Source organism: Lihuaxuella thermophila (assembly GCF_900110165.1).
GTDB lineage: Bacteria > Bacillota > Bacilli > Thermoactinomycetales > Thermoactinomycetaceae > Lihuaxuella > Lihuaxuella thermophila.
The window spans coordinates 1-221,441 of the sequence record NZ_FOCQ01000008.1 but is presented as its reverse complement, the minus strand read 5'-3'; the positions used below and the strand labels follow the sequence as shown (position 1 = coordinate 221,441).

218 protein-coding genes, 1 tRNA gene, 9 pseudogenes and 1 other annotated feature are annotated in these 221,441 nt (G+C 48.2%); of the genes and pseudogenes, 83 read left to right on the top strand and 145 right to left on the bottom strand.

All coding sequences use genetic code 11. The annotated features are described in order from the left end of the window. Nucleotides 1-89: 89 nt before the first annotated feature. The 4 genes and pseudogenes from BMW55_RS11115 to BMW55_RS11100 all read left to right on the top strand — a co-directional run. Nucleotides 90-704: pseudogene (locus tag BMW55_RS11115) on the top strand (cation:dicarboxylate symporter family transporter); the annotation flags it as partial. A 203-nt stretch (nt 705-907) separates the two neighbouring features. Then, entirely contained in the window at nt 908-1,828 is a 921-nt protein-coding gene (locus BMW55_RS11110; RefSeq protein ID WP_244527539.1) for a phosphotransferase family protein, read from the top strand. Between the two features lie 149 nt (nt 1,829-1,977). Then, nucleotides 1,978-3,186, top strand: coding sequence for a chromate transporter (locus tag BMW55_RS11105; RefSeq protein ID WP_089968956.1), 1,209 nt, complete (start codon nt 1,978-1,980; stop codon nt 3,184-3,186). Nucleotides 3,187-3,248: 62 nt separating this feature from the next. After that, nucleotides 3,249-4,130: a DMT family transporter gene (locus BMW55_RS11100; protein ID WP_089968953.1), complete on the top strand. Its 882-nt coding sequence runs from the start codon at nt 3,249-3,251 to the stop codon at nt 4,128-4,130. 31 nt (nt 4,131-4,161) lie between these two features. Here BMW55_RS11100 and BMW55_RS11095 read toward each other — a convergent pair whose 3' ends face one another. After that, nucleotides 4,162-4,488: a transcriptional regulator gene (locus tag BMW55_RS11095; RefSeq protein WP_211663671.1), complete on the bottom strand. Its 327-nt coding sequence runs from the start codon at nt 4,486-4,488 to the stop codon at nt 4,162-4,164. 718 nt (nt 4,489-5,206) lie between these two features. Here BMW55_RS11095 and BMW55_RS11090 point away from each other — a divergent pair. Continuing rightward, nucleotides 5,207-6,949: an ABC transporter ATP-binding protein gene (locus tag BMW55_RS11090; RefSeq protein WP_089968949.1), complete on the top strand. Its 1,743-nt coding sequence runs from the start codon at nt 5,207-5,209 to the stop codon at nt 6,947-6,949. A gap of 590 nt (nt 6,950-7,539) precedes the next feature. Here BMW55_RS11090 and BMW55_RS11085 read toward each other — a convergent pair. Beyond that, nucleotides 7,540-8,112 carry a helix-turn-helix domain-containing protein gene (locus BMW55_RS11085; RefSeq protein ID WP_170839881.1) on the bottom strand — a complete coding sequence of 191 codons (573 nt, stop codon included), beginning with the start codon at nt 8,110-8,112 and terminating at the stop codon, nt 7,540-7,542. 155 nt (nt 8,113-8,267) lie between these two features. Here BMW55_RS11085 and BMW55_RS11080 point away from each other — a divergent pair, with 155 nt between their 5' ends. Together BMW55_RS11080 and BMW55_RS11075 are read left to right on the top strand one after the other, a co-directional pair. Then, nucleotides 8,268-8,957, top strand: a complete 690-nt coding sequence (locus BMW55_RS11080) for an AzlC family ABC transporter permease (protein WP_089968946.1) — start codon at nt 8,268-8,270, stop codon at nt 8,955-8,957. Then, nucleotides 8,950-9,264: an AzlD domain-containing protein gene (locus BMW55_RS11075; protein WP_089968941.1), complete on the top strand. Its 315-nt coding sequence runs from the start codon at nt 8,950-8,952 to the stop codon at nt 9,262-9,264. The genes BMW55_RS11080 and BMW55_RS11075 overlap by 8 nt, the downstream gene beginning before the upstream one ends. Before the next feature lie 91 nt (nt 9,265-9,355). On the opposite strand, the gene BMW55_RS11070 is transcribed toward BMW55_RS11075, so the two are convergent. After that, nucleotides 9,356-9,691 (bottom strand): hypothetical protein, encoded by a 336-nt coding sequence (locus BMW55_RS11070; RefSeq protein WP_089968937.1) that lies wholly within the window; start codon nt 9,689-9,691, stop codon nt 9,356-9,358. Nucleotides 9,692-10,320: 629 nt separating this feature from the next. On the opposite strand from BMW55_RS11070, the gene BMW55_RS19420 reads away from it, so the two are divergent. Beyond that, nucleotides 10,321-10,494 carry a hypothetical protein gene (locus BMW55_RS19420; protein WP_170839880.1) on the top strand — a complete coding sequence of 58 codons (174 nt, stop codon included), beginning with the start codon at nt 10,321-10,323 and terminating at the stop codon, nt 10,492-10,494. 216 nt (nt 10,495-10,710) lie between these two features. On the opposite strand, the gene BMW55_RS19415 is transcribed toward BMW55_RS19420, so the two are convergent. The 3 genes from BMW55_RS19415 to BMW55_RS11055 all read right to left on the bottom strand — a co-directional run bounded on the left by BMW55_RS19415 (nt 10,711) and on the right by BMW55_RS11055 (nt 12,301). After that, nucleotides 10,711-10,881, bottom strand: a complete 171-nt coding sequence (locus BMW55_RS19415; protein ID WP_170839879.1) for a hypothetical protein — start codon at nt 10,879-10,881, stop codon at nt 10,711-10,713. A 146-nt stretch (nt 10,882-11,027) separates the two neighbouring features. After that, the gene (locus BMW55_RS11060; RefSeq protein WP_089968927.1) at nt 11,028-11,936 is read right to left on the bottom strand and encodes a DMT family transporter; all 909 of its coding nucleotides are present in this window, start codon (nt 11,934-11,936) and stop codon (nt 11,028-11,030) included. Nucleotides 11,937-12,118: 182 nt separating this feature from the next. Next, nucleotides 12,119-12,301 carry a DUF896 domain-containing protein gene (locus BMW55_RS11055; protein WP_211663670.1) on the bottom strand — a complete coding sequence of 61 codons (183 nt, stop codon included), beginning with the start codon at nt 12,299-12,301 and terminating at the stop codon, nt 12,119-12,121. A gap of 72 nt (nt 12,302-12,373) precedes the next feature. Here BMW55_RS11055 and BMW55_RS11050 point away from each other — a divergent pair, with 72 nt between their 5' ends. The 16 genes from BMW55_RS11050 to BMW55_RS10975 all read left to right on the top strand — a co-directional run bounded on the left by BMW55_RS11050 (nt 12,374) and on the right by BMW55_RS10975 (nt 29,469). Further along, entirely contained in the window at nt 12,374-13,057 is a 684-nt protein-coding gene (locus BMW55_RS11050) for a YneB family resolvase-like protein (protein WP_089969040.1), read from the top strand. Between the two features lie 181 nt (nt 13,058-13,238). Beyond that, nucleotides 13,239-14,291, top strand: coding sequence for a M42 family metallopeptidase (locus BMW55_RS11045; RefSeq protein WP_170839883.1), 1,053 nt, complete (start codon nt 13,239-13,241; stop codon nt 14,289-14,291). Between the two features lie 115 nt (nt 14,292-14,406). Continuing rightward, entirely contained in the window at nt 14,407-15,303 is an 897-nt protein-coding gene (locus BMW55_RS11040) for a hypothetical protein (protein ID WP_089968916.1), read from the top strand. Further along, on the top strand, nt 15,300-15,902 hold the full coding sequence (locus BMW55_RS11035) for a DUF4129 domain-containing protein (RefSeq protein ID WP_089968912.1): 603 nt from the start codon (nt 15,300-15,302) through the stop codon (nt 15,900-15,902). Before BMW55_RS11040 ends, BMW55_RS11035 begins: the two co-directional genes overlap by 4 nt. Beyond that, nucleotides 15,892-17,151: a DUF4350 domain-containing protein gene (locus BMW55_RS11030; RefSeq protein ID WP_089968908.1), complete on the top strand. Its 1,260-nt coding sequence runs from the start codon at nt 15,892-15,894 to the stop codon at nt 17,149-17,151. The genes BMW55_RS11035 and BMW55_RS11030 overlap by 11 nt, the downstream gene beginning before the upstream one ends. An 11-nt stretch (nt 17,152-17,162) precedes the next feature. Beyond that, nucleotides 17,163-18,068 (top strand): AAA family ATPase, encoded by a 906-nt coding sequence (locus BMW55_RS11025; RefSeq protein ID WP_089969038.1) that lies wholly within the window; start codon nt 17,163-17,165, stop codon nt 18,066-18,068. Then, nucleotides 18,034-19,386, top strand: coding sequence for a DUF58 domain-containing protein (locus tag BMW55_RS11020; protein ID WP_170839878.1), 1,353 nt, complete (start codon nt 18,034-18,036; stop codon nt 19,384-19,386). Before BMW55_RS11025 ends, BMW55_RS11020 begins: the two co-directional genes overlap by 35 nt. A 56-nt stretch (nt 19,387-19,442) precedes the next feature. Next, nucleotides 19,443-20,216 carry an APH(3') family aminoglycoside O-phosphotransferase gene (locus BMW55_RS11015; RefSeq protein WP_089968899.1) on the top strand — a complete coding sequence of 258 codons (774 nt, stop codon included), beginning with the start codon at nt 19,443-19,445 and terminating at the stop codon, nt 20,214-20,216. Between the two features lie 13 nt (nt 20,217-20,229). Continuing rightward, nucleotides 20,230-20,970 (top strand): pseudouridine synthase, encoded by a 741-nt coding sequence (locus BMW55_RS11010; RefSeq protein WP_089968896.1) that lies wholly within the window; start codon nt 20,230-20,232, stop codon nt 20,968-20,970. A 255-nt stretch (nt 20,971-21,225) separates the two neighbouring features. Continuing rightward, complete coding sequence (locus BMW55_RS11005; RefSeq protein ID WP_089968893.1) at nt 21,226-21,741, top strand: Gmad2 immunoglobulin-like domain-containing protein; 516 nt, start codon at nt 21,226-21,228, stop codon at nt 21,739-21,741. A 257-nt stretch (nt 21,742-21,998) separates the two neighbouring features. Then, entirely contained in the window at nt 21,999-22,829 is an 831-nt protein-coding gene (locus BMW55_RS11000; RefSeq protein ID WP_089968890.1) for an aldo/keto reductase, read from the top strand. A 367-nt stretch (nt 22,830-23,196) separates the two neighbouring features. After that, nucleotides 23,197-24,216 (top strand): LacI family DNA-binding transcriptional regulator, encoded by a 1,020-nt coding sequence (locus BMW55_RS10995; protein ID WP_089968886.1) that lies wholly within the window; start codon nt 23,197-23,199, stop codon nt 24,214-24,216. A gap of 112 nt (nt 24,217-24,328) precedes the next feature. After that, complete coding sequence (locus BMW55_RS10990; protein WP_089968883.1) at nt 24,329-26,422, top strand: amylo-alpha-1,6-glucosidase; 2,094 nt, start codon at nt 24,329-24,331, stop codon at nt 26,420-26,422. A gap of 22 nt (nt 26,423-26,444) precedes the next feature. After that, nucleotides 26,445-27,686, top strand: a complete 1,242-nt coding sequence (locus BMW55_RS10985; RefSeq protein ID WP_089968879.1) for an ABC transporter substrate-binding protein — start codon at nt 26,445-26,447, stop codon at nt 27,684-27,686. A gap of 82 nt (nt 27,687-27,768) precedes the next feature. After that, nucleotides 27,769-28,644: a carbohydrate ABC transporter permease gene (locus BMW55_RS10980; protein ID WP_089968875.1), complete on the top strand. Its 876-nt coding sequence runs from the start codon at nt 27,769-27,771 to the stop codon at nt 28,642-28,644. Between the two features lie 12 nt (nt 28,645-28,656). Next, nucleotides 28,657-29,469 carry a carbohydrate ABC transporter permease gene (locus BMW55_RS10975; protein ID WP_089968870.1) on the top strand — a complete coding sequence of 271 codons (813 nt, stop codon included), beginning with the start codon at nt 28,657-28,659 and terminating at the stop codon, nt 29,467-29,469. A 157-nt stretch (nt 29,470-29,626) separates the two neighbouring features. Here the strand turns inward: BMW55_RS10975 and BMW55_RS10970 are convergent, their stop codons facing one another. Then, nucleotides 29,627-31,189 carry an alkaline phosphatase D family protein gene (locus tag BMW55_RS10970; RefSeq protein WP_089969035.1) on the bottom strand — a complete coding sequence of 521 codons (1,563 nt, stop codon included), beginning with the start codon at nt 31,187-31,189 and terminating at the stop codon, nt 29,627-29,629. Between the two features lie 422 nt (nt 31,190-31,611). Between BMW55_RS10970 and rpoN the strand changes: the two genes are divergently transcribed. The 6 genes from rpoN to BMW55_RS10940 all read left to right on the top strand — a co-directional run bounded on the left by rpoN (nt 31,612) and on the right by BMW55_RS10940 (nt 38,091). Then, on the top strand, nt 31,612-32,997 hold the full coding sequence (gene rpoN, locus BMW55_RS10965) for an RNA polymerase factor sigma-54 (protein ID WP_089968866.1): 1,386 nt from the start codon (nt 31,612-31,614) through the stop codon (nt 32,995-32,997). A gap of 405 nt (nt 32,998-33,402) precedes the next feature. Continuing rightward, on the top strand, nt 33,403-34,368 hold the full coding sequence (locus tag BMW55_RS10960) for a Gfo/Idh/MocA family protein (RefSeq protein ID WP_244527538.1): 966 nt from the start codon (nt 33,403-33,405) through the stop codon (nt 34,366-34,368). Nucleotides 34,369-34,458: 90 nt separating this feature from the next. After that, entirely contained in the window at nt 34,459-35,184 is a 726-nt protein-coding gene (locus BMW55_RS10955) for a ThuA domain-containing protein (protein WP_089968858.1), read from the top strand. A 214-nt stretch (nt 35,185-35,398) separates the two neighbouring features. Next, complete coding sequence (locus BMW55_RS10950) at nt 35,399-36,187, top strand: sugar phosphate isomerase/epimerase family protein (RefSeq protein WP_089968854.1); 789 nt, start codon at nt 35,399-35,401, stop codon at nt 36,185-36,187. Nucleotides 36,188-36,206: 19 nt separating this feature from the next. Further along, on the top strand, nt 36,207-37,169 hold the full coding sequence (locus tag BMW55_RS10945; protein WP_089968849.1) for a Gfo/Idh/MocA family protein: 963 nt from the start codon (nt 36,207-36,209) through the stop codon (nt 37,167-37,169). Between the two features lie 94 nt (nt 37,170-37,263). Next, nucleotides 37,264-38,091 (top strand): sugar phosphate isomerase/epimerase family protein, encoded by an 828-nt coding sequence (locus BMW55_RS10940; protein WP_170839877.1) that lies wholly within the window; start codon nt 37,264-37,266, stop codon nt 38,089-38,091. Nucleotides 38,092-38,429: 338 nt separating this feature from the next. Here BMW55_RS10940 and BMW55_RS10935 read toward each other — a convergent pair whose 3' ends face one another. Further along, nucleotides 38,430-39,320, bottom strand: coding sequence for an AraC family transcriptional regulator (locus tag BMW55_RS10935; protein WP_170839876.1), 891 nt, complete (start codon nt 39,318-39,320; stop codon nt 38,430-38,432). A gap of 202 nt (nt 39,321-39,522) precedes the next feature. Here BMW55_RS10935 and BMW55_RS10930 point away from each other — a divergent pair, with 202 nt between their 5' ends. Together BMW55_RS10930 and BMW55_RS10925 are read left to right on the top strand one after the other, a co-directional pair. Then, on the top strand, nt 39,523-40,368 hold the full coding sequence (locus BMW55_RS10930; RefSeq protein WP_244527537.1) for a helix-turn-helix transcriptional regulator: 846 nt from the start codon (nt 39,523-39,525) through the stop codon (nt 40,366-40,368). Continuing rightward, on the top strand, nt 40,329-40,610 hold the full coding sequence (locus tag BMW55_RS10925) for a hypothetical protein (protein ID WP_139179487.1): 282 nt from the start codon (nt 40,329-40,331) through the stop codon (nt 40,608-40,610). The genes BMW55_RS10930 and BMW55_RS10925 overlap by 40 nt, the downstream gene beginning before the upstream one ends. Here BMW55_RS10925 and BMW55_RS10920 read toward each other — a convergent pair. Beyond that, complete coding sequence (locus BMW55_RS10920) at nt 40,607-41,947, bottom strand: multi antimicrobial extrusion protein MatE (protein WP_089969026.1); 1,341 nt, start codon at nt 41,945-41,947, stop codon at nt 40,607-40,609. The genes BMW55_RS10925 and BMW55_RS10920 overlap by 4 nt on opposite strands. Before the next feature lie 57 nt (nt 41,948-42,004). Between BMW55_RS10920 and BMW55_RS19955 the strand changes: the two genes are divergently transcribed. Further along, the gene (locus BMW55_RS19955) at nt 42,005-42,328 is read left to right on the top strand and encodes a dihydrofolate reductase family protein (protein WP_089968830.1); all 324 of its coding nucleotides are present in this window, start codon (nt 42,005-42,007) and stop codon (nt 42,326-42,328) included. Between the two features lie 153 nt (nt 42,329-42,481). On the opposite strand, the gene trhO is transcribed toward BMW55_RS19955, so the two are convergent. Together trhO and BMW55_RS19715 are read right to left on the bottom strand one after the other, a co-directional pair. Further along, a complete protein-coding gene (gene trhO / locus BMW55_RS10910) occupies nt 42,482-43,384 on the bottom strand; it encodes an oxygen-dependent tRNA uridine(34) hydroxylase TrhO (RefSeq protein WP_089968827.1) in 903 nt (300 codons plus the stop codon). A gap of 560 nt (nt 43,385-43,944) precedes the next feature. After that, nucleotides 43,945-44,052: pseudogene (locus BMW55_RS19715) on the bottom strand (Tn3 family transposase); the annotation flags it as partial. 359 nt (nt 44,053-44,411) lie between these two features. On the opposite strand from BMW55_RS19715, the gene BMW55_RS10900 reads away from it, so the two are divergent. Then, nucleotides 44,412-44,930, top strand: coding sequence for a S4 domain-containing protein (locus BMW55_RS10900; protein WP_089968820.1), 519 nt, complete (start codon nt 44,412-44,414; stop codon nt 44,928-44,930). Between the two features lie 194 nt (nt 44,931-45,124). On the opposite strand, the gene BMW55_RS19830 is transcribed toward BMW55_RS10900, so the two are convergent. Both BMW55_RS19830 and BMW55_RS10895 read right to left on the bottom strand, forming a co-directional pair. Beyond that, complete coding sequence (locus tag BMW55_RS19830) at nt 45,125-45,259, bottom strand: hypothetical protein (protein WP_280139769.1); 135 nt, start codon at nt 45,257-45,259, stop codon at nt 45,125-45,127. A 111-nt stretch (nt 45,260-45,370) separates the two neighbouring features. Beyond that, a pseudogene (locus tag BMW55_RS10895) lies at nt 45,371-45,628 on the bottom strand (DUF2200 domain-containing protein); the annotation flags it as partial. A 324-nt stretch (nt 45,629-45,952) separates the two neighbouring features. Between BMW55_RS10895 and BMW55_RS10890 the strand changes: the two are divergent. Continuing rightward, entirely contained in the window at nt 45,953-46,963 is a 1,011-nt protein-coding gene (locus BMW55_RS10890) for a site-specific integrase (RefSeq protein ID WP_170839874.1), read from the top strand. Between the two features lie 23 nt (nt 46,964-46,986). On the opposite strand, the pseudogene BMW55_RS10885 reads toward BMW55_RS10890, so the two are convergent. After that, nucleotides 46,987-47,599: pseudogene (locus BMW55_RS10885) on the bottom strand (Tn3 family transposase); the annotation flags it as partial. 1,251 nt (nt 47,600-48,850) lie between these two features. Here BMW55_RS10885 and ppsA point away from each other — a divergent pair. Then, nucleotides 48,851-51,466, top strand: coding sequence for a phosphoenolpyruvate synthase (gene ppsA, locus BMW55_RS10880; protein WP_089968810.1), 2,616 nt, complete (start codon nt 48,851-48,853; stop codon nt 51,464-51,466). A 322-nt stretch (nt 51,467-51,788) separates the two neighbouring features. On the opposite strand, the pseudogene BMW55_RS19020 reads toward ppsA, so the two are convergent. Next, a pseudogene (locus BMW55_RS19020) lies at nt 51,789-52,235 on the bottom strand (helix-turn-helix transcriptional regulator); the annotation flags it as partial. Between BMW55_RS19020 and BMW55_RS19410 the strand changes: the two are divergent. Next, nucleotides 52,219-52,473 carry a hypothetical protein gene (locus tag BMW55_RS19410; RefSeq protein ID WP_089968807.1) on the top strand — a complete coding sequence of 85 codons (255 nt, stop codon included), beginning with the start codon at nt 52,219-52,221 and terminating at the stop codon, nt 52,471-52,473. The pseudogene BMW55_RS19020 and the gene BMW55_RS19410 overlap by 17 nt on opposite strands. A gap of 850 nt (nt 52,474-53,323) precedes the next feature. On the opposite strand, the gene BMW55_RS10870 is transcribed toward BMW55_RS19410, so the two are convergent. The 7 genes from BMW55_RS10870 to BMW55_RS10840 form a co-directional block, all read right to left on the bottom strand. Next, nucleotides 53,324-54,415, bottom strand: coding sequence for an NAD(P)H-dependent flavin oxidoreductase (locus BMW55_RS10870; RefSeq protein ID WP_089968804.1), 1,092 nt, complete (start codon nt 54,413-54,415; stop codon nt 53,324-53,326). Between the two features lie 153 nt (nt 54,416-54,568). Next, nucleotides 54,569-54,991, bottom strand: a complete 423-nt coding sequence (locus tag BMW55_RS10865; RefSeq protein ID WP_089968801.1) for a DUF3592 domain-containing protein — start codon at nt 54,989-54,991, stop codon at nt 54,569-54,571. 64 nt (nt 54,992-55,055) lie between these two features. Next, on the bottom strand, nt 55,056-55,322 hold the full coding sequence (locus BMW55_RS10860) for a YciI family protein (protein ID WP_089968798.1): 267 nt from the start codon (nt 55,320-55,322) through the stop codon (nt 55,056-55,058). A 57-nt stretch (nt 55,323-55,379) separates the two neighbouring features. Beyond that, entirely contained in the window at nt 55,380-56,375 is a 996-nt protein-coding gene (gene acuI / locus BMW55_RS10855; RefSeq protein ID WP_170839873.1) for an acrylyl-CoA reductase (NADPH), read from the bottom strand. A gap of 54 nt (nt 56,376-56,429) precedes the next feature. After that, the gene (gene larC / locus BMW55_RS10850) at nt 56,430-57,650 is read right to left on the bottom strand and encodes a nickel pincer cofactor biosynthesis protein LarC (RefSeq protein WP_089968791.1); all 1,221 of its coding nucleotides are present in this window, start codon (nt 57,648-57,650) and stop codon (nt 56,430-56,432) included. Then, a complete protein-coding gene (larB, locus tag BMW55_RS10845) occupies nt 57,647-58,327 on the bottom strand; it encodes a nickel pincer cofactor biosynthesis protein LarB (protein WP_089968787.1) in 681 nt (226 codons plus the stop codon). Before larB ends, larC begins: the two co-directional genes overlap by 4 nt. A gap of 488 nt (nt 58,328-58,815) precedes the next feature. Beyond that, nucleotides 58,816-59,859 (bottom strand): NADH:flavin oxidoreductase/NADH oxidase, encoded by a 1,044-nt coding sequence (locus tag BMW55_RS10840; protein WP_089968784.1) that lies wholly within the window; start codon nt 59,857-59,859, stop codon nt 58,816-58,818. A 115-nt stretch (nt 59,860-59,974) separates the two neighbouring features. Here BMW55_RS10840 and BMW55_RS10835 point away from each other — a divergent pair, with 115 nt between their 5' ends. Next, nucleotides 59,975-60,319, top strand: coding sequence for a winged helix-turn-helix transcriptional regulator (locus BMW55_RS10835; protein ID WP_089968776.1), 345 nt, complete (start codon nt 59,975-59,977; stop codon nt 60,317-60,319). A gap of 499 nt (nt 60,320-60,818) precedes the next feature. Further along, on the top strand, nt 60,819-61,412 hold the full coding sequence (locus BMW55_RS10830) for a YdeI/OmpD-associated family protein (RefSeq protein ID WP_089968773.1): 594 nt from the start codon (nt 60,819-60,821) through the stop codon (nt 61,410-61,412). A 251-nt stretch (nt 61,413-61,663) separates the two neighbouring features. Here BMW55_RS10830 and BMW55_RS10825 read toward each other — a convergent pair whose 3' ends face one another. From BMW55_RS10825 to BMW55_RS10815, 3 genes are all read right to left on the bottom strand, one after another. Then, nucleotides 61,664-61,843, bottom strand: a complete 180-nt coding sequence (locus tag BMW55_RS10825; protein ID WP_089968769.1) for a hypothetical protein — start codon at nt 61,841-61,843, stop codon at nt 61,664-61,666. Then, entirely contained in the window at nt 61,836-62,792 is a 957-nt protein-coding gene (locus tag BMW55_RS10820; RefSeq protein ID WP_089968765.1) for a GAF domain-containing protein, read from the bottom strand. Before BMW55_RS10820 ends, BMW55_RS10825 begins: the two co-directional genes overlap by 8 nt. Before the next feature lie 199 nt (nt 62,793-62,991). Further along, a complete protein-coding gene (locus BMW55_RS10815) occupies nt 62,992-63,786 on the bottom strand; it encodes an RDD family protein (RefSeq protein ID WP_089968760.1) in 795 nt (264 codons plus the stop codon). A 102-nt stretch (nt 63,787-63,888) separates the two neighbouring features. Between BMW55_RS10815 and BMW55_RS10810 the strand changes: the two genes are divergently transcribed. After that, entirely contained in the window at nt 63,889-64,935 is a 1,047-nt protein-coding gene (locus tag BMW55_RS10810) for a stage II sporulation protein M (protein ID WP_089968755.1), read from the top strand. A gap of 30 nt (nt 64,936-64,965) precedes the next feature. Next, the gene (locus BMW55_RS10805; protein WP_089968751.1) at nt 64,966-65,784 is read left to right on the top strand and encodes a serine hydrolase; all 819 of its coding nucleotides are present in this window, start codon (nt 64,966-64,968) and stop codon (nt 65,782-65,784) included. 104 nt (nt 65,785-65,888) lie between these two features. On the opposite strand, the gene dapF is transcribed toward BMW55_RS10805, so the two are convergent. The 3 genes and pseudogenes from dapF to BMW55_RS10790 all read right to left on the bottom strand — a co-directional run bounded on the left by dapF (nt 65,889) and on the right by BMW55_RS10790 (nt 71,017). Then, entirely contained in the window at nt 65,889-66,725 is an 837-nt protein-coding gene (dapF, locus tag BMW55_RS10800) for a diaminopimelate epimerase (protein WP_089968747.1), read from the bottom strand. A gap of 189 nt (nt 66,726-66,914) precedes the next feature. Further along, nucleotides 66,915-68,141, bottom strand: coding sequence for a 2-oxoglutarate dehydrogenase complex dihydrolipoyllysine-residue succinyltransferase (odhB, locus tag BMW55_RS10795; protein WP_089968743.1), 1,227 nt, complete (start codon nt 68,139-68,141; stop codon nt 66,915-66,917). Further along, nucleotides 68,138-71,017, bottom strand: a pseudogene (locus BMW55_RS10790) (2-oxoglutarate dehydrogenase E1 component). The gene odhB and the pseudogene BMW55_RS10790 overlap by 4 nt, the downstream one beginning before the upstream one ends. A gap of 325 nt (nt 71,018-71,342) precedes the next feature. On the opposite strand from BMW55_RS10790, the gene BMW55_RS10785 reads away from it, so the two are divergent. Both BMW55_RS10785 and BMW55_RS10780 read left to right on the top strand, forming a co-directional pair. Then, nucleotides 71,343-72,287 carry an NAD-dependent epimerase/dehydratase family protein gene (locus BMW55_RS10785; RefSeq protein WP_089969022.1) on the top strand — a complete coding sequence of 315 codons (945 nt, stop codon included), beginning with the start codon at nt 71,343-71,345 and terminating at the stop codon, nt 72,285-72,287. A 206-nt stretch (nt 72,288-72,493) separates the two neighbouring features. After that, nucleotides 72,494-73,966 (top strand): flavin monoamine oxidase family protein, encoded by a 1,473-nt coding sequence (locus tag BMW55_RS10780; RefSeq protein ID WP_089968740.1) that lies wholly within the window; start codon nt 72,494-72,496, stop codon nt 73,964-73,966. A gap of 37 nt (nt 73,967-74,003) precedes the next feature. On the opposite strand, the gene BMW55_RS10775 is transcribed toward BMW55_RS10780, so the two are convergent. The 14 genes and pseudogenes from BMW55_RS10775 to BMW55_RS10710 all read right to left on the bottom strand — a co-directional run bounded on the left by BMW55_RS10775 (nt 74,004) and on the right by BMW55_RS10710 (nt 89,293). Then, nucleotides 74,004-74,792, bottom strand: coding sequence for an ABC transporter permease (locus BMW55_RS10775; RefSeq protein ID WP_089968737.1), 789 nt, complete (start codon nt 74,790-74,792; stop codon nt 74,004-74,006). Continuing rightward, nucleotides 74,776-75,600 carry an ABC transporter permease gene (locus BMW55_RS10770; protein ID WP_089968733.1) on the bottom strand — a complete coding sequence of 275 codons (825 nt, stop codon included), beginning with the start codon at nt 75,598-75,600 and terminating at the stop codon, nt 74,776-74,778. The genes BMW55_RS10775 and BMW55_RS10770 overlap by 17 nt, the downstream gene beginning before the upstream one ends. Beyond that, entirely contained in the window at nt 75,601-76,596 is a 996-nt protein-coding gene (locus tag BMW55_RS10765; RefSeq protein ID WP_089968730.1) for an ABC transporter ATP-binding protein, read from the bottom strand. A 439-nt stretch (nt 76,597-77,035) separates the two neighbouring features. After that, nucleotides 77,036-78,079, bottom strand: coding sequence for a Gfo/Idh/MocA family protein (locus BMW55_RS10760; protein WP_089968727.1), 1,044 nt, complete (start codon nt 78,077-78,079; stop codon nt 77,036-77,038). Between the two features lie 157 nt (nt 78,080-78,236). Continuing rightward, on the bottom strand, nt 78,237-79,352 hold the full coding sequence (locus BMW55_RS10755) for a Gfo/Idh/MocA family protein (RefSeq protein WP_089968723.1): 1,116 nt from the start codon (nt 79,350-79,352) through the stop codon (nt 78,237-78,239). Between the two features lie 20 nt (nt 79,353-79,372). Then, the gene (locus tag BMW55_RS10750; protein WP_089968719.1) at nt 79,373-80,212 is read right to left on the bottom strand and encodes a sugar phosphate isomerase/epimerase family protein; all 840 of its coding nucleotides are present in this window, start codon (nt 80,210-80,212) and stop codon (nt 79,373-79,375) included. An 84-nt stretch (nt 80,213-80,296) separates the two neighbouring features. Then, the gene (locus tag BMW55_RS10745) at nt 80,297-81,442 is read right to left on the bottom strand and encodes a Gfo/Idh/MocA family protein (protein WP_089968716.1); all 1,146 of its coding nucleotides are present in this window, start codon (nt 81,440-81,442) and stop codon (nt 80,297-80,299) included. A gap of 165 nt (nt 81,443-81,607) precedes the next feature. Then, nucleotides 81,608-81,865: pseudogene (locus tag BMW55_RS10740) on the bottom strand (sugar phosphate isomerase/epimerase family protein); the annotation flags it as partial. 413 nt (nt 81,866-82,278) lie between these two features. Then, complete coding sequence (locus BMW55_RS10735) at nt 82,279-83,049, bottom strand: sugar phosphate isomerase/epimerase family protein (RefSeq protein WP_089968712.1); 771 nt, start codon at nt 83,047-83,049, stop codon at nt 82,279-82,281. Nucleotides 83,050-83,693: 644 nt separating this feature from the next. Further along, a complete protein-coding gene (locus BMW55_RS10730) occupies nt 83,694-84,713 on the bottom strand; it encodes a LacI family DNA-binding transcriptional regulator (protein WP_089968709.1) in 1,020 nt (339 codons plus the stop codon). A gap of 26 nt (nt 84,714-84,739) precedes the next feature. Further along, nucleotides 84,740-85,588: a carbohydrate ABC transporter permease gene (locus BMW55_RS10725; RefSeq protein WP_089968705.1), complete on the bottom strand. Its 849-nt coding sequence runs from the start codon at nt 85,586-85,588 to the stop codon at nt 84,740-84,742. A 12-nt stretch (nt 85,589-85,600) separates the two neighbouring features. Next, entirely contained in the window at nt 85,601-86,542 is a 942-nt protein-coding gene (locus tag BMW55_RS10720; protein ID WP_089968702.1) for a carbohydrate ABC transporter permease, read from the bottom strand. A gap of 84 nt (nt 86,543-86,626) precedes the next feature. Continuing rightward, nucleotides 86,627-87,916 carry an ABC transporter substrate-binding protein gene (locus BMW55_RS10715; RefSeq protein WP_089968699.1) on the bottom strand — a complete coding sequence of 430 codons (1,290 nt, stop codon included), beginning with the start codon at nt 87,914-87,916 and terminating at the stop codon, nt 86,627-86,629. A gap of 21 nt (nt 87,917-87,937) precedes the next feature. Continuing rightward, nucleotides 87,938-89,293, bottom strand: a pseudogene (locus BMW55_RS10710) (GH1 family beta-glucosidase). A gap of 363 nt (nt 89,294-89,656) precedes the next feature. Between BMW55_RS10710 and BMW55_RS10705 the strand changes: the two are divergent. The 4 genes from BMW55_RS10705 (at nt 89,657) to BMW55_RS10690 (ending at nt 95,514) form a co-directional block, all read left to right on the top strand. Beyond that, nucleotides 89,657-92,593, top strand: a complete 2,937-nt coding sequence (locus BMW55_RS10705) for a glycosyl hydrolase (protein ID WP_089968696.1) — start codon at nt 89,657-89,659, stop codon at nt 92,591-92,593. 399 nt (nt 92,594-92,992) lie between these two features. Then, complete coding sequence (locus tag BMW55_RS10700; RefSeq protein ID WP_089968691.1) at nt 92,993-94,084, top strand: tyrosine-type recombinase/integrase; 1,092 nt, start codon at nt 92,993-92,995, stop codon at nt 94,082-94,084. A 101-nt stretch (nt 94,085-94,185) separates the two neighbouring features. Then, complete coding sequence (gene lexA, locus BMW55_RS10695; RefSeq protein WP_089968687.1) at nt 94,186-94,809, top strand: transcriptional repressor LexA; 624 nt, start codon at nt 94,186-94,188, stop codon at nt 94,807-94,809. 450 nt (nt 94,810-95,259) lie between these two features. Next, nucleotides 95,260-95,514 carry a YkuS family protein gene (locus BMW55_RS10690; protein WP_089968682.1) on the top strand — a complete coding sequence of 85 codons (255 nt, stop codon included), beginning with the start codon at nt 95,260-95,262 and terminating at the stop codon, nt 95,512-95,514. Between the two features lie 133 nt (nt 95,515-95,647). Here the strand turns inward: BMW55_RS10690 and BMW55_RS10685 are convergent, their stop codons facing one another. The 6 genes from BMW55_RS10685 to BMW55_RS10660 form a co-directional block, all read right to left on the bottom strand. Beyond that, nucleotides 95,648-96,832 carry a pyridoxal phosphate-dependent aminotransferase gene (locus tag BMW55_RS10685; protein ID WP_089969016.1) on the bottom strand — a complete coding sequence of 395 codons (1,185 nt, stop codon included), beginning with the start codon at nt 96,830-96,832 and terminating at the stop codon, nt 95,648-95,650. Nucleotides 96,833-96,889: 57 nt separating this feature from the next. Continuing rightward, nucleotides 96,890-98,092, bottom strand: coding sequence for an acetate/propionate family kinase (locus BMW55_RS10680; RefSeq protein WP_089968677.1), 1,203 nt, complete (start codon nt 98,090-98,092; stop codon nt 96,890-96,892). After that, nucleotides 98,089-98,982 carry a 3-hydroxyacyl-CoA dehydrogenase family protein gene (locus tag BMW55_RS10675; RefSeq protein WP_280139768.1) on the bottom strand — a complete coding sequence of 298 codons (894 nt, stop codon included), beginning with the start codon at nt 98,980-98,982 and terminating at the stop codon, nt 98,089-98,091. Before BMW55_RS10675 ends, BMW55_RS10680 begins: the two co-directional genes overlap by 4 nt. A gap of 18 nt (nt 98,983-99,000) precedes the next feature. Continuing rightward, nucleotides 99,001-100,521, bottom strand: coding sequence for an AAA family ATPase (locus BMW55_RS10670; protein WP_089968668.1), 1,521 nt, complete (start codon nt 100,519-100,521; stop codon nt 99,001-99,003). After that, a complete protein-coding gene (locus BMW55_RS10665) occupies nt 100,514-101,044 on the bottom strand; it encodes a hypothetical protein (protein ID WP_089968665.1) in 531 nt (176 codons plus the stop codon). Before BMW55_RS10665 ends, BMW55_RS10670 begins: the two co-directional genes overlap by 8 nt. A 132-nt stretch (nt 101,045-101,176) precedes the next feature. Next, nucleotides 101,177-101,824 carry a hypothetical protein gene (locus tag BMW55_RS10660; RefSeq protein WP_089968662.1) on the bottom strand — a complete coding sequence of 216 codons (648 nt, stop codon included), beginning with the start codon at nt 101,822-101,824 and terminating at the stop codon, nt 101,177-101,179. 158 nt (nt 101,825-101,982) lie between these two features. Between BMW55_RS10660 and BMW55_RS10655 the strand changes: the two genes are divergently transcribed. Beyond that, the gene (locus BMW55_RS10655) at nt 101,983-102,177 is read left to right on the top strand and encodes a hypothetical protein (protein ID WP_089968659.1); all 195 of its coding nucleotides are present in this window, start codon (nt 101,983-101,985) and stop codon (nt 102,175-102,177) included. 81 nt (nt 102,178-102,258) lie between these two features. Here the strand turns inward: BMW55_RS10655 and BMW55_RS10650 are convergent, their stop codons facing one another. Together BMW55_RS10650 and ligD (BMW55_RS10645) are read right to left on the bottom strand one after the other, a co-directional pair. Further along, on the bottom strand, nt 102,259-103,563 hold the full coding sequence (locus tag BMW55_RS10650; RefSeq protein WP_089969013.1) for an amidohydrolase family protein: 1,305 nt from the start codon (nt 103,561-103,563) through the stop codon (nt 102,259-102,261). A 62-nt stretch (nt 103,564-103,625) separates the two neighbouring features. Then, nucleotides 103,626-104,531: a non-homologous end-joining DNA ligase gene (ligD, locus tag BMW55_RS10645; RefSeq protein ID WP_089968656.1), complete on the bottom strand. Its 906-nt coding sequence runs from the start codon at nt 104,529-104,531 to the stop codon at nt 103,626-103,628. Nucleotides 104,532-104,636: 105 nt separating this feature from the next. On the opposite strand from ligD (BMW55_RS10645), the gene BMW55_RS19015 reads away from it, so the two are divergent. Both BMW55_RS19015 and ligD (BMW55_RS10640) read left to right on the top strand, forming a co-directional pair. Next, a complete protein-coding gene (locus tag BMW55_RS19015) occupies nt 104,637-104,876 on the top strand; it encodes a hypothetical protein (RefSeq protein WP_139179486.1) in 240 nt (79 codons plus the stop codon). 412 nt (nt 104,877-105,288) lie between these two features. Beyond that, on the top strand, nt 105,289-106,239 hold the full coding sequence (gene ligD / locus BMW55_RS10640; protein WP_089968653.1) for a non-homologous end-joining DNA ligase: 951 nt from the start codon (nt 105,289-105,291) through the stop codon (nt 106,237-106,239). 106 nt (nt 106,240-106,345) lie between these two features. Here the strand turns inward: ligD (BMW55_RS10640) and BMW55_RS10635 are convergent, their stop codons facing one another. From BMW55_RS10635 to BMW55_RS10620, 4 genes are all read right to left on the bottom strand, one after another. After that, nucleotides 106,346-106,792: a GNAT family N-acetyltransferase gene (locus BMW55_RS10635; protein ID WP_089968650.1), complete on the bottom strand. Its 447-nt coding sequence runs from the start codon at nt 106,790-106,792 to the stop codon at nt 106,346-106,348. A 192-nt stretch (nt 106,793-106,984) separates the two neighbouring features. Beyond that, on the bottom strand, nt 106,985-107,401 hold the full coding sequence (locus BMW55_RS10630) for a pyrophosphohydrolase domain-containing protein (protein WP_089968647.1): 417 nt from the start codon (nt 107,399-107,401) through the stop codon (nt 106,985-106,987). A gap of 89 nt (nt 107,402-107,490) precedes the next feature. After that, complete coding sequence (locus BMW55_RS10625; protein WP_211663668.1) at nt 107,491-108,525, bottom strand: ribonucleotide-diphosphate reductase subunit beta; 1,035 nt, start codon at nt 108,523-108,525, stop codon at nt 107,491-107,493. 30 nt (nt 108,526-108,555) lie between these two features. Then, nucleotides 108,556-110,769: a ribonucleoside-diphosphate reductase subunit alpha gene (locus BMW55_RS10620; RefSeq protein ID WP_089968644.1), complete on the bottom strand. Its 2,214-nt coding sequence runs from the start codon at nt 110,767-110,769 to the stop codon at nt 108,556-108,558. Between the two features lie 390 nt (nt 110,770-111,159). On the opposite strand from BMW55_RS10620, the gene BMW55_RS10615 reads away from it, so the two are divergent. Then, on the top strand, nt 111,160-111,885 hold the full coding sequence (locus BMW55_RS10615; protein ID WP_089968640.1) for an endonuclease/exonuclease/phosphatase family protein: 726 nt from the start codon (nt 111,160-111,162) through the stop codon (nt 111,883-111,885). Nucleotides 111,886-111,965: 80 nt separating this feature from the next. Next, nucleotides 111,966-113,444 carry an alkaline phosphatase family protein gene (locus BMW55_RS10610; RefSeq protein ID WP_089968637.1) on the top strand — a complete coding sequence of 493 codons (1,479 nt, stop codon included), beginning with the start codon at nt 111,966-111,968 and terminating at the stop codon, nt 113,442-113,444. Between the two features lie 203 nt (nt 113,445-113,647). Here BMW55_RS10610 and trxB read toward each other — a convergent pair whose 3' ends face one another. Further along, nucleotides 113,648-114,592 (bottom strand): thioredoxin-disulfide reductase, encoded by a 945-nt coding sequence (gene trxB / locus BMW55_RS10605; RefSeq protein WP_089968634.1) that lies wholly within the window; start codon nt 114,590-114,592, stop codon nt 113,648-113,650. Between the two features lie 1,431 nt (nt 114,593-116,023). On the opposite strand from trxB, the gene BMW55_RS10600 reads away from it, so the two are divergent. The 12 genes from BMW55_RS10600 to BMW55_RS10550 all read left to right on the top strand — a co-directional run bounded on the left by BMW55_RS10600 (nt 116,024) and on the right by BMW55_RS10550 (nt 125,157). Next, entirely contained in the window at nt 116,024-116,521 is a 498-nt protein-coding gene (locus tag BMW55_RS10600) for a matrixin family metalloprotease (RefSeq protein WP_170839872.1), read from the top strand. Nucleotides 116,522-116,544: 23 nt separating this feature from the next. Then, on the top strand, nt 116,545-117,078 hold the full coding sequence (locus BMW55_RS10595) for a hypothetical protein (RefSeq protein ID WP_089968628.1): 534 nt from the start codon (nt 116,545-116,547) through the stop codon (nt 117,076-117,078). Nucleotides 117,079-117,330: 252 nt separating this feature from the next. Further along, on the top strand, nt 117,331-118,737 hold the full coding sequence (locus tag BMW55_RS10590) for an amino acid permease (RefSeq protein WP_089968625.1): 1,407 nt from the start codon (nt 117,331-117,333) through the stop codon (nt 118,735-118,737). A gap of 340 nt (nt 118,738-119,077) precedes the next feature. Beyond that, nucleotides 119,078-119,710 (top strand): TetR/AcrR family transcriptional regulator, encoded by a 633-nt coding sequence (locus tag BMW55_RS10585; protein ID WP_089968621.1) that lies wholly within the window; start codon nt 119,078-119,080, stop codon nt 119,708-119,710. A 26-nt stretch (nt 119,711-119,736) separates the two neighbouring features. Beyond that, entirely contained in the window at nt 119,737-121,698 is a 1,962-nt protein-coding gene (locus BMW55_RS10580) for an AMP-dependent synthetase/ligase (protein ID WP_089968618.1), read from the top strand. 18 nt (nt 121,699-121,716) lie between these two features. Beyond that, nucleotides 121,717-122,280 carry a hypothetical protein gene (locus BMW55_RS10575; RefSeq protein ID WP_139179484.1) on the top strand — a complete coding sequence of 188 codons (564 nt, stop codon included), beginning with the start codon at nt 121,717-121,719 and terminating at the stop codon, nt 122,278-122,280. A 12-nt stretch (nt 122,281-122,292) separates the two neighbouring features. Next, nucleotides 122,293-122,805 carry a hypothetical protein gene (locus BMW55_RS10570; RefSeq protein ID WP_089968611.1) on the top strand — a complete coding sequence of 171 codons (513 nt, stop codon included), beginning with the start codon at nt 122,293-122,295 and terminating at the stop codon, nt 122,803-122,805. Continuing rightward, nucleotides 122,802-123,311 (top strand): coiled-coil domain-containing protein, encoded by a 510-nt coding sequence (locus BMW55_RS10565; protein ID WP_089968607.1) that lies wholly within the window; start codon nt 122,802-122,804, stop codon nt 123,309-123,311. The genes BMW55_RS10570 and BMW55_RS10565 overlap by 4 nt, the downstream gene beginning before the upstream one ends. A gap of 10 nt (nt 123,312-123,321) precedes the next feature. Then, nucleotides 123,322-124,113, top strand: coding sequence for a hypothetical protein (locus BMW55_RS10560; RefSeq protein WP_089968602.1), 792 nt, complete (start codon nt 123,322-123,324; stop codon nt 124,111-124,113). A gap of 21 nt (nt 124,114-124,134) precedes the next feature. Then, nucleotides 124,135-124,647, top strand: a complete 513-nt coding sequence (locus tag BMW55_RS10555; protein WP_089968597.1) for a hypothetical protein — start codon at nt 124,135-124,137, stop codon at nt 124,645-124,647. Between the two features lie 15 nt (nt 124,648-124,662). Continuing rightward, nucleotides 124,663-124,830 (top strand): hypothetical protein, encoded by a 168-nt coding sequence (locus tag BMW55_RS19405; protein ID WP_170839871.1) that lies wholly within the window; start codon nt 124,663-124,665, stop codon nt 124,828-124,830. A 120-nt stretch (nt 124,831-124,950) separates the two neighbouring features. After that, a complete protein-coding gene (locus tag BMW55_RS10550; protein ID WP_089968593.1) occupies nt 124,951-125,157 on the top strand; it encodes a CDGSH iron-sulfur domain-containing protein in 207 nt (68 codons plus the stop codon). A gap of 62 nt (nt 125,158-125,219) precedes the next feature. On the opposite strand, the gene BMW55_RS10545 is transcribed toward BMW55_RS10550, so the two are convergent. Then, nucleotides 125,220-125,495 carry an Mpo1-like protein gene (locus BMW55_RS10545; RefSeq protein ID WP_089968590.1) on the bottom strand — a complete coding sequence of 92 codons (276 nt, stop codon included), beginning with the start codon at nt 125,493-125,495 and terminating at the stop codon, nt 125,220-125,222. Nucleotides 125,496-125,652: 157 nt separating this feature from the next. Here BMW55_RS10545 and BMW55_RS10540 point away from each other — a divergent pair, with 157 nt between their 5' ends. Next, entirely contained in the window at nt 125,653-125,997 is a 345-nt protein-coding gene (locus BMW55_RS10540; RefSeq protein ID WP_089968587.1) for a hypothetical protein, read from the top strand. Nucleotides 125,998-126,083: 86 nt separating this feature from the next. Here BMW55_RS10540 and BMW55_RS10535 read toward each other — a convergent pair whose 3' ends face one another. The 12 genes from BMW55_RS10535 to BMW55_RS10480 form a co-directional block, all read right to left on the bottom strand. Next, nucleotides 126,084-127,457 carry a tetratricopeptide repeat protein gene (locus BMW55_RS10535; RefSeq protein ID WP_170839870.1) on the bottom strand — a complete coding sequence of 458 codons (1,374 nt, stop codon included), beginning with the start codon at nt 127,455-127,457 and terminating at the stop codon, nt 126,084-126,086. A gap of 133 nt (nt 127,458-127,590) precedes the next feature. Next, nucleotides 127,591-127,974 (bottom strand): aspartate 1-decarboxylase, encoded by a 384-nt coding sequence (panD, locus tag BMW55_RS10530; RefSeq protein WP_089968579.1) that lies wholly within the window; start codon nt 127,972-127,974, stop codon nt 127,591-127,593. After that, a complete protein-coding gene (panC, locus tag BMW55_RS10525; protein ID WP_089968576.1) occupies nt 127,959-128,831 on the bottom strand; it encodes a pantoate--beta-alanine ligase in 873 nt (290 codons plus the stop codon). The genes panD and panC overlap by 16 nt, the downstream gene beginning before the upstream one ends. Then, the gene (gene panB / locus BMW55_RS10520) at nt 128,828-129,697 is read right to left on the bottom strand and encodes a 3-methyl-2-oxobutanoate hydroxymethyltransferase (RefSeq protein ID WP_089968573.1); all 870 of its coding nucleotides are present in this window, start codon (nt 129,695-129,697) and stop codon (nt 128,828-128,830) included. The genes panC and panB overlap by 4 nt, the downstream gene beginning before the upstream one ends. Before the next feature lie 253 nt (nt 129,698-129,950). Continuing rightward, nucleotides 129,951-130,934: a biotin--[acetyl-CoA-carboxylase] ligase gene (locus BMW55_RS10515; protein WP_089968569.1), complete on the bottom strand. Its 984-nt coding sequence runs from the start codon at nt 130,932-130,934 to the stop codon at nt 129,951-129,953. Next, the gene (locus tag BMW55_RS10510) at nt 130,915-132,126 is read right to left on the bottom strand and encodes a CCA tRNA nucleotidyltransferase (protein ID WP_089968566.1); all 1,212 of its coding nucleotides are present in this window, start codon (nt 132,124-132,126) and stop codon (nt 130,915-130,917) included. The genes BMW55_RS10515 and BMW55_RS10510 overlap by 20 nt, the downstream gene beginning before the upstream one ends. Beyond that, nucleotides 132,119-133,261, bottom strand: coding sequence for an N-acetyl-alpha-D-glucosaminyl L-malate synthase BshA (bshA, locus tag BMW55_RS10505; protein WP_244527535.1), 1,143 nt, complete (start codon nt 133,259-133,261; stop codon nt 132,119-132,121). Before bshA ends, BMW55_RS10510 begins: the two co-directional genes overlap by 8 nt. 14 nt (nt 133,262-133,275) lie before the next feature. Beyond that, nucleotides 133,276-133,995 carry a bacillithiol biosynthesis deacetylase BshB1 gene (bshB1, locus tag BMW55_RS10500; RefSeq protein WP_089969006.1) on the bottom strand — a complete coding sequence of 240 codons (720 nt, stop codon included), beginning with the start codon at nt 133,993-133,995 and terminating at the stop codon, nt 133,276-133,278. 33 nt (nt 133,996-134,028) lie between these two features. After that, nucleotides 134,029-134,430: a methylglyoxal synthase gene (locus BMW55_RS10495; protein WP_089968559.1), complete on the bottom strand. Its 402-nt coding sequence runs from the start codon at nt 134,428-134,430 to the stop codon at nt 134,029-134,031. Further along, complete coding sequence (locus BMW55_RS10490; protein ID WP_170839869.1) at nt 134,427-135,425, bottom strand: 1-aminocyclopropane-1-carboxylate deaminase/D-cysteine desulfhydrase; 999 nt, start codon at nt 135,423-135,425, stop codon at nt 134,427-134,429. The genes BMW55_RS10495 and BMW55_RS10490 overlap by 4 nt, the downstream gene beginning before the upstream one ends. 140 nt (nt 135,426-135,565) lie before the next feature. Continuing rightward, the gene (dapB, locus tag BMW55_RS10485; RefSeq protein ID WP_089969002.1) at nt 135,566-136,372 is read right to left on the bottom strand and encodes a 4-hydroxy-tetrahydrodipicolinate reductase; all 807 of its coding nucleotides are present in this window, start codon (nt 136,370-136,372) and stop codon (nt 135,566-135,568) included. Beyond that, nucleotides 136,363-136,725: a nucleotide pyrophosphohydrolase gene (locus BMW55_RS10480; RefSeq protein WP_425283843.1), complete on the bottom strand. Its 363-nt coding sequence runs from the start codon at nt 136,723-136,725 to the stop codon at nt 136,363-136,365. Before BMW55_RS10480 ends, dapB begins: the two co-directional genes overlap by 10 nt. 139 nt (nt 136,726-136,864) lie before the next feature. On the opposite strand from BMW55_RS10480, the gene BMW55_RS10475 reads away from it, so the two are divergent. Beyond that, nucleotides 136,865-137,743, top strand: a complete 879-nt coding sequence (locus tag BMW55_RS10475; RefSeq protein WP_089968547.1) for a YitT family protein — start codon at nt 136,865-136,867, stop codon at nt 137,741-137,743. 929 nt (nt 137,744-138,672) lie between these two features. Beyond that, the gene (gene pdaA, locus BMW55_RS10470; RefSeq protein ID WP_089968544.1) at nt 138,673-139,458 is read left to right on the top strand and encodes a delta-lactam-biosynthetic de-N-acetylase; all 786 of its coding nucleotides are present in this window, start codon (nt 138,673-138,675) and stop codon (nt 139,456-139,458) included. A 186-nt stretch (nt 139,459-139,644) separates the two neighbouring features. On the opposite strand, the gene BMW55_RS10465 is transcribed toward pdaA, so the two are convergent. Then, nucleotides 139,645-140,553, bottom strand: a complete 909-nt coding sequence (locus BMW55_RS10465; protein ID WP_280139770.1) for a phosphotransferase enzyme family protein — start codon at nt 140,551-140,553, stop codon at nt 139,645-139,647. A gap of 248 nt (nt 140,554-140,801) precedes the next feature. On the opposite strand from BMW55_RS10465, the gene BMW55_RS19400 reads away from it, so the two are divergent. Continuing rightward, a complete protein-coding gene (locus BMW55_RS19400; protein WP_170839868.1) occupies nt 140,802-140,966 on the top strand; it encodes a hypothetical protein in 165 nt (54 codons plus the stop codon). A gap of 110 nt (nt 140,967-141,076) precedes the next feature. Here BMW55_RS19400 and BMW55_RS10460 read toward each other — a convergent pair whose 3' ends face one another. After that, nucleotides 141,077-141,259, bottom strand: a complete 183-nt coding sequence (locus tag BMW55_RS10460; protein WP_089968537.1) for a hypothetical protein — start codon at nt 141,257-141,259, stop codon at nt 141,077-141,079. A gap of 218 nt (nt 141,260-141,477) precedes the next feature. Between BMW55_RS10460 and BMW55_RS10455 the strand changes: the two genes are divergently transcribed. Beyond that, the gene (locus BMW55_RS10455) at nt 141,478-142,203 is read left to right on the top strand and encodes a GntR family transcriptional regulator (protein WP_089968534.1); all 726 of its coding nucleotides are present in this window, start codon (nt 141,478-141,480) and stop codon (nt 142,201-142,203) included. A gap of 65 nt (nt 142,204-142,268) precedes the next feature. On the opposite strand, the gene BMW55_RS10450 is transcribed toward BMW55_RS10455, so the two are convergent. Further along, nucleotides 142,269-143,645, bottom strand: a complete 1,377-nt coding sequence (locus BMW55_RS10450; protein WP_089968531.1) for a sigma-54 interaction domain-containing protein — start codon at nt 143,643-143,645, stop codon at nt 142,269-142,271. Nucleotides 143,646-143,901: 256 nt separating this feature from the next. Between BMW55_RS10450 and BMW55_RS10445 the strand changes: the two genes are divergently transcribed. From BMW55_RS10445 to BMW55_RS10435, 3 genes are all read left to right on the top strand, one after another. After that, nucleotides 143,902-144,822: a proline dehydrogenase family protein gene (locus BMW55_RS10445; protein ID WP_089968998.1), complete on the top strand. Its 921-nt coding sequence runs from the start codon at nt 143,902-143,904 to the stop codon at nt 144,820-144,822. Nucleotides 144,823-145,015: 193 nt separating this feature from the next. After that, entirely contained in the window at nt 145,016-146,098 is a 1,083-nt protein-coding gene (locus BMW55_RS10440) for a carbohydrate kinase (RefSeq protein WP_089968527.1), read from the top strand. A 13-nt stretch (nt 146,099-146,111) separates the two neighbouring features. Beyond that, entirely contained in the window at nt 146,112-147,029 is a 918-nt protein-coding gene (locus BMW55_RS10435; RefSeq protein WP_089968522.1) for a pseudouridine-5'-phosphate glycosidase, read from the top strand. Nucleotides 147,030-147,078: 49 nt separating this feature from the next. Here the strand turns inward: BMW55_RS10435 and BMW55_RS10430 are convergent, their stop codons facing one another. The 37 genes from BMW55_RS10430 to BMW55_RS10260 form a co-directional block, all read right to left on the bottom strand. Beyond that, nucleotides 147,079-147,903 carry a sporulation protein YpjB gene (locus tag BMW55_RS10430; protein WP_089968518.1) on the bottom strand — a complete coding sequence of 275 codons (825 nt, stop codon included), beginning with the start codon at nt 147,901-147,903 and terminating at the stop codon, nt 147,079-147,081. A gap of 87 nt (nt 147,904-147,990) precedes the next feature. Beyond that, a complete protein-coding gene (locus tag BMW55_RS10425) occupies nt 147,991-148,620 on the bottom strand; it encodes a DUF1405 domain-containing protein (RefSeq protein ID WP_425283842.1) in 630 nt (209 codons plus the stop codon). Nucleotides 148,621-148,691: 71 nt separating this feature from the next. Continuing rightward, a complete protein-coding gene (locus BMW55_RS10420) occupies nt 148,692-149,498 on the bottom strand; it encodes a menaquinol-cytochrome c reductase cytochrome b/c subunit (RefSeq protein WP_089968516.1) in 807 nt (268 codons plus the stop codon). A gap of 25 nt (nt 149,499-149,523) precedes the next feature. Continuing rightward, nucleotides 149,524-150,195 carry a menaquinol-cytochrome c reductase cytochrome b subunit gene (gene qcrB / locus BMW55_RS10415; RefSeq protein WP_089968509.1) on the bottom strand — a complete coding sequence of 224 codons (672 nt, stop codon included), beginning with the start codon at nt 150,193-150,195 and terminating at the stop codon, nt 149,524-149,526. Between the two features lie 27 nt (nt 150,196-150,222). Then, complete coding sequence (locus BMW55_RS10410; protein WP_139179483.1) at nt 150,223-150,720, bottom strand: Rieske (2Fe-2S) protein; 498 nt, start codon at nt 150,718-150,720, stop codon at nt 150,223-150,225. Between the two features lie 178 nt (nt 150,721-150,898). Then, nucleotides 150,899-151,354, bottom strand: coding sequence for a DUF2487 family protein (locus tag BMW55_RS10405; RefSeq protein WP_089968505.1), 456 nt, complete (start codon nt 151,352-151,354; stop codon nt 150,899-150,901). Between the two features lie 68 nt (nt 151,355-151,422). Continuing rightward, nucleotides 151,423-151,974 carry a ReoY family proteolytic degradation factor gene (locus tag BMW55_RS10400; RefSeq protein ID WP_089968501.1) on the bottom strand — a complete coding sequence of 184 codons (552 nt, stop codon included), beginning with the start codon at nt 151,972-151,974 and terminating at the stop codon, nt 151,423-151,425. A 140-nt stretch (nt 151,975-152,114) separates the two neighbouring features. Continuing rightward, on the bottom strand, nt 152,115-153,236 hold the full coding sequence (locus tag BMW55_RS10395) for a hypothetical protein (protein WP_139179482.1): 1,122 nt from the start codon (nt 153,234-153,236) through the stop codon (nt 152,115-152,117). 98 nt (nt 153,237-153,334) lie between these two features. Continuing rightward, nucleotides 153,335-153,802 carry a hypothetical protein gene (locus tag BMW55_RS10390; RefSeq protein WP_089968493.1) on the bottom strand — a complete coding sequence of 156 codons (468 nt, stop codon included), beginning with the start codon at nt 153,800-153,802 and terminating at the stop codon, nt 153,335-153,337. Between the two features lie 182 nt (nt 153,803-153,984). Next, a complete protein-coding gene (aroA, locus tag BMW55_RS10385) occupies nt 153,985-155,268 on the bottom strand; it encodes a 3-phosphoshikimate 1-carboxyvinyltransferase (protein ID WP_089968490.1) in 1,284 nt (427 codons plus the stop codon). Beyond that, complete coding sequence (locus BMW55_RS10380; RefSeq protein WP_089968487.1) at nt 155,231-156,388, bottom strand: prephenate dehydrogenase; 1,158 nt, start codon at nt 156,386-156,388, stop codon at nt 155,231-155,233. Before BMW55_RS10380 ends, aroA begins: the two co-directional genes overlap by 38 nt. After that, on the bottom strand, nt 156,381-157,490 hold the full coding sequence (hisC, locus tag BMW55_RS10375; RefSeq protein ID WP_089968484.1) for a histidinol-phosphate transaminase: 1,110 nt from the start codon (nt 157,488-157,490) through the stop codon (nt 156,381-156,383). Before hisC ends, BMW55_RS10380 begins: the two co-directional genes overlap by 8 nt. Before the next feature lie 33 nt (nt 157,491-157,523). Continuing rightward, the gene (gene trpA, locus BMW55_RS10370) at nt 157,524-158,321 is read right to left on the bottom strand and encodes a tryptophan synthase subunit alpha (RefSeq protein WP_089968480.1); all 798 of its coding nucleotides are present in this window, start codon (nt 158,319-158,321) and stop codon (nt 157,524-157,526) included. Beyond that, a complete protein-coding gene (gene trpB, locus BMW55_RS10365; RefSeq protein WP_244527533.1) occupies nt 158,318-159,532 on the bottom strand; it encodes a tryptophan synthase subunit beta in 1,215 nt (404 codons plus the stop codon). The genes trpA and trpB overlap by 4 nt, the downstream gene beginning before the upstream one ends. Next, entirely contained in the window at nt 159,507-160,178 is a 672-nt protein-coding gene (locus BMW55_RS10360; RefSeq protein WP_089968476.1) for a phosphoribosylanthranilate isomerase, read from the bottom strand. Before BMW55_RS10360 ends, trpB begins: the two co-directional genes overlap by 26 nt. Then, nucleotides 160,175-160,957, bottom strand: coding sequence for an indole-3-glycerol phosphate synthase TrpC (trpC, locus tag BMW55_RS10355; RefSeq protein ID WP_089968473.1), 783 nt, complete (start codon nt 160,955-160,957; stop codon nt 160,175-160,177). Before trpC ends, BMW55_RS10360 begins: the two co-directional genes overlap by 4 nt. After that, nucleotides 160,947-161,972: an anthranilate phosphoribosyltransferase gene (gene trpD, locus BMW55_RS10350; protein WP_089968469.1), complete on the bottom strand. Its 1,026-nt coding sequence runs from the start codon at nt 161,970-161,972 to the stop codon at nt 160,947-160,949. The genes trpC and trpD overlap by 11 nt, the downstream gene beginning before the upstream one ends. Nucleotides 161,973-161,989: 17 nt before the next feature. Further along, nucleotides 161,990-163,510 carry an anthranilate synthase component I gene (trpE, locus tag BMW55_RS10345; RefSeq protein WP_089968466.1) on the bottom strand — a complete coding sequence of 507 codons (1,521 nt, stop codon included), beginning with the start codon at nt 163,508-163,510 and terminating at the stop codon, nt 161,990-161,992. A 262-nt stretch (nt 163,511-163,772) separates the two neighbouring features. Continuing rightward, on the bottom strand, nt 163,773-164,174 hold the full coding sequence (aroH, locus tag BMW55_RS10340) for a chorismate mutase (protein ID WP_089968463.1): 402 nt from the start codon (nt 164,172-164,174) through the stop codon (nt 163,773-163,775). Continuing rightward, on the bottom strand, nt 164,171-165,271 hold the full coding sequence (gene aroB, locus BMW55_RS10335; RefSeq protein ID WP_089968459.1) for a 3-dehydroquinate synthase: 1,101 nt from the start codon (nt 165,269-165,271) through the stop codon (nt 164,171-164,173). The genes aroH and aroB overlap by 4 nt, the downstream gene beginning before the upstream one ends. Before the next feature lies 1 nt (nt 165,272). Further along, nucleotides 165,273-166,436 (bottom strand): chorismate synthase, encoded by a 1,164-nt coding sequence (gene aroC / locus BMW55_RS10330; RefSeq protein ID WP_089968456.1) that lies wholly within the window; start codon nt 166,434-166,436, stop codon nt 165,273-165,275. A 247-nt stretch (nt 166,437-166,683) separates the two neighbouring features. Continuing rightward, complete coding sequence (locus BMW55_RS19395; protein ID WP_170839867.1) at nt 166,684-166,854, bottom strand: hypothetical protein; 171 nt, start codon at nt 166,852-166,854, stop codon at nt 166,684-166,686. 187 nt (nt 166,855-167,041) lie between these two features. After that, nucleotides 167,042-167,485, bottom strand: a complete 444-nt coding sequence (gene ndk / locus BMW55_RS10325) for a nucleoside-diphosphate kinase (RefSeq protein WP_089968453.1) — start codon at nt 167,483-167,485, stop codon at nt 167,042-167,044. A 625-nt stretch (nt 167,486-168,110) separates the two neighbouring features. Continuing rightward, nucleotides 168,111-169,082: a polyprenyl synthetase family protein gene (locus tag BMW55_RS10320; protein WP_089968449.1), complete on the bottom strand. Its 972-nt coding sequence runs from the start codon at nt 169,080-169,082 to the stop codon at nt 168,111-168,113. A 14-nt stretch (nt 169,083-169,096) separates the two neighbouring features. Then, entirely contained in the window at nt 169,097-169,942 is an 846-nt protein-coding gene (locus BMW55_RS10315; protein ID WP_089968446.1) for a menaquinone biosynthesis protein, read from the bottom strand. Continuing rightward, the gene (locus BMW55_RS10310) at nt 169,939-170,538 is read right to left on the bottom strand and encodes a UbiX family flavin prenyltransferase (protein ID WP_089968442.1); all 600 of its coding nucleotides are present in this window, start codon (nt 170,536-170,538) and stop codon (nt 169,939-169,941) included. Before BMW55_RS10310 ends, BMW55_RS10315 begins: the two co-directional genes overlap by 4 nt. Continuing rightward, entirely contained in the window at nt 170,535-171,404 is an 870-nt protein-coding gene (locus BMW55_RS10305) for a UbiA-like polyprenyltransferase (RefSeq protein WP_089968436.1), read from the bottom strand. Before BMW55_RS10305 ends, BMW55_RS10310 begins: the two co-directional genes overlap by 4 nt. A gap of 18 nt (nt 171,405-171,422) precedes the next feature. Then, nucleotides 171,423-172,145: a demethylmenaquinone methyltransferase gene (locus tag BMW55_RS10300; RefSeq protein WP_089968433.1), complete on the bottom strand. Its 723-nt coding sequence runs from the start codon at nt 172,143-172,145 to the stop codon at nt 171,423-171,425. A 6-nt stretch (nt 172,146-172,151) separates the two neighbouring features. Next, nucleotides 172,152-172,904, bottom strand: coding sequence for a heptaprenyl diphosphate synthase component 1 (locus tag BMW55_RS10295; protein WP_089968429.1), 753 nt, complete (start codon nt 172,902-172,904; stop codon nt 172,152-172,154). A 107-nt stretch (nt 172,905-173,011) separates the two neighbouring features. Further along, complete coding sequence (locus BMW55_RS10290) at nt 173,012-173,515, bottom strand: hypothetical protein (RefSeq protein ID WP_089968424.1); 504 nt, start codon at nt 173,513-173,515, stop codon at nt 173,012-173,014. 58 nt (nt 173,516-173,573) lie between these two features. Next, complete coding sequence (gene mtrB, locus BMW55_RS10285; protein WP_170839866.1) at nt 173,574-173,822, bottom strand: trp RNA-binding attenuation protein MtrB; 249 nt, start codon at nt 173,820-173,822, stop codon at nt 173,574-173,576. 104 nt (nt 173,823-173,926) lie between these two features. After that, nucleotides 173,927-174,003: transfer RNA gene (locus tag BMW55_RS10280), tRNA-Pro, on the bottom strand. 86 nt (nt 174,004-174,089) lie between these two features. Continuing rightward, a complete protein-coding gene (gene folE / locus BMW55_RS10275; RefSeq protein WP_089968417.1) occupies nt 174,090-174,656 on the bottom strand; it encodes a GTP cyclohydrolase I FolE in 567 nt (188 codons plus the stop codon). A 177-nt stretch (nt 174,657-174,833) separates the two neighbouring features. Beyond that, nucleotides 174,834-175,109 (bottom strand): HU family DNA-binding protein, encoded by a 276-nt coding sequence (locus BMW55_RS10270; protein ID WP_089968414.1) that lies wholly within the window; start codon nt 175,107-175,109, stop codon nt 174,834-174,836. A 174-nt stretch (nt 175,110-175,283) separates the two neighbouring features. Then, complete coding sequence (spoIVA, locus tag BMW55_RS10265) at nt 175,284-176,762, bottom strand: stage IV sporulation protein A (protein WP_089968411.1); 1,479 nt, start codon at nt 176,760-176,762, stop codon at nt 175,284-175,286. Nucleotides 176,763-176,930: 168 nt separating this feature from the next. Beyond that, on the bottom strand, nt 176,931-177,068 hold the full coding sequence (locus tag BMW55_RS19390) for a hypothetical protein (RefSeq protein ID WP_170839865.1): 138 nt from the start codon (nt 177,066-177,068) through the stop codon (nt 176,931-176,933). A gap of 71 nt (nt 177,069-177,139) precedes the next feature. Beyond that, a complete protein-coding gene (locus BMW55_RS10260; RefSeq protein WP_089968408.1) occupies nt 177,140-177,856 on the bottom strand; it encodes a DUF3939 domain-containing protein in 717 nt (238 codons plus the stop codon). Nucleotides 177,857-178,223: 367 nt separating this feature from the next. Between BMW55_RS10260 and BMW55_RS10255 the strand changes: the two genes are divergently transcribed. Continuing rightward, a complete protein-coding gene (locus tag BMW55_RS10255; RefSeq protein WP_089968405.1) occupies nt 178,224-178,763 on the top strand; it encodes a hypothetical protein in 540 nt (179 codons plus the stop codon). A gap of 151 nt (nt 178,764-178,914) precedes the next feature. On the opposite strand, the gene BMW55_RS10250 is transcribed toward BMW55_RS10255, so the two are convergent. The 12 genes and pseudogenes from BMW55_RS10250 to BMW55_RS10195 form a co-directional block, all read right to left on the bottom strand. Next, nucleotides 178,915-179,940 carry an NAD(P)H-dependent glycerol-3-phosphate dehydrogenase gene (locus tag BMW55_RS10250; protein ID WP_089968402.1) on the bottom strand — a complete coding sequence of 342 codons (1,026 nt, stop codon included), beginning with the start codon at nt 179,938-179,940 and terminating at the stop codon, nt 178,915-178,917. 20 nt (nt 179,941-179,960) lie between these two features. Then, complete coding sequence (plsY, locus tag BMW55_RS10245) at nt 179,961-180,548, bottom strand: glycerol-3-phosphate 1-O-acyltransferase PlsY (protein WP_089968399.1); 588 nt, start codon at nt 180,546-180,548, stop codon at nt 179,961-179,963. 25 nt (nt 180,549-180,573) lie between these two features. Further along, nucleotides 180,574-181,890 (bottom strand): ribosome biogenesis GTPase Der, encoded by a 1,317-nt coding sequence (gene der / locus BMW55_RS10240; protein WP_089968396.1) that lies wholly within the window; start codon nt 181,888-181,890, stop codon nt 180,574-180,576. Between the two features lie 93 nt (nt 181,891-181,983). Next, nucleotides 181,984-182,181, bottom strand: a complete 198-nt coding sequence (locus BMW55_RS10235; protein ID WP_089968393.1) for a capping complex subunit for YIEGIA — start codon at nt 182,179-182,181, stop codon at nt 181,984-181,986. Continuing rightward, complete coding sequence (locus BMW55_RS10230; RefSeq protein ID WP_089968390.1) at nt 182,182-183,093, bottom strand: YIEGIA family protein; 912 nt, start codon at nt 183,091-183,093, stop codon at nt 182,182-182,184. A gap of 20 nt (nt 183,094-183,113) precedes the next feature. Continuing rightward, entirely contained in the window at nt 183,114-183,731 is a 618-nt protein-coding gene (locus BMW55_RS10225) for a hypothetical protein (protein ID WP_089968387.1), read from the bottom strand. Between the two features lie 120 nt (nt 183,732-183,851). Continuing rightward, on the bottom strand, nt 183,852-184,994 hold the full coding sequence (gene rpsA, locus BMW55_RS10220) for a 30S ribosomal protein S1 (RefSeq protein WP_089968384.1): 1,143 nt from the start codon (nt 184,992-184,994) through the stop codon (nt 183,852-183,854). Nucleotides 184,995-185,090: 96 nt separating this feature from the next. Further along, nucleotides 185,091-185,678, bottom strand: coding sequence for a lysophospholipid acyltransferase family protein (locus tag BMW55_RS10215; protein WP_089968381.1), 588 nt, complete (start codon nt 185,676-185,678; stop codon nt 185,091-185,093). Between the two features lie 3 nt (nt 185,679-185,681). Next, nucleotides 185,682-186,350 carry a (d)CMP kinase gene (gene cmk, locus BMW55_RS10210; protein WP_089968374.1) on the bottom strand — a complete coding sequence of 223 codons (669 nt, stop codon included), beginning with the start codon at nt 186,348-186,350 and terminating at the stop codon, nt 185,682-185,684. A 312-nt stretch (nt 186,351-186,662) separates the two neighbouring features. After that, nucleotides 186,663-188,009, bottom strand: coding sequence for a germination protein YpeB (gene ypeB, locus BMW55_RS10205; protein ID WP_089968371.1), 1,347 nt, complete (start codon nt 188,007-188,009; stop codon nt 186,663-186,665). A 15-nt stretch (nt 188,010-188,024) separates the two neighbouring features. Continuing rightward, nucleotides 188,025-188,384 (bottom strand): annotated as a pseudogene (locus tag BMW55_RS10200) (cell wall hydrolase); the annotation flags it as partial. A gap of 212 nt (nt 188,385-188,596) precedes the next feature. Beyond that, on the bottom strand, nt 188,597-188,851 hold the full coding sequence (locus BMW55_RS10195; RefSeq protein WP_089968369.1) for a hypothetical protein: 255 nt from the start codon (nt 188,849-188,851) through the stop codon (nt 188,597-188,599). 370 nt (nt 188,852-189,221) lie between these two features. Between BMW55_RS10195 and BMW55_RS10190 the strand changes: the two genes are divergently transcribed. Then, on the top strand, nt 189,222-190,505 hold the full coding sequence (locus BMW55_RS10190) for an NCS2 family permease (protein ID WP_089968366.1): 1,284 nt from the start codon (nt 189,222-189,224) through the stop codon (nt 190,503-190,505). A 110-nt stretch (nt 190,506-190,615) separates the two neighbouring features. Here BMW55_RS10190 and BMW55_RS10185 read toward each other — a convergent pair whose 3' ends face one another. Both BMW55_RS10185 and BMW55_RS10180 read right to left on the bottom strand, forming a co-directional pair. Continuing rightward, complete coding sequence (locus BMW55_RS10185; protein WP_170839864.1) at nt 190,616-191,593, bottom strand: YpdA family putative bacillithiol disulfide reductase; 978 nt, start codon at nt 191,591-191,593, stop codon at nt 190,616-190,618. A 74-nt stretch (nt 191,594-191,667) separates the two neighbouring features. Further along, complete coding sequence (locus BMW55_RS10180) at nt 191,668-192,951, bottom strand: Glu/Leu/Phe/Val family dehydrogenase (protein ID WP_089968363.1); 1,284 nt, start codon at nt 192,949-192,951, stop codon at nt 191,668-191,670. A gap of 184 nt (nt 192,952-193,135) precedes the next feature. On the opposite strand from BMW55_RS10180, the gene BMW55_RS10175 reads away from it, so the two are divergent. Then, nucleotides 193,136-193,807 (top strand): PIG-L deacetylase family protein, encoded by a 672-nt coding sequence (locus tag BMW55_RS10175; RefSeq protein WP_170839863.1) that lies wholly within the window; start codon nt 193,136-193,138, stop codon nt 193,805-193,807. A 60-nt stretch (nt 193,808-193,867) separates the two neighbouring features. On the opposite strand, the gene BMW55_RS10170 is transcribed toward BMW55_RS10175, so the two are convergent. The 3 genes from BMW55_RS10170 to BMW55_RS10160 all read right to left on the bottom strand — a co-directional run bounded on the left by BMW55_RS10170 (nt 193,868) and on the right by BMW55_RS10160 (nt 195,709). Beyond that, complete coding sequence (locus BMW55_RS10170; protein WP_089968357.1) at nt 193,868-194,461, bottom strand: genetic competence negative regulator; 594 nt, start codon at nt 194,459-194,461, stop codon at nt 193,868-193,870. Nucleotides 194,462-194,680: 219 nt separating this feature from the next. After that, nucleotides 194,681-195,103, bottom strand: a complete 423-nt coding sequence (locus BMW55_RS10165; protein ID WP_089968354.1) for a hypothetical protein — start codon at nt 195,101-195,103, stop codon at nt 194,681-194,683. A gap of 27 nt (nt 195,104-195,130) precedes the next feature. Next, nucleotides 195,131-195,709: a CPBP family intramembrane glutamic endopeptidase gene (locus BMW55_RS10160; RefSeq protein ID WP_089968351.1), complete on the bottom strand. Its 579-nt coding sequence runs from the start codon at nt 195,707-195,709 to the stop codon at nt 195,131-195,133. Between the two features lie 126 nt (nt 195,710-195,835). Between BMW55_RS10160 and BMW55_RS10155 the strand changes: the two genes are divergently transcribed. Then, nucleotides 195,836-196,045: a ferredoxin gene (locus tag BMW55_RS10155; RefSeq protein ID WP_089968348.1), complete on the top strand. Its 210-nt coding sequence runs from the start codon at nt 195,836-195,838 to the stop codon at nt 196,043-196,045. 95 nt (nt 196,046-196,140) lie between these two features. After that, nucleotides 196,141-196,311, top strand: coding sequence for a hypothetical protein (locus BMW55_RS19385; protein ID WP_170839862.1), 171 nt, complete (start codon nt 196,141-196,143; stop codon nt 196,309-196,311). A 12-nt stretch (nt 196,312-196,323) separates the two neighbouring features. Here BMW55_RS19385 and BMW55_RS10150 read toward each other — a convergent pair whose 3' ends face one another. Beyond that, nucleotides 196,324-196,668 (bottom strand): rhodanese-like domain-containing protein, encoded by a 345-nt coding sequence (locus BMW55_RS10150; RefSeq protein WP_089968974.1) that lies wholly within the window; start codon nt 196,666-196,668, stop codon nt 196,324-196,326. A 157-nt stretch (nt 196,669-196,825) separates the two neighbouring features. Between BMW55_RS10150 and BMW55_RS10145 the strand changes: the two genes are divergently transcribed. Both BMW55_RS10145 and BMW55_RS19380 read left to right on the top strand, forming a co-directional pair. Beyond that, a complete protein-coding gene (locus BMW55_RS10145) occupies nt 196,826-197,320 on the top strand; it encodes an inorganic diphosphatase (RefSeq protein ID WP_089968345.1) in 495 nt (164 codons plus the stop codon). A gap of 137 nt (nt 197,321-197,457) precedes the next feature. After that, on the top strand, nt 197,458-197,601 hold the full coding sequence (locus BMW55_RS19380; protein WP_170839859.1) for a hypothetical protein: 144 nt from the start codon (nt 197,458-197,460) through the stop codon (nt 197,599-197,601). A gap of 22 nt (nt 197,602-197,623) precedes the next feature. Here the strand turns inward: BMW55_RS19380 and BMW55_RS10140 are convergent, their stop codons facing one another. Continuing rightward, on the bottom strand, nt 197,624-199,774 hold the full coding sequence (locus tag BMW55_RS10140) for an ATP-dependent helicase (protein ID WP_089968342.1): 2,151 nt from the start codon (nt 199,772-199,774) through the stop codon (nt 197,624-197,626). 152 nt (nt 199,775-199,926) lie between these two features. Continuing rightward, nucleotides 199,927-200,155, top strand: a binding site (T-box leader). 69 nt (nt 200,156-200,224) lie between these two features. On the opposite strand from BMW55_RS10140, the gene BMW55_RS10135 reads away from it, so the two are divergent. The 3 genes from BMW55_RS10135 to BMW55_RS10125 all read left to right on the top strand — a co-directional run bounded on the left by BMW55_RS10135 (nt 200,225) and on the right by BMW55_RS10125 (nt 203,808). After that, nucleotides 200,225-201,382 carry a pyridoxal-phosphate-dependent aminotransferase family protein gene (locus tag BMW55_RS10135; RefSeq protein ID WP_089968339.1) on the top strand — a complete coding sequence of 386 codons (1,158 nt, stop codon included), beginning with the start codon at nt 200,225-200,227 and terminating at the stop codon, nt 201,380-201,382. After that, nucleotides 201,375-202,955: a phosphoglycerate dehydrogenase gene (gene serA, locus BMW55_RS10130; protein ID WP_089968336.1), complete on the top strand. Its 1,581-nt coding sequence runs from the start codon at nt 201,375-201,377 to the stop codon at nt 202,953-202,955. The genes BMW55_RS10135 and serA overlap by 8 nt, the downstream gene beginning before the upstream one ends. A gap of 148 nt (nt 202,956-203,103) precedes the next feature. Then, on the top strand, nt 203,104-203,808 hold the full coding sequence (locus BMW55_RS10125; protein WP_089968333.1) for an SDR family oxidoreductase: 705 nt from the start codon (nt 203,104-203,106) through the stop codon (nt 203,806-203,808). A 103-nt stretch (nt 203,809-203,911) separates the two neighbouring features. On the opposite strand, the gene BMW55_RS10120 is transcribed toward BMW55_RS10125, so the two are convergent. From BMW55_RS10120 to BMW55_RS10055, 14 genes are all read right to left on the bottom strand, one after another. Then, the gene (locus BMW55_RS10120; protein WP_244527532.1) at nt 203,912-204,946 is read right to left on the bottom strand and encodes a M15 family metallopeptidase; all 1,035 of its coding nucleotides are present in this window, start codon (nt 204,944-204,946) and stop codon (nt 203,912-203,914) included. Nucleotides 204,947-205,156: 210 nt separating this feature from the next. Beyond that, nucleotides 205,157-206,965: an ATP-binding protein gene (locus BMW55_RS10115; protein WP_089968330.1), complete on the bottom strand. Its 1,809-nt coding sequence runs from the start codon at nt 206,963-206,965 to the stop codon at nt 205,157-205,159. Continuing rightward, the gene (locus BMW55_RS10110; RefSeq protein WP_089968327.1) at nt 206,962-207,678 is read right to left on the bottom strand and encodes a response regulator transcription factor; all 717 of its coding nucleotides are present in this window, start codon (nt 207,676-207,678) and stop codon (nt 206,962-206,964) included. Before BMW55_RS10110 ends, BMW55_RS10115 begins: the two co-directional genes overlap by 4 nt. A 46-nt stretch (nt 207,679-207,724) precedes the next feature. Then, nucleotides 207,725-208,939 (bottom strand): cytochrome c biogenesis protein CcsA, encoded by a 1,215-nt coding sequence (ccsA, locus tag BMW55_RS10105; RefSeq protein ID WP_089968964.1) that lies wholly within the window; start codon nt 208,937-208,939, stop codon nt 207,725-207,727. A gap of 14 nt (nt 208,940-208,953) precedes the next feature. Then, entirely contained in the window at nt 208,954-210,543 is a 1,590-nt protein-coding gene (gene resB / locus BMW55_RS10100) for a cytochrome c biogenesis protein ResB (protein WP_139179481.1), read from the bottom strand. A 129-nt stretch (nt 210,544-210,672) separates the two neighbouring features. Beyond that, a complete protein-coding gene (locus BMW55_RS10095; RefSeq protein ID WP_089968321.1) occupies nt 210,673-211,386 on the bottom strand; it encodes a pseudouridine synthase in 714 nt (237 codons plus the stop codon). Nucleotides 211,387-211,855: 469 nt separating this feature from the next. Then, nucleotides 211,856-212,392, bottom strand: a complete 537-nt coding sequence (locus tag BMW55_RS10090; protein ID WP_089968318.1) for a spore maturation protein — start codon at nt 212,390-212,392, stop codon at nt 211,856-211,858. Between the two features lie 33 nt (nt 212,393-212,425). Next, entirely contained in the window at nt 212,426-213,013 is a 588-nt protein-coding gene (locus BMW55_RS10085) for a nucleoside recognition domain-containing protein (RefSeq protein ID WP_089968315.1), read from the bottom strand. Then, a complete protein-coding gene (locus tag BMW55_RS10080; protein ID WP_244527531.1) occupies nt 213,010-214,176 on the bottom strand; it encodes a D-alanyl-D-alanine carboxypeptidase family protein in 1,167 nt (388 codons plus the stop codon). The genes BMW55_RS10085 and BMW55_RS10080 overlap by 4 nt, the downstream gene beginning before the upstream one ends. 113 nt (nt 214,177-214,289) lie before the next feature. Beyond that, on the bottom strand, nt 214,290-214,781 hold the full coding sequence (gene ytfJ, locus BMW55_RS10075; RefSeq protein ID WP_089968313.1) for a GerW family sporulation protein: 492 nt from the start codon (nt 214,779-214,781) through the stop codon (nt 214,290-214,292). Then, complete coding sequence (locus BMW55_RS10070; protein WP_170839861.1) at nt 214,754-215,440, bottom strand: DUF2953 domain-containing protein; 687 nt, start codon at nt 215,438-215,440, stop codon at nt 214,754-214,756. Before BMW55_RS10070 ends, ytfJ begins: the two co-directional genes overlap by 28 nt. 185 nt (nt 215,441-215,625) lie before the next feature. Then, nucleotides 215,626-216,234, bottom strand: coding sequence for a Fic/DOC family protein (locus tag BMW55_RS10065; RefSeq protein WP_089968308.1), 609 nt, complete (start codon nt 216,232-216,234; stop codon nt 215,626-215,628). Beyond that, the gene (locus tag BMW55_RS10060; protein WP_089968305.1) at nt 216,227-216,412 is read right to left on the bottom strand and encodes an antitoxin VbhA family protein; all 186 of its coding nucleotides are present in this window, start codon (nt 216,410-216,412) and stop codon (nt 216,227-216,229) included. Before BMW55_RS10060 ends, BMW55_RS10065 begins: the two co-directional genes overlap by 8 nt. Nucleotides 216,413-216,578: 166 nt before the next feature. Next, nucleotides 216,579-216,884 carry a hypothetical protein gene (locus BMW55_RS10055; RefSeq protein WP_089968302.1) on the bottom strand — a complete coding sequence of 102 codons (306 nt, stop codon included), beginning with the start codon at nt 216,882-216,884 and terminating at the stop codon, nt 216,579-216,581. A 496-nt stretch (nt 216,885-217,380) separates the two neighbouring features. Between BMW55_RS10055 and cspD the strand changes: the two genes are divergently transcribed. After that, nucleotides 217,381-217,587, top strand: coding sequence for a cold-shock protein CspD (gene cspD, locus BMW55_RS10045; protein ID WP_089968294.1), 207 nt, complete (start codon nt 217,381-217,383; stop codon nt 217,585-217,587). A 76-nt stretch (nt 217,588-217,663) separates the two neighbouring features. Here the strand turns inward: cspD and BMW55_RS10040 are convergent, their stop codons facing one another. The 4 genes from BMW55_RS10040 to BMW55_RS10020 form a co-directional block, all read right to left on the bottom strand. Next, nucleotides 217,664-218,146, bottom strand: coding sequence for a CarD family transcriptional regulator (locus BMW55_RS10040; RefSeq protein WP_089968291.1), 483 nt, complete (start codon nt 218,144-218,146; stop codon nt 217,664-217,666). 375 nt (nt 218,147-218,521) lie between these two features. Further along, nucleotides 218,522-218,725 (bottom strand): hypothetical protein, encoded by a 204-nt coding sequence (locus BMW55_RS10035; RefSeq protein WP_089968288.1) that lies wholly within the window; start codon nt 218,723-218,725, stop codon nt 218,522-218,524. Between the two features lie 518 nt (nt 218,726-219,243). Beyond that, nucleotides 219,244-219,522, bottom strand: coding sequence for an IS3 family transposase (locus BMW55_RS19825; protein WP_425283848.1), 279 nt, complete (start codon nt 219,520-219,522; stop codon nt 219,244-219,246). Nucleotides 219,523-219,647: 125 nt separating this feature from the next. Continuing rightward, nucleotides 219,648-219,908 carry a transposase gene (locus tag BMW55_RS10020; RefSeq protein ID WP_170839860.1) on the bottom strand — a complete coding sequence of 87 codons (261 nt, stop codon included), beginning with the start codon at nt 219,906-219,908 and terminating at the stop codon, nt 219,648-219,650. Nucleotides 219,909-221,441: the final 1,533 nt, after the last annotated feature.

Sequence of the window (221,441 nt, the reverse complement as noted above, 5' to 3'; positions counted from 1 at the left end):
CCTCGCTAGGCTATCTGACGCCGATGGAGGTCTATTCTGGAGAGCTCTCCACTCATGTTGCTTGACCTCCGTCGCATTCTGAGGGTAGCATTACATTAAGCAAGCTGGTGGCGCTTGTTTATGGGGCGATGTTCTTCTTCGTGATTGTAGTGTTAGGTGTAACCGCCCGGATTGCCGGAGTGAATATTTTTCATTTGATCAAGATCTTAAAAGATGAGTTGATTTTGGCTTATTCAACGGCCAGTTCGGAAACCGTACTGCCAAAGCTGATTGAGAAAATGGAGAGATTTGGCTGTTCGAAGGCGGTTTGTTCGTTTGTCATCCCCACCGGTTACTCTTTTAACCTGGATGGTTCAACGCTCTATCAGGCGATTGCTGCGGTGTTCATCGCCCAACTTTACGGAATCGACCTGTCGATCAGCACGCAAATCACTTTGTTGCTCGTGTTGATGGTTACATCGAAGGGAATTGCGGGTGTTCCGGGAGTATCTTTTGTCGTTCTCTTGGCAACCCTTGGATCCGTCGGTTTGCCGCTTGAAGGATTGGCATTTATCGCCGGAATCGACCGTATTTTGGATATGGCCAGAACGGCAGTGAACGTGATCGGAAACTCTCTTGCTGCGATTGTCATGTCCAAATGGGAAGGAGAATTTAACTCCAACCAGGCGGAGAAATATCTGACCGAACTTAAAAAAGCTTCATAGATTTGAGGTACAGGACGGTCGGCCGCAACAGGTCAACCATGTGAAATGCTGTTAAAAACCCATTTCTGAAACCGTGTTCAGAAGTGGGTTTTTCTAATCACTTGATCTCCGTCACATGTTGAGATTAACATTAAATTATATTAAAATTCTCCATATTCTGCTCAACAAAATTTGTGGAATGAAAATAGATGGAGACTAGTTATATGAATCAATCAATGGAAAATAAAATGCTTGCACGATTGGTTCACCGGAAGGACCCGCAAAGCAAGCTGCTTCGCACATGGGAGTTAAAAGGAGGCGTCTCAGCACAGGTAACGGCGCTTGAGCCAGAATGTCCAAATGGGCAAAAAAAGAAAATGGTTGTACGTCGACATGGTGAGACGGACATGAAACGAAATCCACATATTGCAGCAGACGAATACAAGCTGTTGAAAATGCTGCAATCCGCGGGGCTGCCTGTGCCAAAACCTTACTATCTGGAACCGTCAGGTGAAGTTATCTCCACACCGTGTATTGTGATTGAATTCATCGAGGGTAAGACGGAGTTCAAGCCCACTCATTTGGATGATTATATCCTTCAGCTAGCAACGAACCTGGCGAAAATTCACAGCTTGGATTGCTCGAACATTGACCGGTCATTTCTACCTGATCAAGAAGGTGTTTATACCAAAATGATTACAAATCGTCCTGCCATACTTGATGAATTATTAAATGAAGGGCGTATCAGGGATGCGATTGAATCCGCCTGGCCGGTAACTCAACGGAATCCATCGGTGATCCTTCATGGTGATTATTGGCCGGGTAACCTTTTGTGGAGGAATGGCCAGCTAGTAGCAGTTATTGATTGGGAGGACGCAGCGGTTGGCGATCCGTTGGCTGATGTTGCCAATACTAGGCTGGAAATCCTGTGGCATTTCGGCATCCAAGCAATGAACGAGTTTACATATCAGTATCAATCGATCATGAGAACGATTGACTTTGCCAAACTCCCGTACTGGGATCTATGCGCTGCGTTGCGACTGGTTTTTAAACTTAGCACATGGGGTTTAGATGAAAAGACTTTAAATACAATGCGAGAAAGGCATCAATTATTAGTGAATCAAGCAATAGAAAAAATATCTTAATGCGACTGGCATAAGAGGCTTGTTTATCATTCGCATATGTTCTTATCCATTTCTCCTCCAGTTGCTTGTTGCACTGGAGGAGTATTTTTGAGATATTCAAGAAAATTTATGTTCGTCTTCGGGAATAAAAAATCGGAGGTAATCAAGAGATGGCAGATGAAACAACCAACGAGACCCAATCGCTGAAAACGAGAAATTCAGTTCTTGAAGTATTAAGAGTAGCGACAAGATTAGGTCTTACCTCTTTTGGAGGGCCAATCGCACACCTGGGGTACTTTCGGGAGGAATATGTGCACCGCAGAAAATGGCTGGATGAAAAAACATATGCGGACTTGGTAGCCCTTTGCCAATTCTTGCCTGGTCCGGCGAGTAGTCAAGTGGGAATCGCCATAGGCATGATTCGGGCAGGTTTCTTGGGAGCTCTGGCATCTTGGATTGGCTTTACTTTTCCTTCTGCCTTGTTTCTCACTCTCTTTGCCTATCTCCTTCAGGGGGTGAAGGTCGAAGAGTTGGGATGGATTCATGGATTGCTCGTAGTATCTGTTGCTGTTGTGGCACAGGCCGTGTGGGGAATGGCCAGAAATTTAGCACCCGATCGTCCGCGGGCGACCATTGCCATTCTGGCGGCAATGGTCGCAGTCACTTGGCAAACCGCTTTAGGGCAAGTACTGATCATGATAGTTGCCGGGTTCATCGGGTGGTGGATCTTGCCCAAGCGCTCGGTTCCTGAGTCTTTGTCGATCCGAATTTCCTTGAGCCGGAAAGCGGCTTTGTTTTCTTTAGGGTTATTTTTTGTTCTCTTGCTCCTTCTGCCTTTGATGCGAAAAATCTCTTCGGCACAGTGGGTGGCCATGTTTGACAGCTTTTACCGAACGGGTTCACTGGTATTTGGCGGCGGTCATGTTGTCCTCCCGCTTCTTCAAGCAGAAGTCGTACCAAACGGATGGATGAGTTCGGATCAGTTTCTTGCCGGATATGCAGCTGCACAGGCGGTGCCGGGTCCGCTCTTTACGTTTGCCGCATACTTAGGGACAGTGATAAATGGGTGGCCGGGAGCGCTATTGGCAACGGAGGCGATCTTTTTATCATCCTTTTTGCTGATTTTCGGAACATTGCCTTTTTGGGGCTGGATTCGCAGGCAACCCAAGTTTCAAGCCGCATTAAGCGGGATCAATGCAGCAGTAGTGGGAATTTTGTTGGCTGCTCTTTATGATCCGGTCTGGACGAAAACGATTCATACTCCGTCCGATTTCAGTCTCGCTTTGATTGCGTTTGGACTCTTAATGATTTGGAAGCTCCCGCCTTGGGTTGTTGTTGTATGTTCGGCAATAGGTGGAGCGGTGTTCTCTCATTTTTAGCATAGATCCGGTGCCGTTTTTCAAATAAATCTCTCTACTTCTCATTAGATGGGGGAGCGGATATGAGAAAGGAAATTCAACTTCATGGAACCGACAAATGGAAATCGTTGATTCCCATCAGCTTTATATTAACGTGGAGCAGCGGAGCCATATTTGTTAAATTAGGGCTGCAGTATGCAAATCCCTTTACATTTGTATTTCTTCGCTTTCTTTTATCCACGACACTTCTTTGGATGATTTGTTTGGCGATCCGATCAACTTTTCCCAAAACAGTAAAAGAATGGGGATATATCATTCTTACGGGCCTATTATTACAAGCCGGATATCAAATCTTCTATTTTTTTGCACTTGAGTATCAACTATCACCTGGAGTCTTGGCCATTATCTTAGGAGCACAACCCGTCATTACTGCTTTTTTTGGAGACCTGGAAACAAAATATGATCAATGGTTGGGTCTGTTTTTAGGTTTAAGTGGACTCGTTCTCGTCGTTGTTGATCATATCTCTGCTCCAAACTTTACACTATTCGGACTACTAAGTGCACTGATTTGCTTGGGCAGTATTACGATCGGTACTTTTATGCAAAAGCGAATTCAACTTAGTCAACCGATGAATATGGCTATTCAATATTCCGGAGGATTGTTGGTGATTCTCATTTTCCTGCCCTTTTTCGGAGGATGGCAGGTTGAGTGGAGCCCTGCTTTTCTTATGAGCTTATCTTGGATGGCTTTTGTTGTATCCGTAGGTGCTTCCATGATGCTGTATTTCATGATCCAAAAAGGGGATTTAACAAATGTTACCAGTTTGCTGTACGCTGTTCCACCAGTAACTGCTCTGCTGGATTATGCTGTTTTTCAAAATCAACTCTCTTGGATCGCTGGTTTGGGTATGATCTTGATTATGATCGGCCTGTTCTTGATCCAGCGAAGAGGAAAAATCTTGTGATGATTCAAGCTGGCAGAAGGAATCGTTGTACCTAGGATTCCTTTTGCCACTGTTTCGTTGCTTCGCGAATTTGGTCCATTTGTTCCCAGTATTTCGCGATCGCTGTTTTTCCTTCGCGTGTGATGCGAATCGTGGTGTGGGGGATTTTTTTGCGGATAAATTGCTTATCGATCTGGATATAACCCGCTTTTTCCAATTTGGCCAGATGGGAGGATAAATTCCCTTTGGTCAGTCCGGTTAACTCTTGTAAAAATAAAAATTCTGCCAATGTACAGGCATCGAGGGCACTCATGATTGCGAGCCTCGCCGGTTCATGAATCAATTTATCCAAACGGGCCATCTGCTTGAATGGCATCATAAAAATGTTCTCCTCCAAACAAATTAATCTCCAACTAGTTTGTAGTATAAACCAACTATCAGATGCTTACAAGATCATAGCCAAAAACACATTCAGGGGCAGAAAAATCATCGTTAGGGGCCTGATGTTCAAAATACACAGGGGAAAGAACTTTTGATAAAAGCAAATCCAGAGGAGAGAGACCTAATGAAGTGTTGTCAGATAGTATCTATTTAAAACTGGTTTGCTTCACAAACAAAAAACACATAACATCATCCAGATCCAGGAACACACTCAAGCAGTGGATCAAAAAGAGGTTCATGACCAAGGAACGGAAACACATCCGGGCAACCTCCCTTGGTCCGATGATAGGCGATAGTAAGAAGGTGATTCTTCCACAACTTCTGTTATGATTTTTCCAACATCGTTCTTATGACTGGAATCAGCCAAAGTTCCTATGCGGTTTCGGGTTATTGCGAAAGGAATTATTCCGGCGGGATCGTTTGGGAAAAATAATTTTTGATAATTCCCCATACTGCTATTTGCCGGAATTTACTGTTTACTACTACATAAAATCATTTATAATGAAAGTATTAACTGGCAAGGAGGAAATTGACATGAAAAACATGGCGAATCAAACCGTACAAACATATAAGGGTGGAACACTCTCTTAGCTGTTCGTTCATCGTGTACCCCTTATATGTGTTTGAGTGAAATAACACAAAAAAAGGGGTAAATCATGCGCTTTCCGGTAAAAAAATTCTTCTCATATTATAAACCGTATTTGACGTTGTTTCTTTCGGTATTAGCGTGTTCCTTTTTTACATCTGCTGTCGCTTTGGTGTTTCCGTTGCTGGTTCGGTATATTACGAAAGATGTTCTGGAAGGAGACTTGTCCACCGCTTTAAGTGAAGTGTATAGGGTGGGCGGGCTGATGCTCGTGTTAGTCGTCGTCCAGAATATCGGGAACTACTTTGTAGACTACAAAGGTCATGAAGTGGGTGCCCGCATGGAAGGTGATATGCGCAGCGAACTGTTCGCGCACATGCAAAAGCTTTCTTTAAGCTTTTACGATCAGGCAAAGACAGGTCAGCTCATGTCTCGAATCACGAATGACCTGCTGCTGCTTTCAGAGCTGTACCATCACGGTCCGGAAGATTACGTCAAATATCTCGCCCGCTTTATTGGGGCGTTTGTCATTTTGTTCTTTATCAACGCACCATTAACGATCGCCGTATTCTGTTTTTTACCATTCTTAGGTTTTTTTACATTGTATTTTAATAAGAAGTTAAACGAGGCATTAAGACGAAACAAAGAGCGAATTGGGGATGTAAACGCACAGGTAGAGGATAGTTTATCGGGGATCCGCGTTGTAAAATCGTTTGCCAACGAGCACGTAGAGATCGGGAAGTTTAACAGAGAAAATAAACGTTTTCTCGAGAGCCGAAAGAAAACGTACAAGGCTGAAGCGTATTTTTTCAATGGTGTTGAAACGTTTATCCAGCTGATTACGATTACAATAATCATCTTCGGCAGTGCCAGTATCGTCCACAACACGTTGGAGTTGCCGGATTTGATTACTTTTTTGCTGTATATTAGCTTTATGATTGAGCCGATTCAACGACTGACTCATATGAGCACGCAGTTTCAGGAAGGAATCACCGGCTTCCAGCGCTTTATGGAAATCATGAATCTGAAGCCGGCAATCGAAAACAAACCTGATGCCATCACCCTGACAGAGGTACAAGGTGAAATTGCGTTCAAGCAAGTTTCCTTCCGTTACGAAGACCATTTAGACAATGTCTTGCTAAATCTGTCGCTTCGTATACTACCGGGAGAGTACATCGCGTTAGTGGGTCCGTCCGGTGCTGGAAAAACGACATTATGCTCGCTGATCCCCCGGTTGTATGATGTGACAGATGGGCAAGTGTTACTAGACGGTATCAACGTCCGTGATATCGATCTTCAGTCCTTAAGAAGGAACATCGGAATTGTACAGCAAGATGTTTACCTTTTTGCGGGAACGGTGATGGAAAATATCCGCTACGGGAATCCCGCTGCAAGTGATGAAGAAGTGATCGCGGCAGCCAAACTCGCTCATGCCCATGAGTTTATTATGAGCCTGCCAAACGGCTACCACTCCGAGATCGGACAACGAGGGGTCAAACTGTCTGGCGGCCAAAAGCAGCGCCTTAGTATTGCTCGCGTATTCTTGAAGAATCCACCCGTTCTCATTTTAGATGAGGCAACAAGCGCACTGGATAACGAGAGTGAAAGCATCGTCAAGAAATCACTCGATTCGCTGGCGAAAGGACGGACGACCCTCGTTATTGCCCACCGCCTTTCCACGATCCGTAATGCGGGGCGGATTATCGTACTCTCGAAGGGCGGCATTGTGGAACAAGGTATGCACGACGAGTTACTTGCACGCGGTGGAGCGTATGCAAAGCTGTATTCCAAGCAGTTTGAATTGCTAGTATAAGTTCATGAAACAAACGGTGGAAACAATACCAGGATGAAAGCAGCGACATCGTTAAGTGCAAAACGTAGAGGATCGGTTTCCGTGCGTCAAAGACGGGACCGATATTGTATCTAGTCCCCTGAACGTATCGGGAACTGGGAAAAGAAAAAGGATTCCTCTCTCTTCAGAGAGGAATCCTTTTTCTTTTGGTTGCTGTTTCATATTTAGATACGAAACCCACGGGAGATTCGGGTTTATCGGGTGAGAGAGAAAGACCAATTCCCGACATAGCTGGTTTCATTGGTGATTTTTGTAATTGGGTTCTATCGGTCCCCGATGGTGTAGATGTTGTAAGGAGCGTTGAAGGCAATCTTTGTTCCACCTGGAGACCAGGTAGATCAGACAGATCGGTGAGATTCCCCATATAGAATTTCTTTACATTTTGACCGTCTGCTCCAAAAATATCATTTGTGTCCAAAATTGGCTGAATTACTGCTTAAGTCCCCAAAAAGGCACGAAAATGACTTGAGTGCAGATAACCCAAGTCATTTTCGGTTAGTGCGGGAGAAACAGCATTTACTCCTGTGAATCTTATACGAACGATGATTTATTTAAGGATTGTGATATGAAATGACAAAGTGCAAAATCGTTAAGGCGGAGGAGGGATTGGCATATTTATGGGGCCGGTCCCCTTTAAAACGGATGGAGTCGTACTCATCCAAGTGATACGTATCGCCATCGACTTCCACCGTCAATTGGCCGGACATAACGGTAACAAATTCCGTCACTCCCGGCCGGTGTGCTTCTGAGAGGTATTCTCCCCCGGGTTGCAGGTATCCCCTATAAAGCTCGATCAAGCCATGAGAACGAAACAAAGGCTCAGCCACAAACACGTCATTGGTACTGATCAGTTTCAGCCCATCCCTCTTCCGGGCGATGGAAACATCCGATTCGAAAGACAATAGAGAAGTTATCGGGATGTTTAGACCATTTGCGATTTTCCAGATGACGGACAATGTCGGATTGGCTTCCCCGCGTTCGATCTTGATCAACGTTAATTTACTAACCCCGATTTGTTTAGCCAACGCCTCGATGCTGATTCCTTTATTCACCCGGAATTGTCGCAGGTTGGCGCCGATCCGCTTCCCGACATTCCCTTCTTCCCAAGGGGTTTCAGTGTTCATTTTTTCCTCCCTCATTCGATCAAAAGATCTGGTCTTTTGTACAGTTGGTATATTATAATTAACTATAAGTTAAGTTTATTATACCGTATTTCCCGCTTATTTTACACTCCACTGTCCAGGATGTTGCCTAGTTTGGTAAAGGAGTTGTTATTCGGGTGAATGAAAGGAAAAGAACGATCATTGCCGGTTTGACGGAAGCTTTACCCCTGGCAATCGCCATTGCAGCGTATGGGCTATCTTATGGCGTACTCGCGACTCAAGCCAAATTTAGTCTGGTGAGTACAGTGGTGATGTCCTTGTTGGTGTTTTCCGGGTCCGTACAAATGGTAACCGTCGCAATGTTGATGGCGGGAGCAAATGTGACAAGTGTTCTGTTTACCTCCGCTTTGTTGAATTTGCGCAATTTGTTGTACGGAGCTGCTCTGGCCGAAGATCTTGCTCCGGCCAAGAAGTGGAGGTGGTTGTTAGCTTTTGGTGTGTCAGATGAACCTTTTGTTCTAGGAAGCTCAAGGTTCAAAAAATATGGGCCGGACCCTCTTTATTTTGGGGTGGTAACGGGGACTTTTTATATCGCTTGGGTTATATCTTCGCTGTTGGGTGCCATGGTCGGAAACCAGATTGATCCTAAAACATGGGGATTAGATTTAGCGTTTCCAATTACTTTTACGGCTCTTCTGATTCCTGGCCTGAAAGACAAACCAGTCGTGGCAACGGCGCTTACGGCTGCAGGAATCGTGATAGGGCTTGAATTTTTGATGCCCGGGAATGATTTCGCAATCATGATTGCTGGTGTTTTGTCACCGCTTGTGGGTTTGTCTTTAAAGAGGAGGGGCCGGGATGCTTAATACTTGGATTCTAATCGGATTGCTATCCGTCTGTACCTATCTGTCACGAGTCATCGGTGTCGAAATCATGGCAGGACGAAAGCTGAGCCCGACCTTAAGCTTATATTTTAATTTTGTTCCTGTAGGAATTATCTCGGCACTGATCATAAAACAAATCTTGGTACCCGCTGATGGACAACTAAACATTTCATTACCGGTTCTGATCGGCTGTCTTGCTACAGCGATTGCAATGAAGAAATTAAACTTGTTTCTTCCTTCAGTTGTGATTGGTGTGATGGTCGGGATGTTAGCACGATTTTGTCAATAAATGCGATGAAGAAGCAAATGAGCGGCATTTTCAAGAGAAAATACAAGAGATCGAGGAAGAAGAGCGGTGATCCGAGAGGACACCGCCTGTTTTATTTGTTGGGTTTGGATAGGTTCAAAACGAACCTGTGATCACTGTAGGATTTACGCTTTCCACTTTTCGGGTCCCACGATTCCAGCACTTTTACTCGCCACGTTCCATTCTTTTCATACGGGGTCAAGCGGGAGACGATCCCGTTGGGATGCTCGCTTTCGAACTCGGCGGGTATTCCGAGGAGGTTGCACTCCTTGACAAATTCGGCTGCGGTCTCATCGAACCGTGCCTGCCATGCGGGAAGGAAATCATCCTGATTGACCAGCTCACCAATGAAGATCTTTTCTTCCATCATCTTTCCTAATTGCTCACGCAGTTTTTCAATCCTCTCCACCTGTGATTCCTCCTGATCTTGGTTAATCTTTAGTGTCATGGAAGATAGCAGAATAGTCAAGAAGATTTCATATCACGGGGGAATTTTCAGATTCCGAAAATCGCCATGTAGGCGTTGTTTCCTTGGGGTTCCGGCCCCCACAAGCGTCCCGGTCAGGGGAGTGTTCTGCATCCGGCAGGAAACAGCAGCGGTTCTCGCGTTATCACCCGCACTCGCCACAGGATGCGCTGCCAGACGATGGAGTGAAGGGGGTCCATCGCGTTCTCGTGAGTTTCCTCATCCTTTTCCATCACTTGTGTCGCCCGCAAAGTGCGATCCGACTCATTGACCTGAAAGTCCAGTCGGATGAATTTTATTGGTCCTCCTTCTTTTGATGGGGGTATGTAAGCCATATGAGGGTAACAACGGTTACTACAATCAAAGAAACAGAAAGAATGGTAGAATGGTATAGCGCAATTCTGAATAAAACCTCCGCAAGCTCCATTAGAATCTTCATCAGTCGGTTCCATCCTCTTCCTCTCTTCGGCGATCTTCTTCCCATTCAGCATACCTGTCGTCGCGTCGCCATGTCAACTTGTTGCCATCATGATCCAATGATATACTCAGGGTAACAAAGGGGGAAGACGACCATGAAAAAAGGAGAGATGGATCGGCTCGTCGTGCGTGTGGATGACGGAACAAAGCGGAAATGGGATATATATTGCGCTGTCAAAGGCACGAAGACCCAACAGGAACTGGAACGATTCGTTCGTGAAACATTGGAACAATTTGAGAAAGAGCATCCAGGAATTTTCCGTTCTTGAGAGGAGTCATCTCCGCCTCCGTGGACATCAAGAAATGGCTTGATCATCCTATCGTCAAGGCGATTCGCGGGACTCGCACGAGCAGTATATAAAATAAATAAAAAATAGAAAATGGCTTAGTCCAAACAGGATGAGTGTGTTTATTGACAAGTTGAAGAATCGACTGCCAAAAGCAGTCGATTCTTTCTATCATGCGCCATTGAAAACACGCTGAGTTTAATCCTTTCTTTGCAACTTGGCCTCGTCGTGTGAGGTAACATCGCCTTGACGCCCGGGATTCTCTGTTTCGAACAAATCGTCGGCAAACTGATCCAACCGTCCGGGTTTAGAGGGAGGCCGGTTCGGATTTCGTGTGTTCGGGGCATGATTCGTTCCTCGGTCAGACATAGGATCACCTCCACACGATAGTGTGCCCAATTTCATGGAAAAATCAGGTTTACAGAGATGGCTTTAGGGAATTTCATCCAGATACATTCTGACAAAGAAATCAACAGCGACCATAAAATACATTTACTTGTGAAATCAGCACTGCTTTAAGCTGGATTCGAATGGTGATCTTGGTTTCCCGGATGAGCGGAACTGGTTTTATAAGTAGAAAGATAAATGCCGATACAAATCAGGATCGCGCCCGTTAAAAAGTTCCAGTCCAGCACTTCATCCAATAAGAGATAACCCAAAATACTTCCTACCAACGGCTGGATGAAAAAGAACAGAGAACCCGTGGATGCGTCTATATATTCAAAGCCTTTATTCCAAAAGTAAAAAGCCAATGCGGTTGAAATGATTCCGATATACAAAACACCTGCCCACACCCAGGGGTCTGTCGGCAGTTGCACTGCTGATTTGGTATATTCCCAATAAGCGACGGGAGCAGTAAAGAGGACCCCAAACACGTTGGCCCATGTGGTGACGGTGAGGGAGGAGTACTTTTGCGTTTGGACCCGACTGAGTACCGTATATAAAGCCCAGGTAACCGCTGCGCCAAACAAAATCCAGTTTCCCATAAAGGAGGGCGATTGATCCGGCCACCCGATCACAACGACGACGCCGATCGAAGCCAGTACCAGAGCGGAAATTTTCCAAACGCTGAGCCTTTCCTTCAACAACCTCCAGGCGAAGAAGGAGATCAGCGCGGGGGAGGCTGCGGTGATGAGAGATCCCATAGCCGCTCCGGATAAATCTGTTCCAACAAATTGCAAACCGATGGAACCTGTGTAGCCGACGAAGCCAATGATCGCCAGCAAAAAGAGGTCCCTTTTGTTCACTTGCCACGCTTGATTCAACCAGGCCCAAATAGCCAGCACGGCCAGCCCGATGATAAATCTAAGTTCGAGCAGGACCCAGGGGGGGATGTAACTAAACACCATTTTGCTTACCACATACATGCCTCCCCAGATGGCAGCTGCAGCAGATAAATAGACCGGTCCTAACCAGGATTTCAATTTGACTGCGCCTCCTTTACATGCGGTAGCTGATAGACTGAATCGTAGAAGTCAAATAAAACCCCGGGTTATCCGGGGTTGCTCGCCGGGAAGACGAGCGGATTTGATTTCACTTGCTTTTGCGATATCTCATCACAGTTAAATTGTACAATGAAGACGGCTTCGCTATAATGAAAATGATTTCACTTATTATCAACAAAGCGGATGCGGGAGAGTTGTTGTTTTACCTGGCCGCGAATCGCTTGTAGGTAGATTTGGCGGAGTTTTGTTTGTTCTTGTTTTTCTTCTTCCGTTAAACCGGTAGTTTTTTGTTTATGAGCCAGTTCATTAATTCTGGAAATCAATTGTTGATCGATCAATTCCATCACTCCTTCTCTCACACTTTACCCAATTCTTGCGGTTCTGGCAAGAATGGAGAAGGCAGGTTACGGATGCGGATGAAAGCCATTGTTTACACAAGAGTGAGCACCAAAAACGAAGAACAAGAAACCAGTCTGGAAAGGCAGCAAGAGGAACTGCTGGCTTGGGCGCGTGAGATGGGATTGGATGTGGTCCGGGTCATTTCCGAGCAGCACAGCGGCTTCGACTTGGATCGTCCGGGTCTTTATCAATTGTTTGATGCAATAAAAAAAGAGAAAGCAAAAGCAGTACTGATTCAAGATGATACCCGGCTGGGGAGAGGAGAGGCCAAGCTTGCCATCATTCATCAATTGTATCGCATGTCCTGCCGGATCTTTTCCAGACAGCATCAAGGTGAATTAGAACTGGATGCGGGGGAATCGACGGTTTTACATATTATCGCCAAAGTGGAAGAATTGCAACGAAAAATGATGAACCAGAAAATCAGCTGGGGGATGCAGCGGGCCATACGGGAAAAAGGATTTGATCCGACTCGCAACTTAAAAAATCAGGGGCTCGGCGGAAGAGAAAAGAAAGAGGTACCAGTGGAACAAATTATCGCCCTGAAAGACAAAAAGCTGACTTTCGAAGAGATCGCCGCTACATTAAAGGGTTTCGGTTATGATGTTTCGCGTGCGACCGTTCATCGCCGATATCAGGAATGGTTGAAAAATCAATCGGAATCAGCAGCGGATGACACGGAAAAAGTCGGAGGCAACTGAAAGCCTGTTACCCGTGGTTCCATCGGTTAATTGCATTTGCTGCACTTATTCCGCAGAGGAGTGCAGCTCTCGATATGACGAGTTTCTAACCGCGATTATGCCAAAGAAGGGAGTGCAGGGCGCATTCCCCAAGCCTGAAGGCAGGGGATACCAGCGCCTGATTCATGTGATTAATTGGAAAATGTTTGAAGATCTTACCCAAACTCCGGGAGCGCCCGGATTCGAAGGTCAGGTACGCAAAGTGATGCATGCATATCTCTCCCGGTATACAGAAGAGATTGTGCATGACCGGCTCGGCAGCATATTTGGAGTGAAAACAGGCGATGACCAAGGGCCGAAAGTGATGGTAGCCGGACATATGGATGAAGTGGGCTTTATGGTGACCAAAATCACTGCTGAAGGTTTTCTCAAATTTCAAACGCTGGGTGGTTGGTGGTCCCAAGTTTTGCTGGCTCAGCGGGTCGATGTCATCACCCGTCAGGGAAAACGGATTCCCGGTGTGATCGGTTCCATTCCGCCCCACCTGTTAAATGAAGACCGGCGCCGCAAACCGGTCGATCTTGATCAGATGTTCATTGATATCGGTGCGAAAAATGAGGAGCAGGTAATAGAATGGGGAATCCGTCCGGGAGATTTTGCCGTACCGCATTGCCCGTTTGTGGAGATGGAGGGCGGGACGCGCCTGATGAGCAAAGCATGGGATAACCGATTTGGATGCGGGATCGCCATTGAATTGTTGGAAGGTCTGCAAAGAGTTCCCCATCCCAACATCGTGTACTCGGGGGCAACCGTACAAGAAGAAGTAGGGCTTCGCGGTGCCGGAACAGCGGCCAACTTGATTAACCCGGATATTTTCTTGGCTGTCGATTGCGGACCGGCTGGAGATATCCCCGGAGTATACGACGGGTTTGGCCGGATTGGCAAAGGAGTGCTGATCCGGATCTATGACCGGACGATGATCACTCTTCCTGGAATGAGAGACTTTTTGCTGGATACGGCCGAATCGGAGAACATCCCCTACCAATTCTTCGTCTCCCAAGGGGGAACCGATGCCGGTCGGGTGCATGTGATCGGAAATGGCATCCCTTCCGCAACCATCGGAATCTGTGGACGGTATATCCACTCCCACGCGACGATTGTCGACAAAGAGGATATTGAAGCGACGAAAGTCTTTGCGGTTGCGCTTGTGAAACGACTGGACCGATCCGTGGTTGAGTCCATTTTGGGATGGTAGATCGTGACTGGATGTCTTTGGGGCATCCAGTTTTTTTAACCAGATCCGTATTTTCTCGTAGTCCTTCAGTTATAATGAGTTTGTCGCGTTACAAAGCGACAGGGGGGTGAAACGAGTGAAAAAGGCGACAACGCACAAACCTTTGAAATTCGGGGAACTGATGGATGGAACATTTCGCATTTATAAGCGCCATTTCCGGTCAGTTTGGCTGTTTGCATTTTTGGTCACTTCTCCTTTTACACTGTGGATTGAATGGTGGTATTGGCAAGAATCGAAGCTGAATTTTGCCCAGACAGCCATTCCTGCCGAAAAAGAGATTATGATCCTTGTTGTCAGCACGCTGATTTGGCTGGCTGTATTTCATCCCCTTATTCAGAATGCGTGCGCCGATTTATCCCGTGAGGAAGTGATCGGTTGGAAGCAGTTGTTTGTTTCTTCTTTTTATAATATATGGAAAATAATGATATCCCAGTGGCTCATCTGTTTGCTGTGGGGTCTCATGTTCGCCGTCATCGTGTTAACTGTAGGATTACCGCTCTACTTTTTGGCGCGTTTGGAAGGAACCGATGATCCCAATCTCATGCTTTGGATGGTATTTCTCATCAGTCTGTTTTTCTTTTTGCTCCCTGGCGTGTATTTGTATGTACGGCTTTCTCTTGTCATTCCCGTCCTGCGCACAGAAGGTTGTTCCATCCGGCAATCTGTGATCAGAAGCTGGGAATTGACCAGGGGAGCTTTCTGGTCCACGCTTGGAATCCTGGTATGTTTATATTTGGTTTCGATCCCCCTGGCATTTGTGTTGGTGGGGATGGAGGAATTAAGTGCGACTTTTTATCTCATGCCCGATTGGCTGCGGAATGTCGTTTATCTCCTTGCAACTGTGCTGATTGACGCTTTGCTCACCCCTCTAATTCCTATTTTTTTCGGGATTTTTTACTGGAATCAGCGCGCGGTGAGAGAAGCTTATGATCTTGTGTCCCAATTACGACTTTTTACAGGGGAGAGGAGGTGAACCCAATCGCTACGGATATTGAGCAGGCCAGGGAACAATTAGTAGAAATTTTGTCCCAACCTGAGTTTGGACGGAAGGAGAGGCAGGGGGAACTGTCCGCCTTCGATTGGCAACCGGATTTCCCTGATTGGCTGCGATGGCTGACAGAGCTTCCGCCTGAAATGTTTTGGGGTATATACATAGGTTTGGGTGTGTTTGCCGCTGTCATTTTATTTTGGGTGATCAGGGTTTGGCCGATCGGCCGGCCGCGGAACATTTCTTCCAAACATATGCAGGAAGGCCGGCTTCCGCTCTTTGTTCAGGCACAGGCCGCGGCGGAACAGGGACAGTACCGGTTGGCCATCCGGCTGCTGTTTCACTATTTGCTGGAGTTTACCTCACAGCAGAGGAAGATTTTTTTGCAAACGGGTAAAACCAACGGAGACTATCAAAGAGAGATCAAAAAAACATGGCCGGACAAAGAAAAGATGTTTGCTCAATTGACAAACCATTTCGATGAAGTGTGGTACGGGCGGAAGCAGGCGGGGGACCAGGAGTATTCTTGCTATAAACAGAAAGTGATGCAACTGGCGGGAGAGGGGGAGCAACATGAGACGTGATCAGGTCTGGCTCACTGTCACGGTCGTTCTCGTTTGTGCGATCATCGCTTTTTCCTTGTCCCAATGGCTGTCCTTTCCCGGCAAAGTGCCCTATTCAGCCAAAAATCCCAAAGAGTTGGGTGTCAAAGCTTTTTACCTGTTTGTTGAAAAACGCGGGAAAAAAGTCGGATTGTGGGAATCCGGATACAATCAGCTGCCTGCCGCGGGCGGGAATACGCTGATGGTGATTTCACCGCAGGGGGAAGCTCTCTCCCAGGCCGATGTAAAAGATCTCAGGCATTGGGTGCAAATGGGGAATCAGCTTGTCTTATGGGCTCCCGTTGATTCGGACTGGGTGAAAGCCTTTCGCTTGAAAGGGGAGGAATGTTTGGCTTCATCCAACTTCAGATTTGTCATTCCCAGGCAAAACGATCCATGGTTAGGAAAGGTTCAGTTATTGGAATGGACAGGAGACCAGTGTGTCTCTCCCAATGATGAGACTCGCCCGCTCCTTGTTGACAGAGAACACCATACACTGGTGGCCGAGCAGATCATCGGCCGGGGCAGGATTGTCTATATTCCTGAAGTTTCACTTGTGACCAATGACAGAATCGACCAAGCCGATCATATCGCATTGCTGTTATCACTGATTGAAAATCGGCCGGGAACGATTTGGTTTGACGAAACCGTCCATTCATTGTCTTCTCAACTGGTTCAGCCGCCTAAAAAATCAGATGAACTTTCAGAGGCCCCTCCCAATTCTGAAATGCCGGAACCATCGATGCCGTCTTTCTTTTCGCTGATCGGAAATGATGCCTGGCCGATCTTGCTGCAATTGATCTTTTTGGTCGTTCTCTGGTTATATGCGAAGGGAAAACGGTTTGCCGCCCCCCGTTTTGAACGGGTAAAAGAAAAACGAAATGCGTTGGAATACGTAGAGGCAATGGCAGTCTGGTATTCGCGTTCCGGAATCCGGAAAGAAGCACTGATGATCCAACACCAAGAGCTGCGCAAAGAGATCTTGGAAACGCTCCGCCTCCCGCGGAAGATTTCCGATGAATCGCTTTCCCGGCAGATTGAACAATGCATCGGTACGGATTTTCGTCGGGCTTATGATGAGCTGACTTCAACCATCGTTCAGGTCGTTTCGTCGAAAAGAAACATTTCACAAGCGGCATTTATTCAATGGAGCGCATCCATTCAAGAGCTTAGAAAGGAGCTGGAACAGTGGAAAAATACACCGCGAATCTCAGCAGCATCCAGGCTGTAACAGAGCAAGTGATGCGCACGATGAGTCAATCGGTACTCGGGCAACAAGAGAACATCCGTATTCTGTGGGCAAGTTTGCTAATCGGAGGCCATGTTTTATTGGAAGGGGTTCCCGGACTGGGAAAAACTTTAATGGTCCGATCTTTGGCACAAGTGATCGACGGCACTTCAGCAAGGATTCAATTTACCCCTGATCTGATGCCGTCCGATGTGACCGGGACAAAAGTGTTTGACCTTCAATCCGGTCGCTTTTCCTTCCGTAAAGGGCCTATCTTTACAAATATTTTATTAGCCGACGAGATTAATCGTACACCTCCGAAGACGCAGGCAGCCTTGCTGGAAGCGATGGAGGAAAAGCAAGTAACCATTGACGGAGATACATTTGCGTTGCCGCCCCTGTTTTTAGTTGTGGCAACCCAAAATCCGATTGAACATGAGGGAACCTATCTGCTGCCGGAAGCGCAATTGGACCGTTTTGCGGTGAAGCTGATGGTCGGTTATCCGGATGAGGAGCAAGAAATGTTTCTGTTGTCAACCCACCAGCTGGATGAACGGCGTGAGAAAAAATTGCAACCGGTGGTTTCCATCAACGATCTTTTGCATATTCGTACGGAACTGGAGCAAATTGCGGTTGAACCAGCGGTGATGCAGTATTTGCTCAGTATTGTCCGGGCGACCCGAAAACATCCGAAGGTCGCTTTAGGGGCCAGTCCGCGGGCCGGGCTCACTCTCTTGTCGCTCGCGAAAGCGGAAGCGGCCATGAATGGAAGGGCTTTTGTGACACCTGATGATATCAAAGGGATGGTGAAGCCCGCTTTGCGGCATCGGCTCATCCTTCATCCCGATGGTGAACTGGAGGGATGGAAAGCGGATGACATCCTGGATGAAATTCTGCAAGCAACCGTTGTCCCGCGTTAAATCAATCATCCCTTCTTCCCGCTTGCTTTTCCTTTTGTTCCTGGGTTTGATAGGCACCGTGGCTGGTGCAGGATGGGGATGGGGGTGGTTGTTTTTCGGGCTCAGCAACGGGTTGATCGCAGGGCTCGTTGCCATTGATGCATGGATGTTAAGCCAGATGCCTCCATTTACGGCAAGGCGAAAAACGGATTTTCTGTTTGAACTTGAAGAAGATAATTCGGTTACTCTTCACCTTGAAACTTCGGTTCCCGTTACGGTACGCACCTGGGTTCGGGATGATTATCCGCAGGGGTTTCAGGTGAGTGCCCGCACATTGGAAGTGAATTGGGAAGACGAGACAAAGAAAACCGTTCTATATCACGCGCGTCCCCATCGGCGGGGGAGACACCGGTTCCAAGATATCCACTTGCGGGTGGAGAGCAAATGGAAATTGCTCATCTGGCAGCAAACCATTTCTGCTCCGCTGGAGGTAAAAGTATATCCTCGTCTCGAATCTGTCCGCAGGGTGAGAAAAGGACTTTATCGGCGACAATCGATGGCGGAGGGTTCACCCGTGGCTCGGGCATTTGGGGACGGAAGGGAATTTTCCCATATCCGCGAATACCTTCCCGATGACGATCCCCGCAATATTAACTGGATGGGCACAGCGCGGCAGGGAAAATTGGTCAGCAACGTATTTCAGCCGGAAGTGGGGCAGCAAGTAGCGATTCTCATTGATTGCGGACGGATGATGGGAGTACAAAACGATGGACAGTCACAATTGGACCGGGCGCTGGAAGCAGCTTTGGGTTATGCCGCCATCGCTTTGGAGCGGGGGGACCGCGTCAGTTTTCTGGCCTTCTCCAATCGCGTTTTAAGGTGGGTACCGCTTGGAAAAGGCATGAGCCATCTTCAGCGCATCATCGAGGCTTCATTTGATCTGGATGCGGGTTATGTGGAATCGGATTATTTGCAAGTATGGGATTTTATCGGTTCATCTCACAGGAGCAAGACATTGATCACCTTGTTTACGGATGCGGCCAACCTGGCATTCTCGGAAACGATGCCCTCGTTCATTGCCCGGGCGAAAAAGAAACATTTGGTGATGACGGTTTCGATGCAGGACCCCCGTCTGAAGCGATTGGGAACGCTGCCTCTTCAGAGCGAAGAAGCGGTCTATCAAAGTCTTGTCGTCAAACAGCTGCATGAAGAAAGAAAACAAGCACTTCAGCAATGGGGGAGCAAAAAAGTAGTTGCTCTGGATGTAGAACCGGATAAACTGGCCAGTGCGGTGATCCATTCTTATTTACAGATTCGCAACCGGGCCAATCAAGGATAAGGCTGATAACTGCAAGGTTACAGCCTTTTAATTATGATTACCGGGAGGTACCTCGCATGATCGATTCATTGCCTGAGGAAATCAGCCTTTTCGTTCGCAACATGAACTGGAGAAAAGATACCGTCGGCAGGTCCGGTGATGAAGTATATCAATTGACATCCAAAACACAACATTACTATCTAAAGATAAAAAGCGAGCCGGGAACGGAACTGTTAAAACTGGAAAGCCAAGTGTTGAATTGGCTGAAAGGGAAACTGCCCGTACCTGAAGTCGTTTGTTACCACAATGATTCCTTCAAAGAGTATTTATTGATCACGGAAGTGCCCGGATTGATGGCGTCGGATCCCGGGTGGCAAGATAAGAAAAAGGTAGTGCGGAGTTTGGCGGAAGGGTTAAGGTGGATTCATTCACTTCCGATCGAAACTTGCCCCTTCTCGTACCCGGCCGGATTGCTTGTACAAGCGGCAGGGGAGCGTGTAAGATTGGGGATGGTGGATGAGGATGATTTTGATCCGTGCCGAATGGGGAAACGGGCGGCAGAACTTTATGAAGAACTTGTCCGGAGCGAACCTGTTTATAACGATGAAGTGTTTACCCACGGGGATTATTGTTTGCCCAACGTGATCCTGTCGCCCTCCGGGGTGAGCGGATTTATCGACTGGGCGAGAGGAGGAGCGGCGGACCGCTACCGGGATCTGGGGATCGCTGCAAGGAGTATTGCGGACAATTTCGGAGATACGTACATCCCGTATTTTTTTGAGGCTTATGAGTTAAAAGCAATTGATGAGGAAAAAATCAAGTTCTTTCAGCTATTGGATGAGTTTTTTTAAAGGAGGCTGAAAAATGGCAGACAAACGTCAGCGTATCGATAAAATACTGGCTCATATGGGCTTCGGAACGCGAAAAGAGATCAAAAAGCTTATGAAAACGGGAGTTGTAAAGGTAAATGGGGAAAGCGTCAATAATCCCGGCCACCATGTATATCCGGACCGCGATGTGATTGAGGTGAACGGCCAACCCGTCGTCTACAGGGAGTACATTTATTTAATGATGAACAAGCCGCCGGGAGTCCTGTCAGCGACAGAAGACAGACTGGAAGAGGTGGTGGTGGACTTGCTGGAACCGGAACACGCTTCGTTTGATCCTTTTCCGGTAGGGAGACTGGATAAAGATACAGAAGGGTTGTTATTACTCACCAATGACGGAAAGTTATCACACCATCTCTTGTCACCGAAAAAACATGTTCCCAAAACGTATTATGCGGTTATTCAGGGCAAAGTAACGGAAGCAGATGCAGAGGCATTTCAGCAGGGCGTGACTTTGGATGACGGCTATCACACCTTGCCCGGGGAATTGAAAATCCTTACCTCCGGCCCTCGGTCAGAAGTGGAATTGACCATTTTTGAAGGCAAGTTTCATCAAGTGAAAAGGATGTTTCAGGCGGTAGGAAAAAAAGTCGTTTATCTCAAACGCATCTCCATGGGTCCCATCCGGCTGGATCCCGAACTTGAATTAGGCGAGTACCGGGAATTGACGGATGAAGAGGTGGCCTTGTTGAAAGGAACGGCCAATACCGAAACATAGGGATGCGGGCACTGTACCCAAAAATACTTAAGATGTGGCAGACGGGCTTTTAGGCCCCATCGTCAACCCGGAATGCGACGCAGGCCAAGCAGTTCCCTCCCCGTGAGGGTCAGCTTGGCCTGTTTAAGTTTCTTGTCTAACTGTGCAGCGGCCTGCATAGGAATGGATGAATAAAGATGTTTTGATCATACGGAAAAATTTATCCGATCCCGAGGATATCCATTTGGCGGGATCGCGAAGAAGGAGGGTGAGATCTTGGTACAAGGAAAGATGGCTATCGCATCCGTCCTGGTTCTGTTATTCCTCACTGTCGGACAGGGATGTTCTCCCCAGGAAGGGACAGGGGGATCAGGAGTCGATGAAAGGTCCGGTTCAACGACGAATGATAGCCGAAATGGTGATGCAAAAAAGGAGAAAAGCAGAACAGATGACAAAAAAAGTCAGGAGGCAAAGGAGATTTCTATGGAAAACAACGCTTTTCGCAATCTTCGATTACAGGGGGAAAAAGGTCATTATACACTGATGGGGGAGGCCCGTGTGTTGGAAGGAAACTTCCGGTATGCGGTGTCCGATGGACACGACTACCTGGTAGAGGGATCGGTTCAGGTTCAAGGTGGAGCTCCGGAGTGGGCGGCCTTTACCCTAAAGTTGTCGATCCCGGACGAGAAACTGCCGCGAAAAGGGACCCTCACGCTGGAGTTGTTTGAAATCAGCCCCAAGGACGGATCACGCCAGAACGAATTGATCATCCCGCTCGATACTTTTCAGTAATAATAAAAAGAGCCCGTTTTAACTTCATGCTCGGGCTCTTTTTATTGCTTGGATGAACGGGAGAGCGTTCGAGCGGAACTGAAAGCCGAACGCTGTCATGGTCTGCTTTTTACTGATGTGTACCGGCCAACACACAAGTCATTCGATTTTTGAGTTTTTTAGTTTTTGTATAAAAACTGATTCTGTCCATGTTTAGAGAAGGGAGCATTCGGGTAATACAATGTTTGGTGACTCTAAATATAAGTTGGAGGGTACATATGATTAGAAACATGACAGATTGCGCCACCTTGCACAACGGGGTGAAAATGCCTTGGCTGGGACTGGGTGTTTGGAAAATGAAAGAGGGAGAAGAAGTGGGACAGGCAGTCAAAGCAGCGATCCGGGCAGGTTATCGCAGCATTGATACAGCTGCCGTTTATGGAAATGAGGCGGGTGTCGGAAAAGCGATCAAGGAGTCAGAAGTGGCACGGGAAGAGCTGTTTATCACTACGAAGGTTTGGAATGCCGACCAGGGGTATGACTCTACCTTGGCAGCCTTTGAAGAGAGCAGAAAAAAATTGGGACTTGAATATGTAGACTTGTATCTCATCCACTGGCCGGTCAAAAACAAATACAAGGACACATGGAAGGCGCTCGAGAAGCTGTACAAGGAAGGATATGTCCGGGCGATCGGCGTAAGCAACTTCCAGATTCATCATCTGGAGGATTTAATGGCTGAAAGTACCGTCAAACCAATGGTGAACCAAGTTGAATTCCATCCGTATCTCACGCAAGCCGACCTGCGCCGTTTTTGCAGAGAACATCAAATTCAATTGGAAGCATGGAGCCCCTTGATGCAGGGGGAGGTAGTGAATGAACCCGTCATAAATGAGCTTGCTCAAAAATACGGAAAAACCCCGGCTCAAATCGTTTTGCGCTGGGATTTGCAGCATGAAGTTGTCACCATTCCCAAATCGACGAAAGAACACCGGATCATCGAGAATGCGGGTATTTTCGACTTCGAATTGACAGCTGAAGATATGGCCCGATTGGATGGATTAAATAAAAACCACCGATTTGGCCCGGATCCGGATAACTTTGATTTTTGATGCACCACCTCCATTCCAACTGAACAACACGAAAAAGGACCGGTTCCTAGAAGGAATCGGTCCTTTTTTAACGGCATCAATTTCAATGAATCGCACTTTATCCATCAACAGTCAGGGCCTTTTTGTCTGAATGTGCTTCAACGATTATATTTTTTCTTTCAACACATTTTCGGTCACTTCACCAAACAAATGAACCAATCAAAATCCAACGGCTCTTTTTCGTGGATGATCGTATGATTTCTCCCGCTTGTGGAATACGAGTCGCACAAAGGATAACCGGTTTGTCGAAAAATAGGGTATTGTCAAGATCCTTGTTAGGATGTAAGATGAGGGTAGAAAACGAAAACGTTTTCAGGCGGTGGAACAAGTGGGCGTGACAATTCGAGATGTAGCCAAAGCAGCAGGGGTTTCGATTACAACGGTCTCGCGGGTTCTCAATCAGTATACGGATGTGAACCCCAAAACGAGGCAAAAAGTGCTTAAAGTGATTGAACAAATGGGATATCAGCCAAACTCGGTGGCACGCAGCCTTGTGAAGAACCGTACGCAAACGGTGGGATTGGTCGTTTCGGACCTGTCAAAATACCGGTCCGGGCATCATTTCATGTTTGATGTATTATGCGGGATCAACGACCGAGCACAGGAACTCGGATATGATCTGGTTCTTTTCTCTACAACTCCGACGGCTCAGAAGAAGACCACTTATATGGATTTTGTTAAACAGCGCCGGGTTGACGGAGTGGTGATGATGGGGATCCGCCTCGACGATCCCTACACACATGAAGTTGTCGAAGCTTCGATTCCAAGTGTTCTGATTGACGTTCCGCTTACTTCCAAGACCTGTTCCTATGTGATGACCGATAATGTCAAGGGAGCCAAGATGGCGGTTGAACATTTGATCAATCTGGGGCACCGGCAGATCGGATTTGTGAACGGACACGACCAGGCTGCTGTTTCAAAAGAACGTCTTACCGGATATATACAAGCTCTCGAGGGAGCTGGCCTCTCATATCATCCGGATTACGTTTACTACGGCAATTTTGAGCAGGAGGACGGGGCACAGGGGGTGCGTTGCCTCAAGCAAAGACATCCCGAAATCAGCGCTGTTTTCTTTGCTTCCGATCTGATGGCGATTGGGGGAATCAAATACATCCAGTCTTCGGGCGGACAAGTTCCCCGTGATCTGTCAATTGTCGGATTTGACGATATCTCTCTCGCTTCACTCATGCAACCGGCTCTCACCACCATAAGACAAATGCGATATGAGATGGGCAGGGCAGCGGTCGAAACCCTGCTGCGTATGCTGGAGAACGGGGAAACGGGCAGGGGGATGATTCTGCCTCCCGAACTGGTTCTGCGTGAAACAACTGAACCCTTTGCGAAATGAATGTTGGATCGTAAAGGGTTTTAACAAGCGTCAAATTGAAAACGTTTTCGAATTTTTAAAGACCTGCAGGAATTTCACCACTCTATACAGACATACTACCAGGGGTGTCAAGATGAATTATCGAGTGATCAAAGAAGATGATCTTTTTCTGTTGACAGATCCCACGGGCAACATCCGGGAAAACGATGAACAGGTGCTTGGCCTCTTTACCAAAGATACCCGTTTTCTGAGCCGGTTTGAGGTGGCTGTAGAGAACCTTGACATCATTCTGTTGTCATCACATGCCGCCGAAAACTACATAGGCACAATCCGCTTAACCAATAAAGAGAAGATTGAAAACGGTGAAGTCAAAGTATGGCGCGAATCGATCGCGATCGATCGAAAACGTTTTATTGCCGACAGGGTTCTCTACGAGACCGTTTCTTTCCGGAATCACAACGCCTATCCGGTTGAATTGGAAGTAGCCGTAAGAGTGGATGCTGACTTCAAGGACATGTTTGAAATCAGGGGTTTTTTCAGGGAACAAAAAGGAACCATTCACCCCGTGGAAACGAAAAAGGATCAGATTCGCCTGTCCTATACAGGGAGCGATGATGTGGACAGAGCCACTGTGATCCGGTTCGCACCGGAACCGCAGAAGATTTCAGGCAAGGAAGCGTATTATTCCATTTCGCTCACGCCATTCGGTACGGCAGAATTTGAACTCTCCATTTTCCCGGAAATCAACGGGCAGGCCGGGGAAGCGAAAGATCGGTCAGCAGCCTTGCACAGACTGGAAGAGTCATACCGGCAGTGGGATGAAGAATGCACTCATGTTGAAACAGACAATGAAACTTTCAATCAGCTCGTGCATCGCTCAAAGAAAGATATCAGGGTGCTGCTGACCGACGTGGGGTACGGACGGTTTCCGGTTGCCGGTCTGCCGATCTATGCAGTGCCATTCGGGCGGGATTCATTGATTGCGGCCCTTCAACTGCTTGCGATTCATCCGGAGATCGCAAAGGGCACGCTCAAAACGATGGCTGCTTATCAGGGAACAAAATCAGACCCGTGGCGGGACGAACAACCCGGTAAAATCATGCACGAAATGCGATACGGGGAACTGTCCAACTCCGGAAAAGTTCCGTTTACACCCTACTATGGAACGATTGATGCCACTCCGCTGTTCCTGGTGCTAGCCGCCGAATACTATCACTGGACCGGTGATGAAGGGTTCATCCGGGAACTTCTCCCGAATATTGAACGGGCTCTGGATTGGATCGATGCTTACGGTGACCAAGATAAAGACGGATACGTGGAGTATTTCCAGGAATCGAGCAAAGGGCTTGCCAACCAAGGATGGAAGGACTCAGCAGATTCGATTGTGCATAAGGACGGTTCCCTAGCAAAGGCGCCGATTGCTCTCGCTGAAGTTCAGGGGTATGTCTATGACGCAAAAATCCGGTTGGCCTCCGTGTATGAGCATCTTGGGCGACCCGATCAAGCGCGTGCTCTCAGAGAGTCCGCCGAGAAATTAAAAGCGCAGTTCGCACGGGATTTCTGGATGAAAGATGAGGAGTTTATTGCGATTGCGCTTGATCATGAGAAAAAACAGGTAGAATCTGTTACTTCCAATCCGGGACATTGTCTCTGGTCAGGCTTGCTGACAGAGGAACAGGCAAAAAAGGTGGCCGAACGTTTACTGGCCCCCGATCTGTTCTCCGGATGGGGAATCCGGACGATGAGTACAACGTCTGCGGGATATAATCCGATGAGCTACCATGACGGTTCCATTTGGCCGCATGACAACTCGCTTTGTGTATTGGGGCTCAAGCGTTACGGGTTCCATGATCACGCGAACCGCGTAATGGAAGGATTAATTGAAGCATCGAAACATTTTGAGTATGACAGATTGCCTGAATTGTTCTGCGGCTATCCGAAAGAAGAAGGCGAACCGGTTCCGTATCCGGTGGCTTGTTCGCCGCAGGCCTGGGCAGCAGGAACGCCGTTGGTGTTTGTGAGAGTGATGCTTGGTTTGACACCGGATGTGCCGGCGGGTACCGTTCGGTTGGCTCCTTCCCTTCCGAAGGGGATCAGCCGGATGGTTGTTAGAAACTTGCGTGTGGGCAACGGGTCACTCGACCTGTTGATTCATAGATATAACGACACACACACGACTTTTAAAGTATTACACAATTCAACCGGTCTGCAAGTGATAACTGGGTAAATCTCAAAAGGAGGCAAGAGGAATGAAGAAAAGAATCAAAGTGTTGTCTGGAATTCTGGCAGCTTCTCTTGTCATGGCGGGGCTTGCCGGCTGTAGCGGGGGTCAGGGATCGACTCAGGCAGGAAACGGGAAAATTACCTTGCGTGTCGGTGGTTGGTCTTCCAGCCCGGAAGAACAGGCAATTCTCGATGCTCAGATTGCCGCGTTTGAAAAGGAAAACCCCAAGATCGACGTGAAATTTGAGCCGGTTGTGGGAGACTATCTGCAAAAATTGCAGCCGATGATTGCATCAAGGACAGAACCCGACATTTTCTATCTGGATGCATCTGTGGCTCCTGAATTTATGGATAAGGGTGTCATTGAACCCATCGATGATTATTTAAAGAAAAATAATGTAAACCTCAGCGACTATGAAGAGTCGGCCATTAAGGCTTTCCAGTGGAAGGGCAAAACCTACGGTCTTCCGAAAGACTACAATACACTTGCATTGTTCTACAACAAGGAAATGCTGGATCAAGCAGGGGTGAAGCCGCCGACAAACTGGTCGGAACTGAAAGATGCGGCCAAGAAGCTGACGAAGGACGGAGTGGTCGGATTCTCCATGTCGGCGGAACTGCCGCGTTATCAACCATTTCTGATGCAGGCGGGCGGTTCTGTCTATGACGGGGAAAAAGCGACGTTTGCAAAACCGGAAAATGCGACTGCTATTGACTTTATATACGGCGATATGATGAAGAAAGAAAACATTGCCGCATATCCCAAAACTCTCGGTAAAGATTGGTCAGGCGACGCGTTTGCGGACGGAAAAGCGGCCATGGTTGTGGAAGGTGCCTGGTTGATCCCGCATCTTGCCAAAAAATCCCCCAATCTGAAATACGGGATTGCGGAATTGCCGGTGAAAGAGGGCGGCAAGCCTGCCAATATGGTTTTCACCGTTGCATATGCACTGTCCAAAAACTCAAAGCACAAAGAGGAAGCTATGAAATTGATGGCGTTCCTGACCGGAAAAGAGGGTCAGAAATTCGTAGTGGAAAAAGGGTTGGCCATGCCGACCATCAAGGAATTGGGCAAAGATTTCACCAGCAAGTATCCCGAGCGGACACCCTTTGTCAAAGCTGTCTCCTACGCTACTCCCTTCCAGTATGGAACGATCGGCGTAAAATTGGTTGATGCCGGAAATAAGGCGGCTGAGGCAGTGTTGCTCGGTTCAAAGCCGGATGCGAAGTCGGCTTTGGAAGAAGCGCAAGGAAAAATGACAAAGTAGACACCGGCTTTTAAAACAAAGATGCTTGTCAGTTTCAGGCTGGCGGGCATCTTTTCCCATGATACAAGAAGGGGGGAAACCGATGCGGTCACGCGGAGACATGATCACCGGATATCTGTTTGTCATGCCTGTTGTGGTTTCGCTGGCAGTATTTCTGATCGGCCCGATTTTTTATGCGTTTTACATCAGTTTTCATGAGTTTTCTTTTTTGGCACCTGATCAAGCAAAATGGATCGGATTGGATAATTATGTCAAGTTGTTTCAGGACCCGCGATTTTTAAAGGCACTCAAAAATACAAGTTTTTATTCGCTCGGTGTGGTTCCCGTCCAGATCTGCATCGCTTTGATGCTTGCTTTGATTGTGGATTCAAAAATTAAAGGGAAAACCTTCTTCCGGGTGGTCTATTTTCTGCCGACGGTCACATCGACCGTTGCCGTGTCTGTGATGTTTATGTACCTGTTCAAAAGCGACGGGATTGTAAACCTGTTTCTGTCCCATTTGGGGCTTCCCACGCATGACTGGTTCGGCAGTATCAAGTTTGCGCTGCCGGCAACGATGATGATGGCGATTTGGACAACCGTCGGGCAGTTTATGGTGATCTATCTGGCAGGGTTGCAAGACATCCCCACCGACCTTTATGAAGCGGCGGAAGTGGATGGTGCCTCTCCCTGGCAGAAGTTCCGGTTCGTCACTTGGCCGATGTTGCGTCCGACCACATTTTTTGTGTTGATTATGTCGATCATCGGGACATTCCAGGTGTTTGACCAGGTGTACGTGATTTCAAAGGGAGAAGGCGGCCCGCAAGACGCAACGTTAACGGTTGTCTTTTACTTATACCGGACCGCATTTAAGGACTTTGACATGGGATACGCATCGGCAATGGCGTTCGTTCTGTTCTTGATAATTCTGGTTTTGACATTCATTCAAAAGAAATTCTTCAAGGAAGAGACGGCCTAGGAGGGGAGTCAGATGTGGAGACGATGGATCAAGATTTTATACTACACTGTTGTGATCGGATATGCCGTATTGACACTCATTCCTTTCCTTTGGTCGCTCTATACCTCTTTGAAAACAACACCCGATCTGGATAAAATGTGGGTGCCCGTCAGTCACCTGACCTTTGAAAATTACCAGTATATCGTAACAAAATTCCCCTTTTTCACCTGGTTTCTGAATTCGGTGTTTATCGCAGTTGCCGTTACACTCGGGAACCTGCTGTTTAACACCCTTTGCGGCTATGCACTCGCTCGAATCCAATTTCCGGGACGAAAATTGCTGTTTTATGTGGTGTTGGGTGTCATGATGGTTCCGGGTCAGGTCGTGATGATTCCGGTCTATATCATGCTTGCCGAGTGGGGATGGATTAACACTTACTGGGGCTTTACCATTCCGTTTCTTACTCAATCGTTCGGCATATTTTTGATGCGTCAGTTCTTCCTCTCGCTGCCGAAAGAACTGGAGGAAGCGGCCACCATTGACGGATTGAGCCGCTGGGGCATTTTCTGGCGGGTGGCGCTCCCGCTTGCCAAACCGGCATTAGCCGCCCAAACGATCTTTATGTTCCTGGGGAATTGGAATTCGTTTATGTGGCCCAGCCTGCTCGCTTCATCCGAAGATATGTACACGCTTCCGGTTGGCCTGAACTCCTTCCACTGGCAGTATGTGGCCTACTGGAACGTTGATTTGGCGGGAACGATGTTTATGACGATTCCGATGTTGATTGTTTTCCTGATATTCCAGAAATGGTTCATCAAAGGAATTGCAACGACCGGCCTGAAGTAATTTTAACTTCTGCCCGATCTGATCGTATGATGGATAAAAAATGACTTGAGACACCATGCAGGGGTCTCAAGTCATTTTCTGTTTTATGATGCTGTGCAGGTGAAAGTTATACCGGGTTGGGTGGAGAAACTGACCTGCAACAGCTAACGGTTATTTATTAATTTGCTCTGTGCAATCCAGGCTTCCCGTTTTCCATGATGAATGATGCCTGCGTGGTGACAGGTGCACCGGGACGGCTCACGTAAGGCAGAACCCGGTAATCCGTTTGCCAGGTCTCGGGGGTAACGAGACAGCGCACGTAGCCTCGTCGGTTACTGTAGAACTTAATGTGCGGATTTTCAGCTAAAATGTGCTGGTTCGTCGCGTCGGATCCATCTCCGCCGGATGAGATCGAAGTACCGACAAATTCCGCACCGATTGTCGGTGAGTTCGGATCTTGAAAATCGGCCTTTATTTCGCTGGCCCAATTCGCATGAACGTCCCCTGTCAAAACGACGAAGTTTGAGATTTTTTTCTCGACAAGGAAACGGAGAATGCGGTCCCGGTTAGCAGGGTAACCATCCCAGGAATCCATGCTGAGCAATTCGCCGTCTCCGATTTTAGAATCTCTGTAGGAGAAGAAAACCTGCTGGGCAAGAACATTCCATCGCGCCTGAGAACGGCCGAGACCATCGAGAAGCCATCTCTCCTGCTCCGAACCAAGGAGCGTCCGGTTGGGATTCATGGACTCCGGACTCGGTGGCTTGGTTCCATCGCCGTTTGCCTGGTCATCCCGATACTGACGGGTATCCAGAACATGGAATTCTGCCAGGTTGCCGTATGCAAAGCGCCTGTAAAGTTGAATGGTCGTACCATGCGGCAAGGAGGAGCGCCGCAAAGGCATATGTTCATAATAAGCCTGATATGCGGCTGCCCGGCGTGCAACAAATGCTTCCGGAGATTGCCCCTTTTCCGGGATTCCTCCTGCATGGTTGTTCTCAACCTCATGGTCATCCATGGTCACAATCCATGGAAAGGCTGCGTGAGCCGCCCGAAGATCTTCATCACTCCGGTACAGCGCATACCGATTGCGGTAATCTTCCAGTGTCATGATTTCCGGACTGTTATGGGAACGAACATTTCCTCCGGGCGCAACATATTCATTGGGTCCGTATTCATAGATATAGTCACCAAGATGAAAGACGAAATCAAGGTCCTCTTCGGCCATCCGACGGTAAGCAGTGTAATAACCATGTTCATATTGTTGGCAGGAAGCAAATGCAAAGGAGAGATTCGAGACATGCGCTCCCCAAGCAGGTAATGTCTTCGTCCGACCGACAGGGCTGAGTTCTGCACCCGTCTTGAAACGATAGAAATATTCCCGGCCCGGTTGCAATCCGTCCACTTCAACATGGACCGAGTGGCCAAGGCTGGCTCTGGCGAACGCCACACCCTGCCGAACGACATTCCGGAAGCTTTCATCGGCAGCGATTTCCCATCTGACGGGTACATCGTGTCGGGTGGGCATACCTCCTCCGTTCAGAGGATCAGGGGCTAAACGAGTCCATAAAACAACTCCGTTGGGCAAAGGATCTCCAGAGGCCACTCCGAGGGTAAAGGGGTAGTCTTTAAACTTAGGAGATGCCTCAACCGTTCCCCCCTCAAGCGAATTGGCGATGGTTAAACCAAGTGACAACAAGGATATCTTACTTGTGGTCCTGAGAAAACTGCGGCGATCCATTTCGTTTGATTGCAACCGGCTCAAAAACTTTTCCCATTCACTGAACAGTTCTTTTTTCAATGTGATTTCCCTCTCTCCCGGAAGATAATTTCATGTCTCTTTCGAATTCAATTAAATTATGAATGATTTCTTTTAGGCATGGTTTAAGCGGGATTTAGGAGTTTATTAAATTACCTGTCAATATGAGATGGGCGGAAAAGTCAATCCCGGGAGAGATCATCATCCAGATCAGGTTAACGAAGAAGCGAAGAGAGCAGAATCATAGGAAACCATTGTAAAGAAAAGAGGTTAAGAGATTCTTCGCAGATATGTTAAAATAAAGATGGATTTATTAATCAAAGTTCATTTATTCTTAATATCATGATCATAAATGATGCGAACATGTTCGAATTTTGTCATCCACTTGAGCGGAGGTGAGGAACGTGGCTTTGCAGATGGGCTTTAACTTAGTGCAGGAACAAAGGCTCAAAATGGTGATGACTCCGGAATTGCGGCAAGCCATCCAAATCTTGCAATACTCCGCTGCCGACTTACTCCATTACATCGAAGAGCAGATGACGGAAAACCCGGTCCTGGAGCTTGAAGAGCATCTGACTCGCCCCAAAGGAGAAGAAGGGACTCCGTCGCAAGAACTGGAACGCTGGGTCAACTATATCAGTAAAAAACCTTCCCATTACAGTTCCGGAAGATATTCGGAGGATAAAGAAAATACGCTCGAGCGTGTGGCGGCAGCTCCGGAATCGTTAACAGATATGCTGGAAGAGCAGTTGCTTGACCATTCTCTTGATCCCGTCGCTAAAAAAGTATGTCTTTATCTGATCGGAAATCTGGATGAAAAAGGATATTTGGACTTTGAAGCCGTAGAAGTATGTAAGCGGTTTCAAATCAGTGAAGAGAAGTTGGAAAGATGTCTGTCTGTTTTGCATTCCATGGATCCGGCGGGAATCGGAGCCAGATCCCTGTCAGAGTGCATTGAAATCCAGTTATTGCGCAAGGAAAAACCCAATCGACTGGCCATTGAAATCGCCAAACGGTTCCTTCCCGAAGTGGCTGACGGCAAACTGCGCAAAATCGCTCATACGTTGGGTGTCGACGTGCTTGAAGTTCAAGCGGCCATCGATGAAATAAAAAAATGCAATCCCCGGCCGGGAGCCGGTTTTGCCGATTCTTCTTCCCGATACGTGTATCCGGATGTGGTTGTGGAAAAAGTAGACGGAGAATATGTGATCATCATGAATGACAGCGATTTTCCCCGTCTCACGATCAACTCCCGCTATCAACAGCTGCTGGCACAAAAAGAGTTGTACGGGGATGAGACATTCTCTTATCTCAAAAACTGGATTCAATCAGCCGTGTGGCTGGTCAAGGGAATTGAACAACGGCGTGATACCATTTATCGTGTGGCGGAAGCCATTGTGGCCAAACAGCAGGAGTTTTTCGAAAAAGGTGTGGATTATCTAAAACCGTTGACACTCAAACAAGTGGCTGAAGAGGTGGGTCTGCACGAATCGACCATCAGCCGGGCGACCCAGCATAAATATATACAAACACCGAGAGGTTTGTTTCCGTTCAAGTTCTTCTTCCCGTCGGGACTGGCTACAGAAACGGGAGCGGACCTTTCTCAAAAAACAGTGAAAAACAAAATCCAGCAGTTAATCGCTGAGGAAGAAAAAGAAAATCCTTTGTCCGACCAAAAAATCTCGGACCAATTGCGCATGGAAGGTATCCGCATTTCCCGCCGGACGGTTGCCAAGTACAGGGAGGAGATGGGAATCCCGTCTTCTGCGGCACGCAAACGATATAAATAGAATAATAGAAGAAAAAAGGGATCGTCTTTCACATATTCTTTGTCAGAGATGATCCTTTTTCGTTTTTTTCAAAGACATATAACATAAGCGACCCCATGAAAATCCCTCTGTTCCTCAACCGGGGCTTCCGGCTGCCGAACATCCGGAGGAAACTGTGTAACCAGTTTATAAAAATTCCTTTAACGGGAGGATTTGCGACTTCGATGATCTAAATTCATATGGAATGAAATAAACCGGTCCGTGATATAAGCGGACCATCATCAAATATTTATCTAACCGGGTGGGTGGCACCGATGTGATGATTCACAGACATCAGGGGTATCCGATTCTGATTGGTCTTCTATGAAATCGATTTCACAGAATCTGCGGTTCCTGAGATCAGGAGCAGCAAACCCTTGAGGGGGAATGGTTGTGAGCAAAGTACGGATTGGTATGATCGGAACGGGTGGAATTTCCCATTGGCATGCACGTCAGCTGACGGAACTGGGCGAAGCGGAGATCGTGGCTATTGCCGATCCCAGCGAGGTTAGCCGGAATCATCTCGTTTCCAAACACGGGTTGCAGCAAGCGAAGCAATTTGCAGACTACAAAAAGATGCTGGAGCAGGAAGAACTGGATGCCGTGGTCATTTGCTCGCCCCATACCTTGCATTTCCAGCAGGTTACGGATGCTCTGAACAAAGGGTTGCATGTGTTGGTGGAGAAGCCGATGACCTGTACATCAGCAGAAGCGGAAAAATTGATAGAAACGGCAGAAAAGGCGGGAAAAGTTTTACAGGTCTCCTATCAGCGGCATTTCCAACCAGATTTCATGTACATTCAGAGCGCCATAGCCCAGGGACTGATCGGGAAGCTCACCTCCATCACTGCTTCCCTGTATCAAAACTGGAAGCAGGCGACGACCGGAACTTGGCGCCAGGTCCCGGATTTGTCCGGTGGCGGGATGTTGATGGATTCCGGCAGTCACATCGTGGATGTGTTGTTGTGGACGACAGGATTGACTCCGGTGGAAGTGCGGACGACGATGCATCAACAGGGAACCCCGGTGGAAATCGACTCATTTACTTCCATCCGCTTTGCGGAAGGCGTGATCGCCGGGCTCAACATCGTCGGTTATGCCCCTCGCTGGCATGAAACTTATGTGTTTTGCGGCGAACAAGGGGGAATCTTCTACGATAACGGCAAAATTACCGTTCATCGTCACGGCGAAGAGCCTGTTGTCCCCCAACTGCCGGAACCGACGACCAATCAGGACAAAAGCTTTATCGACGCCATTCTGGGGCGGCATGAAGTGATGGTTCCCGGTACATTTGCCCTGAAAGTGGTGCAATTGACGGAGCAAATTTACCAGGCAGCCGGATACCGGCCATAGTCTGGGAATACCTGCTGCCGAGCCGCCGGTTCAGCAAGGGAATATCCCATCCATCAAACATAAATTCTTTTATATAAAAGGGTGGAGAAAATGTCAAAAACGATTCGAGTAACGGTGTGGAACGAGTTCAGACACGAAAAAAAGGATGAAGATGTAAAAAGCATATATCCTGAAGGAATTCATATGACAATCGCCAACCACCTGAGCAAAGAGGGGTTCGAAGTAGGAACGGCGACTTTGGATGAACCGGATCACGGTTTAACCGATGAAGTGTTAAACCATACCGATGTCTTGATTTGGTGGGGCCATCTGGCTCATCATGAAGTGCAGGATCAAATCGTGGAGAAAGTTCAACAAAGAGTGTTGGATGGCATGGGCCTGATCGTGCTGCACTCCGCTCACTACTCCAAAATCTTCCGCAAACTGATGGGGACCACCTGCAGCCTCAAATGGAGGGAAGCCGGCGAAAATGAGCGCCTTTGGGTCGTCCAGCCCGGTCACCCCATCACCGAAGGGATCGGAGAGTATATTGATATCGAAAAAGAGGAGATGTACGGTGAATTTTTCGATATCCCTCAGCCCGATGAGCTGATCTTTGTCAGCTGGTTCAAAGGCGGCGAAGTTTTCCGGAGCGGATGCACCTATACCCGCGGCCGCGGCAAAATCTTCTACTTCCGCCCGGGCCATGAAACTTACCCGACTTATCATCATCCCCAAATCCTAAAAGTGATCGCCAACGCCGCGCGCTGGGCAGCTCCGTCAAGAGGTCCGGTCCCGCGGTACGCCAATGTCCAACCGTTGGAGAAGCTGAGGTAAAAAATCTTCGGTCAAAGCTGATAAAAAGGCTTTGACCGTTTTTTTTGCAACTGTATGGGATCTGTGGGTCGATCATACAAATACGAAGACCAACCGCAAGATCCTACTAATAATGAGCAATTTCCTCAAAGGATCGATAGAAAAAAGGAGATATAATAGATAAAAAAGTTCTAATTTAGAGAACAAACCCCAAACAGGCGAAGGGTGTGAGAGGATGAAATTTGCTGCTCAAGAAAATCTGGTTCCAGGCAGCACTTTTGTCGAAAAAGTAAAAAACTTGGCCGCCTATGGTTATGAAGGGATTGAACTGAATGGCCATGGATTGGCGGAGCGGTTGGAAGAAGTAAAATCCGCTTTAACGGACAGCGGCATATCTGCTACCTGTATCTGCGGAGGATTTCGTTTCGGTTTCCTCTTCCCTGACAAGGATGAGCGCGAGCAAGCCAAACAAGAGTTCAAACAGATGCTTGCTTTGGCGGCGGAAACAGGAGCGACAGGCGGGGTGATTCTCGTGCCTATTTTCGGACCCCCGCAGCTGCCGGACATGAGCCCTTGGAAAACGGCGGTGGAAGCGGAAGAAGAGCTGCTGGTTGAACAGTTGCGCGAATTGGCCGAATATGCGGGGCAACAGGGAACCAAAGTTATTTTGGAGCCGCTGAACCGGTATGAGACCCATCTGCTCAACCGATTGGAACAGGCCGTCCACATCTGCAAACGCGTCGATTCTCCTCACATGACCATTTTGGCTGATTTTTTCCATATGAATATCGAAGAAGCCGACATCGCCAAAGCCATTAAAGAAGCAGGTGAGTGGATTGGCTATGTTCATCTGGCTGATTCCAACCGCCTTGTGCCTGGTCTGGGACATACCAACTTTAAAAAAGGTTTTGCGGCCTTAAAAGAAATCGGTTACAAAGGTTGGATGTCTCTGGAATGCGGCGTACCCGGGGATCAAGGTAAGACATTGGCTCAGTCCCTGCAGTTCATGAAATCTCAACTATAGCGAAACAGAGGTGCCGAACATGTTAAATATCGGTTTTGTGGGAGTAGGCGGCATTGCACAAGTGCACTTGCGCAATATTGCCCGGATGGAGGGAGCGCGTGTCGCAGCGGTTTATGATATTAACACAGAACGAGCAAATGAAGTCGCACGGCAGTATGACTGTAAAGCCTATAGCTCTTTGATCGATTTGCTGGATGGGGAAAAGCCGGATGGCGTGTACATCTGTTTGCCGCCATTTGCACACGGCGAAACGGAGTTGGAGATCGTGAAGCGCGGCATTCCGATGTTCATCGAGAAACCTCTGGCTGCAGAACGGGAACCGGCTGACCAGATTCTGCAAGCGGTTGAGGAGAAAAAACTGTTAACTTCTGTCGGTTACCACTGGCGCTACTCCGATGCTTCCGATGCCGCTAAGGCGGCGCTTGCCGGGAGAACGCCCGGAATGGTGATGGGATACTGGCTCGGGGATATGCCGATGGTGGGCTGGTGGCGGCAAATGGACAAGTCTGGCGGACAGATGGTGGAACAGACTACACATATCGTGGATTTGGCCCGCTATTTGCTCGGCGATGTTACAGAAGTGTATGCGGTCTATGGCAACCGGGGCATGAAAGAGATCGTGGAAGGGGTGACCGTACCGGATGTGGGTTCCATCACGCTGAAATTTGCAAGCGGAGCAGTGGGAACTGTTTCCAATTCCTGTTTGCTTGACCAGTATTATACGGTCGGATTAAACATCGTAACCCGCGACCTGGTCCTGGAGGTGCGGCGAAACAGCTTCACCGAACGGAGAAAAGGAGAAGCTCGGACGGTTCAGAATAGTTCCGATCCCTATTATGTTGAAGACGAAGTATTCATAGAAGCGATCCGCACAGGGGATGCGTCCAAGATCCGTTCCGATTATGCGGATGCATACAGGACGCATTTGGTCACTGTAGCAGCCAATGAATCGGCAGTAAGCGGACGTCCGGTCCAGCTATGATCAACACGGGCAGGCTAAAAATGTTCAGTCCTTGATGGGGAAATGCCTCACTCAGGGTGTCTTCAAGATAGCAAAAGGTAAAGGAGCGGATCAGATGGAACCTTGTTTAAATCCCTCATTAACGGTATCGCGCGACTTGAAGCAATATCTTGACATAGCCCAGAGTACAGGTTATTCGTGGGTAGAAGCAGATATCGGCAGCATCCGGAGGTGGGTGGAAGAGACCGGCATTCAGAAAGTGAAAGAAGAGTTTGCAGCCAGGGGTCTCCGGTTAGCCAGCATCGGTCTTCCTGTCAATGTATCCGGGGAGGAGTCCTCGTTTCGTGATGGATTATCCAAGTTGAAAGAATATGCGAAGCTCGCCCTGGCGCTCGATTGTACCCGTTGTTGCACCTGGCTGCAGCCCTCCGTGGATGAATTGCCGGTTCCTTATGCCAGCCGTTTGGCGCGGCGCTTCCGGCTCATTGCGGATGTGCTGGCAGCTTACGGCATCCGGCTGGGACTGGAATTTGTGGGCCCGCATCATCTGCGCAACAAAACTTATCCCTTTGTCTACACGATTGAGGACACCCTGGAGTATATCAGCAGCATCGGCGCTCCCAATATCGGTCTGTTGGTAGACAGTTACCATTGGTATACCACACAAGCTACTGTTGACGATCTCAAACGGATTCCGGCCGGACAAATTGTTTTTGTTCATGTAAACGATTCCAATTGTTCCCCGGCGGAAGCATTGGACCATGAACGGTTGTTGCCCGGTGAAGGTTGTATCGACTTGCCCGGTTTTTTCAAAGGATTGAGCGAAGCCGGCTATCACGGGCCCGTGTCGATCGAAGTCCTGCGAACTCGACCGTTTGTTCAGCCGGAAGCAGAAGTGGCCCTTCAGGCGCGACGAGCCGTGGAGAAACTTCTCATTCCGTGATCAGCCGAGGATGAACGCAAGACGACCGCCGTAGAACCGTTATCAATAAGTGGAACAAAGCCGGGTTCATCTGCGACCATAAAGACAACATGCTCTACGGAAAGAATAGTGTATCGTGAAGGAAGAACGAAGAGAAGAGAGTAGAAAATATAGTGAATCGCCTTTGACCAAAGCGCTAACTAAATGAAAATAGAATAAAAAAGCTCTTACCTTGATGTCATGTACACAAAGTAAGAGCTATTTTGTTAGGGACACGTAACTGAACTTCTCATATTTGATGAACTTTGTGGTCTCTCCCGGACAGTCCCTGTAAATACCGGAATGGCTCTCTGTCCGTTTTACAGGGGGAACTGGTGCGGGAGCGGCCGGGATTTGCTGTAAGTGAGCCGAAATTCTTTGGGCGTTAGTTTTTCGTAGCGCTTAAAGACTTTCCCAAAGTAGCTTTGGTCGGAAAAGCCGACTTTTTCAGCAATTTCACTGATGGTGAGCTGCGTTTCGACCAGTAGTTGTTTGGCTTGGGTCAACCGGAATTTGAGCAGGTATTCCATGACGGAATATCCGGTTGATTGCTTGAACAACCGGGAAAAATGAAAAGGGCTGAGCAAAGCTTTTTGTGCGATTTCGTTCAGCTTTAACGGCTCGTGAAAGTGATGTTCCATGTAGTAGATGGCCCGCCGGATCGCATCCGGGTATTGGGGAACATCCAGCCCGGGTTGTGTGACGCCGCTCTCCATGCGCGTGACGATCATCTCGGTTAAAATGCAGTTAATCAGTGCTGAAGCCCGGGGCTCCATGCCGATGGGGCGATGGCCAAACAGGTGGTATAGCCGGCGAAAATAAGCTTCTACTTGAACGGGATGGGAGACGTGATAGACCGGGGATGAGCGTCCTTCCAGCAGTTGGTAATAAGCAGCCGACTGCGGGCCGCCAAAATGAACCCACAGCACTTCCCACGGATCGTCCGGATCAGCAAAGTAACGGTGTTCCTGATTGAGATCGAGAAAAAAGAGTTCACGAGGTCCAACGCGATAGGAACGCCCTTGCCACACAACCGTACCGCTCCCTCTGACTACATACTTGATTTGGTAATCGTAGAAGGATTTTCGCTTGACATCATAATCAGGAGTACAGGAAAACCATCCGACTGAATGAACGTGAAACCAGACTTTTTTGGCCGTTTCGCTCGCTGAATGGGAGTATGTACGGTAGAAATAGGGTTGTTGGGACATCCTGATCACCTGACAGCTTGCTTTCATTCTCTTCTGATTGTATCAAATAAAGTGTAAAAGGGGGATAAGGACAGCTGGATGCTCTAAAGAGATAATTGCCGGAATTTGAAGCCAAATGGAGCAAATTGAAGCTATTTCGCGGACAGCTCGTCGGAGCTCTGGCAGGCAGGTGTGATGTGAAAAACAAAAGCGGGGATCCAAGATGATTGAGTTTAAATATATGTGCAAAAGCACTGGCGCTCAGAATTTTCTCTTTCATTCCCATGATGCGTACGAAATTTACTATTTTCATTCCGGTGTATGTACCTACTTAATCTCAGACCGTGTCTACAGGCTGGCTCCGGGTGATTTAATCATTATGCACGGCATGACCTTGCACCGGGCCAATCCTGACCCGGCCGTGGAGTATTGCCGCTCCCTGATTCATTTTGATCCGCGGTTCGTAAGGAGGTTTTTCAACCCACCGGATATGGTCGATTTACTGCTCCCGTTCCACCGGTTGAAGAATTACCGTTTCCGGCTGGGGGGGAAGAGCAGACAGCAGGAGGTTGAATGGTTGTTGGCGGACATGTCCCGTTATTATACGGTTCAACAACCTCTTGCCAAACAACGTTTTTTGCTTTTGTTTTTGCAACTGCTGATCGAAATTTATGAAGAGTACCAGATGACAGATCATGCCGCTGAATCGCCGACAGAAAAAGAGTTAATCGTTCAGCGGGTCATTTCCTATATAGAAAAGCATTATGCGGAAGAAATCAGCTTGGAACGAATTGCCGATGAACTATTCTTAAGCAAGTATTATCTGTCGCATACGTTCAAGGATGTAACCGGTGTGACCATCATGAGTTACGTGATGAACCGGAGGATCAACCAGGCAAAAATTTGCTTTCTGATCGACCCTGATCTCAGTGTGACCGAAGCCGGCTACCGTGTTGGTTTTAAACATCTGTCTCATTTCAGCAGGGTTTTTAAGGAAAAAGTAGGGATGACCCCGGAGCAGTACCGCAAGTGGGTTCGCTGCCGTGCCGGGATCGATATGCCGTTGTGAAAGAATGCGCATTATTGCCGCTCCCTCTTCTTCCTGCATCCGTGGAAGAATGCATCATGACGGCCATTGGAGTCCTTTCAGGAAAACGGTTTGACATAGGTGAAGCGGTGATTTCCGAAAAAGCATGGAACGCTTTAGAATACAGTGATCTGACGCGCTCAAGCAACACGCTGAAGGAGATGGGGGAGAATTCAGTCTGGAGCAGAAATCGCAAAATGACCCGCCAGCACAGCCATCTCTAGCCGTGAGCGGAACGTTTGATTCCTGCAAATTTATTTCCTTTGCGATTCAGCGCGATCGAGTCAACGGCAAATTCGGCCAGCACCCCGAGCGAAAGAGCGAGTGCCCCGATCATTCCGTTCCATTCGGGTTGCCAGAGGGCCAGCGAGAATGCGCTAACTAAAACTACGGTAAAGTTGGCCAACTGTGAATAAGCCATGATCCGGGTCAAACCGTTGAGCATGAGCAAACCGTTGCAGAAGTCGAGCCAGGGGAAAACCAAAGCGAACAAGATGTAGATGCGTAGTATCAACAAGCTTTGCGAATGGAGTTCCCCGGACAGCCCCATGATGGTCGTCAAAAACCAAGGTCCGACCGGCGTAAAGCTGACTGCGGCAAGGAGCAGTGCTGGCAGCAGGCTGATCATCGCTGTGAAACGAATGACGTCCCGGGGATGCTGTTTGTAGAAATTCAGCACTGTTTGATGTCCGTAGGTGAAAAAGCTGAGTACCATATTGCTCACATTGGATGCTATCGCAAAGGAAGCCAGTGCTGACACAGCCTCATCGGTCCAGCCGAGAAAGGCATGAATGATCGGTGAAATAAGCACGGCGATGATAGATGCAAAGATGAGCGGACGATAAAAGGTGAAGATCGGCCGGACGCTGTGCACGGGGTGATCCGGAATCTCTTCCGGCATTGCCTTGCGCAAACGGAAACCTTCCCAAACGGCTACGGAACACTCAATGAACATCCCAATAAGAAAAATAATCGCACCCACCCGTCCGTCATGAACATGTTCGGTGGCGATGAAGAACAGAGCCACCATCCCCATGACGATCAGGCGGATGACCATTCCTACTGTCAGCCATTTGGTGAGCCGGTTGTAGATGATAATTCCGTGAAACAAACATCTGAGTCCCGAGAAGATGGTGACAAACATGAGAATCTGGTAGATGGCAGTCGTTTGGTTGACCAGGGCTTCCTCAGCCCCGAATCCGTAGCGGAAGATCCACTCCGACAGCGGCGAGTAGGCGATCAAAAGAGAGAGCAGAAAGATGGCCGCTAAAGTGTAAGCCGTCACTTTGGACATCGCGGCAAACGAGATACGATCGCGCACCAGGGCGGAGCAGGTTTGCCTGAGCAGGACAACCGGCTTTTCGAACAGTCCGAATAAACTCATAGCCACCGCGTAGCTGGCGATCGTGGCCTCAGGATAAGGGGAACGGGCCAGCGTGGCGTTGATGAGAATATGGGAGAGGTTGACGAGCAAGGAGCTGAACCCCAGTGGAAGAAAAAAGAAAGCCAGCTCCTTGAAAGAAATGGACCGGTAGTTGGAAAACAGCACCTGCTTTAACATCAGGTTCACGGATGACACCTCTTTGACACCATCATTTATTCTCCATTCATTTTTACAATGTTAAGAGGGTTCCGTCTGAATGTAAATCTTAAGAAAGCGATTTCAACAATGTCAGTAAAATGTTCAATCAAATGGGGCAATAGAAGTAAAAAACGATCACCATCAGGTGATAAAAATGTCGGTGCGGCAGGAGCGAACATCGCCGGGCAGTGTATAAAGGCTGGCCTTCTTGACGAAATACAGATTCATCTGGTGCCCGTACTGCTCGGTAATGGTGTACGATTGTTCAAGCATTTGGGCACTGATCAAATTAAAATAGAGAAAACTAAGCTGATCGAGGCTCCTGGTGTCACTCATCTTAGATTCCGTGTTGTAAAGTAAAATACCTAATGCATTCAACACAGACGGGGAAGGGTTATTCTTTCGAAAGAGTGATGAAGTCTTTTGAAAGGAATCGGCTGTGAACCCGTTTCTAGTTAAATTAAGAAAAGACCTGCTTCGTTTAATTAAGCAGGTCTTTTTAAGCAATGAAACTTATCCCTCGTATTTTACCAGGTCCTTTTCCTCGCATTCCTTCGAACAATAGCCCTGGTATTTCTCTTCGCACTCCGGGCAGCAGATGTGCTGCTTATGACACATGTCATATTCACAGTTGATATATCTGTCTTCCGGCTTTCCGCAATGATAGCATTTGCCAACGACAACATCTTCCTCCTGGTTGATGGGAACGGAAATGCGCTCATCGAAGACATAGCATTTACCATAGAAGAGTTTCCCCTTGACTTCAGGGTCTTTCGCATAGGTTACGATCCCGCCGTCAAGCTGGGCCACATCTTTAAATCCTTCTTTCAGCATAAAGGCAGTCAGCTTTTCACAGCGGATCCCGCCGGTACAATAGGTGATGATTTTTTTGTCTTTGTATTGGCTTAAGTTTTTGCGAATCCATTCAGGAAATTCACGGGTAGTTTTAACATCGGGACGAATCGCATTGCGGAAATGGCCAATATCATATTCGTAATCATTGCGTCCGTCGACGACGATCACATCATCCCGCTGCAAGAGCTCGTAAAACTCCTTGGGAGAGAGGCGTTTCCCGGTAGTTTCAGAGGGATTTACGTCCTCTTCCAATCTCCACGTTACCAGCTCTTTTTTCGGACGGACAAAAAGCTTTTTAAAAGCGTGTTTGTGGTATTCATCGACTTTGAAAGTCATGTCATGAAACAACGGGTGTTGATGCATATAATCCATATATTTTTGTGTTTGTTCTACTGTCCCGGAGATCGTCCCATTGACTCCTTCATGCGAGACCAGAATACGGCCTTTCACTCCTAATTCTTGGCAAAAGGCACGGTGTTCATCTGCAAAGGCGACAGGATTTTCAATCGGAACATATTTATAATATAAAAGAATTCGATACTGATTTTCTGTTGCGACCATATCTGATCCACTCACTTCCTATGATAAAAAAAGTGCTTGCACTCACTATAGTATACATAACTTTGCCCATAACTCAAATGCCATCTCCTGTGTTTTTGATTTGGAAGGGAGGACCCGATTGCGATGGATTATATGCGGAAGAAAAGCCAGGTTCCAGAAATCATCCGACTATGTATTTCCGGTTTGATGCGACGTTGCTGGTCTTTTGAAGGAAGTGTAATTTAAACACAAGCATTTTCATTCGGGAAGGATTGATAATCAATTTTTTTATCGTGCGTCACTGCCAAGCAAAAGTAGTATTGTAATTATAACTATTCCTACAGATATGTTTTATATAAAAACAAGTTTGTGATACAAACAAAGCTTAAACAATTAAAAACAACATTATAACAGAAGGAAGTCTTACCGGCTTTTTAAAGATTAGTCAAAAAGAACACTTATTGCCTAGAATTCATGATGAAGTGTCATGTCATCGGCCACTTCAAAATACTTTTGCTTGGTGTCGATATGCTTTTTGATCAAGTCCAGTGCTTTGGTAATGGGGTAGAGCTAGCGAAGCTCGAATTCGGTGCCATCTGCTTATACAGCTTCTGTGAGCCTATATTTTTCAATCGAGGCATCAACTTAAAGCCAAGTAGATGACAGAGGGCAAAGCCGACTTCACTTTGACATGTGTGGTTAGTGGAAGGATTTTAATTGAATAAATTATTTGAAAACGCATAGAAATAAGTTTATAATGGTACTATAATGATACACGGAGATATTTGAAAGGGGAATTAAAATTTATGCCAGCTAACTTGTAATGGTTTAAATAATCAAATAGCGCCTGATCCAATTTGATTTTTCAACAGTTGACCAAGGGATTAGTGCGCCTATTTATAACCATTACAAGGAACGCGGGTATCAAGTTGTTATAAACGAAACCATGCGGAAAACCTTAGGGTTATTCCGCATTTTTTTTGGAAAAGTTCATATCTCCTTTAACACGAGATTGCGCTGCGTTCTTTTGCCTAAGAGGTGAAAACAAGTGACTGTGCTGAATATTCATTGGAGATTTGATCTGGAAACGGAGGAATCGGTCACCAGATATTGCCCGCAATGCGGACGAAAGGTTTCTTTTGTGGACTCTTCTAAACGCAGACATAATGCCAACGGAAAAAACATCTATCAATTTGCCATTTATAAATGCGCAAATGATCACACTTGGAACAAGAAATTGGATATCTACAAAGCCAAGCCGGTTTTGACAGTCAATGACACAGAAAAAGAACTTTGCCCAGAATCAGTGGAAGACCCAACGATCTCCATTGGGGAACTATCGAAACAAGGAATTCACACCCTATGCATTTGCATCCAATCGGTAGCAAGCCCCTTGAGATTGGATCGAGCGCTTTCGACCAAAATTAAGGATGTGAGCCGAACCCAAATCCAAAAACTGATTAAGCAAGGAAACATCCAGGTGAACTCTCAAACAGTGGCGGCAAAGTATTTGCTTTGTGAAAAGGACTATATCCATTTTCACCTGCGGGATATGAGTTGTTTGTGACCAAAAGCCATTTTGCTACCCCACTTGCTTAAAGTGGGGTAGAAGGAGCATCCGGCAAATTCGGTTCCACCAATCCATTAAATGGAAAAATGACTTGAGAACCAAGGGATCTCAAGTCATTCGTATTTATATGGGAAACTCAGGGATGACACGTTCATACTCATACGGACGACGTACGAACTCACCACCGCCATCTACTGTTGGTAAAACTCGAAAACGAGCAACAACAACATGCTGACAACCAAGCCATTGATGACTCCGATCATCGCAATTGCGGCTGCCAACAGGCCATGATCCCGCCAACTCGTCTTGATGGGACGCTTCCTCATGCAAATGATCACCAAGGAGACGCCAAGTCCCGCTAGGAAACCGGAGGCGATCACCACCATGACGTATAAATGGAATCAGTGTTTCTTCGTTTTTAATCATTATTTCCGTAATATCTTCTCCATTCGGACACCGCAGACCACACCTTTGATCAAAGCCCGCGAAGGATTCAGTTGTGGAGCTTCCGCAAAGAAGGTCTCAAAGTCTGTCTGTTTTTCCAGGTGCGCTTCTAACTCTTCCTGGCTATATCCTGTCAACCAACGGATGATTTCGTTGACTTCTGCTTTCGTACGTCCTTTTTTCTCCGCCTTCGTAACATAATGGGGATAGACACTTGCGACACTCATTTTATAGATCCGATGTTTGATCATGATACATCCTCGCTCATACGGTTTTATTTATTATAGCAAGAAAATAGTCGGGCTCAAACGAAGTAACCGTTTGTATTTGTCAAGATTCCCTCGGCATGGTTATATGATAGCCAACATTTCTTTCATCGAAATTTTTTGTTGAGAGCGATGTTAACGCTTTTTCTTTCTCTTCAGGAATATCGACGACTGAACACTCGACTTTGACGTTCCCTTCTTCCACAAGAATTTTAAATCGCTGGTGTCCGCCAACCAAGATCTTGTGATATGCTAAAAATAACTTCCGATAATAGAACCTTATCGGAATTAATTTCAGGGGTGAGTCCTATGTCAAAGATCGAGATTGTGAAAAATTCACATACACTCCCAGTGATTCAATCGGAATTGTCGGAAGATGCAAAGGAGTTTATTCAGAGTAGTCAGTCAGAAAATACTCGCCGCGCGTATCGTTTCGATTTACGAGATTTCGATAATTATCTCAAGGAAAGGGGAATCCGTGGTATCCAGGTAACGGGTACAGTGATCGCCAACTATCTTTCCTATCTGGCTAAGCGTGGTTTTAAGGTATCCACCATCCAGCGCCGGCTCGTTGCCATTCGTGCGTTATATGATCGTTATGGCTCCCGGTTGATTGAAGAAGCCAAGCAAAGGGGAGAACATTTCGAGTATCACAACCCCGCCAATTCGTTGGTTGTAAGAGAAACAATGAAAGGGATTAGCCGGACATTGGGAGTTGCTCCCAAGCAAAAGAGAGCGGCCACGAAAGAGATCGTGGAATCCTTGTTCAAAGAGATGGGGCAAGAGTTGAAAGACATTCGTGATCAGGCGATTATCTCTCTTGGTTTCTCCGGCGCTTTCCGCCGATCTGAACTGGTTGCGTTAAATGCGGAAGACATCAAGGATGATACAGACGGGATCTGGGTTCACCTGAAGCGATCGAAAACGGACCAGGAAGGAAGAGGGATGGATAAGTTTATCTACTATGGAGAGAAAGCATCCACTTGTCCTGTCCGGCTGCTGAAACGCTGGTTGAAGGAAGCGAAGATCACAGAAGGAGCCGTGTTCCGCCGTTTCTATCGTGGTGGAAAAATCGGCGGACGAATCAGTGATAAGACGGTTGCAGAAATCCTGAAGAAAGCGGCTGAGAACGCAGGGTTTGACAAAGATGAATTTGCCGGCCATTCTCTCCGGCGTGGATTTATCACGACAGCGGCCAAAATGGGAATTGAGGAACGGGTGATCATGCGTCACACGGGACACAAGAGCATTCAAATCATGCGTAGATACATTGAGGAAGCGGACGTGAAGAAGAACAATCCGACCAAGGGGCTATGGTGAAATAATGTCGATCGATTGAGTTTGGATTTATTCATTTCTTTGAGAAGATGGAGGGCTTGAAGTAAGGGATCGCTAGGTCCGGATGCCTTAAACACATTATTCTCCAGTAGCTTGGGAGCATATTTGCGCAAATGTCCATAATGGTTGTCCAGCAAATCCAAATAATCAAACTCTACGGGCCGTGCCAATCGCTCTGCTTCCTCTTGATCCCATGGCATAATGCTTTGTAATGATTAAAAGGGATCTTGCTTCGGATTCTTTCGCTTTGATCAAGGCTTTTCCAACCTGAGCATACAGACAAACCTTTTCGTTGATCGCTTTCCCGTTTTTTTGAAATCCTCCCTGATGGCTATGTTCGCCACGGGTAAACATTTTTCCGATCAACTTATCATGCAAATCCAAACCTTGGTCAGTTAAAAAGGCGTAGATATGAATAAGGAACGCCATCAGCGTTGCATGTCGTTTTAAATCATTGAAACGTGCTAAATGCTGATTAGAATAACGAGATCCCTCTCTTGCAAATTGTAATAAACGGTTTTGATGTACGTCTCTTCCATTTTCCAATGGCAGATTTAGATTATGGATAAATCCGTGGCGTTCCATGATTTCATGAAAACTCTTACTGGAAACTGTCCCTATTGCCCGATGTACCAGGTATAGGCTACAATGGCACTAAACTTCGGATTACACGAAAAAATATCACTCTTCGCATAAGTCTTCTTAGAGTCACAGTAACCTTGGGAGAACTCTTGAGCCATTGTTATTATCTGAAGTAAGTTATTAAAAAGGGGAAAAACAGTGAAAACAGTTGCCTTTTTTGTCATAACTCCCTTATTCTTAAAAAAAGTAGAAGCAATTGTGATTCTAAATCCTGGATACTTAATCGCTGTAATTTATTGGCTATTGGATGAATGGTTTCGCTACATACAGATAGAAAAAGCCGAATTTAAGTAGAAGGATTTTTTACAGGCTATTCCTCCTGATATTATACCTAAACATAAACTTAAGCCGAGCATAAATATTGCTCGGCTTAAGTTATTAGGGTGTGTCTGGTGAATCTTCTATGATTACATGCTAAGCTGGACTCCATTTGTGTGCCCCGTTTTGGAAAAGGAAGACCTCGCAAGAGGCCGGATCATTTGATTGCAGATCACGGCTACAGCTATCCGTTTTGTCGTCGTCTTCTCCTCAAACGTGGCATTCCCCACACGATTCCGGAGCGTAAAAATCAGGCTGAGCGCCGGTCCAAAAAGTCAGGTCGTCCTCTCTCCTTCAATAAAGAACGATACGCACGCCAAAACATAATTGAGCGTTGCATTAACCGTCTAGCAATGGCGTGGCTTTGCCACGCGCTATGAAAAACGGGCGGTTTATTTTTATGCTGCCATTACCTTGATTTCCCTGATGATTTGGCTTAATTAGTGATTCGCCAGACACGCCCTAGTCTTCATTATATGTACCAAAGATTGATGCAGAGTTTCTCTTCTCCTTTAACAGTAAGAACCTGGAAATCGAAAAAATATGTCCTCCCATTTTAATTATAAAATATAAATGGAATAAGATATAGACTGTTTTTTCTTAGAGCTAAGTTCTAGAATTTATACATAATTGTAATCAACTTTTCCGAGCGTAGATTCTACCGAATGGAATAAACACACCCAGACTATAATCGGATAGGAATGCTAATGGCAACAGTTGATATCCAGTTTATCCTAAAAATACTTAGGCGCTCTAACACTCTTTCAAACGAACGCGATCAACAACATGGTCTGATTAAGCAAGAAATAAGTTCAGATGTAGTCGTTCTCCCGAAAATTCGGAGATGTGCTCCACATCATCAAAGGTGGAATTGCGGTAGATAAAGTTTAAAAGAAGGGGAGAATTGAAATGAGTTCCTATGTTGTCAGTTTTCAGGAGATAGATAAAACGCAACTTTTGCTCGTCGGAGGAAAAGGGTTGAATTTAGGGGAACTATCGAAGATTCATGGAATACAAGTGCCAGAAGGATTCTGTGTAACGACAAAAGCCTATCAAAAAGCCCTCGGACAAAACGAAGCGTTCCACGCATTGTTGGATCAACTAAAACCGCTAAAAGTAGAGGATCAAGATCAAATTGGTGGAATCAGCGGGAAGATTCGGAAAATCATTATGGAAGCAGAGATTCCTTCCGATGTTGTGAAAGCTGTTGCTCACTATCTCTCCCGGTTTGGAGATGAACACGCTTATGCAGTGCGTTCCAGTGCAACTGCAGAAGATTTACCACATGCCTCTTTTGCCGGTCAGCAAGACACCTATTTAAATATCATCGGAAAAGAAGCCATCTTACAACATATCCGCAAATGCTGGGCATCCCTTTTCACAGATCGTGCAGTCATTTACCGAATCCAAAACGGATTAGACCACAGCCAGGTTTACCTATCCGTTATCATTCAACGGATGGTGTTCCCACAGGCTTCTGGGATTTTATTTACCGCTGATCCGATTACTTCAAACCGAAAGCTGCTATCCATCGATGCCGGTTTTGGACTTGGAGAAGCAGTGGTCTCTGGCTTGGTATCTGCCGATTGTTATAAAGTACAGGAAGAGAAAATTGTCGATAAGATGATTGCAACCAAAAAGTTGGCTATCTATGGACGAAAAGAAGGCGGAACAGAGACACAGCAGATCGATCCTGATCAGCAAAAGACGCAAACACTTACTGACCAACAAATTTTACAACTGGCACGCATCGGAAGACAGATCGAAGCTTATTTTGGTTGCCCACAAGATATCGAATGGTGTTTGGTTGATGATACATTTTATATTGTCCAGAGTCGGCCAATCACTACTTTATACCCCATCCCTGAAGCGAATGATCAAAAATATCACGTTTATGTATCTGTCGGTCACCAACAAATGATGACCGATCCCATCAAACCATTGGGCTTGTCTTTTTTCCTGTTAACAACTCGTGCACCCATGCGTAAAGCTGGCGGAAGGTTGTTTGTTGATGTCACACAGAATCTGGCATCACCTGACAGCAGAAGAATGTTGTTGGATGCCATGGGACAACACGATCCGCTCATGAAAGACGCACTGATGGCCATCATAGAGAGAGACGAATTTATCAAATCGTTGCCAAATGACAAAAAAGAACCGAGTCCTGATAAAAGCAATAAAGAGATGTCGTCTGCCGGTTTTCAAGGACAAATCGAAAACGATCCGACTATCGTTTCTGATTTGATTAAGCGTAGTCAAACCTCGATCGAAGAGTTAAAGCATAACATCCAAACAAAATCAGGACCGGATTTATTTGATTTTATTCTGAAAGATATCCAGCAATTAAAGAAGATTTTATCTGATCCGCAAAGCATGGGTGTGATTACGGCTGCGATCGATGCTTCGTTATGGCTCAATGAAAAAATGAACAAGTGGTTGGGTGAAAAAAACGTAGCAGACACACTTTCTTTATCTGTACCAAACAATATTACTTCGGAAATGGGTCTGGCGCTATTGGATGTCGCAGATGTGATTCGTCCTTATCCTGAAGTAATCCATTATTTACAACACGTAAAAGATGATCACTTTTTGGATGAGCTGGTTAAGTTTGATGGTGGGCGAGAAACCAGGGACGCGATCATTGCTTATCTCAACAAATACGGAATGCGATGTACCGGAGAAATCGATATTACCAACACTCGTTGGAGCGAAAAACCATCTACACTCATCCCGATGATTCTCAGTAACATCAAGAACTTTGAACCTGGTGCGGGTAAGCGGAAATTTGAGCAAGGGCGACAGAAAGCTTTGAATAAAGAACAAGAGTTATTGGATCGATTGAAGCAGTTACCGGATGGGGAACGAAAAGCTGAAGAGACAAAACGAATGATCAGCCTGCTCCGGAATTTCATCGGTTATCGGGAGTATCCAAAATACGCCATGATGAATCGCTACTTCATCTATAAGCAGGCTTTGACGGAAGAAGCCGAACAGCTTGTTCAAGCCAACGTAATACGAGAAAAAGAAGAGATATACTATCTTACTTTTGAGGAACTTCGCGAACTCGTCAGCACAAATAAACTGGATTACCAGATCATCAGCAAACGAAAAGACGAGTACAAACGATATGAAAAACTAACCCCCCCACGTGTGATCACGTCTGATGGTGAAATCATTCAAGGTAAATACAAGCGAGAAAACCTCCCAGCCGAAGCGATTGTAGGTCTGCCGGTTTCTTCCGGAGTTATAGAGGGCAGAGCACGTGTCATCTTAAAGATGGAAGATGCAGATCTAGAAGATGGAGATATATTAGTCACTACCTTTACTGACCCTAGCTGGACACCATTGTTTGTATCCATAAAAGGTCTCGTCACCGAAGTTGGCGGATTGATGACTCATGGAGCAGTCATCGCACGTGAATATGGCTTACCAGCCGTTGTCGGTGTTGAAAATGCCACCAAGTTGATAAAAGATGGGCAACGAATTCGAGTAAATGGAACAGATGGCTATATTGAAATATTGTGATTGCTGAATACATCCAGATTTAATTAGTAGCACCTCTTCAGTGGTTACCAGAGCGGTGTCTTGTCATCCCTATCTGATTTTTACTTCGCCGAAATCTCTTCACCTTCCAATGGGTCCAATCCCTGTGTTCGAGCAATGGCCTATGTGTACAAATGACATCAGATGACCCGGGATTAATGGGCCTGAAGAAAGCTGATTGGATTATAAAGTCTTGACAAAAAGCCAGTCGTCTTAACGATTGAAATAAAAAAGCCCAGGATGCCTCGTAAACCCGAACGCATCTTGGGCTTTTTTGCACATGGCGAGGTTCTCATGAAGGGAAACAGTACCAAGAACCGCCGCTGGCATAAATGCCGATCGGTTGGATTTCCCGGCTTGTCCGTTCGCTTCTTGATTCATAGTCAATGAGAATAACTTTTTGATGGATCGACGCATCGAGCAATATGGGGCAAGTGGGGAGAAGGGGATAACCTCGTCGGGGTGACGAAATTGACCACGTTCTTGATTTGATCAATCCGAGTCCGGACATCCCCAGGCATATATGTATAAAATTTGGTCAATGCCGCAGATGGCTTGGTTTCAAACGGAAGGGGGCAGGGCGTGGCTGGCAAAAAGATGCCAACAACCTCTGCTTCGTTGAAGATGATGGGAGACAAGACTCTCTCTTTCAATACAATATTTGGTATCCGCTGCGAGGACCTACTTCCGAATACAAGGGAACTCCCCATTCGCTCAATTCAAGCAAGTCCCTCATGATGGTTCTTGGTGAACAGCGAATTGTCATGCGCGGCCGAATGGCGAAACCGAGCGCCGGCCCGGGAAACGCTTTTTGCGAAGCGATGGGAAGCTTAGGGCCGGCCCGCCTGTATTCCATGCGCCAATACGAAGATGGTTGGGGGCTTCTGTTCGAAGCAGGGAACCAATGGTATACATTGGAAAAGCTGGCCGGCCACAGATATGCCTGCAATACTGTTGCACGGAACGAGAAGAGTTGTTCTTTCCCATGAACATGCGGAAGAAATGGCCTGCAGCCTGCAAAAGACCGAATACCACTTTGGTACTTTGGTGCACAGTGATGCGGGCCAGGCTCAATTACGACGGTATGGATCAATATGTGAAGGTGATCAGCGCTTTCCTGAGGAGCATTTCAATTATATAACGTTACAAAATATTTGTTTTGTAACGTTGAAAGAGAGGAATAAACGTTAGGAGAGGTTCCATACGATCCCTTCTCGTTATATGGGCATCTCATCGTCGTTTTTCTATCTCATTAGATAAAGTTAACTATAGTTTTGAGAAATTATTTTTTTGACTAAAATAGATTTCCGAGTATGAGCCAGGAAACAATCAATTTTCTTTTTACAGATTTTTGCTAATTATATCCATTGATGACTGCAAGTAGTTCGGGCATCCCTCCTTATTGCTTGAATCGATTTATTAAATACAACACTCTGAAGTTGGCCAACATTAAACAAACAGAGATTTATGCCCTGACTCTAATTAAGTGCAAGTGCGGTAGTCGACGAAGAGCAATAAACATTTGCTACATCACATACGTAAAGCTCGTCCTATTCCACCCAAGCTTAGGTGATTTTACAGTAGCGCCCGTTTCTATCGAAAACCGAACCCGTCAGACCTTCTCTTCCCTTCTCTTCGTCGTAAATACTCCCGGATCAATGAGTGTAACCTCATTTCGATAAATGTAACAATAAATCTAATATAACAATCAAATAACTATTTTAATAACAAGAGAGAACAGACCCCAAAGGAGCCTGCTCTCCAGCACGAATATTTCCCCGGCTTCTGATCGATGGCCGGTTTCCCTTCCAACCGAATCATGAAGCCGCCTCAAAGCACTTATTGGTTACGGTCCGCCCCTATTCTTGAGGTCATTCTTCGAACCGCATCCTCCGTCTCTTCCACCAACGTTCTCACCAGCAATCCCGCTGAAAGCTGACGGCTTAACCGGGTGCCTTGTCCCGCCCACATCGACATAAATTCCGGAACTCCCTGCTGTCCTGCTGCTTGCCGAATGTCCTTGGTCAACGCGTTTTGCACGGGATAATCAGGCACTTCTTCATCCGCCATCTCCACGATAAACCGATTACGGATACCGCGTGCCGGTTTTCCGGAAAAGGCGCGCGTAATTACCGTGCTTTCCTCATCGGCAGATAGGACCGCTTGTTGATGCAGTTCATGGGCGCCACTCTCTTCACAGGTCAAAAACGAGGTACCCAGTTGCACGCCTTCCGCTCCCAGCATCATTGCCGCTGCGATGCCCCGCCCGTCCATTATGCCGCCTGCAGCGATCACCGGGATGCGGACAGCATCCGCCATAGCTGGAATCAATGCCATCCCGCCGATTAAAGCATCCTCAAACCGCCCCAAAAATGTTCCTCTATGGCCGCCGGCTTCACCAGATTGAGCCACTACCATATCAACACCACTTTGCTCTAATGCCAGCGCTTCCCGAACGGTGGTGGCCGTGCCGATGACCACGATGTCGCGTTCTTTCAAGGCTTTCAACCAATACTCGCTTAAAGCGCCAAACGTGAAACTAAAAACCGGGACCCGTTCCTCCAAAACCACCTCCATCTGCTCCTCAAACGACGGGGCGAACTGATCAGGCACGATCGCCTCTGGCAGCCCGAGACCTCTCCGGTAGGATCTCATCCTTGCCTGGACACGGGAAATGCGCTCCACTGAAACCTCATACGGTCCCGGCACAAACAAATTAACGGCAAACGGTCTTCCGGTCAGGCGACGAACAGAGCGAACGGCCTCCCGCAATTGCTCGGCGGGCCAATAACCGGCCCCAAGCGTCCCTAATCCCCCTGCTTCCGAAACAGCCGCCGCCAGCTTCGGAGATGCTGGCCCTCCCGCCATCCCCGCTTGAATGATGGGATATCGAATGCACAATCTACGTGTAAGTTCTGTCTCTGGCCACATTTTGCAGCCCCCCTCTTCAGTGGATGATATTAACTGCATCGGCAGCTTGTTATCTCATGAGCGCCCTCTCTTTTCCGTTTTCCGATTCCTTTTCCGAATATTTTTTCAATCCAATGCGAATTTGGACAAATGGTATAAACAAAAAGAGTGCATTTACATCTGTAAAGCACTCAAGAAAATAAAACCGCCCCATCCGCTCAATAGCAGGCCCAGCAAGAACCATCCGATACTGAGTAACAGGTTCACTTTTGTATTGCAAACAGCCTGTTCCGGATAGTCTTGAGAGTATCGTATCTCGATTTTCTTTCCGATCTCTGGTGGACGATGTTCTCCAAAGTTAGGATTGAAGACTCTCTTGTTTTGAACGCGTTCGTCACACTCAATGATCGGAATAAAAACGGGGCGTTTTTTTCCGTCAATATATTCGTAGCCATGAACGACATCCACAACTTCGCCGGTCGCAGCTGTCCCCTGGCTGAACAAGTTAAGCAGCCCGGATATCCTTTTAACTCCGGTTGTCAACAGCCACATCCCGATGCCAATTCCCAGAATTCCTACTAAAATTCCCCCAATCAAATTCCTTCACACCTTTCATTGCGACGGAAGAAGTTCGGCCCGTTACAAAGACGAAACATTCGCGTTAGCCAGATGGTTTCATATCCCATTCATGTAATTCGAGCCGCCGGACGCCATGGATCACATAGGGATCCTTTTCTGCCATTTGTTTTGCTTCTTCCCATGTATCAGCAATGTAGACAACCATTCCCCCTGAACCATCCGTAAAAGGTCCTTTGGCAAAAATTTTCCCTTCCTTGGCGAGGTTGTCCAAAAACGCCAAATGGTCAGGCCGGTATTCCTGATTTTTTTCCGGGTTTAACATATGTAAAATTGCTGCGAAGTAAGCCATATTTGAATTCATCTCCCAAAGATTGCTTTGTGGTCAATTTTAGCAAAAATCGATCGATCAAGCATTTACATCAATCACGATTCGACCGCGAACTCTCCCTTTTAATATTTCCTCGCTCAGACGGGGAACCTCGCTTAATGGATGTACCTCGGTGATTCGGTCCAATATGTCGCCACTTAACAAGTGAGACAGCCTGTCCCATGCCTGAATCCTTGTTTCGACGGGACACACAACAGATTCAACACCAACCAATTTTACCCCGCGGAGGATGAACGGAAATACGGAGGTGCAAAAATCGCTTCCACCCGCTAAACCACAAGCGGCAACCGTTCCCCTGTAGGACAAGCTCCTTAAAAGGCCAGCCAGTGTTTTCCCGCCAACAGTATCAACAGCTGCCCCCCATCGTTGCGTTTCCAAGGGTCTGCCATCTTGCGATAACATTTCACGGTCAATGATGTCATGCGCTCCCAAATCTTTTAAATAAGAGTGCAGGTCTTTCCGTCCGGTCGATGCAACCACTTTGTAACCCAGTTTGGATAAGATGGCTACCGCAATGCTGCCAACTCCGCCTCCTGCTCCCGTTACGACTACCTCTCGTTCGGTTGGAAAACCATGCTCTTCGAGAGCCATCACACAAAGCATGGCCGTCAATCCGGCCGTACCGATGGACATGGCGTGTTTTAATTCCATCGACCGCGGTAAAGGCACCAGCCAATCCGCTTTCGCACGCGCATATTGGCTGTAACCCCCCCAATATTTTTCGCCAATTTCCCACCCGGTCAGAATCACCGGATCTCCGGGCTGAAACTTGGGAGAGTTCGAGGACTCAACCACCCCTGCCAGATCAATTCCCGGAATCATCGGGTAACTTCGCACGATCTTCCCCCGTCCGGTAACTGCCAGTCCATCTTTATAGTTTAAGCTGGAGTAAGATACCCTGATTACTACATCCCCTTCCGGCAAGTCCCCTATCTTCAAGCTTTTTATTTCCGCACGAAGTTTCCCATCCACATGATCCAGCACAAGGGCTCTGAAGTTTTTATCACGGTCCATCAATATCAACTCCTTTCCGGCATTTTTCATATTTCCTCTTAATTATGCCACTATTCAAATCTGAATGCCATGTCCCGCGGAAGACCTTACAGCTGCTTGATAAACCTCCTGAAAAGGAACCTCTTTTTCTCTTGCGATCGTGGCGACATCCTCGTATTCCGGAGTTTGCCGAATGAGTCTTCCATTCAAATATGCCTGTTTGACTCGGATATTTCCATAGGGAGTCGCCACCTGAGACATTTCCCTGTATAAGGCTTTCCTGGTCCAGGTGCTTTTCCGTACGCCAAGGGTTGAGGTTTCTTTCAATAAGAGCTCTTCACACAAATCCGACTGATCTTCTGACACAACGACCGTCACCAGTATTCCCGGACGGTTTTTCTTCATATAGACAGGAGTATAATAGACGTCAAGAGCTCCGGCCGCAAACAGTCGCTCCATTGCATAACCCAATGCCTCGCCGGTAATATCATCCATTTGCGCTTCCAGTATACTTACCTGCTCCCGTTGCTCATTTTTCATCTTTTCTTCGTCAACAAGAAGAGCGCGCAAGACATTGGGGTGCTCAAAATCTTTTTCACCGGCACCGTAACCAATACGTTGAATGGTAAAGGAACGGATCGGCCGGAACTCCTTCACTAAAGCTTTTAATATGCCCGCCCCTGTAGGTGTTGTCAGTTCTCCTTCAGCCGTCAGTTCGGCAAGAGGAATGCCTGTTAAAAGTTCCGCTGTCGCCGGTGCGGGAACGGGATATAATCCGTGTGCCATGCGCACTGTACCCTGTCCGGCAGGCACGGGTGATGCGTAGATTTCTTCGACACCCAGATTTTCCAATGCCAGACATACACCGATAATGTCAATAATTGAATCCATGGCTCCCACTTCATGAAAGTGTACATCATCGGGATGAATACCATGGATTTTTCCTTCCGCTTCAGCGATTGCCCGGAAAATGCGGTGGCTGCGCCATTTTGCCCTTGGGGGGAGATCGCTGTTTTCAATCATATCCAGGATTTCGGCAGCTCGCCGGTGGGGATGGTCATGGTGATGGGCATGATGCTGTGCTTGAGAATCATGCGTATGATGAACGTGTATGTGAATTTGTTTGGCCGTAATTCCTCTTTTGGTTACTTGTTTGACTTCAATGGAAAAAGGATCGATGGGCAGACGTTTCAAATGTGCTTCAATATAGGACAGATCTGCTCCGAGGTCAATTAAAGCCCCTAATGTCATGTCTCCGGCAATTCCGGAAAAACAGTCCAGATAAAGCGTACTCATTTCGCTGCCACCTCTTTAACCAACTGTTGAATCATCGCTGCTGCATATCCCGCTCCAAAGCCATTATCGATGTTGACCACGGTGACACCGGCAGCACAGGAAGAAAGCATGGATAGAAGAGGGGTTAAGCCCGAAAAATGAGCACCGTAACCGATCGAGGTCGGGACGGCGATGACAGGCCTTCTCACAAGCCCTCCCACTACGCTGGCAAGAGCTCCTTCCATTCCCGCCACGACAATAATCACCCGGGCTTCCTGCAACTTTTCGCGGTAAGCGAGCAACCGATCGATGCCGGCAACGCCCACATCATAAATGCGCTCCACTTGACATCCCATCCAGACCGCCGTTCCCGCAGCCTCTTCCGCGATGGGAAGGTCGGAAGTCCCGGCACAGGCGACGACCACAATCCCGGGATATTTCCGGGGTGACTCCCCACACGTCAGCAGACGCGAAACAGGATCATAAACGGCATCCGGAAAGCGTTCTTTGATCAACACAGACATTTCCGCCGTAGCCCTTGTCACCATCGCTCTCCCGTGATTTTCCATCAAATGGCTGAAAATCTCAACAACTTGGGAAGCTGTCTTTCCTTGGCCGAAAACCACTTCCGGGTAGCCTGTCCGTTCTTCGCGGCCAATATCAATCTTGCAAAAACCCAGGTCCTTAAACGAACTCATTATAACCTCCGTCAGATATAAAGTGTTTTCCATTGAATTCGATATCGCGCTGTTGAGGACAATCAAACGCCTCAATCCGGCAATCCATTCATTCTGTCTAATATATTAAACTAGATATATTATTTTGATTAAATCAAATATACCATTACATATCTAATACTTCAATGATACCAAATTGGGGGTGATCCTTCCCGGATTCATGCCAGTTTTTGCCGTCACCAGTGAAAAATCATTTGAAGTTTCGTATATAGGGATGGCGCGCACAGGCCGACTTTGGTCTCTTTGCCCAATAAACCGAAAAACGTTGGTATTCAGTTTGAGTAACGAAATTTCCATGATGAAATGGGAAGAAGGAATCCATAACAGATGAGAAAACTAGGCGATAACTGTACGAACAGTATTAGCCCTTAATTCCAATGGGTAATTCAAAGGGGCACATAAAAAGCAGCTGCAACCCATCGCAGCTGCTGGATAAGCTTTATTGTGCATCAGGACATCGCAGACCGCCCCTGGCGGAAAGCCACCTGATATTGCCGGGGCGCTTCTGTTTCCCCTTCCAATGCCTGAAGGGCGTGCAGGGCCCAATAGGGGTCACGGAGCATTCCGCGTCCGACCGCAATCAGGTCGGCATCGCCGTTAGCCAATGTGGATTCAGCGACTTCGGGATCATCCAAATTACCCACCGCAATCACAGGAACGTCCAAGGCTTGTTTGATGGTACGGGCCAACGGAACCTGGTAACCGGCGTGGGTTCCCGGCTTTCTGACTCCGATCGGAGCCTCGCCGCCGCTGGAGATGTGGAAAATATCCACTCCCGCATCCCGGTAACGGCGGCACAACTCGATCGCATGCTCAAGACCGTATCCCCCTTCCGCGTATTCCACCGCCGAAATACGGAAAATGAGGGGCATATTTTCCGGCATGACGCTTTTCATCGCCTGAATGATTTCAACCCCGAATCGGGCCAAATCTTTTCCGTATTCATCCGTACGGTTGTTGATGAGCGGAGAATGAAACTGGTGAATCAGATAGCCATGAGCGCCATGGATTTCAATGGTGTCGACGCCGGCTTCCACGGCCCGTCTGGCGGCTTCCTTGAATTTGACAACCATCTCTTTGACTTCTTCCGTGGACAGTGCCCGGGGTTTTTTGAATTCGCGACTGAACGGCACATCGGTGGATGAGACGGGTACCTCCGCATCTTCCGCTTTCCGCCCGGCATGTGCGATTTGGATTCCGATTTTGGCCCCGTATTTATGCACTTCCGAAATGATGCGAGCAAACGCGGGTATATGCTCATCCGACCATAACCCCAGGTCATAGTCGGAAATACGGCCATCTGGTTCGACATCGGTCATCTCTATGATGATAAGTCCTGCCCCACCGACCGCCCGCGAGCTGTAATGGACGAAATGCCAATCATTCGGTTTCCCGTCCTTCTCCCAAACGGAACACTGGCACATGGGCGGCATAACGATGCGATTTTTCAAGACCAGCCCTTTTAATTGAAAAGGTTTCGCCAAATGGATCATCTTGTGCTTCCCTCCTGGTAATGGATACATGTTCAGTATATCGTGTATAATTATTATTAGTAAGTACTTACCTATAAGTAACTTAGTATACTAACGTAAGAAATGAGGTCTAATCATGCCCCGCGTACAACATCGTTGCCCTGTGGAGGTTACACTCCAAGTCATCGGAGGCAAATGGAAAGTCTTGATCCTTTGGTACTTGATGGATCAGAAACGGCGCTACAGCGAACTGAAAAAACTGATCCCTTCCATCACTCCCAAAATGCTGACACAGCAACTCCGGGAACTGGAATCTGACGGCTTGATTGAAAGAATCGTCTATCCGGTCATTCCGCCCAAGGTCGAATACGCCTTGACGCCTTGCGGCGAAACGCTCAAACCCATCTTGCTACTGATGAACCAATGGGGGAGCGATCATTTGGAGCATCTGATGAACATGGGATGCATCCCCAAGGAATAATCCATGTCATCCCTGTATCCCTGTGTTTGCAATATTTATGGAAATGAGACTGCAAATGTAGTAACCCAAGACATTTTCCATCACTGGATATACAGCACCAAATTTGGTCGATGCTCCCTCTACTCCGCTTAGATAAATCTCAATATAATGAAGTGGAATGGAATTGAACTCAATGTATCTATATAATGGAAATGACTTGAGATATTTCGCAGGAAACTCAAGTCATTGTTTATCGGTATGTTCATTTGTACTTCCTTTCCTGTGTAGGGCTTATAGAGACAGAATTGATCCGCCAGACTGCAAACCCGGGGCTTGGCGCTCTCTTTGTGGTTCTTTTGTGTTTCTCCCTGGAATGTTGGAAGCCGTTTCAAAAGGAATATGGATATAATGACACTATTTCTAAATAATAACGGACAGGGTATCGAGATGTATTCGAATTAACACAGGAATACATCCTTGACTGTCAGCTGATCGAAAAATTGCAGAGGGGTGTTCCTTGATGACGAATCGTAGAATGAATCCCAAGGTTGATGAATTTATAAGCAATGCCGAAAAATGGAAGGAAGAATATGAGAAGTTGAGAAATATCGTTCTTGACTGTGGGCTGACCGAAGAATTTAAGTGGATGCATCCCTGTTACACGTTTGAGAAAAAAAACATCGTTTTAATACATGGATTTAAAGAATATTGTGCTCTTCTGTTTCACAAAGGTGCCTTGTTAAAGGATCCTCATGGGATTCTAATTCAACAAACGGAGAATGTACAGGCGGCGCGCCAGATTCGGTTCACCAATATTCAAGAAATAGTTGAAATGGAAACCATCTTGAAAGCCTATATTAATGAAGCCATTGAAGTTGAAAAAGCCGGTTTGAAAGTGAATTTTAAAAGGAATACAGAACTTATAATTCCTGAAGAACTTCAAAATAAATTCGATGAAATCCCTGCCTTGAAAACGGCTTTTGAAGCATTGACACCGGGACGGCAAAGGGCATACATTCTATATTTTTCTCAACCGAAACAATCCAAAACTCGACAGTCAAGAGTTGAAAAATATATACAGAAAATTCTCGACGGAAAGGGATTACATGATTAGTTGATTCAAGGCGAGAGCTATCATCAATTATACTGAGCGGGATCCCATGCCAACTGAGGAATTAGCTCAATTGATAGCTATTCCGGACCAATAACCCATAACTAAATGTTTTGGCTAATTTAATCTCCACACGACCCCTTGTGTGGTCTTTTTCTTTGCCGTTAGGAGATTACGTATTCAAGTAGTTTATTTTGCAAACCAGTTTTAATAGGCGAAAAAACCGGCTCAACGGCCGGTTTTTTTCAATTTCATTATTTAATATCATATTTTTCGATCAACTTTTCGAACTTCTCCTTTACAGCAAGGCGCTCATGATCGAACAGTCCGTTTTTCATTCGTTTCATCAGCTGTTTACGGGTAATCACTCCTTCACGGTACAGTCGATTTAATTCTTTCCGCACTTCCTCGGGGACCATTTTAAAATCACCCATAGGTGGAAACCTCCCTGATCTTGGTGTCCATATAAATGAGAGGATACAACAACCTTGCAAATAACATGACGCGTTCGATTTCTATTTTTTCATATGCATCAACCGGCTTGCCGGTAATGGACAAAACCCCGATTCGGGTTGATGGATCCGCGCCCGCTTTGAGCGGAACACAAAGAATGGTTCTGTAATACTTATTGGAATGCGCTTTGCGGTCATATTCATATTGCGGGTCTTCCACATCAGGAACATAATAGACTTCATTGGTGCGCCATGCACGTCCGGCAGCGCTATTGTCAATCGGCGGTTCATAATCCTTGACCCGGTGGGAATGGCCGCTGGAATGCGCATAATGAACCAATACATCATCTTTTTTGGGATGTTTAATATGAATCACTACCCTTGGATTCTTTTCCCGAAACCCCTTAATCGTATTGATGAGATAATCCAGTAAGTTAATATAAATATCCGCGCGATTCTGCCTGAAATTTTCTTCGTTTGCAATGGCGGACGCAACTTCATCGGCAGTATACATCACCTGGGACATCGCATAAGTTTCGTCATCATATTTTTCGTCCAGCTCTTCGTATAAGCTTTTGATTGTCTCAATTTCATGTACCATTTCAATGACTTCTTGTGTTTTTTCTTCAAGATCCGCTTCCTTTTCCTTTAATAAGGTTACCAGATCTTGAATCTCGGATTCCAGCTGAATCATTTTTCGTTCAATCTCTTCTTTTTCTTTCCGCAAAGAATCCAGCTGGATCTGGGTGAGTTGACTTGTATCATTTGTAGATCTGCCCAGCCAATCGCTTTGCCCGGTCGCATAGCGATAAAAATGGACAAGAAAAGTAGCCACCAGGCCAATCGCAACAAAGTAGCCCAAAAAATCGAGAAACCAGCCGGTATTTTTATCAAAGGTCTCAGCGATTTTTAATAGGTCATCGGTACTCATCTTCCTTCTCCTTCCTGTGAAGGATTAAAAACGTTCGTTATTTTAGTAAATATTTTATGTATCCCAGACAAATCCTTCATATATTTTCAAAAATTTCTTCAATGAAGCATGTTGTTTTGCAAATAATACTTTAAACAAACGGTAAAAGAGCCCCTCGATCTGCACCCTGGAGCCCTTTTACGTTTGCTGCTCTTGCAAGTTAACTGGCGACGGGGAAGGATCCGGAGATCAATTTTGGAGCATCAGACAGATAGGCTGTATTTCTCAGATACAGATAAATTTTTTCCAAAAAAGCTTCCTCATGACCGGAGTCTGTTTGAATTTCCGGCCATAAAGTTTGCACCAACTTGACGGCCAATTCATTTCTCACCCGGCTATGTAATTCATGTCGACGCAGCAAAAAAGATTCAAGCACCAGAAAACGATCACCGGAGATCGGCGCCAGCCGTTTAAATATTTCTATCTCCTCTTGTCTGAGAAAAAGGCTTGAATATTCAAGAACCAATTCTTTGGGCTTTTTGTGTTCATAAATCACCAGAGTACCAGCCACGATATCTCCCAGCCGTTTTTCTTGGCGATGAATGAAGATGGTGACCATCCCCAGCAAATAAAATCCCGGCAATAAATCGGCCAATTGCAGCAGATTGCGCAAAAAAACCGCGAGGAAACCGGGGCTTCCCCCATTATCCTGGATCACGCGAAGATTCATTACCCGTTTGCCGATCGTCTGTCCTTTCATCCAGTACTCGGTACAGGTAAAGTATGCAAGCGGGATGGCAGATAACACAAAAATGATGATAGCCAGAAGGATGGAAGGCATGTCATCCTGACCAACCATTTCTGAGATCAACATGCCAAACATGCCGAGCGGAAACATAACGGTTCCCATGCAAAAAAAATCAATGATTTTTGCCAAAGCCCGCGTCCCGATCCCGGCTGTCGAAAACGGGATTTGGACATGTTCGGGAGTGTGGATGATGACAAAGTTCTTCATCAGAACCTCCTTTAAACCCGTGATTTCATTATATTATATTTCATGTGCATATTATGAAAAAGCGCTGACGAAATGGTACACTTGAAAAGGAGGTGACGGGCAGTGTCAGAAGTGATAAAATCAACGAATCATTTAGGAAACTTTGTAAAGTCGAACCAGCAAACCTGGTCTCGATTGGAATATCTTTTGGAACAGCTTTCTTACGGCACTTTACATAAAGCTGAATTGGATGAATTGGGGGCTGTGTATCGCAAAGTCTCCTCGAATTTAGCCTACGCCCAAACCTATTTTCCGGAACATGAAACCACTGAATACTTAAATCAGCTTGTTATTCGCGCTCATAACCTCCTGTATGGGACGGTTAAAAAAGGTTATGCGAAAAAAGTTTTGCGCTTTTTCACGTTTGAATTTCCTTTTTTGTTTTACCAGAGATCCCGTTTTTTCTTTGTTGCGGCAATCGTGTTGTTTGCTGGTTTTCTGCTTGCGTTTGCCCTTACCTATTTAAATCAGGATTACGCATCGTATTTCCTCCCTCCGGAAATCGTTCCGCATGCCAATCCGGAAGAAATCGGCCAACAGCAATGGGATCATGCGATTGTTTCCAGTGAAATCATGATCAACAACATTCAAGTCGCGTTTATGTGTTTCGCCTGGGGAATCCTCTTCGGAATCGGGACGGTTTGGAGCCTCTTTCTCAACGGAATGCTGCTGGGTGCCTTAGCTGCTCTTTATCACCTGGCCGGCGGCAGTTTTGAGTTTTGGGCATTTATCTGGCCCCATGGCGTGATCGAATTAACAGCCATCTTCATCTCGGGAGCGGCCGGACTCTCCTTGGCATACCGCCTTTTTGTGCCGGGAGATCTCACCAGGCGTCATGCATTAATCCAAGAAGGGAAAGTAACCATCAAATTAATGCTTGGAGTCATCCCTATGTTTATGATTGCAGGAGTGGTTGAAGGTTATCTGACTCCCGCCCCCTGGCCGCATTGGACCAAATACCTGATTGCCCTCCTTTTGTTGATCCTTTTAATGGTGTACTTCGGGTGGCCGTTTTTAAAATATGGAATCAGTGTGAGTCAGCACCGGAATCACCATCCGCTCAGATTTGGCCATAGACATCCACATGTCGGTCCATATGACCGAAAATAGATATGCTAACGTAACGCGGGGTGGAAACACATGGCTCAACCTTTTCAAAAACTAAGAGAGCAATTGGAAGAGTGGAAACTGAAACTGCCCGGCAGATGGGGAGTGTGGATTGAAGACTTAACAACCCGCGATAGCTGGGAATGGAACGGCGACCACTCTTTTTATGCCGCCAGTGTGATCAAGGTTCCGATCATGGTTGCTGTTTTCCGTGAAGCTTGGAAAGGCCGCTTCGCTCTCAGCGACGAAATGACCCTTACTCCGGAAGCACAAGTGGGGGGAGCCGGTGTCCTTCAACATCTGACACCCGGACTCAAAGTATCAATCCGCGACTTGACCACCTTGATGATAATCCAAAGCGACAATACCGCCACCAACCTGCTCATTGAGCTCGTAGGCAAAGATGCCATTCATGAAGCGATGACTGAACTTAACATGAATGGGAGCCGATTCTACAACCCGCTCATGATTCTGCCTGCCGACCGTGAAGGTGTAAACACAATCACTCCCCGGGATCTCGCAAGCTGTTACCGAAAAATCGCCAAAGGGGAAGCGGTATCTTATCATGCCAGTTTGCAGATGATCAACATTCTGAAGAAACAACAGATTCGGGATTGTTTCCCTTCTCTTCTTCCTCAAACAGACCCGGATATCATCGGCAGCATTCCGGCATGGGAACTGGCACACAAAACAGGGACGGTGACACGTGTACTGCACGACACGGGCATCCTGTATACAGGTTCTCATGCAGTTATTATGGTGGCATTAAGCGAGGATTGTTCCTACCGGGAAGCAAAAGAGCAACTGGCCCAACTCGCCTTTCGGGTCTATCAGGCTTACCGGCAACAATAAGTCCCGCAAAAGCGCCGGTTCGTCTGTCCTTCAACCCGTGAAAAGGATCCGGCATTTCTCGGCTTCCGATTCCAATCGGGAAGTGGCGACCAGGAAACCCAACGCTACCTTCGCCACTCTCCCTCAAATACAAACGCGGCCGGACCGGTCATGTAAACATGGTTATCGTCTTGATTCCACTCAATATGAAGATCGCCGCCTTTCAGATGAACCACGGCCCGGCGGTTTAACTTGTTTGTGAGCACCCCGGCGACAACCGTCGCACATGCTCCGGACCCGCAGGCAAATGTCTGTCCCACTCCGCGTTCCCAAACGCGCATGGTTACCTCATCCGGAGAGTGGATGGTGATAAACTCAATATTGGCTTTCTGCGGAAAGACCGGATGGGTTTCAAGAAATGGGCCCCATCTTTCCACCGGAAAATTGGCCGCATCTTCCACTTCGATCACCGCATGGGGGTTTCCCATCGATACCCCGGTAAAAACAAAGCTTTTTCCTTTTACTTCAATCCGTTCGTTCACCGCCCTGTCTGATCCGACGCAAACGGGAATCGCCGAGGGCTTGAGCACAGGTTCGCCCATGTCCACCCGGACTTGATGAACCCGTCCGTCTTCCGCTTGCAGCCAGACGGTCTGTACCCCTATTTTTGTTTCGATCGTAATTTGTTCTTTTTGCGCGGATAGGCGTTCATAATAATACTTGGCCACACATCGCACAGCGTTGCCGCACTGTTCGGCCATGGTCCCGTCAGCATTAAAAATACGCATCGCAATATCCGCGCGATCCGTCGGGTAGATAACGACCAGTCCGTCTGCTCCGACACCCGTATGCCGGTTGCAGAGGGACACTGCCAATTCAGACATTTCTTCCGCATTCGGCTTCCTGTTCTTGTATACAAGAATAAAGTCGTTTCCCAAACCGTGCATCTTCGTAAATCGCATATTTTTTCCTCTCTCTCTTTACGATTGCAGAAATCATTATAACACAGAAAAAAACGCCTGCTGTAGCTCCCGATCTGATCCCGGTTGTTTCAACCGTTAGTGATTCCCTCCCCTCCCCGCTTGCGAAACCCGCGAAAAACACACAAGAACCCCTGCTCCCTCAGGGAAGCAGGGGTTCGCTCAGCGGTTTTATCCTTCCAATAACAGCAACTCCGGATCTTCCAGCATCTCCTTGACCCTGACGAGAAATTGGACCGCTTCACGCCCGTCGATCAGCCGATGATCGTAGGAGAGTGCGATATACATCATCGGGAGGCTTTCGATGCTGCCGTCCTTCAGGGTCACCGGCCGTTTTTGGATCGTGTGCATCCCCAGAATACCCACCTGGGGAGCATTGAGGATCGGGGTGGATAAGAGGGAACCAAAAACACCGCCATTGGTAATCGTAAAGGTTCCCCCCGAAAGATCGTCAAGGGTAAGGGTGTTGGAACGGGCTTTTTCAGCCAGGGAAGCGATTTCCCGTTCTATCCCGGCAAAGCTCAGGCGATCCGCATTCCGCACAACGGGAACGACAAGACCTTCGTCGGTAGCCACAGCGATCCCGATATCGTAGTATTTCTTGATCAGGATTTCCTCGCCGCGGATTTCAGCATTGAGCAGAGGAAACTCCTTCAAGGCACCGACCACGGCTTTGGTGAAAAAGGACATGAAGCCCAGTCCCACCTCGTGCCGCTGGCGGAACGCCTCTTTACGGCGCCGGCGTATGTCGATGACGGCTGACATGTCCACCTCGTTGAAGGTGGTCAGCATCGCAGCGTTGTGTTGAGCCTGGACCAACCGGTTGGCGATAGTCAGCCGACGGCGGGACATCCGCTTTCGTTCCACTGGCCTCATCGGATCTTCGGGCGGCCGATCCTTCCCTTCCCGGGGAGCGACGCTTTTTGTGACCGATTCTTCTTTGGCGGGAGACGGATCTGTCGGCCGCTTGCCCACATCATCCATTCGAATCCGCCCCAATGGATCGCGTCCTTGTACGCGGTTCAGGTCTATGCCATGCTCTCGCGCCCGTCTTCTGGCAGCGGGCGAGGCGATCGGTACAGAAGGGCTGGATTTTGGTTTCTCTTCCGGCTGTTCCTCCCTCCGCCTCTCGGCCGTTTCTTCCTCTTTTGTATTCCCGGCCGTCTGTTCCTTCAAATGCGCGATCACTTCGCCGACTTGCACATTTTCCCCCGCTGGTTTCACGATCTTTTCCAAGATCCCCGGGTTTTCGGCCTGGATTTCCAAGTTCACCTTGTCGGTCTCCAGCTCCAGCAGAACCTCCCCTTCACTGACGGAGTCACCTTCTTCCTTCAACCAGCGGGCAATCGTTCCTTCGGTTATCGACTCTGCCAGTTCAGGTACTTTAATTTCAATCACATCCGTTCCCTCCCCTGTCCGTTTTGGGGTTCACCAAGATCCAGCGCTTTCCTCAAAATGCGTTTTTGCTCGATGTGGTGTAGATCGGGAAGACCTTCCGCCGGACTGGATCGCTCGGGACGGCCCGCATATCCCACGGTCGCCCCTTCCGGCGCAACAGACCGGATGCGGGGCTCCATATAACTCCAGGCACCCATATTGCGCGGTTCTTCCTGTACCCAAAGGATCTCCTTCAGATTGGGCAGCCGTTGTATGACGGCCGCAATCTCCTCTTTCGGAAACGGATACAGTTGCTCCACGCGAAGGATGTGCAACCCGTTCCGCTGATGGTGATCCGACTCCAACTCGGTTTCCAGATCGATCGCCACCTTGCCGCTGCAGAGAATCAACCGCTTCACCCGTCCGGCTGATTCCGGCAATCCGGGTTGTTCCAACACTTTCATAAACCGCCCTTCTTCAAAGGCTGAGACGGGGGATCGCGTTCGTTCATTGCGGAGCAGGCTTTTCGGGGACATGATGATCAACGGACGCGCTTCCTCTTTTCCTGTCAGAGCCGCTTGCCGGCGGAGGATATGGAAATATTGGGCCGCCTTCGACAGATTGACCACAGTCCAATTATTTTCGGCGGACAATTGCAGAAAACGTTCCAAGCGGGCGCTGGAATGTTCTGGCCCCTGCCCTTCGTAGCCATGGGGGAGCAACAGGACAAGGCTGGATTTCTGCTTCCATTTCGCACGGCCCGCAGAAATAAACTGATCGATGATCACCTAGCCCGCGTTGGCGAAATCCCCGTACTGTGCCTCCCACAGCACGAGAGTTTCCGGCGCGAAGACATTGTAACCGTATTCGAACCCCAACACGGATGCTTCCGACAACGGACTATTGTGGATGGCAAAGGAAGCCTTTGCCTGTGTGATGCGATGCAGAGAGCAGCAGGAACGTCCGGTTTCTGGATCGTGCAGGATCAGGTGACGTTGCGCAAAAGTGCCCCGCTCCGTGTCCTGTCCGGTCATGCGGATTGGGGTACCGTCCCTTAAGATGGTGGCAAAAGCCAGGGTCTCAGCCAGTGCCCAATCCACCTTTCCTTCACCATCCAGAGCCTCCGCTCGCCGCTTCAACACCCGTTCCAATTTCGGGTAAATGTTAAAATCCTCCGTCGTGTCCATCAACTCTGCATGGATCTCGCGCAGGGTTTCTGCCGGAACCGCCGTCTTCAACTCTGACACTTCCGAAGGAGCGGACCGGGACGGAGACATCATTTCCTCCAGCTCCGGATTTCCCTTCTCTTTTGCCTTTTGAAGGGCATTCCGCAGCCGTTCCTGCACCTCTCCTTCCATCTCTTTCACCCGGTTCGGGGTGACTACTCCGGCTGATTGCAAAGCCTTGGCATAGGAAACACGCACACTGGGGTGATTTTTGATCTTATCGTACATCTTTGGCTGGGTGGCCACCGGATCGTCCATCTCATTGTGCCCGAACCGGCGGTATCCGATCAGATCGATCAGGAAATCCTTTCGGAAACGCCTCCGGTACTCATAGGCAAGATGAACGGCTGCCAAGCACGCCTCCGGATCGTCCGCGTTGACATGAACGATCGGGATCTCAAAACCTTTGGCAAGATCGCTGGCATACCGGGTGGAACGGGCATCGGAGCTTTCAGTCGTAAAACCCAGCTGGTTGTTGGCGATAATGTGAATCGTGCCGCCCGTATGATAACCCCGAAGCCTGTTGAAGTTAAGCGTCTCGGCAACAATGCCCTCACCGGGAAAAGCGGCATCCCCGTGTACGAGGATGGCCAGCGCTTTCGTCACATCCTGTTGTGGATACCCGGATCGGTCACGGCTCTCCTGAGCCGCTCTCGTATATCCCTCTACGACGGGATTGACGAATTCCAGATGGCTTGGGTTGTTGGCCAGGGTCAAACAGGCGTGAACCGTATCCCCTTCATCGTATTCCCGGTCTGCTCCCAAATGGTATTTGACGTCTCCCGTCCAGCCGTAGTTGATCCCAACAGACCCCTCGGAGGGAACCAGGCTCTTGTCGGCTGCGTGATAAAACTCGGAAAAAATGACCTCATAGGGTTTTCCCAACACATGAGCCAGTACATTGAGGCGGCCCCGGTGCGCCATTCCGATGTTGACATGTTGGACCCCGTCATGCGCTGCATCATAGATTATTTCATCGATCATCGGCACCAGCATATCGATTCCTTCAATAGAAAATCGCTTTTGGCCCGGGAAGGTCCGGTGCAAAAATTTTTCAAACTCTTCCACTTCAATCAGCCGCTTTAACAAATCGATCCGTTTTTCCGTTGACAGCTTGTGGTGAATAACTCCCGATTCGACCATATGGTTCAGCCACTCCCGTTCCTCGGTGTCATGGACATGAGTGAACTGGTAGGCCATTGATCTCGTATAAATCTCCCGCAGCCGGTTGATGATATCCATCGCGGTCCGAAACCCCTCTGTTCTCTCCGGCCAAATGATTTCAGCAGGCAGCGTTTTTAAATCTTCCTCGGTCAGATCGTACGCAGCCGGTTCGATCAGACGGGCATCTACATCGGCCTCTTCCTCCAGCGGATTGATACGGGCGGCCAAATGTCCGTAAGTACGGATGTTTTGGACCAGCTTTTGGGCCGCAACTGCTGTTTTCAACATCGCCGGACGGGCTGCAAGATCCGGAGACTCCCCGGGTGGCCGGGCACCGGAACCCATCAAAACAGGCGGGGCTCCCCATCGGTCGAACACGTGCTTCCAGTCCTCTTCAACCGAATCCGGGTTATTCCTGTACCGTTCGTATAATTCGTGAATATATCCGAGATTGGGTCCGTCAACATACCGCCATGGACTTTCTTTGGCTGTGTTTTCCGTTGTCATTCAGTGATCCCTCCAACTGCTCTTCCCGGAGAGAAACCAAAAGAAGAGCAGGAGACTCTCCTATTCATTACATACCTTATTTGCCAGTGAACAAAACACACGTGCTGAAAATGTACTCACCCTGCTCCGGAAAATATTCCTGTCACATGAGGCCTGTTTTTCCGTTGTTTCACTGTCGTTTCAACTCCATGCCAAAAACAGAATTTAAACTTATGCTTGATTGTTCACATTATTGTTTGTAATATTTAAGTAATATAACTGTAATATTTATGTAATCTATCTGAAAATATATCTTCTTTAAGGATGGTGGACAAAAGTGAAGATTATGGTAGTCGGGGGAGCCGGCTTTATTGGCTCTCATGTCGTGGATGCTTACATACAGGAAGGTCACGAAGTAATAGTAGTGGACAATTTCAGCACAGGTAAAAGAGAAAATGTAAATAAAGAAGCCAGAGTGTATGAACTGGATATCTGGTCGGACACCGAACAACTGGAATCTGTTTTCCGGGCGGAACAACCGGAAATCGTAAACCATCATGCGGTACAGAAATCGGTTCCGGAATCCGTCAAAAATCCCGTATTCGATGCAAAAATCAATATCCTGGGCACTTTGCACCTCTTAGACCTCTCAGTGAAATACAATGTGCAAAAGTTTATTTTCATCTCCTCCGGAGGTGCCCTGACCGGTGAAGCGGACCACATTCCCACAACCGAAGAAATGGACCCCCAATTGATTTCGCCTTATGCGATCAGCAAGTACACGATCGAAAAATATCTTCATTTCTATCACATCACCTTCGGGCTCAACTATACCGTCCTTCGATATGCCAATGTGTACGGGCCCCGGCAAGCGGGAGGAGGAGAATGCGGGGTAACGCCGATTTTTATGAACAACCTGTTGAATGATCAACCATCCGTTCTGTTTGCCTATAGTGACATGCCGAAAGGAACGACCAGAGATTATGTATATGTGGAAGATGTTGCCACAGCAAATGTGTTGTCTATAAGCAAAGGAGACCACAGCATTATCAATATTGGCACGGGAAAGGAAGTATTTACCGAGGACTTGTACTGCCTCGCACAAAGCATCATCGGAAAAAACATTCCACTGATCAGGGAAAAAGAAAGAACCGGGGATGTAAAAAGAAGCGCATTGGACTGTTCACGAGCCGAAAAACTGCTTGGATGGAAAGCGAATACCCCCCTCAACGAAGGACTGGTTAAAACTTTTATTTCGATGCGAACCGCATCCGGACAACAGACACAATGAGATGCTTAACAAGTCATCCGTGCACGCCAAAACGCATGTCCCTGTTCTCGTATTGAGACCTGTAGTCACTTGTTCCCTTCTTCCCTTTGATGGTCAGTCAAAGCCTGACCTATTTGAATCCCTGTCATTTATGGCAGGAACATAAAACGGGATCTTGTTGAATACAAAGATAATAACATTGAATGTCCGTATTAAAGGGGAATACGATGGCTACTTACATACCTGTCCGGTTAACTCGTTCTCAAATGATTTCCATCATCAGAAAGGGGTTGAAAAAAACTCATTCTCCAAAAAAGATCATCATTGTCGGCGCGGGTATGGCAGGACTGGTGGCAGCTTCGTTGTTAAAAGAAGCCGGACATAACGTGAAAATCCTTGAAGCTACCGAAAGAGTGGGAGGGCGCGTCTACACGGTTCGCTCTCCTTTTACTGAGGGCCAGTATTTGGACTTAGGTCCCATGCGTATTCCCAGTATCCATGATTTGACTTTGGAATACATTCGTAAATTTCGTTTGCCGGTAAATCCCTTCATCAATGTTACTCCAAATGACATCATCTATGTTAACGGGATCAAAACCCGTCTTAATGCTTATGAGCGAAATGCTGATATACTCGGATATCCTGTAGCTCCACTCGAGAAAGGGAAAACAGCCGAACAATTAGTTTTACCATTGCTGAAACCCGTGATCGATTTGATCAACCAAAATCCATCGGAGAATTGGGCATGGGTCGTGCAAGAGTTCGATAAATACTCAATGGACACTTTCTTGAGATATCCTCCCTATGGACAAGGCTTGTCTCCGGATGCCATGGAAATGGTGAAAGTGCTGCTTACTCTGGAGGGATTGCCGGAGCTCTCATTTTTGGAAATCTTGCGTGAATTTATGATTCTCTTCAACCGTGAAGTTACTTTTTATGAGATTACCGGGGGTAACGACCTTCTCCCCAAAGCATTCCTCCCGCAATTGAGAGAGGACATTCTCTTCGGTCAAGAGATGAAAAAAATAGTGCAACACGACAACCGGGTAACCATTTATTCCATCAATCCCAAAACCTTAAAGTCATTGGAAATCAGCGGTGACCTTGCCATTGTTACCATCCCCTTTACGGTTTTGCAACATGTGGAGGTCGAGCCGCGCAGTTCTTTCTCCCATTATAAATGGCAGGCCATCCGTGAACTTCATTATGTGTCGTCCACAAAGATTGGCATCGAATTTAGAAGCAAATTTTGGGAAAAAGAAAACCTTTTTGGCGGCAAAACCATAACCGACCTTGCCATTCGAAGTACGTATTATCCCAGTCACGGCATCGGTAAAAAGGGGCCGGGAGTCATTTTAGCCAGTTATACATGGGAAGACGACGCAATGCCCTGGGATTGCTTGAGTGAAGAACAACGAATTCGACAGGCATTGAGTAACCTGTCTGCCATCCACGGAAAACAGATAACCAACGAGTTTATAACGGGAATCTCCCACAGCTGGGCCCAGGATCCCTATGCGGGCGGTGCTTTTGCGTTGTTCAAGCCGTATCAGGAAACAGACATTGGTCCCTATATTGCCACTCCCGAAGGAAGGGTTCACTTCGCTGGCGAACATGCTTCAACGGCTCATTCCTGGATTCAGGGAGCGATTGAATCCGGGATACGAGCCGCTTATGAAATCAATCACTTGCCTGGATAATTCCTCCATGATCATCTCAACGGGGATCATTCTCGGATTACATTCGCATACCCATCATATTCCCGGATCCATACCGCCTGAGCCCGCGATAAAATAATGCTGTGCCTCCAAAGACCAAAAGCATCACTACCCCGATCGCAGCCCCAAAAAAGAGCGGTTCTACTTCCCGGAGCAGTCCAATCGGCATGTAGGAGATGAATCCGGCCGGCAGAACTGTAAACAGCACCACTTTGGTCATTCCCCGGAAGATATCAGTCGGGTAGGTGGCAAAGGTGACCAGCAACTCTTGCCCGATAAACCCTTCCGAGTGGCCGACGTAAAAGGCGAGAGACTGCACGCAAACAGAAAAGAAAACAAAGATCAACATGGAGAGGAACAATGCTATCGAAAATTTGAGCATACCACTCCACGTGTGTTTGCCGAAGCAGCCGAAGACGAGCAAAGCGAAGATCACGTCACCCAACGCAGAAACGGACATCCGGGAGATTAAGAGATTCAACAGGACAGGCTTCGGCTGGGCCAGGTAGGTATCCAGCTGGCCGGTGACGATGATGTTTCCGATGTAGTCAGCATTCCCAAAAAAAACATTGGCAAGTCCAAACCCACCTGCGACTACAGCCCAAAGCATCATCACATCCGACACGTCCCACCCGTTGACGAGTTTGAACCGATGGAAATAGATCTGCCAAAAGAAAATCCAAACGAAATTGTTGATGATCATCATGCCCGCCGTCATGAAGAAACTCAAACGAAATTCCATGGCACCGGCAAGATTGAGCTTCCAGCAAGCAAGGGCAAACCGAATGTATTTAGCCACCGTTGACATTCAGTTTCCGCACTCCTTTCTGATAAACCACCCGAAGCAAGAACGAGAGGATGGCAATCCAGAGTAACTGGATCAACAGCATTTTGGCGATCATCATCCACTCAAAATGCACCCCTGCTTTCGCTGCGAAATAGGCCACGGTTTGGAAAGGCAGCCATTCGGAAATGGCTTGCAGATATCCAGGGAATATTTCCAAAGGCAACATCAGACCGCCAATAATAAACAGCATCTTCTGGTATACAAAGACAAGACCGCGTGTCTCCTCTACCCAAAATGAGGTGAGAGACAGCATCATCGTCATCAGATAGTTAACCGTAAACGATCCGATCGAGACGATCAGAAATCCGAATAAGCCTAAACCCAAGCGGGGCCACCCGAATAAAACCAGACCGAGAGCACTTCCGAGGATGATATTTACGATGAGACGAACATACGCTTCCCCCAGGTAGGAAAAATAGTGATAAAGAAGATAGCTCATGGGGCGGGTCAGTTGATAACCTACATCTCCCTTTTTTACTTCTTCTTCAATCTTGACCGGCAGACGCGGCGACGACAGAATAATCGCTTCGGCGAAGATCAGATACCAGATCATCTGTTCATAGGTGTATCCTTCAATCACCTCATTACCTTCTCCTTGATAAGTGACCCGCCACAGTTGGACAAAGATGAATAAAATGACGAGCAAAAACCAGGAACGAATGAAGAAAGAGCGCAGGTACACAAAGTTATTGCGAACAGTAATGTACCCGACAGAGAGATATTTAACGGCTTTGCCGGAAAACAGGCTTTTGGCTGAGAGTGTATTCATTTAATCAACCTCCTCTCGACGCTGTTCATAGATGTGCGTGATAATCTCCTCCATCGAAGGATCTTCAATCGTTACGTCAACCAACTGATAGTTTTGGACGATATAAGAGAGTACGTTTTCAATGGAAATTTGCGAAGTATCCACAGAAAGACGGATGCCGGCACCTTTTTGTTTGACTAACTTCACACCGGGAACATTGAACTGCCCAGGCACTTCCTGCAATTTTAAGTGAATGGTTTTGTGCTTTAAAAATTGGCGCTTCATATTGGATACCGTGTCATCCAGAATGATCTGACCATGATTGATGACGATGGCCCGTTTGCAAAGCTGTTCGATATCGCCGGCATCATGGGAAGTGATAAACAGCGTCGTGCCCTCTTCTTTGTTCATTTCTTTGATCAAGTCACGGATTTTATGTTTCACAACCACGTCAAGACCGATGGTTGGTTCATCAAGAAAAACGATCTGCGGACGATGCAACAGGGCAGCAGCCATTTCACAGCGCATCCGTTGACCAAGTGACAGTTTTCGCACGGGAATGTTCATCAACGCCCCCAGTTCAAACCGCTCGATCAGCTCATCGCGCCTCTTAAGGTAATCAGCCCGCGGAAGCTCGAAGATCCGGCTCATCAGCTCGAACGTATCGATCGGTGGCAAATGATACCATAGCTGTGACTTTTGACCGAAAACAGATCCAATATGAAAAGCCAGCTTTGCCCGCTCCTGCCATGGATTGAAACCAAGCACCTCCGCGGATCCTTGAGTTGGATGAAGAATTCCGGTCAACATTTTGATGGTGGTAGATTTTCCGGCCCCATTCGGACCGAGAAACGCCACGATTTCACCTTGTTCTACTTGAAAGTCAATCGGATGGACCGCGGTGACCTCGGAGAATGTCGGGTTAAATAAACTTTTCAATGATTCGAGAAAGCCGGTTTTCTTGTGTTTGACAGCAAAGGATTTTGAAAGTCCTTTTACCTTGATGGCCAGAGTCATGGTGCTCTCTTCTCAAAGTTTTTACCGACTATTTTAAACCATATGTATTATCTATGTATACCGTTTTGATTCTCATTTTTGTATGATCTGTTCCAAAAACAGGATTCCCGTTCCGTGTTCCATCAGATCCGATTAAATAAATTTCCAACATTTACATCTTTCTTTGCCGGCTCATAACGGTTATTCTATTTTTGGACACGGGGAAGAATTCGAAAAAACCGGGAAACTCGTATGCGGAGTTTCCCGGTTTTTTTTTGCTCCACCAATGCTCCGGCTTCGGCAGCATGGCGATACAATCAATAAAAAGACAACATAAAACCCGGCCTTTTATAGTTAAAAAGCCGGGCGTTGTTTCATTCAATTCGTTACAGGCATAAGCTTAATGAACATTTAAAACAGGTCGGGATCGTGTCTCCTCGGTGTTGCACCATACAAGGACTTACAGCTTTACCGCTTCACCCGTTTCCGCCGATTGATACAGAGCGTTCACGATTTGTTGCAAGATCACCCCTTCATGTGCCTTGCTGATCGGTTGGGTACCGCTGAGGCAGCAGTCCACAAATCGCTCGATTTCCCGCTCGTGATAATCTTTTTTCGGCAGATAGGCCGGAGTGATGTCGATCAGGGTTTCGTGTTTTTCCTGGTAGATCTTAAGCGGGAACACATCGGCTCCGCCCTGGTCACCCATCAAAGACACCTGCATGACGTCGTGTTTTTCCACATTGGCAGCAAAAGCGGATTCCAAGATTAAAGTGGCTCCGTTTCTGAACTTTATCATGCCGAGCGCCATGTCCTCGACGGAGAAGTTTTGGTAATCCCAGCTTCCCAGAAGCCCAACCCCTTTACGGGTTCCGATTTTCTGATAAGTACTGCCGAGTACGAGTTCCGGTTCCGGATATCCCATCAGGTAGAGGGCCGTATCCAGCATGTGCACACCGATATCGATCAACGGACCTCCGCCTTGCAATTCCTTGTTGGTAAATACACCCCAGCCGGGAATCCCCCGACGCCGGATGGCATGACAACGGGCTGCATAGATTTCGCCCAATTCACCAGCATCAATAAATTTTTTCAACGTTTCCACTTCGGGAGAGTGGCGGTAATGGAAACCATAAGTAAGAATTTTGCCGGCTTTCTCCGCTGCTTGGGCCATTCGCTCCGCCTCTTCGGTCGTCATGGCCGGCGGTTTTTCACAAAGAACATGGCATCCGGCTTCCAGAGCAGCCAGAGTCGCCGGTGCATGAAATTTATTAGGCGTACACACACTGACTGCATCCAGTTTCACGCTTTTTAACATTTCTTCATAACTGGTAAATACATGAGGAATATTGTATAATTCAGCGCACTCTTTCGCTGTTTTTTCCACCACATCGGCAACGGCAACCACTTCTACTCGCCCGCCCAATTTCTTGTAGTTGTTCAAATGGGCTCCTCGCGCGATCCCACCTGCACCAATAATCCCTACACGAAGTACGTCTGTCATCGTCTTTGTCTCCTTTCAAAGCAACAATAAACTACTGCATAACAGGTCCGGATTCATCGTGTCCGGCAAATCAATCGCGTCTCCGGTAATGTGGATCATCTGCACGTCAAAAGCGCAGATGATCCAATCTCTTACCACCAGTGGCCGGGAGCGGCCCTTAATCATGTAACTTTTCAAGCCAATTGGCGGGTGTCACTTCGATCGGCAAAGGCGCCGGCCTCTTGCACTGACTTTGTAATTCGTAGTGCGAACCGCTCTCAGCAGCATCATGAAACCCGTGCATGATATCCAGCACGTGATAAGCCAGATCACCATTGGCGCGATGTTCCCGGCCGCTCCGAATTGCGACTGCCATATCGGCAACGCCGATCCCTCTCTTGTTTTCCGTAAAGCCGTGAGTGAGCGGCACCTTGCTCCATTCCTCTGCTCCCTGGCGGCGAACATAGACCGGGCCGCCAAATGTATTGGGATCGGGCACACACAATGTACCTTCCGTGCCGTAAATTTCAATAAACGGGAGACGGTGATGCCATACATCAAAGCTCGTGATCAGTGTTCCGATGGCTCCGCTTGCAAAGTCCAGCACACCGGCGATATGCGTCGGAGATTGCACGGTAATTTCCTGCCCGTATTTCGGCCGGCTGGTAATCATCCGTTTGGGGAAAGTAATCCGTGCCGATCCCGTCACCCGGTTGACCGGACCGATCAAATAAACGAGAGTCGTCAGATAATAGGGTCCCATGTCAAACATTGGCCCTCCGCCGACTTGGTAATAAAAGGCCGGATCGGGATGCCAGCTCTCATGGCCGCGGCACATCATAAAGGCATTGGCTGCCACCGGCTCGCCGATCCAACCGTCATCGATCAGCTTGCGGCAAGTTTGAATGCCTCCTCCTAAAAAAGTGTCGGGGGCTGACCCCACCCTGAGTCCTTTTGCCTTGGCGGTCTGCAAAATTTTTTGCCCTTCTTCCCTGGTAACAGCCAGCGGCTTCTCCACATAGACATGTTTTCCGGCCGACAGTGCCGCCAGACAAACCTCCGCATGAGCCTGAGGGACGGTCAGATTAATGACCAGCTCGATGTCGGGATCAGCGAGCAATTCATCCACCGTGCAGGCTTTGGGAATATGAAATGCCTCCGCGCTCGCTTTGGCCCGCTCCACATCCAGGTCGGCACAAGCCACTACATCGAGCACGGCAAACTCTTTTAAATTACGAAAATAAGTTGCACTGATATTTCCGCAACCGATGACACCCACCCTGACTTTTTCCATGAAACCACCTCCGCTCCGGCCTACTGCCCTCGAATGGGAATGCCCAGCTTCTGTTCGACATAGTCGCGGCAGATCGTCAAACTGTTCAGCGGCGTACTGGTAGATTGATCAATTTCTACCGTCATCCAGCCGTCATAATTGATTTCTTTCAACAGATCAACGATGCCTGGCAAGTTGACCGTTCCCAGGCCCAACTCGCAAAAGATCGGCAGGGCTTCTGTTCCCGAGGAAACAGAAACTGAATCCGCATCCCCGTCATCCAGGGTGACATCTTTCAAATGCAGGTAAGCGATCCGATCTTTATATCGCCGCATCACTTCAACCGGATCCATTCCCGCTTTGGCCAAATGTGCCGGATCCGGACAGAAAAACACATAGTCCGGATCGGTCAGTTCCATAATCGCATCCACTTCGTGTTCGTCTTGGATCTCCGTCCACAGATGAGGGTGTACACAAGCTTTTACCCCCAGGTCGAAACAGCGTTTCGCCGCTTCGTTTATCGTTTCCGCTGCGGTTTTCAGCAGATCGGGAGTCATGCCACCCTCCGGCCGGGGGCCACCTGGTCCAAAGACAATCCTGTCGCTGCCACACGCTTGTAAAAAACGGGCCACGCGGGTATTGTAATCGATTACTTCCTGTCGTTTGCTTTTGTCGCTGAACCTTCCGCCGCCATATAAAGCGGAGAGAACGAGGTTGTGCTGCTGCAGCAACTCCTTAAATGCAGCCACGTTATTTTCATATTGCAATGCGATATGCGTAAATGTTTCACAAGCGCGATATCCGAGACCGGAGGCCTCAGCCAACCCTTTAAGAAGATCTTCTCCCCAAGTGATCAAATGGCACGATATGCGTATCGTCACCTATTTCTCCTCCCATATAATCCTTGGTCGTGATATTTCCGCTCGTGCCAAGCAAAACCCGCTCTCATTTCCCGGTATCCAGGGTCAGGAAGGATCCACTTCCGAAATTTTAACCCAGCTTCCGGTTTCAACGGATTTTTCTACTGACGCCAACACCAGTTGATTGCGGTATCCATCCTCAAAGTTGGGAGCCGGGCTGGTTCCGTTGACGATCCCTTCCATGAATTCTTTCATCAGGTTGATAAAGGTGTGTTCATATCCGATAATGTGTCCGGCTGGCCAATATGCCCCCGCATACGGATGATGTTCCTCAGTACAGTTGATGGTCCGGAATCCTTGCAGGCCCGGCTCATCATCCGTCAAATAAACCTGGAGATTGTTCATGTTCTCCAAATCCCAGCGGATCGAGCCTTTTTCCCCATTGATTTCAAAGCGGTTGCCGTTCCGGTTTCCAGCGGCGAAACGAGTCGCTTCAAAGACTCCGACCGCTCCGTTTTCAAAGCGGGCCAAAAAGGCTGAACAGTCATCCACATCGACCTGCCCCATTTTTCCGCTGTTCGCCGAAGCATTTAAACCTCCGGTCATCTCCCCGAGAGGCCGTTCTTTGATGAAGGTTTCCATCATCCCGACCACTTCGGAAAACTCTCCGACCAGGAAACGGGCCAAGTCGAGAATGTGGGCCGCAATATCCCCGTGGGCTCCCGAACCGGTCACCTCTTTGCGCAGTCGCCACACCAGCGGGAACTTCGGGTCCATAATCCAATCCTGCAAATATTGGGCCCTGATGTGATAAATTTTGCCAAGCCGTCCTTCCTCAATCAGCTTTTTGGCAAATTGCACGGCAGGAGCAAACCGGTAGTTGTGGCAGATCATGTGGACCACCCCGGCTTTTTTCACCGCATCTACCATGCGTTTCGCCTGCTCAACCGTCATCGCCAGCGGTTTTTCACAGAGGACGTGTTTACCGGCTTCCGCTGCGGCGATGGCCATTTCCGCATGAACATTGTTGGGAGTTACGATATCGATGACATCGATGTCGTCGCGCTCGAGCAGACGGCGCCAGTCCGTTTCATAGGAAGCCCAACCCATCGTTTCTGCTGCCGCTTTGACCCCTTGTTCGTCACGTCCGGCTATCGCTTGCAACACAGGCACCGCCGGGGTATCGAAGAAATAAGGAAGGTTGCGGTAGCCGTTGCTGTGCGCTTTGCCCATAAACTTGTACCCGATCATGCCTACACGTACTTGTCTTTTGTTTACGCCCACCAAATTTCACCGATCCTTTCTTTAATCAATAGGTTTTTCAAGAAAGCAACCGCTTTTTGGAACCCTTCATCCATCGACATCAGGCTGTCCTCGTGCTCTATGCTGATAACCCCATCATAGCCTACCAGCTGCGGCGATCTCCTTGTTGGGATGAAGCGGGTTTCCGTGGCAGCTGAGAGCGCTGATCTCCAGTCCCCGGCTTTCGACCGCTTGTTTAAATCTTTTGAGATCGCTTTCATTTTCGAGTAATTGATCCGCATTGCAATGAGCGGTTCCCGGATAACCACCAGTGCCGATTTCCACAGCGTCCAGACCGCTGGCTGCGATATAATCCAGTGCCTCTTCCAGGCTCTTTTGCCCGAACAACACCATAAATACCCCGAGTTTCATACTATTTCCCCCTTCTGGCGTGTAAAATGGATCGGTTGACGGGATGCGGGCTCGTCCAGGCCCCACTCAACCCCGAATCAACACGTCACGCCTGTTGGCAAGAAAACAGAAAGGCAACCAACACGACACAACCAAAACACTTAATAATCGAAAGACTTATAATATACGAATTAACCGTACCACTCCCCACCGACTTTGTCAATTGATCAAACAAATATAACCCTGATCCCGTTTGAGGAATCCAAGGATCAGATGGTCGGATTTTAACTGCAAGAAGCATAGATCTATTCATAAATCGGGAAATGTACCTCTAACTTCTCTCCGGTGGGTTTTCAAAATTGTTTATAAGTATGTTTAGTGGATATACAAAGGTCAAGTCAATCTGCTTATCCGGGATTCGCCTTATCGGGCAATCATTTCAAAAAACCTTGCTCCTTTAAATGATCTATACTGATCTTCACGCTGACGAGCGGGGAGTGATCGCGGCATACATCCTGCTCTACGATATACCACTCAACACCGGAGGCTTCTCCCGCCGCAAAAATTGCGTTCAGGTCCAGTCGGCCGGTCCCCACTTCTGTGAAAAAACCCTCTTCTCCCTTTTCCATGTCCTTTAGATGAACCACCGGCACCCGTCCGGCATAGCGTCGGATCGCGGCCACTTCATCTTCCCCGCCTTTGCGGATCCAATACAAATCCAGCTCTGCCAACACCACCGAGGGATCTGTTTCTCTGTACAAGACGTGCAGCACAGCTTCTCCGTCTATGCGATGTGCCAGTTCAAAATCATGGTTATGATAACCAAAACGCACATGCTGTTTCTTACAGTGCTCCCCGATGGCAGCTAATTCCGAAATCAACGCTCTGGCCTGATCGGTGTCGGCCAATAATTGTGGGTCCACCCACGGACAGACAATGTAGTCGCAGCCGATTTCCTTATGAAAATCGATCGTCTTCTGCAGTTCTTCCCCACGGAGAGAATGCAGGGCGACATGGCTGGAAACGGGCTGAAGCCCCACTTCATCGATCATTTGTTTTACTTCCCGGGCGGAATAACCATAAAATCCGGCAAATTCAACGCCTTGATATCCCAAATCAGCCACTTTGCGTAACGTTCCGAAGAAATCATCGGCACACTCGTCCCTGAGTGTATACAATTGCAAACCGACCCCATGCCGACCCATCCATAACACCTTCCTCGCTATTTGTAATCGATTACATTCATAAACGAGTTAAAGTTAAAACTCTTTAGCATGTTACGCAAACAAGATAACAAAATTAGGCCGGCTTGTCTACCGGGAATTTATTATTTCTCGGGCTCCTGGTTATTTGTCGCAATTTTTCGTGGATCATTCACTTCTAATTTGACTATCGAGCATCGCCTCCCTCTACTACACCATTCTGGATGGTTTGAATTAATTTTTTGATGAATATAGTCAAAATCACTTCCTTAATAGTCAGATACACACTTTAGAAGGATGATCTCAAATGTTCCTCACTTCTGCTTTATTTACATCCATTTAACAGGTGTACAAACAAAATGCCCTTGCCAGTGATGCAATCCACCATTTACTTTCTGTTTACTTTTTAGTTTTAATGAGTTTGTATTGCAAACTTGTTTGGGATTAAAGTGGGTATGGCACAACTTCAGAAAAAGATCGAGGAAAATTTGAAGGCACAGGAAGCGCCAGAGGGAAAACCCGGCTTCCCGAAACTGATTTCCCGCTGGTCAAGTTGCAGCCAAATCCCTGTTCTCCAAATTTCCCTAAATCACTTAACCTATTTTTCAAAAATCATTAGAAGAATAACCGCCCATAACTTTGAGTGGTTATTTAATCCGGCTCCCACAAGTCCCTCTTACAATCAATTCAGGTTCCACCATGACAGAAGTAGATTTAATTTGATCATGAATCAAATCCACCAGCATATAAGCAGCCAATTTTCCGATTTTCTCTTTATCTTGTCGAATGGTGGTCAATTGAGGATCTGAATACCTGCATGCAACAATATCATCACACCCAACTATTGCAATATCGTGCGGCACCCGAAGTCCTGCCTCTTTAATGGCCCGGATCGCTCCAAATGCCATTAAATCTGATGCAGCAAATACAGCTTGCGGGTAAGGTTTTTGTTTTAACAACTCTTTCATGGCACAGTAGCCACTTTCTTCATAAAAGTCACCATGTAACAACCAATTTTCATGAATCGTGAGTCCATACTGTTGCATGGCTTGGATAAACCCTTCTTTACGTAGATTAGCTATAGCAGAATCCGGTTTTCCAGAAATCAATGCAATATGGCGATATCCCAGCAAATAGAAGTGTTCCACCACTTTTGCTGACACCTTATAGTTATCTGTCATCAAGTAGCCGGAACGATTTCCTTTCAAAGGAATATCTACACCGATGCAAGGAATATGGCTTTGATCCAATTCTTCAATCGTTGGTTCAATATCTTCCCCGCTGATGATCAAACAACCATCTACCTGAAAATACTTACATCTAGTTAGATAGTTTTCATCAGAATGCTGGAATTTCTCATTTGAGAAAAAAAGCAAGTCATATCCAAGAAATCCGATGTTCTTTTTGAACGAATTCACCACATCTACAAAAAAGGGATGGTTAAAATTGGCGTTTACTTTTCCCGCATAGACGACTGCAATCAGGTTGGAGCGTTGAGAGGATAGCGATCGTGCCGAAAAAGTAGGACGATAACCTGTTTCCTCCATAATTTTTAATACTTTTTGTCGCGTCACTTCGCTGACATCATCATAGTTGTTAATAATTTTGGATACTGTAGCTCGGGAAACACCTGCCATTCTGGCTATATCTTTGATTGTTACTTTCATACAATAGCTCCTTTTTCCCAACCTTTTTACTTGATGGACCCTTGGGTTAAACCAGAGATAAACCATTTATTAAACAGCAAGAATACGATCACCAATGGTACAGTTGCCCAAAAAGTTCCTGATAAAACCATTCCATAATCAGTGAAACGGACATCATTCAAAGAGCGAATCGCAACTTGCAGGGTTTGAATGGAATTGTCCGTCAAAACCGTGACAGGCCATAAAAAATCATTCCACATAAACATAAAAGTGATAATCCCCAAAGTGGAAAATGCGGGCAAAATTGTAGGTACAACAATATTCCAGTAAATTCGGAAGTGAGAGCATCCATCAATTTTAGCGGAATCAAATACATCATCCGGAATAGCGTCTGAAATATATTGCCTCATCCAAAAAACCCCAAATGCATTCACAAGTCCCGGAACGATCAGTGCCTTTAAATCATTCAGCCATCCCAACTCTGTAATGATCATATAAGAGGGAATTAAGCCCAGTTGGGTTGGGACCATCATCGTCACTAAAAGAAGACCAAACCATATGTTTTTCCCCGGAAAGTTCAATTTAGCAAACGCGAAGCCAGCGAGGGAACAAAGGAAAAGGACTCCGATCGTTGTCACCGAGGCAGTGATAAAGGTATTTGCCAATGCGCTGAAAAAATCGACTTGCTCCATCACTTTCATAAAGTTCCGGACCATCTCGCTTCCGGGCAGTAAAGCCGGTGGAGTTTCATTTACTTTATCAGCGGTATTGGTTCCAATCACAAACATCCAATAAAAAGGAAATAAAGAGATCAGGGCTCCAATCCATAACGATACATATATCATGAATCGTGACAAGGAGAACCCCTTTTTATGGGTAGGTACTGTTTGCTGCATGTAATCTCCTCCCTAATTCACTCTGCCGATGTTCTTCGAGAAAATCAGATTTAGTATGGAAAAGATCGCAATAATGATAAATAGCAATACCGCAGTTGCCGAAGCCGTTCCGTAGGCACTATTGACAAACGCCTCTTTCCACAGATAAAGAACAACGGTCATCGCTTCCTCGCGTACTCCCGATATCCGATGATAAAAAATAAGCGGTTCTACAAATAGCTGCCATGCTCCGATCGTAGATAAGAAAGTGACAAATACAATCACCGGCTTCAGAAGTGGTAAGGTGATATGCCATAATTGTTGTATCGGTCTAGCTCCATCGATCGTTGCAGCTTCATATAAATCCGGAGGGATCCGCTGCAACCCGGCCAGGAAAATGATGGTGTTGTAGCCTACCCAGCGCCAAAAAACCATGGTTGAAATAGCGACTTTAACTCCCCACTCCGTGGTTTTCCAGCTGACTGGTTCCAAGCCTATATATGAGAGCACGACATTCATGATTCCGGAGGATTGCTCACTAAATATCACACTAAATACAATGGCAACGGCTGCTACCGAAGTTACATAAGGCATAAAGATAGCCATCCGAAAAAAACCTTTCAACTTCAGCCAAGCAGCATTTAGCAAAATAGCGAGTGGAATCGCGACAATGATCTGCGGGAGAGTTCCCAAAATACCAAACAGGATCGTATTATAAATCGATTTCCAAAACAACGGATCTTCCAAAACAAACCGTAAATTGGAAAGTCCTGCATATTTAAATGTACCAAGCCCATTCCATTTCTGGAAAGCCAGATAAAAACTAAATAGCATCGGAAATAGACCGAAGATGGCAAACAAAATAAAAAATGGCGAAATATAGAGATAACCGGAAAATATCTCTTTTTTTCGTTCTGTCCACCATTTTCTTTTTAAGCCCGGGGATAAGCCTTGTTCAGCACCTTCTCTATACACTTGGATCCTCCTCACTTTTTGCTTTGGACAGCCAGTTAGCTAGAGGATATGGCTCATTAAGCCATATCCTCTCTAAAAATCCAGCTATTGGCGTGCCAATTGTGTTTTGATACGATCAATCGCTGCTTTCCACTCGGATTCAGGATCCGCCTTTTTCTTTTGCACATTTTGTAAAGCTCTGATAATTTCTCCTTGAACCAGTTGAAAATTCTTACCTGTATAAACCACTTTGACTTTTTTCGCTGCCTCTGCAAAGACAGGAGTGATATGATCATTGTAGAAGTATTCATCCTTATAGTCATTAAACTCGGGATTACTGTATAACTCAGGAGCTGATGGGAATAACCCGGCATCTTTAAATGATTTTAATTGGTTCTCCGGTGAGACAAGCCATTTGGCAAATTCATATGCCTCCTTGGCATGTTTGCTTTCTTTAGGGATGGCGATATAAGAACCACCCCAGTTTCCGGCACCTTCCGGCATTGGAGCAATCGCCCATTTATCTTTTGCATTTGGTGCATTTCCTTTAATATTGGCATTCATCCAAGATGGGGCAAGGAGTGTAGCATAGCCGCCTGTTTTCATCGATCCATTCCACTCCGGAGTCCAAAGATTAAGATCACCGACAACGCCTTCCTTAATCAATTGTACGGTATAGTCATAAGCTTTTTTTGCATAAGGAGATTTTTCAATAATAAGCTGATCCTGGCGGTCAAAATAAGCTTCAGGTGCTTGGTCTCTTCGGGCATTATAAATGAGTTCCACGTTATCAGTCATTGGTTTGCCTGTTTTTTCTTTTACTTGCTTGGCAGCAGCTGTGTAATCATCCCATGTTTTAATTTTTTCAGCCACTTCTTTAGGATCAACCGGCAACCCTGCTTTTTCAAAAATGTCTGTCCGATAGTACATGACAGTGGGTCCAATATCGGTAGGAAGTCCAAACAAAAATTTACGATCGGCACTTTCTCCGATGCTCCATTTCCACTCCAGATATTTGCTTTTTAGATCTCCTGCTCCAAAATCATATAAGTTATAAAAACGATCTTGTGCATCGCGATATTTTTCAATAAATCCTACTTCGATCATTGCTAAATCCGGTGCACCAGAACCAGCAGAAATGGCTGTAAACAATTTATTGTGATGATCATTAAACTCACCATTTTGCATCTTGATTTTAATATTTGGATGTTGCTTCTCATATTCTGGGATTAATTTTTCATAACCTGTTGTACCAAAAGTCCAAAACGTAAGTTCAATCTTGCCGTCGCTTGAACCAGAATCAGCATTAGACGGAGCTTTACTATTGCTACATGCAATCATTGTAACCGGTAAAATCAAAATGAAGAATAAGACCAGCCACCGCTTTTTTTTCATCGGAATCCTCCTCTTATTCATTTACTCGATGGGTAAACCATTTTGCCGGATCACTTGTCGGAACCAATAAGCGCTTTGTTTCGGCAGACGTTGTTGTGTTTGGTAATCGACATAAACAATTCCAAATCGTTTTTGATATCCAAAAGCCCATTCAAAATTATCCAGGAAAGACCAAACATAATATCCTTTTAAGTTAACCCCATCCTCAATCGCCTTTAAACACATCTCCAGATGATCACGAATATATGAAATCCGCTTAAAATCACGCACTTCCCCATCCACTACCACATCATCATAAGCTGCACCATTTTCCGTGATATAGATTGGAATATCACCATAATCTTTTTGAATGCGCATTAATACGTCATACAGAGCTTGCGGATCAATCTCCCAGTTCATTGCTGTTACAGGTCTGCCCGTACTTATGGGTTCAACTTCCAGAAATGAAAACTCTCCTTGATGTCCGGATTGAAGTGTAGCAGGAGTATAGTAATTAATGCCCAGAAAATCTATCGATGAAGAAATTTGTTGCAGATCTTGAGGCTGTATATAGCTATAGTCGATCAACAGAGCTTGCTCATAGTGATCCCACAGGTCCTGTGGATACTCCCCTTTAAAAATCGGGTCTAAAAACCAGCGATTAAAAAATCCATCCCAGCGATTGGCGGCAATCTGACACGCATCGTTTTCTACAGCAGGATAAGCCGGAGATAAATTGAGAGTAATTCCAATTTCCCGATCTTTCATATTCAGTTAGCGAAATAATGTAACCGCTTTCCCATGAGATAACAATAAATGATGGGTTGCTTTGATAAATGAGCGCAAGTCTGTATACCCCGGAGCATGCTTCCCGCTTCCGTAGCCGAGATAAGAAACAACCCAAGGCTCATTATGTGTAATCCATTTTGAGACCATATCTCCCAGTTCCCGAAACATCAGACGGACATACTCCAAAAAATAATCCACCATGTCCCGATTGGTCCATCCACCTTTATCCTGCAGTGCCTGTGGTAAATCCCAATGGTAAAGAGTGGCGACAGGAAAGATTTCATTTTCCAGCAATTGTTCAACCAATCTTTTATAAAAATCGACCCCTTTTTGATTGACTCTGCCCACCCCCTCTGGAAAAATACGCGGCCAGCTGATCGAAAACCGATAGGAAGGAATTTGAAGTTGCTTCATCAACGCAATATCTTCTCGGTATAGTTCATAGTGATTGCAGGCGATATCGCATCGATCTCCATTTAATACTTTTCCTGGAATCTTGCAAAACCGATCCCAGATCGACTCTCCTTTTCCGTCTGCATCAGCTGCTCCTTCAATCTGTACTGAAGAGGTGGCAGTTCCCCAGATAAAACCAGGCGGAAACTTTTTCATCAGGCAACTCTCCTGTATTTCTTTTCTTTACCTAAACCGGTTTCGCGATTTCATCATATTCCAATATTTCATTCTTGTCAATCATCATTCAAGTCTTCTTTTTTCATTTAATTTGCAAATCTCCCTTCACTTCTTATGAATGAAAATGGCCGTGCATGCAACATATTTAAACCAAAAACTGTTTATGGTGATCATTGATTCTTCGATAAAGAAAAAATATTCTATGAATATTGACAACTATCCACCGATATCATATGATACGGACGAAACCGGTTTAGATAATAAATCTATTTGTAATTGCCTGTCTGTTTTGCGAGTGGTCGATTCCTTGCAGGCAAAGTAGAAAATGATAGGAGGAGAAAAATGAGTAAAAAGATTTGGCCTGTCTTGATTGTGTTGAATTTAGTGTTTGCTTTATTCGTTCCTGCTTCAGCTTCTGGTTTTTCAGGAGAAGTCCCATTAGGTGCGGGTAGCTATTCCACCGTCAAACCTCCGGGTGCAAGTGATGTTCAGTCGACCATCTATAAAACAGCCAATGTAACTAAAAAAATGCCTACAAATGATTGGTGGAGCAGCCTCGCTTGGGATCAATACTCAGAACGTCAATATCCGCACCCATTGGCAGTGCAGAATCAAAGCAACGGATTTCGGGTTTACTATCCCGGTCCGACGATCACAGGAAATAGTACATGTGTATGCGGTAGTATGCCTCAAGAGCCTGCGCTGGATGACTTTTTAATTTCACATAGTGCAGTATCCACTTTCCCTGATGCCAAAGTAGATAGCTTTAATGACTGGTTCGTCACATCACACTTTGAAAGCGGTTCCAATTCTATGAAAATCACCTATGGACATGGTTCTCCTTATGTTTACGCCATATTTTCAGGCGGAAATCCGGTGCTAAAATTCCCTGGAACCCCTACGATCTGGTATGGGAACTCTAACAGTCCCGTCCTGGGTATCACGATTGGCAATCGCCATTATGGCCTGTTTGGTCCATCCGGCTCAACATGGACCGGGATCGGAACAAACACGCTCACCAATCAACTGAACGGCAAAAACTACTTTGCAATTGCTGTCCTTCCTGACAATACAAGCGCTACTTTAACCAAATTCAAACAGTATGCCTATTCCCATGTAACCGATACTCGTGTCAGCTGGTCATATGATCCGTCCACCAGTTCTGTCCATACAACCTATACCTATACCACTGTGGCCAGAGAAGGTACTCAAACAGGAACCATCTTTGCGATGTATCCTCATCAATGGAAGAACACTTCCAAATCCTTGTTATCATATACCTATCATTCTGTGCGGGGTGTCATGAAAACAGCAGAAGGAAGCAGTTTCACAACAACGATGAAGTTTACCGGTGTTCTCCCTTCCCTCCCGGACCTCGGAAGCTATAATAAAACAACGTTAGCGAATTATATTAATGAAGCAGAGTTTGAAAACTACACAGGACCCCAAGATACCTATTGGCTTGGCAAACGTTTGGGAAAAGTAGCCACATTGGCTCCCATCGCTGATCAAGTCGGAGATACTACAGCGGCGAACAAGTTTCGTGCGGAGTTGAAAACCCGTCTGCAAGATTTTTTAAAGGCAAGTGATGCTAGCGGAAATGTAAAGTCTGACCACTTATTCTACTACAATAGCAACTGGGGAACTTTACTTGGTTACCCGGACAGTTATGGCAGTGTAGTAGAGATGAATGATCACCATTTCCATTATGGCTATTTCATCAAGGCCGCTGCAGAAGTGGCAAGAATGGACAGGACTTGGGCAAATAACTCAAACTGGGGATCCATGATCAATCTGCTGATCCGCGATATTGCCAACTGGGACCGTAACGATTCCATGTTCCCGTTCTTGCGCAACTTCGACATTTACGCTGGTCATTCTTGGGCATCCGGACATGCCAGATTTGGGGACGGCAATAATAACGAATCCTCTTCTGAAGCGATGAATGCCTGGACTGGTTTGATCTTGTGGGGAGAAGCCACAGGGAACAATACCATCCGCGACTTAGGAATTTATTTATATACAACGGAAATGAACGCGATCAATGAATATTGGTTTGATGTTCATGATCAGAATCATCATCCTGACTTCACCCGTTCTACTGCTAGTATGATCTGGGGCGGGAAAGTGGAAGGAGCAGGTACATGGTGGACGGCTAATCCGGAAGAAGTCCACGGTATTAACTGGCTGCCATTCCAGGGAGGTTCTTTGTACCTCACACAATATCCTGACTACACCAAAAAGAATTACGAAACACTTGTGCGTGAAAATGGCGGAACCAACTGGGACGTATGGAAAGATCTCATTTGGATGTATCGGGCTATCGAAAATCCGACCGATGCCATTAATCAAATGAATGCCGCAATCGACACCACCACACCTGAGGCAGGTAATTCCAAGGCAAATACGTATCATTGGATTCATAATCTAAACGCGCTAGGCACACAAGATATAACGGTCACTGCCAACGATCCGCTTTATGCAGTGTTTAAAAAAGGAAGCACGAAGACATATGTCGTTTACAATATGTCCAATACAAGCAAAACAGTCACCTTCTCGGATGGTACGACAGTTACTGCTGCTGCCAACAGTTTTGGCTTCAAAGCGAGCAGCGGAGGCAATGCATATGCTATTCCGGGAAAGATCGAAGCGGAAAACTATCAGACGATGAGTGGAGTTCAAACGGAAACCACTACGGACACTGGAGGAGGTCAAAATGTCGGTTGGATCGATCCAGGGGACTGGATGGACTACAAAGTCAACGTGCAGACAACTGGCGGTTATAAAATAGAATATCGCGTTGCCAGCACAGGAACATCAGGACAAATACAATTGAAATCCGGGTCGAATGTATTAGCGACCACGAATGTTCCAAATACAGGCGGATGGCAAAATTGGACTACAGTCCAAGCGACAGTCCAATTAAATGCCGGAGTACAGACATTGCGATTACATGCCGGTGGCGGGGGCTTTAATATCAATTGGATCAACTTTACTCCTGACAACCAAAACATCGATCCAAACTATTCACAGACTGTAACCAAAATAAACAGTACAGAAGTGAAATGTGCGTTTACTCCCACCACTCCTTCTACCTTCGTTGATATTCATTACAAAGTGAATAATGGCGAATTACAAAATTTTCGTATGACAAATAACAATGGAACCTGGGAAAAAGTGGTCGGAGGTTTAAATGCCGGCGATGTTATTGACTATTTCTACACCTATGATAAATCGGGAGCAGGATATGATACACAGTGGTATCGTTACACACACTAGATAATACTCTATTCTAATATTTATAAGTGCCAAGTCTGATTTTTCAAAGTTAAAAAAATCGGAAGTCACTGAATTTACCCGGTGACTTCCGATTCGACTTGCAACGTCCTGCTCTCCCGGTGCCCTGGGTACCATCGGCGTACTCACAGAGCACAAGCTGGATGGGCTCTTTCGATTCGACCATCAATTCCACCCTTAATTAACTTTCAATATCATTAAACCCGGATCTCAATGGAAGTATCCATTCGTTCCTCACAATGATAAAATATAGAAAAGCACATTTTAAAAACCGCCCTTTTGAGGCGATTTTTTATCCAGTTTACAAGCATATCTGTTATGAAGACTACATAAGTTTCTTCAACACTTCTCCATCTCATCCCAAACCGGGAGGTTTCATAGATGTCCGCAAAAATCGTCTCCAGACGCCTTCCGGAGAACATCAACCGAATTGTCAGCCGGTTCCCGGAAGAAGTCCAAGAGTTTTTCCTTGAAATGATCAGTGCCGACCGATCCATCCAGACCATATCCAATTACGCTTATGACTTTGCTCTTTTCTTTGAGTTCTTAGCCGGAAAAAACAAAAGTATTGATCAGGTCGATCCGATGACCATCAAGAGATTTTTCCGGCAGATTGAAAACGGTTATGAACGCACCGTGCATGTAAAATTGAAAAAAAGAGATCCCAAAACCGGTGAAATCAAGGAAGAATGGATCGAAAGAAAACATTACCGCGAAAACTCGCACAGCGGAAAGCAGCGAAAAAGAGCGTCCCTTCGCTCCCTTTTTCGTTATTTGGTGAAAACACATGTACTGGAACGAGATCCAATGGAAGAATATGAGGATGCTTCGTTGAAAACGAGAACCAGACAAAAAGTTCCCGTCTTTCTCACCCGGGAGGAAGCCATTCGGCTCATACGGGCCGTTCACTCATACCACGAAAAGCAACAGAGAAACGCTAAAAAGCAAAGTTGGACTGCAGCCAGAGATTTAGCCATACTGTTCATGTTTTTAAATACCGGGCTGCGGGTGTCTGAACTGGTCAACTTAAATCTCAACAGTATTCAACCTGATGGCAATCTGTTTCGCGTGGTTATTATCGGGAAGGGCGGAAAAGAGCGGATGTTAAAATTGAACGGAAAAGCCGTGGACGCCCTTCTCGATTATCTCAACCAGCGCCCTCAGGAAAACATTCCTGAAGAACATAAAAACGCCTTATTTTTAAACAAAAACGGGGGACGAATCAGCAGAAAAGGAGTATCTGAAATCATTCGCAAATATGTCCGGGAAGCCAATCTTCCGCCAAAAGCAGCTAACATTTCCCCGCATAAATTGCGCCATACATTGGCTACACTGCTTTTATCCAACGGGGAAAATCTCCGCGTCGTCCAGGAAATTTTGGGTCATTCCAGCATTCAAACCACACAAATTTACACCCATGTCATCAATTCAGAAAAGGACAAGGCCCTCGATCGTCTCGCAAATATATTATAAGATAAGAACTCATGTTTGTTCTTTCTCCTTCCTTCATGTATACTATTAATGAGAATACCTCGGGTTGCGGGAGTATTTTGTAAAAAAGGGGAATGAGAAACATGAGCAAATTATCACCTCGTCAGCAATCCATACTCGAATACATACAAAAAGAAGTGGAAGAAAAAGGGTATCCTCCATCGGTACGTGAAATTGGAGAGGCGGTCGGCCTGGCTTCCAGTTCAACCGTTCATGGACACTTAGCCCGTTTGGAGAAAAAAGGATATATTCGTCGAGACCCGACTAAACCCCGCGCAATTGAAATCCTGAAGCGCGGTGACCTCCCTCCCAAAAACCGCGTCGAAACGGTCATGGTTCCTCTTGTCGGTAAAGTCACGGCCGGTGAACCCATTACGGCGGTTGAAAACATTGAGGATTATTATCCTCTGCCCCGTCGCCTGGTCGGAGATGAGCAAAAGGTATTTTTGCTCTCGGTTCAAGGAGACAGCATGATCAATGCAGGCATCCTGGATGGCGATTATGTAGTCGTACGCCAACAGCCCACCGCGAATAACGGCGACATCGTTGTTGCCATGACCCCTGATGGAGAAGCCACTGTTAAACGTTTTTATAAGGAAGCGGACCATATTCGCCTTCAGCCGGAAAATGACCGCTTGCAACCCATTCTGTTGCCGAACGTTAGTATATTGGGCAAAGTGATCAGCTTGATTCGGGAAGTGGTTTAAACAATCAAATGCTCCCCGCCCTTACTGCGGGGAGCATTTCAGCCTGGTTCGGTTCTCTATACAGATCTGGAGAGATCCTTATGTACATCGCGCATTAAATATTTTTAATTTCCAAAAAAATATGTTTGTGTCATTCCGGCTGATGCTGGCTGTCACTTGAATCACACTGGTTATATATGCACTGGTAAAAGCTGATTCGGCACGTAAATCTCAGCTCATTCAGGCATTCAACATCCCTTAAGCCCTCCATTCGACCGTTTTGCGAAGCCGTTTTTTCAGTTCGATATACCAATGAAATGTTGCTTACCTTTTGCATCCATTTACCGATGACGGATTCTGGACGCAATGAATCCCAGATGCATTATTTTACATGAAAGGATTAAACCGTATAGACTGCCTCCTTTCGATTCAAACTACTGAATAGGATGCCAAAAGGAGGAGAGTATCTCTATGACTCGAATTGCCGTTGAAGAAAGTCTTACCCCTGTTCAGGAGTATTTATCCCGTCAGGGGTACCAGGTTGAAACTGTAGATGCTTCAACCTTGAATAACCAAGCACAAGCCAACTACTCAGCGATTGTCATTTCCGGTGCTGACCAAAATATCATGGGGATTCAAAACGTAGTTCAAAATTGTCCTGTCATCAACGCCCATGGACTTACACCTGAAGAAGTCCACCAGCGTTTGCAGCAACTTCCCAGGTAATTTGTGCAGTCCGCTATGGCGGCCAATATACCACTTAGCCCATGCAAACAAATCTCTTTTTACAGAATCTGATTATAACAAAAAGAGACCGCGTCCTGATCAGGATCCAGCAGTCTCTTTTTGTTGCCTCTTTTTATCCTTGCTTCACAAACCGTTCAATCCGGTCAAAAGCCTTTTCCAACTGTTCCATCGAGGTTGCATAGGAAATGCGGATGTGGTTGTTGGAGCCGAAACCGGAACCCGGCACGACGGCTACCAGCTCTTTCTCGAGCAAGGCCGCTGCCCATTCGTCCGGAGTGCTGTATTTCCCATTGGAATTGTTTAATGCTTCACGAATATTGATAAATGCGTAAAACGCACCCGGCGGAGTCTGGCATGCAAACCCGGGGATCGAGTTAATACGCTGAATGACGTAGTCTCTCCGTTTCTTAAATGCTTCTTTCATTTTCTCCACGGGTTCATGTGTCCCTGTCAGCGCGGCAATCGCTGCGTACTGAGCGATCGACGTCGGGTTGGACGTGCTGTGGCTCGACAAGTCCGTCATCGCCTTGATGATCTCCGCAGGGCCGGCCGCAAAGCCGATCCGCCAGCCGGTCATCGAGTATGTTTTGGAAACACCGTTTATAATCACCGTTCTGTCATAAAACTCGGGACCCAAGCTCGCAATGCTGACATGTTGCACATCATCGTAAATCAGGTGTTCGTAAATTTCGTCAGACACGATGAGGATGTCGTGTTGGACGCACACTTTTCCGAGGGCCTGGAGTTCCTCTTTCGTGTATAACATTCCGGTCGGATTGGAAGGGCTGTTGATTAAGACGGCCCTGGTGCGTTCTGTAATCGCCTTTTCCAGTTGGGAAGGAGTGATTTTAAACTGACGATCCTCCTCCCCTTCAATCACCACCGGAACGCCTCCCGCCAATTTTACTTGCTCAATGTAGCTCACCCAGTAAGGAGCCGGGATGATCACTTCGTCCCCCTCATCGAGAATCACCTGAAACAGGTTGTATAAAGCGTGCTTGGCTCCCACGGTAACAATAATCTGGTTGGGTTGGTAAGACAATCGATTGTCACGTTCCAACTTTCGGATAATGGCCTGCTTTAATTCCGGGATTCCTCCGGATGCCGTATATTTTGTATGGCCGGCATCCATCGCTTCCTTTGCTGCTTTCAAGATATGGTCCGGCGTATTAAAGTCCGGTTCACCGGCTCCCAAACCGATCACATCGTATCCTTCTTGTTTTAACGCTTTTGCCTTTGCAGTTATCGCAAGTGTCGGGGATGGAGATAATTGTTGCACACGTTTGGATAACCTCAACATTTGGTCCTCCCTTACAGGACAAGGATAAATTTGTTCCCCCTCATCTTAACACTGTCAAAAGGATTCTACCAGGGCTTTTGTTTCCCGTGCGATCATCAACTCTTCATTGGTTGGGATAACCAATACTTCGACTTTCGAATCTTCTCTGCTGATCCTGCGCTCTTCTTTGCTGCGTTCGGCATTCTTTTCCTTATCCAATTCGATGCCAAAGAATGTGAGTCCTTCACAAACCCTTTGCCGGATCAGAGACGCATTCTCTCCCACACCCGCCGTAAATACAAGCACATCGATTCCGTTCATGGCTGCGATATAGGCGCCGATCATTTTTTTCAGCCGATATACATACATGTCAATCGCCAGCTTTGCTGCCGTGTCGCCATTAAACATCGCTTCGGTCACTTCCCGCATATCTCCGGAAAGACCGGAAACACCCAATAGACCACTGTGCTTATTCATCATGGATTTGACTTCAGCCAGTGTCAATTCTTCCTTTGCGATCACATAGGGAACAATCGCCGGATCAATATCCCCGCAGCGGGTTCCCATCATCAAACCTTCCAGCGGAGTCATACCCATGCTCGTATCCACGGATTTTCCGTTCTGAATGGCTGTAATGCTGGCCCCGTTTCCTATATGGCAGGATACGATCTTGAGCTCTTCCAACGGTCTTTGCAAAAAGTCCGCCGCACGAAGCGACACGTATTTATGAGATGTTCCGTGAAATCCGTAACGCCGGATTTTATGCTTGTAATAGAGAACCCTGGGGAGCGGATACATGTACGCGTATTCCGGCATCGTTTGATGAAACGCCGTATCAAACACCGCTACGTGAACAGCATGGGGAAGTTGATTCTGGGCCGCATCAATGCCAAGCAAATTCGGGGGGTTATGTAGGGGTGCCAAGTCAATCGTTTTACGGATTGCCTGGCGTACCTCGCTGGTGATGATGACCGAACCGGAAAAGTACTCGCCGCCGTGCACCACACGATGGCCCACTGCTTTTACTTCTTCAGCACTCTGAATCACGCCGTCTTCCTTGCTCATCAACAACGCGAGCACGCGATTTAAACCGGCCCGGTGGTCCAAAATTTCACCAGTCACCACTTTTTCATCTTTGTCCGGTACCTGGTGCTTAATGATGGCACTGTCCGATCCGATTTTTTCAACCAGACCGGAAGCCAGCACCGATTCGTCTTCCATATCAAACAGTTGATATTTAATGGATGAACTCCCGCAATTGATCACCAATATTTTCATGAACGCCCCTCCTCCTGGTCAATCCGGTCGCCGTCTTCATCATAACGGAAAAAGCCTTCACCGGTTTTTACACCCAAATGACCGGCCCGCACCATCTTCTTCAGCAGCGGAGCCGGCCGGTATTTGCTGTCGCCGAATTCGCGAAAGAGACGTTCCATCGCGGCGAGCACTGAATCAAGGCCAAAACGGTCGGCCATCTCAAGCGGTCCGGCCTTGAACTGATAACCTATTTTCATCGCCCGGTCAATGTCTTCCGCGCTTGCGACTCCTTCCATCAAGGTATAAAGGGCTTCGTTGATCAACAAGACGATGAGGCGGGTCGTAACAAAGCCGGGAGATTCATAAACTTCAATCCCCTCCAGTTCCAATTGGGGAAGGAGATTGACCACCGCATCAACCGTTTGCTGGGAGGTTTTCAGTCCCCGAACCACTTCCACCAACGGGATTTTGGGAACGGGATGCACAAAGTGAAGCCCGATCACTTTATCCGGCCGACGGGTGGCTGCGGCAATCTCCGTTAAGCTGAGGGTAGACGTATTGCTGGCTAAAATCACGTCCGGACGGCAAAGTTGATCACAGGTGTCAAAAACCTCTTTTTTTGTCTCCAAATCCTCATAGACCGATTCGATGACGAAGTCGGCCTGGCGAAGGATTTCCCGATCAATGGTCACTTCAAGACGAGACAAGGTAGATTTCTTTTCAGCGGGCGTAATTCCCCACTTCGACAATTTTTTATCCAAGCTCACCTCAATATGATGATACGCTTGCTGGGCGAGTTCATTTGATTTTTCAAGCAAGGTGGTTTGAAACCCTTTGGAAGCCGTCAGCTCGGCAATTCCTTGTCCCATGGTTCCCCCACCTATGACTACGATATGTTGGATGTCTGCCACAGTAGGTACTCCTTTCGCTCAATTGACCTTGTTTATTTTAACAGGTTCTTGAGCGTAAAGCTTGAACATTTTCCGAAACTCATCTCCGGACAGTACCTCTTCGGTTAACAAAACGCGCAGGCAATCCGTAAATAGCGAACGGAATCTGCTTAAGTGATCAAACGTCTCTTCAAAGCACTGACTCAGAATTTTCGATGCTTCTTCTTGCATCTTTTCCTTGCTCATCCATTCGGGATGAATAATACCAAGCTCAGATAAACCAGCTGCAATAATGCTGCTGACATACTGATTGGCTTGTTCGTAATCATTGTGAGCTCCCGTGCTTTTGTTTCCGTAAATCAGTTGCTCCGCAGCAGCACCAGCCAGACAAACTTTAATCTGGTCTTCCAGATTTTTTCGGGTGTACAGATAGCGGTCCTGCCCCGGATGATGGCGAACATATCCCAGCGCCTGTCCTCGGGGGGATAAAGAGACTTGAGAAACCGATCCCGGACGAACCCATTCGGCAATGATCGCGTGACCCAGCTCATGTACGGCAACGCGCTCTTTTTCTTCCTGGGTGGTCTCCCGGTCAGTTTTCTCGCCCATCATCACTTTATCAATCGCCTGAGAAAAGTGCTTCTGCTGTATTTCCGTTTGGTTTTCCCGCATGGCATAAATGGCCGCTTCATTGGTTAAGCTTTCTAATTGAGCACCGGAAAAACCAAACGTTTCCCCGGCGATTTGATCCAGATCCACATCGTCACCCAGAGGTTTATTGCGAGTATGAAGCGACAAAATCTGCTTTCTCGCCTTTTTGTCAGGAAGATCCACCGTGATGTGCCGGTCAAACCGTCCGGGACGGAGCAAAGCAGAATCCAACATATCTTTGCGGTTCGTAGCAGCCATCACCAGAATGCGCACATCCTGATCCGCCTGAATACCATCCATTTCCGTCAAAAGCTGATTCAGCGTCTGATCATATTCCCGATGCTGAGATCCTTCTCTCTTTCCGCCGATGACATCAATCTCATCAATAAAAATAATGGCGCTCGTTTTGCCTTTTTTCCTGGCGAGCGTTCGCGCGTCCCGGAACAAATCCCGAATGCGCCCGGCTCCGACACCCACATACATTTCAACAAACTCAGAACCTGATGCGCTGACGAATACCGAATTGGTGTAGTGAGCCGCAGCTTTGGCCATTAATGTTTTGCCTGTTCCGGGAGGACCGGTGAGCAGAATCCCTTTGATCGGACGAATGCCGTAAGATGCGATTTGATCCCGGTGAATCAGAAAATCGAGCGCCTCGATTAATTCCCGTTTGGCCCGCTCCTGTCCGCCGATTTCATCAAACCGCACCGATGGAATGGACTCTTTTTGCCCTCTTTTTGCATGCTTTCCTCCCAGTCCCCGCTGACCGGCCCGTGTCGGAGAAAAGAAGAAAATCGCAGCGATTACTCCTGCAAAAAGCAGAAACGGCAAAGGATTGATACCCAGAAAAGAAAGAAAAATGACAACTGCAATCCCAGCTCCAATTGCGATGGAGACAGCTTTATCCATTATTTTTCACCTCGCCATCCGTTTTATGCAACGGGAGCACCTGGTACATATAGCGGTCTTTTTGGCGCAGCTCGATATATACAAACCGGTCATCCATTTTTGTACGATATTGAATGTTTCTCGCTTTGGCCACTTGAGCGACGGATTGAGGAATTTGGCTGTATCGTTGGATGTCGATCCCTTCCCGAACTCCAAATGCCATCTCATTCCAGGCTGCTTCCAATTCTTCGCCCGGATGATCCAGAAGCTCCAGCTCAAGTTGGCGTTTGCCGACAATGGGCGCGATCTCTTCCAATAATTCACCGTAATGCGAAGCAAGCGAGAACTCCCGGTCCGTCGCAAGCACCAGTTTGACTCGGTCGTGTTGAATCGTGAGTTGCTTTATTTGAACGTGCGGAGTAGACCGTACGGCATGCTCCAATGGTTTCTGCACAAACCAATATTGATAACCCAACAAGCCCCCAAACAGGATACCCAGCGTGACAAACAGGCTAATAACTGCGGTTTTTGCTTGAAGATTCACTGATGTCACGCCTCCTCTCCAACATGCATAGTAAAAAATACATAAAAAGTATATCATAATCTATATACGAATTGATGTAAGGAATGACTGGAAATAAAAAATGGCAGTTGCCAACTGCCATCATCTCAAAAATCAGGAAAATTTATAAATGATTTCTTGTGCCGGCGACCGTGGAGATGCTCGGATCACAACACGAAGGAGAAGCAATTTCTTTGACTCGGGGTAAAAGACGACTTGATAGACAACCTTTGTTTTTTCTGCAAAGTCCTGCATGATCCGCGCCTTCGGATTTGTTGTATTCAACCGTTTTTTCATCTGATTGGCCAATGTTTTCGGATCGATCTTGATTTCAACCCGAGCCGCTTTCTTTCCCAGAAAAGTAATCGGCGGCAACATGCGTTGAAAAATCCCTGAATCATGCATCAACATCAAATGATCTCTGGGTGAGACAAGCCCCGCCTGCCCCGAAGTCATCTTCTCCGTTCGACCGGAATAATGCAGGGAGACCTCCTGCCCTTTTTTCTCCATAACCAGTTTTTTTCGCTGATCTTTGAGTGACCAGTCGGACGACAATTGGAGCCCGGTGAATTCTTTCATCCTTTTATCATTTCGGACCTTTAAAGTAAATGGAAATTGCCTTTCATTCATTTTATGGGCAACGACTTCCTTCCATTGATCAACCCGGATCTCCTTTGTTCCGCCGGCCGCTTGCTCACGGGTTACTTGTACGGAACACGAAACCAAAAGAAAAAAACAGATCAGTCCGGTGAGAAAGCGCATGAGTTTCGCCTCCTTTGTCTAAATCTTACGAAAAGGGGGCCGATTTTATCACTACCCAAAGAAAAAAGCCCATAAGATTGGGCTTAGGTGTAAAATGTGTAAGTCATATTGACCTGTGATTCGGTGATAATAAAGGTACGACAAGGGAGGTGAATCGGTTGCCGCCTTTAAGTTCTCCCAGTTGGATTTATGAGCTGTTGCAGGCACACCTGACACAGGAAGAACTCAAACGAGTCGAGTCATTTATTCACGCCGAGTCGTGGGCATCCCCCTCCGCCCGTCAGCGTGACTGGTTTCTGAAGGAGGAAGATATTCCCCTTCGCTTTCATTTAGAGATAGATATGAAAGTTTAGCTTGATATTAGTATAACTTTGAATCTCCTGCCTATACCTTCCGCCATCATTTACCACCTGCCGTTTTCCGGCAGGTTTTGTTTATTTTGCTATGGCTTGAAAAGCCTGTACAGCTTCGTATCGAATTTTCTCTTCATCTAAGGTCAGGCATTCCCGGTTTCTCATAATTGCTTTTCCATCGATATAAACATCCTGGATGTCGCTGCGGGAAGCTGAATAAACGATATGAGACCGCACGTCATGGAGAGGCTGCATATGCGGTCCGGTCAGATCCAGCGTAATGAAGTCCGCTTTTTTGCCCGTCTCCAGTGTTCCGATTTGATCATTCAAAAATAAGGCCTCGGCTCCGTAGATTGTACCCATGCGGAGAGCTGTGTCCGCCGGAACTGCTTCCGGGTCTTCATTGGCTCCTTTGTGAATGAGCGCCGCCAGGTGAATCTCTTCCAACAGATCCAAATTGTTATTGCTGGCCGCTCCGTCAGTCGCAAGCCCGGGCCGGATTCCTTTCTTCAGCATTTTGGGAATCGGTGCGATCCCGCTGCCCAGTTTTAAATTGCTGCCTGGATTATGGGCCACCTTTACATCATATTCTGCTAAAATATCGATTTCTTCATCCGTCAGGTGAACCGCGTGAGCTACCAGCGACGGCAAATCGAAAAAGCCGAGCCTGCGTAGATGCTCAACCGGACGCACCCCGTAATCATTCACGTTTTGCTCTACTTCCGCCGCCGTTTCCGACATGTGCGTATGAACCGGGAGACCCATCTCAGCCGCTTTTTCCACAAATCGGCGGATATAGTCCGGCGGGCAAGTATACGGAGCATGTGGAGCCAGCATCGTTGTGATGCGGCCATCCGCCTGACCGTTCCATTCGGCGGCAAACCGCACGGCTTCCTGAAACTTGTTCTCGCGCAATTCATCACTGCCGATCCCGATCACTCCCCGGCAGAGGCGGGCTCTCATTCCTGCTTGGGTTACGACTGCTCCCACGGTATCCATATGGTCATACATATCGAGAAAACAAGTCGTACCGGATTTGATCATTTCAAGAACAGACAAAGCCGTCCCAGCCTCGACTTGCACCCTGGTAAAACGAGCCTCGAGCGGCCACATTTCTTCTTCCAACCATTTTTTAAGCGGAAGATCATCCGCATATCCGCGCAAGAGCGACATCGCGGCATGGCAATGGGTGTTCACTAGTCCTGGGAGAATGGCTTTACCGCTGGCATCTATCACTTCATCATACGTGTCCAATTCAGCGGGTGTCGGGACAGGCCCCACATATGTAATGCGATCATCCTGGATTCCCAGTGCACCTTGAGGAATCACCTCTCCTCCTTCAGCCATGGGAAGTATTACGGCGTTGATCCAGATACGTTTCAACAGTCCTTCCTCCTTCATCCGTGCTTTGACTAACATAACGCAAAAGGCATTCGATGACAAGAGGACTACAGCCGGTGGCGATCCATAAACTGCAAAATCGGATCCAACCGGTATCCTGGCCCGCGGGTAACCGGTTCAAACAAATCGCCCCGCTGCTTTAATCGATCAAAAATGGTCTCAAGTGTCCATTGCTTGGGGGACAGTGACTCATTTACTTCTTCCCAGCCTACCGGAGTCGATACGGTAGCTTCCGGTGTAGCGCGGGGGGAATAGGGCGCAACCAGCGTTTTGTTTCGCCAGTGTTGCAGATAATCAAAATAAACTTTGTCCCCGCGGTGATGAACCTTTCGTTCAAGGGTAATCAAGGACGGATGCCGCTCAGCAAGATAACGGGCAATAAAATGATTGACTTTGCGCGTTTGTTCATATCGGTAGCGCGGCTCAATCGGCACATAGATCTGCAAACCGCTGGCTCCCGAGGTTTTAATCACTCCATCCAGGTTCATCTGGTGAAGAACCTGGCGCGTTAATAGGGCAACTTCCACTACACGGGAAAAATCGTCCACGCTGGGATCCAGATCCATCACCAATTCCGTCGGATAATCGGGATGGTTTGCCGTATGAAATGAAACATGGAACTCCAGACAGGCCAAATTGGCCAACCAGATCAACGTGGGCGTATTATTGAGCAGAATGTACTCGATCTCCCCTTCCCTTTCAGTCTGCACCCAATCGGGACGATGGTGAGGCGCATTTTTCTGATAAAAAGAGGGCTGACCTGCTCCATCGGGATAGCGAATCGTTGTTAACAAACGGTTTTTGCAATAGGGAAGAAGTAATGGAGCCAAACGGGTGCAGGCAAGAATAAAATCCCATTTCGTGATGCCCGCCTTTGGAAACAAAAGCTTGTGCGGATTGGAAATTTTTATTTCTGCATCTTCAATGCGAACCAGACGGTAAGAATCTCCCATCGTTCCTCCTTTAACCGGCCATTGCGCCCATTTTAAGCGGAACAAATGACCAGATAGGCACTGATCACATAAACTGATAAAAAATAAAGATCTGGAGGGTTCATCATGTCGAACGAACATCATCCGTTCACTTTTCCCCCAACCCAACCGGAGGGGTATCCGCCCTATATTCATGATCTCGATCACTACACAGACGATTTTGAAACAGACCCTTTGACAGACGCAGCACATTCATCTCAATTTTTCTATGGTTACCCATTCTTCCGTCCATTTCCCTTTTTTGGCGTCCCATTCTTCCGTCCCTTTTTCTTCTTTGGGTTCCCATTAAGACCATTCATCTGGTAAAGATAGGAGGATTGACTCTTGAACGTTTATGATCCCGCGAATCCTTATGGAACCAATGAACTTGAACATGAACTCAATGAGGCAGAAACGGAACAGCTTCCCGTATATCCACCCGCTCCTTATTATCCGCCTCCATATACTTATTATCCGCCGCCATATCCCTACTATCCTCCGTACCATCCTGTTCCGCTTCCAGTTCCTTTCTTTCCGCCAATCATTATACCTGTACCACGGTTCCCACGCCGCTTCCCGCGCCGACGCAGATGGTAAATCATTTACACGCAATAAAGCCGGACACGATCGCGATGTCCGGCTTTTTGGGTTGCATTTTGTATGTTTAATTTCTGGGCAAAATAGCATGGATGAACCATGATTAATGACCTGAATTTATTCAAATGGCATGAGGTGAACGATGAAACCGATCATACCTATGGAACCGTCAAGGAGTGACTCCATTCCACAAGGACAAGAGTGGGTGGCGCAAGTGAAATGGGACGGTGTGCGTGTTTTAACTTACTACGACGGCCGGGAGGTCCGGCTGTATAACAGAAAAATGCATGAACGCACCTTGCACTATCCGGAAATTATAGATATTCATTCTTATTGTGACGCCGATTCGGTCATCCTGGACGGTGAAATCATCGCGCTGGGTTCCGATGGAAAACCTTCTTTTCATGAAGTGATGCGCAGAGATGGAATTCGCCGCATGGAAAAGGTGGCGCAGGCTCAAAAGAGAGTACCGGTTACTTACATGATATTTGATGTTATTTATAAAAACGGGATCTGGTTAAATCAGCGTCCCCTGATCGAGAGAATCAAGATTCTGTCCGATCTCATTCAGCCAAATGATTATGTACAACTGGTTTCGTCCCATGATGACGGACAGGCCTTGTTTCATGCAGTCCGACAGCACGGGATGGAAGGGATCGTCATGAAGAAGACAAACTCTCCTTATCGGATCGGGAAAAAAGACGATGTCTGGCTGAAGATTAAAAACTACCGGGACCTGATTGCCGTCGTCGGCGGCTTTACATTGAGCGGGGGAATGGTGAATGCCGTTCTTTTGGGATTATACGATGAGCAAGGACGATTTTGGTATATTGGCCACGCGGGAACCGGAAAACTCACCCAACAGGATTGGCGGGAACTTACTGAAAGACTAAAATCAAATGTCTCCAAAGACCGGCCATTTGTAAACAAGCCGGACCGGTCTTTGAAGGCTTATTGGGTTAAACCGGCATTGACAGCCAAAATAAAATACGCAGAATGGACGGAAGGCCATTCGCTGCGTCAGCCGTCGATCCAGGCATTCGTCCATGTGCCGGCTCATGAATGTAAATTCAGCCCCGAAATGTTCAGCTAGCATGTTCATGGCAGGAATTATGCAATATCTTGAGACATGGTAGAAGGCCGATCACGATTTGAAAGCCTGGGAATGCGCTTCTTGGATCTTTCTCTTCCACGCTGGTTCAAAGCTGGAATCCCGGCAAATAAATCATTCTGTATTTTAAATCGGTTTCACCATCCAGACGGAAACCGAGCCGCTGATACAAATGTCGGGCGGGGTTCATTTTCAACACCGTCAATTTCACGGGTAACCGGCGCTGTTCTGCTCGGCTCAGAATTTGTTGTATCAGAGCTGTACCCACGCCCCTGTTTTGATAAGCCGGCAAAATTTCGATATGCCTCAGACAAATCTCCGAATCGCTCTCATCGACGGCAAATATCCCGGCATCCTGATTTCCAATAACCACAATCTGATCATGAAACGGCCTGAACTTCGTTTTCATGTCCTCTCTTTCAGCCTCATCATCCCAACCTCGCAACTGCTCCACATAGGGTCGCATGTTGGTTTTATTCAACTGGAAAACAAATTCAAAATCATCGGGCGTCGCTGTCCTTAAGGAATAATTCATGCCACTTCCGTCCTTGATTCAAACATGACTCCGTGTCAAACTTTAACATTCTATATTGACAGAATACTTGATTTTGAGGCTCAATGTCTAACGGATGACACCCGACTGAATCGGGCAGCAGAATCGTTTGGCAGTACCGCTGCTCAACCGGTGATAACGCTTCTTCCATCGCTTACTCCATTATCTGCGATCTCATTTTTCATTTGTTCCGACGGAGGGAATGTTCCTTTTCTGCCGCTCGATCTCCCGGGAGATCCGCGGCTTCGGATCCTGCCAGGTTGGCGGTTTGATGACTTTGCCGTCCGACTCCCGGTACCGTGGTTTGCCGTCTTCCCAGCATTTACTCATATTGGCTTCATGGACAATATCGAACAACTTCCCCGGCCGCACCCCCATTTCCACCAATGTGCCCAAGGCCAGATAAATGGTATCAATCATTGCGTCCGCCTGATCTTCCACCGTTTGAGCCTCTTTAAACTCCTGAAGCTCCTCCAACATCCAGTTGAATCTTTTTTGTACCCGATCTTGTGCCAGCAGCTCGGGAGTTTCCCGCCACGGAACGTCAAAACGGGAATGAAACTGTTTCACTTTTAACCATGCTTTATCCATCCACGGCCACCTCTTTTTTAGATCCGATGCTTTTCCTGAAGTGTAACAAGCCAACCTCCCCTCTTTTACAGGAAGGTTGGCTTGCGTTCTTACAGATCGCCGAAATCAAGCGTACTCGCTTTGGTATAGTTGGTTACTTTTTGCTCGAAGAAATCGGTCTTGGTCGAATTCAATTTGGAGAAACTTTCCACCCACCTCATCGGATGGCTGGTGATCTCCGGGTACAGGATTTCAAAACCAAGTCTGCTCAAACGCTCATTGGCCAAAAACTTGATATATTTCTCGATGATTTCGTTATTCAGGCCCTGAATGTTATTGTTGGTAATATATTGGCCCCAGCGCACTTCATGTTCAACGGCCGTCCGGGTCATCTCCCTCAACTCTTCGATCAAGTCGGGAGTAAACAGATCCGGGTTTTCTTTGCGCAGTTCTTTAATCATATTTTGGAACAAGACGACATGGGTCAGTTCATCTCTTTGAATATACTTGATGATCGTCGCCGTTGCCGTCATCTTGCCAAGGCGGGCCAACGCGTAGAAAAAGGAAAAGCCGCTGTAGAAATAGAGAGATTCAAGCAAAAAGTTGGCCATACAGGTGCGTACGAAGTTTTTATCGTCTTTTTCGTCCACAAACCTTTGATAGAGATCGGCAATAAAACGGTTGCGGCGAAGCAGGTGCTCGTCGTTGCGCCATTCGTCGTAGATGTTATCCCTCGTTTCCGGCGAGCAGACACTGTCGAGAATATAACTGTAGGATTGAGCGTGGATCTCTTCCTGAAACGCATGAATGTTTAAGAGAGAACATACCTCAGGCGCAGTGACATACTCATTGATATGGGGAAGGTTTTCCCCTTGAATGGAATCAAGAAAGTTCAAAAATGAAATCGTCTTGTCAAATGCCCTCCGCTCTGCCGGGGTTAATTCCTGGAACTGTTTCGCATCCCCGGCGAGCGGGATTTCTTCGGGAATCCAGAAATTGTTCAACATGGTGCGGTACAACTTATGTGCCCAATCATACTTAATGCGGTTCCATTCCCGGAGGTTGGTCGTATTTCCATTGATCAGGCGTTGGGTTCCCCGCTGCCCTTCTGCATTGAAAATTCTCTTTTTCGTCAGTTTCTCCACGATCCTCACCTTTCTAGTCCGATGCTACATTTAGGATGAGCAGCTCACGCACTCTTCCACTTCTACCGACTGATTACGTACATAGTAAATCGTTTTTAAGCCGTGTTCCCATGCCTGAATGTACAAGTTCAAGAATTCGCGCGCATTGGTTTCAGGAGTGATATACAGGTTTAACGACTGCGATTGGTCAATGTGCCGTTGCCGCTTGCCTGCCGCTTGAATGCTCCATATTTGATCGATGCGATGGGCTTCCTTGTAATACCACGTCGTTTCCGCATTGAGATTGGGAGCCGTTTGTGGAATCACTGCACCCCGTTTCTCCTCCACAAAATACTTGGCGTAAACCGGGTCGATTCCCGCTGTGGAACCGGCAATCAAGGAGGTCGACCCCGTTGGCGCCACCGCAAACACCCAGGCGTTTCTCATGCCGTATTTGGCTACATCATCACGCAATTTCTGCCAGCGCTCACTGGTGTAGCCACGGCGCTCAAAGTATTCACCCGTATGCCATTCACTTCCTTCAAAGACCGGATATCTTCCTTTTTCCTTCGCGATTTCCATGGAAGACCGAATCGCATGATAAGCGATCTCCTCAAACAAACGGTCGGCTTCTTCCAGATGCTCTTCCGATTCCCAGGCGATTTTCCGCTGAGCCAAATATTGATGATAACCGCTGGTTCCAAGACCAACCGCCCGGTATTTCTTGTTGGTCGTTTCTGCTTGTTTGACCGGGTAGATATTCAGATCGATCACGTTGTCCAACATGCGCATTTGCACAGGTACGATTCTTTCAATATCTTGATAGGATTGTACCCGCCCGAGATTGATGGAGGACAGGTTGCAGACCACAAAATCTCCCGGTTTTTGCCGGGTAACAATGACCCCGTCTTCCAGCTCTTCACTGATCAACTCTGTCGGGGACATGTTTTGGCAAATCTCGGTGCACAAGTTGGAGGAATAGATCATTCCCTGATGCTTATTCGGATTGGCACGGTTCACCGTATCCCGGAAGAACAGAAACGGCGTTCCCGTTTCAAAAGCGCTGACCATGATTCGTTTCATGATCTCGATTGCCGGGATTTCCGTTTTGCCAAGCTCCGGATGCTCCACACAGGCCTGATAACGACGCTCAAATTCCTCTCCCCACGAATCTTCCAATGAGAATCCCATCACTTCCCGAACTTCGTGAGGATCAAACAGATACCAATCGGCACGCTCTTTCACTTTCTCCATAAATAAGTCAGGAATACAGACTCCCGGGAAAATGTCATGCGCTTTGAGGCGATCATCCCCGTTGTTGGTCTTCAAGTTGAGAAAATCCAGGATATCCGCATGCCAGACATCCAAATAAATCGCGAATGCCCCTCTGCGCACGCCCAGTTGATCCACGGCCACAGCCGTATTGTTATAATTGCGGATCCATGGGATCACTCCGCCGGAGGCCCCTTTGTGACCACGGATCTTGGAACCTTTCGAACGGACTTTGCCCAAGTAGATCCCTACCCCGCCACCGTGTTTGGAGACCTGGGCAGTCGCCGTGTTGGTGTTGTAAATGGACCATAAGGAATCATCGACCGTATCGATAAAGCAGGAGGATAGTTGATGGAGCGGCTTTCCGGCATTGGTAAGCGTCGGGGTGGCCACCGTCAGCTCCAACTTGGACAGCACATCGTAAAACTTTTTCGCCCAGCCCACTTTATCCGTTTCCTTTTGAGCCAGGTGCATGGCGATCACCATGAAGCGCTCCTGGGGCAGCTCCATCACTCTTCCGTTGTAATCGCGGACGATGTAGCGGTCCGCCAATACTTTCAGCCCGATATAGTTAAACAAAAAATCCCGTTCAGGCACGATATAAGACCCCAACTCGGAGATTTCCGCCCGATTGTAGGACTCCAGCAGATATGTTCCATATAATCCTTGTTCCGTCAACGTATGTATGAGGGCATACAAATCCCCGTATTTTCGGGAAACATCATAATTTCGGTTTGCCGCGGCTTCCTGATACAGGGCGTGTGCCAGCAGCCGTGCAGCCACAAATTGCCACTCGGGCTCTTCCACGCTGGTCTTTTCCACCGCTGCTTGGATCACGGTTTGCAGGACCTCTTTTTCCGTCATATTTTCGCGCAACTGGAATCCGGCTTCTTCCAAAAGCTGATTCGGGTCCAAATCAGGGTATCCGGCACATGCTTCTTCAATCAGATTTACAAATGGTGCCAAGGCACGATACTCAGTTATTTCTAACATCTATCATCACGTCCGATCTATATATAGTTGCTCTTGTAGTATAAACAATACAAGATATTGTGCAAAATCCCAAAAAAGCAGATTATAAGACCCCTCAAGAGTAAAGTTGGAAAAACTGCTGAATAGTTTCCCCTTTCTCCTTCAATCTCCTTATTTTTGAGATTGACTAAACGGGAGATATATTTATAGACCGGAAAAATCTAGAATTTATAAACAAGCTTCGATATTTTATGTAAACAGATATAAAAAACGATATCACCGACAGAAACCGTGAACACCCTTTCCTTGAAAAAAATCTATTCAGTTCGGCGGTCCAATCGAAAAAATGGTTTTTTTCCCGCGAATAAGGAACAATAGAAAAGACCCATCCCTGTAACAGGAGGAAGGAATTTGAAAATTAAGGTTATGACCTTTAACATTCACCACGGCAGGGGAACCGACGGCAAGCTGGACTTGAACAGAATCGCTCAAGTCGTGAAGGATAGTGAAGCAGATTTAATCGGACTCAATGAGGTGGACAGGAACTTTTCAAGAAGAAGTGATTATTTGGATCAAATCAGCTGGTTAGCAGAACATTTACAAATGCATTGGGCGTTTGGCACTACACTGACCCTCAGACGCCGATCAGCGAAACCTGTCAGAAAGTACGGCAATGCCTTTTTATCCCGCTACCCGATCATATCCCACAAGAATTACCCTTTTGATTTTTACCCTGCTCTGATTGAAGGGCGCGCTTTATTGGAGATCAAACTGGAAATCAACCAAACACCGCTAAAAATATTTGTCACTCATCTCAGCCTGACCTCATTCCTGCAAAAAAAACAGATCGATTTTATTGTCAAAAAGATCAGTAATGAAACTCTTCCTGTCATCCTTGTAGGAGATTGCAACATGAAACCGGGAAGCAATGGATGGAAAAAAATCATCCGGTATATGACCGATGTTTGCCAAGCCAACGGAAAAGGTCCTTATTATACGTTTCCGTCATTTCACCCAAAATCTCAACTCGATTACATATTCGTCAGCCCAGACTTTCAAGTTTCCGCCGTCGACGTGATAAAACAAAAGCCCGAGGCTTCAGACCACCTGCCTCTCACAGCATCGCTCTCTTTATAACTATTTCTTAATCATTTTCATAAGATCTTTGTTTTTAAGGCATACTTCAGTTATTAGGATCAGATGAAGGGTAAGATGGCATGAAAAAGGTAGTTTTTCTTCTTGTCGACTCTTTAATGCCGGATATATTGGAAGATTGCTTGCGGCATCGAACCGTCCCGGCACTTCAGTTTTTAAAAGAACGGGGCAGATATTGGTCTGACTGTGTCACTGTTTTTCCCACGATGACCGCTTCAGTGGACAGCTCCCTTGTAACGGGTGTATACCCAAATCTTCATCGGATTCCCGGCCTGATTTGGTACCATCCGCAGGAAAAAAAGATTATCAACTATGTAAACGGGTGGAAATGCGTTTGGAAGCTCGGCATTGATCAATGTGCAAAAAACGTTTTATACAACCTAAACGAAAAACATCTGAGCAATCATGTGACCACCTTGTTTGAAGAGCTGGCCTTCCGCGGGAAAACATCGGCATCCATCAATACGATCATCCATCGCGGCCCAAAAAAATACCGTGCCAAACTCCCCTTTCTCATCCGTCTGTCTTCCAAATTCCGCATTCAACATGAAGAGCTTTCAGGACCGGATGTACTGACGTTGGGCGCGTTTGTTCCGACAGCACTCAATGAAAAAATCCCGCAACGTTTACGGCGATTTAGCAAGTTTTACGGCATAAATGATGATTATGCCGTCCACGCGGCGAAACTCCTGATCGAATCCGGGAACCAGCCGGATTTCATGCTGGTATATCTCCCGGATAACGACCATGCGGTACACAAAATGAGTCCTGCCCATGCAGAGGGTGCTTTAATCAGGGCAGATCAGCGGATTCAGGAGATATTGAACACTTTTGGCAGTTGGGATGAAGCATTGAAAAAATGCGTATTTATCATTTCATCCGATCATGGGCAGACTCGAATCGGAAATGGCCATGATTATATCATTGACTTGGATCAACTTCTGGCTCCCTTTCATGTGCTCCAATTGGGGGAAGAACTGCAAGATCATGACCTCGTCGTCTGCAACAACGAACGGATGGCCTATCTGTATCCCCTTAAACCCGGACAACAGGAAAAAATCATCCGGCAACTGCTGAAAGAATCTAGAATCGACTTGATTGCCTGGAAACAAGGTCAAGGTGTTCGGGTAAAAGAAGGGGGATCAGGAAGGGAAATCTATTTTGAACCAGACGGCCCCTATAGAGATATCTATGGCAACACGTGGGCAATCAACGGGGAATGGGAAGTATTGGATCTGCACCTGAACGGGGAAAAGGTGGATTATCGCGATTATCCCGACGCTCTGTCGAGATTATACGGGGCATTGTACTCGCAGGAAGTTCCCATGATCGTCATCACAGCCCGACCGAGATATGAAATAATGACCCGCCTGTTCCCCAAGCATTTAAAAGGTGGCTGCCACGGTTCTTTACATAAATACGACTCCCAAATCCCCCTCATCGTGTCCGGTACAGATCGTTCTTTTACCAAACCACCTCGACTCATCGATTTAAAGCAATTTATTATCGATCTCTTTGAGGCGGAAAGCGTGGCTCCATAATGCCCGGCAAAAAATCCCCCCGTTCGGGTATCGGGTTAAATCGTCGATGAATTGCGTCCGGTTTTACCGGGCGTTTTGCTTTTTGCAGACTGTAAACCGCTACTTTTAGCGAATCTCTTTGGTTAGTTTGTATTGCAAACTTGTTTACAATGTATTTAAACTAAATAAACCGCCATGCGCAGGTCATGGCGGCAATGAATCATTTATAAACTCTTGCTCCAATCATGGGTGGCACTGCCTTCCAGGAACCGTTCGCAGTCAAGCGCGGCCATGCAGCCTGTGCCCGCCGCGGTAATCGCCTGGCGATACACATGGTCCTGGACATCGCCGCATGCGAACACACCCGGAACGCTGGTTCGGGTAGTGCCCGGCTCCACGACGATATAGCCGAGTTCATCTGTTTTGACTTGTCCTTCGAGGAAATCGGTATTCGGTTTATGGCCGATCGCGACAAAGACACCGTCTGTTTCAATGATTTCCGTTTCACCGGTTTCGTTGTTTTTTACCTTAATGCCTGTGACTCCGTTTTCACCGGCGATGATCTCCAACGGTGTCCGGTTCATTTTCCATTTGATCTTCTCATTGGCACGGGCGCGGTCTTGCATAATTTTTGAAGCGCGCAGTTCATTGCGGCGGTGAACAACGGTGACTTGGGTAGCAAATTTGGTCAGGAAAGTGGCTTCCTCCATGGCGGAGTCTCCCCCACCGACAACGACGATCTTTTTACCCCGGAAGAAAAAGCCGTCGCAGGTTGCGCATGTACTGACTCCTCTTCCGATATTTTCTTTTTCCCCCGGAATTTGCAGCAGTTTGGCAGATGCACCGGTAGACAGGATCAGGCTTTCTGATTCCAATACTTCCTCTCCTAAGAACACTTGGAATGGCCGTTTGGACAAATTAACCTTTTTTACCCACCCCCGTTTAAAAACAGCTCCAAACCGTTCCGCTTGCTTGCGCATATTTTCCATGAGCTCCGGGCCCATGATGCCTTCAGGAAAACCCGGGAAGTTTTCCACTTCCGTGGTTGTTGTCAACTGTCCTCCCGGTTCTGGTCCCTCAATCACCAAAGGTTGCATATTGGCGCGAGCCAGGTAGATGGCTGCAGTTAAACCAGCTGGTCCGGTTCCTAACACGATTACCTTGTGCATATGTTTACCTCCTGAATAAACTGGAGAAGCGGTCAACTTTATGTAGGGAGGGAGATAAAAGTCCGCTTTCTCCATGGTATTTTACAGATAAATCCGCTTGAAATCACACGTTTTTTTCGCGGGATGAAAAAGAAATTGCTCCGCACCCCGCTTGAGGGGATCGCAAGAACAACCGCATTTTGCTAGAATCGAACGTATGAGCGGCGCTTATCCCGCTGATGCGGTATTGGGTTCCAGTGGTCCATGAATCTGTCACCAGGTCAACCCACATGACGGAAGAAGGAATGAAAACGTCGGTCCCGGACAGTTTCTCTACTTGCATGGGCCGGGCTGAAGAGACAGCCTGAAGCCATTATGAACCGAGAGCGTGAACTGCCCGGAATCCCGGTGCAAAGACTCCTGGAAGTGCGGGTTCGGCCGTGTGGAGTCTCAATTTTATCATAACAGCTACTGCCCGGCTCCCTTCCTGAGTTAATATCTTTCCCCTAATAGAAATAAGTGAAACAAGAGGATGATCCGTTTATCATCAGCTTCATCCAAGTCATTCATTCACATGTCGATTTCACTCTCTCCTTATGTATGATAACGAATATTAAATTATAATTAATATTATATTTTATTTATTATCATCTCATTCGTCAACTATCAACCATTTAAAATATAAGAGTTTACTTCGGTTAAAGATCGAAACCCCATGAAGACCCGGGATTCGGGAACTCATGGGGTGATCATATGTTGACGGGATCAAAAGTTCGTTATTGCGGATCATGTTGGACAGATTGAAATCCTTCATCGATACAGATATTTTAAAATGCATGAAACTTTACTCTTCCTTATCCTGTTCTCCCGAGGAATCATTCAACAGATCCGAGGGTTGTTCGAACAAGACCAGCGGAAAAGCTATCCAAGAACAAAAGAGGACACTGGATAAGTACTTGGATTCTCTTGTATTGTAACTGTTGTCCACGCCTACATTCCCTTCTTCTCCCTTTTAAACATTTAAACGTACAATAAGAATATAAAGTTTTTGTCTTTTTTGTGTCTACCCATGATTTGACCCGACCGATGGTTTACGCAGGAATTTATTCTCCCGATTGGTTGACGGCGGTTTGGAACCGTTATCACCGGTATTTGACATAATTCAAACAGTTATTTTAAGCTTATTTCATATGTATATGTTCATTGTTCTTATGATATAAACATTCGTATTTTTACATTATTCACCGATTGTTTACTTAATTGAAAATGATTATCATCAATTTAATAATATAATATATTCAGTTTATGAAAAATACATAAAAAACATCTAAACCTTCCCTCAACGAAATATTAAAATTTTTAACCTTAAAGGATAAAAGATTTATTTGTAGAATGGTTTCATTGCGATCCATCCAATTTAACCTTTCTGTCCTACATAAAAGGAGGAACATTATGTTAAAGGCAGGATTCAGGAGCATACTCTTTGTATTGGCTTTATCCGCATGTTTCGTGCCGTCCCTGGTATTTGCCCACTTTCTGGGTTATAGCGCGGTTGATGAAGGGGAGATTCGCTGGGACAGCAGCACTTCCTATACTGCTGCGCGCGACCACGCGATTACGGTTTGGAACGCTCTTGGAAAAGTAAACATTGCCCCTGATACGTTATCGATCATCGAAGATCTTACATTCTTGGATGACAATCGTTCCGATGTTTCATGGGACGGGTTATACACAAACACAAGTGGTGCGGATGAAATTTATCTGAACCGTTATTATCTCCAAAAATACTCCGATTTTAAGCGAAAAGCCGTTGCCGCACATGAGCTTGGACACGCCCTGGGCCTCGCCCACAGCTACCGTCCCAACTTAATGTATCAATGCTCCACCTGTACCGGGGTCAATACCCCGCAACAACATGACAAGGCGGACTACTACACCTTGTATCGTTAAAGAATCCGATCAGGAGGATTGTCATGTTCTCATTCACAAACAGAAAAAACTGGAGAGCCATTATTTTCTTTCTGCTATTTGCCTGTTTGTCAAATTATATTGTTTATCAAATCATAAAACCAGAGCAGAAATCCGTTCATGTCAATCTGGTGACGGACTTAAGCGATCAGCGGAAATTGGCGGGATTGTCCCATCATATATTTGTCGGTAAAGTGATCTCGCAAGCGGGCACGAAAAGTCTGGGAAGTCTGCCGGAAACACAGTTCAAGGTCCAGGTACTGCAAAACATCAAAGGAAACCTTTCCGGTACCATCGTGGTCAATCAACAGGGAGGTTACGCTCCGGGTAGTCAGCTTGTGTTAGTAGAGGGTGACCCGCTGCTTCAACCGGGCAAAACCTACCTGTTTGCGACCCGATACCTCAAACAGGAAAATTGGCACACCGTCATCCCAAATTATGGTGACATCCTGCTTGATTCCCCCGTCAAACAACAAAACCTTCTCACTCAGATGAAACAAGCAGTTGAAGAGCAAATTCTATTTCGGGCCAACAACTGAGAGATCAAACGATTTACGGCATGGATGAGGCAAAATCTCATCTATGCTTTTTTTATGCTGTTATGTACCATTCACCCCCGCTCCCAGTTTGAAAAATGACAGAGTATATAATTTTCTTTATTATTTTTTACAAAAATATTAAACTTGTAACCGCTAACATTCCATAGTAGAATTTTATGTGGTTAACAACTATCCTAAAGCATCAGTGCAGTTATTGTTTTTTTAATTAACGGAGAAAGAGAGGGATACAGTGTGAATAAATCCAGGCAGCAATCAGACCCGTTCACACGTGGTCTCAGCGACCGCCATATCCAGTTGATTGCGATCGGCGGAGCCATCGGAGTAGGTCTATTTCTTGGTTCAGCGAAAGCCATCCAAACAGCAGGGCCTGCGTTAATGCTTTCCTACGCACTGGGTGGACTCGTCATCTTCTTTATCATGCGCGCACTTGGTGAACTGGCGATCTATCGCCCGATCTCCGGTTCGTTCAGCACATATGCCGCCGAATTTATCGGTCCCTGGGCCGGATTCGCTACCGGGTGGACCTACTGGTTTATGTGGGTGGTAACCGGAATGGCAGAGATTACAGCTGTCGGCATGTACGCCAAGTTCTGGTTTCCGCAACTTCCACAGTGGATTCCTGCATTGATTGCTCTCTTTTTTGTGTATCTGATTAATTTGATCGCCGTCAAACTGTTTGGTGAGGTAGAATTTTGGTTTGCCTTGATTAAAGTAGTCACGATCATCGCATTAATCGTGATCGGTTTGGTGATGATCACGACGGGATGGGGCAACCATGGAGAGCCGATCGGCTTTTCAAATCTCTGGTCTCATCAAGGATTTTTCCCGTTTGGACTGACCGGGGTATTATTTGCCTTACAAATGGTTATGTTTGCATTCCTCGGTGTCGAACTGGTCGGGGTAACCGCAGGAGAAGCGGAAAATCCGGAAAAAACATTGCCGTCAGCCATCAACAAGATTTTGTGGCGGATTCTGATCTTCTATATCGGGGCGTTGGCTATTATCATGGCCCTCTATCCGTGGACGGATCTGGACGGCAAAACCAGCCCGTTCGTCCTTACCTTTGAGCGGATCGGAATTCCCGCCGCTGCCGGTATTATCAATTTTGTTGTCTTAACTGCTGCTCTCTCATCCTGTAACAGCGGTATTTTCAGCACGGGGCGCATGCTCTTTACCCTGGCGAGCGCCAAGCAGGCTCCACAGGCGTTGGCAAGAGTCAGCAAGCGTAAAGTTCCGGCCACAGGCATCACAGTTTCTTCCATCGCACTCTTAATCGGTGTTGTGCTCAATTACGTAATTCCGGAAAAAGCTTTCACTTACATCACAAGCATCGCAACCACCGGAGCCATTTGGACATGGGGAATCATCGTGTATGCCCATCTCAAATACCGGAAAGCCGTAAAAGAAAAAGGCTTGCCCGAAAGCTCCTTCAAGATGCCGGGCGCTCCGTGGACCAACTGGCTGGTCCTTCTATTCCTCGGCCTCGTTACTGTTTTACTGGGATTAGATTCTGAAACGAGGATCGCCTTATACGTCGCCCCGGTCTGGTTTGGAATCCTCGCAATCGGCTATCAAGTCGTCAAAGCACGACAAAAAAATGCCGCGTCTGATTCTGAATCAGATCCATTGGCGGGCTAACCAATCCTCATTTTGAGAGAATGGTCTAGCACTTACCTGCGATGTGCCAGGTAAGTGCTTTTCCTTTTTATGAAGCAACCGCCCGTTTTTGACTATAAAAACCGGTAAAACACCGATATCTACTTGCTCTCAGCATCTTGATCATTGCATGATTTGTTATTTAAATGAATCCATCGATTTTTCTTTTATCCTCTCGATATATTTCCGTATTCTTATTCGTTTCTATTTAATTAACATATTTAATTTATTCCAAATATTATTTATCTTCTCCTGCTGTTCATGTATAATGAGGATAAAAACAGTACGTATGCGTACTGCATCTAAGTAGGTGTAATTCCATATGACCCTTCCCGAAAAAGATTCATTCATCTCAACCCTTACGCAACACACTCCTTTATCCAACCAGCAACTCCGACTGCTGTCGGCATCTTTGAAAGCGTTTACTTCCAGAGGGTATCTGGACACATCCGTTCAGGATATCGTTCGGATGGCCCGCACTTCAAAAAGCACCTTTTACAAGTACTACAAAAACAAAGATGCACTGTTGGTTCACTTATTTCAACTGGTTGCCCAGGCGCTGATCGGGTTGGTCGAGGAAGCTCTCGCCTCTTATCCTCCGACATCCGAGCGCACGTATGAGGCAATCAAAACATACATCCAGACATGCTTCAATCACCGCGATGTCGCCAAACTGCTCATGGTGGACACCGTGGGATTGTGCCCGGACCTGGAAGCTGAGCGGCTTCAAGTGTACGAGTACTTCGCCCGCATTTTTCAACGGGAGTTGGCTTCCACAACCTATCATCATAAGCCGGAGGCCAAAGAAAAGTGGATTCTCTCCCATGCCATGGTGGGAGCAGTGAATCAAATCGTCATCCAGTCTTTGATGTTACCATCTCTTCCATCTCCTGAGCTTCTTGCCCGTGTACTGGAGAAAATGTTGAGCAAAATTTTGCGGGATGAGATTTGTTGAGTATTTTTTCGAGGGGAGGTTTCCTGATGGTTCCGAAAAATTTAGTGGATATGCTTTACCAAACCGTGCAAAGATATCCAAACAAAAAGGCGCTCCTGTGGAAAGAAAAAGGGATGTACCAGGGGATGACTTACCGGGAGCTTTGGAACATAATCTGCCAATTTGCCGAAGGACTCCGAAAAATGGGCATTGGCAAGGAAAGTAAAGTGGCTATTTTCTCCGAAAACAACCCCCGATGGTTGATCAGCGATTTCGCCATCTTAAGTTTGGGAGCGGTTTCGGTTCCCATTTATCCTACTCTGTCCGGTAAACAGGCTGCCTTTATTTTGGAAAATGCAGATGTGGAAGTGGCCATCGTCCAAACAGCGGAAATGGTGAAACGACTTAAAGAATGGCCATCCAATGTTCGCTACATCATCCTGCTCGAGGATCAGCCGGTCAAGCACCCGTTATCCATTCCTTTCAACCAGGTATGTGAAGAAGAAGTTCCGGAACGGGAGAAACCGGAGTGGAAATCGCTGGGTCCGAGAGATTTGGCGACCATCGTCCACACCTCGGGAACCACGGGAAATCCCAAAGGGGTCATGCTGTCTCATGGAAACTTGCTCTCCAATGTGATGGCCTGCCAGTATCATATACCGGTCACCCAACACGATGTATCTTTATCATTTTTGCCTCTCTCCCATATTTTCGAGCGGACCTGCGGGCATTTCACTCCGATGCATAAAGGGGCTACGATCGCTTATGCGGAAAATCTGGCTTCCGTTCCGCAGAATATCCTCGAAGTAAAGCCTACGCTGCTGACGAGTGTACCGCGATTATATGAGAAAGTCTACAGCCAAATCATCGAGCAAATCAACACGTCTTCACTCAAACGAAGAATTTTTGACTGGGCCCTGCGGGCAGCAAAAGAGCGGCAAACCTACACCAGCAAAGGATACGGCTCCCCGGTTCCTTTCAAAACGGAACTCAAATATCTGATCGCCAAGCAACTTGCTTTTTCCAAAATTCATTCCAAATTGGGCGGCAGATTGCGTCTCATGGTTTCCGGAGGCGCGGCGCTTGATCCCAAAATTGCCGGTTTTTTCGCCAACATCGGATTGCCGGTCATCGAAGGATATGGAATGACAGAATGCTCCCCGGTGATCGCTTGCAACTCTGTTCTGGAATACAAGCCGGGGACGGTCGGCAGACCGATTCCGGGGACACGAGTTGATTTGGCCGAAGATGGCGAGTTGTTAGTCAAAAGCCCCAGTGTCATGATGGGATATTATAAACTACCCGAAGAAACAAACGAAACAGTGATCCAAGGATGGCTTCGCACCGGAGATATCGCTGAAATCGATGAAGACGGTTTTATCCGGATCGTCGATCGAAAGAAGAATATTCTCGTCCTGTCTACCGGAAAAAATGTGGCTCCCCAACCGATTGAGTCGACGCTGTGCACCAGTCCGTATATCCACCAGGCCGTTTGTATCGGTCATCGACGCAAATACGTCAGCGCCCTGATCGTCCCGGATTATGATGCGCTTTCGAAAATCGCCGGACAACTGGGCTGGAAAGCGACGGATAAACAAGAACTCGCCAGGGCCAATGAAACCCGTCAACTCATCCAAAATGAAATGGACCGTTTGCTTGCCGACTTCTCCGCTTTTGAGAAACCCAAAACGTTCGCGATCATGGAGGAGGAATTTTCGATTGAAAAAGGGGAACTGACTCCTACCCTGAAAGTGCGTTTAAAGGAAGTCGAGAAAAATTACGCGTCTGTCATCTCGGCCTTATATGAGGACAATGCGGAAGCGGAAGCAACCATTCCAAGCGTTCCAAGCGCTCCCGCTGTGACGGATAAGAAAACGGCCAAAGCCATTGCTTCCGATCCCGCTGAACCGGGGCATGGAAAGTCACGGTTCCTTTTGAATCCCCAGGTTTGGTTAGGGATTGGCATTGGAATTCTGGCCGGATTGCTCGTTCGGCATTTCCTGTTCTGACAGCCCGGATGAAAGAAGGTGACAACAGTGCAATACAAATTGGTCATTCCGGCCGCCTTCATCTCGTTTACGCTGACCCTTACCTTGCCCATGATGGCAGAGGGAATCAAAAAACAGGATCTGATTGATTCCCATACATTAAAAGAGTTCGATTTGAACGGCATATTAAAAGAGATTGATGAGAAGACCAAACAATTAGGCGCAGCCAACCAGGATATTTTGCAAGGATTGCTATCGATCAGCGACAAATCATCCAAAACCAAGGAAGTCAGCCAAAAGTTAAAAACAGTCATGCAGGTGGCCGGCGAACAGAGCAGCACATTGGGTGAAATCGAGTTTGTGACGGGAGAACAAGTGACGTTAAGCCAAAACTTAAATGCATTGAGCAAAAGATTGCGGATCCAAATGGATTCCATCTCCGCTTCCGGCCAATCACAAGTGGATTTGAGCAGCCAATTGAAGGGAATCTCCCTCGATACACTGGACAAACTGCGCGAAGCCATTCGGCAAAACGACCAATTGGAGAACAAGCTCAAATCGGCCGCCTCCAAAAGCGACCGGGCCGCCCGTTCTTTACCGTAAGGAGGAACTCGCATGTTGAAAAAGACCTTTTCCATCCTGGCCGTTCTGCTCCTCAGCGGTTTATTGATCAATGGGATCACCATGACCCAGCAATTAAAAAAGATCCACGCCAGCATGGAAGACAATATTGAAGCTCTTGAAGAACTCAACCAGGTGCAGGCGGGAATTATCCGGAAGAATCAGGAACTGACCAACATGTTGGCAACCTTGGACAAGATCGATCAGGGATTAACCGATACGGCAGGCAAAACAGAACGCACGCTATCCCTTCTCTCCACCGTGGTCGATTACAATGCGGACAGCCTTCGCGTCAACGACCTGATGGTCCATTCTTCCAACTTGTCGAAGCAACAAATCCACACATTGCAGTCGGCCCTGTCACAACTGTCTCCTTACCTGACCGAGTTGAATCAACTATTAAAACAGCTTTCCGTCACGGCCAAAAAGGATCAACAACATCTCGCGAATATCCTGAATTCAACTGAGACTCTGAACAGTAAAACACCGGGGGTGAAACTGAAGTGAAATACGGCATCCCCTTCTTCATCACCCTGATCCTGCTCGTGCTCGCCGGCAACACATGGCTTCAGCTCACCATCCAGGATGACCTTGCCCGGGGATCCAACGAGCTGAAACAAAACCTCATCCAGTCGGCAGCCAAATCGCAAAAAATGAACGATCAATTGGCTTTAATCCGAAAACTAAATGAGAAGACCCACTCACTGAACAAAAAAATATCCGGTATCCAAACCGGCACCCACGGCCTGGAGAAAGAATTAAATGACTTGGATCAGGTGGTGGCAGCCATCGCCCAACGGGTTCAAACGATCGGTTCCAACACGGCTCTCACATCCAGAGATTTAACTCAAATCCAGTCTCTCATTCAAACAAGTGTCCAAAATCTCCAATCGATGAAAAACACCAATCAGCAAATCGTCAACACCTTGAACGCCATGCAATCCCTCCAGGAACAAATCAATGCGAACCTCCGTCAGATGAACGAAAAGACGGAATTCATTCCACACGGTTAGGAGGTTGCCCATGACGAATTTCGGCAAATGGAAATTATCGATGATCATTGCCCTTATCACCACCTTTGTCATCGCTGCCCCCGCTCTTGCGAAATGGAGTGACCAAAGTTTGCTCTCATCCATGGCTTCGTTCAACATTTTTGAACTCACCAGAAATCTGTCGGAACTAACGGGAGAAATGCTTCGCGATACCGAACAGCTGGAAACAGAAGTTGGCAAAGCATCCGGCACACTGGACGCACTGGACAAGCAGGATGAATTGCTCGCCGCCCAGATCGAAACCAACCGTTCGATTCACCACGAGCTGTCCAAGCAGCTGGCCGGAAATATAAAAGCGCGGGAATTGATGAAAGAGATCTTGTCCCGGGAAGAAAACACATTTACTTTAACCCAACAGGTGGCCGCGCAGGCCAACGACATCAGCGGACAGATGGGCACGACGGTGCGCCAGCTCGGTAACGTTGCCGCAAGCACCGGTCAGGTAGGAGCCAACACGAAGAAATTAAACGGGCAAATGGATCAACTTTTAGTTCAGTTGGACCAATCAGTAGATAACTTTCGATTTATCGCCCGGATTACTGATGCCCTGTCATACCTGGAGGATAAAACAGGAATTGATTTACCCATCCCCCGTCAACCCGATTCCAAGCAGAAGAAAGAAACGATTCTTCCCATTCCCGACAAACCGGAAGATATTTTATCCCCCCTCATTCCCGGCTCAAAGAAAGACGGAAACGGGCAGGAAAAAGAGCAAGACGAAAACGATAATGGGGGCGGATTGCTGGATATTTTGTTGCCATGAGAAAGAGAGGTGGGGCACCCTATGAAAATAGCATTGCTCATGATCAACCTCGCACTGTTTGGCCTTTTTGGCTGGGGAACGTTTCAACAAATTTCCAACCAACAACAGATGAACCGGGTCATGGCCGATGTCCATCAACATATTAAAGAAGCTCACCGTTTAACCACGATTACCAACCAGCAACTCCAACCGCTCAGGGAAACGGCCGATACCATCAAACAAATGAACAGCAAACTGACGAGTACACATCAAATGCTTTCCAACATGAACAGGAGCCTGAATCGAGTCACGGCGAGCGAACAAAAAATTGTAACCGGTTTAGATCATCTGAACAGACATACTTCCACCGTTCTAAGCCAATTAAACAGCCTTCGTGACCAAAACGGGCAACTCGTCCCGCAGGCAACCGCTTTGGCTGAACAAACAAATACAGAGAACGATTATCTGAAAACACTGTCCCGTCTCACCAGCATCTCGATCAACGAATTAGCCGAATTGAATCAGAAATTCAAATGGTTGAGTTATCTGCCATAGTAAAGAGGAGATCCTATGTTTTTCAGCCTGCTGTATTTTTTCACACTGATCGCCATCTTGCTTTTCACTTGTTTGACTGTCCGATCCATTGTAAAGAATGAGGAAATCGGGAAGTGGTTACTGGGAATCGTCGGAGTTGCATTGATTTACTTGTGCCTGGTGGCCATTAGCATCTGGGTTTAAATCATCCAACAACTCTGGTACCCTCGGCCACCAGAGTTGTTGGATGCGATTCAAAATTCAGTCTTTTATGTTTAGACCTTTCCCAAAAGGGGCATAGTTATCTATACGGGAGGTGGAAGGATGGAAAAAACACGAATCCAAATCATGGATCGGGGACCGCTCATCGTTAGAGGCGAAATTGAACTGGTGGATGCAGAAGGGAATCCTTTTGTAACCAAAAAGCAAACGGCTCTTTGCCGCTGCGGGTTGTCACAGAATAAACCTTTTTGCGATGGTACGCATAACGGGAAATTTGATGATTGTGCCCGTGCAAAACAAGTGCTGTAGTTTTTACATAGTACACGGATCTGATTCAGCGGCATCCGGGAGAGGGTGCCTTTTTTATGTCGCTATTTATTTCTCTTGAATAATTGTTTTAAGAAATAGATAGGTCCGACCAGCAAAAATGCGGGATTGGAAAAAAAGGATGGTTTCTTCCCTTCAACCCAATGCCCGACAAACTGAAAAGCCCACCCTAAGACAAATAAAAAAATTGCGGTTTTCCAGTTAAAAAAGAACCACGGAAGCGAAATGATAATCAAAGGAATACCGATGGCGTGTGTGAATTTGTTGAACGGATGCTGATGATCGCGGCGATATTTTTCCAATAGTTGCGAAAAGTTCACAGATATACCTCCTTAAGCCAGTCTTCTACCTTTATTATGACCCCAATCATTCATACTTTCAATGATGTCGTTCCGTTCGGACAAATCAAAAAAGGGATGAAATGGTCTGCTGTTTCATATAAATTCTGTAAATGTCCGTGCAAAAGGAGTATATGGTATGAAGCAGCGGAAAGATACCCTTAAGCAAATCTCATTGGGAACAGCAGTCGCCATCAATCTTATGCTGCTGTCCTTGATATTGGGATATCATTTGGTTCCCGTCCAAGAAGCCGTCCCGTCGATCGCCAAAACAGCCAAGCCCGATTTGCGCACCGAATATGGCATGGAGTGGACAGGTTCTGAAAAGATTCCCGAAAACTCGACAGATGAAAAAGGTTCGTGGACGGTCGATCATTATCGGGAATATGAATACCGTTATGATAAAAACGGCCGGCTTCTGGAAAAACTGCCGACCGGCAAAGAGGAACATCTCCGCTATTGGAACGGTAACACCAGGAACTGACGCTCCCAACGTCCATCAGCCTGCGACACTCGTTCCCATCCTTGACTTCCGTCGGAGGATGGGAACGAAACGGTTCCAACGCCGAATTAAGTAAAACAGATTTGCCCCCAACAATTTTTGGTCGAATCGAGCCTTCCTTCAATAATGTGGCAAACTCCCTCAAAAAACAAGGGGTCTTTCCAGTGAGAAGCCAGTTGATGAGCCTGTCTGAAATGCTGAATCGCTTCCCGGATATTTCCCATTTCCAGCAAGGTTCGGCCTTTCTGGTAATGTCCCATCGCTTTGACAGAAGCTTTTTCCTGCTGAATCAGTTGCTCCGCCATTCCGGCTGCTTTCTCAAAATCACCCATCTGAGTGGAAAGACGTGAACGGACTGCCAACCAGATGGGTTGTTTTGTCAGCTCCGCCGGAAGCATATTCATCGCCATTTCCGCACGATCCACGTCTCCTTTGACAATGGACATCCAAACATAGGCAAAAAGGAGATCCGGATTTTTTGGATACAGAGTAAGCCCCTTTTTTAACCACATAAAGGCATGTTCTGCATAGCCCAGAACCCAGTAATTCCACGCAATACCGTGATAGGCCGAACGATTCAGGGGATCGCGCGCCAACAATCGCTGATACCAATGGATGGCCTGTTTGGGTTGCCCCATCTCTTCATAATCGTGCGCGATGGATTCCAGTACGCGGGGATGATTCGTCTTTTCATAGGAAGCCAAACGCCAGAAGGAAACACTCCCCCATTGCTTATAATGCCGATAACAGCTGGATAAATAATACATGGATTCCCAGTCATCTTCATTGATCGACAGAGCATGGAAAAAATACGGAATCGCTTCTTGGTATTCTCCTAAACGATAATGGCAGGCTCCCATATTAAACCAAGCATCACTGTGATCATCGAGCAATGAAACGACCTTTTTAAATTGCTTGATCGCTTTACGGTCATCCCCTTGCTTCACGGCAATACAACCCAGCATATGATGAGCAAATCCGACAAACGCATCATGAACAGCCGTTTTTCTCACCATTTGAAAGTGACGTTCCGCCTCATCCAAACGATTGTCCTGAAACTGGCTCAAACCCAAATAGATTCGTCCCAGCAGAAAATCGGGCTCTTCTTCGACCACTTGCTGAAACAATTGCTTAGCCTCTTCAAACATCGTGAGTCCATAATACCCCTGACCTTGTCTGAATTTGCGCACCACCGATTCGTTTAGCCAAAATTCTCCGGCGATCTCTTTTTCCTCGGATATCAAATCAGGATGTTCCGAAACGAGATGAGCGATTTTTTCTTCAATCACAGCCCATGATTCCAACAAGCGATCACATGATTTTTTGATCTGTTGAAGGCGGTTCCTCCACTTGGGTTTTTCCGACGCCGGGCAATTTCGATATTTGCTCTTGATCTCTTCCAATTCACTTTGCACGGACTCCAGCCACTCCTGATGAAACATCACGCATCCCCCCATCGTTCCAACCGTCTTATGTAGGAGTATGTCCCTCTGATTAAAATCCATTCCGGGATCACTGACGGGAGGAATGGCGAGTTTCGCGCACGAAAAAACCCGTGAGCTCGTCTCACGGGGTTTAAAGAACGGTGCCGTGTACTTCTTCACCGATCAGCATTTCAATCTGGTTTTTTTCGTTCATAATCGCGATCTTGGGTTTATGGTTACGGGCAGACTCTTCATCCATCCATACATAAGAGATGATGATCACCTGATCCCCCGGTTGAACCAGACGGGCGGCGGCTCCGTTTAAGCAGATGGTCCCGCTCCCGCGTTCCCCCGGGATCACATAGGTTTCCAGACGGGCCCCATTATTGTTGTTGACGATCTGTACTCTCTCATTGGGGAGAATGTCCACGCGCTCAAGGATCTCTTCATCGATCGTCACACTTCCCACATACTGGAGATTGGCTTCCGTAACGGTGGCGCGGTGAATTTTGGCTTTCATCATTGTCCGGAACATGCTGATTCCTCCTTACCCCCGAACAAAAGATTGTCAATCAAGCGGGTTGAGCCAAAACGAACGGCTACAGCCACAATAATGGGCCGTTGATCCAGGTGATGGATCGGTTCCAGTCTCGGATAGGAAAGCGTTTCTACATAATCGATCTGAGCCAGCGGCTGGCTGTTGATCCTCTCCCGCACGTACCGATTGACCTCGTCAGCTGTTATGAGCAAGCCCTTTTCCAGTTGCTCTTTCACCTCTGTCAGCGCCCGGTTCAGAATCACAGCCTGCTTCCGCTCTTCTTCAGACAGATAAACATTGCGCGAGCTCATGGCGAGGCCATCGGGTTCCCTCACGGTCTCACAGGGAACAATCGTCACCGGAAAATGCAGATCCTTTACCATCTGTTCGATTACAGCCACTTGTTGCGCATCTTTTAACCCGAAATAAGCCCGGTCCGGCAATACGATGTGGAACAGTTTGGTGACGACAGTCGCAACTCCTTCAAAATGCCCCGGCCGGGATGCTCCGCACAGCCGGTCCGTCACTTTCCGGACCCGCACCTCTGTCAATATTTCATGGGGATACATTTCCCTGACAGATGGACAGAAGAGCAGATCGACTCCGGCTTGTTTGGCCAACGCGGCGTCCCGGTCCAAATCGCGGGGGTATCGCTCGAAATCTTCATTGGGGCCAAATTGCAATGGGTTTACAAAGATGGACAGTACGACAATGTCACATTCTTTCCGCGCTCTTTTGATTAAACTGAGATGACCCTCATGCAAATACCCCATGGTTGGAACCAAGCCGATCGTCTTGGACCTGTGTGTCTGTAATTCTCTTCTGATTTCAGCAACTGTTTCAACGATTTTCATGTATTTTTGACTCCTTCTTGCCCGCCGTACAGAACTGCGATCAGATCCGAGGACAGGTGGGAAACATGCTGTTCATCAGGAAACGCCCGCCGCTTCACTTCTTGGACGTAATCCTCAATCCCTCTTTGCATCACTTTTCCTGCTTGCTGATATACCTTCACAAAAGAGGGATGCCAGTCTCCTCCGATCCCCAGAACGTCGTGGAAAACGAGAACCTGCCCGTCACAAAATCGGCCGGCCCCGATCCCGATGACCGGAATTGTCAATGATTCTGCAATGAGCTGAGCCAATTCTTCGGGTACACATTCCAACACGATTGCAAAGGAACCCGCTTCCTCCAGCCGTTTGGCTTCGGCGAGCAGATGCCGCGCGGTGCCGACATCCTTTCCTTGCACCAGATACCCCCCGATTTGATTGACGGACTGGGGAGTTAACCCCAGGTGACCCATGACCGGGATGCCTGCAGAAGTTAATGTTGTTACATTCGCCAGTATTTCCGAACCGCCTTCCATTTTTACCCCATACGCGCCCGCTTCCTGCATCAGCCGTCCTGCTGCCCGAAGCACTTCGTCTTTAGACAAATGGGCGGTCATGAAGGGCAGGTCCGCAATCACCATCGCGCTTTTGGCTGCACGCGCAACCGCTTTTGTATGATGCACCATATCTTGCAGCGTGACCGGAATGGTGGAATCGTACCCCAGCACCACCATCCCGAGGGAATCTCCTACTAAAATGATTTCCGCGCCGGCCTGCTCGGCAATTTTTGCGGTGGGATAGTCATAAGCGGTGATCATGGCGATCGGTTCCTTATTCTGTTTCATCCTGGCCAGCGTACGCGTCGTTACCTTCTTCCGGGTATGGCTCATCCGGGAACCCTCCTTTTTTCCATCAAGGGCCCTGGGGCAGAGAAAAAACAACGCCTTTCTCAGTCTGAATTGGGACTGAAAAAGGCGCAGGTTTGGTATCGTTCAACCCATCCCTCTGTCTCCGTCCCAACGGCTCGAAGCAGATTTACATCAGGCAGAAATAAGCAGAACTATCGCAAGACAAGCATAGTGCGGCTCATGAGAGATGCCGCCTATTTACCATAAGCGTATCGAAAATGGAAGCCGAATGCAATCATATTTCTTTCCAATCGATATCCGCCGAGTAAACGGGAATGACCCCTTGATCTGTGCGAATCAGCAAGGCTCCGCTTTCATTCAGTCGTTCCGCCACACCGGTGATAAGTCCCTGCGGAGTGCGGGCGGTAATGGTTTTTCCCAACATTCCCGCCGCTTGTTCCCACTTCGATTTAATCACACGAAAACCGGAGTTTAAGTATTCCTGATACACTTCCTCCAGCTCTTTCAGAATGGCCGCAATCAGCGTAGCCCGGTGAAGGTGGCCCCCCGATTCAATGGCCAGTGATGTGGCGATCTTTTTTAATTCTTCCGGCCAATGTTCGGACGTGGTATTGACATTAATGCCGATCCCGATAATCATATAATGAATCTGATCCTGTTCCCCTCTCAACTCCGTCAGAATCCCGCAAACCTTCTTTCCATGAATCAACAGATCATTGGGCCACTTGATTTGGATCGGCAGGCCCGTCACCCGTTTGATCCCCTGCTGAACCCCAACGGAGGCGAGCAGGGTCAACTGTGAGGCTTCAGCCAGAGAAATCGGGGGACGCAGAATCAGGCTCATCCAAACTCCCGTTTGTGGCGGGGAATGCCATGTACGGCCCATCCTGCCTTTTCCCTGCACCTGTTCCTCCGCAATGACAACGGCTCCTTCAGGGGCTCCTTCCCTGGCCCACTGATGGGCCAGGGTTTGCGTCGAAGGCGTGGAATATTCATAGCGGATATGCCGTCCGAATCTCTTCGTTTGCAAATGAGGGGCCAATTCCTCCGGAGCCACTCGGTCCGGACGGTAAACAAGCCGGTAACCATTTCTCGGCTTCGCTTCGATCTCATAGCCTTCGTGACGCAATTCTTCAATATGCTTCCAAATAGCGGCGCGGCTGCAACCCACTCTCCGGCTGATCTCCTCACCGGACAAGAAATGGGGTTGATGTTCAATTAAGACCTTTAACAGTTCATCACGAATCGAGCTTGCCAAGGCGACATCCTTCCTTTAACAATACTTCCTTCTGATTGGGGATCTGTTTCAAAGCCGTTTGTTTGAGCAGATCCCACAAGGTATCCCGAACCCACGGACCCGGCGGACGCTTGCAATGTTCAATCAGTTCTCTCCCGTTCACGGCCAGTTCTTTCACATGTTTCACCGGCATCTCCGCCCACCAAGCTGTGAATTGTTCTTGAAGGGAGGCCTTTCCTAACAGTTTCGCCAAATGACTGGCTTGAATAACGGCCGAAAGCCCTTCTTTCAGTAAAAGCTCCTTCCCTTCCCTTTCCGTCAGCGGCTTCCATTCCGTTCCCAGGCGGAAACAGGTTGCGATTGCGGTACCATCGGCGTTGGACAAACGCAAATCCTTCACCCGTCTTTGCACCGTTTCGACCGTTGTTCCGCAAACGGCCAACAAATAGGCCCAGCGGACGATTCGATCCTCTACTTCATCGAACGGCAAAAACTTTCCGGGTTCCATGGCGGACGAAATCCCCCAAAAGCGAAAAGGGGGAAGCATCTCCATCAGACCGGAGGAAAACATGATGTTTATTCCCAGCGAAGGACGGTCTGACATCCAGGTCTTTTCCAGCTCGGCCGCCACCCGCTCCACCGATAAATGCACGCATTCCTCCCTGCACTCACGCATGGCTTGCGCGGTCTGTTCTTCCAGGGTGAAGTTAAACTGTGCGGCGAAGCGGGCCGCCCTTACCATCCGCAATGGATCTTCCGCAAAGCGCTCAGCCGGATTGCCGACGGTGCGAATTTTTTTCGCCCGGATATCTTCCATCCCGGAGAAATAGTCGTACATCCGCCCGTGGAGGTCCTGGGCCATGGCATTCATGGTAAAATCCCGGCGGGCCAGATCCTGCTTGAGGGAGGAAACAAAGTGGACCACACTGGGACGGCGGTGGTCCTCATAACCGGACTCCACACGAAAAGTGGTCACTTCAATGGGTATTTGCCTGATGAGCACCGTTACCGTTCCATGCTGAATCCCGGTAGGGATCGTATGCGAAAAAACGGTTTGAATCTCTTCAGGACGGGCACTGGTGGCTACATCATAATCCTGGGGGATTCTTTGCATCACAAAGTCCCGCACACATCCTCCAACCAAATATGCCTCATATCCCGCCTGTTCCAGGGCTTCCAGAACACGCATGGCGGCTGTCCGTCTCTCATCCATCCGCGCTTCCCCCGGCAGATCCGTGAACTACCTGATCATACAGGTCTTCGTACTGTTTGGCGATTTGTTCTCCCGAGAAATGTTGTCTCACTCTCTCGATCCCGGCCCTGACAAAAGATTGATGAAGGGCTTCATCTTTTAACAGGCGAACGGCATAACCGGCCATTTCCTCCACTGCGCCGACATCCGCCAAAAAGCCTGTCCGCCCGTGCTCCACCACTTCCGGCAGACCGCCTGTATTCGAAGCGATGACAGGCACCCCGCAAGCCATGGCTTCCAGAGCAACCAGCCCGAAGCTCTCTTTTTCAGACGGAAGGAGCAAAAGATCCGCCAGTGAGATCAGCTGGGAAACCTCATCCTGTTTGCCGAGAAAAATCACTTTGGAAGCGATGCCCAACTTTTCCACCTGCTCGATGATTTTGGGCATCTCCGGCCCTTCTCCCACCAACAACAAGCGGCAGGGGATTTCTTTTTGCACCCGATTGAAAATGAAAATCACATCCTCCGGGCGCTTCACCGGCCGGAAATTGGAGATATGCAACAGCAGCTTTTCACCGGGATCCACATATTTTTCCCGCAAGGAAGACACATCCCGCGGATAATAGACTCTGGTATCCACAAAATTGTAGATCCGCTCAATCGGCTTGTCGACGCAGAACAAATCATATGTTTGTTTCACCAGACTGTCCGATACGGCGGTCACGGCATCACTGTTTCGGATTCCAAAACAGATGATATCCCGGAGCGACGGGTCCTCGCCCAAAACCGTAATATCCGTACCATGCAAAGTGGTTACCACTTTCAAATGATCCCCCACCATCTGTTTGGCCAGCACCGCAGCAATCGCGTGGGGAACAGCATAGTGGACATGCAAAAGGTCCAACTGGTAAATTTTGGCTACCTGGGCCATCCGGCTGGCCAAAGCCAAATCATAGGGCGGGTACTTAAATACCGCGTAACGGTTGGCTTCCACGCCGTGATAGCAGATATTTTGATGAAACCGCCCCAAGCGGAAAGGCATATCATACGTGATGAAATGAATGGCATGCCCTCTTTCCGCAAGCAGTTTGCCCAGTTCTGTGGCAACGACTCCGGAACCGCCGTGTGTTGGATAACAGGTAATTCCTATGCGCATGGGAACCCTCCCGCTCATTGTCCGCATTTGGACAGCAGATACGATTGCTTGATGGGACGGGGACTGACCAGTGCTTCCCCGTACAACGAGCCGATTTGGTGTCCCCACAATTGATCCCGTCCGCGGATCATCGAAAGATAGGTAGGGCTGTTTAACGGCGTATCCACTTCCCCTGACTGGCGGACAAATTGCGTTTCATATGCCAGGACGGCTTTGATCTTCGTTTCGTACACATCACTGATATCCACAATGATATCTGCTTGTCCGATGTCGTTGATGAAATAATGATATAGCTGGGTGACCCGATGCGGCGCTTCGTTGCCGGGCGTTCTTTTCATACGGATGGCAGCATCAAAAACAGCTTCTTTTACCAAACGGCTGCACGCCACATGGTCGGGGTGACGGTCTTGCCAGTACGGGGCCAACACCACTTTTGGCTTTAATTGACGGATCACTTGCACAATCTTTAAAATCTGATCCGGGGACCCTGTTAGACCGCGGTCCGGAAAACCGAGGCAAATCTGCTTCCTTACCCCCAATATTTCCCCGGCCTTCTGTGATTCCATGCGCCTCCGCTCAACCGTTCCATTGGATGAAAGCTCGGCTTCGGTCAGATTGCAGATGGCGACGGTAAATCCTTCAGCCGCATGCTTGGCCAGGATTCCCCCCGCACCGATCTCCACATCATCCGGATGGGCACCAAATGCCAACAGGTCGATTCCAGCTGGTTCCATGTTCAAATTCAACCCTCTTTTCTCTTCTTCTCATTACTTTTTCGCAATGATCGTTCTCCAGGATAATTCCCCCTGATCAATCGCCCGGATCAGGATTTCTGCCGTCGCCATATTGGTAGCGACCGGAATGTTATGCACATCCGCCAGGCGAAGCAAAGCGAGGATATCCGGCTCATGGGGCTGAGCCGTCAACGGATCGCGAAAAAATACGATGAGATCCATCTCATTTTGCGCCACCAGCGCCCCGATCTGTTGATCTCCTCCCAGAGGACCGGACAAAAAACGATGCACTTGCAAGTCCGTGGCTTCCATGATGCGAAGGCCCGTCGTTCCCGTCGCGTATAACTGGTGAGGCTTCAGCAGGGCTTCATAGGCAATCGCAAATTGAACCATTCGCTCTTTTCTGTTATCATGAGCGATTAAAGCGATGTTCACATCTCCCCACCCCGCTGAAAAGACTTGGCATGTGTAAACAAAGCCGGTGTACCGCCTGTATGCCAGAAGAGAATATGTTTATCCCTGTTCCCCTTATTTCGGATTTGATCGATCATCCCCGCCAATGCTTTGCCCGTATAGATCGGATCAACAAACAATCCTTCCGTTTCCGCAAGCAAGCGGATCGCTTCGTTTCCTTCCGGTGAGGGAACGCCGTACTTCCTGCCGATGTATTCATCCAAAATGTGAACCGATGATAGGGGTACAGCATCCTTTTCTCCAAGCATCTGCATCAATTCGCCGGACAATCTCGTTACTTCGGCTTGCATCACTTCCGCTGATTCCCACACGCTCACGCCGATCAGGCGGGCAGAAGAACGGGAGAGAGTATGTCCGACGAGGAGACCGGCCAAGGTTCCCCCCGTCCCCACGGCCACATAAATCTCATCAAACGGCGGGATTTCTAAGCTCTCCCGTTGCAGTTCCAGTTCTCTCCATGCTTTAAGATACCCGTAATCCCCGGTTGGAGTCGATCCTCCCACCGGAATGACAAAAGGTTTTCTGCCCTGTTGTTTCGCTTCTTCCGCCTTCTCTTCCATGGCGCGAAGCAACCCTTGTGACCCGTACTGGCCGGTTAGAAAAAGTTTGGCCCCGAGCAATTGATCCAGGAGCAGATTTCCCTGCACTTCTCCTAAGTGCTTCCCGGCAAAACAGAGCCATGTTTCCAGTCCGGCCCGATTTGCGGCGGCGGCTGTCAACCGGGCGTGATTGGACTGGGGGCTCCCTCCGGTGATGATCAAATCACAACCTTCCGCCAATGCTTGTCCAATTAAAAACTCCAGTTTGCGAAGCTTATTCCCGCCAAAAGCAATTCCGGTTAAATCATCTCGCTTGATCCAGCAGCTCTTGACTCCCAGCTTTTCTGCAAGCTGTGGAAGCGGTGAAAGCGGTGTTTCTCCCCACAGAATAGGAAAAAAAGGAAAGGAATCGCGCAACTTACATTCCCCTTTTTCTGTTATACTTCAACACGACAGAGCGGAGGAATTTGTTTCCGGTGAAGCGGCTCTGCCACTGCACCCGTGCGGAAACGGAAAACAAATTCCGGAGCGGGCTTTCTTTAGTCTGTCATGTCGTTTTATAAGTCGAGTATTTTTTCCAGTCCATACACGAGATGATCCAGCTCCATCACTTTCTCAATCGCCAGTTTGACTCCCGGCATGAACGATTCACGGTTGAGGGAGTCATGCCGGATGGTAAGCAGCTGCCCGGAGCCCCCGAACAAGACTTCCTGATGGGCAACCAGCCCCGGCAATCTGACACTATGAATGCGGAATCCTTGATAGTAAGCCCCTCTCGCTCCATCCAACACCTCTTCTTCTTCGGGATGCCCCTGTTTCATCTCCGGCCTGTTTTTGGTGATTAACTCCGCCGTTTTGATCGCGGTTCCGGAGGGTGCGTCCAATTTCCGGTCGTGGTGGGATTCGATTATTTCCACATGCGGCAGATACTTGGCTGCCTGGGCCGCAAATACCATCATCAAAACGGCTCCAATGGCAAAGTTGGGGGCTACAATCGCACCGATCCCCCGTTCACGGCACAGCTCTTCCAGCTCTTTCAGATCCTGCTCAGACAAACCACTCGTACCGACTACCGGACGAACTCCTGCTTGAATGGCCAGTTCCATGTTCTCTTTCACTGTCTGAGGGGTGGTAAAATCGACAAGCACATCAGCATCAAATTTGGCAAGCGCTTCTTGGACCGATCCGGCAAAATCAATCCCCAATGGCGCGAGTCCCAGCGCCTCCCCGATATCGCGTCCCTTTTGCGATCTGGAGACTCCCCCGGTCAAGATCAGATGATCATGCTGACCAATCATTTTGACCACTTCTTGTCCCATCCGTCCGCTCGCCCCGGCTACGATGACACGAATACTCATGATGATGTCTCTCCTCTGTCCATGATGTTTACATGTTCTTTCCGCGTCCAACGATTGGCGTCCCGCGTCTTATACTTGTCCATCACTTCATTGAATGCCCGTTCAAGATCGATTCCAAGCGAGTTGGCAAAACAAGTGACGATAAAAATGATATCTCCCAATTCATTGGCGATGGTATTCTCCTGTTCACCCGGTTTTTTCGGCTTCTCTCCGTAAAGGTGATTCACTTCACGGGCCAGCTCGCCGACTTCCTCCGTCATGCGGGCAAGCATCGACAAAGGCTTGAAATATCCTTCTTTGAATTGACTGATATACTCATCTACTTCCACTTGTATCTCTTTCAGTGTTTTCCCTGACACGATCCATCAACCTCCCGGTTTCTTTCTCATGTTAACTCATAACCCAAATGAACTCAACGTTCTATACATTGAAGATAGAACTTGGGGAATGTATAATATAGCGGGAGTTTAAGCTTAGTCAAAAGAGGCGAGTTTCCAGATGAAACACAGCATTTCCTTTCATGCCAAAAACATTATCCTGATCTTGATCGGAGCCTTCATCTTTGCCCTCGGGCTGAACTACTTTGCGATTCCCAATCATTTAGCCGAAGGCGGTTTTACGGGAATCACTCTTTTGCTTTACTATCTGTTTGGCTGGTCTCCCGGAATCGTACTGCTTGTTCTTAACATTCCGCTGTTCTTCATCGGGTATAAAGTGTTTGGTAAGCGTACATTGATCTATACGATCATCGGGACCAGTGCCGTCTCCTTCATGTTGGAACTCACCAAAGGCTGGGGAAAACCACTGGATGACCTGCTGCTCGTTGCTCTTTACACAGGGGTCATGGTGGGAATCGGTCTGGGGCTTATCTTCCGGGTCGGAGGTACTACCGGCGGAGTGGATATCATCGCCCGCCTGATGAATAAATATTTCGGCTGGAGTATTGGGCGCACCATGTTTTTGTTTGACTTCGGAGTTATCTTGTCATCTGTATTCATCATCAAGTTAAACATGGCCATGTATACACTGGTGGCCGTCTTTGTCGGTGCCCGTGTCGTCGACTTTGTCGTAGAGGGTCTCAATGCTTCCAAAGCGGCAACCATTATTTCCAATAAAGCCGACGAAGTAGCGAGAACCATCACCAGGAAGATGGATCGCGGGGTGACGATCCTGAAAGGAAAAGGCGGGTACACGGGCCAGGAAAAAGAAATCCTGTATGCCGTGGTGGCCCCCAATGAACTGCCGAAGTTAAAACAGATCGTCAATGATCTGGATCCCTATGCATTTGTGGTAGTCCATGATGCCCGAGACGTACTGGGCGAAGGATTTTCCTATGAAAAAGCAGATGAGAACGGTGTATTCCATCCAAAAACTTAGATCGGCCAAAAACCCGTTTAGATGACCGGCCGGGATTCCGAAAGCGGCCATCTTTCCTTTCGTTACTCTGAAGGAGTTGTAAAGACTCTTTTGCCGTCATTTTTATGTTCCAGGTGACTCTTTGCACACGCTGCTTGGTTCCCCCAACCAACTGTTCGTCAGACCTTCCTCTTCTTCACTGCATCTGCGTTGGGGGAGCCGCTTTAGCTGAGATATGAACAGCACAACACCCCTCCGGCAGGGATACCACGTTGAGGCTGATGAAATGCTGGACGAACTGATGCAAAATCCCCTGGCATGGTCGCTCAGATGGCTTTTTCTTGCTTTCCTGCCTTTAACCTGTCTTCTAAGGACGCCGACGGGAAGGGCAGCCAAGGCAATGGCTGCGTTATGTTGGCAATTCCTTTAAAAATCCCGTCACAATATTGAAAGCATTACAAGTGACCAGGAGGATCTGTGCGGAGAGTTAAAAATAACGGCTTCGCTGCCTGATCGAATTCCAGCCACTGGACAGGAACGATTGGATGGCATGCTGTCTGAATCCCATGCTGTGGGAACCGATATTATCCTTTTTTACAAGGACAACTCAACTTTTTCAGTAGTCAATCCCTGCTTTTCATTTTCAGTGTAAAAAGCAGGGATTCTTCATGTCTATATCTCCTTTGCGTCAATCCAAATACAAAACGCTTTGACTTCACACTCCATGCAAACCAAAATCAAGTCAGGTCATCGGCTGCAATCCGGCGATCCTTCCCCTCATTGATCCCCCGAAGCCTTTGCAGGAGCGCCGACTACTGAAGTGGATTCCTCTTCCGCTTGATCTGTTTGCCCCTTACCCATTTTTAAATCCTTTATCTGGATGGATGGAGACGGGGGAACCGTGAGATATTACCCCTGACCCGATCATCAAACAAAGGAGTGGAAAAATCGTGAAACGCATCCCTTTATTTACACTTGTATTCGTCATCATCAGTTCATTGATCTTGATCCATTCCGCAGGGGCTTATGAAGCGAAACCGTATCATTTTGGCTTTAAAAAGAGCCGAAACGGTGAGCTTCCTTCCATTGCCCAAGAAGGCTTTATGAGCATCCTGCAGAAACAGGGAGCCATCTTCCTCGGCGATCCGAAGAAAAAAGAACTGTATCTCACCTTTGATAACGGATATGAGAACGGATACACCGTCAAGGTGCTCGATGTCTTAAAAGCGAAAAAGGTGCCGGCCGCTTTCTTTGTAACGGGGCATTATGTCAAAGACCAGCCCGAGTTGATCAAGCGAATGGCAAAGGAAGGACATGTGATTGGTAATCACTCCTGGAGCCACCCGGATATGACCCGAATTTCCACCAGCAGAATACAAAAAGAGCTGGATCAAGTGAAGGAAGAAGTCGCTCATTTGACCGGGCAAAAAGAAATGCGTTTTGCACGTCCTCCGAGGGGGATTTTCAGCGAGAAAACCCTGGCCGTCCACCGGGAACTGGGCTATACCACCGTTTTTTGGTCGGTTGCTTATAAAGATTGGGACACGAAAGACCAAAGAGGATGGAACCATGCTTACAAAAACGTCATGTCCCAGCTTCATCCCGGCGCCGTGATTTTGCTACACTCCGTCTCAAAAGATAATGCGGAAGCGTTGGAAAAAATGATTGATGATGCCAGAAAACAAGGATATGAATTTAAGAGTTTGGAACAGCTGACAGTGAAACATTACCAGTAACCGGTCCCCGCTGAGTCGATCCCAATGAAAGAGGCGCAGGCAGGGTTCGCCTCGCCTCGATGAGTACTTCCCGTTCTTCGATCCATAAGCGAAGAAAGGAATTTCGTCAAGAACAGCGGAAACTCATCATCTATTCCACTCCACACGTTTCAAAATTATCCGGCTTGGTCGTCTTTACCGATGATGTTAGATTTTCTTCATCATTTCTTCCAACTCCATCCAGTGAGCGGCAATCCAACACATTTCAGCAAAAAAACGCTGTGGATGTTCACTCCGTTCGGCGATGTCGGCTGTCAACCACTTGGAACTCTCCAGGCACCAAAGCAGGCGAAAAGAGCGTGCCAACTGCCCGGGCGTCAGCTTTTTATATTCCCGGTATCCCTGTACAAACGCTGATACCGCTTTCATATTCAAGCCGGTGCGGGAAGCGTAAGCCCCGGACAATACAGCTCTTGCTACATCCAGTCCGGGAAAGGCAAACTTCATCCGGTCAAAGTCAAGGATGGCAGAAACTTTTTCGCCTTGAAACAAAATATTGTCCACCCATAAATCCCGGTGGGCCCAGCCCTTTTCACAATCATGGAAGAAATCGGTGTTTAGGTTCTCCATGATCTTTCTTTGCTTCTCCAAGGCCTCCATCACCGGTTCCCCCGCTTTTTCTGCCTGTGCTTTATTCCATTCTGCCCGCCACTTGTCCAGCAGCTGTGATCTCGAAGGAAGCCCGTTCAACTCTTTCATGGGAAGCCGGGAAAGAATCCTGTGCATTTGACCGGTTACACGCCCCAGGTCATACATTTGCCCGGATGTGGCAGACCCTGGATCGATCTCTGTTCCTTCACAGGCATCCATGAAACAAAAAGCAATTCCCGAACGTGTCTGCAACAAATATCCCCTAAGCAAGCCATACAGTCTGGGACAGGCTACACCGGCTTCATGAAGATAGGCTTGCAGTTGAAGGGCTTTATGCACCTCTTTTAATTTTGGGCATGGGTACCGCTCAGGATCATACCGTTTGATAAACAACATCTTTCCCTGTATGGTTTGAACTTTCCATTTTAAATTTCTCCATCCTCGATGAACAGGTTGGGGAGACAGAAGCTGAAAGGAAAAGTTTTTGTGGATGGTCTGCTCTATTTCAGCCCAAATTTTATCTGGTTCCTGTTTGATCGTTCATCTCTCCTTCCATGTTTGCGGAGGTCGTAACTTTCTTCAATGAAATCTCTGTTCGTGAATCACCATGTTCCGACGACTCTGATCAATGTTTTGTTGGTGAAAAGGTTTGTTACTGATACATCCTTTTTTTCTGCTTGCACATGCTAAGTCGAGAGGATGGGGGTGCAAAAATGAACAATGACAAGAAGGAAAAGCAAGATGTCAAGCATGATGACCGGAATACGGATAAGCTGGGATTGGATCTGGACATCCCTTCAAACTATGAAAACAGCTTGGGCGGTCATCCCAAAAATCTGACTGACTTTGAAGTAAAACGGTCTCCCGGCCGCATTTGATTCCTACGGGAAGGGGCCAACCGTTTCCCTTTCCCTGGCCAAATAATTCCGAACTGTCCAAAAATGAAATGCCCTCTTGTCCGAAAGCCTGCGAAATTGGACCCATCCGGTTATTTTGATTTCGGTACAGCAAAAATATCATAGCTTGTCCCGGTAATCCGGGTGATTTTTTCATTTTCCTTCACTATGGATACATTGGTTAAATCCAGTTTGATTGATTTTCCGTCCCCGGTCTCCATGATGACACGAATCTGACCAAGCAGCCCCGGTTTGCCTGTCTGCCCCTCACTCATCCCCATTCCTCCTTTCCTTCATGATATAGATCTAGATCAAATGGAGACTGCTATTGCACGGAATATTTTTAGCCTTCCTGGCAATTAGTCTATATCTAGATGCCAATTTTGGCAATACCTAACTTCAAATTTTTCTGATTTTCAACTAAAATGAATATAGACTAACCTTTATGTACAAGTCGACGCTCAAGTGAAGCCGTGTGAAGGAGTTCTATTAAATGGGAAGAAACAACAAATGGCAAGAGATTTATAACATTTTGCGCAACCGGATCTTAAGCGGAGAGCTTAAACCCGGCCAAGAGTTTCCCACCAATTTTGAGTTGATGAAAGAATTTGAAGCCCATGCCGCGACGGTGCAAAATGCGGTTAATGCTTTAATCAGAGATGGGTTAGTGTTTTCTGCGGGAAATACCACCCAAAGACGCAAAGTTCGACCCATCTATACTTCTCATCGTTCGCATCGAAAAGGCGACTTCATACGCGAACATGGAGAATCCGGCAGAGAGATCGTCTTGTCATTAAAAATACTGGATAAAAAAGAAGACATCCCCAAGCAAATCGGGACAGAGATTGAGCCACCTGTCCTTTTTTACCATACTCTTCAAATGAGAGATGATTTAATTATTGCTGTAACCCGGTCTTACATTCCTCATACTCTTCCGCTGGACCAATTAAAGGAGCAGCTATCCAAACCAAATGCCATGATATATGAAGCGATGAAGTCTCTTGGCTTAAATCCGTATCACTGTGAAGAGACGCTCGTCTCCTCCATCGCTTCAACATCCGAAATCGAAGAACTTCAATTGCCGAAAAACACAAGTATTCCGGTTGTCCGCATCACCCGGAAAGTGTTTGATCCGGAAGGGAAGCTGCTGCAAATCTGCATGATGGTAGACAGAGGCGATTGTTATGAGTTTCAGTATCGCTTTCCTCTTTTTTCGTAAATTTAAATGGGCTCAATTTTATGTAAAGGTCAACCGCGGGATCGGCTGACCTTTTTTGTACCTGTTTACCGGATACCGTACTTCCGCATCTTATTGTACAGAGTTCCACGGGAAATTCCGAGTAACTTCGCGGCGGCCGCTTTGTTGCCGTATGTGGTTTTAAGAGCGCGTTGGATTGCCTGAACCTCCGACTCGTTTCCCTTTTCCTGGCCGGACAAGCGAGACTGTCCGGCAATGGAAGTTTCAGAGTGCAAACGGGGAACCTGAATGGACGGCGGAAGATGCTCGCGGCAGATTCGGCCATCCTCGGTGAGAATGACCAACCGTTCAATCATGTTTCGAAGCTGCCGGATGTTGCCGGGCCATGAATAGTTCATTAGTGTCACCATCACTTCCGGATCAAAGTCCGGGACGGGTTTTCCGTATTGAAGTGCAATTTCACGCGCGAAAAGATGGACCAATTCAGGAATATCTTCGACCCGCTCACGAAGGGGCGGAATCTCGATGGCCACCACATTCAATCGGTAGTAGAGATCTTCCCGGAATTCCCCCTCTGCCACCCGTTCCTCCAGATTCCGGTTCGTCGCTGCAATGATTCGGACATCCACTTGGATCGGTTCGGTTCCGCCCACCCGATAAAACTGTCGTTCCTGCAAGACCCTCAATAATTTAACCTGCATCTCAAGCGGCAGTTCACCGATCTCATCCAGAAAAATCGTACCTTTGTGCGCCAGCTCCAATTTTCCGGGTTTCCCCTTCCGATCCGCACCGGTAAATGCGCCCCCCTGGTAACCAAATAATTCGCTTTCAAACAGTGCCGCGGGAATAGCTCCGCAATTAATGGCGATAAAGGCCTGGTCGGAACGGCTGCTTGCGCGGTGAATCGCATGGGCAAACAGCTCCTTTCCCACCCCGGATTCCCCGGAAATCAACACAGTGGCATCCGTGGCAGCTACGCGGCGGGCAATCCGGATGGCTTGAGAAATAGCCGGCCCGTTTCCCTTAATCGGGTGAAACGGATCATCCAGCGGGGCAAACTGAGTCATTTTCTGCTCAAGTGAACGCAGCTCGGAAGTGGTCGTGAACAGCTCATTGCCCAAGCGGACAAGGTTGGTGACATCCTGTTCTGACGAGATGGCCCCGATGATTTCTCCACCGGACATCACAGGCGATGTATTGACGAGCACGTGCATGCCCGGACGCGGCTCATGGTAAGCTTGCCTGATCTGCCGCCCTTCATCCAGAATCTGCGCGATCTTCAGCGAGTTCCAGTCAAAGTCGGCAATATTTTTGCCTACGATTTTCGAGGCAGGAATCTGATAAAGCTCCTCTGCCGCCCGGTTCCAATGAGTCACAGTTCCGCTGGCATCGACAATGGTGATCGCTTCATTTACCATATCCAGCAATGTCTGCAACAGAGCTTCGGATCGGGATTGTTGCATACCATCTACCTCTTTTCAGGCAAAGATGAACAGACGATTTCTCAACCATGATCATTATACTACTTTCCGGCTGTTTTAAACATATATGTTTAACATTGCATACATATGTTCAAACAAATGAACAAATATGTTCAATCCCCCTGTCTGTGCAGCTTGGAAATGCGTGCATTTTCTTCACAGAAAAGTTGGCATGGAATTTGCTCAATCTATACAGCGGGAAGATGATCACTCGGATCAAGGAAAGGGGAGTTTTGCCGTGGAACAGTTGATGCGCAATACATTGCTGTATTTATCCAAGAACCGGGCTGCCAACAATGCCGCGAAAAAATGGGGACTTCGCTTTGGAGCCAGCCGGTTTGTCGCTGGTGAAACGATCCAGTCGGCCATTGATGCGGTTCGTCAGTTGAATAAACAAGGAATTGTGGCCACTCTGGATCACCTGGGCGAGTTCGTTTTCAGCGAAGAGGAGGCCATTGAATCGGCTGAATACTGTATCCGCACCTTGGATGCCATCCACGAATCGGGCGTCCAATCCAATCTTTCTCTGAAAATGACCCAGCTGGGACTCGATATCTCCAAAGAATTGTGCATGAACAACATGCGCCGCATCCTCGACCGGGCCAAACAATACGGCAACTTCGTGCGGATCGACATGGAAGACTATGCCCACAATGAAATCACCATGGAAATCTTTAAGGAGTTGCGCCGCGAGTACGGCGAGACGGTCGGCCTGGTGCTGCAGGCATACCTGTACAAGGTTGAGTCGGACCTTGACGATCTCAATCAATTCAAACCCAACCTGCGTCTCGTCAAGGGCGCTTACAAAGAATCACCGGAAGTGGCGTTTCCAAACAAAGAAGACGTTGATCGCAATTTTATTAAAATCATTGAAAAACATCTGCTGTACGGCAATTATGCGGCCATCGCCACTCATGATGAGAAAATCATTGAGCATGTGAAGAAATTTGTCAAAGAACACAACATCCCCAACTCGCAGTTTGAATTCCAGATGCTCTACGGAATCCGTGTTCAACTGCAGCAGCAACTGGCCAAAGAAGGCTACACCATGCGTGTGTATATCCCGTATGGAACCGATTGGTATGGTTATTTCATGCGCCGTTTGGCTGAACGGCCCGCCAATGTCGCCTTCGTATTGAAATCGATGTTCAAAAAATAATCATCTGCGTACCTCCTTTGACAGGTTCAATCTGGTCTCAGGAGGTACTTTTTTTTCATCTGGGAGCCTTCAACTAAAAGCATGATTACCCCGGTTCCGCTTACCCAATCATAAAAGTATACAACACTTCTTCCAAAACATTTGTCTTCATGATAAACTTTTGTTTGCATCATCTTGTGAAGGGGGGTAGCCTTTGGATAAAGAGAAACAGATCTTGCATTACATTCGCCTGAATCCCTTTATTTCACAGCAGGAATTGGCGGACAAAGTGGGGATCTCCCGTTCTGCAGTCGCAGGCTATATCGCCAATTTAACCAAACGCGGGGTCATTCAAGGCCGTGCTTATGTGTTGAGGCAAGATTCCGTCATCACCTGCATAGGCGGGGCCAATCTTGACCGCAAAGCACGCAGTAAGCAAAAGGTGCGTTTCTATTCATCCAACCCTGTCACCATAACTGAGACCTGCGGAGGGGTCGCGCGAAACGTTGCCGAAAACCTGGGGCGGCTCGGTTGCACGGTTTCTCTGGTCACTTGTGTGGGAGATGACAAAGAAGGATGGCGAATTCTCGAAGAGACAAAAAAGCATGGCGTCGATGTGAGCCAGTCGTGGATCATGCCGTCCGGACAAACCGGGACTTATACCGCACTGTTGGACACAGATGGGGAAATGATCATCGCTCTCGCCAACATGGATATCTACGAGCAACTGACCCCCTCCCTGTTGAGAAGCAAGTGGGACCGGATCGCAGCCTCCACAGCCGTTTTTCTCGATACCAATCTCCCGGAAGAGAGCCTTCTATTCATCATCCGCCGATGCCAAGAAGAAGGCATCCCTTTATATATCGACCCGGTGTCCGCAGCCAAAGCAACCAGGCTGCCCCCGGACTTGACCGGTACGGACACGATTCTCCCCAACCGGGAAGAAGCTGAATGTTTAGCCGGAATGCGAATCGAAAACCTGGATGACTGCAAGCGGGCATGTGAACACATCCGACAGCGCGGAGCCAAAAACATCATCCTTACACTGGGCCCACAAGGTGTATTTTTTTCATCTCCCGAGGGCTCCGGTCACTTTCCCCCGTTTCAAACAGAGATCGTTGACGTGACGGGAGCAGGGGATGCGTTTGTCTCAGGCTTTTTGTACGGCATTGTTCAGGGGGAACCGCTCCCGCGCGCCAGTCAACTGGGATTGGCTGCGGCCGCTCTTGCTCTGCGTACCGAACATTCTTCATCGATCAACTTAGATTCGAACCAACTCTATAACTTCTTGCGCTAAAGGAGGAGCCAGGATGCTCAGCTATACCGAAGAAGTCAAACACGCGCTTGAAAACAATTTGCCGGTCGTCGCTTTGGAAACGACGATCATCTCACACGGCATGCCATATCCGCAAAATATAGAAACCGCCAAGCGAGTCGAGAAGATGATCCGGGCAAACGGGGCTGTTCCGGCCACGATCGGCATCATGAACGGAAAAATCAAAATCGGCCTGACCGAACAGGAGCTTCAGGAATTTGCAACGAATCCATCGGTGGAAAAAGTGAGCCGCCGGGACTTCGCTTATATCCTCGCCACAGGCAAAACAGGCGCAACCACGGTTGCGGGAACCATGATCGCCGCTGGTTTGGCGGGAATAAAAGTTTTTGCCACCGGAGGAATTGGGGGTGTGCATCGGGAGGGAGAAATCACCTGGGATGTATCGGCTGATCTTACCGAACTGGCACAAACGGATGTGGCTGTCGTTTGCGCAGGAGCCAAATCCATCCTGGACATCGGAAGAACGTTGGAGTATTTGGAAACACACGGAGTACCGGTAGTCGGATACCGATGCGGCGAATTTCCTTCTTTTTACTCGCGCGAAAGCGGATATCAAGTCGATTTCCGCCTGGATACACCCGAAGAAATCGCTTCGCTCATGCAGACCAAATGGCAATTGGGCCTGAAGGGAGGGCTTGTCATTGCCAATCCGGTACCCGAAGCGGACGCTCTTGATCACAACGAGATCGAACAGGTGATCAAACAAGCTCTGCAAGAAGCGAAAACAAAGAACATCACAGGTAAAAAAGTGACCCCTTTTCTGCTGGAAAAAGTCAAGCAACTGACAGGAGGCAAAAGTCTGGAAACCAACATCTCCCTCGTCAAACACAACGCCGAAGTGGCGGCAAAAATAGCTGCGGCATTCTGCAGAAAACATACAGGACGCATATGAGTAGAAAAATCAAAGAGCATCCATTCGGGGTGCTCTTCTTCCCTGCCATTCAATTGGAAACCGGGCCATTTTTTCCTGATATTTGCGTGGCCCGGTATTTTCTCCAGCTTACATATCCCAAAACCATGACGATTAGAGCACTCACCCACCCGGCAAACGCATACAGGCTTAATCCATCCAGCGGACTGTAGACGGCCAGCACTTCTTGTTCCGAACCGAAAAAGAGCGGTTGCAACATCCTTTCAAGCCGGGACACTCCCGCTTGCAGCTGTCCGGGATCTCTTTGCTTCCGGATAAAAGTGATGATGGAATCGACTTTTTCAACGATGTAGGGACTTTTGGAAACGATCAGCGCCGGCCGGATCATTTGGTAATCATCATAAAATTGATCGATGGCATCTTGGACCGATGCCGAATCTTCTTGTTTGATAGCTTCCCGGATCAGTTTCAGCTGATTGTTCATCGGGTTGTAATATTGTTTCCACAGGGGCTGATGCGGATGGGATACCGCATCAAAGGTGATTTGCAGCCGGGTGACAGCTACTCTTAACTTGATTTCGTCCGGGCTGATCCGGTTTAAATTTCGTTCCGTGTCCATAATGACGTCGGATAAAGCGTGAATCCCCTCCACGCTTAAATTTTTATCCGCCAAATTTGATTTGGAAAACAGGTGTGCCAATTGTGCGAGTTGCGTGCGCGCCTCCTGAAGGTCTTCTTTTTCCACCTGCTCGGCAACCCGATTTGCCGTTTTTGACCAGATTTCGCTTTCTGTTTGAAACTCACTGCTCGCTTCCGCGGTCGGCAGGATCAAAAAAAATGAACAATAACAAAGGCAACCAACAACCATTCCCGTCTTGATCCGTTTCAGCAGCAAAACATTCCCCTCCTTTTTGCCCTCATTCGTTGATACCAGTCTATTCAAGTTGTCCACCCGGATATGTCACCAACAAAAAAAGCCGGATCATTTTCCGGCTCCAAGAAGAGGCAACTCTCGTTTTCGATAACTGCTTGGCAGTAAGGAAAAAATGGCAAACAGAATGATGGTTGTAAAACTGAGGATCAGTGTGAACCACCCTACAACATGGTCATAAGGTTCCAGAGATGCAGCGAGCCATGGATGGATGTCCAAGCCGTAATCGAAGGCATCATTCAATAATGTCCAAGCCGCGACAATCAAGATTTCTCTGCTTTGGAACGTATAATAAGGCGAATACAAGACCGCTTGGGCAGCCATTCCCAGATGGGACACCATCAGCATCCAGTGTTGCCAGGAGAGGGCTTCTAAAAACGGGGCGGAATCCAGGACCGCACCCCAGATGATCATCACCACAGCCCAAATTCCGTATTTGAATAAGGTAATGGACGCAAATGCTTCAAGCAGCGGACTGCGCCGTGAAAAAAGGTAGAGCAGCAACACCAGGGTAAAAAAGCCGCTCGCGGTCGGGCTGTCCGGTACAAAGATGATCAGCTTTGGATCGGTGACGGCCAGTTGGTTTTTATACCAATAAAATCCGTAAATCGTACCCAAAAAGTTAATGACAAATAAGCTCCACAGGAATGGGCGTCGATCCAACAGTGAAAACAGTTGCACCACTGCTTCACCTACTTTCATTATGTAAAAACCTGGCTGCCGGTAAGCAACCAGGTTTGATCGGCTATGTCTTATTTTTGCTTCTGCTTCATCAGCCATTCGGCCAGAATTTTCTTCTCTTGTTCGGAACCTTGGAACATTCCTGCCGGCATAGCGCCTCTACCTTCATCGATGATTTTTATGATATCTTCGGCGGTCATCTTATGTTCGCCTTTCATCCGGTTACCGATTCCGAGCAAGCTAGGGCCGTTGAGACCTTGAAGCTGATCGCCGTGACATTTGATACAGGCATTTTTCTGGTAAATTCTGTATCCCTCTTCATCCTGGGCGATGACTTTTGTATTCTCAGGTGTTTCTCCCGGATTCGATTCCATCTGCTTTTCGTGTTCAACCTCAGCCGCCCATGTAAGCGCGGCGACGGAAATGAGGGAAACAATCATAATCCCTGTTGCCACAGGGCGTTTCAGAGGACGGCGCTCTTTGCTGCGATCCAACCACGGAGCCAGCAGGAGAGCCGTGAAAGCAATCCCCGGGAGGATCACCGTACCGATCACAACAAAGGGACCGGATGCCCATTTGTATTTCAAGAGCTGATAGAGGAACAAGAAGTACCAGTCAGGAACCGGCAAGAAACTGGTGTTCGTCGGATCAGCCAGTTCACCGAGAGGCGGTTCCTCAGCCATGACAAGTGTCATAAAACCAACGAGAAAGACGGCTGCAACCATCCATTCTTTCAGAAGGAAGTCAGGGAAAAACGCTTCACTTTTTCCTGGAAACTCAGAGTAGTCCGGGGGATATAACTTCGGACGGTCTGCACGGACGCGCGAGTCTCCCACATAGTGGACTTGTTTTTGGTTTCCGTCTGGATTGTGTGCCAAGTGGATCCCTCCTCACGCGTAGACCTTATAGTGGGCCAGAAATACCCTGACGACGAATTAAGATAAAGTGGGCACCCAACAATCCCAACAAGGCCGCAGGCAGGAAGAATACGTGGAGAGCGAAGAAACGCGCGAGCGTTTGCGCCCCTACGATGTCTCCCCCTTGCAGGAAGGTGGCGATATAAGGTCCGATTACAGGGACGGAGGCTGCAATTTCAACCCCTACCTTGGTCGCGAAGTAGGCTTTGTTGTCCCACGGCAGGAGATAGCCGGTGAAACCAAGACCTAACATCACGAAAAAGATCAGCATGCCCACAACCCAGTTGAATTCACGCGGGTGTTTGTAAGATCCGGTGAAAAATACACGCAATGTGTGCAAGAACAGCATCACGATGGCCACACTCGCACCCCAGTGGTGCATTCCCCGGACGATGGCGCCCATGGCAAGTTCGTTTTGTAAGTAGTTCACACTCGGGTGAGCGTTTACAATGTCTGGAACGTAATACATCGCCAAGAACATACCAGAAAGGATTTGAATAACGACGACAAAAAAAGTCAACCCGCCGAAACAGTAGATAAACGCTGAGAAATGGTGGGCAGGATTTACGTGTTCCGGTACTTCATGGTCAGCGACATCCCGCCACAGCGGCGTAATATCCAGACGTTCGTCCACCCAGTCGTAAATGGCGCGCAGCATCAGTGCTACACCTCCGATCCATACACTTTAAGCTTTCTCCAGCGGTCCGATCAATAAGCGACCGTTTTCAATTTTGGTTTTGTACTTGTCTAACGGTTTAGCTGGCGGAGTTCCCGGAACGTTGCGACCATCTTTGTAATAACGACCAAAGTGGCAAGGACAGAAAAACTCGTCCTTAAATTGCGGGTTGCTGTTCCAGTTTACGGTACAACCCAAATGTTTGCACACAGGTGAAAGGGCCACAACTTTTCCGTTCTGTTTAAACACCCATGCCGTCTGTTCTTCCCCTTGAGGTGGTTGATACCATCCGTCCTTGCGGTGAATGGTAAATTTAACCGCCTTGGGGGAATCCGTGATTTCCGCTTCGGTCATCGTTGTTTCAACGTATTCGCTGCCTGCTCCTTTTTTGAGCACTGGATCGATGGCAAACCGAACCATCGGAAAAAGCATCCCCGAAGCCAGAAAACCCGCTGTCCCACCAAATGTGTAAGTCAAAAATTGGCGGCGGGAAAGTTTTTTAGACACGACTCGTCCGACCTCCTTCTATACGGCTTAACCGTCCACTCGGACCGGAACCTTTTCGCTTGCTAGGACAAACACTTTTACTAGGACATATACATGATACTGAAAGCGTTCCGCAAAAGTCAAGAAAACAACTGTGACTATAAGCCGACAATATTAATATTTCATATAACAATTAAGATTAATTTTGCCACATATCAATTATTCTCTGGTAAATAATCCCTGCTTCCTGTTCAATCTGTTCATCGGTTAATATCGTTGCGGTTTGAACTCCGTGCGAAATGATTTGCATCGGTGGAGCGGAAGTTTCCGCCCTGACTTTTTCACACAATGCATGCACTTCCCCGTCTGTCACCAGGACCAGATGATAAAACCCCGATCCGGCCAGATCTTGTACAATTTCCGTCACGTAAGCAAAAAACGCCTCTTCTTGACCAACATATGTAATGGAGGGAAGCAAAAGCAATCTGCCCGTCAATTGTTTTTCCACCAGAGAAGCGACTCGTTCCACCACCTGCCCACGCTGGATTTCTATTTGCTTGTCTTTGATCCTGAGCGGATATATCGGCAAGCAGAGAGTATCCACATAGGGGGCGTATTGGCTCCATTGATCCATGTCCATGGTATTCAGGCGCATCTGTTTCCCCTCTTTTCATAAGAAATGCCCGGCAACTGCCGAGCACGATATGAGCAATTATATCTTATTTATTTTCTGGACTCCAGTATTTTTATCCATTGTTCGCTGAGCTGTAAAAATGTTTGTTCATCTCGTACAGCCAAAGCATCATCGATCTGTTTATATAGCTGCCGCTGTCTAAATTCTTCCAATGCCCGATCTAGAAGGATCTCCGCGAACAGACTGAGCAAATGGTCCTGAACCAAGTCATGTCTTTCCATGGGGTTGACCTCCAATACCGAGGCATATTCGGGACACGTCGCCCGGTCATTAAAATACAGCCCGATATACAGATCTTCATGAGGATATGAACGAATATCGTAAAAGGCGGTTTCAACATCGGCACCTACACGTTTATTTTTGATAAATCGAAATGCTGTCATATTGCTGCACTTGGTCGAAATTATCATCGATTTAGGCAAACGGCGGACATTGTCGACAAAGTGAACCTTTTCCAGAAGCTGATCATTTGAGGACAGGTAACTGAGCAGCCAGGCAGCTTCTTTTTTCCGCAACTCATACCGATTTAAAAACCATCCGATGAATTCTTTTTTTTCGGAGACAGAAACACTGCTCTTCATCTTCCCTTCCCCCCTACCCCGCCTTTGATTGAATATTATGTCTATTTTGCTTCAGTATACGCAGAAACGATTGTTTCACCATCAACTGCCATCACGTTTCTGCGTAATTCCATATTCGACTTAAAACTTGTTTTTCCTTCTTAACCCGTAGGCTTTATAAACCCGTCTTCGATCACTTGTTCACGAAAAACAGAGATTCCTTGAAGCCATCTGAGTCCTGAATGGGTGAGAGTAAGGTAATGCTGTCCGTCCTGGGTTCCCAGACTGACCACGCCCAGATGCAGCATCATCTGAATGATCTTTTTAAATAACGACTGCTCCGTCTCATAGTAGAAAGGGGAGAGCCAAGCTTGTACCGCTTGATAGACGCGCTCCACGGAAATCCAGCCGAGGGAACCGAGGAGCCCGATCCAACGGACCACAATGGGTAAATGAACGATCGGCTTACGGTAAAGGCGAACCCAAAAACGGTACATTTCCCTGTTTTCTTGCAGATCTTTGTTATTTATTTTCCCTAAACCAGTTTCTGTTAAACGTAAAGTTCCCTCTTCTTCTTCGACGAAATAACCTTTATAAAAAGCATAATCATAGATCAGTGAGAATCGGTCAGGATACAGATGATAACGACGGCCAAACCCAAACCGGGGCCCTTTGTGCTGAATCGGCTCTTCAGGAATGATAAAGGTTTTAAACAGCTGCTTTTGCTGTTGTTTATAGATGGAGCCTTCGGTGGTCAACCGAACGATATCTTTGCGGATAAAATCAAGGAAGTGATGGAGATCGGCGGCCATTTGGTGTTCTTCATTGCGGTAGAAAGAAGGAGGTTCTTTCAGTATGTATGCAGGGTCGCGATAGGGTTCCACAAACAGCTGTGTCATTTGCTCTTTCGTATCGACCGGAATATGGTACAAATTTTGAGTACGGTGAGAGTAACCAGGAAAGAGCCATCCTCTTTTCATTGCTTCCACAATGAACAAGCGCGGCTCCCCTTCTTCTCCGTCTAAAGCGGCTCTTCCTTTTGCAAGCAGCTCTTCCATGGTGTAGGCCAGACTGTGATCCAAAACAATCAATTGCATAAAACGCTGCTGTGCGGGAGTGAGTTCCTCCATCCTGGTTTTCAGCTCGGACTTCTTTCCCATGTACCTGAGCAATGAACAGATCAGATCGTGTTTGGAATGGTGATCGCAGTCCCCTCCATAAAAGCGGTTCAGTCGTTTTAACTGTTCAATGTCCGCATAAGTAAGCCAATCAGCCATTCTCACTGTCTATTCTTCCTCCCTATCCTGACTTATTACCCATTTTGGTCTTTTTTGGAGGAAGATAGACCCCGATGAAAAATTTTTGCCGAGAGCATCCCGCTTTACGAATTTTTTCTTTTGACCAGAACCTTATCATTCATCTGCTGTTCATCTTTCACCCGAATCCCTCTGCCCAAGAGGAATAAAGCGAAACAGGCCGTTAAAAAATAAATGCCATAGAGTGAAGATGGTGATAAAAACAACTGGACCAGATCTTTGATGAGACCTACCCATGTTTCATAAAGTTCCCCCGCCCATAAGACCACCGGGAAGTGAACGGTCAAAAAGACAGCGGCCGCTTCACGTTTGGACAACTGATAAACATGTTTGGCCGAAGACCCGAGCCCCAAATAGATAAAGCAGGTGATGATCCCCACCATGATCACCGTCCACTCCTGCAACATGGCAGCAAGATCATCGGCCGGAAACCAGATGGAGATAAAAAACGGAAAGACCCAGATTTTCAACACGATAATGGCTGATAAAACAAACAGCATTTCCATGCCCAATCTCCACCATCTCAAATCCACAGACAACCCTCCTCAACAGAGATGTATGACCCTGGCCATAAAAAAAGAACCGCTCCTAAGAGCGGTTTGCACAGGACGTACAATATTGGATAGGAGTGGAGAGAAACCATACTGTAGTTTCATTATACGGGAGCCCATAGACAAGGTCAACAAGCTTTTCCTAATTTTCTGATTTGGGCGGATTATAACTGCTGGATCAAACTGGAGAATTCCGGAAAAGAGACTTTAATCGCCTCGGTTCCTTCGACGTAAACCCCGGAATCTGAAGCCAAGCCGGCGATGGCCATGGCCATGCCAATCCGGTGGTCACCATGGCTGTGGCACGTACCACCGCTCAGCGGAGTGGGTCCGAAAATGATCAACCCGTCCTCCGTCTCTTCCACCTGTGCCCCTAACTTTCTCAGTTCCCGGGCGGTTGTGGCAATGCGGTTCGTCTCTTTCACTTTCAGTTCAGCCGCATCTCGAATCACTGTTTCTCCTTTTGCCTGGGTTGCGACCACCGCCAGGACGGGAATTTCATCGATCAACCTCGGGATCAGTTCGCCTCCGATTTCAATCCCCTTCAATTCACCCGCGGAGATGGTGATCCTTCCTACCGGTTCATGGCACCATACATCTGTCTGTTCAACTTCGAGTTCGGCTCCCATCATTCGAAACGCATCGAGAATGCCCGTACGCGTGGGATTAATGCCCACATCTTCAATGGTGATCCGGCTCCCGGGAACCATCAGAGCAGCTGCCAGCAAAAAGGCGGCAGAAGAAATATCTCCCGGTACCCGAACCCGGGTTCCAACCAGAGACTGACCACCGTGAACCGACACACGGTTAGGCTCTCGTTCCACCATGGCGCCAAAGGCCGTAAGCATGCGTTCCGTGTGATCCCGGGACAGAGTAGGCTCCTGGATGGTGGTGACGCCATCTGCCTGCAGACCTGCCAACAGCAAACAGGATTTGACTTGGGCACTGGCCACCGGACTCTCGTATGAAATCCCTTCCAGGCTGGTTCCACGCACCGCCAGAGGCGTGAATCTTCCATCCTCCCGCCCGTCAATGTGTGCTCCCATCTTCCGGAGCGGCTCGACGACCCGACCCATCGGCCTCCTGGCGATCGATTCATCCCCGACCACTGTGCTGAAAAATGATGAACCCGCCAAAATTCCCAGCATCAAGCGGATGGTCGTTCCGGAATTTCCCACATCCAACGGGAGTTTCGGTTCCTGGAGCCCTTGGATGCCGCGACCGGTTACCCGTACGAATGTTTCCGAAGTTCTTTCAATGCTCACACCCATTTTCCTGAAACAATCAATGGTGCTCAAACAGTCGGCACCCGGCAAAAAACCTTCCACTTCCGTTACTCCGTGAGCGATCGAACCCAGCATGACGGATCGATGAGAAATGGATTTGTCGCCGGGAACCCGCAACGTCAAATCAAACGGTTTGGGGCGTGAAGTCCTGATGGCGCTCATGTTCCTCTCTCCCCTCTTCTTCATCCGCAAACACGGTGTACCCTGCTTTTCGCAAGCAAACGACCGCATTCCTGAAATCTTTAACCTGTTTAAAAGCCAGGCGTAACACTCCCTGGGAATCCTCGCGATTCTCCATAACTCCGATATTGCTTAAGTTGATATTTTCATTCCCCAATAACGTGGCAACTTTACCGATCACGCCCGGCTTGTCCGGAACATCGATATAACATTCGTACATCCGGCTGAGAATGCCCTTTTTCTTATCCGGCAACTGTCTCCGCAACTTTCTCGACCGATCAAACAAAAACTCAATCCGTTCTGCATCCCGCTCTGCGACCGCTTTGCGAAAGTCTGACATCTGCGCGATCCAGTCGTCCAGCAGGCGGATCAATTGCGTGCGGTTTGAAAGCAGGATGTCTCTCCACATAATGGGATGACTCGCTCCAATACGGGTCAAATCGCGAAACCCCCCGGCCGCCAGGCGGTGAAACCATTCGTTGGATTCGTTGTAATCCCCCACCTGGTTGACCAGCCCTGCAGCAATGATGTGCGGCAAATGGCTGATCGCCCCTACGATGCGGTCATGATGAACCGGGTCCATAATGACCAGCTCCGCCCGGGTAGCCAGATACAACAACCGGCTGAGGCGTTGAACATCCGAGACGGGGATGTCAGGCTCAGGAGTCAGGACGTAATAAGCGTTCTCAAAAAGGAGCGATCGGGCCGCTTTAATGCCCGACCGATGTGATCCAGCCATCGGATGTCCCCCGATAAAGGTGATGCCCCGCTCCTTTAACTTTCGTGCCCGCTCCACGATTTCCGACTTGGTGCTTCCCACATCGGTGACAATACATCCGCGACGAAGCGGCAATTGACATAAGCTGTCAATGGTTTGCTTAATTTTTTCCACCGGTAAAGCGATAATGATGATGTCCGCATCCTTTACCGCCTGCTCCAGGTCGGTCTTCCCTTCGTCGATCGCTCCGATCGCTTCCGCAAAATGAAGGTCCTCCCCGGATCTGTCATAACCGATGACTTCCGCACCGGTCCTCTCTTTCAAATCAAGGGCAAGCGAACCCCCGATCAGTCCTACTCCAAGTATGGCTACGCGCTCAGGCATTGGTTGGCATCTTTCCTTTCGCTTTCAAAAATGATTCATAAACCTCCAAAAAACGGCTGTTTTGCTCTTCCGTTCCCACCGTTACGCGGATATACGTGGGATAACCGAGCGCCTGGCCGGAACGCACAATCACTCCCCGCTTCAGAAGATATTCAAAAGCCTCATCGGCGGGATAGCCGGTATCAAATAAGATAAAATTCCCGTGAGCCGGGAAATAGTGCAAACCCCATTCATCCAGTTTATCGGTGATCTTCTTGATGCCCAGACGGTTTTGATTGCGGCAATACGTGACAAACGCCTGGTCATCCAGGGCTGCCAGCGCCGCTCTTTGAGCCAGCCGGTTGACGTTAAACGGTTCGCGGACCCGGTTGAGTTCCGTGATCACATCCGGATGCCCCACTCCGTATCCAATGCGGAATGCCGCCAGACCGTAAATTTTGGAGAAGGTCCGAAGCACAATGATGCGAGGATTGTAATCCAACAAGGATAAGGTGTCCGGGTAAGAGGGATCTGTTACGTATTCGTAGTAGGCCTCGTCTACAACCACCAGTACATGATCGGGAAGCTGATCCAGAAAATCGCTTAATGCATCATGGCTCACGATCGTTCCCGTCGGGTTGTTCGGGTTGCAGATCCAGACAATTTTCGTTTTCTCCGTTACCGCACGGGCCATCGCCTCCAGATCATGTATTCCGTCTCTTAACGGCACCTTCACCGGGATGGCTCCTTCCATACGGGTCAACGTTTCATAACGCGGAAAAGTAATCTCAGCCATCACAGATTCCGTTCCCGGCTCCAAATATGTCCGGGCAATCATCTGCACGATTTCATCGGATCCATTTCCGAAGATCAACCGGCGCGGGTCCGCTTCGAGATGCTCCGCCAGTTTTTCACGCAGTTCCGGGGCACTCCCCTCCGGGTAGAGATAAAAATTATCTTTTTCTTCAGCCAATGCGGGCCAAACCTGTTTGGAACACCCAAACGGGTTTTCGTTGGAGGCTAATTTGATTACATCTTCCAATCCAAATTCGCGTTTTACCTCTTCCAGCGGCTTACCCGGCTGATAGACGGGCAAGCCCCTGACCGATGCTTTCGGCTTCATTCACCCAACCCCTCCACATCTTTTCCCTCTATCTTACTTCGTTTTTAACGCTGTGACAAATGCTCTGATCTGCTCCAAAGCTTCGGTTCGCTGAACGGGATCAGACAAAGCGCCGGAAAGTTCTTCGATTTTACGCACCAAGGCACTTCCCACCACAACGGCATCTGCTTGTTTTTGAAACCGTTCCACATGTTCACGTTTGGAGATCCCGAATCCCACGGCAGTGGGCACCGGACTCAACTCGCGCACCGTCTGCAAAAAGGTGTCGACCGTCCCGGCAAATTGCTGCCGCATCCCCGTTGTCCCCAAGGAGGAGACACAGTAGACAAATCCTTGAGCCTCCTCGACAATTTGTCGGATTCGCTGTCTGGACGTCGGAGCTACAAGCGGAATCACTGAGAGTCCCGCTTTTTGACCCCATTCTCGCAACTCCCCGCTTTCCTCATACGGAAGATCAGGGACGATCAGGCCGTCAAAACCGCAACCCACCGCGTCTTCCACCACCCGGGAGAGCCCGTATTGAAAGACGGGGTTGGCATAGGTAAAAAGGATGAGAGGCACTTGACACCCTTCTTGCCTTACCTGCCTACCCAGTGTCAAAACATCTTGCAAAGTGACATTTTGCCGCAAAGCGCGTTCGGAAGCTGCTTGGATCACCGGACCGTCAGCGATCGGGTCCGAAAAGGGGACTCCCAACTCAATCGCTGCGACCCCTTCTTCGTTCAGAAGATGGATCAGTTCCCGGGTGGCCTCCAAACTGGGATCCCCGGACATGATAAACGGGATCAAGTATTGTTGTTCAGACTGAAGAACTGTTTGCAGTCGGGTCATGACCGGTCTCCCTCCATCCTGCTGCGAATCGTCTCCACATCTTTGTCTCCCCGGCCGGAGAGGCACACGATCAATATATCAGCGGCGGAACGGGTTTTGGCGATTTGGATCGCTTCGGCAATGGCATGTGCCGATTCCAGCGCAGGCAAAATCCCTTCTGTCCGGCACAGCACCTGCACCGCTTCGAGAGCTTGAGCATCCGTGACCGCTGTATAACGCACCCGGCCGGTCTCTTTGAGATAAGCGTGTTCCGGCCCTACCCCCGGGTAATCGAGACCGGCCGAAACCGAATGGGCCGGCAATACTTGTCCGTGTTCATCCTGCAGCAGATAGCTGTAGGTTCCGTGCAGCACCCCGGGACGCCCCATACTTAAAGAAGCCGCGTGTTCCTTCGTATCCAGCCCTTTTCCTGCCGCTTCCACCCCGTGCAGGCGCACGTGTTCATCCTCTATAAATGCTGCAAACATTCCGATCGCGTTGCTGCCTCCTCCGATACAGGCCACCACATCGTCCGGCAATCTGCCTTCCTGCATCAAGATTTGGGAGCGAGCCTCGTCGCTGATCACCCGTTGAAAATACTTGACCATGGAGGGATAAGGATGGGGCCCTACCGCCGAACCGATCAAATAGAAGGTATCTTCCACATGTGCCACCCACTCGCGCAGTGCTTCATTGGTCGCATCCTTCAGCGTACGTGTGCCGGAAGTGACCGGAATCACTTTTGCTCCCAACAGCTCCATGCGGAAAACGTTCAATTGTTGGCGTCTGACATCTTCCTCGCCCATGAACACCCGGCATTCCATTCCCAATAAAGCAGCCACCGTCGCCGTCGCCACACCGTGTTGTCCTGCACCGGTCTCAGCAATCAGTTTCTTTTTGCCCATCCGTTTAGCCAAGAGCGCTTGCCCCAGGGCGTTATTAATCTTATGTGCACCGGTATGATTGAGATCTTCCCGTTTCAGATAAATCTTTGCTCCCCCGGCATACTCGGTCAGCCGTTCGGCAAAGGTAAGCGGAGTGGGCCGTCCGGAGTATTCTTCCAAAAGATGACGAAAATCCTGAACAAAAGAAGGATCCTGAATCGCCGCACGGAAGCCTTCCTCCAACTCCAACAGCGCGTTCATGGTTGTTTCGGGAACATATCTTCCGCCAAACCGGCCAAAATACCCCTGGACAGCTTCCTTTTCAGACTGAATGTGCGGTTTGACCACTTCTGACCACCCTCTCCACAAACCGTTTCATCTTTTGGCGATCTTTTTCTCCATCGCTTTCAATTCCGCTGGACACATCCACTCCATCGGGAGCGTAAGCCCGGATGAGAGCTTCGACGTTCTGTTCATTGAGACCGCCCGCCACCCAGAGCGGGATCTGAACCGAACGGCATTCTTTTCGAAATAAAGAAATCTGTTCCCAATCAAATGTGGTTCCTGTTCCTCCCCGGATCTGACCTGCACCGGAGTCAAGCAGGGCCACGTCCACCCAGGGTGAATATTCCTTTATAGAACAAGGACTCTCCATCTGCTCATCCACGTGAAATGTTTTGATCACACGCACAGAAAATCGCTCTTTGATCGACCGGCAAAACGAGGCCGTTTCTTCCCCATGCAGTTGGATGGCCTGAAGAGGAGCCAGTGACAGCCATTTATCAATTTCTTCGAGCGAAGGGTTGATCAAAACGCCAACGGTCAACACACCGGGCGGAACCCGGTCCACCAGCACAGCAATTTGTTCAGGGCGGACCGATCTTTTCCGGCCCGGAACCAGGATAAAGCCGATCGCATCAACCGGAATGCCCTCCACTTTTTCCACATCTTCAGGTGTCCGGAATCCGCACAATTTGATGTTGGTCCTTTTCATCCGGCTTCCCTCTCCACCAACTGCCGAACTGCCCGTTCGGGATCGGACTCTCTCATTAAATATTCACCGACAAGAATGCCGTCCACTCCCGCTTTCGCCATCCGGACCGCATCCTGAACAGAATGAACCCCGCTTTCACCGATGACCGGAACATCCGACGGGAGAAGCGGACGCAGCCGTTCTGTCGTTGCCAGATCCGTGACAAAGGTGTGCAGATTCCGGTTGTTAATACCGATGACATCAGCCTCACAAGTCAGGGCCCGCCCGATCTCCGATTCCTCATGAATCTCCACGAGCACCTCCATGCCCAGGCGGTGAGCCGTCCGGCTCAGCAGTTGGAGGTTCTCTTGATCCAGAATCGCCGCGATCAGCAATATCGCATCGGCTCCGAGCAGCTTGCTCTCCAGAACCTGAACCGGCTCCAGGATAAAATCTTTCCGCAATACAGGAATCCGGACAGCCTGTTTCACTTTGACGAGCGATTCAGGCTTTCCTTTAAAATAAGAAACATCCGTCAATACGGAAATTGCACTGGCTCCTCCCCGTTCATAGGCCAAAGCGGTGACCGTCGGATCTACCGTTTCTTTGATTATTCCTTTTGACGGGGAGGCGGGTTTGATTTCTGCGATCAATGAGAGGGATTGTGTTTCCCTCAGCGCATGAGCGAGCGAACGGCCGCGCGGCAGCTGCAGTGCCTTGCTCCAATCTTCATCCGTGTAGTGCGGGAGCAATTTTTCTATTTCCTGTTGTTTCGTCTCCACAATTTCTTTAAGAAACATACCGCACCTCCCGGGAGAAATGGACAACCTCCGCCAGCTTTTCTTTGGCTTTGCCCGAATCGACCGCCTGTGCCGCTAAGTGTACCCCTTCCCGGATGCTGGACGCCCGGCCGGCAAGGTAGATGGCAGCTCCTGCGTTGACAAGCACCACATCGCGCGGCGCACCTGGCTGCCCATTCAAGATCCCCCGAATCAAACGGGCGTTAAACCCGGCATCTCCCCCAGCAATCGCTTCGATCGGAGCGGTGTTGACGCCCAATTGCTCCGGTGTGACTTCGTAAGTCTTTACTTCTCCCTCTATGACCTCGCTCATCCGGGTCGGAGCTGTCACCGTGATCTCGTCCAATCCGTCCAGCCCCGCAACCACTAACGCTCTTTCAATTCCCAGCTCGAGCAATACACGGGCCACATTTTCCGTGAGCGACGGGTCGTAAACGCCCAACAACTGAATTTTTACACCGGCCGGATTGGCGAGCGGGCCAAGCAAGTTGAAACAAGTTCTGAAGCCCAGTTCCGTCCGGGTAGGCATCACATGCTTCATCGCCTGATGAAAAAGAGGGGCAAACAGAAAACAAAGGCCGGTCTGAAACAGCAAATGCTGCGCTTCTTTTGCATTGAGGCGGATATCCATGCCCAGCGCCTCCAGCACATCAGCGCTGCCGCTCTTGCTGGATACGGCCCGGTTTCCGTGTTTGGCGATGGGAACCCCGGCCGCTGCTGCCACAAAAGCTGCCGCCGTGGAAATGTTAAATGTTTTCCCGCCGTCACCGCCTGTTCCGCAGGTATCCACCACCTGAGGAAGATCGTGATACACCTGGGTGGCATGGGAACGCAAACCCTGGGCAAAGCCGATCAACTCTTCCACGGTTTCCCCCTTCATACGCAGTGATGTCAATAAGCTGGCTGTTTGGGAAGGAGTCACCTTTCCCTCCATCATCTCAGTCATCACCGCCTGTGCTTCCCGACGGGACAGGTTTCTCCCCGATACCACTTTTCTCAGTACTTCCTGAATCATAAACACCCCTCCCGGTGCTATTCTCTTTCTGTCACCAGCGACATCTGCGCGGCCAATTGAAGTGCCCGAATCATCCCTTTGGCCTTATTGACCGATTCCTGGTATTCTTTTTCCGGCACCGAATCGGCCACGACTCCCCCGCCGGCCTGCACATAGGCACAACCGTTGCGGAAATAAACCGTTCTGATGGCGATACACGTATCCACCTTCCCGGTAAAACTGAAGTAGCCAATCGCACCCGCATATATTCCGCGCGGTTCCGGTTCCAATTCCGCAATGATTTCCATCGCCCGGATTTTCGGGGCACCGGAGACCGTTCCCGCCGGAAAGCAAGCCCGAAAAGCGTCCAGTCCATGATAGCCTGCGGCCAGTTCCCCGCTCACATTGGAGACGAGATGCATGACATGTGAATACTTTTCTACTTTCATCTGCTGGGTTACCTGAACCGTTCCATAACGGGCAACTCTGCCCACATCATTGCGGCCCAGATCGACCAGCATAATGTGTTCGGCCAATTCCTTTTCATCTTGGTATAGATCCCGGATCAACTCATCATCTTCGCGGGCATTTTTCCCTCTGGGCCTTGAACCTGCGATCGGCCGGGTATCGATCTGTTTTCCATCCACCCGGACCAGCAGTTCCGGAGAAGATCCGACGATGGTTTCCTCTCCCATGTGCAGATAATACATGTAAGGAGACGGGTTGAGAACGCGCAAGATGCGGTATACATTCATCGGAGGCGGCGCATGTTCGCAGGTCCAGCGCTGGGATGGGACGACCTGAAAAACGTCGCCCGCGCGGATATATTCTTTGGCCCGCTCCACGCGTTCCATGTACTCCTTTTTAGACAAATTGGAATGTACTTGATCAAACTCCACTTCCTGATCCGCTAACGGGGGCAGAGGCGGAAGCGAAATAAATGTGTCCTTGAGATCTTTCTCCCAGTCCTCCAGATCCGACACCGTCTGAGCATACAGCTCTTCCACCTGCTGCTCATCGGCGGGGTCGGGAACGGAAAAATGAGAGACTAAAATAATCTTCTGTTTCAAATGGTCAAAAATGAGCAAGCGATCATAAAACATCAAGTGAATCTCATAAGCCCCCGTACCTTCGCCCGCCCGCGTGACCGGGCAATTGGGCTCAAAATAACGGACTGCCTCATAAGAGACGTACCCCACCGCGCCACCCAGAAACGGCGGATAAGATTCATAAACAGGAGAGCGGAAGGTGAGCAAACATTTTTGCAACAAACCGGCGGGATCAGTGGCGGTGATCGTCTTGCTCCCTTGCCGGTTCACAACGGTATACTTACCGTCTTTGCCCGTGATCACCTGAAAGGGATTGGAACCCATAAAGGAGTAGCGTGACCACTTTTCTCCTCCTTCCACACTTTCCAGCAAAAAGGAATAGGGAGAATCAGCAAGGCGATGATACAAACTCACGGGCGTCTCCGTATCGACCAGAACAGATTTGCAAACGGGAATCATGGAGAACGAGCGCGCCAATCTCTGCACTTCATCCAAACCGGGGTAAATCATCATTTCCCTCCTCTTCACAAGCACTCGCCTGAAAGATTGAGAGAAAGGATAGAGAGGATTTTAAGGGAGGGTGTGAAACGTAAAAAGCCAAAGCAAGGCTGCTTTGGCTGAACATGCGTAATTTTCCAAACCTCCGCTCAGCTCGCCTCTGCTATATCCGATCTCTTCTCTTCTCAACTGCATATGTTTGAATCAAGAATCCAACAGACCATCCAAAATTTCTCTACTCAACTATCACTCAACTCTTACCTTACCCAAGACTTTAACCTACATGTGACTCGCTGTCAATAGGCGAATGGCGACGCACCAGGTCAGGACGCAAAGAAATGGCCTCACGAAGAAAGACATGGTTCACTTCGCCGGCTGAAAGATCGGTATTGACCAGGATCAACAAGCGGATACAGCGAGGTAACCCTCCCGGTACGGCAATTTCCGTGGAACCGAGTAACGGCACGAGCTCCCAACCCGGAATCGTCCGGATCGCTTTGGCTGGAAAGGCCGCATCCAAATCGGGGGTGACCGTCAAGAAGATGCTGCAAACATCATCAGGGTTCAGCTGATTCTCTTTCACTATCGTCAACATCAGCTCCGTGGTCGCCGATAAAATTTCGTTCGCCTCATTGGCGCGAGCTGTGGTCGCACCGCGAATGCCTCTGACGCTCATTCCTTTCCTCCTCTTATCTCTCTCAATACTTCGCGTATTTGAGTTTCCTCCACTCCTCTGACAATCTCCACTTCGCCAATCCGTGCGGAAAGCACAAAAGTGTATACACCCTGACGAGCTTTTTTATCTCTCTTCATGGCTTGCAGAATTTGATTCTCCGGCCAATGCTCTTGATAGCGGACAGGCAACTGAAAGGCCTGCAGCAATGCTTCGGTACGCTCGACTAATTCTCCGGGGCTTCCCAGCACTCTGGTGCTTAATCGCGCAGCCCCTGCCATTCCAATGGCCACCGCTTCCCCATGCGCATAAGACCGGTATTCGGAAACGGCTTCCAACGCATGGCCGATCGTGTGACCATAATTTAAAATGGCGCGAATTCCTTCCTCTTTTTCATCTTGTGACACGACAGCGGCTTTTACCTGACAACCGCGGTAGATGGCTTCTTCCACTTTTTCGGGCTCTAAAGCAAGCAAAGCTTCCGTATGTTTCTCCAACCACTCGACAAACGATCGGTCCCAGATCAATCCATGTTTGATCACTTCGGCATATCCGGATCGCACCTCCCGTCGGGGGAGGGTGGATAATACATTCACATCAAAAACTACCATCAAGGGTTGATGAAAGGCGCCGATGTAGTTTTTGCCGAGGGGGTGGTTAACGCCTACCTTGCCGCCGACACTGCTGTCATGAGCCAACAAAGTGGTGGGCAATTGGATGAACGGAATCCCCCGCATGTACGTGGCAGCGACGAAGCCAGCCAAATCTCCGACGACTCCGCCTCCCAAAGCGAGGATCACACTCTGCCGGTCCAGTCCGAATTCCAGGCACGCACCGATCAGTTGCTCCACCTGCGTTAAGTTTTTGCTCTCTTCCCCGGCGGGAACGACACTTATGCCTGTCTGATAGCCGGCATCATTGAGGATTTTTTTCACTTTTTCCGCAAAATGCGCGCTTACGTGTGAATCGGTGATGAGCATTAATTTCCGCTCTGTTCCCACCCCCGCAGCTGATAAAAATGAAGGAAGCTGCGCATAAATCCCTGAACCAATGTAAATCGGATAGGAGCTGCTTTCCGTAGAAACCGTTAAAGTTTTCATCTTAAAACTCCAACACTCTTTCTCGATATCTGGCTACATTATCAATCAATTCATCGACGGTATCGGAAGGGAATTTTTCCAGCAGAGCTTGAGCGATCTCCCAAGCGACAACGTTTTCCATCACCACGCATGCCGCCGGCACCGCACAGCTGTCCGAGCGCTCGATGCTGGCTTCAAAAGGCTCCTTACTGTCTATATCTACGCTTTTCAGCGGTTTATATAACGTTGGGATCGGCTTCATCACACCCCTGACCACGATCGGCTCGCCTGTGGTCATTCCGCCCTCAAATCCGCCCAGGCGGTTGGTTGCCCGGTAAAAACCGCGCTCTTTTGACCACATGATTTCATCGTGAACCTCGGAGCCTTTCCGCTGGGCAGCCTCAAAGCCAATGCCGAACTCAACCCCTTTAAAAGCATTGATGCTCACCACTGCCTGAGCGATCCGGGCATCCAGTTTCCGGTCCCACTGGACATGGCTCCCCAAACCGATCGGAACCCCTTCCACAATCACCTCAACTATTCCGCCCAGTGAATCCCCTTCTTTTTTGGCCTGGTCAATGAGATTCATCATCTTTTGCTCCGCTTGCGCATCCAGGCAGCGAACCGGGGACTCTTCCGTGCGGCGCCTGATCTCGGACAAAGGGAGATCCAACACCCGTTCGGCTTCCACCTCTCCGATGCGGAGCACGTGTCCGGCGATCTCGATGCCGCACATCTCCAGTATTTGTCTGGCTACGGCTCCTGCTGCCACCCGTGCTGCCGTTTCCCTGGCACTGGAGCGTTCCAGTACATCGCGCATATCCCTGTGATTATATTTAATCGCACCGTTTAAATCGGCATGACCCGGACGCGGACGGGAGATTCTCCGTTTTTCGGCGTCTTCCGGATTGGGATCCGGGTTCATGATCTTTTTCCAGTGAGTCCAGTCTTTATTTTCAATCACAAGCGCTACAGGGGCACCTGTCGTTTTCCCGAAGCGAACACCGGATAAGATCTGCACCTGGTCTTTTTCAATCTGCATGCGACGGCCACGTCCATAACCTTTCTGCCTGCGTGCCAATTGCTCATCTATTTTGTCTTTTGAAAAAGGCAGCTGGCTCGGCAATCCTTCGATAATCACCGTCAACTGCGGCCCGTGCGATTCTCCTGCTGTCAAATATCTCATCTCTGGCACGTCCTCTCCTGACTCAAAATCGCTCAACTCTTTTATGCTGTTGAGTATCACAGTATGAAACTGGATGAAAATTTGTTAGTTATAATAACACACAACACACTTTTGTGGGAGGGTTAAATGTAAAAAGTTTTTGTTTGTGATACAAACTTGTTTGAACTTATTATTAGATTGTTTTCTATACAAGCGAAACAATCAACGGGCCAACCCGATCAAACCAGGTTGGCCCGTTTCTGATCCTCTAATCCAGACTTCTTTGCACCGCATGGTCCCAGCTGGGAAAATAATAGAGAGCCCCCTGCATCAAATCGGGATTCACTTGCTTGACCCTTTTTTTGTTCTGAGGCTCTCCGCTGGCTACCATTCGTTTAATTTGATCCATCACTTCTTCCATACTCATCGAAATATCCATATTTCCGTTCCTCCACTTAAAAAGCAGGCTTACCTGCATCGTTTCCAATTAACAGGGGAGATAAACCCGCGAGCGGAAACGGCATTCATCGACCCCGATTCCGCATCAATAAGAGCATACAAACTTCCTGATCGAAACGATGATGATCATAAAAAAGAGCACGGCTCTTCACCATGCTCTCTGTTCATCAGATCCACTTGTTAATCGTTTTTTCGTACTCCACGGCTTCCCCTTCGCCAAACCAGAGGGAAATTTCGCGCTGAGCGCTTTCCGGGGAGTCTGACCCGTGAATGATATTCATGCCGACACTCACGCCGAAATCACCGCGGATGGTACCCGGAAGCGCATCGGCCGGATTGGTTTTGCCCATCATTTGGCGTGCTCCGGCAATGACGTTATTTCCTTGCCAGATCATCGCAAATACGGGGCCGGAAGTGATAAAGTCCACTAATTCTCCAAAGAAGGGCTTTTCCTTGTGTTCGGCGTAGTGCTGTTCAGCCAGCTCTTGGGATACCATCATCAATTTGGCTGCCACCAGCTGAAAGCCTTTCTTTTCAAAGCGAGATACGATCTCACCAATCAATCCGCGCTGAACTCCATCCGGCTTAACCATTACAAAAGTTCTTTCCATCAAAGCGTTCCTGCCTTTCAACTGGATTGTTATGTAGAGTCGCGTAAATAGATGCCAATCTGTGACCATGAAAGATTTTATCAGGATCTAGAAAGGAACGCAACTCATAACCTTTTCAATAATGAAGGTGAAACCGTTGTAAGCCCGCTCCGAAATCTTTTGGCGTCTCCGTTCCGATGCAGTGGCAGAGTCGCTCGTCGCCAAAAAGTTTTCTCCACTGGCTCTGCTTATGGAGTTTGCACAGAATACAGTTCAAGACAGCTTGACACAACCGTGGATGAGCGACCGCTCCTTCGTGTCGATCAGTCTTGAAATCATCCATGAAAAGCCGACAATCTAAAAATCAAATACAAAATCGTGCAGGGAGGCCGTGATTGGTCGAAGTGCCTTTGAGGCCTTACCCAGCGGAGGCCCCGAACGGAGGGAAAAAGCGGATCACGTGTTTGAGCGACAGCGAGTTTGATCCGCGCCCGAAGTGAGGGGCCGGAGCGGTCAGTTTTGCATCTTCGAAGGCCTCAAGAGCACGGAGACCAACACGGCCGACCGCCCGGAAGCACAATCAAAGTACAACTCTTACTACAAAGCACGCTCTCACAGAAAGGGTCTCACAACAACGTTAAAAAAACTAATAAGAACGTCTCACGATAAATTCGGCAATCAACCGGAGCGATTCACGTGCGTGGGATGATGGCAAAAACTCCAGACTCAGGATCGCCTTCTGCAAATAACGCCTGGATAGCTCCATGGTGTATTCCACTCCGCCGGACATGCGAACAACAGCTAGAATCTCCTCAGCTGAACCGTTTTTGCCTTCTGATTCGAGATGGGACAAGATTTTCTCCCGATTGGAGGGGGAGACATGAGCAATCGCATAGATGACGGGCAGAGTCACATTTCCCTGCCGCAAATCGCTGCCCGCCGGTTTCCCCAGAACTTGTTCATCACCGGTTATATCAAGCACGTCATCGGTCAATTGAAAGGCCATTCCCACATAATATCCATAAGCATAAAGGCGGCGCACCATCTCCGGATCGGCCCCGCTGACCAAAGCTCCCAGCCGGCAACTGATCGCCATTAACAGTGCCGTTTTTTTCTTGATGCGGTGCAGGTATCTGCGCAAGGATTGACGGGGGTTATACAAATCCTCAATCTGTGTAATCTCCCCTTGGCACATCCGCATGATCGCGCTGGACAAAATGTGTTGTACCTCCGGGTTTTGGATCCGGGTTATGCCTTCCAGAGCCCGCGCAAAAATATAGTCTCCCGTGTACATCGCAACCCGGTTATCCCACTCTGCCTTGACGGTTTTCTTACCCCTGCGCAGGTCGGCATCGTCGATCACATCATCATGAACCAACGTGGCCATGTGAATCAGTTCCAGTGCAACAGCCACTTGCTGAAGCCGATCGGCATCGTAAGTTCCCATATGTCCCGCCAACAATACAAAAACGGGCCGCATGCGCTTTCCTCCCGCTTTTAACAGGTGGGTGGCGGAATCATGAAGTTCTGCATGGTTGGTCTTTACTGATTCCTGTAATTTCTCTTCGATCCGCTGAAGATCTTTTTTCAGATTTTGATAGATATCCTGCAAATTCATCTGCTTCACCCTGATTAACGCATCCCGAGCCCTGCCGGCAAGTCCAACATGCAAATCTCAACATCAGAAGATAATAAGCCGAGCTCCGCCGCGTATCGATAGTAGGTTTTTAGTCCCTCAAGTTGCTGCTCTCTCAGATCGTAACATAAACCGTCATAATATTTTGTCCAGAAATCTCTTTCCCCGCCCAATTGGCGCATCGCTTCCCGAATGACGGGCAGTGGCTCCCGTCTCCCTTGCTCTTTGGCTTTCATAAAGCGGAGGTATATTTCCGCCAGCTCCTCCATCCGCGTTTCCGCTATTTCACGCCGGACAGCCCATACGGCAAAGGTCATGCTCAATCCGGTATATTTATGCCACTCTTCACCTAAATCCAGGACACGATAGCCCGAATGATGCCACAATGCTTTGATAGCGTCATCGCCAATTAATAAAGCCGCATCCGCTTCCTTCATCATTTCATCCAAACACGGGGGCATCGTCACATAATCCGGGGAACCTCCCTCAAACTTTTCTAATAAAACCCTTAACAGATTGACCGATGAGGCCGAAGTATTGGTGAGAGCAATGCGTGCATGACGCAGCTCGGACAGCTCTTTCCCCCTGGTAAAAAGAAAGATGGAGCCCACGGGTCCCATCGCGCTGATTGAAAGATCCGGCATCAATACAAAATGCGGATAGTTTTCCGCATAAGCAAAAGAAGAGATGGGGCCCAAATCGATTTCCCCCGCAGCCATACCGCGGTTCAATTGAGACGGAACCATCGGGATCAATTCCACTTCGGTACCCCGGTCATCAAAGTAGTGGTAGATCGGCAAGATATTTGTAAAAGCGATTTTGCCGACTCGGATCGGTTTCATCTGCCACCCCTCCAACGTTGAAACAAATCATGATCTACTTCCAACAGATCCAAAACTTTCCCGGACACAAAGCGGACCAATTCTTCAATATTTTTGGGTTGGTGGTAAAAAGCGGGCATCGCTGGAACAATCGATACTCCGCAGCGGGATAATTTCAACATATTTTCCAAATGGATCGGACTGAGCGGCGTTTCGCGCGGAACGAGAATCAATGGCCTGCGCTCCTTCAACATCACGTCAGCCGTCCGCTCCAGCAGATTAGTGGAAAGGCCGTGGGCGATCTTGCCCAGCGTACCCATCGAACAAGGGATGACAACCATGGCATCACACAAAAAGGAACCGGAGGCAATCGATGCACCAATATCTTTGATCGGGTGGTAAATCAACTCTCCGGGCATGTCCTTATAGCGATCATAAAAAATGTTTTCCCGTTGCTGAATCTCCCACCCATGCTCTTCTTTCAATACCCGCCAGCCCGCTTCGGTGACGAGCAGATGGACTTCATGCCCTTGTCTCAGCACCTCATCGAGCAGACATAATCCGTACGGGGCCCCGCTGGCACCGGTCATCGCGACAACGAAACGTTTATGTCTCATAGTAACACATCCATCATTGCAAACACGAACACAATCACGCTCAGAACCCCGTTCATCGTAAAGAAGGCCGTATTTAACCTCGACAGATCATCGGCGGATACAATGGCGTGTTCGTATATGAGAATAGCCAGAGCGATCAATACTCCGATTCCAAACCACCAATCCAGATGAGTGATCAACAGGAGACCGATTAATCCCAGTGCCGTACCCACATGCATCAACGAGGAGATGAGCAACCCCTTTCTGATGCCAAAACGAGCCGGAATGGAATACAAACCTTCCTTCCGGTCAAATTGGACGTCTTGACAAGCATAAATGACGTCGAAACCGCCAATCCAAAGTGCCACGGTAACAAACAGGAGAAGAGCCATTCCATCGATCTGACCGGTGGTTCCAACCCACCCTCCCAGCGGGCCCAATCCGGTCGAGATTCCCAGCACCACGTGGCACAACCAAGTAAATCGTTTGGTATATGAATAAAAAACGAGAAAAAAGACAGCGATCGGCATCAATTGGACAGCCAGAGCATTCAGCTGGGAAGCAGCCACATACAGCACAAGAAACGAAACGATGACAAATCCCCAGACAAACGGAACAGACACAAGCCCTGCAGGAATCGCGCGATTTTGGGTACGGGGGTTTTTGGCATCGATCCGGCGGTCGATCAAGCGGTTTAAAGCCATCGCGGCGCTCCTTGCTCCCACCATGGCGAGTGTAATCCAACCGATTTGTTCCCATGTCGGAAGATGGCCGTTTACTTCCATGCTGCCGAGGACGGCGCCCAGATAGGCGAAAGGGAGAGCAAAAATCGTGTGTTCAAACTTGATCATTTCCAGGATGATCCGTATTTTTCTCAGCACGTTCATTCGAAACATCTTCCTTCTCTACACGAGCGGTTTTCGTCCAATGTGAACAGCGGTAATTCCCCAGGTTAAGGGATACACTTCCACATGACACAGCCCGACCTCTTCTTCCATGATTCTCGCCAATTCTTTGTAGTCGGGAAATGTGACCAGAGACTCGGGCAACCACCGATACTGTTCGTAGCGGCCCGCGAACCATTTGCCCAAGCGCGGGAGAATCCGCTCAAAATACAGGTAATAGATAAAGCGAAACGGTGGCCAGGTCGGTTTGGATAACTCCAGAGAGACCACTTGCCCGCCCGGTTTGACGACCCGTTTCATTTCGCGGAGAACTTGAACGGGATCAGGCACGTTGCGAAGGGCAAAACCGATGGTCGCATGATCAAATGTATCGTCGGGAAACGGGAGCTTCATCGCATCCCCTTCCACCAGTTCCACCTGGTGAAGAAGCCCCTTTTGCTTGAGCTTCTCCTCCCCGACGCTCAGCATATTCCGGCTGAAATCCAAACCTACGATTTTGCCGCTCCCGGAAGCCTCTGCCAAGGAAATGGCCCAATCACACGTGCCGCAACAAACGTCGATGGCTGTGTCTCCGGGCCGGACATTCATCTTCTTCATGGTGAATTTTCTCCAGGCTTTATGACGGCGAAAACTGAGCAAGGTATTCATCCGGTCATAGTCTTTGGCAATGCTTTCAAAGACACTGTGTACAAATTTTGCTTTGGTTTCTGACTGCTTATTCATTCGATGTCATCTCTCTTTCACCCGGGAAAATCCGTTAAGATAAGGTAATTGCCGGTTCAATATCTCCGTCAGTTCCTCTCTGACATCCGTTTGTTCGATTTCCGGGATCGCCTGGTTGAGCTCATTCCATGTATGTTCAACCCATTTGCCGAGTTCTCCGTCCGGATGCAAAATGCTTGAATACCTCTTGAGCAAGTCAAACAATATGAATCCCGGGATGATTTTTTGCCAGACGTTTTCCGGTTGATTCCCAACATGAAAAAAATCGGCCAGAGCCGTAAGCAATCCGCCGGAAATCACCTGCATCCGCTTTAATGCATGTACGTTCAGATTCCACCCGGCCTTCATCTGTTCTCTGTGATGAGTCATTTTAGTCTCGTTGATGGTTGAGGTTGCTTTAGCCAGACACTGAATGCCGTCTATTTCACGATGCTTGGACAGAATCACGTAAAACAGGCTGCTGTAATAATCCCCTATGAGCACATGCAATTGGCGCCTACGCTTTTCTTCAGCCGACTGCACCGGTTCCAGGGACACAAGATCGTGAGTATCCAGCCCCATCTGCAGCAAGGTTGCCGCTGTGCAGTAAACTCGGATTCGTTCATCAGAAACACCACAGGATCTCATCAACAAGTAGAGAATTCGCACAAAAAAAACAGGGACAGGAGGCTTTCCGAGAGTTTGTTCAACATAGGAATGTCGGGCAAGTTGGTCAATGTGATCAATAATTTCATTGAATTGTGTATGTATGGACGTCATGAAAGCGTCCCTCCCAAAAAATGACCAATCATGATAAAATGCACTTCAAATAGTATACCATACTTTTGAACACGATAGGCAGTTTTGCCGTCATGAACCTGCATGGACTAAGAAGAAGAAAATCGCGTGATTTCAAACATTTCTTCCAGATATTTTTTATCTGTCCAGTGATTGATATTTTTCATTTGCGGATCTCCGGCGATCTGTTTGCGACCCGCTTCGAGCAAAAAATCGTTGACGTTGGCCCCGTGAACATACAGGCGGACGATTTGGATGTTTTCCGTTTCCACAAGACAATTTTTAACGATCCTAAACAGCTCCCGGTACATGGCCTCTTGGCTCATTCCGGGAGTTTGTTCCAGTTCAAGGAAAAGGGAACCCTCATTTTTCCAATCAACCCGTTTGAGCTGCATCCGCAGGGACTGACTGAGCAGAAAATCGACAAGCTGATTTTCGCTTAATTTTTTTTCCGTCGCCGGCTCGAACACGGGTAATTCGGAATTCTCATCTCCATGTTGCTCGAGCATCGGAATGAGCGACAGCAAAGAAGCTAATAACACGGATAAAAAGACAGTCGCGAACAATCTTTTGGCCAGAACTCTCATCCACATCCCCCTTGTCTCCTTCTGTCACCATTTTATCGACCGAGGGCGGGAATCATGCCAGTCTTTATTCTTCGGTGTCAACCTGTCCAAAGGGAGTAATGATCACCGCTTTCCCCCGAATTTTGATCGCTGAGGTATGCTCGGTAAATTGCGCGATCATCACTTCGCCTTTATCCAGTTTTTCGGAGTGATGAAACCGGGTATCTTTTCCCCTGGTTAAACCAATCACATTGACACCGTTTTCTTTTGCTTTAATGACAATATAATCTCCATTGTTCCCTTGCAAAGAGGTTCCCTCCAATTCATTATTCATTGAACGAATTAAAATGAAAAAACGACTCCCAAATCTAGTTTAGCATGGATCAAAAGCATTGATTCAAAGAAAAAGACCCTTCCGAGTGGAAGAGTCTTTTTCTTTGGTCGGGCTAGCCAGATTTGAACTGACGACCTCTTGCGCCCCATGCAAGCGCGCTACCAAGCTGCGCCATAGCCCGTTGTCCTTTCTTGTCTGCGACTGATTATCGCAGTGACGATTTTAAGTATATAACGCGCTTTAAAGAGTGTCAAGAGGTTTTTTAAATTATTTTATGCCGATCAAACTTAAAGCTTCCGCACGGGTTGTGGGATCTTTGGCAAAAACCCCCCGCACGGCTGAGGTTACCGTTTTGGCGCCCGGCTTCCTGACACCGCGCATGGTCATGCACATATGTTCCGCTTCCACAACGACAATGACGCCATGCGGGTCCAATTTTTCCATGATGGCATCCGCTACTGTGGCCGTGATCCGCTCCTGCAACTGGGGTCTCCTGGCAACCGCTTCTACGGCCCGGGCCAGTTTGCTCAAACCGGTGACACGCCCCCCGCGGGGTATGTATCCCACATGTGCTTTCCCGAAAAAGGGAACCAAGTGATGTTCACAGGTCGAAAAAAACGGGATATCTTTGACCAGAACCAATTCTTCGTGATCTTCGCTAAATATGACCGAGAAGTGCTCCTTGGGGTCCTCGCGCAAACCCGAAAAAATTTCCTGATACATTCTGGCCACGCGCTTAGGTGTATCTATCAAACCTTCACGGTTTGGATCTTCTCCCACAGCCTCCAAGATCATTCGAACCGCTTCTTCGATTTTTTGATGATCTACTTCCATTCAAGTTTCCTCCATCCATATCCATTTCATCGTCGCTCATTTGGGCGAGATATCTGTGATCCATTATACCATAACCATGAAAAAACAATGACAAAGGAAAAAGGCCTCCCGAAAGAGGCCCTTTTACCAGGAAATATGTAGTCCCACCAAAGCGCCAATGGCTTATACTGTTCCTGCTTATTTGTTGACTTCTTCTTTCAACTGTTTGCCAGGCTTGAAAGCTGGGACTTTGCTAGCAGGAATTTCGATCTCTTCACCGGTTTGCGGATTGCGTCCTTTGCGTGCCGCACGCTCGCGCACTTCGAAGTTACCAAAGCCGATCAATTGTACTTTATCACCACTTTTGAGCGCTTCAGTAATGGCGTCGAGAACAGCTTCCACAGATTTTGTTGCATCTTTTTTGGTCATTTGAGTAGCTTCTGCTACTTTATTGATCAGTTCGGTTTTATTCATAACCGCACCTCCTGTACAAATCCGCGACTCTTTTAACTTCAATCAATCAGGTGAAGCAATGCGTGGGACAATCCTATACTAATACAGACATTAGGGAAGTTCAAGAGAATGTTTGGTTATTTTCCCGATTTCACATAAAAAAAAGCGCCAAAAGCGCCCTTTTCAAAATTTTGGTTATAAAATAATGGCAATCAATCCGCCCGACCCTTCATTTATGATTCTCTCTAATGTTTCCTGGAATTTATAGCGGGCATTTTCCGGCATCATCGAAAGTTTTGTCTGAATCCCTTCACGGACAATTTGATTGAGTGAACGGCCAAAAATATCCGATTCCCAGATGCGCAAAGGATCATTCTCAAAATCCCTCATCAGATAATTCACCAGTTCCTCGCTCTGTTTCTCCGAGCCGATGATGGGAGCAAATTCCGACTCCACATTCACTTTGATCATGTGAATCGATGGTGCGGTTGCCTTTAGCCGGACACCAAAACGGGTCCCCTGCTTGATTAGCTCCGGTTCATCCAGGGTCATTTCCTCCAGTGTGGGCGGGGCGATCCCGTAGCCGGTTGTCCGCACCATCTTAAGCGCATCTGCAACTTTGTCGTATTCCCGTTTGGCCACGCTAAATTCCTGCATCAATTCAAGCAAGTGATCTCTTCCTTTGATTTCAACGCCCACGACCTCAGTGAGAATCGTATCGTAAAGCTCATCAGGGGCGTAGAGATCGATTTCCGCAATTCCCTGGCCCATATCCATTCCGGATAATGCCGCTTTATCAATAAAATCGTAGTTGTAGAAATGTCCTACCACACGATCGACATCACGCAAGCGTTTGATATCTTTCACCGTTTCGCGCACGGAATTTTCAAATTCCCTGCGGAGCCAGTGATCTTCATCCAGAACCATCACCCAGCTGGGCAGATTGACATTCACTTCATGAACGGGGAACTCGTACAGGACTTCCCTCATCACTCCCAGGATATCGTCTTCGCTCATCGTGGCCACGCTGATCGCGATGACGGGGATATCGTATTTTTCGGCCAATTCCGCCCGGAGTGACTGCACCTGTTCACTGTAGGGACGAGTGGAATTCAGCAGAAGAATAAACGGTTTACCCACTTCCTTCAACTCATTGACGACCCGCTCTTCCACCTCTTCATAATCTTCACGGGGGATATCCGTGATGGAACCATCCGTGGTGATGACAATTCCCAGCGTCGAATGTTCCTGAATCACTTTCCGGGTTCCCACTTCCGCCGCTTCCTGGAACGGGATCGGCTCTTCAAACCAGGGAGTATTGATCATGCGCGGGCCGTTTTCATCTTCATAGCCTTTGGCACCTTCGATGACATAGCCAACACAATCCACCAGTCGGATATTGATCTCCAATCCTTCATCAACATGGATACTGACAGCCTGGTTGGGGACAAATTTGGGTTCTACGGTCGTAATCGTTCTACCTGCTCCGCTGTGTGGCAATTCGTCAGTGGCCCGGACCCGATCTGCCTCATTACTGATGTTGGGAATGACCACTTGTTCCATAAAGCGTTTAATAAATGTTGACTTACCGGTGCGCACCGCACCGACCACACCCAGGTAGATGTCTCCTCCCGTTCGTTCTGCAATATCTTTCAAGATATCTACTTTCTCCACGAAATTCCCTCCTTTAAGGTATCCCTTTTGCTGGATCTGTCGCCGGTGCGAAGGCTATCCCCTCCCTCCGGTCCCTCCTTTGGACACTACTAATATATGAGTGCATCTTCCCAATATGAATCTTTGCGAAAAAAAATAGAGCCACTTATTGGAGCAGCTCTATGAGGATCAGCGGGAAAAAATGCGCGCTTTCTCACGCAAGGAAACAGCCTTGACTTTAAAGCGGGCAATCTTTACCGAACCGGAAAGGCGGCCCAGAAGGAAGATGCCGGGGATAACCAACAGATGAAACCATAACTTTTCCATCTGCCTTCACCCTCTCGAGCGTGATCCATTCACCTCTGACCCATTTTTATGAGGTTGTTGGAGAGAATATTCTACCCGGAAGCGACCGAAACAAAGACAGGCTCTCCCTGTTCATATTTCATAGGCGGCGAAAATGCCGGAACATAAAAAGAGCCTTCCGCCAGCCAAATTCTAAGATCCTGGCCCGCTTCGGGTTTCTTTTTGGCTTGCTGGATCATTTTCATCGCTTCCATGCGGTAATCCACATACACCTTTCCTTTACCGTCTACAAGAAGCGGCAGATCCGTTTCGGCGGAATAAGGGCTTGGGATCGTCACCGCATCCATTCCCAATTGATGAAAGTCAATCGAATAGAAACCGGCGCCGACTTCTCCATTTCCCGGTACTTTCCCGTGTTCCTGTCTATATCGATCTACCGCCTGCTGTACTTTGCCGATTTCATCATTAACGCGCAAGTCAAAAAGACGGACGGTCGGTTTCTTTTCCACATTGATCAACACATACAGGAAGTTGCCTCCTTGTTCAAATGAACTGGGAGGCATATTGCCCAAGTAGCTTTGCAAGTCCTGAAAATTGACGAGATACTTTGTCGTCAGTTTATATTCATCCTCCGTATATTTGTACGGCAATACTTTATTTTCCTTATGGTAAGCTTCCACTGCCGACTGAACACGCATGATATGCTGGGGCAACTGATCCAATTGTTGCCGGCGCTCCTGCGGATAGAGGCATCCGGCCAACAGCCCCATCAACAGGAATAAACAGATTCCTTTTACAGAGTGTTTCATCGTATCTCTCCTTCCGATCAGCTTCTTTTTGGCTCCGGCTCTTATTCACCGCAGACATGGCTAAGCTCAAGAGAGCGCCTTTAAAACGAAAAGCAACGTGATCAGCAGCAGGATAAAAGAAACGGAGGTAAGGAGAAAACGAAGCCATTTCCTCTGCTGCTGCCTCCCGATCGCAATTAAAACATTGATTAAAACCAAAAGAAAAAGAATGATCATGAGTTCCACTTTTCGACACCATCCTTCTCTTTCATCTCCATCAGTATAGCAAATCCGCTTCCGCCTACCAATCAGAGGGGCATCTGTCCTAGTTCAGGATGATTCTCCATGCATAGTATATATGGACATCAGCCTGAATGGAGGAAGCCGTATGAAATCCAACTTGAAAAAACACGCTTCCAGAAAAAAACCGAAGAAGCCCCGCCCGGTAAAAGCACAATCCGAAGTTCCGAAACACCCGATTTTAAATCAGCTGTCTTCCCTGGATCTGGCAAAAATCATGAGTGGCTTCATGACCTTCCGGTCCACTGTTCAAGATCTGAGCCAAACCATTCAGAAGTTGGAGTCTATGATGAACTCCACTTATCAAATGGTTAAAATCGCTTCACAACTGATGCCGATGATCAGGAGCAGAGGTTTCCCTCTCTTTCCACTCCCCAGATCGAACAACCAGAGCGAGGAGATCGAAGACATACCTGTCATCCACCTGCCGTTTGAAGATCAGGTCCCCAAAGGTTCCATCGGTTCCCGCGGCTATCCGGGAGGACCCCCGGGATCTCCGTTGCCCAACATGGATTTCAGTCAAATCCTGTCCATTCTGCAGTCCCCGATCGTTCAAAAATTAATATCCAATCTGGTTCAGAGCGGCAAAGCGACAACATCGTCCTATTCCAAACGAAAACAGGGGTAGCCTGAAGGCATACCCCTGTTTTCGTGCCATTATCCTTGAGCCAACTGATTCCCTGTCCCTGTTTCTGTGCTCAAGTTTATGGATAATGGTTAAAGCTATTACAGAGTATGAAATGTTAAGAATACTTGCAACAGGGAAAAAGCCCAAATGGTTACCAGTCCTGAATGATCTCCTCCAGTTCACCGGTTCTGCCCCGCGACATCAGATCTTTGACTGCCTGCTCCGGATCTTTGCCCTCAAAAAGCACGGCATACAGTTGTTCCGTCAAAGGCATTTCAACCTGATAATGGCGAGACAGTGCATGAGCGACGCGGGTCGTTTTCACTCCTTCGACAACCATGCCCATTTCTTCCAGCACCTGTTCCAATTTTTTTCCCTGGCTGAGCATATGGCCGGCACGCCAATTGCGGCTGTGACGGCTGGTGCAGGTGACGACAAGATCCCCTACCCCGGCCAGACCGACAAACGTGATCGGCTTCGCTCCCATCGCCAACCCAAGCCGGGCGATTTCGGCCAGTCCTCTTGTGATGAGCGCCGCTTTGGAATTGTCTCCAAAACCCAGCCCGTCTGCGAGACCCGCCGCAAGGGCAATGATGTTTTTCAGCGCCCCTCCTACCTCAACCCCGATGACATCCGGGTTTGTATAAACGCGAAAATAGGAATTGATGAAAATGGCTTGTACCTCTTCGGCCGTTTTTTGCCGTTCGGAAGCCACCACGACGGTTGTGGGCAATTTTTTGATGACTTCCTCCGCATGACTGGGACCGGAAAGCACCGCAATATTTGGGTGAAGTTCCTGAGGCAGCTCCTCTTTTAATACTTCTGTCATCCGTTTCAGCGTACCCACTTCAAATCCTTTCGTGGCGTGTACGATCAGTGCATCTGCCCGAATCCAGCGGCTGGCGATTGCGGCAATTTCTCGCATGGCATGGGAAGGGACCACAAACAAAACCAGATCTTTTCCCCGAACCGCATCCGAAATGGACGTCGAGGCGGCAATTCTCGGGGGAATCGTCACTCCCGGCAGATATTTTTCATTCGTTCGGAACCGGTTGATTTCATCCGCCACCGCTTGACGACGAGCCCATAACGTCACTTCGCACCCATTCTCCGCCAAGACAGTGGCCAGAGCCGTTCCCCAACTTCCGGCACCTAACACAGCTACTCGTCTATTCATCCATCCTTCTCCCTCTAACCTTAAATCTTGCGTTCCTGCCCCTTAAACAGATTGATAATATTTTGCTTATGCCTGATCACAGCCATCAAAGTGATGAGCAAGGACAGCCAAATGAAAGTTGCCGGATAGTCCAAAAACAACATGGCAACGGGAACGACACAGGTATAAATCAACGAACCCAAGGAGACATACCGGGTGAGGATGATAAACAGAATGGCGAAAACCCCGGCGACCAAAGCAGCGGAAAAGGCTAAAAACGCGGTGACCCCCACGGTCGTGGCAATTCCTTTTCCACCGCGAAAACGCAGGAAAATCGGCCAGTTATGCCCCACAATCGCGGCGATCCCGCAAGCCATCATAACGGTCTGATTTCCTTCACTGAACAAATAGCCGATTCCGGCAGCCCCGATCCCCTTGAAGGCATCCAGAAAAAATACCAGGAGAGCCGGACCTTTGCCCAGGACGCGCATCGTATTGGTCGCACCCGCGTTCCCGCTCCCGTAATCGCGTATATCCACACCCTTTAAATAGCGGGTCAATAGATAGCTGAAACTGATCGACCCCAACAAATAAGACAATATGAGGGGGATGACCCAGGTTTGAAACATGTTTCTAACCTCTCCCTATCCCGTGTTATGAATTTTTTTTCCTCAGCAGCATTTTGAGTGGTGTTCCTTTGAACGAAAAAGAGTTGCGCAATTGATTTTCCAGATATCGCAAATAACTGAAATGAGCAAGCTCCGGATCATTGACGAACAGAACAATGGTCGGGGGCTTCACTGACACCTGGGTCGCATATTGCACCCGAAAACGGCGCCCCCGGCTCGAAGGCGGAGGTGTGGTAATCATCGCATCGTGCAATACTTGGTTGAGTACAGAGGTGGAAATCCGCATCGCATGTTGCTCGGCAACCTCAGAAACCATGGGCAGAATTTGATGGATCCGCTGTTTGGTTTTTGCTGAGACAAACAAGATCGGTGCATATTCCATGAATTGGAAATGATCGCGGATTTGTCGTTTAAAGCGATCCATGGTTTTCTCATCTTTTTCCACCGCGTCCCACTTGTTGACGACAAAAACGGCCGCTCGTCCCGCCTCGTGGGCGTAACCGGCAATCTTTTTATCTTGCTCGGCAATTCCGCGCTCGCCATCGATCACGATCAAACAGACATCCGACCGTTCAATCGCTCTTAAAGCTCTGAGTACACTGTACTTTTCAACCGTTTCATAAACTTTTCCGCGCTTGCGGATGCCCGCTGTATCGATGAGTACATACTCTTGTCCTTCATATTCAAACGGCGTATCAATGGCATCCCGGGTCGTCCCGGCCACCGGACTCACGATGACCCGTTCTTCACCCAAAATCGCGTTGACTAAAGAAGACTTCCCGACATTGGGACGTCCGATCAACGAAACGCGGATCGTATCTTCATCATACTCCGCTTCGTCTTTGTCGGGAAAATGCTCCACCAAAGCGTCCAGCATATCCCCGGTTCCCGTCCCGTGAATGGAAGACACAGGGATTACGTGTTCAAATCCCAACCGATAAAATTCATACATATCTTCTTTGTGTTTCACATCATCAATCTTGTTGACAGCCATGATCACGGGTTTATTCGAGCGGTGAAGCAACCGGGCCACCTCTTCGTCGGCAGGGGTGACCCCGTCCCGGCCGTCGGTGACAAAAAGGATGACGTCTGCCTCTTCAATGGCAAGCTCCGCCTGATTTCTGATATGTTCTAAAATCTCATCCTGCTCGTCAAACTCCAGACCCCCCGTATCGATCACGTGAAAGTCCCTTCCATTCCATTCACTGCGTGAGTAGATACGGTCCCGGGTAATCCCCGGTTTATCTTCCACAATCGCAATGCGCTCACCGGCCAAACGGTTAAAAATCGTGGATTTTCCTACATTCGGCCTTCCGACAATGGCAACAACGGGTAGACTCATACTGAATCCTCACTTTACAACCAAATCTCTATGAAGAAATAACTAGATAACGACATACCTAATCTTATCCGTAAATATCCCATTAAGCAACCGTTAAGAATGGCGGACGATAATCATGATGTCCGGGTCTATCTCATGCGCCATCCCGTCCAGGATCTTCTCCAGGACGAACGTTTTGCGCACAAATTCCTCTTTGGTATCCGCCACAAAAATGGGCGCCCCGCCCGCAACACAATCGCGTTTAGTGGTAATCACCGCCAATATCTTGCCGGTATCCGCTTTGTTTTCCATTCACGCTTGCCCTCTCTTTCCTTCCGTATCTCTCACTGAAAATTGAGACGGCCTGCGTACGGCGCTCTCCAACACCGGGACGAAGTTCACAACCTGAATGGCTCTCCCGACATTTTTTTCTTGGGGAAGAAGAACCAACCCCAGTCTCCCGTCATTCAGATCCCGTTTGGCAATGGGAACCAGCGCCGGCTCCCCTGTGTCGCGGTATACGCCTAAAATGGCGGAAACGTCATGCAGAATCGCCTGTCTTTGCCCGATGTTGCTGATGGTTACGACGGCAGCCGGGCTGTTGGGTTCGATGATCAGGCCGATCCCGTGTTGTAAAATACGCTTCTGATTGTCTTCGAGTCCGATATTCATCAGATAAATATCGTCTACATACAGATTTGGACCTTCAAATGTAAGTTTTCCTTCATAAACGTTGGCTATATCTTTGATCACTTGACCCGACATCAGCAATCCGGCGCCCAGGATCAGTACTCCGCCTACAACCGCTCCCACCCACCAGGTTTTTGTCAGCACCACAGAGAGTGACGTCATAAAAGCGGAGAAGATCACCAAGTAGTTTCTGCTTTCAAACACTTTGGCAATCCCTTCGATATAACTGGCTCCGCGGGGTACCAATTCCATCTCATCCAGCTTGGCCAGCGTTTCTCGCTCCATATTCCGCACATCCCTGAATTGTTGCGCCGCCAGAGCGAGAAACGTAACAGCCGTGTAATCTTTTTTTAAAAGAGCCGGTACGGCCACCGCACCTAATGCGGAAGCGATCATCCCCAACGCCAGATGGCTCAAATATCCGTGCGGATAAGTAGGGTATTGCCGATAATCGATTTCCAACAAACGAAGGCGCGTCAAAAAACCGATGAGGACTCCGATTATCACCGCCGAGTTGTAAACGTGCCAGTCCATCGCCAATCTTCTCCTTGATTTTAGATTGACCCCATTTTTCTCCATTTCCTCAGCCATTCCTGAGCGGCCCGAACCGAATAATGAACCAGAAAAACGGAGGTGATACAGATCCAAACGGTATCTAAATATTCATCATTGCCAATGATCAGCGGTTTCAGCACTTCATGATGAAAAATCAAGATCCAGGCATGTGCGACCAATGCCCCCCCAACCGCAAGAGTGACCCGGTCTCCTAAGTTTTTCGCAAAACAGACAGGAATGAGGACAAGAGAAAGAACGATGACCGCACGAAAGGATAAATCGGACCAATCCGTTTCCACCCGTGAGATCTCATGCCACAAAAACAAACTTGATCCCAAAAATAAACACAGGCTGGCGAAGGATAGGCGCCATTTTTTATGCATCTTCACAGCCAGCGCGACAAACAGCCAGAGAAGTGCGCCAAAACCGGGATCTATTTGAATCAATTGATCCTTGGGCACAGGGGGGAATCCGGATAATACGACCGCTCCCAACAAATAATACAGAATCATTGATCTCGGGATGGCGAGATCATCCGCAACACTTGAAAACCAACCTGTATAAATCAAAATGCTCAGCGCTGCCATGCACAAAACAGCCGGGATTCCGGCACTCATCCGTTGTCACCACCTTTTCCGAGAGATTTTTTCTAGTTTTTCTCAGAGCTTGTGTTTTTAAGCAGAAAAAAACCAGCCAAAGAATGGCTGGTACCAGGATTGATTGGTTGATGAGATCGATTATTTCAGATTGCGCAACTCGGGATAGACATCCCCCAGGGTGACGTTTAACCCGTTTTGATTGTTGTTATCAAACTCTTCCACTTCTTTGCGTGCTTCTTCTTGCTCCACTTCCTTGATGCTGAGGCTGATCCGTTTTTGTTCGGGTTGGATGCTGAGAACTTTTACCTGCACTTCCTGACCCTCTTCCAACACATCAGCCGGTGTGGCAACATGGCGGCGCGCGATTTGCGAAACATGTACCAACCCTTCCACTCCCGGATAGACTTCAACAAACGCACCAAAGGAGACAAGGCGTTTAACCGTTCCTTTCAAGACCTGCCCCGGTTCAATCTGTTTAGCCGCTTGATCCCAGGGACCTTCTTGGGTCTCTTTCAGGCTCAGGCTGATCCGTTCGTTTTCACGGTCTACTTTCAGCACTTTTACTTTAACGTGATCCCCTTCAGTGAGCACTTCGGATGGATGACCGACACGATGCCATGCCAGCTCGGATACATGAACCAACCCGTCTACCCCGCCGATGTCCACAAACGCGCCGAAATCGGTCAGACGCTGAACCGTTCCTTCCAACACTTGACCGGCTTCGAGGGAGGCCAGCGTCTCTTCTTTTTTGCGGTTGGCTTCTTCTTCCAATACCGCTTTGCGCGACAAGATCAATTTATTTTTCTCCGGGTCGATCTCGATTACTTTCAAAGTGAGCTCTTTTCCTTTGTAGTCGGAGAAATCTTCGACGAAATGGAGTTCCACGTGGGAAGCCGGGATGAATCCGCGAACCCCCACATCAACCACCAATCCGCCCTTGACGACATCAGCAACCGTTGCCGTGAGGGTTTCTCCTGTTTCATATTTATGTTGTAATTCTTTCCAGGCCTTTTCAGCGTCGACCGCTTTTTTGGAGACGATCAATTTTTCCTCTTCATCGTTCAAGCGGATTACTTTTACTTCCACCTCGTCGCCGACGCTTAAAACATCAGACACTTGTGCGATGTGCAAGCTGGATAATTCGGAAACAGGCAGAATGGCTTCCGTTTTGTATCCCACATCAACAAGCGCTTGATTGTTTTCTACTTGAACCACTTTTCCTTTCACCACGTCTCCAACCTGGAGTGATGTTGCTTGTACAGACTTCATTTCTTCTGCCATGAACGAAAACCTCCTTAGCACTACAAAACCTTTTTTATTAAGTAAAGATCAAGATGATAAAGGCGGGAAATCCTCACCTTCATGCAAATGATCATTTTACTGATGTTGTTCCATCATTTGCTTAATTTCATCCATCATGCGTTCTGTCAGCGCCTGGGCTGTCTCAGCACCGATTTTCCCTTCCTTATAAGGGGTAAGATCGATCGGTTTACCAAAAATGATGCGGACAGACCGAAACAATCGGTAAGGACCGATGATGGCCGCAGGAACGATGGGGGAATTGGTTTTTAAAGCGATGAGAGCGGCACCTGAATGGGCTTTGCCCAGCGCGCCTGTCTTTGAACGGGTTCCTTCAGGGAAAATCCCCAATACTTTGTTTTCCTTCAAAATCTGAATTGAGGTTTTGAGCGCTTGCCGGTCGCCCGCTCCTCTTTTGACGGGGAATGCACCGAGAATACGAACGATCGGGCCCAAGACCGGAACGCGAAACAACTCCTCTTTTGCCATAAAATGAACTTTTCGTGATACCGCACAACCAACCAGGGGGGGATCCAAATGATTGATGTGATTGGCGCAGATCACCACCGGACCCTCTTTGGGGATATGATGGCGCCCGATCACTTTCCAGCGGTAGAAAGTCGCAAAAATGATGCGAAAAAGCTGACGAATTGTAACATATAACATATCTTACTCCTCACCGCCTAATTTGTTACGGCAATGTTGAAGAATAACCTCAATCACCTCTTGAACCGACTGGTTGGTCGTATCAACAAGGATGGCATCTTCAGCTTGACGCAACGGAGCATAAGCGCGATTCCGATCGTTTTCATCACGGCGGCGGATCTGTTCCTGGAGGGCCTCCAAGTCAGCCGGGATTCCTTTGGCTGTCAACTCTTTGTATCTCCGGCGAGCCCGCTCGTCGATGGACGCCGTCAGAAAAATCTTCACGTCAGCGTTAGGCAACACATGGGTTCCGATATCCCGGCCATCCATGACCACACTTTGGCTCGCGGCGATCTCTTGTTGTTTGTTGACGAGTATTTTCCTCACCTTCGGCATGGTTGCAACAGCCGAAGCCAGTTCGGACACCTGTGGAGTCCTGATTTCGTCCTTTAACGGGATTCCATTGACTCTGATCCCGTTCGGTTCGAGTGTAAATGTAATTGATTCCGCCAAATGAGCAACGGCTTCTTCATCTTCCATGTCTACCCCGTCCCTGAGCGCTTTCCAGGCAAGGGCGCGATACATGGCTCCGGTGTCCACGTACGTGAGACCCAAACGCTCTGCGACCTGCCGTGCTACCGTGCTTTTACCTGCGCCGGCGGGTCCGTCAATAGCTACCAAAAAACGTTTCATTACCTGCCTAATCCTCCCTAGAACGGGATAAAAATTTATCGAGCAGGTCGTACCTGCTCGATCCGGGATGAACTTTATTCGATTTTACTCGACTTCAAAGTACAATCCTCATCGACCTTGCGACCCGTCATCCACTTGACCATCAACCACTATGTATTTGTACATCTTCATTGTCTGCAGGATGGTAAACCACCGTGACCTATAGACTGTGATTGAACTTTAAACCTGTTTAAAGAATAACATAATTCCGTCACAATTGCAATGAAAACAATTTCACGAGCCGGTTGTATTATACCGGCTCATGAACTCCATTCAGACTTGATCTCCGTCTGCTTTTTTTATTTTCTCGACAAACTCTTCATCCCCGTTGTCCGCATTGATAAAGATCCGGTATTGATCCTTGTCCAGTCTTCCCAGGAACTCATAACAAAGCACTTCTTTCCCCTCATCATTATATATCATCGCCAGATTCACGTCTTGGACTTTCAAGCGGGGATTTACCTGCTTTCTTGCCTCCGCTTGGGTCAGTTTGGGATCGCTTTTAACTGCGCTGACTTTGTTGAACACATATTCATCCGCCTGCAATCCCATAATCTGTCCATTGTCCAGCGCCACTTTGACCACCAGAGCTTCCGGATAAATGTAAACTCCGTTCTCCCTGTGAACAAAATCGAATGTGGCGATATTTCCTACCTCGTCATAGGAGATCGGAACCATATTTTTGTAGCCAATCCGGTCAAGGAATCTTTTCGCCTTATCTTGAGCCTGTTCCATGCTCAATTTGCGGTCATTTACCGGGCGATCGTAAATCATCCAGATCAGGTGCCCGCCTTTGGTTGTAAGATCCGCGTATACTTCATGGTTTTGCCTTGTTTGATACCGTACGCTGTAAGTTTGGTAATCATTTTTTCTGTTTAACGTGACCGACATTCCTTTGACGGACGGAAGCCCCAATACCTGAGCGGCCCGGCGTTTCGCTTCCGCTGGCGAAATCTTTTCCCCTTGCAGACGACTCTCCCTCTGCCGCTCGCGAACCGCCATATTATTAATGGTGGGCCCCCAGTCAACCTCAGGGTAATGACTCACCCGCTCATTCACCCTTCTGAACCCGTCAATAATCGTATTATCCATTTTTTTGTCCTCGGTGGCCAGGGCTAGTTCCACATCCATCCACCGTAAATTTTTGTCCAGGGTATCATTTTGCACTTTCCTCAGATCCCCGGTAATCTCTTTGGAACGGGTGTACAGGGTTTGCAGGGTATTCCACTCTTTATCGGTCATGGGCTCTTTATTCAGATCGCGGACACCGACATGATAAGCAAACTGCCCTGTATTAAACAAAAATTTTTCCGCTTTGTCAAAAGGCATCAGCGTCATGGGGAGTTGCCCCAAGTCACTTTGCGCGGCATAAGCCAAACGCCACACATTGGTCATACAAGTGGATAACTGCCTCCGCGAATTCAGGGCAAGCGTTTTGCCAAGCTCATCTTGCAGTTTATCCATATGATCGTTCAGATCATGAAAGGCACGCTGGTATTGGTTTTCCGCCTTAATCAGGATCGAGTTCTTATCCTGGTTTTCCTGATAGCCCCAGGCTGCTGTTACCACCAGAGCAATCAATGTAATTGGAAACAAGATGGCAGCCACCGTTCGATACATGGCCGAACCACTCCTTTAGTAGCAAAAGATATGTTTTCCGATTTTTTTATGTTGGGGGCGTGACCAGATCCATTTGGAAGTGGCGGTCGCCGGGTTGAAATAATAGATACACCCGTTGGTCGGGTCCCAGCCCTTGACCGCATCCATCACCGCTTTTTTAGACGTTTCATTGGGCGTAAGCCAGATTTGTCCGTCTGCCACCGCCGTAAACGCCCCGGGTTGAAAAATGACTCCTGACACGGTATCCGGGAACTTTTCATGTTCAAGGCGGTTCAGAATCACCGCCGCCACCGCTACCTGGCCCACATACGGCTCGCCGCGCGCTTCCCCGTGCACGGCATTGGCCATCAATTGGATATCTTGTTGTGAGATCCCCCCGCTGCTCTTCCCGGCATTGGCAGCGATACTTACAGAAGTATCACTGACCAAAGGCAAGCAAAAACAAAGAAGTAAAATCTGAAAAAGCCAACCCCTTCGTATTTTGTTCACGATCCACTGCCTCCACGCTTCGTGATTCTTCTGATAGTGTGATTCGCGAATGTCATATTTATGCAACAAAAAAGAGAGCAACGAATCCCGATGGCTCTCTAGATTTTTTCGCTTCTGATTTCAAAATCGCTTTCATTATTGCACAAGCAGCGTTTAAAACCGGTTTCCACTTTTCCTTTGCGCATTTTTCCTTTTAAAGTAAAACGCTCTCCGCATTGGTTGCATCGAATGGTTACCATATATCGTCCTTCATTTTTCATCGTTTTCACCGCCATCCAATAAACATCATCGAATGTATTATTGACATTGCCCCGGCAATTCCATACGGCCGATTTTGGGTTCGTTTCTCGCACACAGGTCCAAACCTCCGGGCTTTCAAACTGCGTTGTCACCCATGCCAGCCGGACGGCCGCAATGCTTGAAAGCTGAGTTCCAAGGAATAAACCTCAGTATCCAATCGATTCGGAGGAACTTGACCGCTTCCGAACCGGGCCCTTGAAGTAAGGTGGGTCATCTACTGCCTTTCGAGTATGAATACCAGGGCAGGGGCAAAAATTTAAAGAGACGGTCAAATGAAAAATGGTTAAGCAGTGAGGATTAAAATGGATGCTCTCTTCCCCGGCCGAATTCTTGAACATTGTCGTTTGTCCGGATATAATTTTGCTTGCGCTTTGTTAAAAAGCGAGGGTGGGAGAGGGTCTTACTTGATAAATGAGGAATTAAGTGGTGAATCTCATTGAACGGACTTTTCGTACTGACAGACATCAAACAACGTTAAAACAGGAGTTGTTGGCTGGGATCACCTCCTATTTGACTGTCGTCTATATCATCATCGTCAACGGGGCCATCCTTTCAGACAGTGGAATCCCCTTTGAGGCGGCCGTCATGGCCACCATCGTATCTTCTTGGATCGGCTGCCTGCTGATGGGATTTTGGGCGAATGCTCCCATCGTTCTGGTACCGGGTATGGGGATCAACGCCTTTTTCACTTATACGATGGTGCACGACATGGGTTTTACCTGGCAAGAAGCGCTGGCGGTGGTGGTGGTTTCCGGTTTCCTTTTTACGGCCGCTGCGTTTTCCCGCCTGAGCATCCTGATCACCACCTCCCTGCCTGATTCGCTGAAGAAAGGGATTACGGTCGGAATCGGGCTTTTGATCACCTTTATCGGACTGCAAAAAGGCGGGATCATCGTTTCAGATCCCCGCACTTTTGTCGCTGTCGGCGACCTGCGGCAGCCCGGGGCATGGTTAACGCTCATCACTTTGATGCTGATTCTTTTTTTGTTTGCCAGAAAAATTAGAGGAAGCTTTCTCCTGGGCATTCTGGCTGCCACTCTGGTCGCCAAGGCGTTGAATATGGAACAGGTAAGCCCTTCCGGAACTGAATTTCTTTCACTGAAGCCATTTCTCGCAGTGGCGGGTTCTCTCTCTTTGGCTAAGATCGCCACTTTCCCGTTCTGGACGGCCACCTTTGCGCTCGTGTTGGTGCTCGTGTTCGAAAACATCGGCCTTTTACAAGGATTACTGAAAGACAAATCGAAGTTCCTCCCGGCATTTCAAGCCAGTGCCCTTTCAACCATCAACTCCGGGTTTGCCGGAACGAGCCCTACCGTATGCGCCCTGGAAAGCGCAACAGGGATATCTGCAGGGGGAAAAACCGGGTTGACGGCGATCACCACCGGCTTTCTCCTGTTGCTGTCCGCCTTGCTGATCCCCTTGATCCAATGGATCCCGGACAGCTCGATTGCAGCTGTCCTGATCGTGGTAGGCGGTTTGATGGTCCAGGAAGTGCAGTCGATTCCCTTCTCCGATTTGACCGAAGGGATTCCCGCATTTATCACCTTTACGTTCATACCGTTTACCTACAGCATCCCCACCGGAATTGCGTTTGGATTTATCGCTTACGCCATTCTCAAATTGGTCACGGGTAAAGCAAAAGAAGCACCTTTCGCTTTTTATGCCATCACCTGCATGTTCTGTCTCCAATTGATCCTGCATCCGTGAATGAACCGATCGAAACGGCCGGATTTCCAAACATACGGGAATCCGGTGTTTTTTTAGCGGAAACGACAAAAAGCCCGGCCACGCAGGCTGAGCTTTCCTTCCTTCTCGCTTTATACTTTTACCTTTTCCTTGTTCTTTAGATCTTCGGCAATCACTGCTCCGTGAAAGCGGCCATTTTCGATAAAAATTTTGGTGGCATCATGCCCGGTGGCGACCACACCGGCCAGATATAATCCGGGAACCGTGGTTTCCATCGCGGGAGAACAGACGGGGGAGGCCGTCACGGGATCCATCTTGGCCCCCAATTGCTCAAGCAATTCGAGATTCGGACGGTAACCGGTCATCGCAAATACAGCATCTGCCGGGATCTCCATGACTTTTCCTTCTTTTTCAATGATCACGCTCTTTTGCTTGATTTCCAGCACTTGGCTGCCCCAGTGCATCCCGATCCGCTCTTTTTCAATTGCAGCTTCAATCACCGGTTTTACCCAGGCCTTCACACTGGAATGAAACGATGTTTTGCGATAGACCATGGTTACCCTGGCTCCGGCCTGATATAAATCAAGTGCCGCATCGATGGCTGAATTGCGCCCTCCGATGACTACCACATCCAGATCCGCATATGGATGTCCGTCATGGTAATAGTGTCGGACATGAGGCAAATTCTCTCCCGGTATATTCATCATGTGCGGATTGTCATAATAGCCGGTGGCCAATACGACATACCGGGTCAAATAAGTATGTTCACCATCAGCGCTTTGGGTGACGACACGAAAGCCGTCCGGCAAACGCTCCAGCCGGGTGACGCGTTCATAGGTATGAACATCCAATTGATGGATTTTTACAACAGTACGAAAATATTTTAAGGCTTCTTGTCGGGTCGGCTTCTCATGGATGGTAATAAACGGCACTCCTCCGATTTCCAATTTGTCAGGAGTGCTGAAAAATTGCATGGATAAAGGATAATGGTAAATGGAGTTGACCAGACATCCCTTTTCGATGATCAGCGGCCGGAATCCCTGGTATTTCAGTTCAATGGCCGCCGAGATTCCGCAGGGACCGGCCCCGATGACGATCACATCTTTCATCTTCTTCATCTCCTGATACAAAAGAAAAACACCCTGGATCAGGTGTTTTTCTTATAGGGATCATTCTTATTATACTATACCCAACCACGAAAACGAGATGCTTCAGCCATCTTTCTTACACCCACCATGTAAGCGGCCAGACGCATATCCACACGGCGCGACTCCGCCGTTTTGTACACATTTTCGAAGGCGCGTACCATGATATTCTCGAGCTTCTGCTCCACTTCTTCCTCGGACCAGTAATAACCCTGGTTGTTTTGTACCCATTCAAAGTAGGAAACGGTAACTCCGCCGGCGCTGGCCAGAACATCCGGTACGAGCAAAATGCCCCGCTCATGGAGAATGCGCGTAGCCTCCAGGGTCGTCGGTCCGTTTGCCGCTTCCACAACGATGTCTGCTTTGATGCGATCCGCGTTCTTGGCTGTGATCTGATTCTCAACCGCGGCCGGAACCAGAATATCGCAATCCAGTTCCAATAGCTCCTGGTTGGTAATCGTGTCCGTAAACAGTTTGGTTACAGTGCCAAAAGAGTCGCGGCGGTCGAGCAGATAATCGATATCCAAGCCATCGGGATCGTGCAGTGCTCCATACGCATCGGAAATACCAATGACCTTCGCTCCGGCATCATGCAAGAATTTGGCCAGGAAGCTGCCTGCATTGCCGAATCCCTGGATAACGACGCGCGTTCCTTCCAGGGACATGCCTCTTTTCTTCGCTGCCTCCCGAATCATGATGGTGACACCTTTCGCCGTCGCCGTTTCCCGGCCGCGCGATCCTCCGAGGACGAGCGGTTTGCCCGTGATGAATCCCGGTGAATCAAATTCGCGAATCCGGCTGTATTCATCCATCATCCACGCCATGATTTGAGAGTTGGTGAAGACATCGGGAGCAGGGATATCTTTGGTTGGTCCGACGATCTGGCTGATCGCCCTCACATAGCCCCTGGACAAACGCTCCAATTCCCGGAAGGACATATTGCGCGGATCGCAGACGATGCCGCCTTTTCCTCCGCCATACGGAAGATCTACAATCCCCGCTTTCAGACTCATCCAAATTGATAACGCTTTCACCTCTGATTCTGTAACGTCAGGGTGAAAACGCACTCCGCCTTTGGTGGGACCTACCGCATCATTGTGCTGTGCCCGGTATCCGGTAAATACTTTTACTGATCCGTCATCCATGCGAACGGGAATACGAACCGTCAACACCCGTAGAGGCTCTTTTAACAATTCGTATACAGACTCGGGATAGCCCAATTTATCTAATGCTCTTTTTATCACTGTTTGGGTTGAAACCAGGACATCCAGATTTTCCTGTTCTTCTGGTTGCTGACCCGTTGCCACTGATTGTTGTTCCATCCTGACCACCTCAAAAAAGTTACTCGTGCAACTTTCATTTTTGAGTCCTAAAACACCTAACAGTATACAACATAAACCTGCCAAAAGAGAACTGCTTCACATCAATCTTTTTTAAAAACCTTAAAATCGTTGTATAATGACTTTACACAAAAGCTTTTATCCCAGAGAAAGGAATCTGCCTGTTATGGTCAGCAACATATTGTATATCTTTGCGCATCCTGATGATGAAACTTTTGCCTGCGGAGGAACGATCGCCCATTTTGCCAGCACCGGAAAAACCCGGCAGGTCTTATACTGTGCCACCCACGGGGAAGCGGGCAAAACCGGTGGGATCTGCGCCCCCGAAGAGTTGGGAAACGTTCGTGTTCTGGAATTGAAACAAGCGGCCCGCATCTTGGGACTCGATCATCTCATCATCCGGAACTACGGAGACGGAAAGCTACATAAACAGCCTGCCGAAGGTTTGGTTCAAGATCTTCGGGACGTCATGGAACAGGAAAAGCCCGATCTCATTATCACCTTCCCGCCGTCTGGTATATCAGGTCACAAGGATCACAAAATGATTCAACAAGCAGCCTTGGAAGCCGTGAAGAAAACCTCATTCTCTACCAAACTTTACTATATTGTGATCCCGGAATCAATCGTTCATTTTTCGGGCCGCTCCGTTCACACGACACCGGATGAATATGTATCCATGAAAATAGATGTTTCCGCTTTTAAGGAAAAAATCGCCAAAGCATTGGCGGCACATCAAACCCAACATCTTTCCGTGGAAAGAGTTTTCCCCGGCGTGCTGAACGGAAATACCGATCAGTTGCGGACACATGAATATTATCAACTAGTTATACAGAGATAATTTTTTTTATACAAACGGAAACGTCAAAAAACGCGCCTTGAGAGGCGCGCTTTATTTATCTCATCCAAAATATTTTACTATTTGGTTGATCGCATTTTCGGACCAAACGGTTTTTCCGTATTCTTGCAGATACGTGGCAGTCATGGTGGAAGCCTCACCATACTCAGACAAAACAGCGATTAATGCTTCCAGGCGATCTGTTTCCAAATCGTCGCCAAACAGCAGGAAGTAGGCGTTTTTATATGCGTAAACCTGCCCGCCTTTTTTAACAAGAGGCTTCATGCGCGTCGCGGCCTGAATCAGATCCTCCAAGTCGGTGAAGCGGAAGATGATGTCATCCGTTTCTTCCATGGTGACTTCCAACTCGTATACATCCTCTTCAGGTTCAAACTCCTCAAGCTCTGACTTTGGAGCCCGACCACGGGTTACGACGACTACCATCCCTTGTGCGGGTAGAGCGAATACCTCGACCGCGACAGGTCCAGCAACTTCAAAGCCCAGTTCCTGATATGCATGTTCCATCATATCATTAAACAGTTCATGCACTTTGGGGATATCCCGCCACATATCTTCTTTTTCAATCCCGCGATCCAACAGATCATCCAAGGTTAAGAAGAAGCGGATTTTATCCCCGCCTATACGCTCGACACGCATGGCTTACCCTCCCTCGCTGGAGACCTACCATTAATAATGTATGTGATGCGAGATCATCGCGTTACGTGGTCTAGTCTCCATTTTTCTTTTTCTATCCTTATGATACATGAATTAATGGGGATTTGCATCAAAGGAAATGAAAAGAAACCCCTGATCCCGGGGGTAAGCGGAAAGAAACCGGCAAGCGACATTTAGGCATTGAAACCCTGCTCCAGCGGCTCATCTTTCATCCGTGGTCAAGCGATCAGAAAAAGTGTTGGCTTGTTTCTGTTTGGCTTTCCACTTCCTCAGTTCCCTCCCTGCAAAAACGACAAATACGGCCGCTGCATGCCAAGGTAACAGGAGAAAGCAGCCAATTTGAATCGCGGTAAACGCTCCAATCCAGCCGGCGATCTTCCATTTTCTTCTTTTTCCTTTACATGAAGCAGATAGTTCCCAAAAAGAGGATATCAGCTTTCTCAGCCAACGGGCGGATATAGACACGGACAAGAGAAGGCAAACAAACGATAAGAGATAATCCGCACTGAGATAAGTCCAGATCCGGCCGCTGAACCGAAGCAAAGCTTCCTCAGGAAAGGAGACAACAGACACGAACGCCAAAAAAAGGGAAGCGAAAAAACCGATCAAGGGTGAACCTTTCATCGCTCGACACCACTCACCAAGATTCCGTCATTTTTCATCGGCGAACCGGAGATACAGCCCCATCAGGAAATCAACGGTCCAGTGGGCAGCTACCGCTGGAACCAGGGTGCCCGACCACTCCACAAGCCAGCCGAACAGAAAACTGATCAGCGTCAGAAACAGGACCAATACCCATTGACGGAGATAACGGGTATCTACAAGAACAAACAAGAGAGTCGTCCACCCGATTCCCAGCCAATGCTGAACCGCTCCGCGAAAAAACATCTCCTCCGCCACTGCCGCCACAGCAGCAATGAAAAAGATATGAACCGGAGAGCGCCGCCCCAACAAAAGACGGTTGATGCCCCCGTCATCCAGCCATTTTTCCGGCACGATGCGAATCAAAACCAGTTCTAAGAAGACGATTCCCAATCCTGCAACTGCTCCCCATATCCACATATGTATGTTAGTGACGCCAAAGTATCCCCAGTTTAACTTCCCTTGCCACCACAACAGGGGGAGTGCGATTACCAGGAGAGACAACTGGGTAATATAAAAGCTGACAATCACTTGCTTTTCCGTGATCGGTTGCGGGTTCGGGGTGGTTTCTTCATCGGTTCGAGTCAAAGGAAGGCCCCCTCCTTTCTTTCACTCACTGTTTACTCCTTGCATTTCTAAACAATTCGTTCTACAATGAGGGTTGGAAGTGGACTTAGCTCTCTATGGATTAAACACGGGAGGAGATTTGGACTAATGCGCACTTGGGTTGATAAAGACACTTGCATTGCATGCGGAGCATGCGGAGCTACAGCTCCTGACGTTTATGACTACGATGAAGACGGAATCGCTTATGTAATTCTTGATGATAACACCGGAACGGCTGACGTGCCGGAAGAATTATGGGATGACGTGCGCGACGCCCAAGAAGGCTGCCCGACGGACTCCATCAAAGTGGAAGAGTAATCATTGTTGGAAAGCTGCTCAGATCGCTCTGGGTGGCTTTTTCTGTATTTGAACCTTCGTTTGATTATACCATTCGTAAAAGGTGGTTCCCTCACATGTGGAAAAAGGCCATTGCCGGCTTTCTGTACGTATTTGCCGTATTTTATACGGTTGTGGAACTTTTCTTGGAAGAAGGGTTCTTTAACTTTTTTGTGCCTGTATCTGCCGTGATCATCGCCAGCATGTTGCTGAAACAAAACCAAAAAGACAGGAACATGGACAAATAACCGCAGAGACCATCACGACAGATCTTGTTCATCCAGATACAGGCTGACTTCGGCCAAACCGCCATCCACGTTGACCACATCCTGAAATCCATGGTGAAGCAAATAATTGGCCACATGGAGACTTCGAACCCCGTGGGCGCAAATGAGATAAATTTTTTTGCCGGGATCCAGCTCACCCAGGCGTGCCGGAATCGTATTCATGGGAATGAGCTTGCTTCTCTCCAAGTGGTAGACGGCCCATTCTTCCGGTTCCCGCACGTCGATGATTGTGACTTTTTGTTCGTCAAATTCCCTGTTCTTGTATTTCAGCGCAAATTCTGCGGCAGAGATGTGGTATCGATCTTCATTCTGTGCCATTTCACGGTTCTCCTCATTTTTTTCTTTCATTGTAACACAGCCCACTTTCCATTTGCGTCTTTTAAAAAAACTGTCTACAATGGGTTTGGGATGATTCGGCCGAAGAAGCATGATGCCGCATCGCCCTTTCGTACATAGCGTAAAAGGAGGAACAGACATGTCCAAAGAGCTGATTGTCGATGCTTTTATTGAGATCCCGACCGGAAGTCAGAACAAATACGAATTTGACAAAGAAAAAGGCGTGTTCCGTCTGGACCGCGTTCTCTATTCCCCGATGCATTATCCGACCGAGTATGGTTACCTGGAAGGAACCCTTGCCGAAGACGGAGACCCGCTGGACATTTTGGTTCTGAGCACTTTCCCGACCTTCCCGGGTTGCGTGATCAGCAGCCGCGTCATTGGCGTTCTGCTCATGTCGGATGACAAAGGCCAAGACGAAAAGTTGCTGGCCGTCCCGGTGGATGACCCCCGCTTCAACGAAGTAAAAAGCCTGGATGATGTAGCACCGCATGTGCTAAAAGAAATCGAGCACTTCTTCCAAGTGTATAAAGATCTTGAGAACAAAAAAACCACCATTGAAGGCTGGAAAAACGCCGAATTTGCCGGCAAATTGTACGAAGAATGCGTGAAACGCTATCAAGAAAACAAGTGAGCGGAAATCAAGCCTCTTCCTGTATTACGGGACAGAGGCTTTTTCCTATTTTGATACGGGCCTCCCGATCCCGGCTGGCGAGCGTATAGGAAGAATCAAAACATCAAAAAGTAAAGAAGGGACAAGGAGGGATTTCCATGCATGAAACGAATAACCGCAGCCTTGAACAAAAGAAAAAAGAAGCCGAATCGCGTGATCTGCAAGTCGCGGACAGAAATGTTGAAAACAAACCGGGCTACGGAAACAAAAAATTAGAAGGCCCCGACCGGCCTTCCACCTGAAACGTCAAACAATTGTGCTTGCCTACGCTTCGCGGCTTAAGAGACCCAATTGCCGCGATAATTCATAATGAAGCGTTTGTGTTTGTCCGCTAAACCTGATTAAAATCTTTCTGCCTGGCGCAACCCCCTGCAAGGGAGTTACCTGAATGACAGTCCCTTGCCCAAACTTGACGTGAACCAATCTCATTCCCGGTGAAACTTCTTCTTTGGCAAAACGCAATTGCGGCTGGGCAGCCTTCGGTTTATGCAAAACGGGGCTTTTCGCCGCAGGTGCTTCCCGCGCGACAGCTATTTCCGATTTCGCCGAACCCATTTCACCGTCATAACCGATTTCCTTTACAAACGGGGACGCCCCTACCCGTTTTCCCTGTCTCTTTTTACTGACCGAAAGATAAAGCTCACTTCTGGCGCGGGTGATTCCGACATAAAATAAGCGCCTTTCCTCCTCCCAAGCCGCCTGTTTCCGGTTGTCCGGCACCTGCAGGCTGCGCCGGTGAGGAAGAACCATCGCATGTAGACCGATCAAAAAGACACGATCAAATTCCAAGCCTTTCGATTTGTGAAAAGTCATCAGTTTTACCCTGGGAGACTGTGCAGGATGGCGCACCCATTCGATGACTTTTTCGGCATGCTCCACCAGGGCTTGTCCATCCGATGCATGACGTGCAGCCATCACAAGCTCATCAGCCGGTTCAAACAAGGACGCAGGGTCGTTTCCTGTTTCCTTCGCAAAGGCTTCCAGGTAACGGTCGTATCCGATTGTCTCGCGTATGTAACGAACGGCTTCGCTTGCGCTAAACTTACGTATCCGGGGAACGTGCGTGCGCAATTCATTTAAATAACGCACCTGATATGCTTCCAGCCCCGGCAATTCCGGCAGAACTTCAAGCAGAGTCCGATCCCCTTTTCGAGCTGTGTTCCAGGCGGCATCGATCCATTCATCCCCGAACAGATAGCGTTTCGGCTTATTGACGATTCGGATCAGTGAATCCAAATCGTTCGGGTGATAGGATAATCGGATATAAGCCAGAATGTCTTGAACCTGCCAGCGCTGGTAAAAGGAGTGTTCCCCTGCGGAGACGAAAAAAGGGATCCCTTTCCGCACCAAAGCGTCAATGAGCGCCCGTGCCTGGGTTGAAGTTCGATACAAAACGGCCGTTTCCATCCCGTCCTTCAGTGCTTCCAGAATTTGTTCCGCCTCATCCTCTTCATCATCCGGCTCCAGCCAGAACGGTTCAGGGCCTTTCGTGCCGGTTCCCGCCCGCGGTTTGGGCTGGCGGGATCGGTTGTTCCGGATCAGTCTTTCCCCCAGCCGGATAATCTCATCCGTAGAACGGTAATTGACGGACAGTACGATTCGCGTCAGTGAGGGGAAATGTTTCGCGAGTTCCAGCATAAAAGCGGGATCGCTTCCGCGGAAGCCGTAAATCGACTGGTCATCATCCCCGACTACAAACAGTCTTTGATGTTTGCCTGTCAATTTCAGCAAAATTTCATACTGAACCCGGTTGATATCCTGAAACTCGTCGACCAGTACATGCTGATAACGTTCCTGCCATTTAGCGAGTGTTTCAGGAACCCTGGTACGCTGATAAAGAGCGACCAAAATATCGTCATAATCCCAACATCCGAGTTGTTCCTTTTTCGCTTCATAAGCCCGGTACACATCCCGGAACAGGACATTCTTCTCCTTTTGCACCTTCATCCGTGCGGGAAAAATGAGATTTCCTTTGCAGAGGCCGATCTGGTTGAGAAAGGAAGCAACGGTTTCATCATCGGTGGGCTGATCCCGTTCCGCCAGCAGGCGACGCACAAGCTCCGTTTGTTCCGCTGCCTGAAGCAGCAGTGGAATTTGTGCTCCGTCTTCCCTCAGCATGGAAAGGAAGAGGGAATGAAAAGTGCCGATCGACAATTCCCCCACCTTCTCCGGCATAATTTGTTGTAGCCGTTCTTTCATCTCTTTGGCAGCCGCGCGGGTAAAGGTCACGACCATCAATTGCCGGGCAGGAATCCCCCGTTCCAGCAAATAGAGAACGCGACGCGTCAACACCGTGGTCTTTCCGCTTCCCGGACCGGCAAACACGACTGTCGGCCCATCGGGAGCGGTTACGGCTCTTCGTTGCTCTTCATTGAGCCCGTTGAGTAACAATTGGATCGAATCAACCTGCAGCATCCCTTCCTCCTTTCCGCCGATTTGTTCGTCCTTTCCCCAATATTCCTATGTTAACATACTACATTCCCACTCGAACAAGAACAATTTCCGAAAGTTTTTCTTATTGACAGGTGGATTGTTCCGTGTTAGAGTATTTATCAAATTTCAGAAGTATAAAAACGATGACGGAGCCAAACATCTTATGTTGAACTCACAGAGAGCCGATGGTTGCTGCGAATCGGCAGTTCACGGATGTGGAGCACTCCGGAGTGGCCGGCTGAAATTGAGTAGGTTGGCACGGTTGAACCGTTATCCACGGGGTCCTTTTTTCCGGACCCGCTAAGGTTGTTGGCGCGAGCCAACAGCGAATGAGGGTGGCACCACGAACCTTTCGTCCCTCACACCTGCCCGTGCTAGGTGTGTGGACGTGAGGTTCTTTTTTATTTTCCATCAGACAGGAGGTCAAGCACCATGTCATTTTCTGAAAAGTTTCATCTGCGAATTCCCGGACCCACTCCGATTCCGCCACGCATCCAGCAAGCGATGGCCCAGCCGATGATCGGCCACCGCAGCGGAGATGCGTCCAGGCTTTTGCGGGAATGCAGTGAAGGCCTCAAAGCCATCTTCGGCACAAAACAACAGCCGCTCATCCTCTCCAACAGCGGAACAGGCGCTTTGGAAGCCGCTGTCGTCAACACGGTCAGACCCGGGGAAGAGGCCATCGTAGTCGTTACCGGTGCTTTCGGTGACCGCTTCGCCAAAATCGTTGAACGCTACGGCCTGACTTGCCACCGTTTGGACATCCCGTGGGGACAAGCTTGTGACCCTGAAACGTTAGGTTCTTTTATCAAAGAACATTCACGGGCAAAAGCTGTTTTTATGACCTATTGCGAAACCTCCACCGGCGTGCTCAATCCGATTGACCAGCTGGCGAAAGTGGTCCGTGAACATTCCGATGCCCTGGTGATTGTGGATGCGGTCAGCTGCCTGGGAGCGGTCGCCAGTCAGATGGATGACTGGGGGATCGATGTGATGGTGACCGGCTCGCAAAAAGCGATGATGCTGCCGCCGGGACTCGCATTTGTCGCCGTCAGCCAACGGGCCTGGTCGGCCGTGGAGAAAAATGAAGCCCCGCGTTTTTATCTCGATCTGCTCGCTTATCGCAACAATCTGGAAAAGGAGACAACGCCCTATACTCCTGCTGTTTCCTTGTTGTTCGGCCTGAAAGAGGCATTGCACATGCTGCAGGAAGAAGGGCTGGAAAACGTGATCAAGCGGCATGAACGGTTGAAACAGATGACCCGTGCCGGGGTGCGTGCACTCGGGCTGGAACTGATGACCTCCGAGCAGGACGCTTCGCCGACCGTCACCTCGATTCACGGCGGAAAGGACCAATGGAGCTCCGAAGACTTGCGCAAAGCCCTGCGCGAACTTCAAATCGTCGTAGCCGGAGGCCAGCAGCATCTCAAGGGTAAAATTTTCCGCATCGGCCACATGGGCTATTGCGATGCGCTGGATATTTTCACAACCCTGTCGGGCCTGGAAATAGCCCTGCAAAAAATCGGCGTTCCCGCTCCGTTGGGGGCCGGGGTGAAAGCTGCACAGGAGGTATACATGAACCATGTATAAAGTTCTCATCACCGACCCGCTCAGCGATCAAGGAATTGAAAAGTTATTGCAAGCGGAAGATGTCCAAGTTGTGCGAAAAACCGGACTCTCCCCGGATGAATTGCAATTGGAAATTGAAACGGCAGACGCGCTCATGGTTCGCAGCCAGACCCGGGTGACGGCGGAGCTGATCGAAAAGGCCCGCCGCCTGAAGGTGATCGCGCGTGCCGGGGTGGGCGTGGACAACATCGATGTTCCCGCAGCGACCCGCAAAGGAATTGTGGTGGTAAACGCCCCGGATGGAAACACCATCTCCACTGCCGAGCATACCTTTGCCATGCTGATCTCTTTATCCCGCAACATCCCCCAGGCCTATCGCTCCCTGCTCGCCGGAGAATGGAGAAGAAAAGATTTTGTCGGGGTGGAACTGAACAAAAAGACGCTCAGCATCATCGGATTGGGGAGAATTGGGGCGGAACTGGCCAAACGGGCCAAAGCTTTCCGCATGAACGTGGTCGCCTATGACCCGTATCTGTCGGATGAACGGGCGGAAAAGCTGGGCGTAAAAAAGGCCTCTTTTGAAGAAGCGGTCGCTGCCGGGGACTATATCTCCGTGCACACCCCGCTGACCAAAGAAACCCGCCATCTGATCAACCGGGACACATTTGCCTTGATGAAAGACGGTGTCCGCATCCTCAACTGCGCCCGTGGCGGAATCATCGATGAAGAAGCATTATATGAAGCCATCCAATCCGGCAAAGTGGCCGGAGCCGCCCTCGATGTTTTTGAGCAGGAGCCGCCGGGAGATCATCCCCTGCTCACCCTGCCCCAGGTGATCGCCACTCCCCATCTGGGCGCTTCCACGGTAGAGGCCCAGGAAAACGTAGCGATTGATGTATCGGAGGAAGTCCTCCACATCCTGCGCGGCGAACCGTTTAAAAATGCGGTCAATCTGCCTTCCATTCCGGCGGAATTGCAGCAAAAATTGCAGCCTTATCAGGAGCTTGCCGAAAAACTGGGCCAGTTCGTCGCGCAAATTACCAAAGGGGCCCCGAAAAATATCACCGTCACCTATGCGGGTGAAGTGACCAAACTGGATATCTCCCCGTTAACCCGAACGATTTTGAAAGGCGCCCTTTCCCATCACCTGTCGGATGTCAACTATGTGAACGCTCCTCATCTCGCCCAACAACGCGGGGTGCAAATGCTCGAGCAGAAAGCGAGCAACAGCCACGGTTTCACGCAACTGATCAAGGTAGAGGTGGAAACCAATCAAGAAACCCGAAGCGCGACGGGAACCCTTTTAAACGGATTGGGGACCCGGATCATCAAAATTGATGAGTACCCCGTCGATGTCACCCCGGAAGGCCATTTATTGTTTATTCAGCATCTCGACCAGCCGGGAGCGATCGGCCGGGTCGGAACGATTCTCGGCAACCAGGGGGTCAACATCGCAACCATGCAGGTCGGGCGTCAAACCATCGGCGGCCAGGCGATCATGGTCCTTCGCATCGACAAACCGGTTACCCAGGAAGTGATTGATACATTGAAACAGATGAATGAAATTCAATCGGTAACCGAGATCGACCTGTAGACGAATGGAACCCTCTCGCCGGATCCATCCCTTTGTGCTAAACTGATGGCAAACCTGCATCCTGCACTTGACGAGGGAAGTACCTAAAATAAGGAAGCGGGGGCATGCTCCCTGCTTCTTTTCCGTTTCACATAAGGAGGCAATCAGCATGACCGCACTGAAAGGAAAAGTGGCCATCGTCACCGGGGCCAGCAAAGGATTGGGACAAGCCATCGCCCGCCGTCTCGCCAAGGGAGGCGCGAATGTGGTTGCCAGCGCACGAAGTACGGACAAATTGGAAGCCCTGGCGCAAGAAGCTCCCGACCGCATCTTGGCTTTTCCCTGTGACGTCACAAAAAGCACACAAGTCCAAGCCTTGATTCAATTTGCCCTCCAGCGTTTCGGACGCATCGACATCCTTGTCAACAACGCCGGGCTCGGCCATTTCGCCCCGATTGACGAACTAAGCGAAGAGCAGTGGGACGAAATGATGAATGTGAACTTGAAGGGAGCCTTCTTGGCATGCAAATACGCCATTCCCCACCTCAAAGCCACGGAAGGCCACATCGTCAATATCTCCAGTGTGGCCGGAACGGAGGCTTTCCCGAACGGTGGCGGATACTGCGCGTCAAAATTCGGTCTGATGGCACTCTCGGATACCCTGACACTGGAGCTGAAACCCTACCACGTGAAAGTTTCCACCCTCTGTCCGGGCTCGATCAAGACCGAATTCCATCATCCCAAAGCATACGCCATGGAAGCCGAACAGGTGGCTGAAACGGTTTGGACCATGGTTTCCGCACCGAAAGGCGTGATCTATAATCAGGTCATCATGCGGCCGTTGGTCCCCAAAAACTTGCTGAAAAAAAGCTGATTCGATGTGAATCAGCTTTTTTTGTCAACCCCCACGTCCCGCCGAACCAATGGAACACCCTTGCTCCTCTGATCCTTGTTTTTCCCGTCCATTCGGGCATTGATCACCGGCGAACAGCAGCAAAATATTCCTCAAGGGTAATCCCTTTCTCGGTGATCTCCCTGGCCATTTCCTTGCCAACATAGCGAAAGTGCCAGGGTTCATAAGCATATCCGGTAATCTTTTCCTTGCCTTGCGGATAACGGAGGATGAAGCCGAACTCAGCGGCATGCTGTTGGAGCCACTTGCCTTCTTTCGTTTGGCCGAATGTTGGGATCAGCGAAAAACGGACGCTCTTACTGGAAATATCGATGGCCAGTCCGGTTTGATGCTCGCTTTGTCCGGGACGGGCATTGTAATGAGAAGTATGTTCGGTTCCTTTCACCTTGCTGTTATGATTGTAAAGCATTTTTTGTCTCGCATACGACCGGTAGCCGGAAACGGCATACAATTGAATATTCTCCCGTTTGGCTGCCTGGAACATTTGCTCCAGTGCATCGGCAGCCGCTTTTCGCAGATATTTTTTCTCGTCTTTTCCCTGAAATGAGAAAGGGACATTGGGTTGCACCAAGTCGCGGGGAACATAATGGGCGGGCAAATTTCTGTTTTTGTTGACCACTACGGTCGTGTCGGTGGCATTGGTGACAACGGCCTGCCCGTTGCGTTGATGGACTACCGTATCCTCCAGGGGAACGATGACTTTTAATTTCAACATTGCTTTCATCCCCCGGTACCTCGACGTAATGACGGCGGTATCACCGGTTTTGGCATTTTTGCTTACCTGGAGCCGGCCGTTTTGATCCATGCTCACAATCCGGGGATCACTAATATGGATGGTCATTTGTGCTTGATCCGGTTTCACTTTTTTCTCATCCGGGGCAAAGGAGGAGATGGGCAAGGGATATGTATCCCCGGGAGCCAAAATCACTTCTTCCTCAAGCGGCACTTTCCTTTGCAATTCCTTCTGTGAGGGTTGTTTTTGCTGCTTCACTTGTTTGGAAGCCAACAGGCTGCCGCTGCATCCGGATAAAAGAACGACGATGCCCAGAATCGCCGCGGTCACTCGTTTAGCCATTTGCTTTGTCGCGTGTTCAACCATTTGCTGGCCCCCAGTTCTCCATCTTGTTTATCACGATCAACTGCCGGCTCGTCATCCATCTTCTCTATAACAATACACGAACCGGGAAATAAATCAAACCTTCAGCTTTCTTAAACAACACCGGAAAGAAGGACCCTGCGTCAATCAAAACTTGCGATAACAACAGAAAGTCTGACATGTTGGTGCCAGACTCCCTGTTCTGTTGCCTGTTTATTTTTTTTCCCCATCAACACGGATGGGCAATTGAATGATAAATACCGTTCCCTTGCCCAGTTCACTCTTGACGGAAGCTTCTCCGCCATGGGCGTGAACCAGATGTTTGACAATCGACAGGCCCAGTCCCGTTCCGCCCGACTGCCCTCTGGTCCGGGCCTTATCGGCCTTATAAAAGCGCTCAAAAATGAATGGCAGATCTTCTTCAGGAATTCCCGACCCCGTGTCCTCCACTTCCAAGTACATTTGATCCTCTTCCTGGTAAACACGGACGCGGACCGAACCCCCGGAAGGAGTATGGCGAAGTGCATTGTCGATGAGATTGGTCAAGACTTGCTCAATCTTATCCTCATCCCAGTACACTTCCGGCAGATCCCCGGCCAGATCTTCAGATAAATGGATTTGCTGTTCACGGGCCAGTGCCAGAAATTTTCTGATCACACGATGAATGAATTCGGGGAGAGAAATCCGCGATGGTTCAACCGTGATGTGCCCTGCCTCCATCCGGGCCAGGTCGAGGAGTTCCCGCACCAGCCTGCTCATGCGCTGCGACTCTTCGTTGATGACCTGGGCGATTTCCCGGCGTTCTTCCGGCGTTTCGGCAATATCATCCATGAGGGCCTCGCTGTAACCCTGCAACATGGCCAGCGGCGTGCGAAGCTCATGCGAGACATTGGCCACAAAATCTTTTCGCATCTTGTCCAGACGGCGCTCTTCCGTCACATCGCGCATCACGGCCACGGCACCGCGCACCTGGTCACCGCTGTAAAGGGGAGCCATCACCACGGCCCAGGTTCTGCCTTGCTCCGTAATATCCCGGGTATGCTCTTGATTCTCTTCGACGACCATCTGAAAAAAATCTTTCAGAGGAGGTGGCAGAAGATTTCCATCCTGATGTTCATCCTGCGAACGGTTTCTTTTGCACAATTCCAGGAAGCGGTCTGCCGGCGGGTTGGTAAGTATCACCTTTCCGTATTTGTTCACGGTAATCACCCCGTCAGACATGCTGCGCAGGATGCTGGACAATTGTTCTTTTTCCTGGGACAGCTGATGAATGGAGTCTTCCAGTTGTCCGGCCATCCGGTTAAATGTCATAGCCAGATCGGCAATCTCGTCTCGCTCGTGAAAACGGACGGGAACCCGGATGGAAAAATGCCCGCGGGCCATTTTTTCGGCCGCTTTTTTCATTTGGATGAGCGGTTGCGTAATCCTCGTCGATAAAAAGAAAGCGAAAACCGTGGTCAGCACGATGCCGATTAAAGCCGAATAAAAGATCCACTGTTTAAGATGGTCGCTGATCTGGTCATGCGTTTGATATAACAGGATGGCTCCCTGGATTTTGCCTGCTTGAAGGTACGGCACAGCGACCAGCAAAATGTCATTCTTCAAAAAGGGCAGGTAATCGTTGGCCTCACTCAGACGCACCCGCTCCCGTTTATACACTTTCTCTCCGCGCAACACGGTCTCGAACTCTTTTTGTCCCAGGACTTCCTTCCAGGGAACCTGCGAGACTACGGGTTTGCCGTCACTGGAGAGGATGGAGCCGTTTCGGTCGAGTACGATCATATACGTATGAAACATTTCGGATATTTTTCTTACCTGATGCAGATAATCACTGTAGTCCGGCCCCGTCTGATTTAATGCGGTCTGGATTTCATCGGCCAAGCGGATTAAACTGGTTCTCTGATCCTGAACGTAGGTTTTTTCCACTTGCTGATTCAAAAACAAGCTCAGGAATACGAGCACCAGCGAGACGAGAATGATGATCGTAATCCAAAGCTTTCCGACGACGCTCCTTAAAATCACTCTTTCGGCACCTCGAGCTTATAGCCGACTCCCCAAACCGTCGTAATCATCGCAGCCGCTTGGGGTGAGGCGCGGTTCAGCTTTTCGCGCAGCCGTTTGACATGGGTATCCACGGTTCTCAAGTCACCGAAAAACTCGTAATGCCAGACATCCCGGAGCAGCGTTTCGCGGGTGAATACTTTGTCCGGAGATTTGGCCAGATAGTACAGGAGTTCATACTCTTTGGGTGTCAACTGAATGGTCTTGCCGCCTGCTTTTACTTCGTGGGCATCATGGTCAATGGTCAGGTCGGGGAAAACGATCACATTATGCGTCTCCATATCCGTGGTCAGGAAAGCGGTTGCCGAAGCTCGGCGCAGAACGGCTTTCACACGGTGGACAAGCTCACGCGGGCTGAACGGTTTGACGACATAATCATCCGTCCCCGCCTCGAAGCCTTCCACGCGGTTGGCTTCCTCCCCGCGGGCGGTCAGCATGATGATCGGGGTGGCTTTTTTCTTGCGGATCTCAGCGCACACATCGAGCCCGTCCATTCCGGGGAGCATCAAATCCAGCAAAATGAGATCATAATCTTTTTCAAACGCTTTTTTGAGCGCTTCTTCTCCATCTTCCGCTTCCTCGATCACATAACCTTCCCGTTCCAGATACATCCGGAGCAAACGCCGGATGCGATCTTCATCGTCCACTACTAAAATCGTGTATTGCTTATCCATTATTCTTCACCTCGACCGGAACAACCGATTTACTTTATTCTAGCGATTATGCGTAGGAATGCAAGCCGGAGATCACCAGGTTGATCACGATTAAGTTGATCATGATGATGACAAAACCGCCAACGGCCAACCAGGCAGACTTGAGGCCATGCCAGCCGCGGGACAGGCGCAGGTGAAGGTAAGCGCTGTAGAATAACCAGGTGATAAACGCCCAAGTCTCTTTCGGATCCCAACCCCAGAAACGCCCCCAGGCTTCATGGGCCCAGATCATGGCAAAGATGAGCGCGCCCAGAGTAAAAATCGGGAAACCGATGGCAATGGCCCGATAGCTCACCTCATCCAACAGTTCGGGATTTAAGTTTTTCACCAGCGGATACAGGATATCTGTCAAGCTTTTACGCGCGATCAGGCGGATCAGACCGTACAGAATCAATCCGGTCATGACCGACCAGATCACCGAATTCAACTTTCCGGCCGCCTGCTGGCCTTTCATCCAGGCGGGTGCCTCAAACAAAGGCTGGGTAAGTCCTAAAAACGGATCCATGTGAATCACTTTACCCTCATGCGGGCCGGCAATCGGTGGCAACTGATATTCCTGCACATTGGGCTGGCCGTCCACCTGATGCGAAAATTTGGCTTCATACCCCAACGCGCCGAAAGTGAAGTTGATCAGGCTGAAGCCGACAAACATCAGCACAACCACCAGCGTTGTTTCCAGCCAAAAAGCATTCCAAAAACCAGTTTTTCCTTTTTTCTCTTTACCCACTCGCCCGATGAGATACATCAAACCGGCGGCGAAACCGACCGCAAAAGCTCCCTGACCGAGGGCGGCCGTGGTGACGTGGATATACAGCCAGTGACTTTGCAGGGCCGGAATGAGCGGCTGGACATCCCGTGGAAAAACAGACGCGTAAGCCAGCAGTATTACCGCAAGCGGCATGACAAACGCTCCCAGTACGACGGAACGGTAAATGAAAAAGATGACGATAAAACCGATCACAATGGTAAAACAGAGAAAAGCCGTAAACTCAAACATATTGCTGGTGGGAAAATGGCCGCCGATCAGCATGCGGGTGATGATGAACAGCACCTGAAAAACAGCCCCGGTGATGGCGATGCCCACCCCGATATTTCCCCATCGGCGCACACGGGCCTCATCTTTTTTCTCTTTATTACCGGAAATCCCCATCACAAAGGTAACCGATGACAACAGATAAAGAATAAAGGTGGCATATAAGAGATTCTCCATCAATTGAACCATTTCGAATTTCACTCCTAGTCCTTCACTAACGTGAGCGCAATATCTGCCCGCCGGGCCGCTTGTTGCAACTCGCGCCGCAAACTAAACCAGTTTTTATTGGTATGCGCACCGATATACAGCATTCCATCCTTCCACCGGGCCCAGACACGGCGATGTTGCCAGTAGAAACCCATGACAAGCCCGATCATCGAAATGATACCGCCAAAGAAGATGACCGGTAAGCTGCGGTCTTTTCTCACCATCAAGCCGGATTCATTCACCACATTGATTCCGGCCAGGTCGATCGCGTATTGGTTTTCTTTGGTAAGACTGTCCAGGTTTTGCCCTGCGATCACCCATGAGCGCTCTCCCTGGCTCTCTCCTTTTTCCCTCACCTCAAAGATGAAGGCCGGCTTGTTGGGTTCCTGAGACTTGGTCACCGGACGGTTGTTTTCCAGAGCGAAATCCGGATAATACTCCAGTACGCGTACCTCCAGGTTCCCACCCACTTGATAAACTTGGTTGGGATTTAAATCATATAATTTTACGGTAAAAGTTCCTGCTTGTTTTTGGGTCTTTTTCTCCGTCACTTTTAACGTGATCGAATCCAGTTGCCCCGGTTCAAAGTTGGATTGGAAGAGAGACAGGCCTTTGTATTCCAGCGGATGGTTCACCAGGATCGACTGTTTGTGAACCGGTTTCAATTCGCCCGTCTTGGGGTCTTTTTCATACAAGACCGCATCGGTCTGGTACTTCTTGACCACCGGGCCTTCGACATTCAATCCTTTGGGAATCTCCTTCTGATCGTACAGCTCCGCAAAGGCTCGTTCATTCTTCACATAATACTCGGTTTCCGGCACTTTCTTGATTTCGCCTTCACGAATCCAGATAAACTCATCCAAATACCAGCCGGGAATATAGCGCAGCACAACGCCGAACAAAAAAATAATCAAGCCGATGTGATTAATATAAGGTCCCCAGCGGCTGATCCGGCCCTTCTCCGCCAGAATCGCATCCCCGTCCCGGCGCACATGGTAAAGCTTTTTCGCCAGGGAGTCGGCGAGACCATTTAATTTGGCCTCTTTTTCCGCTGCGTCGATCTCTTCCCGGTGTGAGATCCGCTGCTTGGAAATAAAATCGGGGCTTTTGATCACCTGCTGATTCTGCAGCGCCTTATACAGCGGGATTACACGGTCCAGACTGCAGACGACCAGAGAGATGCCGATCATCGCCAGCAGGAGGAAAAACCACCAGGAAGAGTACATATCCGAAAGTCCAAGTTTGTAGAAAAGCTCCCCGTAAATCCCGTATTGCTCGGAATAATAGGTGGCGGGATCACCGGAAATGAATTTTTCTTGCGGAAAAATCGTGCCCACCGCAGCGGCGATTAGCGTAATGATAATCAAGATGATCGCCACTTTGACCGAAGAGAAAAAGTTCCACACCCGGTCAAACAGCGCGGACTGAAACGCTTGGGAACGGCGGGCCTTTCCCTCGTAGCGCATCTCTTTTTCGATCGTTTCCTTATTTATTAAGGCTTCATCAAGCGGTTTCCCGCAGCACTCACAAAGAATTGTACCAACGGGGTTGTTGTGTCCGCATTCGCATTTCGTATTTTCAATCATATCCTGCAATTCCCCCCGTTTCAAAACGAGTGCGATTAAAATGGAATGGATTGACTCCAACCTTATTATAGCTTCTGCGAATCCTTCATCAGGTTAAGTAATTTGAAGATTGTATGAAAAGATACGTTCCTACCGGAGTAACTGCTTCAACCGCTGAATTTCCCCGGGAGTCAGCTCGCGATAGCCTCCAGGTTTAATCCCGTCCAGGGTGAGAAAGGCCAGGCGGGTGCGGATCAGATGCAAAACAGGATGTCCCACCGCTTCACACATCCGGCGAACTTGCCGGTTGCGTCCTTCATGGATGATCAGCTCGATTTTCGACCTTTTCTCACCGGCCTGAAGCAGGCGGACGCGGGCCGGAGCCGTCCAGCCGTCTTCCAGCTTCACTCCTTTTTCCAACCGCTCCAGGCTTGCCGGATCCGGCTTTCCGCGGACGGTCGCAACATACACCTTGTCCACTTCATACCGGGGATGGGCCAGCCGGTTGGCCAGATCCCCGTCATTGGTCAACAGGAGCAATCCTTCCGTATCGTAATCCAATCGGCCCACCGGATAGACCCGTTCCGGAATCTCGCGGAAATAATCAGCCACCACCCTGCGCCCACGGGGGTCTGCCATGCTGGTAATCACGTTTTTTGGTTTATAAAAAAGAAAGGTTCGCTTCTTCTCTGCTTCAATCCGCTTTCCCCGCACGTCGATCCGGTCCTTGGCGGGGTCCACTTTCACGCCCAGTTCGGTGACCACCTGACCGTTCACTTTGACCAGGCCGGCTTGAATCAATGCTTCACACTGGCGGCGCGATGCCACTCCCGCCCGGGCCATCACTTTCTGCAGTCGTTCCATCATTTCCACCTCTATGTCATCTTACCCGTTTCAACTGTCCGGCACAAGCGCACAAAGTGAGACGGTCATGACCGGATGACACAACCCTGGATGAAAGTTCGCTCCGATGCATTGACAGATTGCTCCACCGGAAAACTAATTCCACTCATTCTTGTCTATGTTGCAAAGAAAGCAAACTCACTAGTTGAACAACCTAAAAATCAAAGGCAAATCGTGCAGGGAGGCGGTGATTGGTCGAAGTGCCTTTAAGGCCGTACCCAGCGGAGGCCCCGAACGAAGGGAGCAAGCGGGTAACGTGTTTGAGCGATAGCGAGTTTTACCCGCACCCGGAGTGAGGGGCGGAGCGGCCAACTTTTGCTTCCCTTGCGGCCTGAAGCGCACGGAGACCAACACTGCCGACCGCCCCGTTGCACAATCAAAGTAACTCTCTTGGACAGAACTCTTCACACAAAAAAAGACCCCATCAGGGTCAGGAGGCAAACACGAGTGAACAGATGATCCAGGAGGCGAGAAAACCGGCCAAATCGGCCCACAGCCCCACTTTTAAGGCGTATAACGAGTTCCGAATGCCGACTGCGCCGAAATAGACGGTGATCACATACAGGGTGGTGTCCGTACTCCCCTGGATGGTCGAGGCCAGTTTCCCGAGAAACGAATCGGGACCGTGCGTGCGCAAAATGCTTTCCACAAAGGCAAGCGAACCCGCTCCGGAAATGGGCCGCAATATGCCGATCGGCAGCACTTCGGTCGGGATATGGAGCCAGGCGACAAGCGGGGTCAAAAACTTCAGGTAAAAATCCAACGCCCCCGTATCGCGAAAGATCGCCACGGCCACCATCATGCCGACCAGGTGCGGAATCAGCGACACAGCCGTGGGGAAACCTTCTTTGGCTCCCTCGATAAAGCTCTCATAGATCGGGACCTTGCGGAAAACGGCATAAAGGGGGATAAATACCAGAATCGCTGGCAACATCATTTTTGAAATAAACGAAATCGCTTCATACATGTGATTTCCCCCTTTCCTTTTCCACAGGCTTCTCTAATGGTTTTTAAAAACCCGCCTCCGGTAATACCGGTCCAGCAAAACGGCAATGGAGGTAGCAATAAGGGTTGCGAGCAAGGTTGGCCCGATAATCTCCGTCGGATCGGCGGAACCGTGTTTGAGGCGAATGCCGATGATGGTGGTCGGAATCAACGTCAAACCCGAAGTATTGAGCGCCAACAAGGTACACATGGCCGGCGTGGCCGTTTTGGGATCGGGATTCAGCTTTTGCAGCTCCTCCATCGCTTTGAGTCCCATCGGCGTGGCCGCATTTCCGAGCCCGAAGAAATTGGCGCTCATATTGGACAGGATATAACCCATCGCCGGATGATCCGGCGGAACCCCGGGAAACAGAAATTTAGCCACCGGTCTCAAGATCTTTGCCAACTTCTCAAGCAAACCGGCTTCCCGCGCGACCCGCATCATTCCCAGCCAAAAGACAAGAATGCTGATGAGTCCGATACAAACAGCAACGGCATCCTTGGCGCCGTTGAGAGCCGCGGTGGTCACCAATTCAACCCTTCCTTGAGCCACCGCGGCCACCACCCCGCTCAAGATCATAAACAGCCAAATATAGTTAATCACCAGGCTCCCCCCTGTCCCATCACACAGACCAGTACTTGTTTCCAGCTGGACAGTACGGATGACTCCTTCACATACCGGGTCAACAGAGGAATCGATCCAATCAGCTCTCCATCCAGATAGATGCGGGCACTTCCCACTTGCATCTGCTCTCTCCGGACCAATTTCAGCGGATAGCTGATTACCGGCTCCACCGTGATTTCCTCTTTCTCTTCTTCCGTCAGTGGATACCGAAACGTGGTCCCGGCTACGATACAGAGCTGTTCCTCATCTTCATTCTCATATGTAGTCTTGGAGATCACCTGCCCTTTTTGGATGACGGGAACCAGGTCAAAATGCTGAAAGCCGTATTCGAACATCGCCATCGAATCTTTCCAGTCATCCCCGTCGTTTAAAGTGACGGTGATCAGCTGCGCTCCGTTTTTGGTCGCCGAAGAGACGAGCGTCCGTCTTGCTCCCTTGGTAAATCCTGTTTTCACCCCATCGGCCCATTTGTAAAACCGAAGCATCTTGTTTTTGTTGTAAAATTTACGATGCCATTGTTCCCCCGGCCAGGGAACGGTCTTGACATCCGTTTTCACAATTTCCCTGAAAATCGGATTTTTGAGCGCATAAGCGGTCAATGTGGCCAAATCCCGCGCCGTCGAGTAATGATCTTTCGCGTCCAGTCCGTGCGGGTTGGCAAAGTGGGTATTCCGCAAGCCGAGATAAGCTGCTTTTTCGTTCATCATGTAGACAAAGCCTTCCATTGATCCCCCGATGTGTTCGGCGATCGCCATGGCGGCATCGTTGCCGGAACGAAGCATCAACCCGTACAAAAGAGTCCCGAGGGGCACCTTTTCCCCCAGCTTCAGGTAAATCGATGAACCTTCGACCCCCACCGCTTTGGGTCCTACCGTTACCACATCGTCCATCTTTCCGTTTTCAATCGCAATGATGGCCGTCATAATCTTCGTCAAGCTGGCGATCAGCATCTTCTGATCGGCATTTTTTTCGTACAGCACCCGACCCGAAGCCGCATCCATCAGGATCGCCGCTTTTGCCCCCGGCGCCAGGTCCGGTACAGACGGTTCATGCTCCGGTTCCGCCCGGCCCGTGTTCCAAGCCGGGGTGATGATGAGCGCAGACATGAGCAAGAGCATGGCTATGCGCAAAAGCTTTTTCATTCCTCCACCCCACCCGCACATTTTGGGTTTGTACCAAATATATGCGGATAGGACGAGTATATGAAAAAAACGACACTGCTTTCTTCCAAGCTGTGCCGTTTTAGGGCATGATGTCAGATGCAATCATTCAAATGGCCCGATGTGTCCTTACGCTCGGGAGAATCCTTTTTCCGGTTCTTGAGCGTGTTCTGAACCCGCTCCATCAACGAAGGAACCAGATCAATCAACTTATCGTAGAGGTGTGTTTCCTTTTCCATACTCACCACTTTAATTCCCTGTTCGCCTCCAACAACGATAAACGCAACCGGAGTGATGGAGATCCCTCCGCCGCTGCCTCCGCCAAACGGGAATTTGGAACCCTGGATTTGCCCTTGATCTTGCCCGTGGTCCCTGGCACGGCCAGGATCACTTCCGCCATCCTCATAGGTTCCTCCCGTGAACTCGCTGCCCCCTGCGGCAAATCCGAATCCAACCCTAGAGACGGGAATGATGATATGTCCGTCCGGGGTTTCCACAGCATCGCCAATAATGGTGTTGACATCCACCATTTCTCTGATGTTTTCCATCGCTGTTTTCATCAAGCCCTGAATGGGGTGGTCTGCCACTTCCGTTCCCTCCCTTGACGCTTATGAAGTAGTAAACGTTTAATGCCAAGGATAGCATGCCCAAGCCGAAAGCGAATTATGCTGTGAAAATGCGTTTGCAACACTGCATGATGAAAGGCCGGATCCACTGACAGGCGCGGCGGTTCGTCCCAGCGCGTATAACTTCCCAAAACTCCCACCAGCGTCGTTTTGATGCCCCAGGCGATCCCCGTCAGCACTCCGGCTTCCGCCGCATCCCCCGTTCCGAGGGTCGTTCTCCATTCCAGCTTTTCACAGGTCACTTTGCTCAAAAACCAGCGAACCGTTCCGAAGAGATCATCTATATCGCGAAGCATCCGTCGATAGACAGCCTTTCCTTTCCGGATGGTTTGCCGTGTTACCCGAAACCGTTTCTGTCTGTTGAGATCCGGTGTGGCCACTGATTCCGCCTCTGCTTCACTCTTCAGTCCCATCCCTCTGCCCAGTCCTTCCCATTTCAATTGGGGGAACTTCATGTGAAAACGGAGAATGCCGCCCAAAGCGGAAACCTTGATCTCGCTCCGGTCATTTCCGGCTTCACGCTTAAAAATAATTTCGATCCGAACAACAATAAACCAGCTGATCACAAAAAAAACGAGCAAAATCAGCAAAATCACTGCGATGATCAGAAAAAGTATCAACCCCAACCACCTGCCATTATCCGGTAGTTTTGGCAAGTGGATGGAGTTGTATACAAGTGGGCTTGATTCTTGTTGTTCGTACCTGTGCGGGAGAATTGTTCCTGTCGGACTCCCAACCATCTTTTTACTCCCATGTTTTGGTCCAAGGATCAAAAAAACCGGGAAGCCTCTTTTCCCGGCGAAATTTACTCTTGCGTTGGATTCATCATACACGCCCGAATCACATCGGCCAATTCCCGGCAATCGAACGTCGACCGGATTAACGCCTGTAAAATCATCCCGTGATCCAGGCGGCTCCAATCCAGATGATAGCCGGCATTCAGCCCCAGGGTCCGGATAAATTCCCGCAGCGCCCGTCCGTTTCCCTCCCGGAACGGATGAAGCACATTCAACTCGCCCATGTAGAAAGCCGCCCGGTCGGCAAACTCCGCTCCGTTCAAACCGCTCAAGCACCGCTCCTCATGCAGTTGCCGAAACAAGGCCTCGGCTGAGGGCACAATATACTTGGCCTGGGCAAAAGTAAACGTCCCTTTGGCAATGTTCTCTTCCCGGATTTTCCCGGCAAACGGATACACATCCTGAAAGATGTAATAATGGATCTTTTGCAGATGCGGCAAATCAAACGCACCCTCGATAGGCCGTTCGATGAGTTCCGCAATCCGGATCCCGGTCACTTTGATTTCATACTGAAGCAACTTCTCCTGATCCCGGATATTCGCATGATTGACCAGTACGCCCGTACCCGGATAACAGTAACGCGACTGGTCGGATCCATAGCGGGAATGATTAACCAATGTCCGCCATCTCCAAGGCCCGTTTTAAAAATTCTTTTCTTGAAATTTCACCCCGCAGCTTCGCCTTGATCAGTTCTTCATCCTGCTCGGACATCTCCATACCCTCAATGGCGAGCGTCGCCTTCGCCTGGCGGACCATTTGCTCAATCTGGTCTTCCGTTCGTTTGATCGGTTTCATGTTCCCTGATACCCCTCGCTCATCTTTCTCATTTATAATCATATTCGAAGGAATGGCGATCTTACAACATCATGATCAAATAATCAAGAGGGTGCCCCTCAGCACCCCCCTCCCGGATTTCTATCACCAGTTTTTCAATCGGCAGCCCTTCTTATGTACAGTTGCCTTAACCGAATATATCAAAAACCTTTCCCCGGATATAAGTCACTCCGTCTCCCATCTCCACAATCTGGCAATCCAGCATTTCGATCTTCACTTCCCTGCCGCTGGATGTCGACAAGCTCAAATTGCAAACTTTCCGCTGCGTCGGCTTATCATCCAGATAGCAAATCACTGTAACATCCGCATTATTGCGATGATCTTCTTCCGTAAGCCTGGATTCGCTGAGCAATTGGTATTGAGGCTGAGCTTTTAAGTCTTGCATGAAGTGATTCACACTCTCGCATTTGCCGTCGACTCGCAACCTCAACAAGAAAATCACTCCTCTTTTTAATCAAAAAATAAAAACTCTTCTAAAAAACTCGGTCGAATCGGTGATGTTTGCCTCTCTGTAATTATTATTATAGTAAATCGAAAAAATATTTTCAAATTTTTAGATATTTCATAGCAAAGTTGGAATCCCTATAAATCCCCCTATAAAAGGAGAAAATGAGTACCCGATTGCAAAAAAATAACCTGTTGGGAAGAAAATTTTCGAAAAACGACCCATCATCCACACGAAAGACCCCGATTTTGCGAAAAATTTTTTTGTCTGATTTCCGGCAAATCTTCATGGCTGCCTGGTTCTTCAAAAGAAAGGGAAAAATCCGGTTGCAAGATTCAAAAGAGGATGTTATAATGAAAAAAAGCGATATTATCGAGATTAAATTCACATGTTATCAGGGGAGATACTTGTAACGTGTATCTCGTGATAGCATGTGAATTTTTTTTCGGTAAAATCGATTCATAAATTTGGAGGTATTTTTCACATGAACAAAGTAACAGGTACAGTCAAATGGTTCAATGCAGAAAAGGGCTTTGGGTTTATCGAAGTTTCCGGCAGTGACGATGTATTCGTACATTTTACCGCCATCGCAGGCGACGGATTCAAATCCCTTGACGAAGGTCAACGGGTCAACTTTGAAATCGTTCGGGGCAACCGCGGACCGCAAGCGGCCAATGTAGTGAAACTCTAAGCACACAAAAACGAAGCTGTTGGCAACAGGCTAACAGCTTTTTTTGTATCTTTTATCAGGAAAAGCGGTCTTCCCGTCACTCCTTACCGGTCATTTGATCCAATAGATGAGCAGCCTGGATTTCAGTAATCTCTTTCGCCAGTACCAATTCACTGATGAACAGCTGCTTCGCCTGATTCAAGACTCCTCTTTCGGCAAAATTCAGGTTCTTATTTTTGCTCCTATATGCCAAATCACGGATAACCTCTGCTTCATCCTGTATATTGCCTGTTTTAATTTTCTCCAAGTAAATCCGATACCTCTGATTCCATTTCACAGATGAATCCAATTCTTCTTTGGCTGATTGGCTTAATATCTCATCCAGCGTCATCGGATCCGCAACGGGACGAATCCCCAAATCGGACGCTTTCCGGACCGGGATCATCACCTCCAGCTGAACCACGGGCATGTGAATCATGTAGTAATACTGTTTTTTCCCAAGTATCTCCTTCTCCTGGATCGCTTGGATCACCCCTGCCCCATACATGGGATACATGACCTTATCTCCAACCTCAAACATCCATTCACCCCCGCCTGACTATGTTTCTTTAGCATATCATACAAGGGACTGTTTTTCAAATAAATTATATATTTTACTATGGACTAGAGGAAAAAGTCAATATATATGTTGGCATAGATGAACACCTCTGTACAGATCGAAAAAGTTAGCGAAGATTAGTGTGATTGGAGCAAATACAACCATCGAGAGCGAGCAAAAAAGTTCGACTGGAGCTATCATGAATTTTTTCAAGGGATCAGGTCGATAGCCTGACATGGTTGGAGTTCGTGTGGGTGGGTTCCATGTTTCGTTAAAGATTTCAAAGACAATGAAATAGATTTCGGTAAGGCAAACATAGCACCCTTAGATCGAGGTCTGTTAATTGTGTACGACTATTCAACGAAAGATCCTCATTTTCTTAAATAAGCCGAGACGGTCCTCATCCTCGCGAACCGATTCACAATCTTGAAGCGAAAGTTGGTAAGCCTGCAAAAACTTGATTATTTTCTTTGGATAGGTGATCTCTTTTCGTTCTTGACTGGGAATATGAATCACTATGAGCTTTCGTTCAGAGGCGTTGTACCAAAACTTGATTTCCATGGCAGTACTCCTTTCAATCGTTCCACATCACCGATTACTTCCTGAATAAAATGCACAACTTCTTTTTTGAATCTCTGGAAACAGAGATTCTTTTTTTAAGCGAACGGGTCAAAAACTCTTCCTACGTACAATGTTTTCCCTTTCCATCTCTACACAGAGCACATCCAGCATCGGGATTTCGATCACAACCCCGTCCTTTGTTTCCATCCGTACATGATCAAGAGTTCGTCTCTCTTTCAGGCTTCGCTCTTTTTTTCAGGGTTCGGAACCATCGCTCAATGTAGGCACCGGCGTCGGGATTGTTGTAACCCGTCCGCTCTTGCTTGATTCCTCCGTCTTTCAAGGCTTTGACATACCGGCGGCTGGTCATCTGGCAGCCATTGTCGCTCCGGATGGTGAGGAAAGAAGCTCATCAGTTCTGCAGAACCGTGAGAACGAATAGCCGACGATCTCCTTGTCGTACGCGTCAATGACAGCAAACAGGTAGCCCCATCCGTCTTTACCACACCAAATCTTTGTCATGTCGACTTGAAATGTTGGTTAGAGCCGGTGACCGGGATCCGGCCCGATTGCTTTTTTCTTTTCGCTGTCCCCCTGCGGGAACGAGTCAGCAGCCCCAACTCTTTCATGATGCGGTATACTCGCTTATGGTTGACACGAAGCTGATACCGCTTGTACAGCCAAACCCGGATTCGGCGGTACCCATTGGTCGGAAACTCTCCGCAAAGCTCCTGGATTTTCTGACGAAGCGATGCTTCGTCAGCGCGTTCCTGCCTTTGGGGCTCATATTCCTTCAGAAGAGCATACCCATACGTGCGGTTGATGCGAAGGGCGGATGTAATTTGGGGGACCGAATACCCCTCGCTGTGCAGGATCCGGACCAGATCCCTTGTCTTTACCTTCGGCCCCAGTTCGTCTTTTTTCAGAGAATCTCGATTTGAATCTCCTTTTCCCCAATCAGCGCTTTGGCTTTTTCCAGTTCCTTTTCGAGCTCTTGTTCACGATTGGAAACCCCGGTTTTCAAAGCTCCGATCGCCCCTTGAAGAAAGGTTTCACGCCATTTGTAATACTGCGTTTGCACGATTCCGTATTCTCTGCAAATCGCCGAGATGTTGGCCCCATGTGCCATCCCGGCCAGCACAATCTCCATTTTTTGCTCAGCAGTCCATTTTCGCCGCCCCATAAAAACGACCCCTTTCTGCTCCCCTTCATTATACTCTATCTGAAGTCTGTAAGCTTGTGGGGTCATTATAAAATATTTATAATTATCCTTCATACTTATATCCGGTATATTTATTACGAATATTTAATTCATTCAAGTTGAAATGCGAAAAATGATACAAGTTAAATTCACTACATGTGTAATGGTACGTGTAGACCATTATGAAATCCACTTTGTTAAATTAAAAAAAATTTTTCGTCGGAGTGATGCGATGAAAGGAGAGGAATTATGCTATATCAAGTATACGCAAGTAAAAATAATGTAGTCAGCGATCCCCCTAATGACTGATTACTCACGAGACAAAATTGGAAAACCTAGCACAAGCTATCATGTAATAATTAAACCTTTATACAACCCAGTAGTCCAAAATACTTTGGAAACTGGGTTTTGTTTATTAGTATATTTACTAGCTTTTGAGTCGACGAAAATGTATTACCACTAAACATTGCGTTAAAGAAAAAACTCGCCCTTCGTGAACAAAGGCACGATATGGTAATCGATCAAAAATACTGCTTCGGACGGTTACTAGGCCACTCTCCAGTTCGTAAATAAACAGATTTTTATGATCCCCCAGCTTTCCGGTTCAAGTCTCCAAGTCGATGAATCTGCACCTGTAAAAAGTTTCACAAAACGGATGCTACGCTCCCCCTTGCCCGTGGTTTAAGTTCGCCGAACAGACATATTCGTGGGATAAATCCCGATGTCCCCGCGAACTCGGAGAACGGTGAACGTAAAGCCGCGCGAGAGTAGCCAAGAGCCATGACAAACACTATCAACTTGTACACTTTCCCAAGTGGGGTTTCATATCGTTACACAATTGGAATCTATTTAGGAGAACGGAAGTCCTTAAAATAGTCTTAAGAATCGTCCGACTTCCTTCGTAGCCTCACGGAGAAGGCCAGCGAAGATACCAACAAATAATATACCGGATATTGTCCCGCTTCACTCGAAATATCTCGAATACTCATGCCGATCGCCTTTAATTCGTGTAATTTAATCACATCCCCATTCCCTATCATAAAACTCCCTCAGAAGAAATTGTCATTTCATTCGAAGGGAGTTTTTCAACGGAAGTTGTTCAATCCTTTTTTTGGTGATTCTGATTCAATTATATCCCGATGGTAACATTACACAATTTATACAGAATTAACACGTAAAAGTGTTCTACAAATAAACGATTAATTACTATTCTTGAAAAGACATGAGCACAAATTACATAATGGCTTCGGTTTACATATCATTCTTGTGAAATCAATTATTCCATAATTATAGTCTTTAAAGTTCCTTAGCGGCGTTAGGCGATCCGAAAAGCAAACAAACCACTTTTTCCGTCTGGTTTCTGAATCCGTAGGAAATCCAAAATACCTTCCGTATAGTCGGACTACATTACTATCGATAATATAGCGCCCCAATTTAAAATGCGACGGTTAGATGTGTAGAGCTCTCCGGTTTTGATAGAATTCTGCTTAAGGAGGAACCGGAGATGAAACGTCG

Excerpts from the sequence above, each read along its gene's own strand:
- BMW55_RS11110 (WP_244527539.1), top strand. The coding sequence starts at position 908 with ATGAATCAATCAATGGAAAATAAAATGCTTGCACGATTGGTTCACCGG.
- BMW55_RS11105 (WP_089968956.1), top strand. The coding sequence starts at position 1,978 with ATGGCAGATGAAACAACCAACGAGACCCAATCGCTGAAAACGAGAAAT.
- BMW55_RS11100 (WP_089968953.1), top strand. The coding sequence starts at position 3,249 with ATGAGAAAGGAAATTCAACTTCATGGAACCGACAAATGGAAATCGTTG.
- BMW55_RS11095 (WP_211663671.1), bottom strand. The coding sequence starts at position 4,488 with ATGATGCCATTCAAGCAGATGGCCCGTTTGGATAAATTGATTCATGAA.
- BMW55_RS11090 (WP_089968949.1), top strand. The coding sequence starts at position 5,207 with ATGCGCTTTCCGGTAAAAAAATTCTTCTCATATTATAAACCGTATTTG.
- BMW55_RS11085 (WP_170839881.1), bottom strand. The coding sequence starts at position 8,112 with ATGAACACTGAAACCCCTTGGGAAGAAGGGAATGTCGGGAAGCGGATC.
- BMW55_RS11075 (WP_089968941.1), top strand. The coding sequence starts at position 8,950 with ATGCTTAATACTTGGATTCTAATCGGATTGCTATCCGTCTGTACCTAT.
- BMW55_RS19420 (WP_170839880.1), top strand. The coding sequence starts at position 10,321 with ATGAAAAAAGGAGAGATGGATCGGCTCGTCGTGCGTGTGGATGACGGA.
- BMW55_RS19415 (WP_170839879.1), bottom strand. The coding sequence starts at position 10,881 with ATGTCTGACCGAGGAACGAATCATGCCCCGAACACACGAAATCCGAAC.
- BMW55_RS11055 (WP_211663670.1), bottom strand. The coding sequence starts at position 12,301 with ATGGAATTGATCGATCAACAATTGATTTCCAGAATTAATGAACTGGCT.
- BMW55_RS11050 (WP_089969040.1), top strand. The coding sequence starts at position 12,374 with ATGAAAGCCATTGTTTACACAAGAGTGAGCACCAAAAACGAAGAACAA.
- BMW55_RS11045 (WP_170839883.1), top strand. The coding sequence starts at position 13,239 with ATGTTTGAAGATCTTACCCAAACTCCGGGAGCGCCCGGATTCGAAGGT.
- BMW55_RS11030 (WP_089968908.1), top strand. The coding sequence starts at position 15,892 with ATGAGACGTGATCAGGTCTGGCTCACTGTCACGGTCGTTCTCGTTTGT.
- BMW55_RS11025 (WP_089969038.1), top strand. The coding sequence starts at position 17,163 with ATGCGCACGATGAGTCAATCGGTACTCGGGCAACAAGAGAACATCCGT.
- BMW55_RS11020 (WP_170839878.1), top strand. The coding sequence starts at position 18,034 with ATGAAATTCTGCAAGCAACCGTTGTCCCGCGTTAAATCAATCATCCCT.
- BMW55_RS11015 (WP_089968899.1), top strand. The coding sequence starts at position 19,443 with ATGATCGATTCATTGCCTGAGGAAATCAGCCTTTTCGTTCGCAACATG.
- BMW55_RS11010 (WP_089968896.1), top strand. The coding sequence starts at position 20,230 with ATGGCAGACAAACGTCAGCGTATCGATAAAATACTGGCTCATATGGGC.
- BMW55_RS11000 (WP_089968890.1), top strand. The coding sequence starts at position 21,999 with ATGATTAGAAACATGACAGATTGCGCCACCTTGCACAACGGGGTGAAA.
- BMW55_RS10990 (WP_089968883.1), top strand. The coding sequence starts at position 24,329 with ATGAATTATCGAGTGATCAAAGAAGATGATCTTTTTCTGTTGACAGAT.
- BMW55_RS10985 (WP_089968879.1), top strand. The coding sequence starts at position 26,445 with ATGAAGAAAAGAATCAAAGTGTTGTCTGGAATTCTGGCAGCTTCTCTT.
- BMW55_RS10980 (WP_089968875.1), top strand. The coding sequence starts at position 27,769 with ATGCGGTCACGCGGAGACATGATCACCGGATATCTGTTTGTCATGCCT.
- BMW55_RS10975 (WP_089968870.1), top strand. The coding sequence starts at position 28,657 with ATGTGGAGACGATGGATCAAGATTTTATACTACACTGTTGTGATCGGA.
- BMW55_RS10970 (WP_089969035.1), bottom strand. The coding sequence starts at position 31,189 with ATGGATCGCCGCAGTTTTCTCAGGACCACAAGTAAGATATCCTTGTTG.
- BMW55_RS10960 (WP_244527538.1), top strand. The coding sequence starts at position 33,403 with ATGGTTGTGAGCAAAGTACGGATTGGTATGATCGGAACGGGTGGAATT.
- BMW55_RS10955 (WP_089968858.1), top strand. The coding sequence starts at position 34,459 with ATGTCAAAAACGATTCGAGTAACGGTGTGGAACGAGTTCAGACACGAA.
- BMW55_RS10950 (WP_089968854.1), top strand. The coding sequence starts at position 35,399 with ATGAAATTTGCTGCTCAAGAAAATCTGGTTCCAGGCAGCACTTTTGTC.
- BMW55_RS10945 (WP_089968849.1), top strand. The coding sequence starts at position 36,207 with ATGTTAAATATCGGTTTTGTGGGAGTAGGCGGCATTGCACAAGTGCAC.
- BMW55_RS10940 (WP_170839877.1), top strand. The coding sequence starts at position 37,264 with ATGGAACCTTGTTTAAATCCCTCATTAACGGTATCGCGCGACTTGAAG.
- BMW55_RS10935 (WP_170839876.1), bottom strand. The coding sequence starts at position 39,320 with ATGTCCCAACAACCCTATTTCTACCGTACATACTCCCATTCAGCGAGC.
- BMW55_RS10930 (WP_244527537.1), top strand. The coding sequence starts at position 39,523 with ATGATTGAGTTTAAATATATGTGCAAAAGCACTGGCGCTCAGAATTTT.
- BMW55_RS10920 (WP_089969026.1), bottom strand. The coding sequence starts at position 41,947 with ATGTTAAAGCAGGTGCTGTTTTCCAACTACCGGTCCATTTCTTTCAAG.
- BMW55_RS19955 (WP_089968830.1), top strand. The coding sequence starts at position 42,005 with ATGTTAAGAGGGTTCCGTCTGAATGTAAATCTTAAGAAAGCGATTTCA.
- trhO (WP_089968827.1), bottom strand. The coding sequence starts at position 43,384 with ATGGTCGCAACAGAAAATCAGTATCGAATTCTTTTATATTATAAATAT.
- BMW55_RS19830 (WP_280139769.1), bottom strand. The coding sequence starts at position 45,259 with ATGAGGAAGCGTCCCATCAAGACGAGTTGGCGGGATCATGGCCTGTTG.
- BMW55_RS10890 (WP_170839874.1), top strand. The coding sequence starts at position 45,953 with ATGTCAAAGATCGAGATTGTGAAAAATTCACATACACTCCCAGTGATT.
- ppsA (WP_089968810.1), top strand. The coding sequence starts at position 48,851 with ATGAGTTCCTATGTTGTCAGTTTTCAGGAGATAGATAAAACGCAACTT.
- BMW55_RS19410 (WP_089968807.1), top strand. The coding sequence starts at position 52,219 with ATGATGGTTCTTGGTGAACAGCGAATTGTCATGCGCGGCCGAATGGCG.
- BMW55_RS10870 (WP_089968804.1), bottom strand. The coding sequence starts at position 54,415 with ATGTGGCCAGAGACAGAACTTACACGTAGATTGTGCATTCGATATCCC.
- BMW55_RS10860 (WP_089968798.1), bottom strand. The coding sequence starts at position 55,322 with ATGGCTTACTTCGCAGCAATTTTACATATGTTAAACCCGGAAAAAAAT.
- acuI (WP_170839873.1), bottom strand. The coding sequence starts at position 56,375 with ATGGACCGTGATAAAAACTTCAGAGCCCTTGTGCTGGATCATGTGGAT.
- larC (WP_089968791.1), bottom strand. The coding sequence starts at position 57,650 with ATGAGTACGCTTTATCTGGACTGTTTTTCCGGAATTGCCGGAGACATG.
- larB (WP_089968787.1), bottom strand. The coding sequence starts at position 58,327 with ATGAGTTCGTTTAAGGACCTGGGTTTTTGCAAGATTGATATTGGCCGC.
- BMW55_RS10840 (WP_089968784.1), bottom strand. The coding sequence starts at position 59,859 with ATGATCCATTTGGCGAAACCTTTTCAATTAAAAGGGCTGGTCTTGAAA.
- BMW55_RS10835 (WP_089968776.1), top strand. The coding sequence starts at position 59,975 with ATGCCCCGCGTACAACATCGTTGCCCTGTGGAGGTTACACTCCAAGTC.
- BMW55_RS10830 (WP_089968773.1), top strand. The coding sequence starts at position 60,819 with ATGACGAATCGTAGAATGAATCCCAAGGTTGATGAATTTATAAGCAAT.
- BMW55_RS10825 (WP_089968769.1), bottom strand. The coding sequence starts at position 61,843 with ATGGGTGATTTTAAAATGGTCCCCGAGGAAGTGCGGAAAGAATTAAAT.
- BMW55_RS10820 (WP_089968765.1), bottom strand. The coding sequence starts at position 62,792 with ATGAGTACCGATGACCTATTAAAAATCGCTGAGACCTTTGATAAAAAT.
- BMW55_RS10815 (WP_089968760.1), bottom strand. The coding sequence starts at position 63,786 with ATGAAGAACTTTGTCATCATCCACACTCCCGAACATGTCCAAATCCCG.
- BMW55_RS10805 (WP_089968751.1), top strand. The coding sequence starts at position 64,966 with ATGGCTCAACCTTTTCAAAAACTAAGAGAGCAATTGGAAGAGTGGAAA.
- dapF (WP_089968747.1), bottom strand. The coding sequence starts at position 66,725 with ATGCGATTTACGAAGATGCACGGTTTGGGAAACGACTTTATTCTTGTA.
- BMW55_RS10785 (WP_089969022.1), top strand. The coding sequence starts at position 71,343 with ATGGTAGTCGGGGGAGCCGGCTTTATTGGCTCTCATGTCGTGGATGCT.
- BMW55_RS10780 (WP_089968740.1), top strand. The coding sequence starts at position 72,494 with ATGGCTACTTACATACCTGTCCGGTTAACTCGTTCTCAAATGATTTCC.
- BMW55_RS10775 (WP_089968737.1), bottom strand. The coding sequence starts at position 74,792 with ATGTCAACGGTGGCTAAATACATTCGGTTTGCCCTTGCTTGCTGGAAG.
- BMW55_RS10770 (WP_089968733.1), bottom strand. The coding sequence starts at position 75,600 with ATGAATACACTCTCAGCCAAAAGCCTGTTTTCCGGCAAAGCCGTTAAA.
- BMW55_RS10765 (WP_089968730.1), bottom strand. The coding sequence starts at position 76,596 with ATGACTCTGGCCATCAAGGTAAAAGGACTTTCAAAATCCTTTGCTGTC.
- BMW55_RS10760 (WP_089968727.1), bottom strand. The coding sequence starts at position 78,079 with ATGACAGACGTACTTCGTGTAGGGATTATTGGTGCAGGTGGGATCGCG.
- BMW55_RS10755 (WP_089968723.1), bottom strand. The coding sequence starts at position 79,352 with ATGGAAAAAGTCAGGGTGGGTGTCATCGGTTGCGGAAATATCAGTGCA.
- BMW55_RS10745 (WP_089968716.1), bottom strand. The coding sequence starts at position 81,442 with ATGATCGGGTACAAGTTTATGGGCAAAGCGCACAGCAACGGCTACCGC.
- BMW55_RS10735 (WP_089968712.1), bottom strand. The coding sequence starts at position 83,049 with ATGGGTCGGCATGGGGTCGGTTTGCAATTGTATACACTCAGGGACGAG.
- BMW55_RS10730 (WP_089968709.1), bottom strand. The coding sequence starts at position 84,713 with ATGAAAGTAACAATCAAAGATATAGCCAGAATGGCAGGTGTTTCCCGA.
- BMW55_RS10725 (WP_089968705.1), bottom strand. The coding sequence starts at position 85,588 with ATGCAGCAAACAGTACCTACCCATAAAAAGGGGTTCTCCTTGTCACGA.
- BMW55_RS10715 (WP_089968699.1), bottom strand. The coding sequence starts at position 87,916 with ATGAAAAAAAAGCGGTGGCTGGTCTTATTCTTCATTTTGATTTTACCG.
- BMW55_RS10705 (WP_089968696.1), top strand. The coding sequence starts at position 89,657 with ATGAGTAAAAAGATTTGGCCTGTCTTGATTGTGTTGAATTTAGTGTTT.
- BMW55_RS10700 (WP_089968691.1), top strand. The coding sequence starts at position 92,993 with ATGTCCGCAAAAATCGTCTCCAGACGCCTTCCGGAGAACATCAACCGA.
- lexA (WP_089968687.1), top strand. The coding sequence starts at position 94,186 with ATGAGCAAATTATCACCTCGTCAGCAATCCATACTCGAATACATACAA.
- BMW55_RS10690 (WP_089968682.1), top strand. The coding sequence starts at position 95,260 with ATGACTCGAATTGCCGTTGAAGAAAGTCTTACCCCTGTTCAGGAGTAT.
- BMW55_RS10680 (WP_089968677.1), bottom strand. The coding sequence starts at position 98,092 with ATGAAAATATTGGTGATCAATTGCGGGAGTTCATCCATTAAATATCAA.
- BMW55_RS10670 (WP_089968668.1), bottom strand. The coding sequence starts at position 100,521 with ATGGATAAAGCTGTCTCCATCGCAATTGGAGCTGGGATTGCAGTTGTC.
- BMW55_RS10660 (WP_089968662.1), bottom strand. The coding sequence starts at position 101,824 with ATGCGCTTTCTCACCGGACTGATCTGTTTTTTTCTTTTGGTTTCGTGT.
- ligD (WP_089968656.1), bottom strand. The coding sequence starts at position 104,531 with ATGGGAGATTCTTACCGTCTGGTTCGCATTGAAGATGCAGAAATAAAA.
- BMW55_RS19015 (WP_139179486.1), top strand. The coding sequence starts at position 104,637 with ATGTCGAACGAACATCATCCGTTCACTTTTCCCCCAACCCAACCGGAG.
- ligD (WP_089968653.1), top strand. The coding sequence starts at position 105,289 with ATGAAACCGATCATACCTATGGAACCGTCAAGGAGTGACTCCATTCCA.
- BMW55_RS10635 (WP_089968650.1), bottom strand. The coding sequence starts at position 106,792 with ATGAATTATTCCTTAAGGACAGCGACGCCCGATGATTTTGAATTTGTT.
- BMW55_RS10630 (WP_089968647.1), bottom strand. The coding sequence starts at position 107,401 with ATGGATAAAGCATGGTTAAAAGTGAAACAGTTTCATTCCCGTTTTGAC.
- BMW55_RS10620 (WP_089968644.1), bottom strand. The coding sequence starts at position 110,769 with ATGTTAGAAATAACTGAGTATCGTGCCTTGGCACCATTTGTAAATCTG.
- BMW55_RS10610 (WP_089968637.1), top strand. The coding sequence starts at position 111,966 with ATGAAAAAGGTAGTTTTTCTTCTTGTCGACTCTTTAATGCCGGATATA.
- trxB (WP_089968634.1), bottom strand. The coding sequence starts at position 114,592 with ATGCACAAGGTAATCGTGTTAGGAACCGGACCAGCTGGTTTAACTGCA.
- BMW55_RS10600 (WP_170839872.1), top strand. The coding sequence starts at position 116,024 with ATGTTAAAGGCAGGATTCAGGAGCATACTCTTTGTATTGGCTTTATCC.
- BMW55_RS10595 (WP_089968628.1), top strand. The coding sequence starts at position 116,545 with ATGTTCTCATTCACAAACAGAAAAAACTGGAGAGCCATTATTTTCTTT.
- BMW55_RS10585 (WP_089968621.1), top strand. The coding sequence starts at position 119,078 with ATGACCCTTCCCGAAAAAGATTCATTCATCTCAACCCTTACGCAACAC.
- BMW55_RS10580 (WP_089968618.1), top strand. The coding sequence starts at position 119,737 with ATGGTTCCGAAAAATTTAGTGGATATGCTTTACCAAACCGTGCAAAGA.
- BMW55_RS10570 (WP_089968611.1), top strand. The coding sequence starts at position 122,293 with ATGTTGAAAAAGACCTTTTCCATCCTGGCCGTTCTGCTCCTCAGCGGT.
- BMW55_RS10560 (WP_089968602.1), top strand. The coding sequence starts at position 123,322 with ATGACGAATTTCGGCAAATGGAAATTATCGATGATCATTGCCCTTATC.
- BMW55_RS10555 (WP_089968597.1), top strand. The coding sequence starts at position 124,135 with ATGAAAATAGCATTGCTCATGATCAACCTCGCACTGTTTGGCCTTTTT.
- BMW55_RS19405 (WP_170839871.1), top strand. The coding sequence starts at position 124,663 with ATGTTTTTCAGCCTGCTGTATTTTTTCACACTGATCGCCATCTTGCTT.
- BMW55_RS10550 (WP_089968593.1), top strand. The coding sequence starts at position 124,951 with ATGGAAAAAACACGAATCCAAATCATGGATCGGGGACCGCTCATCGTT.
- BMW55_RS10540 (WP_089968587.1), top strand. The coding sequence starts at position 125,653 with ATGAAGCAGCGGAAAGATACCCTTAAGCAAATCTCATTGGGAACAGCA.
- BMW55_RS10535 (WP_170839870.1), bottom strand. The coding sequence starts at position 127,457 with ATGTTTCATCAGGAGTGGCTGGAGTCCGTGCAAAGTGAATTGGAAGAG.
- panD (WP_089968579.1), bottom strand. The coding sequence starts at position 127,974 with ATGTTCCGGACAATGATGAAAGCCAAAATTCACCGCGCCACCGTTACG.
- panC (WP_089968576.1), bottom strand. The coding sequence starts at position 128,831 with ATGAAAATCGTTGAAACAGTTGCTGAAATCAGAAGAGAATTACAGACA.
- panB (WP_089968573.1), bottom strand. The coding sequence starts at position 129,697 with ATGAGCCATACCCGGAAGAAGGTAACGACGCGTACGCTGGCCAGGATG.
- BMW55_RS10510 (WP_089968566.1), bottom strand. The coding sequence starts at position 132,126 with ATGGATGAGAGACGGACAGCCGCCATGCGTGTTCTGGAAGCCCTGGAA.
- bshA (WP_244527535.1), bottom strand. The coding sequence starts at position 133,261 with ATGCGCATAGGAATTACCTGTTATCCAACACACGGCGGTTCCGGAGTC.
- bshB1 (WP_089969006.1), bottom strand. The coding sequence starts at position 133,995 with ATGGAACCAGCTGGAATCGACCTGTTGGCATTTGGTGCCCATCCGGAT.
- BMW55_RS10475 (WP_089968547.1), top strand. The coding sequence starts at position 136,865 with ATGAAACACAGCATTTCCTTTCATGCCAAAAACATTATCCTGATCTTG.
- BMW55_RS19400 (WP_170839868.1), top strand. The coding sequence starts at position 140,802 with ATGAACAATGACAAGAAGGAAAAGCAAGATGTCAAGCATGATGACCGG.
- BMW55_RS10460 (WP_089968537.1), bottom strand. The coding sequence starts at position 141,259 with ATGAGTGAGGGGCAGACAGGCAAACCGGGGCTGCTTGGTCAGATTCGT.
- BMW55_RS10455 (WP_089968534.1), top strand. The coding sequence starts at position 141,478 with ATGGGAAGAAACAACAAATGGCAAGAGATTTATAACATTTTGCGCAAC.
- BMW55_RS10450 (WP_089968531.1), bottom strand. The coding sequence starts at position 143,645 with ATGCAACAATCCCGATCCGAAGCTCTGTTGCAGACATTGCTGGATATG.
- BMW55_RS10435 (WP_089968522.1), top strand. The coding sequence starts at position 146,112 with ATGCTCAGCTATACCGAAGAAGTCAAACACGCGCTTGAAAACAATTTG.
- qcrB (WP_089968509.1), bottom strand. The coding sequence starts at position 150,195 with ATGCTGCGCGCCATTTACGACTGGGTGGACGAACGTCTGGATATTACG.
- BMW55_RS10405 (WP_089968505.1), bottom strand. The coding sequence starts at position 151,354 with ATGCGCCTGAATACCATGGACATGGATCAATGGAGCCAATACGCCCCC.
- BMW55_RS10400 (WP_089968501.1), bottom strand. The coding sequence starts at position 151,974 with ATGAAGAGCAGTGTTTCTGTCTCCGAAAAAAAAGAATTCATCGGATGG.
- aroA (WP_089968490.1), bottom strand. The coding sequence starts at position 155,268 with ATGAGCGCCATCAGGACTTCACGCCCCAAACCGTTTGATTTGACGTTG.
- BMW55_RS10380 (WP_089968487.1), bottom strand. The coding sequence starts at position 156,388 with ATGCCTGAGCGCGTAGCCATACTTGGAGTAGGACTGATCGGGGGTTCG.
- hisC (WP_089968484.1), bottom strand. The coding sequence starts at position 157,490 with ATGAAGCCGAAAGCATCGGTCAGGGGCTTGCCCGTCTATCAGCCGGGT.
- trpA (WP_089968480.1), bottom strand. The coding sequence starts at position 158,321 with ATGACCCGACTGCAAACAGTTCTTCAGTCTGAACAACAATACTTGATC.
- BMW55_RS10360 (WP_089968476.1), bottom strand. The coding sequence starts at position 160,178 with ATGAAAAGGACCAACATCAAATTGTGCGGATTCCGGACACCTGAAGAT.
- trpC (WP_089968473.1), bottom strand. The coding sequence starts at position 160,957 with ATGTTTCTTAAAGAAATTGTGGAGACGAAACAACAGGAAATAGAAAAA.
- trpD (WP_089968469.1), bottom strand. The coding sequence starts at position 161,972 with ATGATTCAGGAAGTACTGAGAAAAGTGGTATCGGGGAGAAACCTGTCC.
- trpE (WP_089968466.1), bottom strand. The coding sequence starts at position 163,510 with ATGATTTACCCCGGTTTGGATGAAGTGCAGAGATTGGCGCGCTCGTTC.
- aroH (WP_089968463.1), bottom strand. The coding sequence starts at position 164,174 with ATGAGCGTCAGAGGCATTCGCGGTGCGACCACAGCTCGCGCCAATGAG.
- aroB (WP_089968459.1), bottom strand. The coding sequence starts at position 165,271 with ATGAAAACTTTAACGGTTTCTACGGAAAGCAGCTCCTATCCGATTTAC.
- aroC (WP_089968456.1), bottom strand. The coding sequence starts at position 166,436 with ATGAGATATTTGACAGCAGGAGAATCGCACGGGCCGCAGTTGACGGTG.
- BMW55_RS19395 (WP_170839867.1), bottom strand. The coding sequence starts at position 166,854 with ATGGATATTTCGATGAGTATGGAAGAAGTGATGGATCAAATTAAACGA.
- ndk (WP_089968453.1), bottom strand. The coding sequence starts at position 167,485 with ATGGAAAGAACTTTTGTAATGGTTAAGCCGGATGGAGTTCAGCGCGGA.
- BMW55_RS10320 (WP_089968449.1), bottom strand. The coding sequence starts at position 169,082 with ATGAATTTGCAGGATATCTATCAAAATCTGAAAAAAGATCTTCAGCGG.
- BMW55_RS10315 (WP_089968446.1), bottom strand. The coding sequence starts at position 169,942 with ATGAAACCGATCCGAGTCGGCAAAATCGCTTTTACAAATATCTTGCCG.
- BMW55_RS10310 (WP_089968442.1), bottom strand. The coding sequence starts at position 170,538 with ATGAGACATAAACGTTTCGTTGTCGCGATGACCGGTGCCAGCGGGGCC.
- BMW55_RS10305 (WP_089968436.1), bottom strand. The coding sequence starts at position 171,404 with ATGAACGTGCTGAGAAAAATACGGATCATCCTGGAAATGATCAAGTTT.
- BMW55_RS10300 (WP_089968433.1), bottom strand. The coding sequence starts at position 172,145 with ATGAATAAGCAGTCAGAAACCAAAGCAAAATTTGTACACAGTGTCTTT.
- BMW55_RS10295 (WP_089968429.1), bottom strand. The coding sequence starts at position 172,904 with ATGACGTCCATACATACACAATTCAATGAAATTATTGATCACATTGAC.
- BMW55_RS10290 (WP_089968424.1), bottom strand. The coding sequence starts at position 173,515 with ATGTGGATGAGAGTTCTGGCCAAAAGATTGTTCGCGACTGTCTTTTTA.
- mtrB (WP_170839866.1), bottom strand. The coding sequence starts at position 173,822 with ATGAATAATGAATTGGAGGGAACCTCTTTGCAAGGGAACAATGGAGAT.
- folE (WP_089968417.1), bottom strand. The coding sequence starts at position 174,656 with ATGGAAGTAGATCATCAAAAAATCGAAGAAGCGGTTCGAATGATCTTG.
- BMW55_RS10270 (WP_089968414.1), bottom strand. The coding sequence starts at position 175,109 with ATGAATAAAACCGAACTGATCAATAAAGTAGCAGAAGCTACTCAAATG.
- BMW55_RS19390 (WP_170839865.1), bottom strand. The coding sequence starts at position 177,068 with ATGGAAAAGTTATGGTTTCATCTGTTGGTTATCCCCGGCATCTTCCTT.
- BMW55_RS10260 (WP_089968408.1), bottom strand. The coding sequence starts at position 177,856 with ATGAAACACTCTGTAAAAGGAATCTGTTTATTCCTGTTGATGGGGCTG.
- BMW55_RS10255 (WP_089968405.1), top strand. The coding sequence starts at position 178,224 with ATGAAATCCAACTTGAAAAAACACGCTTCCAGAAAAAAACCGAAGAAG.
- BMW55_RS10250 (WP_089968402.1), bottom strand. The coding sequence starts at position 179,940 with ATGAATAGACGAGTAGCTGTGTTAGGTGCCGGAAGTTGGGGAACGGCT.
- plsY (WP_089968399.1), bottom strand. The coding sequence starts at position 180,548 with ATGTTTCAAACCTGGGTCATCCCCCTCATATTGTCTTATTTGTTGGGG.
- der (WP_089968396.1), bottom strand. The coding sequence starts at position 181,890 with ATGAGTCTACCCGTTGTTGCCATTGTCGGAAGGCCGAATGTAGGAAAA.
- BMW55_RS10235 (WP_089968393.1), bottom strand. The coding sequence starts at position 182,181 with ATGGAAAACAAAGCGGATACCGGCAAGATATTGGCGGTGATTACCACT.
- BMW55_RS10230 (WP_089968390.1), bottom strand. The coding sequence starts at position 183,093 with ATGGACTGGCACGTTTACAACTCGGCGGTGATAATCGGAGTCCTCATC.
- BMW55_RS10225 (WP_089968387.1), bottom strand. The coding sequence starts at position 183,731 with ATGAGTGCCGGAATCCCGGCTGTTTTGTGCATGGCAGCGCTGAGCATT.
- rpsA (WP_089968384.1), bottom strand. The coding sequence starts at position 184,994 with ATGGCAGAAGAAATGAAGTCTGTACAAGCAACATCACTCCAGGTTGGA.
- BMW55_RS10215 (WP_089968381.1), bottom strand. The coding sequence starts at position 185,678 with ATGTTATATGTTACAATTCGTCAGCTTTTTCGCATCATTTTTGCGACT.
- cmk (WP_089968374.1), bottom strand. The coding sequence starts at position 186,350 with ATGAAACGTTTTTTGGTAGCTATTGACGGACCCGCCGGCGCAGGTAAA.
- ypeB (WP_089968371.1), bottom strand. The coding sequence starts at position 188,009 with ATGTATCGAACGGTGGCTGCCATCTTGTTTCCAATTACATTGATTGCT.
- BMW55_RS10185 (WP_170839864.1), bottom strand. The coding sequence starts at position 191,593 with ATGAAAGATGTGATCGTCATCGGGGCCGGTCCCTGCGGAATCTCGGCG.
- BMW55_RS10180 (WP_089968363.1), bottom strand. The coding sequence starts at position 192,951 with ATGGAACAACAATCAGTGGCAACGGGTCAGCAACCAGAAGAACAGGAA.
- BMW55_RS10175 (WP_170839863.1), top strand. The coding sequence starts at position 193,136 with ATGGTCAGCAACATATTGTATATCTTTGCGCATCCTGATGATGAAACT.
- BMW55_RS10170 (WP_089968357.1), bottom strand. The coding sequence starts at position 194,461 with ATGCGTGTCGAGCGTATAGGCGGGGATAAAATCCGCTTCTTCTTAACC.
- BMW55_RS10165 (WP_089968354.1), bottom strand. The coding sequence starts at position 195,103 with ATGAAAGGTTCACCCTTGATCGGTTTTTTCGCTTCCCTTTTTTTGGCG.
- BMW55_RS10155 (WP_089968348.1), top strand. The coding sequence starts at position 195,836 with ATGCGCACTTGGGTTGATAAAGACACTTGCATTGCATGCGGAGCATGC.
- BMW55_RS19385 (WP_170839862.1), top strand. The coding sequence starts at position 196,141 with ATGTGGAAAAAGGCCATTGCCGGCTTTCTGTACGTATTTGCCGTATTT.
- BMW55_RS10150 (WP_089968974.1), bottom strand. The coding sequence starts at position 196,668 with ATGGCACAGAATGAAGATCGATACCACATCTCTGCCGCAGAATTTGCG.
- BMW55_RS10145 (WP_089968345.1), top strand. The coding sequence starts at position 196,826 with ATGTCCAAAGAGCTGATTGTCGATGCTTTTATTGAGATCCCGACCGGA.
- BMW55_RS19380 (WP_170839859.1), top strand. The coding sequence starts at position 197,458 with ATGCATGAAACGAATAACCGCAGCCTTGAACAAAAGAAAAAAGAAGCC.
- BMW55_RS10140 (WP_089968342.1), bottom strand. The coding sequence starts at position 199,774 with ATGCTGCAGGTTGATTCGATCCAATTGTTACTCAACGGGCTCAATGAA.
- BMW55_RS10135 (WP_089968339.1), top strand. The coding sequence starts at position 200,225 with ATGTCATTTTCTGAAAAGTTTCATCTGCGAATTCCCGGACCCACTCCG.
- serA (WP_089968336.1), top strand. The coding sequence starts at position 201,375 with ATGTATAAAGTTCTCATCACCGACCCGCTCAGCGATCAAGGAATTGAA.
- BMW55_RS10125 (WP_089968333.1), top strand. The coding sequence starts at position 203,104 with ATGACCGCACTGAAAGGAAAAGTGGCCATCGTCACCGGGGCCAGCAAA.
- BMW55_RS10120 (WP_244527532.1), bottom strand. The coding sequence starts at position 204,946 with ATGGTTGAACACGCGACAAAGCAAATGGCTAAACGAGTGACCGCGGCG.
- BMW55_RS10110 (WP_089968327.1), bottom strand. The coding sequence starts at position 207,678 with ATGGATAAGCAATACACGATTTTAGTAGTGGACGATGAAGATCGCATC.
- ccsA (WP_089968964.1), bottom strand. The coding sequence starts at position 208,939 with ATGGTTCAATTGATGGAGAATCTCTTATATGCCACCTTTATTCTTTAT.
- resB (WP_139179481.1), bottom strand. The coding sequence starts at position 210,543 with ATGATTGAAAATACGAAATGCGAATGCGGACACAACAACCCCGTTGGT.
- BMW55_RS10095 (WP_089968321.1), bottom strand. The coding sequence starts at position 211,386 with ATGGAACGACTGCAGAAAGTGATGGCCCGGGCGGGAGTGGCATCGCGC.
- BMW55_RS10090 (WP_089968318.1), bottom strand. The coding sequence starts at position 212,392 with ATGTATGAAGCGATTTCGTTTATTTCAAAAATGATGTTGCCAGCGATT.
- BMW55_RS10080 (WP_244527531.1), bottom strand. The coding sequence starts at position 214,176 with ATGAAAAAGCTTTTGCGCATAGCCATGCTCTTGCTCATGTCTGCGCTC.
- BMW55_RS10060 (WP_089968305.1), bottom strand. The coding sequence starts at position 216,412 with ATGAAACCGATCAAACGAACGGAAGACCAGATTGAGCAAATGGTCCGC.
- cspD (WP_089968294.1), top strand. The coding sequence starts at position 217,381 with ATGAACAAAGTAACAGGTACAGTCAAATGGTTCAATGCAGAAAAGGGC.
- BMW55_RS10040 (WP_089968291.1), bottom strand. The coding sequence starts at position 218,146 with ATGTTTGAGGTTGGAGATAAGGTCATGTATCCCATGTATGGGGCAGGG.
- BMW55_RS10035 (WP_089968288.1), bottom strand. The coding sequence starts at position 218,725 with ATGGAAATCAAGTTTTGGTACAACGCCTCTGAACGAAAGCTCATAGTG.
- BMW55_RS10020 (WP_170839860.1), bottom strand. The coding sequence starts at position 219,908 with ATGGGGCGGCGAAAATGGACTGCTGAGCAAAAAATGGAGATTGTGCTG.